Here is a 230686-nt window from a genome sequence, read left to right on the forward strand (position 1 = left end):
AGATATATCAATAAAGCCCTATGAATAAAGCATTCATAGGGCTTTATTTTATCTTCGCACGGCATTTGCACAGCATAAAAGAATAAATAATCTAAATATTTTATTCTTTGAATATGAAAACCAAAGTGAAGTGTTTGTTAATAGATAACAATCCATTTTTTGATAAACATTTTCTGTGAAAGATTATTCGGTAAAAATAATATGAAACAATTTATCGTGTAGCAAAAATGCTTATTAACTATATAGACAAAGAGATCAATAGAGTATTATGATAAAAGAGAAGTAGTAAAAAACAATAAGTAAGTGTTATAAAATGAAAAAAATGAAAAAAGTGAAAATAAATGTTACTTGTTATTCACTGAGTATTTAAAAATGATGACTTATAAGCTTATCTATTTCCCTATCAAAATTATATAAAAATTGTTTGATGACTAGGAAGTTGATGAAATGGATCCACATAAAATGACATTGCAAGAGTTAGGAAAACATTTTTCTGGTAGAACTGTTCAATTTAAGTTAAAAAATGGCAAAACGAAAACAATATTTGTCCAAGATATTATGAATGAAGAAGATGATGAACCAGAATTAACTTTTATTGGAGGTTCTGAAGAAAATGAAGTTCGCATCTCAGAAATTGTGAGTGCGTGTGAAATCAAGAAATAAAATTTTAACCAAAAAAATGACCTTCAAATATTTTTTGAGTTTTGAGGTCACATTTTGAGATAATTGTATTTTAATTGGAAGAGTTTAATTTTAGTTAGTTAGTTGTATTAAAGTTTACCATTCTACTTGTAATTATAAATCCGTTTATTTGAAATCTCATCAGATTAGGTAAAGACCTTTTTGTCTTAATACCTGTTCAGATGTTTTATCAGCAGGAGAATAACCATTATTTAGTAGTTCTGATATATACCAAGAATTATATTTGACACAGGTTACAATTCTTATAATTAGTCCTATAATTCCAAAAGAAAAAAATTCAAGTAATTGAATAATTCCAAAAAGAATGGTAAACTTCCAGTCTCCTCTGAAGATTGGTACCCACGCACCAAAGAAAAAGGCTGTCCAACTTGCCCCAGCTTTCACCTGTTTAATTACTCCTGTTTTATCACTTTTCAAATTTGCTTTTATTTTTACACTCCTTAATTTTTACCTTAGGTTTTAGGTCGCTGGCAATATGGACAAATCTTAAGAAAATCTGCTATTCTATTTATATATATTTATTATACTAAAAATAAAGCAAAAAACGATCTGATTTAAAAACTATCTTACTAACAATAAAACTACTTAAATTAATTTAAACTTAAAAACGGCAAATTATGTGCGTTTTAATAGTTAAGTACATAGTCTGTCGTAAATTTGAAAAGAATTGACAATGAAAAATTTAACACAAAAAAACAAACTACTTTTAGGCTATGCCATTTCAGGACTGGGTGACCAATTTTACACTTTTGCAATTCCACTGCTGATGCTGTCTAGAACTCATTCATCAGTCATAATGGGACTGTTGACTGCAGTTGAATATCTGCCCACAGCATTGTTTGGACTAACAATTGGGCCCATTTTTGATATATATTCTCGTAAGAAAATCATGCTCTTTTCTTTAATAATGCAAATGGTGTTAATTATAATTGCACCATTTTTGGTTATAAAAAACATTTCATTATATTGGCTTTTATTGGTAGTCTTTATACTTGGTACATTTGATTTAATTACTTGGACCGGATATCAAATTTTCATAGCCGAGTCAGTTAAAAAAGAAGAACTTTCATCTGTTTCAGGACAAATGGGATTAATTTCATCGATTCAAAAAACTTTTGGTCCAGGTATTGCAGCTGTCATTATTAATTTAATTGATTACGTAGGTGGTTTTTTGCTAGATGCCTTCAGTTTTGGCTACTTAACCTATGTCATTAAAGATTATGAACCGTTGTATAAAGAAAATAAGTCAGTGAAAGAAGAAAAGTCTTTTAATAAAAGCGCAAAAGAGGGAATCACATTTTTATTTGCACATCATGATATTAAATGGCTGATCGTAAGTTTTTTTGTGGCAAACATTGGCTTTCAAGCAGTTGTTCCCATGCTTACTTTTTTGTTAAAACAAGAAATGAAAGTTTCTGTTAATATGGTCAGTATCTTTTACACAGTAGCAGCGATTGCAAGTATTTTAGGCAATTTTATTTATTTGCGCATTAATAAAAGCATGAGACTCGGTACGCAAATGATTATGATTGCCCTGTTAATAATGGGAGGCTTCCTAATTATGCTTGATGTCCAGTCATTTATTTGGGTCACTTTTGGTTACGCATTGGTTTCGTTTGGTAGCGTCTGGTCGCAAGCCAACTTCTTTACTGTTATTCAAGCAGAAACCCCATCTAAATTTAAAGGAACAATAACTTCGATTTCAACTTCACTAACAAGAATAATTGGTCCTGTTATGTCTTTAATTAGTGGTTTTCTAATCAAAGCTGAAGTCCATTCAATATTTATTGTTGCCGCTATCTGTATGTCTTTTTCAATACTTATAACTGTAGTTACTGGTTTAGGTAAATTGGGAAAACTGGAAAAACTGGACTAATTATAGAAAGCAACTTAATACTTATTTTTTAGACAGGGAATGTTCTAATATATTATAAATAGCTGGATTTTTATATATCGCAACAACATCGTATTTTAGTTTAGGCAAGTTTGGTAAAAAAGTAACATATTCATCATATATTTTCGGCAGTGGCAGCTCTTCCGGATATATAGCCATTCCATAATTTAAAACAACGTTTGATAAAGCAGCGTCAAAGCTATCTAAATAATTAATTTGTTCATAACTAATATTCATTTTTTCCAGAATATTTTTAATTTTTGTTTGTACATCATTATTATCAGTAGCAGTCCATTTTTGTAAGAAAAGGGGCTGCTTTTTTATAACTTCCTTTTTGAGTCTTCCTTTTTGATCAATAGCCTTTTGATTCAATAAAATGCCAAAATTGGCTGTTCCGATTTTTCTAACATGGATATTTTTAATTTTACTAACGGCAGTGGAAAACCCAATCAATACGTCATAATCTCCTGCATCGAGTTTAGGTATACTGGCGGCAAAGTTTTCAGTGTCAAGTTGTAATTGTAAACCTGGATTGTTTTTAGCAAGAGACTGAGCCAATTGAACTGCCCAATAATTGAAGGCGTGCAAATAATGAATTCTTATTGTTTGAAAGGAATTGTTTAATTGGCTGATTTTTTCGCTAAACTCATAATATTTGTTTAGTACAGGCACTGCACAATGGTACAAATTAATTCCGGCTAAAGTGACCTTAAAATGAGAAGTTGACCTATCAATAAGTTGAACGCCCAGGTCTTTCTCTAAATTTTTTATTGCATTGCTAATTGCTGTTTGGGAGACAAAATTTCTTTTGGCAGCAGGGGTAAATCCTTGAGTTTCAACGACGTCAATAAAGTACTTATATGTTAATAAACTGTATTTCATCACACTTTGTCCTTTTACTTATAACTTTAACTAATAAGTTATTATCATTATATGTTAGCGCTTCCCAAAAAGCGAGGGTAAAATTGAATTGTAACGACAGTTACCTTTACAAAATTAGTTTTAATACTAAAAAGGAGAAAGTATAATGGCTGAAAAATATATTTTAGCGATTGATGAAGGTACTACTAGTACAAGGGCAATTATTTTGGACCATTCTGGTAAAAAAGTAATTGACTCACGGAAAGAGTTTAATCAGTATTTTCCTAAACCTGGCTGGGTAGAACATGATGCCAACGAAATTTGGAACTCAGTTTTATCTACAATTGCCAATTCTTTTATTAATTCAGGGATTAAACCTAACCAAATTGCAGCTATCGGTATCACCAATCAGCGTGAAACGACTGTTATTTGGGATAAGAAGACCGGCTTGCCGATCTATCATGCTATTGTCTGGCAATCCCGTCAGACTTCGGATATTGCCGATAAAATTATTGCTGATGGCTATACGGATATGATTCATGAAAAAACGGGACTAATTCCTGACGCCTACTTTTCAGCTACTAAAATTCGCTGGATTCTTGATCATGTTCCGGGAGCTCAAGAACGTGCAGAAAACGGTGAATTATTGTTTGGTACTATTGATTCATGGTTAGTATGGAAATTGACTGGTGGCAAGGTCCACGTGACAGATTATACGAATGCCAGCCGGACAATGCTGTTTAATATTACCAAGCTTGATTGGGATGATGAAATACTTAAGTTATTAAACATTCCAAGAAAAATTTTACCGGAAATTCGGTCTAACTCCGAAATTTATGGTACTACAGCTGAATTTCACTTTTATGGTAGTCAAGTACCAATTTCTGGCATGGCAGGTGACCAGCAGTCAGCTTTGTTTGGGCAGTTAGCATTTGAGCCGGGAATGGTTAAAAACACCTATGGCACCGGTGCATTCACCGTTATGAATACTGGCGAAAAACCCAAATTTTCAGCTAATAATTTGTTAACTACTGTGGCTTATGGCATAAACGGCAAAGTAAATTATGCTTTGGAAGGTAGTATTTACGTAGCTGGTTCTGCTATTCAGTGGCTGCGTGATCAACTAGGAATTATTGATGACGCTCCTCAATCAGAAGAAGCTGCCAAGCGCTCAAAAGATAATAATGAAGTTTTCGTCGTCCCTGCATTTACCGGTTTAGGTGCTCCGTACTGGGATTCTAATGTCCGGGGAGCTGTTTTCGGTCTGACTCGTGGAACAACCAGTGATGACTTTACAAAAGCCACATTACAGTCTTTGGCTTATGAAAGTCGTGATGTTATTGATACGATGCACGAAGATACCAAGATTCAAATTCCAAAATTAAAGGTTGATGGTGGTGCTGCCAATAATGACTATTTAATGCAGTTCCAAGCTGATATCTTGGGTATCGAAATTGAGCGTGCGGCTAACCTTGAAACAACAGCATTAGGTGCAGCGTTTCTTGCAGGTTTAGCCATTGGTTTTTGGAAAGACTTTGATGAAATCAAGAAAATTCAAAAAGTAGGTAAAACCTTTAAACCGCAAATGAGCAGTGCAGAAAGAGATCACCTTTATGAAGGCTGGAAATCAGCTGTTAAAGCTGCTCAGAGCTTTTCATATAAGCCATACCAGAAAAACAATTAGAAATTTTTATTAAAAAGAAAGAGGCCAAATCATGGCGTTTTCAATTGAAACCAGAAAAGAAGAAATTGAACGTTTAAAAAATGAAAAATTAGATTTGCTGGTTATCGGAGGCGGCATTACCGGAGCAGGCGTTGCTCTTCAGGCCAGTGCAGCCAAAATGAAGACAGGCTTGATTGATATGCAAGACTTTGGTGGAGGCACTTCATCAAGGTCTACCAGACTTGTACATGGTGGTATTCGCTATCTGAAGACTTTTGATGTCCAAGTCGTTTCTGATACAGTCAAGGAACGTGCTGTTATCCAGCATATCGCTCCACATATGACCCAACCCGATCCTATGATTTTGCCAATTTATGACGAACCAGGGACAACGTTTACTATGTTCTCGGTAAAAGTAGCGATGGATCTTTATGATCATTTAGCAGGTATCGATGGAGATTCACCTTTAATTAAATATGCCAACTACATGATGGATAAGGAAGAAACCTTAAAACGAGAACCACAATTAAATAGTGAGAATCTGCAGGGTGCAGGTGTTTACTTGGATTATCAAAATAACGATTCCCGCTTGGTAGTAGAAAATGTTAAAAAGGCTCATGAATTAGGGTGTCTAGCTGTTAGTCGCCTGAAGAGCATCGAAATTTTACATAATGATCAAAAACAAGTTAATGGTGTTCGCGTTCATGACAATTTAACAGGCGAGGAATTTGATATTCATGCCGATGTTGTTATTAACACTTCTGGGCCTTGGTCAGATTTGGTAAGACAAGAAGATAAAGAAGTTTACAAAAAACCGCGTTTGCGTCCTACAAAAGGTGTCCACTTGGTAGTTGACCAATCCCGCTTGACTGTGCCACAGCCAACATATTTTGGCTCGGGTACGGCTGATGGCCGAATGATTTTCACTATTCCTCGGGAAGGTAAAACCTATTTCGGCACAACGGATACTGACTTTACCGGTGATTATGCTCATCCTACTGTTGAACAAAGCGATGTAGACTACTTGTTAAATATCATCAATAAAAAGTATCCTGCTGCTCATTTAACAATTAATGATATCGAAGCCAGCTGGGCTGGTGTACGTCCTTTAATCGAAGTAGAAGTTGAAGGTAACGAAGCTGCAGATGCAGCAACTGGTGCCAGCGTTTCTGACAGTACTTCAGCACCATCTGCGGTATCACGTGGTAGTTCGTTAACTGAAGCCGAAGATGGATTGATCACTTTAGCCGGCGGTAAGTTGACAGATTACCGCATCATGGCTAATGGTGCAATGAAGAAAATCCAGCAAAAATTTCATGACGAGTTTTCTAAAAACTTTACGTTGCAAGATTCAGCAGAAATTAAAGTTGCTGGTGGCGATTTCGATTCTGACAACGCAGAAGCTGAACTTGCTCGCATTGCGAAAGATGGTGTGGCTGCTGGCCTTGCAGCTGATGATGCAAAAGAGATTGCAAACTTATTTGGTTCTCAGGCGGAGCAAATTTATGACTATGCCCAAACAGTCAAACCAGAAGAAGGATTGAGTATTGGTGAAACTGCAGCTCTTGATTACTCGCTTGCAGAGGAAATGACATTAACACCTGTTGATTACCTATTAAGACGTACTTATCATATTTTATTCAAGAGTGATACCTTAGACCAGGTAAAGAATGGCGTGATTAAACACATGTCTGATTATTATGGCTGGGATAAAGCTCAAAGAGAACAATATGAAAACGAGTTGGAACACGAGATTGCAGAATCAAGACTGGAGGGATTAAAAAGCAAAAGACAGTAGAAGAAAACAATAAAAATAGTAGTAAATTATTCCCCATTTAAAAACCTGTCAAAACAATATGATAGGTTTTTTCTTTGGTATTTTTGAAACGTTATATTAAAATAAACGAAATTATTTATTATAAATATTTTATTATGGAATCAGCTTTTAAAATAATAACATTTGTTTTCATATTTGAAAAAATAGTTTTAAATTTATACTTTAAAAGATTAAACTAATAGTGAGGTGATCATAATGGAGCCATTTTTTCTTAACCCATATTTTAGACCCAAAATTTGGGGTGGACGAAAATTAAAAACTATTTTTAATTACGATATACCTGACGGTAAAGTTGGTGAAGCTTGGGTTATTTCCGGATATAAGGATGACGCTTCAACTATTACAAACGGTGACTTTAAAGGACAGAGTTTACGTAAAGTATATTATGAAAATCCGGAACTATTTGGTAACCCCAAGAGTAAGGAATTTCCGCTCCTTGTTAAGTTTTTGGATGCCAATGATAATTTATCTGTGCAAGTTCATCCAAATGATGAATATGCCCGCAAAGTAGAAAATGACAGTGGAAAGACAGAAAGCTGGTATGTTTTACAGGCAGATCCAGGGTCATATCTAATATATGGTCATACTGCTAAAACACGTTCAGAACTTGCAGATATGATTCACAAAGGCGAGTGGGACAAATTATTACGCAAAGTTCCTGTCAAAGCCGGAGACTTTTTCTATGTCCCCTCGGGAACAATTCATGCTTTGACTAAAGGTATTTTAGTTATTGAAACGCAGCAGTCAAGTGATGTTACCTACCGTTTATATGATTATGATCGTGTAGATCAAAAGACTGGCAAAAAAAGGGAGCTGCACACTCAGAAGTCTATTGATGTCACTCAAGTACCTCACGTTGATCCTAAACTTGAAATAACAACTAGAAAAAAGCAAGATGCCATCATTAAGACCTTGGTGCAACCACCACTATCTCCTCATTTTTATCTGTGGCAAATAGATTTAAATGGTCAGTGGAATACTGGCTTAAATGGGCATCCTTTCTTATTAGTAACAATTATTAATGGTTCAGGTACAATTGAGTGTGAAAACAAGACTTTTAATTTATCTATTGGTACAAATATGATAATTCCAAATAATATTAAGGAATTTAAATTTTTAGGTAATATGAAAATGGTTATTTCTACTCCTGGCAATCAGGATTAATTCTTAAGTCTTAAGATGGAAAGGAAAAGAGAATGATTTATATTGCGTGCGGTTCGATTATTATGGTAGTTGGACTGTTATGGCTGATATCGCCTCCCAAAAGACCACGTCCATTTTATAGTTATTATTCCTACTTGGCCCAAGTTAATAAAGCTAGTTTCAAATTTGCCCAGCACAAGGCAAGTTACTATTTTATTATATTTGGTTTAATCCAATTAGTATTGGGGATTGGAATCCATTTACTTAAATGGGATCGATATTTTTTACTTTGGCTGCTGACATTTTATCTTTTCATTATCTTTCCAATCATGGCTACGGAGAAGAGTTTAAAAAGCTTTTTGCAAAAGCGTCATGAATTACCAGCAGATTACATAGACCCTGACAAAGTAAAAAAGGAGAGAACAAAAGGATTTAGGGACCGAAAATGAAACTGAAAATTTTAATGGTCGAGGATGATCAGTCGGTTGCAGAAATGATGGAAATATTCTTTGAAAAAGAAGGATGGACCACGGATATTGCGACTGATGGAGAACAAGCCGTTAAAATGTTTGCTAAAAATCCAGATCAGTATGATTTAATAACATTAGACCTTAATTTGCCAAAAAAAGATGGCATAGAAGTTGCTAAAGAGGTTTGTGCAATTTCACCTACCATACCAATTATCATGTTGACTGCTCGTAGTAGTGAAGAAGAGCAGATTCAAGGATTTAATGCTGGTGCTGATGACTATGTGTCTAAACCATTTAGTCCACTAGCTTTAATAGCTCGCATCAAAGCTTTACAACGTAGGATTAGAATTGATGATAAGCAGGAACAAACAAAATTAGCAGAGAATACTGAAAAATTTGATGTCGAAACTGATCACATAAAAATTTCTAAAAGTCGGCGTGAGGTGCTTTATGATGGTCAATATGTTGAAAATATTACACCTAAAGAGTTTGATTTACTCTATACCATGGCACAGAAGCCCAAACAAGTATTTTCTCGTGAACAATTGTTAGAGTCTGTCTGGGGTTATGATTATTATGGTGAAGATCGCACCGTGGATGCACATATTAAAAAATTGCGCCAAAAATTGGAAAAAGTAGGTGCAAATGTCATCCAAACCGTTTGGGGCGTTGGCTATAAATTTGATGATTCGTAGGTTTTCACATGAAGTTAATTTATCAGCATATGCTTAGCTTTTTACTAATCATTCTTACTACGGTATCAATAATCGGTTTTTCTGAAATAAATAACGCAACTAAACAATCATATGAATATAATTATCAGAGAATGGAGGATTTTGCCTCAGCTTTAGGTACTTTAGCCGTAAGCGATGAAAAAAATGGCTCGGCCATGTTGAACCCCAAATTTTTGCATAAATTAGAATTCGTTCTCCATAGTGACAGGGTGTATCTCAGTGTTTTTGATGATCAAGGTGCTCAGATTTATCCTAATAAAAATGAAGACATCCGACTAACTTCACAACGAGTTATGCAACTAAAGAAGGGAAAGAAACTTCATATCAAAAATAATAATGATGCACTTTCCAGCTTAGGGCATAAAAAAGATGCTTGTACCGGTGTTCTCTTACCATGGAAAAACAAAGGTAAATTCATTGGAGCGATTTGGTTAGGCGTGCGAGTTGCCAAAGTGGAAAGACCGGTGACAATAGCTAAGCAAAATTTGTTTAGTGCTCTTGTTTCAGCAATTATTGTGGGCTTGATGCTTAGTTTGATTCTTTCTTTTTATGCAACGGACAGAATAAAAAAGCTGTCAAGTGCTACTAAAAAAGTTGCTGCTGGTGATTTTGACGTCCAAACAAATTATAGTGGAAATGATGAGATAACTCAGCTGGCTGACAACTTCAATCAGATGGTTCGCGTTTTAAAAAAATCAAACCAAGAAGTTAAGGAGCAGGAAAAAAGGCGTGATCAATTTATGGCTGATGCGGCTCATGAAATGCGTACGCCTTTGACTACTATTAATGGTATTCTAGAAGGTTTACAATATGATGCTATTCCCGATAAAGCTAAGCCCAAATCTATTGCCTTGATGAATAGGGAAACTAAGCGTCTGATTCGATTAGTTAACGAAAATTTGGATTATGAAAAAATTCGTAATAATCAAATAAACTTAGTTAAGACCACCTTTAATGCTAGAAAAACGCTAGATGATGTAACAATGCAGCTTAAACAAAATGCTGCCAAGGTTAATGACACAATTACTATCAATGCACCAAGAGATTTGCCTATCTATGCTGATAAAGATCGTTTTACTCAAATAATGGTTAATTTGGTTCAGAATGCAATTCAGTTTACTTCTGATGGCGAAATTCAAATAAGCGGCTATCGGGTTGCACATGCAACAACTATTATTGTTGAAGATAATGGTATTGGGATGAATCATCAACAAATTAAATATGTATTTGAAAGATATTTTAAAGCTGATCCTTCTCGTAGCAGCTCTGGTAAAGGAGAGTATGGCTTAGGATTGGCAATCGTTTCTTCTTTGATCAAACAACATGGAGGCAAAATAAGCGTGCAGTCAGAAATAAATCAAGGGGCTGAATTTACAATTATTTTATTTGATCGCGGATATGAGCAATACCTCGAAAACTAAAAAAATCATTTCCAAATGCGGAAATGATTTTTTGTTGTGCAGAATTTATTCGTTTTCTTTTGTTGCTTCATGCCAGATCTTTGCAGTCGCTGGAATGCTTCCTAAATTGGTAAGGTCGTCTTTATTGACTACAATTAGATTGTTAGGTCCTTTAGCTAAATTATTAAAACTGTCCAAACTCTGATTTTTAAAGTAACCGTCACTTGCTTTAGCCAGGCTGGCTTGTAATTGATTTATTCGATATGCTTCAGCATCTGCTTCTGTTTTGACAGCTTCGGCCTTAGCCTTAGCCGTTGCAATTAAAGCATCATTTTTAGCCTTTGTGGTCAGTTCAATATTTTTAGCTTCGCCTTCAGCTTTTTCAATAGCAGCTATTTTTTCACGATCGGCAGTTAACTGTTTGTCCATGGCTTTTTGAATTTCAGTACTAGGTAAAAGCTCATCAATGTTGACCCTAACTACACGAATGCCATAAATATCCGTTAAATCACCGATAGCATCGGAGAGCTGACTATTTATACTACTTGTTGACCCCAAAGCATCATTTAGATCCATCCGCCCGATAATGTCTCTCAAATGACCACGAATTAGTTCAACCATTGATTTTACCGAGTCAGTATTATTGTAAAAATATTTATAGGAATCAGTTACTAGGTAATTTAGGGTTAAACTGGTAGTAATTTCTGCGTTGTCTTTGGTAATAATCGAATATTTCGAAATTTCTGCCGGAAACATTGCCAGGGAAACTTTGCGCAACCTCTGTATTACCGGAATGATTAGCACTAAACCTGCTTTTACTGTTCTGGAATATTTTCCTAATGTTTCTATTAAACCTTCATTGTTTTGCGGGACGACCCGGCAGCACGAGAGTAATAAAAACAAAAACAGCACAACAATTATGAAAGTTTTCATTTTATCCTCCAAAATTAAAAAATTATGTTTATTTCTTAATTATATGACTTTTTGTGATTTTTACTAGGCTTAGTCTGTTTTTCAATTAAATGATTGCCGGAAACAGATTCAGGAATTTTTGTGATTTCTTCTTCACGACCTTTAAGCTCTGTAGCGTCCGTTTTGTATAACTTAGTAGTAGATTTGCGCTGTTTACTTATAAGAGCAGTGGATTTATTTTTCAATTGCTGCCGGAGGCCTTCCATCTGTCTGTAATTGGTTAAATAGTCAAATTGTGTGGGGTCAACGGGTTTAAATCCGCTAGGAGTGTAAAAACGCAATAAATTATGATTATTTAGTAAGTCGGAGTATTTAAGGGACTTTTTGCCTTCTTTTGCCAATTTTGTGATTTCATATTTTTCCTGCTCGGTAAAATTAATAATCTGCTTGCCACTTTTGCGGTCGTAAACAACGCCTTTTAAGCCTTTACCACCAATAATAACGTATTTTTGACTAACAATGGTGCCATTCCTAAAAGTAAGCCAGGGGCGATATTTTGGCGCTAGCAGATCACTGCCAAATTGAATATAATTGCGATTTGAAACTCCCAGAAGATGGAGCAAGGTCGGCAATACATCTATTTCGCCTGCGACTTCTTGCTTGATTTTTCCCTTTAAATTTTGAGCATGTATCATAAAAGGTACACGTTGCATTTGAACATTATTATAGCTATTCCATGTATCAGAACTTTCACCCACAATTGGTGCCAAAGTTTCGTTTTCAGAATTAGTTAATCCGTAATGGTCTCCATAGATCACAACCATAGTATTTTTAATCAAACCTGATTTCTTCAAGTAATTGAAAAATTCACGGATAGATTGATCCAGATAATGAGCAGTTTCAAAATAATTGTTAATTGATTTGTCTGACGTATCACTGGTTTTAAAATTCGGATCCAAGTCCTCTTCATCCATGTCAAATGGAGTATGATTTGTGACGGTAATAAATTTAGTATAAAAAGGCTGCTGCATTCTTTCTAAATATTTGATGCTTTCAGCAAACATAATTTTATCTTTGATGCCATAGCCAATATGGTCATTTTTATCATGACTAAAGTAATTTTGGTCAAAGAAATAGTTATAACCCATATTTTTATAAACATCATCACGGTTCCAAAAAGTGCCGACATTGCCATGAAATACAGCAGAAGTGTAGTTGCAGTGTTGACGCAAAATTTGAGGAGCAGCCTGAAAAGTATTTGAGCTGCCCATGGCAGTGAATAATGATCCGTCAGAAATACCATAGGTGCTGGTTTCCAGCATGTTTTCTGCGTCACTAGTTCGGCCAATGCCCACTTGGTGGTAAAAATTGGCAAAACTTAATGTATGTTTGTTGTGATAAAGTGAATTGAGATAGGGCGTAACTTCCTTACCGTTGATTTTTAAATCAATTAGAAACTGCTGAAAACTTTCCAAATGAATTATTATTACATTTTTGCCTTTTTCTTTACCAAAATATTCAGTATTTACGGGTATTTTATTTTTTTTGGTGTAAGCCAAAATTTTATTTAAGTCAGCTGTATTGGCGTTTTTATTTACCTGCTCGGTTTGTTCATTTTTAACGGCGTCATAAACTGTATAGGTATCAATACCAAGATATTTAACAATGTATGAACGATCAAATGTGGTACCTAATAAACGTGGTCTCGAAGATTCGGCCAAAAAAACATTCAGCACTAAAATTAATGCACCAACTGAAGTAACAGCAAAAGGTGTAAGAAGGCCAAAGGATTTTTGATCAATTCTGATTTTGTGAGCAATTAGTAATATGATTATTATGAAAAGGTCAAGCCACAATAATAAGTCAGAAGGTTGAAGCAGTGCAACTGCACTTTTTCCCAGACCAGGGGCAACCTTACCAGCATTTGTAATAGTCTTTACGGTAATAAAATCGGAAAATTGACGATAATAAAGAACATTCGCAAATAACAGTCCCGAATTTGCTACATCAAGCAGGACCATTGCACAATATGAAATGACTGGCTTAGAAAAATATAATCCAACGCTCATTAGTAAAATTGCACTACCAACAGGACTTAACCACATGATAATATGTTGATAAGGATCTGAAATACCCAAATTGAAATCATGGTAGGCTGCAAAAATGTACTTGAGCGCAAATAACACAACCAGAAGGCAGAAAAAGCCTATCCGAGTCTGAATGAAGTTAGTCAGATTTTTTTTATTCAAAATGAACTCTCCCTTATCAGACTATTTTAAAAGTTTCTGTCCTTTTAAACAATCTTTTCCGTTTTGTTAGACCTTTTTTAATAATTAATCGCAGAAACTTGAGTATAATTTAAATGAACTATATTTTAGGAATTGAATCAGAATGATATTTTTAGGACCACTATATAACCTGCTTTCGCAACTTTACGCTACTAAAATCAATCATTTTGCTTTGATTAAGTTAATTGTACTGGCACTGGATAAAACTATCTTTTATTTTTTGTTTTTTATGGTAATACGCTTAATCTGGCTAATGACTATTAGGAGTCGGCGTACAATTAAGTCTGAAGCGTCAGTATGGTTATTTGCTTTTTATTTAATTTTAGTGCTGATGTTAACTACTTTTCGTAATACTTATTTTCCCTGGAATCTAACACTTAATCTGCACAGACCTTTAAACGAAATAAATTTCGTCTTCTTAAGGGAAACTTGGAAAATGTATCATGCCCCCAGCAGGCTGGACTTTGTATACAATTCTTTGGGTAATATCCTGTGCTTTATTCCATTTGGATTTTTGTCGCCCTTTGTTTTTTCAAAAAAACAAACCTTTTGGCGTGTTGTTTTGGCCGGCGTCATTTTTTCGGTATTTATTGAAGGGATGCAGTTTTTATTAGAAACCGGCGTGACAGATATTGATGATGTGTTCTTTAATAGTTGTGGAACGGTAATTGGCTATTTCTGCTATTGGCTTGTAATAATATTCAGGAGAAAGACGCGTAAAACTAACTAAAAGCACTGGTATTTATAAAATAAGATTGTTAAAATATTCTTGTGAAATAAATATTTAATTCAGTAAGGAGAGCGTGTTTATGAGTTTAATTAAATTTGATGGTACAAAACTGACACCATTTGTTCACGATAATGAACTAAGCGAGATGCAAGCTTTAGTTAGCGTTGCCGATAAAGAACTTAGAGATGGTTCAGGTGCAGGCAATGATTTTCTGGGTTGGGTTGATTTGCCGGTTAATTATGATAAAGAGGAATTTGCCAGAATCAAAAAAGCAGCCCAAAAGATTCAAAGTGACTCTGAAGTTTTAGTTTGTATCGGTATTGGTGGTTCATATTTAGGCGCTCAAGCAGCTATTGAGTTTTTAAATGGTGCATTTTATGGCAAGGGTAAAGAAAAATATCCTACTGTTGTCTTCTGCGGCAACTCCTTATCAGGCTCGTATTTGCATGATTTGATTGAATGGCTCGGTGACAAGGACTTTAGTGTTAATGTCATTTCTAAATCTGGTACTACTACTGAACCAGCCGTTGCTTTTCGCATTTTTAAAGATAAATTAATTGAAAAGTATGGTGCAGATGAGGCTAAAAATAGAATTTTTGCTACAACCGATCGTGCTAAAGGCGCCTTAAAAACTGAAGCAGATGCTGAAGGTTATGAAGAATTTGTTGTGCCAGATGATATTGGTGGTCGCTACAGCGTTTTGTCAGCTGTTGGTCTGTTGCCGATTGCAGTTTCTGGTGCTGATATTGACCAATTAATGAAAGGCGCTGCTGATGCTAGAGCAGAGTATACCGATACTGATTTAAGTAACGCGACTCCTTATCAATATGCTGCTCTGCGTAATATTCTTTATCGCAAAGGCTATACTACTGAAATTGTTGAAAACTATGAACCAACTTTAAGAATGTTCAGTGAATGGTGCAAACAATTAATGGGAGAATCAGAAGGAAAGGATAATAAAGGTATTTGGCCGGCCAGCGCCAACTTTACGACTGATTTGCACTCATTGGGTCAATATATTCAAGAAGGTCGAAGAAATCTTTTTGAAACAGTTATTAGAGTTGAAAATCCGGCAAATGATGTCAAAATTCCTTCTGATGATCGTAATTTAGACCAGTTGAATTTCTTATCTGGTAAAAGCTTAAACTTTGTAAATGAACGTGCCTATGAAGGAGTTGTTCTGGCCCATACTGATGGTGGTGTCCCTGTTATGACAGTTAATATTCCTGATCAAACAGAACACACTTTGGGCTACCTAATTTACTTCTTTGAACTGGCAATTGCTGTTTCTGGCTATGTTAATGGCATTAATCCGTTCAATCAACCTGGTGTTGAAGAATATAAACGGAACATGTTTGGTTTGCTTAATAAACCTGGTTATGAAGATTTACACGATGACTTAGCAAATAGATTTAAGCAGGAAAAATAATTTTTATTATTGAAATTATTTTAAAATAAGATTAAGATAAATATATGCTTACTTTACATGAGTTATGTTTATATAAGAAAAAGACATATCATCCTGTACATTGTATTTATTCATATAACCATTATGGAAAGGGTAAAAGTTTTTGGCTTTTAGCCTTTTTTTATTAAGGAGATTTAATTTTATGGCAGAAAAGAAAGAAACACCAAAGCGGGTTTTGGCAATTATCAGTTGTGCTTTAATGGCTTTTGTTTCCATTTTGACAGAAACAAGTTTAAATGTTACCTTTCCCACATTGATGAAACAATTTCATATTGGTTTAGGATTAGTCCAGTGGACGACAACAGGGTATTTACTAACAATTTCAGTGATTATGGTTGCAAGCTCATATTTGAATGAGCGCTTTTCAGCAAGACAACTGTTTTTAACTGCTGCAATTGCATTTATTGCCGGTTCAATTGTGGCTGCTTTTGCCTCTAATTTCTGGGTCTTACTCGCAGGTCGGTTGATTTCTTCAGTTGGAGCAGGATTGTCAATACCATTAATGTTTAATATGGTTGTAGAACTAATGCCGCAAGAAAAATGGGGCTTTTATATGGGGTTGACTGGTTTAGTCATTATTCTTGCACCATCTCTAGGCCCTACATTTGGCGGCACAGTTGTTTACTATTTTGGCTGGCCATTAATTTTTGAAATTGTAGCGATAATTGCTGTGGTTATTATGATTTTGGGTTTATTCGTAATAGAACAATACCATGAGAAAAAGCATCCTAGTTTTGACTGGTTAAGTTATATTGTTATAGCCAGTGCGATGTTAATTTTTAACCTGGGTTTCAATAGAATTAGTAATGGTTTTACTGATATTGGTTTTTGGCTCAGCATGATTATCGTGGCAATCTTGGTATACACGTTTATTAAACTGTCACGCACGAGCAAAAAGAAACTAATAAACTTGAATATTTTTAAAAATAAGCCCTTCATTTTTGCTATGATATCTTATTTATTATTGCAGTTTATCAATATCGGCACCAGTTTTGCGGTACCAAATTATGTGCAAATAGTTAATCATGCCAGTTCTTTAATCGGGGGCTTGGTTTTGCTTCCCGGTTGTATTATCAGTGGTATTTTAAACCCTTGGTTTGGCCATATTTATGATAAAAAGGGTGCACCATTGCCACTACTTACTGGAACAATATTCTGCTTAACTGCTTGTTTGCTTTTTTCTTTGTTTAGTTTGAAAATCAGTACGCTGATGGTCGGCGTTTTTTATGGCATTATGATTATTGGTCGCCAGATGGCTTTTAATAATACAATGGCTGAAGCATCGAAATTACAGCCAGAAGAATTGCATACTGATGCAACTGCTGTCTTTCAAACGGGTCAACAGTATGCTGGATCAATGGGAACAACCGTAATGGCAGCTATTATTTCATCTTGGCAAAAAAGACCTGGTAATTATGCAGCACTTACGGCACAAGGCAGTCAGGAAGCATTTTTATTTTTGACATTTGTCAGTGTGATAATTTTGCTCAGTTATTTAAACTTATTCAGACTTGAGAAGAAATTGAAATAAAATCAAAAAATAGCTATCGAAAGCTTCGTTACAAATGACGAAGCTTTTTTTTCACCTCTTTAGTGCAAATCTTTAATTTAAGCAATTTCAAAAATTTGTCATGATAGAGGTGTAGAAAATCTATTTTAGAAAGGAAAACGTTATGAGTAAGAAAGTTTTATTAATTTGTGGCTCGGGGGCATCTTCTGGCTTTATGGCCGCAAATATGCGTAAAGCCGCAAAAAAAGCAGGTTTGGATTTTAAGATTCAAGCTAGAAGTGAAGCAGAATTATCTGATTATGCTAACGATATTGATGCATTAATGGTAGGACCTCACTTAAAAGCTGAATTTGATGCAATAAAAAGTAGAGTACCTGAAAATGTAAAAGTTATTTTGATGAAACCAGATTACTATTCAATCCTTGATGGCAAGGGTGCAATAGAGCATTTGGGAAAAGAACTAGAACAGTAGGATGAGAAAGGAGTTTTAAAAATGAATAGCTTCATGAATTTTTTAAATAATAAGTTCGCTCCCAGAGCGCAAAAAATTGCAAATAATCAGTGGATTGTTACAATTAAAAATTCAATATTGGAAGTGCTGCCATTTATTTTTGTTGGTTCATTGATAACTCTATTAAATATTCCAACTAATTTTTGGAAATGGTGGCCAGACTTGTCACCAATCAGTAGTTTTACTTTTGGCTTAACCTCAGTCTTTGTTGCTTTTTTAGTACCGTTTAATTTTATGGAATTTAAGAAGATTAATAAGCAAAGAATTATAGCCGGTCTATCCTCAGTTGCACTTTTTCTGATGTTGGCCAATCCGTCTTGGGATAAGACAGGTAATATAATCTCATATCAATTTTCAGAACTAGGTGCAGGAGGCATGTTTGTAGCTCTAATTGAAGGAATTTACGTTTCTTTAATTATGGAATTGTTTGGTAAATTTAGTTTCTTTAGTGAAGATACGTCGATGCCAGACTTTGTGACTGCATGGTTTGATTCTATGTTGCCAGTCACGGTCGTGATTGCGACAGGATGGCTACTAACAAATATATTACATTTTAATTTTTATCAATTGATAGTGAATATTTTTGCGCCTTTAACTACTTCACTTGATACCTGGTGGGGTTTTTCCATATTTCTTTTTTTCGAATGCTTTATCTATTCAATGGGTATATCTGGATGGGTGTTAGCAGCAATTGATCAGCCTGTAATGTTTGCTGGTATAGCCGCTAATGCTAAAGCATTTAGTTCTGGACATGCAGTTACACATATCTTTACCAGTGAACTTATTTATAGTTTTCCTTGGATTGGAGGGGTTGGTTGTACTATGCCACTAGTACTAATGATGCTATTTTTAGCGAAATCAAATCGTCTAAAAGCTCTTGGCAAAGCTAGCGTTTTACCAACTATTTTTAACATCAATGAACCAGTTGTATTCGGCACAATAGTTTGGAACCCTTATTTAATGATTCCGTTATGGATAAATGGCATTGTTCTACCTTTAATAACTGCTTTATGGTTTAAAGCAGGTCTTTCTCCAATACCTCACTCATTAATGCAGATGTGGTATATCCCATTTCCTTTTGTCACTTGGATTGTCAGTCCAGCAGTTAGCTCTATGATTCTATTAGCAATCCTTTTTATAGTTGGCGGTTTAATTTATTATCCATTTTTCAAAGTTTATGACAGGAATTTGGTTAAACAAGAAATTGGAAGTGAGGCTTAGAGGTGGAAGATAGTAAACAGTTTAGTGAAGAAAATATCAAAAACACAATGAACATTATTCTAAACGCTGGCGATGCCCGCGATTTCATTAGTAAAGCCCTTGATGATGTCGCAGATTATAATTATGACAATGCAAAAATGAATATGAAGAAAGCAAATGAAAAATTAATAATAGCTCATCGTCTGCAAACCAAGAAAATTCAGGAAGAAGCTGAAGGTAAACCTATAGAATATTCTGTATTATTTACCCATGCTCAAGATACATTGATGACAATTAATAGTGAATATAATTTGGTAAAGCATTTAATAAATTTATTTGAAAAGCGCAATTGTAAATGTGGAGGTGTTCAAAGTGAGAAAAAATAATTTTCCATTCTTCCCCAATAACTTCTTGTGGGGAGGTGCTCAAGCTGCGAGTCAAGCAGATGGTGCGTTTAAAGAAGATGGTAAAGGATTAAATTCCTCAGACATACAGCCATATCTTCAAGGTTTAACTAACGACGAGTTACAGAGTATAGAGTCAAAAGGGATGACACTTAAGGACGTTAAAAAATATAGTCAAGATAATAAAAATTATTTTCCTAAACGCTTTGGCATTGATTTTTATCATACTTATAAAGAAGATTTACAGCTTTTAGCTGATGCAGGTTTTTCAACTTTTAGAACATCTCTAGATTGGTCGAGAATTTTTCCTAACGGAGATGATGAAAAGCCTAATGAAAAGGCGCTAAGGCATTACTCAGACATGATTGATTGTATGGTGCAATTAGGAATTGAACCAATTATCACAATGAATCATTATGAAACTCCTATTAATATTACACTTAAATATGGAGGTTGGCCTAGTAAGAAAGTAATTCCTCTTTTTGTGAAATTTGGCAAAGTATTGTTGAATTGGTTCGGTGATCGCGTAAAATATTGGATTGTAGTTAATCAAATTAATATGGTTCAATTAGAGCCTTGGCTTTCAGTTGGAGTAGCTAGTGATCAATATCCAAATCAAGAACAAGCCCTTTATCAAGCTATGCATAATCAGATTGTGGCAGCAGCCGAAATAAAAAATTATGCATGTTCTTTGAACAATCCTAATATACACGTAGGAACAATGGTTGCTGATGGTACTGTTTATCCTGCAAGTAGTAAGCCGGACGATGTTATCCTTGCGATGCAGCAAAATCGTATGCAATATTTTGTGACAGATGTTCAATTTAGAGGAAAATATCCCCAATTCGCCCTAAATTATTTTAATGATAAGAATATTGAACTTGATATTACTCAAAATGAATTGAAGTTAATTAACGAAAATCATATGGATTTTTTGGCTATTTCTTATTACTATTCTCGTATGGTTGACTCAACAAAAAATAAAATGCAACCAGCAGATAATTTACAAAATCCGAATTTGAAACAAAGTAGTTGGGGCTGGGCTATTGATCCTCAAGGACTATATAATACTTTATCTCAATATTATGATCGCTATCAAAAACCAATTATTATTGCTGAAAATGGCTTAGGTGCTTATGACAAATTGGAAAATGACAAAAAAGTACATGACCCTTATCGTTCAGAATATCTGAGTATGCATATTGAACAAGTAGGAAGGGCAATACATGATGGGGCAGAAGTAATAGCTTATTGCGCTTGGGGACCGATTGATATCGTTTCGTGTTCTTCTCAACAAATGTCAAAACGTTATGGCTTTGTTTATGTAGATATTGATGATAATGGTCAGGGAAGTAAAAAACGTTACTTAAAAGATAGTTATTTTTGGTATAAACAAGTTATTGCCTCAAATGGTAAGGAAATATAAAAATGAAAAAGCAAATACGACATGTCTAAGAAAAATAAATTATTGTCATATTTACAAAACTTTCCCGGATGGCATACTTCTCAAGAATTAGCCATTCAGTTAGAACTATCAAAAAGAACAATAAAAAACTATGTTCAACAGTTTAGAGATCAAGGAATTTTGATATCATCAAGTGTTAAAGGTTACCGCCTTGAACAGTCTAGTTTAGAGAAAAAGCAAGATAATACTAAATTTAAAGTTCATAAATTACCTGATAATAATGAAGAAAGGGTAAATTATATTATAAACGTGCTAGTTAATAGTTCTTCGTCAATAAATGTGTATGATTTAGCAAATAATCTTTTTGTCAGTGAATCAACAATTTTACAGAATTTAAAACAAGCTGATCGTGAGGTAAAAAGTTTTGGAATTAAACTAATTAGAAAAGGTGATTTTTGGAGTTTAGAGGGGAATGAACGACAAAAAAGAAGTTTGCTTAGCTCGCTCATTTATGAGGAAACTTCTGGAGTATTTATGAATAGAAATATTATTCAAGAGAATTTTCCTCAAATAAATATTCATCAATTAGAAAAATCTATATTGAAAATTTTTCATAAGCAAAACATTTATTTAAACACGTTTGAATTAAATAATTTGATACTTCATTTTGCTATTGCAATTGATCGTTGCAGTAATGGTCATAGAATAAAAAATAATAATTCTTCAAGTTCAGTGAAAAAGCAGGGGTTTGGTATGGATTTGGTTAACAGCATTGTTGGTGATTTACAGTTGGTGTTGACAAATGCTGATTGCCAAGAACTTGCTCTTGTAATTGAAACTGATTTAGGTAATGAAAAAACAACTAAAAATATAGTTTCAAAAGAAACACAAAAATTAGTTACTGATTTAATTTCTTATGTTTGGCAAAATTACGAAATTAATCTTGATACATATTCCTTTAAAAAGAGGTTTGCTCTTCATTTAGACAGATTAATTATGCGTTCAAGAACACAAAATATTGAACACAATCCTCTTGCCACTAATATAAAATATTCTTCACCAACGATTTATGAGTGTGCAGTTATTATGGCCAATAGAATATCTGAAAAAGCTAAAATCACGATTACCGATAGTGAAATTGGCTATATAGCTATGCACATTGGCAATGCAATGGCTGAACAAATAACCGATAAGCAAAAAATTTCAGTTGTGATAATAATACCTGAATATTATGACAATTCTCTTGTATTATTAAAAAGATTACAGAAAAAGTTCTCGGCTGAGATTGATATTAAGAAAATAATTCACGATCCCGCAAATATTAGAAGTACTCCTAATGCGATAGATTTATTGATTTCTGTTGGTTCAAATTATATTGATTCTAAAATTAGTACAGTCAATATTTCACAGTTTTTATTATCTAATGATATCCAAACTCTGCAAGTTGCAATCACATCAAGAAGACGCCAAATCAAGAGGGATCATTTTCAAGAGGAACTGCTAAAATTTTTTAGTAGTGATAACTTTATTAAAAGCAAAAAAGTAACAAATATAGATCAAGTTTTTGAAATTGTAAATGAGAAATTCTTTGAACAAGGGGTAGTTGAAAAAGACTTTAAAAAGTTGCTTAAACAACGTGAAAACTTGTCGTCTACAGCTTTTGACAAAGTAGCAATACCACATTCATTGAATATGACTGCCAGAAAAAGTCGTGGTTTTGTCGTTATTAATCCGAAAGGAATTAAGTGGAGTGATGATAATAGGGTGTATTTAGTCATAGCTTTAGCAATTGATCCAAATAATAAACAATTATTTCGTAACGTGTTTGATGAACTGTCTGATATTATCACTAATATTGATAATGTTGTTAAACTAATAAATTCTCAAAATTATGGTGAATTTATCATTAACCTTGTAGAAATGTTATAGAAAAAATAAGATAAGTGCGGAAAAGCCTGAGAATCTTTAATTTCAAGCTCTACCGCATTTTTTCTTTATTAAATTTTATTGGTCAAAAAGCGAAAAAGTGTTTAAATACAGATAAAGTAATGGCTTACACAAGAAAGAAATGATTTTTTGAAAAAAGCAAAGTATCGCGTATTTGAAAAGTTGAGACAACTATTAGATGATAAATCTGCGGTAACCACAAAAGAAGTTGCAAAAGCAATGAACCTTTCTCGAGGTGTAACTAGTTCATATTTGGCACAATTATATCATGAAGGACTACTGCTTAAAAAGGGTACCAAACCTGTTTATTGGCAGCTGATATCTAATAGTCAAGACGCTTTTGAGCAATTGATTGGAGCAAATGGTAGCTTGAAGAACATTGTTAGTCAATGTAAAGCTTCTGTTAACTATCCTCCTAGTGGTTTTCCTTTAATTATTACTGGACCATCTGGTTCTGGAAAAAGCTATTTAGCATCATTAATTTTTAAATATGCGCAACAAGAAGGAGTTATTAACAAAGGCGCACATTTTGTTGTTTTGAATTGTGCGGATTATGCTAATAATCCAGAACTTTTATCATCTGTCCTTTTTGGCTATAAGAAAGGCACTTTTACAGGAGCGGACGCTGATAAAACCGGATTGGTTGATCAAGCAGATAATGGCTATTTGTTTTTAGATGAGGTACATCGGTTGCCTCGGGAAAGTCAGGAAAAGTTATTTGTTTTACTAGATTCTGGTAAGTTTTATCCGTTAGGCGAAAATAAGCATTTTAAGCAAGTTAATGTTCGTTTTATTTTTGCAACAACAGAAAAAATAGAAGATAAACTGTTGAATACATTTTTAAGAAGAGTTCCCCTAAAAATTGCTTTACCTGGATTTTCTGAAAGACCACTTATTGAAAAATATCAGCTAATTGAATTCTTTTTGAAACATGAAGCAAATAGAATAAATCGTACAATAAAAATTTCGTTTAATACTATCCAAGTTTTAGTTAATCAAAAGCAGGAGGGCAACATAGGTTCATTAGCAAACAAAATTAAATTGTTATGTGCTGAAAATTTTAATTCTTCTGATAAGAAGGCTATTGAGATTCCTAATAATAAAAATATAAGTGGACCTAATGTTGATTGGCTTGTTTTTAAGCCAAATTCTCAAGACTTATTAGTAAATTTAGCAAAGGAAAACTCAAAAAAATATTTAAGCACATTGTTAAGCACTTTGTATGACAATGAAAATAAAAATCAAGAAATTTCTGAGCAAAATCTTGTTTTAAACCAGTTTGTAAATGACATTAAAAGGAATTCCGTCTTATTAATATATGACCAAAATTTCGAAAAGTTTCTCATGCAGCAGTTAGCAACTGCTACTGAAAAAATTGGCAAAAAATATGGAATACTCAAATACCTTAGTAGCCAAAAATTATGTGAAGCGGCTAAAGTTTTATCTGTAATCCAGGAATGTTCTGATCTGCCTGATATATCTAATTTATTAACTTTAGTAAGTAAACATTATCCACGAACAGTTTATTTGTGTAAACAAATCAGAAGCTGTTTCAAAGTAGATATCAATAATGACTGGTTTATACCCATTTTTTTATATGCAGTTTTTGACGAAATTGCTGGGAAAATTGAATCTCAAAACCTTTTGGCAATTATGGTTTGCCATGGTGGCAATGTTGCGTCTGACATATGTGCAATCGTAAATGAATTGTGTGGCAACTATATATTTGAAGCATTTGATATGCCACTTAATGTTTCTAATCACGAAATTGCCCAAAAAATTAAGCTTTACATTAGAAAACAAGGACGAAAATATGATGGGACAATTTTATTGTTTGATATGGGATCCTTAAGTAATTTATATAAAGAAGTAAAGGTGTTATTAAATAATGATTTACTGGTAATCAATAATTTAACTACGGAAATTGCTCTTGATTTAGGTTTGCAAATCCAGCAAAATAAAAGTTTCAAAAAAATCGCAGAAAAAGCTGAAAGTTATCCGAGCACAATGAGTGTGAAATATTTTGAAGGAATTTCACAAAAAGCAAATATTATTGTTTCTTGTATGTCCGGTGAAGGACTTGCTGAGGAAATAAAAAGGATTTTGCAAAAAGTTTTGCAGACAGACGTTGAAATTATTACTATGGATTATCATGAGCTAAAGACAACACTTCAAAGACATGATTTGTCATATTTTAAGAATACTAATTTTATATTGACTACAAATAACGTTGATCATCAAAAAGAATTAGATGTACTTAACTTATATGACATAATGGACGAAGATGGGGATAAAAGACTACGGCAATTGTTAAAAGAGATGGGAGAAACTAAAAAAAATGTTGATAAATTAACCAGCGAACTGCTTAAATTTTTCACTATTGGTGGTATTAAAGGAAGACTACGCTTTCTTAATCCTGACGTAGTTATACCTGAAATTCAAGAAATTGTAGCAAAATTTGAAAACTATTATCATGTAGCCTTGACGAATAAGTTTAAATTGAGTTTATGCATGCATCTAGCTTTGATGCTAGAACGTTTAATGCTTGATCAAACTAGTGACCAAGAAAGCAAAGATACTCAAGAAAAAAGTAAGGAAGAGAAAGATTTTTACCATGTTGCAGATAAGATTTTTCACAATATTGAACAAAAGTATAACATAAAAATAAACGATTATGAATTATCTCTTATTTATGAATTATTTAAAACAAACAGTGAATAAAAAATCTGCTTAAGGAAGTGCTCAAAAATGCTCTTCCTTTTTCGTTTTAATTTTAAAAAACCTGGTTATAGCTGTGTTTATTATAAGTTGGCATGATACTTGCTTAGTAATTAGTGACAACTTGGAGGTGAAAGAATGAGAAAATTAGTTTTAGCTAGTCATGGTAGTTTGGCAGAAGGAATTAAAAATTCAGTGGAAATGATTAGCGGAAAGCAGAATAACTTGTATGCGTTTTGCATGAAAGAAGGGGAGAGTCCAGCGGTTTTAAAAGAAAGAATTGAAGAGATTATATTTGATAGTAACAAAAAAGATGAGATCGTGTTGGTTTCAGATTTTCCTGGTGGCAGCGTAAATACATTGTTAATGAGTTTTTTGACTCAAAATAATATTTATCTGGTTTCAGGAATGAATTCAATGTTGGTATTGAATCTTCTTTTGAGTAAAGAGCCTATTGATTCATGCCTTAAGAACGCAATTAATGCAGGAAAAAACACTATAAAGAGAATTGAATTAGAAGAAGAAAATGAGGAGGATGATTTTTTTGATTAGTTTATTAAGAGTTGATGATAGATTAATTCATGGGCAAGTGGCAGTTGTTTGGAGTCGATATTTGAACGTGAACCGCATTGTTGTTGCCAATGATGAAATTTTGGATAATAAAGTACAGATTATGGCATTAAAAATGTCTGTACCAGAAGGAATTAAGCCGTTTTTTGTTAGTTTAGACAAGGCAATTCAATTATTAAATAATCCCAAATCCGATAAATTGAAGATTATGGTAGTTGTCAATAAACCAAAGGACGCGTTAAAAATTGCCAAAAAAGTTTCCAATATTCCACTGATTAATTTGGGTAATTACGGTAGAGTCGGATCAGAAGATATGAAGGGCAAAAAGCAGTTAAGTAAAAATATTTTCATTACTCCTGATGATGAAAAAGATTTGAAAAAGCTTCTAGAGACAAATATAAAGATTAACGTTCAACCAGTACCTACAGATCCAGATGTGCAATTATCAAGTTTGTTATAAAAAGGAGGTAAAAAAATGTTAGTACCAGCTTTATGGGTAGCGTTAATAATGTTTGTGGGAAATTTTTCCGATTGTGGCATGTCCGATCCAATGATTAGACGTCCACTTGTTATGTCAATGCTTGTTGGACTTGCTTTAGGTGATTTAAAAACGGGAATTATTATGGGAGCCTCACTAGAAGTGATTTTTCTTGGGATCAGTGGAATTGGTGGTGCAATGCCTTCTGATTCTATGACTGGTTCTATATTTGGGACAGCCTTTGCAATTTTAAATCATCAAGGAGTTGCTGTTGCACTATCTCTTGCAGTTCCAATTAGTCTCTTAGCCGTTTTTGTCAATCAACTAGTTATTTTTATACGTGGTCTTTTACTCAGTACTTTTGAAAAGTATGCTGAGGAGGATAAGAGTAAATCAATTGAAAGGTTACATTACCTAAGCATATTTGGAGGACCACTTGTTTATGCACTTATTGGCTTTTTAGGAATTTATTTAGGTTCGGGTTCAATATCGGCTTTAGTAAAAGCTATTCCTCCTGTAGTTATGAATGGGCTTACAGTTTTGGGGCAGATGCTTCCAGCATTAGGTATCGCGTTACTGTTAAATATGATTTATGAAAAGGGAAATATGTTGTATTTGCTTCTAGGATTTGTACTTTCAAGCTATTTAAAGTTACCTATCATAGCAGTTGCCTTAATAGGAATCATACTAGCGTTTATTCTTGCATCAATAGATAAGAATATTTTGGAAGTTAAAAATATGAAAACTCCGAAGGCAAAAGCAGTATCAGAAGATTACACAAATAATTCACTTGAGGAGGATTTTTTCAATGACTAATAAAACAACTAAAACTGAAATAATGGATAAAACAACTTTTAGAAAAATATTTTGGCGTTCTTTTCTACTCCAGGGCACATGGAATTATATTAACGGTGCTGGTGTGGGAGCCTTGTACATGATCTTGCCATTTATAAGAAAACTGTATCCTAAGCCAGAAGACAAGTCAGCAAGAGTTTCAGCTTTAAAAAGGGGATTAGCATATTTTAATATTACACCTGCCTTAGCCCCCTTCCCTATGGGAATTGCTTCAAGTATGGAAGAGCAAAACAAAAATATAGCCGATTTTGATCCTAGTTCAATTAATGCCGTGAAGGCAAGTCTGATGGGACCACTTTCCGGAATTGGTGATTCTCTGTTTTGGGGAACAATCAGAGTAATCGCTGCCGGAATTGGTATTAGTTTAGCAAAAGCAGGAAATGTTCTTGGACCTATTTTATTTTTGGTTATCTATAACATTCCAAATTTCATTGCAAGATATTATGGCTTAAGGTACGGTTATGAATTAGGCGGAGATTTTATACAAAAAGCATATAAAAATGGTTATATGAAAATTATTACTAAAGCTGCCGGCATTTTGGGTATGATAATGGTTGGTGCAATGACTTTTAGCACTGTTACTCTGAAAACTATTTTAAAATTTAAAATGGGTAGCATGAGTTTTGATCTTCAGAAAATTTTAGATCAAATTATGCTTGGAATCATACCTTTAACGGTTACTTTAATTACTTTTTGGTTGATTAGAAAAAAGGTAAGTGCAAATAAGATAATTGTACTAATGGTTATTTTGTCATTTGCACTAAGTGCTTTGAAAATTCTTTAATTTTTGAAAGGACTGACATGGAAAAATATTTATATAGACCTAAAAACTGCTTTTTTGGTGATTGTATGCCATTTTATAACAGGCATGACAAATTATTTTATTTATACTTTCAAAAAGATACTAGAAACCCCGTGCCCTTTGGTGAACCTTTTGGATGGGAATTAGTTACAACGAGCGATTTTGTTCATTATAAAGAATATGGTGAAGTTTTAAAAAAAGGCTCCGAAGAAGATCATGATGAGTTTGTTTATGCTGGCAGTGTGTTTGAACAAAACAACAATATAAGAGCTTTTTATACCGGGTATAATCGTAATTTTGTAAATAAAAGTTGCTCATCACAAGTTTTAATGAAAGCTTCAAGCAAAGACGGGATTCATTGGTACAAAGATGGACTTGCAAAAGAACTTTCGCCACAAACTGGTTATGATTCAGATAATTGGCGGGATCCCAGTATTGTCTGGAACCCCGATAATCAAGAATACATTTTAATATTAGGCACACGTTTAGTTTCTGATTTAAAAGCAAAAACAGGAAGGTTGGTTTATTACACATCAAAAAATAGTCAGGACTGGACTTTTAAAGGAGATTTTTGGACGCCAAATTTATATACCATGATTGAAATGCCACAAATTTTTAAAATAAAAGATTGGTGGTACTTGGTCTATTCTGAATACGATCTTAATAAGACTACTCATTATGTGATGAGTAAAAAAATTACGGGACCCTGGTTATTTCCAAAACAAGATACCTTTAATGGCAGGGCTTATTATGCCGCAAGGACTGCTAGTGATGAAAAAAATAGATATCTTTTTGGTTGGGTACCTTCTAAAGAAGCTGGAAAGGACGAAAATAATTATTTATGGGGTGGTACCTTTTTACCTTTGAAAATTACTCAGAATAATGATGGATCATTAAAAACGTCAATTCCAGACACTTTAATTAATACTGTTTCAGAAAGATATAGTTTTGAATCTCAAAAAATAAAATCAAAATATAAAAGGACAGAAACTCAACTTCAAGGTAATCAGCCTAAAAAACATTATTTACTGAAAAATAAAATTGTGTATGAACCTGGCACCAAAAGTTTCTCCTTGATATTCTTTGAAAATTCTGATACCAAAGAGGGCTATGAATTCAATATTGATCTCAATAAACAGCAACTAAGTGTTAGAAGAACACCAAATTTAAGATGGTACCAAATGTTAAATATTGGTTTGTCCAGGCAAGCTAACTTGGTTCCTAATAAAGAATATGATATTTCTTTATTGATTGACGATACTATTGCTGTTATAGAAATTGCTGGTGTTGTATTGAGCTGTCGGGTTCAGAAAAATACCTGTTATGGTTTATCATTTGCGGTAGTTGATGGTATAGTTCAAATTAAATCATTTTAAATAGTTAAAAAAGTCTAATCTCACAATATTGAGATTAGACTTTTTATGCGGTTGATAAATGGGTGTTTCAAATGATATCTAAAAGCAAAAATTAAATTATTTTTAACTTTTTTATGTACATTTTTAAATAAAATGATAAAATACTTAATAATTAAATTTAAGGAGGAAAAAGCAATGAGTCGAATTAGCAATCAGCATATTTCGATTTTGTCACAAATCATTTTGCCGACAATGTATACCTAAGCACTATTATATTAAAGGAGTACAAATATGGCTGATACAACCAATACTAACAAACTAACAGTAAAAACTTTTCTTAACAACATTTTAGCTGGGACTGCAACTGGAATTATCGTAGGCTTGATTCCAAATGCAGTTGTCAGTGCGATTTTAAAGTTATTTGGTCAAAATCCGGTGACGGCATCTATTAATCAAGCATTATTGATTTTTCAGTGTGCTACACCTTTGCTAATTGGGGCCTTAATTGCCATCCAATTTAAAATGGTGCCACTGGATGTTGCCATTGTAGGGGCAGCTGCTTATGTTGGCTCTGGTGTTACAAAATTCGTACCACAAATTGTGAACCCTGCTACTAAAGCTCAAGGTGTCTTTGTTTCGGCAGGAACAGGCGATCTTATTAATACTATGATTACAGCTGGCTTGGCTGTGGGGCTTTTGTTATTAGTGGGTCAACGTTTTGGCTCTGTCAAAATTGTTGCAGCTCCGATTGTTGTTGGTGGAGGAGCAGGTTGGATCGGCATGATGATTTTGCCATATGTAAGCAAAATCACCACCTGGCTTGGGTCAGTAATTAATTCCTTTACTAATTTGCAGCCGATATTAATGTGTATTTTAATTTCCTGTATGTTTGCAATTTTGATAATTTCACCAATATCGACTGTGGCAATTGGAATGGCTATACAATTAAATGGTCTTTCGGCAGGTGCAGCAGCAATGGGAGTCGCGGCAACGACACTGGTATTGGTCGTTCATTCTTGGCGAACTAATAAATCAGGAGTTACTATTGCAATTGCATTAGGAGCAATGAAAATGATGATGCCCAATCTTTTCAGGCATCCAGTTATTGTTTTACCAACATTAATTACAGCAGCACTTTCCGCTATTCCAGTGGCTCTATTTCACGTTAGTGGCACTCCAGCTTCTGCTGGTTTCGGTCTCGTTGGCCTAGTAGGGCCCCTGGCATCCTTAGATGCTGGCAAAGCAAGTATTAATATTGTAATGGCCTTGATTGTCTGGATAGTATTTCCAGTTCTAGTAGCAATGGTATGCCGTTTCCTCTTTGAAAAAGTATTTCATGTTTATGATGAAAAGGTAGCCTTTGCCTATCTAGGTGAATAATTGTAATTACTTAAATCTGTCATAAAAAACAAATCCTTACTTACACCAATTTATTTTAAACATCAAAAAACTCGTGAAAAACAAATTTTGTTTTATTCACGAGTTTTTATTTGTAAACTGATTCCTAATTTAAATTAAATTTTTCCCATGCAGTTTCGATTTGATCATAATTCAATGCTGCTGTCTTAGGAAAAAGTAATTTAGCATCTTTTAGATCCGTTTTAGAGCCAACGCCAACTGATAAAGCACCTGACTTGTTGATAGCAGTGATACCTGCAATTGAATCTTCAATACCTACGCAATCCTGTGGTTTAAGATTAATTGCTTCAGCTGCAGCAATAAAAATGTCTGGTGCTGGCTTACCAGCGGCAACTTTACTTGGATCTGCAATTGCATCAAATGCCTTTGTCAGTTGTAATTTTTCTAGTATGAATGGACCATTTAAGCTAGCAGAAGCCAAAGATAATTTAACGTTGTTTTTCTTTAGGGATGAAATTAATTCACTAATTCCAGGTAAGATATTTGCAGGAGTTAAACTGGCCAACAAATTTCGGAAAATATTATTTTTTTCAGTGGTCATTTCATTAAATTGTTCTTGTGACACGGAGATATTTAAAAATTTTAAGATTGCCTTTAAAGAATCTGTTCGGCTGACACCTTTTGTTTGTTTTTCAAGTTCATCTGGCAATTCAAGGTTAAAATGAATTTTGATTAATTTTCTCCAAGCTTGGAAATGGTATACGGATGTATCTGCAATGACTCCATCTAGATCAAAGAGAACGCCTTTCATTTAAAAACTTCCTTTCACTTGTTACTGGCGTAGTATCAAGTATTTTCTTAATTTGGTTAAAATCTTCGTCTGAAATATTAATAAATGGCAACAGACTATTCAATTCTACCATAGAATTTTCACCAAATTTTTTGAGATTATCGGGATCTTGCAAAAAGTCAAAAACAGTATTGATTGGTCTTAGCTGTTTAACAAGTTCCGCATCGCTCATTAGTTCTTTTACGGGCATATTGATATTGTAGTATTCAATATAACTGTTTTCTGGCACATAAGAAATTGTAAAATCACCGTTAGTTAATTCCAATGGCAAAGATGATTGCTTGCCATTAATTTCTACTTTATCCTTCACTCTAAGTAATTTTACGGTTACTTTTTGACCAAAGGGAATACTAAGGTTGACCTTAATAGTATGTTGGTCATCAGCTTCAAGTTGGTAAGCCATTTTGAGATCACCGTATGAACTGTGGTAGTGACCTGAAATCTTTTTCAAACGGTAATCAAATTTGGGTGCAAAAAGCACGTTTTGATAGCCATTGGTTTGTTTTCTTAGTCCCAAAACTTGTTGATAAACCCACTGCATAATAGCACCGATTGAATAGTGGTTTAAAGAGTTCATTCCTTCGGGATTCATTGAGCCATCTGGCAAGACGGAATTCCAGCGTTCCCAAATAGTAGTGGCACCCAAATTAACTTCATAGAGCCAGCTTGGAAAATCTTCGTTGAGAAAAATTTGTGTCGCTAATTTATGTTCGCCATTTTCAGATAAAACCTGACAAATAAAGGGCGTTCCAATAAAACCAGTTTGTAAATGATTGTGGTCTTTTTTTAGCCTCTGAACAAGATCGTTAACAACGCGTTTTTTCTGTTTTTCTGGTACTAAATCAAAATGAAGAGCTAAAGCATAAGCTGTTTGTGTATCAATTGCTAGACGGCCATTTTTAGTAATAAATTCATCTCTGATAGCTTTTTTAATAGCTTGAGCTTGTCGGTCATATTCTTGAGCATCAGCAGTATTACCTAAAATGCGAGCTGCTTGAGCAACAATCCAACTGGAATAAGCGTAATAAATTGAGGCAATATAGTCTTCGTCAGTTTTTCCACTAGGTATAGCCGGGTTCTCACCGTCTAAAGACAGCCAGTCACCGAATTGAAAGCATCCTGTCCAAAGATTCTTGGTCGTGGTTGCTTGACCAATCCAATCTACCCAGGCTTTCATACTAGAATAATTTTGTCTTAAGATAGCCGGATCGGCAGTAGCCTGATATGCTGTCCATGGAATAACAGTTGCGGCATCTCCCCAAATTGCTGCACCACCATTATCATTTCCCATAGCTGGCGCGTACATCGTTAGCATACCGTTATGTGCAGCCTGTTCAATTTTCATATCTTTAGCATATTTTTTAAAAAATGGATAGGCATTCATATTTAAAATGGCAGTGCTGGCAAAAATGTCGGCATCTCCTGACCAGCCCAGGCGCTCGTCTCGTTGCGGACAGTCTGTTGGAACATCAAAGAAGTTGCTTTTTTGACTCCATAAAACATTCTGGAGCAAGCGATTAACCTTGGTATTAGAGGTTTTGATACCACCAGTAATTTCAAGATCAGAATAAATTACCGCTGCCCTGAAATCATCTTTTCTTAAAGGCTGAGAATTATCGGAAACTTTGACATAACGGTAACCATAGTAGGTGAAGTGAGGTCTAACCCATTTTTGTTCACCGTTTGAAATATAATGAAAGGCTGCACGAGCCTCGCGCAGATTATCCCGGTAAAAATTGCCGTCTTGAAGGATTTCTCCCATTTGTAAGTCAATTTCCTTGCCAGCTGATTCGTGATTGTAAAATTCTGGCCAACCAGCATGATTTTGACCGAAATCGAGGACTGTTTCACCTTTAGGAGTACGTATAATTTCTTTAACAGGTAAATATTCTTTTATTTTTAAGGGCAGGCTTAGACGATCATGCAATATTTCTTTAGAATGCTGCAATATAATTGCAGGCTGCCAATTAGTTATTTTTTTGGTATCGTCAAAGTCCTCTCCGTAATAAATGGCTGATTTGGTTATTTTGCCAGCAGAAGTTTGCCATGAGGCGTCGGTATTTATTATCTGACTGCTGCCATCATCATATGCGATATGCAACTCAACAATAGCCATTTGTTGGTCGCCATAAATGCAATCTTTACCGCCATCGAAACCGAAGTTGCCTTTATACCAACCATCCCCAAGGGAAATTAAAAGTTCCTGTTGTGATTTTTCATTCAGCATCTCAGTTACGTCATAAGTTTGAATCTGTGCCAGTTTGTCATAGGCTGTGACACCTGGTGCAAGGAACTCATTACCAATTTTTTTCTTATTTAAAAAAGCTTCGTAAACACCTAAACCGCTGATATAGAGGCGGGCATTTACTACTTTTTTAGTGATATCAATGCTTTTCTTTAATAGAGTATTTTGAATGTCTTTATTTTGACTACCAATCCATTCTGCAGTGAAAGGTTCATTCATTTTACCAGTTTCAAAGAAACTGTTTTTACTTGTTTGAGTATTATTATCTTTTAGAAAAATTGTTATTTCATAACGGGTTCGGGGCTTTAGTTCCAATTCGAAGTCAAAATAATTATTGTCGTATTGTTGCCACTGACTATCATAAACGGGTTTATGGGCACTTATTGTTAAACGCTTTTGTACATCACTTGCCTTTTGATTAGTTTCAGCACTGAATTCAATTCTTAAATGATTGTCTAAATCGTAACCAAGAGGTTTGGTATAATGGTTGACTAAAATATCTTTGATTTTTAACATTGATTTTCCTCTTTATAAATGAGTTTCAAAATGGCCACAGAATGGATCTACAGGACTTTGCCCGGTAAATTTGTCATGTCCCATCATTTTTTCCAGAAGAGCATCAATTGTGACATCATTGCCTGTGTAAGCATTAATATAAGTTGAAACCATTGGAATATCAAAGAGGTGGTAAGGATTACAAGTAGAAACAAAAACAGTAGGGATGCTTTTCATGAACCACGGAGCGTCCGCTGCCATTAGATGAATCCAATCAAGTCTGGTTGTGGTCTGATTGCTTGCCGTTTCAACGTTAGCCACATAAAATGCCAGGTCAAACTGATCCTTTTCGTATTGCACTCCTCCTGCGAAAACTTCTTTAAAATCAAGATTTTTCCGATCAAAAACTGTAACTTTAAATCCTTTTTCTGTCAGTTTCTCCTTAAATTTTGCAGTTACCTTACCGCCTTCTTTAAAGCCACCATCGTCTGTATCACCTAAAACAACTAAACGAACACGGGGATATTTTTCTGGTGTAATAGGCAATAATTTGTCGCGGTCTTTAACTAAAGTAACAGATTCTTTTGCTACTTTAGCGGCCAATTTTTCATGTTCTGCCAATTTTAAATCAATTTCTTGCGATGCAGGTTCGCAAAGGTTATTTTTTGTATCCATCACGCCTTGTGCGACTTTAGTGGCAATTATTCTGGTAACAGCTTCATCGAGTCGCGTCATTGAAATCTTGCCACTTTTGACTGCCTCAGTCACAAATTGATAGTCTTCATCGATATCCTTGTTGAATAAGATCATGTCGATACCCGCATTAATGGTTGCAGGTAAGGCTTCTGAACGTGGCAAAATTGCATTGTAGCCGATCATTGGTGTGGCATCAGTAATGGTGAGACCGTTAAAATGCAGAACAGTGCGCAAAAGGCCATCAATTAGCAATTTGGAAGTAGATGCAGGACGTAAATCCTTATCTTCAATACCAGGTTGTAAGCGACGTTCCCAAGCTGGTTGCATAATATGGGCAATCATGACAGCAGGCAGGCCATTTTGAATTAAGTGACGATAGATTTGTCCGTAAGATTCCATCCACTTATCTGTAGATAACGAGTTAATTGAGCTCAAAAGATGTTGATCTCGTTCATCAACTCCGTCTCCAGGGAAGTGTTTAGCTACCGGAATAACATGATTAGCGTTAAGAGCTTTGATTTGAGCATCTGACATTTTGATGACACGCTCTTTATTGCTGCCAAATGTGCGCACATTCATTATGGGGTTACGAAAGTTTAAGTCAAGATCTACAATCGGTGCAAAAGCCATGTTGCCGCCAACTTGTTTAGCCTCATAGCCGGATACATCCCCTAAATTATATGCATTCTGTTCGTCGTTAGTAGCTGCAACCTGTAAGGGTCTGCCAAACCATGTGCCTTCAGTTAATAAGCCATTCCCGCCAGCTTCCAAATTAGCAGCAATGAACAGGGGCGTTTGACTTGCTTTCTGCGAAACAGCTATTTCGCGCTGCAATTTTTGGGCTTTATTAGGCCGGTACATGATACCACCTGGTTGATATTTTTTTACAAACTCTGTTAAGTCAGTGTTGTCTTCATCCTCACCAATGACAAAGAAAAGTTGTCCTATTTTAGCAGCAAGTGACATGTTAGTTACTTTATTTTTTATAAAATTGATTTCGGCAATTGTTAAGTTATATGGAATTTGAGTTAAATCCGTCATATTTTCCTCCCAAATTTTGAAATGTCTTGCTTTGTTCTTCATTTTAACTTAATGTAAAAAAGTAAACTATTGTTAAATTACATGATAAAACTGTCTATTTCACAGAATTTAAGTCACTAGTTAAAAGGGATCAAAAATGCATGAAAAAATAATTCAAATGTTACGCCAGAATAATGGCTTTCGCGACTGGAATACTATGTTGCAAGATTTTAAATCAGGTGACTTTAAATTAAAAGTTGCTGGTCGTATTAATAGTGAACCTATTTATGAATTCTTTAATACATATTCAGATAACTTCGTCTTAAACAGTAGTTCTATTACAATTTCTGTTCAGCCTGTACAATCATATATTCCTTTTCACGTTCATGATTATGTAGAAATTAATATACCTTTAGTAGGTAATTGTGTCGTAGTAACAGAGCATGAGCGTATTAAAGTTAATCAGGATAATATGATTTTTATCGGTATCAAAACTCCTCACAAAGTAGAACCAATTGGTAAAAATGGTGTAGTTTTAAATATTGAGCTCCGAACCTCTGCTTTTTCTCTAAATGAACTTGATTTTTTACAATCAAAGGGTAAGGGCGTTTCAATTTCCAACTTGCTTTTTTCTTTATTGTCAGACGAAGATCATGGTGAAGGGCGATATAGTCTGTTCGAGATTGACCATGATTCCAAAATTACTGCTATTATTTACGATATCATTGACGAATATTATGATGACAAAATTCAGTCTGACCAGATCATTAAATTAGAAATGTTGACTATGTTTTCCTTGCTCATCAGAAAAACTTTTTATCGTGAAGCTCAAGTCACTGACTCAAAAAAGAAAAACAATAATTTGCTTTCATTGTTACTTTACATTGAAAAAAATTATTCTGATATCACATTGGAGCAAATGGCGCAGCATTTTGGCTTTAATCCTAATTATTTATCAGATTATTTAAAAAATGAAACTGGATTGTCATTTATTAAACTGGTTCAGTTGCAAAGGGTGAATGTCGCCGCAAAATACTTGACCTACACTAAGGCTTCAATCGAAAAGATTGCTGCCAGAGTAGGATATGAAAATGCGTCCTATTTTTATAAAATTTTTAGACATTACTTTGGCATTTCTCCAGCAAAATACCGTTCTAATACCAGATGATAGCCTCTTTTTTCGATTTCTTATGTTTCTAAAATCTGTGAAATCAACATAGATTGTCTAGCTTTTGCATATTGTTCGCTTATTTCAATGAACATATACTTTAAGAAATGAAAGCGAATTAATAAGATAGGAGCGTAGAAAATGAAAAATTTTCAAAAATGGCTGGAAAAATATCTGGTCCCGTTTTCAAATAAATTAGGACAAAATAAGGTTCTGCAAAGTATATCTTCAGGTATGGTAATGACATTACCAGTTACTATTGGTGCCTCGGTGTTCTCAATATTTGCCAGCTTTCCAATCAAACCTGTTGCAGATTGGTTTGCCAAGGTGGGAATAACCCCGTCAATGTCAGCTATTGTTAATGGTACGATGAACATTTTAGCTGTTTTTATATCTTTTACCATTGCTTATAATTATGCCAAAAGCTGCAAGCAAAACGGAATTGTTGCTGGCTTATTCGGTTTGGCCAGCTTTTTCGTATTAATGCCACAAACTGTTCCCGGTAAAAAGCCTGTTAATGCTTTTCAAATGACATATTTGGGTAGCGAAGGCATAATTGTAGCAATTATTTTGTCAATTTTAATCGGAGTATTTTACGTTAAATTAAGCAAAAATAAGAAACTGACTATTAAACTGCCAGATTCGGTTCCAAGTATGGTCAGTTCTTCAATTGAGCCACTGATAATTGGCATAATCATATTTATTGCTGTCTTTATCGTAAGGGCAATATTTGATTTTTCTCCGTTTAATAATGTATTTGACTTTATTAATAAGTTAATAACCACGCCGTTAATGCACGTCGGTGGTTCACCATTAACTTTAATCCTGATTTTTGCTCTGTCCAATGTTTTATTTACATTTGGAATTCATCCAGCTGCTATCGAATCTGTGGTTATACCATTAATTATCTCAATGATGGTTAGCAGTACACCCGCTTTTCAAGCTGGGAAGACTATTCCATACTTGAGTAATCTGGTAGTTTTTGCATTTTCAAATAATGACGCAGCAGGTGCTACTCTTGGTCTGGTTTTAATGGGTTTAATACTAAGTAAGTCTAAGCGGTACAAGGAATTCTTTAAGGTTTCTGCTTTGCCAAATCTATTCAATATAAATGAACCTATTATCTTTGGTATGCCAATTGTTTTAAACCCACTGATGTTTATACCCTTTGTTTTATCAACCTTTGTTTCTGGTGGCATCGGTTTGTTAGCCGTAAAGATCGGTTTTATTACTAATTACAACCCCAGCTTAGGAATGGGAATGCCATGGACAATGCCGAAAATAATTGCTGATACAATGATTATGGGTTGGCAAGGGGCAGTAGTTTGGTTAATTAACTTTTTACTGATGTTTGTGATTTATCTGCCATTCTTTAGGGTTGCAGATAAGCAGGCATTTGAAGAGGAGAATAAGTAAATATGGACAATCAATTTCATCTTCAAGATGATTTTCCTAAAAATTTTCTCTGGGGAGCTAGTACTTCGGCTTTCCAGGTTGAAGGCGCCGCATATGAAGATGGCAAGGGAGAATCGGTTGCTGATTTAAGATCTCAAAAAAGTAAATTTTTAGATACTTCAGTTTCTGTTGATCATTATCATCATGTTGAAGAAGATGTGGCTTTAATGGCAAAATTAGGATTGAAAAGTTATCGTTTTTCAATCTCATGGTCGCGGATTTTTCCTCACGGCAATGATAAAGAACCTAATCAAAAAGGAATTGCTTTTTATAATAAACTAATCAATTTACTAATCAAAAATCAAATTGAGCCTATTGTAACAATGTTTCACTTTGATTGCCCCATTTCTTTAGTAAAACAGTATGGTGGTTGGGCTAATCGCAAGGTCATTAATGATTTTTATAACTATGCCAAAACGCTCTTTAATGAATTTGGAGATAGAGTTAAATATTGGTTAACTATTAATGAACAATCTCTGCTAGCTAATGTCCCTGAAATGAATGGGATTAAGGATAACGACTTGCGCCTCTTAAGAGAAAAAGGCGAAAATTCAAACTATAATATGTTTTTAGCTCAGGCGAAAGTATACCGGCTTTGTCACGATCTGTTTCCTGACTCTATGATTGGACCAGCAGTCTCCTATATGACTAATTTTCCTTATGATCATACTTCTAAAAATGCACTCAAAAGTAAGAACATGGAAGACTTAATCTCATTTATTGATATGGATGTGGCTCTGAGGGGAGAACTGCCTAGTTATTATTTACGTTACTTGGAAGATAGCAAAATCACTCTTGATTACCATGAAGGGGATGCAGATATTTTAAAAAACGGACGTGCTAATTTCTTAGGGTTAAATTGGTATTCAACGTCAGTTTTTAAGCTGAGCAATGAAGAAAGCCCCAAAATGCTCGCCGGTGTCATCTCCAATGTTGAAAAAGTAACAGACGACCGGCTGATGAACTCCGAATGGGACTTTTCTTATGACCCTGTCGGTTTGCGTTTTGCTCTGCAAAAAGTCAATGATCGTTATCCCCATATTCCGATTATTATTACTGAGTGCGGCTGGCCTGAACGGGAGCAACTTGAAAACGGTCAGGTGCATGACCCAAAACGGATCAAGTATCTCAACGGGCACATTTTTGAACTACGTGAAGCTATTAAAGACGGAGTTAATGTCATTTCTTTTAATCCGTGGTCATTTTTAGATTTGTTAAGTGTTAACGATGGGATGGATAAGCGTTACGGCTTGGTTTATGTTAACAGGAACAATCAGTCAATGCTTGATATGAAGAGATATCCCAAGGATAGTTTCTACTTTTATCAAAAAGTAATTGCTACGAATGGTAAAAACGTGACCAAAATGGAAATTGATGAGTAGGCTTTGATTATAATTTGATAAAAAGTTTTTAAAACAATATTTAAATCGCGTCAAAGCCAGCTTCGAAAATCTAATTATTTTGAATAACAATAAAAGGACTTTAGAATTGTGATTTTAAAGCCCTTTTTGATAGTTGAAAAAGTAATTAAATTACATAACTCATAAAAATGATCAAAATGCTTTCATCGAAAAAATAATTCTAAAAAAGTTTACTAATGCTTACGGATGTAAACATTTTGCAACAATAACAATTAAAATAAATAATTTTAGCAAAACGACTTTTAGGTGATTAAATAACTAAAAAAAGCCCCATTTTTTGCCTAAAAAAAGGTATAATTTGAAATGAATTGAAGGGAGTTTTTTTATAAATGATGTGTGATAATTTGTTTTTTAAAATTTTGTGGGTAGTCGTTTACGCTATTACCGCTTATTTTACCTTTACCGGCAACATGATGATGGCGATGTACTGGATGGCAGGCGGTATGCTGGCCCAAGCAGTAGTTGATCTTGTTTATCATTTTTGGCCAAATCGTAAAAAGTGTTAAAAAAGCAGCTTCTATTAAACGAAGCTGCTTTTTATTCGTCATTTTCTTTTAAAAAGCTCTGAATAATTCTTTCTCTCATAGTTAGAAAGACCTGATTATGACCAGTAGGGTGAATACGATTGGTTAAAAGAATTAAGCCAGACTTTTTTACGCGGTCAAGAAGCATAAGAACACCAGTGAAGCCAGTATGCAGAATCAGTGGGTAATGCAACTGAGGGTCAAAGCGCAAGTCCCAGCCCCATGAGCGTGGCTTGACACCAGCCGGATTTTTATTATCGAATAACATTGCGACAAGTTCTTGACTGAAGGGCAGAATTTGTTTATCTAAGCCCAAGTAACCTTTACTTAATTTAACCAAGTCATTCATTGTGGAGAAAAGTCCCGCTGAACCGCAATCACTGCCAAGCTGGCGTGCTTTAGGATCATGCGGTTCGCCTTGTAAAACTTTTCCTTGGTAAACAGCGGTGGGCACACATAAGTCCTTAGGGGGATTGAACGTCGTATTTTCCAAACCAGAAGGCTCGATTATTAATTTTTGACCAACTTCTTGAACTGGCTGCCCAAATATTTTTTTAACAACCAAACCCAACAAGATAAAATTCGTATCGGCATAGCGCATTTTGTGTTCAAATTCGTCTGTGACAGGTAAATGAATGATGGCATTGATTAATTCGTCGCGAGATAACTGATCGCGCTTTTCAATCCAGCCACGGATTCCGCTGGTATGGGTAAGCAGATGAAAAAGGCGGACACGTTCATCTTTAAATTCAGGAATAAAGTCGTGCAGTGGTTCAGTAAAATTGAGCTGCCCCTCTTGATATAATTTAAGCAAAATATTTTCAGTAATAATTACTTTGGTCAGACTGGCTAGATCATAAATGGCAAACGGACTAAGCTGCGTAACCGTCGGATAAGTACTTGCAAAGCCGACAGTTGAAGTGAAAACTTGTTCATTTTTTATAAAAGCATAGTTAACGCCCGGTACAATGCGTTCCGTAACCATTGATTCAATTAAATTTTGGGTGTTTGAGTAGTCAATCATATAAACTATCCTTTGTTAAAAGTTTCTTACTCTATTATATACAATTCATTGATTTATTTTTGCAAATAAGTGCGAATGAAATTTTAAATGTTAAAAAACAGATTTAATGGTAAATTTTATGTAATCGCTTGCATAAATGGAATTCTAATGTTAGATTTAAGTTTGTAAAATAAAAGAACTTTTATTTGACGTGTTACTGGTAATGCAGGCAAGATCAAATGTATGTAATTAATAACCGAGATTAACGGTTTTATTTACGTATGTTTGGTCTTTTTTATTGAAATAAAAGAGGAAAATTATGGATAATCATAAAATCGCGCTACAAATCCTAGATGGTGTAGGTGGAAAAGAAAATGTCTCTGGTTTAACTCATTGTTTTACCAGATTGAGATTTGTTTTAAAAGACGAAAGTAAAGCTAGTACGGATAAAGTTTCCAGTATAGAGGGAGTGATTCAGGTCGTAGAGGCCAGCGGGCAATTTCAAGTTGTTTTAGGTAATAAAGTTGAAGTAATCTATGATGAAATCATGCCTCTGCTCGGAACTACTGAGACCGAAAATGATGAGCAAGACAAAAAAGTTGGTATTGGTACAAAGATTTTAAATGTTGTAACTGCTATTTTTACGCCAACTATTCCGGCCATTGCTGCTTCGGGAATGTTAAAGGGTATCTTGGCTGTTGCAGCATTAATTGGCTTAAATGTCTATCACGTTGATATAAAGACATTTAATACTTATATTATTTTGAATGCCGCTTCAGACGCTTTATTTTATTTTATGCCGGTGATTTTGGCTAGATCGGCTGCTAAAGTTTTTAAAACGAATGAATACATAGCTATGACTCTGGGGGCCACGCTATGCTATCCCACTTTGGTAGAGTTGATGACCGGAAATAAAGCAGTAACGCTGTTTGGGATTGGAATTACCAAGGCAAATTATGTTTCCTCGGTTGTTCCCATCATCATAGCTGTTTTTGTACTGGCCTACGTTGAAAAATTTGTTAAAAAAATAATGCCGGATGTGCTCAAAATTATTATGGTACCAACTTTGTCTTTACTTATTATGGTACCGGCAACTTTAATGATTTTCGGCCCAATTGGTATTTATATTGGTAACGCAGTTAATTGGGCATATCACTATATCATGAATTTAAGTCCGATTTTATTGGGCGCCTTTGTTGGTGGTATTTGGTGTGTACTTGTTATTTTTGGTGCTCACAGAGCAATCATTCCGATTGGTATAAACGATGTTGCTAAAACAGGACGGCAAAACCTGCTCGCTTTTGCCGGTGCAGCAAACTTTTCACAAGCTGGTGCTGCTTTGGGAGTTTTTCTCAAAACTAAAAATAAAAATCTGAAAACTGTTGCAGCTTCAGCCACAGTGACAGCATTGTTTGGAATTACCGAGCCGGCTATTTATGGTGCTAACTTGCGTTTGAAAAAGCCCATGGTTTATGCAGTAATTAGTGGTGCTTTAGGCGGTGCATTAATGGGCTGGGGTGGCTCTTACGGAAATGCTTTCGCCAATCAAGGTGTCTTGACTATTCCCGTATATGCTTCTGCTGGGACTAAGGCTTTCGTTTGTTACATTTTGGGTTGTTTAATTGCCTTTGGTGGCGCTTGCATTTTAACAGTTATATTAGGTTTTAATGATTTACCTAGTGATGCAGCTCCTGCAGAAAAAAATAGTTCAAAAACTGACCAGATTGAGGATAATCAGGAAGAAAATCCTGCTAAAACCATTGATGAAGATTTAGTTGCAGATGACTGCGACTTATCTGTAAATTCTCCTGTTGAAGGTAAAACGATACCTCTAACTCAGGTTTCAGATGAAGTTTTTGCATCCGGAGTTTTGGGTAAAGGCATTGCAGTTCAACCTACTTCAGGAAAAATTTTGGCTCCTGCAGACGCCACAGTTAGCATGATATATCCGACTTTACATGCAGTTGGTTTAATATTAGACAATGGAATTGAAATGATGATCCATATTGGCATAGACACAGTTAAACTAAATGGACAGTATTTTGAAAAGCATGTTCAGGATGGAGACCATGTCAAGAGGGGTCAGCTGTTAGTTTCATTTGACATGCAAAAGATTGAACAGGCAGGTTATGACTTAATCACCACAGTTGTTGTGACTAATTCGAAAAACTATGCAGCGATTGGTTCTACAAACAAGAATAACGTCACTAATAACGACCAGTTGTTATACTTGTTATCAAATTCATAATATTTTAGTCTAAAAAAATGATTAAATAGAGGGGTAAAATATGGAAAAATTTGACTCAGACTTTTTATGGGGTGCGTCCTCATCAGCCTTTCAAATTGAAGGCGGCTGGAACGAAGATGGTAAGGGAGAATCAGTAGCAGATTATAATTCTTTTGTTCATGCTGGTCCTGAACTAGCTGATACAAAGGTAGCCAGTGATTTTTATCATCATTATCGAGAAGATATTTCTTTAATGAAAGAATTAGGTCTTAAAGTTTACCGTTTCTCCATTGCCTGGTCGAGAATTATTCCTGATGGTGATGGTCAGGTTAACCAAAAGGGGATAGACTTTTACAATAAAGTGATTGATTGTCTAATGGCAAATGGGATTGAGCCGTTTGTTACCTTATATCATTTTGATTTGCCTCTGGCCTTGGTAGAAAAATATAACGGCTGGGAAAACAGGTCTTGCATTTCTGCTTTTAGAAGATACGCCCAAATATGTTTTAAAGAATTTGGTGACAGAGTCAAGAACTGGCAGGTGATCAATGAGCAAAACCTGATGGTTCGTGTAGATGAGCGCTTAAATATGTATCATGTTAAAGCCAAGAATAAAGAACGTGTCAGAGCACAAATGGATTACAATATGTTTGTTGCAAGTGCCTACGTTATGCAAGACTGTCATAAGATGGTGCCAAACGGTAAAATAGGACCAGCAATATCATCCACCATGACTTATCCGGCATCTACTAAGCCACTTGATGTTTGGGCTGCTAAAATGAATGATAATTTTAAGACTAATTATGCTCTAGAAATGTATTGTCATGGTCAATATCCTGGGTACTATAGCAATTACCTTAAAAAAGTTGGCATTTTGCCATCAATGCAGGATCAAGATGAGCAAGTATTACGGGATGCTCGGCCTGACTTCATAGCAGTCAATTATTACCGTACGCTCGTTGCCAGTTACTTGCCGAGCGATGCCAAGCACCCATTTGGTACAAGGAAAAATGATGTGGATTTTGATCTCTATGGTTATTTTAAGATCGAAAAAAATACTAACCTGTCTGCAACGAAATATGGTGCTCAAATCGATCCTATGGGTTTGAGAATTGTACTAAATGAATATTATCGTCATTTTCGTTTGCCAATGATTATTACCGAAAATGGTTTAGGTACTCCAGACACTATGGCAAAGGATGGCAAGATTCATGATCAATACCGTATAAAATATCTTGCAGATCATATCAAGGCTTGTTATGATGCAATTCAGGATGGGGTAAAACTAATCGGTTATTGTCCTTGGTCAGTTATGGACCTGTTAAGTTCGCATCAAGGATTTAAAAAGCGTTATGGCTTTATTTACGTTAATAGAACTGATAATGAATTAAAAGATTTACGTCGAATTCCCAAGGATAGTTTTTACTGGTACCAAAAGGTTATTGCAAATAACGGATTGGTCAACTAAACAATTGTATGCAATTAGGCGGTGAGCTGATGAAAGTGCTAAAAGTTTTGAATAATTCGCTTATTTTGGCATTAGATGAATCAGGTGCAGAGTGTATCCTAATGGGCAAGGGCCTAGGCTACCATAAAGCAATTGGTTATCCTGTTAAAAAAGATGAAATTCAAAAGATTTTTGTCTTAACCGATAATAAAATGCTAAAAAACTTTATTCAGCTAGCAAGTACGATAGACGAAACTTATCTAAATATGGTTAAGGAAATAATAGATTTTGCCACCGATAAATATCAAATCAAAGTAAAAGATTACCTTTATTTATCCTTGGCTGATCATATTTCTTTTGTGGTAAAACGTGTTAAAGAGGGAAATATTGGCGAAAATTTCAACTATCCTGATATTTTACTTCACCATAGAAATGAATATCAAGTAGGGTTATTTGCAGTTAATTTGATTAATAAAAAAATGCATGTTTTATTACCGAATAGCGAAGCAACGGGCATTGGCCTACATTTTGTGGATGCGGAAGTTGACGTTGGTGACCAACAGAAAAATAGGAAAATAGCTGATTTGGTGAGTAGTCTCGAGAAAATAGCTCAAAGGATTATTGGTGGCAATATCGACCAAAACACTTTCACTTATTCACGATTTTTGACTCATCTAAATTATTTTTGTGAAAGAGTGTATGAAAATAAACTGTTTTCTGATGAAGATCAGGAAGGACTCTACCAGGACTTGGCTGCCAAAATGACTAAGGAGGCTGAAATTATTAATGCTTTCGAAGAGTTTATTAGGGAAAAAATTAACTTGAGGATTACTAAACAGGAGAGAATATACTTGATTGTTCATTTACACAAAGTAGTTGAAGAAAATTGCAAAAAAGTGTAGTTGGTCAAAAATATGAGCAATAATAAAAAACTTCCGGATTGAAAAGCTTTCCGAAATTTTTTCTTTGGCTAAAAACCTTATTAGTTAAATTTAGTTTTTGAACTGAAAGTACTTGACAATAACTGTCTCTTCAAGCATAATAATTACTGTTGATTTTGCCCGCTGGTCAAATGGTTAAGACGCCACCCTCTCAAGGTGGAGTTACGAGTTCAATTCTCGTGCGGGTGATTTAACACTGGGATATAGCCAAATGGTAAGGCACAGGTTTCTGGTTCCTGCATGTTTCGGTTCGAGCCCGGATATCCCAATAATTACATTTTTGCCTTTATATCAGGTGGTTTAAACACTGGTATAAAGGCATTTTTGTTTTTTCAAATTTTCTGAAACTAGCTCAAAATGGGCTAAAAAACTTCATATTAGACTTCATATTTTAAGGCAGACGTGCAAGTGGGCTAATCTTAAATATTTAGCTAAATTGGTATAGTTGGTTAATGGGAAACGTTAATTTTTAAGTGATTTAAAGGGATACCAAGTAAATTGAAAGTTCTTTAAGAAATGTTAAATTAAAGAGTAGTACTAGTAAAAAAGACTTCATATTTTGGATAGAACTGCAAACTGTAGTTAAAAATAAAGTTTTAATTAAGCGAAAGGACTTAAAATGGAATATAAAGAAGATGTAAGAACTTTTCTTAAACGTGATTAAAGCGTATTTGCAGTTCGTTCAGGGCAACATAAAGCTGATTTAATCAAAGCGGCAAAAGATATATTTAAAGGCGTTAAAACAAACACTAGAATTGAGTATGCTAAGAATATTACCACATGTACTATTAAAGCAATTAATGCTTGTTCAGATAAATCAAGAAAAATCTTAACGGGAGTGTATATACTTGATAAAACTAATCGCGAGGTAATGAAAGAAGTAGGCTATAAGAAGTCACGTTATTGGGATTTAAAGCATATAGCAATTGATGAGTTTATGGAGATTTTGCTAAAATCCAAAAGGAAATGAAACTAAACCCGTCATTTAAGTTAATAAAATAAGCTGCAATACCATTCTAGGTACTACAGCTTTTTATTTAGACTGAAAAGTTAGATTTTGGAAAAGTGTTCAAGTTTTTTCAGGTTTTTAATCTACTATTAAGTGACTATTTTCAAATAGGCTAAAGAGAATGAAACCTAGTAAGTATCAGCATTTGATGTGAACCCTAAAATTAGGACACTTTATATTAGCTGCTAACTGAGGACTAACTTGCGATATTCAATCGGTGCTAGTCCCTTTAGTTTGCTTTTGATTCTTTTGGTATTGTAGTAATTAATATACTAGCTGATTTCTTCTTCTAGTGCGCTCAAATTCTTGAAGGTGTAAAACGTTTTCCGCTTTAAGATGCCAAAGAAGCCCTCCATTAGTCCATCATCCAGCGAGTTGCCCTTGTGTGATATCGACTGATCGATGTCATGATTCTTAAGCAAGGCTTGAAATTACTAATACTGGTACTGCCAGCCTTGGTCTGTGTGAAAAACCAAACCATTTAGTGCCGGATGCTTGCCTTAACATGTCCACGGTCTGCTGGTCTGCTTGAGGTTGGGACTGCGTGAAATGATGTAGGCGATAATCTCCTACGCACCCATCAATGATAGGCGACAAGTAGGTCTTCTGATCATTCAATTTAAATTCTGTCACGTCGGAATACCACTTGTGTTCAGGGTAAATTGCCCTAAAACTGCGTTTAATTAATTAGTCTTAATCGGACCTTGGGTACCGCAATAGCTGTTATACTTGCGCCAGCGTTTACTGCTGACTATGCAAAAAAGCTTTTGCTTTTTCATTAGGCGCTGTATTTTCTTGTGGTTAACGACATTATATCCATTTTCACGGTACTGGGGCAGCCAATTAGCCAAGATTCCTTTATTTCATAGCCCCAGATCAAGTGCTGCTTGATAAATCGCTTCGTCTTTAACCAGCACCCGTCTAACGGCCTGCTCCTTAAACGCAATTGAACGGTCGGTCAAGAATAGCTATACCATGACAATTAATGGGGGCTAAGAGATAATTAATAGTAGACGGATTAGCCTGATAGCGGCGGCTAAATTCAGTGTCTCCAACCTGATAGTTTTGCCGAGGATTAAAAATTTCAATTTTGTCTTACTTAGATAATTTAGACATAATAATACCCCCAAATTTGTCCTAAATTTAGGGGGTCATATCAATTTTACTAAGGTTTTATCTGATAAAAAGTAGGTAAAAATGTTAATAAATATCCTGTTTAATTACTACACAGTATATTATTATTTAAAGAAAAAACATAAGCCTATTTTTAGTAGTAATATAATTGATACTATGAACAATATATTTAGCCAAAAGCCCCAATTTTTATAGAATCTTTTAGATTGATTTTTTTTAATCGTACTTATCCAATAAAATAATAGTATAGTGATACCCCACATAATTAAACCGAATATTGCGGCAAGTATTAGAGCTTGACCTAATGAGGCATGTGTGTTTCTCATATTTTGGAATAAGTTGCTAAGTAAATTCATTCCACCAAAAATTGCAAAAGTAATAGCAGTGAAGATACCTAGAATTGTAATGAAATCTGGGTAAACGTCTTTTTTGATCTTAATTTCTGCATCTTTGCTAGCATTATCAATTTTTTGGTACAGGTCATCAATTTGTTTCCTAATATTTTTGTTGGTTATACTACCATAATTTTGTTTATATGAAGTGACCACATTATTGTAAAGCTTTTCATTATTAGAATCTTTAGGTTCAGCGCTTTTTATTTCTTTAAGATAATAAGGCAAATCATCTTTAGCATTATTTCCATTATAATATAATGACTCATAACAACTTTCCAGTCTTCTCTTTAAATTTGAATTGTTACCATTAATAGTATTGTTAATGAGACTTTTAATAGCTTGATCAATGTAAGGTAAAGCGGTTTCATCGCCTTTAAGAAAGTCCACAAGTGTGTCTAGATTTTCGGTCTGCTTTTCTGTCACATATATAGCTGTAAATACAAGGTAAACAAAATCCCAAGCAGCTTGTTTAATATCTTCTATATGCTGTTTTTCTTTTTGGTCCATTTTTTCTCACCTCAAAAATAATTATACATTAAAAAATATCATTTTTAATGTATATTTAGAATAATTGTTGACATATAGTAAAGTAAATAAAAAAAGTAGTTTTGCCAGTTAGATTTTTAATTATTGCTCAATTGTGTAGAAAAGATATTAGCCATATTTCTTTAGTCTAAATCGGGGCCCGTGAGAAAAAATTAAATTTGCATAGGTTACCCAATAAAAAACTAGATGAGTTTTTGATGTGAACCCTAAAATTAGGACACTTTATATTAGCTGCTAACTAAGGACTAATTGCCGATATTCAATCGGAGTTAGTCCTTTTAGTTTGATTTTGATTCTTTTCTGATTGTAATACTCAATGTAGTCTCTAATCGCATCTTCCAGTTCAGAGAGATTCTTAAAGTGCTTTTCAAAACCATAAAACATTTCTCGCTTGAGTATCCCGAAGAAGCCTTTCATTAAGTGCTGCAACAGTTTCTCCAAGACCGACCACGATGCTACCTTCATGCGCATGAAGACCCCATGCTTAATGGGCAGCTAACTATCTGCAGATTGCGACCAGCAACCAGTACCTCATCGACTACGCCCTGTATCCTAACCCGACTAATACCAGAACTCTAGTGCCTTTTTAAGCGCAGCTGCTAGTTTTGGCAGACTTTGACAGTGGGCTACGTCAGCGAGTACAACTACGCCGAGCTGACCGAATGGTTTGGCAAACAGTATTATATTCCTTACACTACTCATGAAAAAGAACAAAAGCGCAATACCGCAATGACCCCACCAAGCCCATTACTATCCGGGACCACCAGGGCGTGCGCTTCTCCTTTAAGAATTATTCAATCAGATGCGACTGGCTATGGCTTTACCAGGCAGTTTAAAGTCTATGAAGCCTAAGTTAGTTCTAAGTCCAGCCCAAACGGCTTTGGCTAAAACGCCCAGTGTCTATCAACGTTGTATTAATTACAACCCAACCTGGCAGTACTTTAAGGACAGCGCTCAAGCAGCTCTTCGAAGCAAGACTTGCAAACGGGTCTACGGTCAACGCAATTTTGATGTGGAGCCAGTCTTTGGTTACTTGAAGAATGTTTTTGGCATGCGCTGGGCCGTTCTCAGAGGTCAAGCAAAGGTGGAAATAATGCTTATGACCATGAACTTAAGTAAATATTGGCACAGGAAGTGGGCCCAAAGGGCAACTGGAACCATCAACCGAAATTCAGTAGAGACAAAAAGCCGGCAAATCACTAAAAAAAGTGGTTTGTCGGTTTTGATTTATTAAGTCACGGGTTCTAGTTTTTTCCCAGATTCTTTTTTCTTGGTTTTATGAATTAGCTCAGAGGAGCTAAAATTTTAATATCTTTAAATTGATGTGTAAGTGGACTAATTCAAGTAAAATTTAGCCAAAGTGGAATCCCGATTTTTATTCAATTTAAGGGTTATATCAAAGTGTTAAACAATGAGTTGTTTTCTCTAACGAACAACTTTATAAAATATATAAATTGTTCTAATTGCAAAACAAGTATATTCCTATAATTAATATTATTGTTAAGAAACCAAGTGCAATCCAATTAAAAATTTTTTTACTTTTACCTATTTTATCCTCTTTTATATAGTCTGTATTTTCTTTGTCTTTTGTTTGTTTAATTTTTGAAATCCAATGAATCCAGTAAAACAATAAATCAATAATTCCCCATAAAATAAAACCTAAAATAGAAGCTAGAATTAGAGCTTGACCTAATGAAGCCTTTGTACTGCGTATATTTTTGAACAAGTCGTTTAATAAATTTGTCCCTCCAAAGATAGCAAAAGTTATGGCCGTAAAAATACCTAAAATAGATATGATTACCGGATAGATGTGACTTTGTACGTGATTACTAACTCTCTCAATTTCTAATTGAGTTTGATGCTGGAAATTATTATCAATTTCATCCAATTGGTTTTGTAACTTTTTCATTTTTTGGTTAGTTTTGACATATGATTCTTCCATTATTGCAGCATTTTTAATAAACCTTAATTTATAATAGAATTCTTCATCATAATTCTTAATTTTAAAAAGGTTATTTAGTTGGTGCGAAAGCCCATTTGTATCTGAACCTAAAATAAATGTTGTTTCAGGATGATCAGTAAAGGTAAGTAATTTCTTAATTGTTTTAGAATCAAGTGAGGCAATTATTTTAGGATCAGGCGAAGAAACAATATTTTTTGCCTTTTTTTGTGTATAAAAGATCTTATTTTCTTTAAAAAAATTGTCATTGAACATTTTTTATTTGAATTCTTAGAATAATTTTGTGTAATTATTTTGAATTTAGAATTAGCATATTTAGATTTAGAATTTATCATTAAATCAAGATATGTTTCATTAGGATAAGCATTATTGATATTTGATTCATCTAATTTATCCCAAGCGCTAAATAAATCAGAATTTTTTATATATTTTTTTCTAATTTCAATGTAAATGCGCCAAAGAGCAGCTACATTATTTAAACCCTCAATTAATTTTTGAACATTTATTTTTATGGGTACATATTTAGTAATATTTTTTTATCAATATTTCTATCAGGTATAAACTTATAATTATTATCAAGTGCATCTACATAAAAATACTCTATATTTTTCCCTTGATTTTTATTGCTTCTTTGACTTTTTACTGGTACTTCAAGTATAAAATCTAATAATTTTTCAATATCTTCATCGTCATCATTAATAGGGTCACCATTGATGTCATATATAACAATATTTTGATTATTCATATAATTACCTCTTTATTTATAAATAAATAATTAAATTAAATAGAATGTAAACTAAAGTAGTGAATATACACTAAAGTTCAAATACAGGTATCACCAAAAAATATATTAAGCCAAACTACTATACATAAAAATAATTAAAGCAAATTTTAAATAATATGCGTATATTTTGTTTCTGAGTTAACCCAACCATTTTTTAGAAAATACTATTTTTTAGATAAGAATAATTTTATCACACTTTTCTAACTTAAAAATATATATTATTTTTCAATACATAACTATTTCAATATATTTATAAATCACAAAAAAACATTCCCAAATTTCACTCAATTTTACAGTTTTAATTGTTTTATACAAATAGTTAAATCACTTTATTAAATTAACAATATATTTAGTAAGTAAGTGCTATAATTGCTAATCATAAAAGCATTTATTAATTTTTAGAATGATCTTAACCACTAAGATTTCAAAACAGTAGAAACTAGATTATTAGATGCAATAAAACTACTATTTTCAAATTTTGTAGAAAGATAATACATTATGATCCTTTAAATAACTCTGTAAAAGTAAATGTCGATATAAATCAGGGTAAAGACGATGGCGTGGTGCATTGACAGATGCAGATATCTTAAAACACCTCTTCTATTACTGATATGAGTTACATGTTTACGGATATGTTCATAGATGGTGATGAAGGATCATTAAATATTGGCGGTAATTTTGCTTCCAATGCAAAAAATGTCAAAGATATGACTTTTATGTTTAATGGCTGTGCAAATCTTGCTAAAATTGATGGAGTCAAAAATCTTAATACCAGTTCTGTAACTTCAATGAAAAATATGTTTCATGGTGATTATAATTTAACTGAACTTGATTTAAGTCATTTCAATACTGAAAAAGTGACTGACATGGCAGATATGCTTAGTTATTTGATCAGCCTCAACTACTTGGATTTGAGTTCGTTTGATACTACCCAAAGTCCCAATATGAAAAATATGCTGGCAAATGATTTGACTCTACCAGTGGGGGCTATTGTGAACGGCAAGGTTGTATACCAATACGCACCAGGTATAACTCTTTAGTTTTAGGCTCAAAAACAAAATTAAGTACCGATGTGGCTTTGGGGCAACCAAATCCTGAAAAAACACCGAATAAAGAGAACTTTATCAACAAATGGCGATTGACCAATAATAATAACGAACCTCAACTAACTACTGCTGAATTAATTCAAAAAAGTCAAGATGGATCTCTCAAGCCGGGGGCTTATACTTGGAAAAAACTAGTAACACCACCAGATGATACCGACAATAATTATCCTGCTCCTAATCCCGTTCCGGTTGAGCCGACAAATCCAGTGGAAAATAATGATGAAAATAAGGACAAAGACGAAAACAATAATAACGGTTCAAGCAGTGAAAAGACTATAGTGTTGATGCACAATGCTTATCTTTATGACAATACTGGTAATCGTGCAAACCAAATTATTTTAAAAATTGGTTCGAAACTAATGACCTGTGGTAAAACGACTATCAACGGACGCAATTTTTACGTTCTAAATGATAAGGGCAATAGCAACATAAAAAATTACATTGCTGCCGGTAATGTTGATCCTGTTGTCCGTAAATTAAAACATAATGCCTACATTTATAATCAATATGGTGATCGCCAAAATAAGAAAGTTTTGAAAAAAGGTTCAACAGCAAAAACATATGGTGATCCCGTCAAAATTAAAAATAAAAAATATTACATTGTAGATAAAAATAGATTTGTTAAGAAAGCAAACCTTTAAGATAATCAAAAAGCATAATTCACTTCTAAGAATTATGCTTTTTCTGTGTTCGTTAAATTACATTTTAATTGATTTTGAAAATTTCATTGTCAATTGTGACATTATCTTTAGAAAAGAAGGTTAATTGGTCATTCTTTTTGTCTAAAGCAATGACCATTACTGTTGGATCATAGCCCTCTTTTTTGATAGCTTCAAAATCAACTTGAACTAGAGGATCACCTTTTTTGACTTCTTGTCCCTCTTTAGTAAGAACTTTGAAGTGCTTTCCTTTAAGGTTAACAGTATTTATGCCAATGTGAATTAGATATTCATTACCCAGAGGGGTGGTAATTCCAATGGCATGACCTGTTTTATATGCGACTGTGATCTTTCCGTTTACTGGTGAGACTATCAAATCACTGATTGGAATAATTCCAACTCCTGAACCCAAAGATTCAGAAGAAAAGACTTCATCATTCACTTGATCTAGAGCAACGACTTTACCATCAACTGGTGCACTGACAACTTCTTCAGAATTATCAATATTGTTACTAGTTATTATATTTCCTGTGCTATTTTCTAAATTGCTTTTGGTCACAGGCTGATCGATTTTGACAAATAGGTAAGTAAAAACAAAAGCTAATACAAAGCCTAAAACCCCAGTTATAATTGCATTAACGAAATTCCCCGGCTTACCAATAAAGTTTACGATAGTGAAAATACCAGGAGAGCCAAAAGAATAGCGAACAACTTTGGTAATCCCAGCATAAAAACCGGCAATTCCACCCGCTGCCATGACAGCATATAGAGCACGCTTGTATTTTAAGGTGACACCATAAAGTGCGGGTTCGGTAATACCAGAAAGGGCAGTAATTCCTGCCGACATTGCAATTTGTCTGTTTCTAGGAGTTTTGTCTTTTACCGCAATTGCAAAAGAACAGCCAGCTTGAGCTATATTTGAAGCAAGCATACCAGGTCCTTGCACGTTTTCACTTCTTGCTGCACTGGCAAATCCCAAAGAGGCTAAAGGTGTTAAGGCTACATGCATACCTACCATAACCAGAAGTGGAGTAAAGGTACCCATAAGAGTTGGCACTAGCCAAGGTACATATTTATTAAGTGAGTTAACTAAAAGTGCTAATAAATCACCTAACCAAGATCCAATTGGTCCAATTAGAATTAAAGCAAGAGGTGCCATAATTAAGAATATTAGTAATGGCCTTAGCATAGTTTTGATAACATTTGGTGAAACTTTTTCTGCAAATTTTTCAACATATGACTGAATCCAAATGCAGAGAATTATTGGAATTACAGTGCTGCTATATGAAGCCAAAGTAACTGGGATGCCAAAAAGTGCAACAGGCTTACCTGCAGCTACCATAGCCGCCCAGTTGGGATGCAATAACACACCAGCAATTGCAATGGACAAGAACTTATTGGTTTTAAAATATTCAGCAGCACTTACTGCCAGCATTACAGGTAAAAAGTAAAAGACTGCATCGGCCATAAAACTCAAAATGGCGTAGCTTTGAGATTTTAGTGAGATTAAATTAAAAGTAGTTAAGATAGAAATAATAACTTTAAACATACCACCAGCTATTAAAGCAGTGATGATTGGAGCCATTATTCCCACTAGAACATTAATTAATCCTCTAAACCAGCTGGCTTTATTTATTTCGGTGTTTTTAGTCTTGTCATCTTCACTTGAAATATGGTAATCTTTTTGAATTTGCCTAAAATATTCATCAACTTTTGCACCGATTATAACTTGCGACTCTTCTCCAGACTGAACCGCCCCTAAAACTTCTGGTTGTTTTCTTAAAAACTGATAGTTAAATTTTGTTTTATCTCTTAGGTAAAAACGAATGCGGGTAGCACAATGATACATACTTGTAATATTATTTGCCCCTCCAATATTTTCAACTATTAAATCAGTCACTTCTTTATTGCTTCTCATATACATTCTCCTTTAATACATCATTACTCTGTGAATATGAATAATAAGATAAGCTAATTCTTCCTTTGAAATTCTTTTGGTATATATCACTTCTAAAGTTTGCTTCAGTTTAAAAGCAATTTTACTTGCTTCAGGATATAAATCAGACACCTTTTCGAGTAAAGTAGGGTCATCCGCAAACATTTGATCATTTATATATCTTTCTGCAAAAAACTTTATATGTGTCACAAAGCGATCGTAATTTATTCCCTCATACTTTAACTTTCCATGACTAATAACTCGTAAAGTTTGTAAAATGTTATCAATCATTCTGGAAATTTCTAAGACATTACTGCTTTCATCTTTGCTTGATGCATTTATAATGTGAAAAGCTATATTTGCTGCTTCTTCTTGTGGCATTTTGATGCCTAAATTTTTTTCAATAATATTTAGTGAGAATATACCTATTTTAAACTCATCTTTAAAATAGGTTTTCATTTCTAAGTATATTCTATTTCCCAGAGTTAAATTTTGCTCTAATCTTTGAGTGGCAAAATATAAGTGATCTGAAAGTGAATAGAAAATACTTGCATCCAGTTTCTCATTTAAAAACTTCTCCGCAAATTCAACAATTTCTTCTGTTGTTTTAATAATATTTGCAGGTATTTTTTTCAAAGATTGAATTAGCTCATTTTGCTTACTATTGTCTACTGAAGTGTAAATACGGCTTATTTTTTCATCAGGTATAACTTGATTGATTTTTGCATGATATCCTATTCCTTTCCCAAAAGCAATATACTCTGTACCATTTTGTTCAATAACAACAACATTAACGTTAAGTATTTTCTTTATTTTATTCATTTTTGTTTGCCACTAAAAAAGCAGACAAAAACAACAATAATAACTAAGATTTAAAACTAAATTTTAGTCATCAATGTAGTCTTGCCTGCATTACCAGTTACATACGCTATCATTAACAAGATAAATATAGCAGAAGTTTTTCAATTATGCAAGCGCTTTTATAAAATGCTGATTTTAAGAACTAAGTTGCAAAAAGTAGGTCAATAAACTCTTTTTTCGCCACTTGTTTTTGTTCTAGTTGCTTGGTTTGCCAATAGCAAAATCTTGCTTGCCGAGTACTTTGTTTAAGAACATCTGCATTTAGCACTTATGTTCATACTACTTCCATTTATTGTTTAAGCCACTTAGCTGAAAGAATCGGCCTCTTACTCACATCTGATAGTCATTTGTTTTTAATCTTGCTATAATTACAAACTAAATAACTTAAGCTAAGATGGGGTAAAAGCATGAACAAAAAAGAGGTAAATGTCACACTAAAATGGGTTTTGAGCAATCTTAATCCCTGGATGATACTTTGTTTATTTATCTTTGGCGTTACCAGTTCTTTTGAAGGAGTACTAAATGGTTATATATTAGGTTATATTCCCAGACTTAACGTCAAAGACGGAAACAGTTTGATCGCATTTGGCATAGCCGCAGTCTTATCATATTTAACCGTTTATGTTTCTCTTTTCTTATTTAGCCTGTTAATGCAAAAAGCAATTCAGACTTTAAATGAAAAGATAAAAGGCATTTATTTTAGGGCAAATTTTGCCAGTTCATTTAACAATCCTAACTTGGATTCATCTGAAGTCTTGAACAACATGACTAGTATTTCCAAACAGATAGAAGAAAAGTATTTTGAACCGCTTTTATTGCTTTTTCAAAGTTTGATGACAGTCATATCTTCTACAGTTGTAGTATTAATGACTAATCCAGTTTTAGGTCTGATTTATTTGGCTCTTTCCTTCATGTCTTTTCTTCCCAGTTATATGGGTAAAGAAAAGATGAAAATTAAGACAGACATGTGGAGCCATTCTAATTCCAATTTTTTAGCGATTACGCGTGACTTATTTGCAGGGCGTTTTGAAATTACGAATTTTGGCGTTAAAAAACTATTTATGCAGAAATTTGATCATTCTTTGCACGATGAGGAACAAAGATATTACCAATTGAATGCTTTCCAATATGTTCTGCAATTTATTTCCTGGTTATTTGCCATATTAATAACTTTAACTCCGATTTTCATAGGACTTTGGATGGCCAAAAACAACATCTTAGGGGTCACAGTAAGTACGATTCTTACCTTGACTCTTACTGCGGATCACGTGGTTGGTGGCTTTCGGCAGCTAACTAATTTTGAAACTCAAATTCAAAGTACAGAAGGAATTAGAAAGATTTCTTGGACTGAAACAAAAACGAATCAAGAAATTTCACAGCCAGTCGCTGACAATAAACTGGTTGTTGAAAACCTGTCGGTTAAACGTGGTGACAGGGAAATTTTTAAAAACCTGTCTTTGAGCCTAAGTGAAAACGACAAAATGATTATTACTGGACCCTCGGGTGTTGGCAAATCAACTTTGCTAAATGCCATAGCAGGATACATTCCAATTGAAATGGGTGATGTGAAATTTGGCGGACACAAATTGAAATATTCAGATTTTGTGTTTATTTCACAGAATATTTGGTTATTTGCAGGAACGATTCGGGAAAATCTTTCTCTTTTGCAAAATTTCACAGACGAAGAATTAGTTGCTTCTCTGAAAAAGGTAGGTTTAGACAAAGAATTAGGGAGCAAGGCACTGGATTTTGAAATTAAAGAACAAGGCAGCAATCTTTCAGGTGGGCAAGCACAAAGACTGGCTGTTGCCAGAGGACTGCTGCGTCATAAGAAGATCTTTTTACTAGATGAAATTACTTCTAGCCTGGATCATCAAAATGCTGATGAAGTTCACCGCTTAATTTACCAACTGCCTTCAATTGTTATTGAAGTGGCTCACAACTTTAACGAAAAAATAGAACAAGAAAACAACGTCAAGAACTTTGACTTAGCACAAAATAAAAAATAAAAATAACCCGCAAAATGTTTCATTGCACACTTTGCGGGTTTTTAATTTATATTATTGCTACTTTTTACATCCCAGCCTTAATCATCTTTTTCTCAGCCATAGTCTTGCGTAAAGAGAGCATAGCAGTATAGGTAGACAAAATGTAAACCTTTTTCGTTGGTAAGTTAGCAATATTGGCAATTACTTCCTCATTGTCGGTGCAGGTAACCATTTTACCCGGGTCAAAACCGGCAACTTCCAGACGAAAGCCCATGTCGTGCCAGCGCTCGCCACCAACCAAAATTTTTTTAATTTGCTTATGGTTGAGATCTTCAAACTGACCATCCCAAATCCAGGAAGTGTCAATTCCGTCGGCGTGATTGGCATTAAGCAAGGCTACTAATGAATAATCATCTTTTTCAGTGTTAAGCATGTGCAGCACTTCATCTAGACCAACCGGATTTTTAACTAAGATCAGGTCAATTTCTTTTCCTTCATATTTAATTAATTCTTGTCTGCCAAAAATCCGCTTGTTTTTTGCAAAAGCCTGAGCAATTTCATCTTCACTGAGATCAAAATAGCGCGCCACAGAATAAGCTGCTAGAGCATTATAAATATTGTAAGTGCCGCCAATGTTAATGGCGTAGTCTTTTTTGCCCATTTGAAACTCAAGTTTATTAGGCGTCTGCTCAATAATTTTGTTCACAGAATAGGTTAATTCTGGTCTGTGATAGTTGCAGTTGGTGCAGAAAAAATCTCCCAAATTGGCATAAATTCGTTCATGATAATGCAAGATATGATCGCACTTAGGGCATAAGATGCCATCGGTATTGACGGGAGCCTTGCTGTCATTTTGCGGCTCATCGCTAGGCAGTTTAAAGCCATAAAAAATTTTAGGATTAGGCAATTCGACTGAAGAAAAGATACTGGCGTCACCATTAGCGATAATAGTGGCCTTAGGTGCCAATTTAATTCCTTCAACAATTTTATCGTAGGTAGTGTAGATTTCACCGTAGCGATCCATTTGGTCGCGAAAAATATTGGTTAAAACAAAAACGCTGGGATGAAGCAGTTCCGTCACCATTTTGACATTTGCTTCGTCAACTTCTAACACTGCAATTGGTCTTGAAGATTTTTTCTTTTTGTGTGCTAAAAAGGCCGTCACAATTCCTTGTTGCATGTTGGAACCCGATGGATTGGTCAAAACATCGCCGTATTTTTCTCTTAGTGCAGCAACGATTAAAGCTGTAGTCATGGTTTTACCGTTTGTACCGGTAACAATAACAGTTTCATATCCTTCAGCCAGTGTTTTTAAAATTTCAGGATCCAGGTCCATTGCTAATTTGCCGGGAAAACTGGTACCGCCTTTTAACACATTATGTAAAAACCAGTAACTTGATTTACCCGCGCTTTTTGCTATTACAGACTTAAAACTCATTTTCTTCCCTCGCTTTAAAATCATTATCAACTATAGCATAGCCACAAACTGAAAACGAGTTTTTAACCATTTAACTACACTTATTTAATTTTTACATTATACTAGATTAGTTAGGTGAATTTAAATGAATCAAAGGAGCAAAAATGGCACAATTATTTTTTGAGTATGGCACGATGAGCAGTGGCAAAACTTTAGAGATACTAAAGGATGCTCATAACTATGAAGCTCAAGGTCGTAAAATCGCTTTGTTAACAAGCGGTATTGATAACCGTAGTGGAGTTGGAACTGTGGCCTCAAGAATTGGACTTCACAGAAATGCAGTTCCGATTGACCATGATTTTGATATTTTTGCTTATATAAAAAAGTTGAATGAGCAGGAAAAAGCACGTGGAGATGGCGCGATTGCCTGCGTGTTTGTTGATGAAGCTCAGTTTTTGGAGCGTCATCATGTAGTGGAATGTGCCAAAATAGTCGATGATTTAGGCATTCCGGTAATGACATTTGGCTTAAAAAACGACTTTCAAAATAATTTATTTGAAGGAACCAAGAATTTATTAATTTTTGCTGATAAAATAAAAGAGATCAAAACGATTTGCCACTACTGCGGTAGAAAGGCTACAATGAATCAGCGGATACACAATGGTAAACCGGTTTATGAAGGCGAACAGGTTCAAATTGGCGGGGATGAAAGTTATTATCCGGTTTGTCGGTTTCATTATTTTCACCCGGAGCAAGAAAGATAGGAAGGGATTAGAACAACATGGATAAGATTATGGCACAGCTTGAAAGTCTTGTTGCTCATTATGATGAATTACAAGAAATGATGGCTGACCCAGAAGTTATCAATGATACTAAAAGGTACATGGAGGTTTCTAAAGAAGAAGCAGATTTGCGAGATGTAGTTGAAAAATACCGCAAATATAAGGCTGATAAAAAAGAGATTTCTGATAACAAGGATATTATTGCTAATGAAAATGATTCTGATTTGGTAGAAATGGCCAAAGAAGAAAATAATGATTTAGAGCAGGATATTGCTAAACTTGAAGATGAAATCAAGATTTTAATGCTGCCAAAGGATCCTAATGATGACAAAGATATCATTATGGAAATCAGGGGAGCAGCTGGTGGGGACGAAGCTTCCTTATTTGCCGGTGATTTGCTCAGAATGTATGAAAAATATGCAGAAAGACAAAACTGGCAAGTTTCTATTGTCGACAGTGAACCAACCGAAGTTGGCGGTTACAAACGGGTTGCCATTATGATTACTGGCAACAAGGTTTATTCAAAACTTAAATATGAAAACGGAGCGCACCGCGTACAACGCGTTCCTGTAACTGAATCTCAAGGTCGTGTTCATACTTCAACGGCAACTGTTGCCGTAATGCCTGAATATGAGCAGGTTGACCTTGATTTAGATCCCAAAGATATTAGAGTTGATGTCTACCGTTCTAGTGGTGCCGGCGGTCAGCATATTAACAAAACATCGAGTGCTGTGCGTATGACTCACTTGCCGACAGGAATCGTTGTCGCAATGCAGGATCAACGTAGTCAGCAGCAAAACCGGGAAAAAGCGATGCAGATTTTAAAATCTCGTGTCTATGATTATTATGAAAGTCAAAATCGGGATCAATATGATGCTAAACGCAAAAATGCTGTCGGGACTGGTGACAGGTCAGAGCGCATCAGAACTTATAACTACCCGCAAAACCGTGTGACTGATCATCGTATCGGCTTGACGCTTAATAAACTTGACCGGGTAATGAATGGTGAACTTGATGAAATCATTGATGCTTTGATTTTGTATAATCAAACTAAGCAACTAGAGGAGCTGGCTGAACAAAATGTCTAAGATTGACACTTTAAAGAGTCTGAGAATCTGGGCTGCGGAAACGGCACCAGAAGAAAGGCCGGAAGACATCGCTTTTTTGCTGGCTGAAAGATTGCAACTCAGTCCAAGTGAGTTTCAATTAAAACAAGATATGGAACTAACTCCTCAGCAGGTTAAACAGGCACAAAATGATGTCCGCAAGCTGGCTAAAGGAATATCACCTCAGTATATTTTGGGTTATTCTTGGTTTTTTGGCTACAAGATTTTAGTAAAACGCGGCGTCTTAATACCCCGCTTTGAAACAGAAGAATTGGTTGAATGGACTCTGCAGGATCTAGCTAATGGTGACAAAGTGCTTGATTTAGGTACAGGTTCTGGGTGCATTACTGTAGCCCTAGCTAAAGAAGCTGCGAAAAAGCAAATTACGAATCTTGATTTATACGCTTCCGATGTTACCGATGCCGCCTTAAGAACAAGCGAAGAAAACTTTTTGATTCATAAAGTGGATGTAACAGTCCGCAAAGCCAATATCTTAATCGGACTGGAAAAATTCGATAAAATAATTTCTAATCCACCCTATATTAAGGAAACAGAAAAAGACGTAATGGATCAGAATGTTCTGCAAAATGAACCGAAAGAAGCGCTTTTTGGTGGTAAAAACGGCATTGAATTTTATCAAAAATTTGTTAAACAGGTGCGCGATCACTTAAATAGTGGCGGAGAATTTTTCCTGGAGTTTGGCTTTAGCGAAAAAGACCAGCTGGCTGAATTATTTGCTCAAGAATTGCCTGATTTTACTATTGAATTTAAGAAAGATTTAGCCGGGAAACCGCGTATGGTTAAGGGAAAGTGGAATAAATGATGGAAACAAAAATTTTTTCACAAGATCAAATAGATGATGCAGTAAAATTGCTTGCTGAAGGGGAGTTAGTTGCTTTTCCCACCGAAACCGTTTATGGCTTAGGTGCGATTGCTACAAATGAGCAAGCCGTTAAAAATGTATACGCAGCTAAAGGTCGTCCTAGTGACAATCCCTTAATTGTGACAGTCACTGATGCTCAAATGATGTCTAAATATGCCAAAGAAGTTCCAGAACGTGCTCAAAAGTTAATTAAAAAATTTTGGCCTGGTCCGCTAACTCTCTTGCTATATGTTAAACCTGACAGTTTGCCTAAAGCTGTAACCGGTGGTCTTGACACCGTGGCTTTTCGTTGCCCTCATGATGCTCTGACTCATGAATTGATCAGTAAATTGGGTTATCCAATTGTCGGGCCTTCTGCAAACACATCAACTAAGCCCAGCCCAACTACTGCCCAGCATGTTTATCATGACTTAAAAGGTAAAATTGCAGGGATTATTGATGGCGGACCTACAGAAGTGGGATTAGAATCAACAATTATTGACCTCTCTGTTCCAACTCCAGTCGTTTTACGTCCTGGTGCAATAACACCGGAAGAGTTGAGCAATGCCTTGGGAGAAAAAGTTTTAATTAACAGCGGCAAGGTTTCTGATAAGGATGTTCCAAAAGCTCCGGGGATGAAATATCGCCATTATGCTCCTAGCGCTCCTGTAGTCGTTGTCGATGATCCGCAGGATTTTGCAAAAATTGATTTAACCAGTGCGACAGGCGTAATGGCTTTAGCCGATGTGCTTAAAAAAATCAATCTGCCGACAGTTAATAAATTTAATTTGGGTGAAAATTTAGCAGATGCTGATCATAACCTGTTCGGGGGCTTGCGTTATTTTGATGATAAGCCCGAAATTAAACAAATTTTTGTGCAGGGATTTAACGGCAGTGAGGACACTCTAGCCTACATGAATCGGCTTAATAAGGCTGCTGCAGGTCATCATTATATGGGAAAATAAAAATTTACTAGCAAAGGACTTTAAACCCTTTGTTTTTTTTATTAAAATACTCGTAAACGTAATTATGTTTATAGGAGGAAAAAGATGGGCAAATTTACGGTTTTGAATCATCCGTTAATTCAACACAAGTTAACAATTATTAGGCGTAAGGAGACAAGTTCCAACGAGTTTCGGCGTATTGTCGGTGAAATCGGGGGACTGATGACTTATGAAATTACCAGAGATTTGCCGCTAAAAGATGTTGAAATTGAAACACCGATTGGCAAGACCACACAAAAAGAAATTGCCGGCAAAAAATTGACTATTGTACCAATTTTACGTGCCGGTATTGGTATGCTTAATGGTGTTATGGAAATGATTCCTTCGGCTAAAGTTGGAGTAATTGGCATGTACCGGGATGAAGAAACCCTTACGCCACATGAATATTTCTGTAAAATGCCAAAAGATGTTGCCGAACGCGAATGTTTGGTAGTTGATCCAATGCTTGCTACTGGTGGTTCAGCTAATATGGCGATTGGTGCGCTTAAAAAGCGTGGCGTCAAAGTTATCAAACTGGCTGTACTGGTAGCTGCTCCTGAAGGTGTCAAAGCTATTCAAAAAGAAAATCCGGACGTTGATATCTATGCTGCTGCAGAAGACGAAAAATTGTTGCCAAATGGCTATATTATGCCAGGTTTGGGAGATGCAGGCGACAGATTATTTGGTACTAAATAACTGTTTTTAGGTAAATTAATTGCAAAATACGCTTACATTTTTCACAAAATTATTGAATGGTGTTAATATTGTATGAGTGTTCGATAATTTGGGCACGAGAAGGGAGGTCACGAAGAATTGGAGCAATCATTTGTTTTTAAATTTCTGGGTTTGACATTTGATCTTTCTGGGATCATCGGCTCAACTTTAATGGCAGCTGTAGTATTGTTTGTCTGCATATGGTTATCACGAAAAGTTGAGATGAAACCGAATAAAAAGCAAAATATCATGGAATATTTGATAGACTTCACTGATGGTATTGTTAAAGACAATGTCAGTGATGTTGATGCGCGAAAGCACCTTTCGCTTTATGCTTTTGTTCTGTTCATCTACATTTGGTTCATGAACCAGTTGGGCCTCTTCCTAGAGGTTAAAGCGGGGGACAATATTTTTGTTAAATCTCCCACAGCAGATCCGGTGACGACAATGTCGTTTGCAATGATGACCTTGCTTCTTTCATTTACATTTGGAATGCAAAAATTCGGTACCGGTGGCTACTGGCGTAATTATGCTGAACCTGTTAGTTTCCTGTTCCCCATTAATATGATTGAAGAGGTCACTAACTTCTTGACATTATCTTTGCGTTTATATGGTAATATCTACGCAGGTGAAGTGTTATTAACTTTAATAGGTAATAGCTTTGCTCCTAGCTTTGGTGTTATCACTTTGGTTTTAGCAGCACCGTTAGCTATGATCTGGCAAGGATTCTCTGTCTTCATTGGCTCTATCCAGGCATATGTTTTCGTAACTTTATCCATGGTCTATGTCGGAAAAAAGGTTACAAAAGAATAATTTTTTGGAGGTTTAAACATGTCACAAGCTTTTAAATATATCTCAGCAGCTATCGTAGCTGGTATCGCTGCTTTAGCAGCTTCTTGGGGTAACGGTAAAGTTATTACTAAGACAGTTGAGAGCATGGCTCGTCAACCAGAAAGCGCTGGTAACTTAAGATCAACAATGTTCATTGGTGTTGGTCTGATTGAAGCCGTTCCTATTTTGGCGATTGTTGTTGCTTTCCTGATTCTCTTCGTTTAATTTTATTTAAAATAATTTAGGTAAAAGAGAGAAGGGCAGTAAATGACATTTCAAATTTTATTTGCAGCCTCAGCAGGTCACATTTACCTTGGAAATACTCTTTGGTATTTAATTGTTTTCGCAATTTTGCTTATTTTGGTTAAACATTATGCCTGGGGACCTGTTTCCGACATGATGGAAAAAAGACGCCAAAAGGTAATCAGTGATCTTGATTCAGCTGCAGACAATCGCAAAAAGGCCGAAGTTTTGGCTAATGAGCGTGAAGCTGCCTTGAAGAACTCAAGACAAGAAGCAACGCAAATTTTGACTGACGCAAAGGCAAGTGCTGAGAAAACCAGTACGCAAATTGTGGCAGAAGCAAATGATAATGCGGCTTCTATTCATGAAAAAGCAAAAGCTGATGCTGCTCAGGCAAAAGCTGATGCCTTAGATGAAGCTCGTGCACAAGTTGCAGATATTTCTGTAACGATTGCGGAAAAAGTGATTTCTAAGAATTTATCTGCTGATGACCAAAAAGATTTGGTTGATCAATTTATTAAGGGGCTGAATAAATAATGGCCTTAAGTAAAGCAGAAATTGCTGCACGCTATGGTACTGCACTATTTGATTATGCAGAAGATATGGATGCCTTGGCTTCAGTTCACGCAGATTTGCAGGAACTGGCGCAAGCCATCTCAGAATATCCGCAAATTTTGAAAGTTTTTAGCGACCCAATTTTTAACAGTGCTGAAAAAGCAAAGTCGCTTTCTGCGATTGAGCAGGGTCTGACTAAAGAAGTTCAGAATTTTTTGAATTTATTGTTAGACTATGATCATTTTTTGGAATTGCCTGATATTATAAATTGTTTCAATGATTTATATAATAAAAGTCAAAAAATTGAAACTGGCGTTGCAGTTTCAGCAGTGCCACTGGATCAGGAACAATTACAAAAATTAGGTGCTGGTTACGCCCAAAAATATAATTTGCAAAAAGTCATTCTCACTAATGTGGTTGACCAAAATATTATTGGCGGTGTAATTTTAAAAGTTGGCGATTGCGTAATCGATGGGTCAGTCAAAAACAAACTGAAAAAGATTCGTGCGCAGTTAGTTAATAAAAATTAAAAGAGGTGAAACCATTGAGCATAAAAGCAGAAGAGATTAGCTCTTTAATCAAGCAGCAGCTTGAACACTATGATGACAAACTCGACATTAATGAAGTTGGAGTTGTTACTTACATAGGTGATGGTATCGCCCGGGCTCACGGATTGAACAATGTTTTGGCCAACGAGCTATTGGAATTTGACAATGGTTCTTATGGTATTGCACAAAACCTTGAATCAAATGATGTTGGTATCATTATTTTGGGCAATTTTGATGATATTCGTGAAGGTGACCAAGTCAAAAGAACCGGTGAAATTATGCGTGTGCCGGTTGGAGATGCACTAATTGGTCGCGTTGTAAACCCATTAGGTCAGCCAGTTGATGGACTTGGCGAAATTAAAACGTCAAAGACTCGTCCAATCGAGTCTTCGGCACCGGGTGTTATGGAACGCCAGTCAGTTAATCAGCCGCTGCAAACGGGAATCAAGGCTATTGATGCTTTGGTGCCAATCGGTCGAGGTCAACGTGAGTTAATTATTGGTGACCGTAAGACTGGTAAAACAAGTTTGGCAATTGATACAATTTTGAGTCAAAAAGGACAAGATGTTATTTGTATTTATGTCTTTATTGGTCAAAAGGAATCAACTGTCAGATCACAAGTAGAAACGTTAAAGCGCTTTGGCGCAATGGATTATACAATTGTAGTTGAAGCCGGTCCAAGTGAACCGGCACCGATGCTGTATATAGCACCATATGCCGGAACGGCTATGGGCGAGGAATTCATGTACAATGGTAAGGATGTCTTGGTGGTCTTCGATGACCTGTCAAAACAAGCCGTTGCTTACCGTGAACTTTCTTTGCTTCTCCGTCGTCCGCCTGGTCGTGAAGCTTATCCTGGTGATGTCTTCTATCTGCACTCTCGTTTACTAGAACGTAGTGCAAAATTGAGTGATAAACTTGGTGGCGGCTCAATGACTGCCATTCCGTTTATTCAAACTGAAGCGGGAGATATTTCGGCATATATTCCAACTAACGTAATTTCAATTACTGACGGACAAATTTTCCTGCAAAGTGATTTGTTCTTTGCTGGTACTCGTCCAGCTATTGATGCTGGTAACTCAGTTTCTCGTGTTGGTGGTAGTGCTCAAATTAAGGCTATGAAGAAAGTTGCTGGTACGCTTCGTACTGACTTGGCAGCTTACCATGAACTTGAAAGCTTTGCTCAATTTGGCAGCGATTTGGATCAGGCAACTCAAGCCAAACTGAATCGTGGACGAAGAGTTGTTGAAGTTTTGAAACAGCCTTTACATACGCCAATTGCGGTTGAAAAGCAAGTTGTCATTCTTTACGCTTTAACTCATGGCTATCTTGATTCTGTTCCAGTTGATGATATAGCCAAGTTTGAAAAAGAATTATACGACAACTTCGATACTAATCACGCAGATTTACTAGAACATATTCGTAAGACTGGTGACCTGCCAGATGAAAAGAAATTGCAAGAAGCAATTTCTAAATTTGCGGATAGTTTTTCACCAAGTAATAAATAGGAGGTAGTTATATGCCTGCATCTTTACTTGCGTTGAAGAAAAAAATAGCTTCAGTTAAGCAAACTGGTAAAATTACCGAAGCTATGAGAATGGTTTCGGCATCGAAATTAAACCAAACAGAAAAACGGGATAAAGGTTACACGATTTATAATGATCATGTGCGACAAACTTTATCACGCTTGATGAGTGCTGAGGTAGTCAATCACTTGCGTAAAGAGCATGTAGCAATTGACGAAGACAGCATTGGCAAGATTGATTATGAAAATGTCTTTGGCTTAGGGATTGTTTCTGATATGGTTCAGGCACGCAAAAAGATCAATTCTACCGGTTACTTGGTTATTACCGGTGATCGTGGTCTGGTCGGATCATATAACAGTGCCGTCATTAAAAACATGATGGGTCTGTTTGAGGATTCAAAAGTTGAACATAAAGACGTTAAAGTCTTAGCCGTTGGTTCGGTTGGTGCAGACTTTTTCAAGAAAAACAATCTCAATGTCGTGTATGAAAATGATAGCATTAGCGATGTACCAACATTCGATGAAGTTTTGCCTATTGTTTCAACTGCGATCAAAATGTATTTAAACGGAGTTTATGATGAGCTGTATGTTTGTTACACCCACTACATTAACTCGTTATCATCTGCATTTCGGGTTGAAAAAATGCTGCCGATCGTTGACATTGATATTGGTGTCAAAGAAGCTGAAGCTCATAAAGACTTAGAATACGATATCGAACCTGATGTTAATGCCGTTTTAACGACACTAATTCCTCAATATGCCCGTTCTACAATTTACGGAGCTATTCTGGATGCAAAAACTGCAGAACATGCCAGTTCAATGACTGCAATGCAGAGTGCTACGGACAACGTTGATGATTTGGTTTCGAGTTTAACTACTAAATTAAACCGTGCAAGACAAGCAGAAATCACTACTGAAATTACTGAAATTGTCAGTGGTGCTAATGCTTTGAAATAATTAAGAAAAGGAGGTAGATGTTTTGAGTGAAGGTGAAGTTGTTCAAGTAATCGGCCCAGTTGTCGATGTCAGATTTCCGCTTGACAAAAATCTGCCTGATATTGACAATGCTTTGCGCGTCGTTAAGTCGGACGATGAATCTGTTGTTCTTGAAGTTACCTTGGAACTTGGCGATGGCGTTTTAAGAACAATTGCCATGGAATCTACCAATGGTCTTAGACGGGGCATGAAAGTTGAAGACACAGGTGGACCTATTTCTGTACCTGTTGGTAATGACACTTTGGGTCGCGTCTTCAATGTTTTAGGTCAGCCTATTGATAATGGTCCTAAATTTGCAAAAGATCATGCTCGTGACAGCATTCATAAGAATGCTCCTAAATATGATGAGTTGACTACAAGTCAAGAAATTCTTGAAACTGGTATTAAAGTTATTGATTTGCTTGAACCTTATGTTCGAGGCGGAAAAGTTGGATTGTTCGGTGGTGCCGGTGTTGGCAAGACCACGATCATTCAGGAATTAATCCACAACATTGCCCAAGAACATGGTGGTATTTCTGTCTTTACCGGTGTCGGTGAAAGAACACGTGAAGGTAATGACCTTTACTTTGAAATGAAAGCATCTGGCGTTTTAAGCAAAACAGCCATGGTCTTTGGTCAAATGAATGAGCCGCCTGGTGCCAGAATGCGTGTAGCATTGACTGGACTTACTTTAGCTGAATACTTCAGAGACGTTGAAGGCCAGGACGTGTTGCTCTTTATTGATAACATTTTCCGGTTTACTCAGGCTGGTTCCGAAGTTTCCGCTCTGTTAGGACGTATGCCTAGTGCCGTTGGTTATCAGCCAACTTTAGCTACTGAAATGGGGCAGCTGCAGGAAAGAATTACTTCAACTAAGAAGGGTTCTATTACTTCGATTCAGGCGGTTTATGTGCCGGCCGATGACTATACTGACCCGGCTCCAGCTACTACTTTTGCTCACCTTGACGCTACTACCAACTTGGAACGTAGCCTAGTTGAGCAAGGTATTTACCCGGCTGTTGACCCGTTGCAGTCAACCTCCAGTGCTTTGGACCCAGAAATTGTCGGTCAAGAACATTATGAAGTGGCAACAGGTGTACAGCATATTTTGCAAAGATACCATGAATTGCAAGACATCATTTCAGTTTTGGGAATGGATGAATTGTCTGACGAGGAAAAGGTCATTGTTAGCCGTGCTCGTAAAGTACAGTTTTTCTTATCACAAAACTTCTTTGTGGCAGAGCAATTTACAGGTGTGCCTGGTTCTTATGTTCCGATTAAGGAAACAATTAAAGGCTTTAAGATGATTTTGGATGGTCACTTAGATGATCTTCCTGAAGATGCATTCCGTAGTGTAGGCCGAATTGAAGATGTTTTAAAGAAGGCTGAGCAAATGGGTGTAACTCCTAGTGATCCAGAAGCTAAAGCATTATTAGAAAAGTAAGGTGATGTCAAATGGCAGATCCAGAAAAACTTTTTATGGTAAATGTTGTAACTCCAGATGGACTGATATTTTCTCACCACTCCAGTATTGTGGAAATGCGGGCAATTGACGGTCAACGTTCAGTGATGTACAATCACTTGCCGATATTGACCCCTCTGGCAATTGGTGAGATTAAGGTCAAAAGAAGCCGCGAAATGAACAATATTGTCAATCACATTGCTGTTAGCGGTGGCTACTTTGAATTTTCTAATAATGTAGCTACGATTATTGCTGACAGTGCTGAACGAGCAGGCAATATTGATGTATCTCGGGCTAAAGCAGCTAGAGAACGTGCACAAAATGCACTGAAAAAAGCTCAAGCTGCTCATGACCAGCGATCACTTGAGAGGGCACAGGTTGCACTCAGAAGAGCCATCAATCGAATAAGTGTTTACAATTCAGACAAATAGAACTAAAGTTTTAAGCGGATGCACTGCTTTGTGCGTCCGCTTTTATTGTGACTTAAGAAAAGTGATAAAGAATATGTTTCAACTTGGCGTTCACGCCCTAATTAGTATAGTAATTTATTTAATTACAATCGGTTTGTCCTTTCAAATTATGAAAAGCGTCCGTATTGAAAAAATAATTCGTAAAAACAGGATCTTCGAAGCACAGCTGCTGCTGATTTTTGCTGCGATTGCTCTAGGTTTTCTTGTTGGTAATTTTTTCATCACATTAATTGATACTTCTTTGCAATTAAGTAATTTCTTTTAAGACTTGGTAAAGCGGATAAAGTCGCAAACAAACTTGAAATCTTTATGGTAAAATATACATTGAATATGATGGAGGATTATCGTGGCAAGAGATATAGGAATAGATTTAGGGACAGCAAATGTGCTCATCAATGTTTCCGGCAAGGGAATTGTCTTAAATGAGCCATCAGTTGTTGCCGTTAATACAAGTACAAATAAAGTAGTAGCTGTCGGGACAGAAGCATATAAGATGGTAGGGAGAACTCCGGGCAATATCCGTGTAATTCGTCCTTTAAAAAATGGTGTTATTGCCGATTTTGATATTACCGAAGCAATGCTGTCATACTTTATTGAAAAGCTAAACGTCAAGGGCTTTATGTCCAAGCCAAATATTTTGATTTGTGCTCCTACAGGAGTAACATCAATTGAACAGAAAGCGATTATTCAGGCTGCTGAAAAATCTGGTGGTGGAAAAGTCTACCTTGATTTTGAGCCTAAAGTTGCTGCTGTTGGTGCTGGTCTTGATATTTTTAAACCTCAAGGCAACATCGTTATCGATATTGGCGGTGGTACTACTGATATTGCTGTTCTGTCAATGGGTGAAATTGTTACCAGTCAATCACTGCGCTATGCCGGTGATCATATGAATCAGGCTGTTGTTTCTTATATCAAAAATAAGCATAACTTGCTGATTGGTTCTCGTACCGCTGAACAAATTAAAATTGAAATTGGTAGTGCTTTTGAACCAGATAAGGATGAAACAATCACTGTTCGCGGTCGTGATGTGGTTGATGGCTTGCCGAAGCAGGCCACTGTGACTGCGCCTGAAATTCAGGAAGCACTTCACGATGGTTTGATGACTATTATCGCGTCTACTAAAGAAGTTTTGGAAAAAACACCACCTGAGCTTTCGGCGGATATCATTGATCGCGGTATCATGTTGACTGGTGGTGGGGCGCTTTTGAAAAATATTGACAAGCTGATTTCATATTATCTTAAAGTGCCGGTACTTACAGCTGACCACCCACTTGAAGCGGTAGCACTTGGTACCGGAATTTTGCTCAAGAATATTGAAAAGCATCAGCGCCACTAATTTTTGGAGGCTCGATTTGCGAAAAATACTGATTTATTTAGTTAAAATTTACCAGAGATTCATTTCTCCGGCTTTACCAAAATCTTGCCGTTATTATCCAACTTGCTCAACCTATATGGTTGATGCATTAACCAAATTTGGGCCATTTTTAGGACTAATAATGGGGATTTGCCGGATATTGCGTTGCAATCCTTTTGTGCGCGGTGGAGTTGATCCTGTACCAGATAAATTTACTATTTTTCGAAATCCTCATCCAGAACGATATGAAGATGAAATTATAGCGAAAAAGTTTCATCCAAATATAAAGTAGGAGAATTTATGTCAAAAAAACCAGAAAATATTAACGTTGAAATCAATGAAATCAAGGGTAAAGAAAACCCTACCTGGGAAGTTGTAATTCCTCAGAAAAAATCTATTGGTGTAATTGAAAAAATTGCAGGTCGTTATCGGGCTACAACTGGCAAAACCAATAGCATCTTGTATGCAAAAAGCTTAGAAAGCAGCATTAATGATTTGCTTTCATACTTTGCTTTACATGAAAAATAATAGGTTGTGATAATTAATGGTCAAAGTACAAAATAAAACCAATCTTTTTGATCGAATTGCCTGGAATATTGTTGTCCCTGTGCTATTGCTGGCAGCAGTGGGCCTTTATTCCATTTATTTTGCGGCAGTTGATGATCCCAGTCACATGGGCAGCCCGGTAAAAGCTGTGGCAATGCAGGGACTTTGGTATATTATTTCAGTGGCCATCGTTGTTTTTGTAATTCAGTTTGATGCTGAGCAATTGTATAGGATTGCGCCTTATGTTTATGGGCTGGGTATCTTGCTCTTGATTGCGGTTTTGTTCTTTTACAATCGCAGTATTGCCGCAGATGCCGGCGCCAAAAGCTGGTTTAAGCTGGGGCCAATTTCTTTTCAGCCATCAGAGGTCATGAAACCCGCTTTTATACTGATGCTGGCACGGGTCGTGCGCGAGCATAATGACAAGTTTGCCCATACTATCAAAAATGATTGGGTTTTAATTGGCAAAATGCTGGCTTGGCTTTTACCGATTGCCATTCTGTTAAAATTGCAAAATGACTTCGGTACGATGCTGGTCTTTATTGCAATCGTAGGGGGCGTTGTATTAGTTTCCGGTATTTCTTGGAAAATAATTGCACCGATGTTTGCGGCGGTCTTTATTCTGGGAGTCGTAGTCATTTACATGGTTACAACGCCTGGAGGACAATCAATTTTAAGTCACTTTTTCCAACCATACCAGTTCAGACGTATTATGTCTTGGCTGAATCCATCTACTGATACTTCCAAAGCTGCCTATCAATTGTGGCAAAGTATGCAGTCGATTGGTTCTGGACAAATTTTTGGCAATGGCTTTGGCAAGCTGAGTGTTTACGTACCAGTGCGGGGCTCTGACATGGTTTATTCAGTAATTGGTGAATCATTCGGCTTTGTTGGTAGTGTAGCCGTCATTTTGCTTTACTTATACTTGATCGTGCAGATGGTTCGCATCACATTTGATACTAAAAACGCCTTTTATTCTTACGTCTCAACCGGGGTAATTATGATGATACTTTTCCATGTGTTTGAAAATATCGGCATGAGTATTGATCTCTTGCCGCTCACAGGTATTCCATTGCCTTTTATTTCCCAGGGTGGTTCAGCCCTGATTGGAAATATGATTGGTATTGGGATGATTTTGTCCATGAAGTTTCATAATAAAGACTACATGTTCAGCCAAGCGGGCGATTTCTAAAAATTTAATAGACACAAAAAAAGCATTTCATTTCTGAAATGCTTTTTTTCTACTTGGTTAAGTTTTCGTTTGAGCGACAGACTAAGACGTCACAATCAGCAGTTCTGGTAACATATTCTGTTACGCTGCCGATTAGTATGCGCTCAACAGCGTTCAGACCTGTAGCTCCTAATACGATTAAATCAATTTGGTGCTTTTTAGGAAACTGATGGGCAATGATTGCCTTGGGAGCTCCAAATTCAATCGAATAGTGAACCTCCTTTACGCCAGCTTCCGTAGCTTGCTTGTAGTAATTCTGCAATTTTTCCTTAGCATCATTTGATACTTGCTCAACCATCTCTGAATCAAAGCTGGAGACATTTTGGAAAGATCTGGTATCAATGACATGCAGAATTTCCAATGCAGCATCGTTCCGTTTAGCAGCAGCGATAGCTTTTTTAAAAGCTAAGTCGGCTTCCTTGGAGCCATCAACTGCGACTTGAATACGGTGATATTGTTTCATCATTTAAAACACCTCTCTTACCATTATTTTACCAAATTTCTGGGCAATTAATCACCCTTTTGATTAAGTATAAGACTAAAAATTAAAATAGTGATGCTGCTGAGAGCTAAGGTAATTAAATTCAGATACTTATTTTCATGAAATACTAAAATCAAACCTAGCAAAGTTTCTAAAAGCAAGATGATTGCAGTCCATGACATGATAGAGCTGAAATTAGAAATGTTCTTACTATTATAAATCAGAAAATGACTGTGGCGGTTATGCCATAAATAAAAGGCAGTCAAAAGTAATATTGCTAGATATATCGTGATAACAACTTTTATAGCCATAAAATCTCCAAACAAAAAACGGTCCGCAGACCGTTTCCTAATATTCTCAAGAAATCCGAGTCATCGAAACATAGCAAAACAATGCTTGTTGAACCCGCAGTGTTCAAAAAATGAGACGTATCGCAACGAATGTGGATCCTATCGCAAAAGATAGTTTTCCGATTCGAAAGTTATTTACTATCTCGCATGTCTTATGTTTGACCGGTCAACCTTATACAATTAAGCTATTCGATCGACTCAGATCAATTATTATACTACTAAGCATCATAACTTTTGTCAAGATAGAAAACTAAATATCTGTTCCAGCAAAAATAAAATATTTTATTTGTCCAAAATCAGTGCTATATATTTAATGCTATTTTTTTGCTATTTATTTTTTATAGTCTAAAAAGTTGTACAAATATATTACAAAAAATAAGTTTTTTATTACAAACTTTTACTAATAAAAAGATAAATTTGTTATAAAACTTCTATGATTAAATTATATTCATGTAATTTTAAATATTTTTCAAATTTATAAACAAGAAATATTTTATTATCTAACAAACCCTATTCCTATAACGAAACGAACATCACTAAAAGGTGATTTATGGTATTATTTAAAATTCAAAAAAACATAGTTTTTAATCTCACAATTTTATTTATAATAATTATTTTCTTCAAAAAAACATACGAAAGTCAATTTTTTTGTAAGTTATAATGTTATTTTTTGTAAATAGTAGAGTAAATTAATAAAAAATTTAACTTTTACAGCATTTCTTAGTATTTAAAATTTATCAATTTTTAAATCATAGTTATTTATAAATACCATATTTGTTTTAAATATTATATTGACAATACAAATTTACAATCCTAGAATAGTATTCGAACATACTAATCATACATACTTTTTAGGAAGGATAAATATGCTAGGAAAAAATAATTATAATGAAAGACTAAGGAAGATGGAGATGCAGGACAAGCAGGACCACTTCTCAATTCGTAAATTGAGTATTGGTGCTGCTTCTGTTTTGCTGGGTTTTACTTTCTTTGGTTTGAATAGCCAAAGCGTAAAAGCTGATACTATAGATCCATCGCAAAATGTCACAGAGGAGTCGAACAGGGATAACTCTAATACTGAAACTAAGGAAACAGGTACTAAGGATAAAACCAAGGCAGACGCTGCTGCGTCTAAAAAGAAGAATGAAACGGACTTGTCAACTTTTTCAGGTTTGAGTTCATTCTTAAAAGACTCAAAGAGTGATGAAGTAAAAGATACCAGTTCTAAGGACAAGACTGATACTACTGCTAAAGATAAAACTGATAAGGATAAACAGGAAACTTCTGATTCAACTGGCAATAGTGCAACTACTCCTGCAACCGGCTCAGATAAAGGTAATCAAGATACCACTACTGATAAAACTCCAACTGACATAACTGGTTCAGATGATCAAAATTCTGATAGTAGTAAGTTGCCAACTGACGTGACTGGTGACACTACTAATTCAGGTAAAGATACTGATACTACTCAAGATTCAAAAGCTAATGAAGCTAAGAAATTGGCTAATGATACAGCTAACGACGATAAAACCGGTGACTATGCAACTGTGGTAAATGGCGTAGCACACGCATATAATTGGAATCAGTTTCTCAATGCTTTTAAAAATGATGAATGCTTTAAAAATGTAAATCAGCCTGATGAGACTAAACGTATATCTGAGATTGATATTATGCAAGACATTTACGCTGACAATGGATCTAGTAATAGTTCATATAAATATATATACGGCAGAAAGCTCTTGGTAAAATCATATGGAAATGAACGTAGAAAAATAGATTTCAATGGATATGATCCGTGTGTAAGAGCTTCTAGTAGTGAAGCATTGGATTTGACTTATGAAAATTTGAATTTGTATAGTGGTGATGATTATGGTGTTATCAGAACTGACAACTATAGAAAAGGTTGTGATGTAACATTTAAGAATGTTGAATATCACGGAACACAATTGGTTCATAGTACATCTGGTGCAAGAATCCACATAAAAGGCAATGTTTTTGCGGAAACAATCTACGTTCCATATGTAAGACATGATGGAACAAACAGCGCTTATGCAGACAATAAACAACAGCTTTTTGAGTTCACCGAATCTAATAACAGTATTGATTTTGAAAGTAATTGTACTTTCACAGGAACTACATTTGGTGGAAACGTCATTGAAATGCGCGGCGATAACTGCAATGTCACGGTCGAAAAAGGTGCAAAAGTAACCTTAAATCCAAGACTTAATTCTGACGGGAAAACGTTAGGAAATAATCCAGCAGAAAATACTGGTGTAGTTCACGCAATCTATATCTCAGGTACTGGAAAAGTTGATGTTAAAGGTGAATTAAATATTAATGTCGGAATTAATTCTGGAGATAACGCATATCAGGGCACACTTGATGCAAATAGAGCTACAGCCATCAGATTAAATGACAAGGCATCTCAGTTTACTGTTGAAAGTGGTGGCTCGGTTAAAGTTACAACAAACGGTGATATTTCAGACTCTAACACTGGCAACCTGATTTATGACGGTGGTAATTTTACTGTCAAGCCTGATGGAAAATTAAGTATTATCGGTAAACATATGGGTGATTATAAGGGTACTTTGGTTCAAATTGCTGGAATAGCTAATGTCCAAAATGGTACATTCGAAATCAGACTTGAAGAAGACCCGAACCATCCTTATGATAAAAGCGATCCAACCAGTGCTCAAAATAAGGATGCTCAAATCTTTGGTGCAGGAACTAACCCAATTGTGTTAGTAGACGTTACTGGTAGTGATAGTAAATTGATTGTGAACAACCCACAATCACTTGTACTTGATTCACATTTAAACACAGCAACAGGCACTAGTATTATTGGTGATGGTAATGATGTCACGATTACCAATGTCCGCCAGAAATTAAACTTTTTAGGTAATAGTTTAACCTTGCCACCATTCCATACTTTACAAGTTAGCAAAGATAAAAAGACTAAAAATATTATAGTTGATAAACTTGTACTACTTAATGGACAAGGTGATGAAAATAACAAATATATGTTCACACCTGAGTTGTGGGAGAAAGTTAGTCAATTATCTTACTTTAAAATTCCAGCATTAAAGAACATTAAGATTTTATTAGATAACTTGGCTGACGAGAATAAACCAATAAACTATGATACAATTTTTTCAAAAATTATTAATGAAGCTTTCTCCAATCCAACTAACATTGGGTATAATGACATTGCCTTTGGTCCGGCCAATACTTCTGGATTTTTAGATATCAAGCCTGAAAATGTCACTGCTACACCAAATGTTGATGCTTCAGGTAAAAAAGATGGTTCTTGGACAATTTCTGGAATTGTAGATGGTTATAAGAATGAATATGATGGACCTGATTCAGACCCCAAAAACCCATTTAGAGAGTTTTTGAAGTTGCCTCTTGGCACTAAAGCATATATCATGGCAGAGATAGATTATGGAAAAGGTACTAAACCTTTAAGCTTAAATAATAATATCGAAGATCCTCCATATCAATATACAAATAATGATGATAAAAAATTGCCAACTGCGTTTGCTGGTGAAGTTACCAAATCTGAAAATGGTAATTATATATTTAAGGTTAATGTACCTGCTGATGTTGTGGGTAAGATTAAATCCGATACTAAAATTAAACTAACACCTACTGCTAACTTTATTGACTACAACCCATTGGAAGAAAATCGACCTGTATCTGTAAACATCTTAAAAATAGCCCAGGATACTGCAGCTAATAATATTAATTCAAAAGTAAACGCAGCTAATGATTTAGATGGTCAATTCCCTAAGTCAGATCCTAAATCGAAAGAACAAGTTGCTCTTGAAACTGCAATTAATAATGCAGCAGAAGTTGCAAAAACTGCACTGGATCCTGGTTACGAGTCTGGGAAATCTGTATATGGTGCGGGAAATGTAAATGAAGTATCTCAGCGTGAAGAAAATGCATTAAAAGATTTACAAACAGCTATGGATGCAGCCCAGAAAGTGGTTAAACAAATTCATGACGCTAAAGAGGCTAAAGACAAGGCACAAAAAGCTATCACTACTGCAGCTAATAACGCGATTTCGCGTGTAGAGCAGCAATCAGCCTTAACTGATGCGGAAAAAGCACAATACATTGACGCCATTAATAGCGCTGAAAAGGTCGCTCTGGAAAACCCTTCGACTAACAAGAATTCAATTTACAATCCTGCGAATAAGCCAAGCGATATTACAAACATCCAAAATGCATTTGAAAACAAAGTTAATAAAGAAGCAGCAAAAGCCGAAGTTGCTGGTTATACTGAAAACGGCAAGAAAACTTTAGGTGTTTCTTCAGATAAAATTGATAATGCATTGTCTGAACAACTTAAGGCTATTGACAATGCTACTGACATAGCTACGGCTGAAAATGATGCCAAATTAAACATTTTAGGCAAACTAAAGGATGCCGCTAAAGCTAAAGTTAAAAATGATGCTGAAGCTGCCAAAGAAGGTCTTGGAGTTAAATCCGACACCAAGATTGATCAGGCCGTTAGTGAAGCTGCAAAAGCTATTGATGATCACACTGATTTTAATGAAATCAAGAAAGATATGACTAATGGTCAGAACAACGTCTTAAGCAAATATAAGGACGCTGCTAAGAATCAGCTTGCTGAAGTTGCTAAGTCCGATAAAAAGGCACTTGGTGTAGAATCTGACTCTAATATTGACCAAGCTGTTGATAACGCCAATACTTTAATTGGTCAGGCTAGCTCGGTTGAATTAGTTACTGAAGATTTAAACAGTGCTAAGTCCAATATTGCGGACAAGTTCAAGGACTCTGCTAAGAAGCAAGTTCAAGATTATGCCGATGAAGCTAAGAGCAACCTCGGTGTTGACACAGATACTGGTATTGATGCTGCTGCTAAGACGGCTGAAGATGCTATAGATGGTGATACCGCAGCAAGTGCCATTGGTACTGATATTACTAACGGTAAGAATGCTATTTTAGCTGCCTACAAAGACTCTGCAAAGAAGCAACTTGATCAAGCTGAAAAGGATATAGAAAGCAAACTTGAAAACGTCAAGGGCTTGACTGCTGATGATATTGAAAAAGCTAAGAAAGTAGCTAAAGGTCTGCTAACTAATAACGAGAAGACTGGTTACAAGGACAAAGTTGATGCTGCTGAAACTTTTGAAGATGTTAATACTGCCACTAAGGATGGTATTGCTGCTCTAAACAAATTATTGACGGACAAGTCCTCTCTTGGTAACAAGAACGATGCAATCGATGCTATTAATCAAGCAAGAGACAAAGCTATTAATGATATTAATGATAAAACTAAATATCCTAACTTATCTGATGAAGATAGAAATTCATTAATTAACACTATTAAAGATGATGCTACTGAAGGTGTTGACAATGTCAACAAAGATACTGATCCTGCTAAGATCACAGCTGATAAACAGGCGGCAATAGACAAAATTAATAGTGTCACGGCCACAGCTTCAAGCAAAGATTTGGCAGATCTTAAGAATGAGCAAAAATCACAAACAGCAGCTTTACAAGATGCAGCTGCAAAAGCTAAGGAAACTATTGACCAGATTGATAACAAGTATCTTAGCCCAAGTGACAAGCAGTACTACAAAGATTTGATTGATAAGCATGCTGCTTCCGCAACTAACGCCATCAACTCAGCAAGTAACAAAGATGATATTGATACTGCTGAAAAAGACGGTGAAAGTAACATAAATAGTGATCTTGTTTCAGCCCAAGTTGCTGCTGCTAAATCACAAGCAATTGCGGAACTGAATAAGGCAAAGAGTGATGACAAGAAAGCTATTAATGATGTTCATAAGAACGGTACACTTTCTGACGATGACTGGGAGAAAGCTCTTGATGCTATTGACAATGCCTATACCACTGCGATAACTGCTGTATCTAATGACCATACTCCAGCCGATATTGTTACTGACAAGAACACTGGTATCAATGCTATGCAGACAGTTGTTGACAGCGTTTCTGGAAATGCAGAACAGGCTGAATTAGCAAAAACTAAGAATAAAGCGATTGCAGATCTGAAAGATCAAGCTCAAGAACTGCATGACCATATTCAAGCAGACCCTAATTTATCTAACACTGAAAAGAACGATTACCTTGACCAGGTTGCTTCTGCTTTGAATAATGCAGAACAAGCTGTTAGCGCAGCTGATAAGAACACTGTTAATTCAGCACACAATGCAGGTATTGAAGAATTAAATAACATTAGAAATAACGCTGACTTGCAATCTGCTAGAGACAAGGCTCTAACTGATTTACAAAACGAATTCAATACTGATAATGCAGCTATTGACGGCTTAACCAATATTAGCACTGCTGGTAAAACTGGTATTAAGACGGACCTGCAAAATGCGTATAATGAAGCCGTCAACAAGGTTAAAGATCCAGCTTCTAATACTATTGCTTTGATTAATTCGGCAAGTGATGCTGGCATTACCAATATGGAGAATATTCTGGGTAAGGCCAAGGGCTTAGACCAGACAATAGCTGATGATCAGCAAAAGCTGGAAGACTATGCTCAAAAAGCAATTGACCGGATTAACAGTTCAACTATGTCAGACGCTGATAAAGGAAAAGCCATTAAGGATATTCAAAATGCCCGTGATGATGCTCAAGGAGAAGTTGGCAACAAACTTACCGTTGAAGATGCTAATCAGGCCGAAAAAGATGGTGAAACCAGCATCCAAAAAGCTGAAGCTAATGCTAATCAGACAGATTTGAACAAGGCCAAGGATGCAGCCAAAGCTAGAATTGATGGTGCTAGAGACAAAGCTTTACAGAACTTAAAGGATGTATATGATACTCTAACTGACGATGAAAAGAAGCAAGCTCAGGCTGCATACAATAAGGCTGTCAAAGATATTCCAGCACTTGCTGAACAAGCTGAGGCCGCAATTGATAATGCCTTTGACAAAGGTGCTATTAGTGACTTAACTAACGATACCATCAATTCAATTAACTCAACTGGTGACACAGCCAACGTAGCAATGACTAAGGTTGTCGCTGTTCAAGCTGTTAAGGATGCTGCACAAGCCGCTAAGGATAAATTGACTAACCCAAGAGACAAAGCCGGCGTTGATGATGTTGCTAACTTAGGAATTGCTGATATTAATGCGGCAACTACCAGTTCGACAGTACTTGACATCAAAGATAATGCCCTTAACAGTATTAAGAACATTAAAGATTCTGGTACTGGTGATACAGATAAAGATAATGCTCTCTGGGATAAGAAGAATAAGGCTAATGCTGAACTTGCTCAAGAATTAGCCGATACTACCGCTGCTATTGACAAGCTGACTGATCTAACTTCTGATCAAAAGAAGCAATTTAAAGCTCAGGCTCAGGCTGCTCACGATAGAGCACATATCAGAATTGAAGGTGCTGCTGAAACAGACATTCAGTCAGAAAAGGGCATTGGCATTGATAATATTGATAAAGCACTAACAGATGCTAAACTGCAAGCTGTTAAGAATGTTGCTAAAGCAGATGTTGACAAGACCGCTGATGATGCCATTGATAAAGTTAATAAGGACGATACTATTAATAAAGATGATAAACAAAATATCATCGATAATATCAACAAAGACCGCGACAAGACTAAAGAAGACATTGATAATGCCGACACACCTGATAAAGTTAATAATGCTAAAAACGATGGTGAAGGAGAAATCAAGGGTCACGTTGATAATGGTACCTCATCAGCTAAAGAGAAACAGACTGCTAAAGATAAGCTTGCTGCTGCCGCTGATAAAATTTATGACCGTCTGAAGAATGACAGGAATAGTGGAAAGCTAGATTATAATCAATATCAAGACCTGAAAGACAAGGTAGATAATGCTGTTGATGCAGCAAACGGAGCTATTTCAAATGCTGATGGTACATCAAACATTAATGGTGCTGAAAGTGATGGTGAAAGTGCCTTAAGCGGAATTAATACCGATATAGATAAAGTCGAAGCAGTTAATACCGCTTTAGGCAAATTATCTGATGCGGTTAACAAAGCTAATGATGCAGCTGATGCGGTTGCTAAAGAAGTAGGCAAGACTGAGAAAGAGCAGCAAAAACTTGCCAAACAAATGAAGGATGCTATCGAAAAACAGCGTGCTGCTGCAGCTAAGAACATTAAAGATGCTCAAAATGCGGCAGATGATCCATTAAATGCCATTAAGACTGCTGGCCAAAAAGGTGTTGATTCCATTACAGGTCTGACTAATGATTACACCGATAAGGTTGACCAGATTAAGACTCTGAAACAAAAAGCCGATGCAGCTAAGGACGATCTTAACAATCTTAAGACAGATGAAAATGGCAACCCTGTACTTACTGCAAGCGATGTTGCACAAGGTGAAGCTGATATTGACGACGCTGTGCAAACTGGAATCAGCGATATTTACCAAGCATCTTCTGTAGATGATGCAAAAACAGCGGAACAAAAAGCTGAAGACGCGGTTGGGTTAGCTAAATTACCAACTGAACTTCTTGCAGAAAAGAACAAACAGATTGCTGCTATCAACCAGTATGCTGCTGATGCTGACAAGACAATTGATGGTTTTGCTCAATCCGATCAGAATAAGGATGGTCTACCAGCTGATACTATCGCAGAACTTAAGGCGCAAGTTGAAGCTGCTAAGAAAAAGGCTATTTCTAAGATCAATGCTGTTACTTTAGCAAAAGGCGCAAGCCAAGGTGACTTTGACAAAGCTAAGGACAAGGTTGATAAGGCAGAAAAAGGTCATGCTGAAAGTAACGAAACAGTTGACTTTGGTGAAGCTGGAATTGACAAAGTTAAGACGCTTGCCAAGCAAAAAGCCGATGTTGTTAAGGCTAAGAATGACAAAATTGCTGAACTTGAGCAGAAACAAAAAGATGCCAATAACGATATCGAAAACTCTGGCATGTCTCCTGCTGATCAAGGACCTTTGAAGGATCAAGTACAAAAGCTCGTTGATAAAGCTAAGGATCAGATAATTAATATCTCTGACACAGATGATAAGGGTAATGTTAAGACTCCTGAGCAGGTAAAAGATGAAGCTGATACAATTATTAACAATACTGTTGATGGTTTCAAAGATCCGGATGACAATAATAAAGTACCTGGAATTAGCGATATTATTAACAATGCTCAACTTGAAGGTGCTAAGACAACAGCTGAAAAAACTCTTAATAATAAGCGTGCTCAAGCGCATGACATTATTAACGGGTCACAATTAACTGCAGATCAAAAGCAAAAAGCTAATAAAGCTATCGACGATGCCTTTAATACCGAAAAGTCTGATATTGATGCTAAGACAAACATAAATGATGTTCCAAAAGATGAAGATCAGATTGGTCAAGCAATCGATGCTATCTGGAACAAACCTACTTCTTCTGATGAAAAGAATGAATGGTTCAATGACGAAGAAAATAATGCTTTGTCAGGTACAGATGGTGTAGCTGGTTTAGAAACTGAAGCTGGTCTTGATAAATTAACCGACAAGCAGAAGGCTGATTACAAAGACTACATCGACGATATTACTAATGCTATTACAGCAATTAAAGATGCTAAGAACATTAAGGACGCAAGTTCAGCTTACGACAAGGGTATGACTTCACTTAACAAGTTGAAGGCTCTTGAACAAGTTAAGGCAGATGCTGATAAGGCTAAAGGTGATATTGATAAGAGTGATTTAAATGATACAGCTAAAGATCGTCTAAAAGGTGACGTTGAGAAAGTTGTTGAAGACACCAAGGACAAGCTTAACCAGATCGATTCTTCTATCGGTAACGCGTCAACTAACAAGGACAAGATTGATCAGATTACCCATGATGCTCAAAGCGATATTAGCACCATTAAAGACGACTTCGGTATTGAAGACCAGTCTAATGATGTTGTTAATGCCAACGATGAAATTTCCAAGAACCATAGTGATGCGATTGATACCATTCACAATGAATTTGGTGATGACAGCAAGACGCCTAAGACAGATGATGCGTATGAAAAGAACAAACATGTTCATAGTACAACTGATGAAGGTATCAACTCTGATAAGACCAATGCTGATAAGGAAATTTCTAAAGGCGCAATTGACGATGCAGCTGATATTGCTAAAGATAAAGTCAACCATCTGAAACATGAAGACGGTACCGATTACACTGATGCAGATAAGAATAAGATTAATGAGCAGATTGATAAAGATGCTAAAGATGCCAAGGATAAGATCGATAAAGCTGACAAAGTAACTGATATTGATAATATTCGTAATAACGGTATCCACCAAATCCATCAAGATTGCTCTGACCCAGCTACAATTGATAATATTTTGCATGGTAATAACAGCAATGACAATAACGGTGGTGGCGGAGTTGTTGCTCCTATTCAACCAGCAAATCCTGCTAAGAAGCCGACTACCACTAACACTTCTGATAAGGATAAACCTAACGGAACCAATGTTGATTTGAGCAATGCTTCAGATGTAACTTTGATGCACAACGCATATCTTTATGATGAAACTGGCAAACGTGCTAACAAGATAACTCTTGGAGCTGGCTCAGTCTTGACTACTTATGACACTAAGACCATCAACGGTAAGGACTACTACGTCCTTGTTGATAAAGGTGCTAACAACAAGAAATATTATGTTGCTGTCGGTAATGTTGTTGCGGCTACTCGCAAACTGAAGCATAACGCATATATTTACAATCAATTTGGCAAACGGGTAAAGAATACTGGCGTATTCAAGAAGGGCAAGCTGATTAAGACCTTCGGTAATGCCGTCAAGATTCGTGGCAAGAAGTACTTCATCATTGACAAGAACCGCTTCGTTAAAGCTGCCAACTTTGCTAAAGGAGTTGTTACTGTAAGCACAGCCAAAGTTGAAGTAGTTCCAACAAGTGCGGTTGCTGAAAAACCAAAAACTATTGTTGAAAAGACTTTAATGCATAATGCTTACCTGTATGATCAAAATGGTACTCGTGCTAATAAGTTGATCTTCCAGGCAGGTTCTAAAGTCGGAACTGTTGGCAAGAAGACAGTCAACGGCAAGGTTTGTTACGAACTTCCAGATGGTATGTTTATTGCAGCTGGCAATATTGATGCCAAGAAGTTGAAGTTAAAGCACAATGCCTATGTATACAACCAATACGGTCATCGTGCAAACAAGAAAGTGCTGAAGAAACGTAAGTCAGTTAAGACTTATGGTAATTCAGTCAAGATAAACGGCAAGAGATATTTCATTATTTCAAAAGGACGTTTTGTTAAAAAAGCTAACTTTTAAATTGAAATAGTTTAAATAAAGTGTCGCGAATTGTTAAAAACAACAATTCGTGGCACTTTTTTTTGCATTTTTTTAATTTTTATAAATAAATACTATATAAATATAATTTTATATATTATTTATTAAAACGATAGATTTAATTTTAAAAAATTAAGCTATTAAAGGGTTTGCATAAATAGTTGAATATAGTAAATAGCATTTAAAATCACGTATAGTATATATAAATATATGAAGATATAAAGTAATGAAAATGTTTCTTATATACATAAAAATATTACAAATTTCCGTTTTTTTATAAATTATTAATGTTATTTTATATCAGAATAAACCTTATATTTATAGATAAATTAAGATATTTTAAAGTTATTTAAAAAAACTGAATTTTTATTTTTTATCTATATGTTATTTAAGACTAGTTTATAATGAATACTATATTGACACAAAATACACCTAGCATTAAAATATTGCTATAAATAGTATTTTTGAGAAAGGATTATTTTATGCTAGGTAAAAATAATAATAAAGAAAGAATACGTAAAATGGAAATGCAGGCAAAGCAAGACCACTTCTCAATTCGTAAATTGACAATTGGTGCTGCTTCTGTCTTGCTCGGTTTTACTTTCTTTGGCTTGAATAGTCAGACCGCTAAGGCTGATACTGTTGATCCTGCAAAGGAAGAAATTAATACTAAAACTAATGAGTCTCAGACAGAGCTTGATCAAACAGCAGATAAAGCCCAAACTCCAAGTGAAAACAAGCAAAGTAACTCAACGAAAAAGGATGCAGACTTAACTACATTTTCTGGTCTGAGTTCTTTTTTAAAGAGTACCGATACTGAAAAACCGATCACTTCAGGAAAAGATTCTACAGATAAAACTGAGGATACCAAGACTGAGGATTCCAAGACTGATGATTCAAAAGATAAGGACAAGGATAAGGATAATACTGTTGACGACAGTTCCAAAACACCTGATCAGGATCAAAGTAATGCTAAGGATCCAGCTAAAACTGATGATGACACAAATCAGGATACTTCAGAAACGAATAATCCTGAAAAAACTGATTCTCAGGATCCTCAATTAGTTGATAAAGATGCAAAAAAGGATGCTACCAGTCCAATTGCTGAGGTAAAAAATTGGGACGCTTTTTGTGATGCTTTACTAGATGCAAATGTAAACGAAATTCGTATCATGAATGATATTGCTGCCCCAGATGGTGGTGGACGTAAGTCCATTGGTAGAGTTCCTGGAAGAACGTTGCGCATCATATCCGATGGGGATACGCGACATTTAATTGATTTTAAACGAAATCACCCTGGAATTATTCAGCGTAATTCCTTTGACGTAACTTTTGAAAATGTTGCAATGAAAAGCACAGATTATTATGGTGTATTTGATACTGATGGGCTAAATAATAATCAATATGCCAACATTACCTTTATAAATACAACATTTGAAGGTTCTCAGTTAATTTATTCTGGTCGGAACACTCACATCTTCTTTCGTGGTGATAACGTAATAAGAACGGTTAAAGGAAATTCTGACGGTGACAACCAGCAGTTATTCCAGTTTACTGGTCCAAATTGTAGTGTTGAATTTGTAGACGGTACATTCACAGGCTCTACTTTTGGCGGCAGCGTGATTGAAATGGAAAGCGATAATGACGTTGTTACAGTTCATCAAGGTGCCATTGTTAATTTGACGCCCTTATTAGAGTATGATGGTTCTCATGGTTCAAATGGTGAATGGGGGAGACCATTTACTGTTATTGCTATTACCGGTAGTGGCACCGTAAACGTTGCCGGCGAACTGAATATTAATATGACTGATAACTCAAAGGCAAATCCATATAAAGGAACTCGCAATGACAATAAATGTAGAGCCATATATTTACGGAATTCTAAATCTAGCTTCAATATTGAAACCAATGGTACAGTAAATATTACTACTAACGGTAACATCAGTGACGCAAATGGTGGCGGCTACCTTATTTATGATGGTGGTAATTTTAACATTAAACCTAAGGGCACCTTAAATGTCAAAGGTCAGGACATGGGTGACTATAGTGGAACTTTAGTATTGGTTAAGGGCAAAGCTGATGTTGAAAACGGTGCTTTTAATATTGTTCTCGATGGTTCCACCGACATTGGTAACGGGACTGGTGCCGGAGACGGTAAAAAACCTATTACGTTAGTAGACGTTCAGGGTGGTACTTTAATTGTCAATAACCCAACCTCTCTAATTTTGAATGCGCAGGCTAACAAGAATCCAGATACCAGTATCGTTGGTGAAAATAATATTACTATAACAAACGTACGGCAACAATTTGATCTTACTAATTTAAACATTGGACTTGGCAAAATTACTTTACCGCCATTCCACGTTTTAAATGTTAGAAAACAAAGAAAAGGCACCATTCTTGTAGACAAACTTGAGCTGCTGAATGGTAAAATGACGCTAACTAAAGATCTATTGGATCAATTAAAAGCCAAAATAACATCTGCTGGTATTAATTATGAAAAGTTACCAAATGATGTGAAAGAATCTTTAGAAGAAACTGCAGGCAGCAATAGCAATAATACTTTTGACGATCTTTTTATTGATATTATTCAAAGAGCATTCAACAATAGCGAAAACTTTGGCTATAATAATATTGCCTTTATTCCTGCTAACCCAAGTGGTTTTATGGACATTGACACCAGCAAAGTCACTGTCACTAGAAATGACGATGGTTCAAACACTATTACGGGTGCTGCAGGTAGTGTAATAAATTATAACCCTGATATAGATGGTCCGGATGATCCTAAAGGCAATCCGCAAAAGTTTAAAAATCCATTTAGTTTGATTATGCCTGTAGCTACCAAGGCTTATATTGTTGCCAATATTGTTGATGATAAAAATAAGAAAACTATCTGGGCAGATGATTCTATAGCAAATCCATACCAGAATACGGTTGACAATGCCAAAAATAATACTCATAACCCTTCACTAAACCCTCTGCCAACTAAGTACGCTGCTGTTGTCAATGACGATGGTTCATTTACCATTAATATTCCGGCAGATAAAACCATTAAATTTAATAAAAATTATAGTATTGAGTTGTCTCCGAGTGCTAACTTCATTGGATATGATCCGACTGATACCAGTAAGCCTGTCAGAGTAGGTTTGGATATTCTGACATTGAGTGAAGCTCGCGATCAAGCTGCCCAGGCTATTAATGATGCAATTAACACTGCTAAAAATAATAAGCCTAATAATTTGACGGATGAGCAAAATAAAGCATTTAATGATGCAATGACTCAAGCTGCTGCAGCAGCTTCAAAGACCATCAATAGTGCTAACAAGGAGACATCTGTTTACTCCTCTGATGCAAATACGATTTCGATTGTAAACAAGCGTCGGGATGATGCTTTAAAGATTATTGATGATGCGATTAAAGCTGCTAATGGCTCAGCTCAAATTGAAACTAATAAAACTAATGCCATTAATGAATTGAATAATGAGGCAAGTAAACAATCTGGATACTATCCTTCACAAACTCAGGCAATTAATCAAGCGCGAGATAAAGCAATTGACCAGGTTAAGGCTGCACAAAATAACAATGATGTTGCTACAGCTAGAGATGAGGGAATAAAGGCAATTGATCAAGTTGCTCTTGTCTATAAGGATTCTATCAAATCTGATCTTAATAAGCAGATTGAACAGGTAAAAACTGATATAGCAGAAACTGCAAAAGATTCTAACTTAAGCGACACTGAAAAAGAAGAGGTTAACAGCTTAGTTGATAGACTTAAGCGTCCAGAAGCAATTGCTGCAGATCATGGTGACATTGATAAGGATTCTGATGAAAATTCGGTTAAAGGTCACCAAAAAGAAGCTCAAGATACGATTGATGCTCTTAAGAACACTATCAGTACAATTAAAAAATTGCAAGATGCCGCTAAAGATGAAATTTCTAAGCACAGCGACAAAACGACTGATATTCAAAATTCTTTAAATGATGCTGTACATAAAGTCATCAATGGCGATGACCCTGACGGCTCAGAAGGTCTTGAAGCGATCAAACAGGTATATGCGGATCAGGAAGCTGCCAATATTAATAAGGCAGCTGAAGCAGCCAAAAAGAGAGTACAGAAATCAGGACTTGCAGCAGCAGATCAAGCAGATTACTTAAATGCAATCGATAATGCTGCTAAAGTTGCAACTGCTAAACCTGGCGCCCCAGGCTATGATGCAAGCAAATCTATTTACGGTACGTCAGATGGTGCGGCTATAAAGCAAAGAGAAGCTATAGCACAGACAGCTTTTGATAAAGCTGCAGCAAAGGCTGAAGTTGCAGGTTTTGCTGTAACTAATCAAAATGATTTATCAGTTAACTCAAATAGCGATATTGCAAAAGCAATTAGTGATGGGTTGGCAAATATTGATAAGGCAGCTGACTCTAGTGCAGTAGCAACTGCAGAAGATACTGCCAAAAAGAATGTGCTTAAAGCAATTTCTAAACAGAAATTAGCTGATGTTGAAGCTGATGTTGAAAATCAAATCAGCAACATTTCCGGCTTGACCGCTCAAAATATTGACGATGCCAAAAAGAAGGCCCAAAAGATTTTAAGCAATAATGTCGATCCACTGGGATATACTCAAAGGGTTGATCAAGCTGACTCGCTTACAACAATTGACGGAGCCAGAAATGACGGTATTACAGCTCTGAACAATCTGTTGACTAAGCAACAAGAGTTAGGTAAGCGTAACACTCAGGTAAGTGACGCTGTTGCACAAATTAGGCAAAAGCAACAAGATGCTGAAAAAGCTATTAATGATATAACAGGCTTAAGTGACCAAGATAAAAAGACATACCTTGATCAAATTAAGAAGGTTGCTGACGACAGTATTAATGGTTTAAGCAATATTGACACTGCAAAGATTGATGATGCTGTGACAACAGCCAAAGGTAAAATTGACAGTATTGTTGCTGATGCGCAGAATAAAGGCGATAGTGTAATCAAGGATGCACGGTCAAAAGCATCACAAGCAATTGACGAGGCGGCAAAGTCTGCCAAGCAAAAGATTGAAAGCATACCTGACAGTCAACTTAGTCAATCAAACAAGAAACACTATGAAGATTTGATCGATCAAGATGCGCAAGCCGCTAAAGATAAGATTGCTGCTGCTCAAGATGAAGACACTGTTAAATCAGCTACTCAAGATGGTGCAAACAATATTACCAGGGACTTAAACGATGCACAGGTTTCTGCGGCACGCGCTAAAGCAATTTCTGATTTGCAAACTGCCAAGAATAAAGCCAGAGAGACCATTTCTGCAGCACATGATAAGGGTTCACTTAAAGACAAGGACTGGGAAGACAAATTAAACCAGATTGACAATGCCTATGACCAAGCTGTTCAAGCAGTAACAGGTGACCTTAATGTTTCAGATATTAATGATGATGCTGATAAAGGCAAAAAGAATATTCAAAGCATTGTTGACAGTATCTCGGATGATGAAGCAACAAAAGATTTGGTAGCAAAGCGTGATGATGCTATTAAGAAATTAAGACAGGCTCGCGATAATGCGAATACTCAAATAACTACTGATCCTAATTTAAGTGTTACCGAAAAGAACGATTATTATAACCAAATCTCAAATGCCTTCAATAATGCTCAATCGGCTATTCAGTCAGCAGGTAAAGAAGACGATATCGATGACGCTCTTACAAATGGTACGAGGAAACTGACTGAGATTCAGGAAGCTGCAAACCTCCAATCTGCCAAAGATCAAGCTCTAAATGACTTGCTTGCGGAAAGAAGCAAAATTAGAGAGCAAATTGGCAATATGGATCAAGTTACAAGTGCCAATAAGAATGATTTACGTAATAAAGTTGATGAACAATATAATCAAGCTGTCAAGAATATTAACTCTGCAAGTACATCTTCTATTCAACAAGTTACTCAATATGCCCAACAAGGAAAAGCTGCTATTGATAATGTAATCAGTGATCTGAACATTAACAAAGTCATTAACAAGCAAAAACTTGATGATTATGCTCAAAAAGCAATAGATCGCATTAGCAATGCAACAGATATTGCTCAGACAGTGAAGGACTCCACTATTGCCGGAATCAAAGCTGCTCGTGATGAGGCGAAGGCTAATGTCGATAAGGTCGATAAGCAAGAAGATATCCCAGCTTCTAATCTTGCAGAACAAAATGGTGAACTGGCAATTGATGCGGCAGAAGCAAAAGGTAACGGTCTTGACAGCTATAAGGAAAGTGCCATTGATCAAATTTCTACTGCTGCAGATGACGCTACTTCACGTTTGACTGAAATTTATAATGGTCTTAGTGAAAGTGAACAAACAGCTGCTAAGGACGCATTTGATAACGCTATTAATACTATTCAGCAAAGTTCAAGCGATGCAATTGATAGTATTAGGAACGCAACTAATAAAGACCAGGTAGAAAAAACTACTAAAGATGCAATAGCTGCTATTAACAAGGCAGAAACAAGTGCTGACTTGGCTGCTGCCAAAGCTACTGCAATAACTGCAATTAAAGAAGAGGGTGCTAAAGCAAACACCCAACTTACAAACCAAAAAGATAAGGATGCAGTCAAAGCTGTTACCGATCTTGGTGAGAAAGATATAAACGTAGCAAGTGATATTGCAACAGTTAATAAGATTAAAGGCAATACTATCCAAAGCATACAAAATATCCTTGATATTGCTTCTGCTTCTAATGCAGATGAAATAAGAGATCAACGTAATCAAGCAATTGATGAACTTGACCAAGCGCTTAATGGCGGCGGAAATTATGTTGGAGTCACTAATCAAATTGATAGCCTAACTGATCTAAGTAAAGACGAAAAGGATAAGTTTAAGAACCAGGCTCAAGAAGCGCATGATCGCGCTGTAGCCAAGGTTGATGGTGCCACTGCTGACCAGATAGATACGGAAAAGAATACTGGATTAGTGGACATTAACAAGGCACTATCTGATGCTAAATTGCAAGCAGCTAAAAACAAGGCTAAATCTGAAGTGGATAAGACAGCAGATACTGCTGTTAATAATGATTCAAATGACAAAGATGCTAAAGATGCTATTAACAACGAACGTGATAAGGCTAAAGACAAAATAGATCAATCAGATACTATTGACAAAGTTAATAAAGCTAAAGAAGAAGGCCAAAGTGCTATTACGGGTATAGAGCAGACAGGTAAGGATGCTCAACTTGCAAATGATAAAGCTGCAGCTAAAAATGATCTGAAAAGTGCTGCAGACAAACTGCAACAACGGATTGATCAAGATTTAGCCGATAAGAAACTGGGTCAAGACCAATATGATAAGCTAAAAGACAAAATTGATCAGGCTCGTTCAGATGGTGAAACTAGGATAAACTCGGCCACTGATAAAGGTAGTTTGTCTAATGCCCAGAACCAGAACAAAAATGATCTAAGTCAAATCGGCGCTGAAATTGGTAAAGAAGAATCACTGACAAATGCGTTAACTCAGTTGCAAGATGCCGTCAATAAGGCTTCTGCTACAGCAGACGAGATCGCTAAGGATGATCCAAATCTGGCTGATCAAATGAGAGATCAGATCAAAGCTGAACGCGATAAAGCTGCGCAAAACATTCAAAGTGCTAAAAATGATGTAAACGATCCTAACAACGCTATGAATCAGGCCGCACAAGATGGGGTTTCAGCAATTACTGGTTTAACTGATCGCTTTGCAGCTAAGAATGAAGCTATTAACAAGTTGAAGCAGCATGCTCAAACTGCAAAGAACGGCTTGCAGAGTGATCATCTTGATGCTAATGAAATTAGCCAAGGCGAAAAAGACATTAATAACGCTCTGCAAGGCGCTATCAGCAACATATATGGCGCCCAAGATAGTGACAATTTAACCGAAATTGAAGCTGCTGGCGAAAAGGCCATCAATCAAGCTAAATTGCCGAGTGATTTGCTAGCTGAAAAGAACAAGCAGATTGCTGCTATTGATGATTATGTCAAAGGAAAAGGTGATATCAGTTCAGTTGCCTCTAGTTTAAGTGATGAGCAAAAGGCTGATTTGCAAAAGCAACTTGATGAAGTTGTGCAAAGTACCAAGGACAAAATCGGCAAAGTTACCTTACCTGAGAATGCAACTGCATCTGACTTGGAGGCAGCAAAGAATAAGCTGTCTAATGTCGAAAAAGGTGTTCCAGAAAATAATGAGCCAATTAACTTCGGTGAAGCCGGTGTAGATAAGATCTACGATATAGCTAAGAATAAACAGGATATCTACGAAGCTAAGCAAGATGCTATCAAAGAGCTGCAAAATATTAAGGATGAAGCTGATAAAAAGATTGAAGATTCTGGTTTATCGGCAGCTGATCAAGATACGGAAAAGCAAAAAGTACAGGATATCTTTGACAAGAGTAAGACAGAAATAAATGATATACCTGTCAAAGGAGAGGATGGTACTACCGATAGAACTGCTGATGAAGTCAAAAACGATGCTCAAGCTATAATTGATAAGGCCAAGAACGGCTACAAAGATCCTTCAACTGGAAAAGATGTTCCTGGTATTTCAAATATTACTGATCAAGCAGATCTTGCCGGAGCCAAAACCCAGGCAGAAGGCCATCTGAAAGAAAAGCAAAATCAGGCTCATGATATTATTAATAAGTCGCAGTTAACTGATTCTGAAAAGAAGGAAGCTATTAAGGCTATTGATGATGCTTATGATGCTGAAAAAGCAAAAATTGAAGCTATTAAAGATGTTGACAATGTTCCAAAAGATAAAGATCATGTTGGAACTAGCATTGATCAGATTTGGCAAAATTCTTCTGAATGGGTTGTTAAAGATAAGCATGATGCTGTAAATGGCACTAATGGTTTGCAAAATGAATATGACAAATTAACTAGTGACCAGAGAGCTAATCCAAAGTATAAGGATCATATTAAAGATATAACTGATGCTCTAGCCAGCATCAATAAGGCCGACAATATTCCGGCTATCAGTTCTGCCTACGATAAAGGCATTACAGCTTTGAATAAACTTAAAGCTAAGGAAGAAATTAAAAATGCTGCTGACAAGGCCAAAACTGAGATTAACAATAATAAAGATTTAGACGATAAAACTAAGCAAGATTATATTGATAAAGTTGATCAGCACGTTACAGAAAGTAATAATGCAGTTGATCAAGTTAATGCACCTAGTGATGATCCTGCTGGTAAGAAGACTAATATTGATAAAGTAGTTGACACGGCTAAAAACGATATCCAAGTTGAGGTTAACAAGACAAATCAAATTAGCAAAAACAAGGCTGATCAGGAAATTGCTGATAAAGCAAAAGAGGCTATTGATAAGATTCATAAAGAATTTGGTGATGATGCTGATACTTCTTCAATCCAAAATGCTTTTGACAAAAACAAACACACTGAAGGCAATTCTTATGATGAGATTCAAAAGAATAAACTTGAAGCTGAAAAGGAAATTGCCAAAGGTGCCGTTGATGATGCTGCTAAGAACGCTAAAAAGGATGTTGACAATAATAAGGGCAAACACCAAGATGGCACTGACTTAACTGACGGTGAAAAACAAAAGGTTAAGGATGAGATCGACCGTCAAAAAGATAATGCCAAAGATAAAATTGATCAATCAAATAGCAGTGATGATATAGACAAGCATCGTGATGAAGGGATAGATACTATTCATCAAGACAGTTCTGATCCGTCAACAATCGACAAGGTTATTCAAAGCGGAAATAATAACGGTGGTGGTTCAGGTACTGGAGGCGGTTCTGCAGTAACTCCTGTAACTGATCCAAATAAGAAGCCTGACGACAATGCTGACAGCAATAAAGACGATGGCAAGGATAAAGATTCGGATGTTGATTTAACGAACTCTTCTGCAGTCGAATTGCTGCATAATGCGTACCTGTACGACGAAACTGGCAAACGGGCTAACCAGATTACTTTAGGTGTTGGTTCAATCCTTACTATCTATGGTACTAAGACAATTAATGGTAAAGAATACTACATCTTAGTTGATCAAGGTGCCAAGAACAAGAAGTACTATGTTGCTGTGGGTAATGCACAGGCTACTAAGCAAAAGTTGACTCACAATGCGTATATCTATAACCAGCTTGGCAAGCGGGTTAAGAAGTCAGGCGTTTACAAGAAGGGGCAGACGCTGAATACTTATGGCGATGCCGTTAAGATCCGCGGTAAGAAATACTTTACTATTGGCAAGAACCGCTTTGTGAAAGCAGCAAACGTTAAATTGATAACTGCTTCAAAATCAGCAAATGAAGAAGTAGTACCAACAAATGTCAATACTGTTGAGAAACCTGTTGTAACTGTTGCTAAGAACTTGAAGCATAATGCTTACCTCTATAATGAAAGCGGCAAACGTGCGAATAAGCTGATCTTTAATGCAGGCTCGGTAGTTGAAACTACCGGCAAGAAGAAGATCAATGGTCGGACATACTATGCCTTACCTGATGGACTCTATATAGCCAGTGGCAATATTGATGCGAAGAAATTAAAGCTGAAGCATAATGCGTACACATACAACAAGTATGGTCATCGAGTAGGCAAGACAGTGCTGAAGAAGCGTAAGTCCGTTAAAACTTATGGTAATTCAGTCAAAATAAATGGTAAGAGATATTTCATTACTACAAAAGGACGTTTTGTTAAAAAAGCCAACTTTTAAATAACTTGAGCTTTAAAACATACAGCTTAAATATCATGAAAGAAGTGTCACAATTGTGGCACTTCTTTTGTATTTTCGGATCAAAGATAATAAAAGTTTTAATAACTATTACAATTAGTTATTTTTAAAGGGGACGTGTTTTCTTCTTTTTCTGCAAATCAAATTAAAAAGCGTATAAATTTAAACAGATAAAAATGATCTAAACAAGTCGGAGAAATGAAGTTTACCTAATTAATCGTGTTAAATAAATCACAAACATATTCATGTATACACAGCAAAACACTATATTGTATATTATATATAAATATTATTTTTAAAATTAAATTGAATTTATAGATAATATATAAAGTGCGTATTAATAAATGCAATTATTGTTATTTTAATCATAAATATGTCTATAAAACAGTATTTTATCCTAAAGTATAGTTATTTAATAAACATAAGTTTTAAATTTTATTACATATTTAAGTGCATAATAATGTTACTAAATTGACAGTAAAAATAACAGGATTTACAATTAATATGTAATCATAATTTTGAGGAAGGATTATTATGCTAGGTAAAAATAACAATAAGGAAAGAATACGTAAAATGGAAATGCAGGCAAAGCAAGACCACTTTTCAATTCGTAAATTGACAATTGGTGCTGCTTCTGTCTTGCTCGGTTTTACATTTTTTGGCTTAAACAATCAAACAGTGAAAGCAGATACAGTTGATCCGGCAAATGAAGAAGTAAATTCTCAAAAAAATGAGAATGAAACAACTAAAACAGAACAAACTGGGGATACTGCAAAAACTGCAACTACAGAAAAGCAATCAAGTCAAGATAATACAAAGCACGATTTAAGCACTTTTTCTGGCTTAAGTTCGTTTTTAAGAGATAGTGGCAGTGACTCAAAAGCTAGTCACAGTTTATCAACTGGTCAGAAAAAATTAGAAAAGACAACCTCTGAGCCAACAAATAGCTCGGAACAACAGTCTAGTCAGGATCAACAAGCCAATGATGTTTCATCTCCTAAAGGAGATACAACAAAGCCTGTTGACTCAACTGCTGCAGTGGCTAATGATTCAAATGCTGCTGAAAACACAGAAATAAATACTAGGGATGCTAGTTTAGCACAGGTCCATAACTTTACTGAACTTATAGCTGCATTTCAGAATGAATCTATTTCAGAAATTGACGTCATGAACGATATTACTGACGGACCAGAGAATGGATCACAGGCGTTCTACTTTTACGGCAGGAAAATGCTGATTAAATCCGCTGGCAATGGTAATACCAGATTTAAAGTCGATTTAAAAGGTAACCACCTCCAATTAAATAGTGGCAGTACGCAGGATCTAGATATAACCTACGATAACCTTGATTTATGGAGTGCTGATATCTGGGGCGTCATCATGACTGATGATTACAACAAGGACGGGCATTTTTCAAAAGTAACGTTTAATAATGTTAATTTCCATGGTTCGCAAATGGTTCACTGTGGTAACAATACTAAAATTTACTTTACAGGAACTAACTATGGTGAAGTGACTCATACACCATATCCTGGCATTACAATCTCAAGTGGTGATGTTCAACAACTATTTGAATTTACAGGTTCAAACAACTCAATTGATTTTAGCGGTACTTTTACCGGTAAAACCGTTGGTGGTAACGTATTAGAAATGGCTGGGAGCAACAATGTTGTTAATATTGCCAAGGATGCCAAGGTAACACTTGCTCCTCGAATCTATGTTCCTAATAATAACTTAGGCTCTAACGCTGCTGAACATACTGGGCTTCCTTTGGCCATCGCCATGTTAGGTAATAATGAAGCCGTCAACGTTGATGGTGAGCTGAATATTATTACTGGTAGCGATCACTATAGTGGCACAAATGACAACGATCAATCCAGTGCAATCCTGATCAATGATGGCAACTCTGTTTTTAATATTAATAGTGATGCGAAAGTCAATATTACTACTAACGGTGATATAGCTAATAACTGGGGCAATAGAAACCTGATTTATGATGGTGGTAATTTTAACATTTTACCAGGAGGATCGTTAAACATTAACGGTTCAAATATGGGCGACTATTCTGGCACGTTAGTTCTTATTAAGGGTACGGCTAATATAGAAAACGGTGGTTTCAATATCGTTCTTGGAAAGCTAGGTCCAAATGGTAGATACGTAGATGGCGGTAATGGCCAAATACTTTTGGTAGATGTGCAAGGCGGGAAGTTATTTGTTAATAATCCTACTTCATTAATTTTGAATGTCCAGGGCAATACCAATCCTGCTACAAGTATTATAGGCACAATGCCGATTACCTTAACAAATGTGCGGCAGCAGTTTGATTTGAGCTCAACACAAACTGGAGTTGGTAAAGTAACATTGCCACCATTTCACGTTTTAACTGTTAGGAAAACTGACAATACAATTGCAGTTGATAATATTGAGTTGCTTAATGGTCAAGAAAAGCTAACTGCAGATAAATTAGCAGAAATTAAAGCACAGGCAGCCAAAGCTCATATTTCATTTGATAAATTGCCGGCTGATGTTCAAAATTCGTTGGCTGATGGTATTAAGAACGGCTGGACTTACGATCAAATCTTTTCGGATATTATTCAAAAAGCATTCAACAATAGCAATAATTTTGGCTATAACAACATTAGTTTTATTCCAGCCAATCCGAGTGGTTTTTTGGATATTGATCCTGGTAAGGTACAGATAACCAGAAATTCTGATGGTTCACAAACAATTTCCGGTGAACCAGGCAGCGTAATTAATTATAATTCTACTGTTGATGGTCCGGATTCAGATCCAGAAAATTTGAAAAACCCATTTAGTTTGATTCTTCCAGTTGCGACTAAAGCATATATTATGGCTAATTTAATTGATAGTATGGGAGTAAAAACTGCGTGGACACCAAAGGATCAAAATGGCAAGAATTTAATTGACAACCCATATTCGCAAACAAGAGACACTACAAGAGATTCAAGCAACAGTTCTTTGAATCCTTTACCAACAGAATTTGCAGCGATTGTAAATGATGATGGTTCATTTAGTTTTACTATTCCAGCCGATCAAACGATTAAGTTTGATAAAGGCTACTCTGTAGAATTAACTCCAGATGCAAACTTTGTTAGCTACGATCCGTCTAGTGTAGCTGCAGGACGTCGCCCAATAATTAAAAACTTGGATATTCTAACTTTATCAGATGCTCAAGATCAAGCTGCTAAGGCAATTACTGACGCAATTAGTGATGCGAAAATTCATAGACCTAACAACCTATCTGAAGCTCAAGTTAAAGACTTTAATGAACAGTTAGATAAAGTTGCGTCTGCTGCATCCAAAACAGTTGATACTAATAACGAAAAAACTTCAGTTTATGCTTCAAGTGCAAACACTTTAACAGAGGTTAACAATCGTAAGAATGCTGCCCTTGATGCAATTAAGAATATCGTAAGTCAGGCGCAAAATTCTTCAACTATCGAGTCGTCTCGGGATAGCGCAATAACGAATTTAAATAATGAAGCCATATTGCAGTCAAAGAGATTCCCTACAATGATAGATGCAATTAATGCTGCACGTGATAAAGCTATAAATACTGTGAAAGCTTTTCAAACTGATAAAGGTATTTCAGAAGCAGAGAAGAATGGTATTAATGCGATTGATCAGGCAGCTTATGGCTATAAGCAGAGTATTGAAATTGATCTTAAACAAAAAATTGATCAGGTCTATGTCGATACTTACAAGCTTGCAAACGATCCTAATTTGAGTAAAGAAGAGAAGGACGAAGTATTAAAGCTAACTAGTCGTTTGTCGCGCGCTCAGGCTATTGCTCAACCGGAAGGTGACATTGAAAAAGACCTTGATCAAGTATCAGTGGATGGACACCAAAAAGAAGCTCAAGGTATAATTGATCAAGTTAACAAAACGATTCAGGCCCTAAAAGACCTACAGGCTGTTGCTCAAAATGAAATTAAAAACCATGCCGATAAAACTGCAGAAATAAAAGATTCTTATAATCAAGCAGTTCATAACATTATTACCGGTGATGATCCTGATGGTTCCAAGGGTAAGGAGTCTATTAAGGAGATAAATGCTGATCAAGAAGCAAGTAAAATTAATGCTGCAGCTGCGGCTGCCAAAAAGCGAGTACAAAATTCAGGCATTAGTTTAAATCAACAGACTCCTTTACTAGATGCAATTGATCAAGCAACTGAAGTTGCAACTGCTAAACCAGGAAGTTCTAAGTATGATGAGCAAAAGTCAATTTATGGCACTTCTAATAACACTGCGATCAAACAAAGAGAAGCAGCTGCACAAACTATTTTTGATCAAAATGCTGCAAAGGCTGAGATTTTGGGTTATGCGAGCGCCAATGAAAATTCGTTAGGGATTTCTTCAAACTCTGATATCGAGAAAACAGTAAATGATGGTTTGACCAATATTGATCAAGCCAGCGATTCTGCTGCTGTTTCAACAACCGAGGAGTCAACTAAGCGATCAATTTTAAGACAGCTTTCTAAGATTAAACTTGCTAAAGCTGAAAGCGATATCGAAACCCAACTGCGTAGTTTGCCTGGTTTGTCAGCAAATGATATTGATGATAGCGTTGCGGCTGCACAGAAGTTACTTAACAATTTAACAACTCCTCTTGGTTATAACCAGCGCATTGATCAGGCAGACAGTTTAACTGCAATTGATTCAGCGCGTAATGATGGTATCAATGCCTTGAACAACTTACTGGCTTCAGCTAAAGCTAAGGGTGAGCGTAACAATTCCTTAGCTGATGCTATCAAGCAGATCAGACAAGCGCAAACAAAAGCTAATAATCAAATCGATCAGACAAGCAATCTGACTGATGAACAAAAGAAAGCATATCATGATCAAATCAGCAAGGTAGTTAACGACAGTATAGATACTTTAAACAAGGTCGATAGTTCTAAAATCGCTGAGACAGTCACTAACGCTAAAAACAGTATAGATAATATTGTAAGCGATGCACAGGGTACTGCCAATAAGGAGGTAGAAGAAGCTAGAACCAATGCAGCTCAAGACATTGATACAGCTGTTAATGATGCAAAAGCTAAAATTGAAAGCATTGATGATAGTCAACTCAGTCCTTCAAATAAGAAGTATTATGAAGACCAAATTGATCAAGATGCCCAGGCTGCAAAGGCTAAAATTGCTTCGTCTCAAAATGTTTCTGATATCACTTCGGCAAAGCAAGAAGGTCAAAACAATATTCTTAAAGTTTTAGGTGCTGCTCAAATCACAGCCACTAAGGCTCAGGCAATAAGTAAATTGCAACAGGCCAAGGCTAATGCCAAAAATACTCTTGCAAATTCTCATCTTGATCCGGCAATAGTTCAAGCAAAACAGGACCAGATTGATGCGGGTTATGATCAAGCAATCCAGGCGATCACTAATGACCATACAGTAACTGATATTAACACTGATGCTCAAACAGGAATTGATGCCATTAATTCTGTTATTAATTCTCTTTCTCCTGATCTCGAAGCTCAGGCCTTAGAACAACAGCGTCAAACTGCAATTGGAAAATTAAAAGATGCGCGTGATTCTGCAAGCAGTCAGATTACTAATGATCCTAATTTAGGAGTAACCGAAAAGAATGACTACTATAATCAGATTACCAATGCCTTCAATCAGGCTCAAACTGCCATTCAAGGTGCAAATAAAGATGATATAGATGCAGCATTAACTAAAGGTAAAAATGATTTAGCAAACATTCAAACTGCAGCAAACTTGCAGTCTGCAAAAGATCAGGCTTTAGCAGCTTTAATGGATGAGCGCAATAAAGTAAAAGAACAGATTGGCAATATGGATCAGATTACCAGTGCCAACAAAGCAGATTTACGTGCAAAAGTGGATGCTATATATAATATCGGTGTTAATGGAATTAATAATAAAACCACCACTACTAACGGGCAACTTAATGAAATCGTTCAAAGCGGTAAGTCATTAATTGATAATGTGATTAGTGATGTAAATGTTAACAAGATTCTCAATAAGCAAAAGCTTGATGATTATGCTCAAAAGGCGATTGACCGAATTAATAATTCGTCGGATATTACCAATGATGCCAAGAACACAACGATTAGTAACATTACATCCGCACGTGATAATGCAAAATCAGCAGTTGATTCTACAGATGCCATTTCCGATGCTAATACAGCTGAGAAAAAGGGCGAATCAGATATTGACGCTGCAGAAGCTACAGGTAATGGTTTTAATACATCTAAAACTGACATTAAGAATAGTATTGCCAATGCTGCTAGCAGTGCCAATAATCGCTTAAGTGACATTTTTAGCAAATTATCGACAGACCAAAGAAATGAAGTAAAAGATAAATTTAATGATGCAATTAATCAACTTGGTACAATCCCAACAGATGCAAACAGTAAAATTGACGCTGCCACAAATAAAGAGCAACTAACCGGTATTTATCAAGATGCATTAAATAAAATTAATAACATTGAATCTGCTGCCAAGTTAGCTAGTGATAAAGTTGTTGCCACCGATTTGATTAAAAATACAGCATACGCGGCTCGAGCTAAACTAAATGATTCACGAGACCAAAACGCAGTTTTTGCAGTGGCTGATTTAGGCATTAAAGATATTGGAGCGGCCAATGATAGCGCTACAGTTGAGAAAATCAAAAACAATACCTTACAGGGAATTAGTAACGTAGTTGCTAATGCAAGTAAGAGTGATGCAGAGGATATTCGTAAGCAAAGAGATCAAGCAATTAAAGAGCTTGATAAAGCTCTTGGAAAGGACTCAACTGATACCGGTGTTCTACCAGAAATAAATGGTTTAAGTGATTTAACCTCTGATCAGCTGGCTAAGTTTAAACAGCAAGCACAAGATGCTTATGATCATGCGGTTGCAAACGTTAGTGGCGCTCTATTAGAGAACATTGACACAGAAAAGAATACGGGTTTAAGCAATATTTATCAGGCTTTAGCTGATGCTAAACTGCAGGCGGCCAAAAATAAAGCAAAATCTGCTTTAGATGATAAAGCCCAAACTTCAATTGATGGTGATGCTAAAGATAAATCTACAATTGAGAGCGAGCGGGATAAGGCCAAAGACAATATTGATAAAGCTCAAAATCAAGATGATGTGCAAAAGGCTCAAGATGAGGGTAATAAAGCAATTGAAGCAATTGTTGATACAGCTAATGATGAGAACATTACTAACGCTAAGACTTCTGCTAAAAATGATTTTGATAATTCAACTAATAAATTACAACAGCAAATTGATCAAGACTTAGCTGATAAGAAATTAGGTCAAGACCAATATAATGATTTGAAGAATAAAATTGATCAAATTCGCCAGTCTGGTGAAACCAGAATTAATTCTGCTACCACTCAGGATCAATTAGCTGATGTTAAAGGTCAGAATAATGCTGATTTGAATAAAGTTAATAATGAAATTGTCAAGGCAGAATCTGTCAATAATGCATTGACTAAGTTGCAAGATGCAGTTAACAAGGCAAATGAAGCTGCAGATAAGATTGCTAAAGATAATCCTAGTTTGGCAGATCAGATGAGAGATCGCATTAAGTCAGAACGTGATAAAGCTGCTCAAAATATTCAAGCTGCTCAAAACAATTCAACAGATGCCAATAGTGCAATGAATCAAGCAGCGCAAGCTGGTAATGATGCAATTACTGGTTTAACCCAGAGATTCGAAGAAAAGAACAAGCAAATTAATACTCTGAAAGAATATGCTGAAGCTGCTAAGGCAAAATTGCCAAGTTCAGGACTTGATCCAAACGAAATAAACCAAAATGAAGCTGCAATAAATGACGCGATGCAAAAAGCTGTTAGCGACTTATATAGTGCCGATGATAATGCAGACTTAGGTCAAGTTGAAAAAGCTGGTGAGGCCGCTATAGATCAAGCAGGTATTCCAGCCAATTTACTAAGTGAAAAGAATAAGCAAATTGCGGCTATTGATAAGTATGTCAAAGATAAGGGCAGTATTAGCCAAGTTGCCAGCGATTTAACTGATCAGCAAAAGGCGGATTTACAGGATCAACTTAATCAGCTGGTTCAAAAGACCAAGGATGAAATTAGTAAAGTTGCTTTACCAAGCAGTCCGACAACAACAGATCTCGAAAATGCTAAACAAAAATTGCAAAACATTGAAAAGGGGCTCGATAGCGAAGGACACCCAATCAATTTAGGTGAAACTGGAATTAACCAGCTTTACCAAACTGCCCAAGATAAAGAAAAAATATATCAAATTAAGCAAAATGCTATTAATAATCTTCTTGAGCAAAAAGCAGAAGCTGATAAAAAGCTTGAAGATTCTGGTTTAGTAAACTCTGATTTACAAAAGCAAAAGCAGAAGATTCAAGATATTTACGATCAGAACAAAGCAAAGATTAATGCAGTTCCAACAATAGATAAGAACGGAAATGAACGTTCTACAGATGACGTCAAAAAGGACGTTGATCAGATTGTCAACAATGCAACTCAAGGATATTCTGATAGCGATTCTGGCAGTCACGTTCCTGGATTTGCTGATGTCGAAAAAGATACTGATCTTGCTGCTGCCAAAGCAAAGGCCGAGGATATTTTACAAAGAAAATATGCAACAACTCACAACATTATTGGGTTATCTCAACTAACTGCCGCTCAAAAGAAAGCATTAAATAAGATAGTTGATGACCTATATGCAAATGAAAAAGCAAGCATAGAGCAGCAAACTGATATCAACAAAATTCCGACTGACGAAAATCAAATTGGTACTAAGCTAACTAATACTTATCAAAATACTTCTGAATGGTTTGATTATAATCAAGCTAATGCCTTAAAGGGTGCTGGAAATGAAATAACAGGTCTAGAAGCTGGATACAATGGGTTAACTGAAGAACAAAAAGCCAATTCTGATTATCAAAGGAATATTCAAGCTATACGTGAAGCAATTGATGCAATTAAACATTCAACAAATATTGGCTCTACAACCCAGTCGTATAGCAAAGGAATCAATGCTTATAATGAGCTAATGGCCAAAGAACAAGTTAATGATATGTTTAATAAAGCAAAGGACACGCTTAATGATATAGATAGTCTACTTCCTCAGGATAGGGATCATTTCAAAAATAGACTTGATGGCATACACGGAAGTATCAATACTGTGCTTACTCAGGATGCTCAAGCTGATGCATCTTATGAAAATATTGCCAATCAGATGAACCATGATATTGACATGACAAGACAAGCAATTGATCAGTTAATGCAGCAAGCATTGTACACAGTTAAGAGTTCTGCCAATAGGGATATTGAGGCTGAGTACAAAGGTGCAGTTGCTCAGAATCAAAAATATTTTGGTGATTCTGCATGGATTTATGCAACTAACAGTGAGCATGACAAATATAAATATATCTCTGGTAATTCTTACGATGAAGTTTCGAATAATAGACTAACTGGAATAAGGGAAATTGCCAAGGCTGCTGTTTCTGATGCTGCTACTAATGCTAAGAAGAAAATTGATAATAACAAAGTAAAGCATGAGAATGGTGATAATTATACTGACGATGAAAAAGCTGTGATTAAGACTGAAATCGACCGCATTTTAGCTGATGCTCAGGAAAAGATTAATCAAAATAATACTCTAACTGATATTGACGGCAAGCGTGACGATGGTATTGAGACGATTAATAAGGCTTCATCGGATTCAACTGTCATTGATAAAATTATTAAAGATAGTGCCAACAGCAATAATAATGGCAATAATGATAATTCCAATTCCAATGGTAATGGCAGTGTTTCATCTATTCCTACTAACCCTGCTGACCCAGCTAAGCAACCAACTACTGATAAAGAAAATGGAACAAATGGAACTCCAAATGATTTAGGTGAAAGCACTAATGTGACTTTAATGCACAATGCTTATCTTTATGACGAAGATGGTAAACGCGCAAACAAGGTTACTTTAGGAGCTGGCTCTACAATTACCACTTATGGTACCAAGACAATTAATGGTAAAGAATACTACATTCTAGTTGATCAAGGTGCCAACAATAAGAAATATTATGTTGCTGCAACAAATGGTCAAGCTACTGCCCAAAAAGTTAAGCATAATTCTTATGTATATAATCAAGTGGGCAAGAGAGTTAAGAAGTCTGGAGTGTTCAAGAAAGGTAAAACAGTTAACACTTACGGCGCAGCAGTCAAAATTCGCGGTAAGAAATACTTTACTATTGGTAAAAACCGCTATATCAAAGCTGCTAACGTTGCACCAGTCACGGCAGCCCAAACTGCTAAGGAAGAAGTGACAGCAACAAGTAGCAATACTAGTACTCCAGCAACTACCACTGTAGTTAAAAAGTTAATGCACAATGCTTATCTCTATGATGAAAACGGCCAACGTGCCAACAAGTTAATCATTAATTCCGGTTCAGAAATAGAAACTATTGGCAAAAAGACGGTTAAGGGCAAAACATATTATGCCTTAGCAGATGGTCTACTGATAGATAGTGGTAATGTTGACGCTAAGAAATTAAAGCTGAAACATAATGCTTATATCTATAGCAAGTATGGTCATCGTTTAGGTAAAAAAGTTTTGAAGAAACATAAAGTTGTAAAAACTTATGGTAATCCAGTTAAAATCGGTCATAAGAAATTTTATGTTGTAGCTAGTGGTAAATATGTGAAGAAGGCAAACTTTTAGGCAATTAATCTTTAAGATTGACTAGTTGCTAAAACCACAAAATACCCCAAATTTAAGGTAAATTTGGGGTATTTTTGCGTCTGGACTTTTTATTAAAACACTATTCTTAATTACTGCTAAAAATAGGTTTGCTGCTTTAAGCTGCTAGTTGCTTTAACATAAATAATTGGATATTACAGCGCTTTGCTTTCTGGTCGTAATTCCAGACGAGTAATTTTAGTTTAATAGCAGGAAAAGTAAATGAATAGCCACTGAAATTTTAAAAGAAAGTCTTAGCTATTAAGTATGTGGCTGTTTATTTGCTATAGTTTTAATGCCGGCAAAATGATCATAACAAAAGAAGTTACATTTCTAGACTAAAATTAGCACTTCCAGGGTTAGAACCAAGCAAAAATTATTTTGATGACCAGTCAGAGTAGAAATTAAAGGTCATCATTTCATGTCTGTTAACGAAGTGATCAAGTCGCAAAATCACCTATTTAAAGAAGTTATTTCAGTTTATTTAAATGATATTACTCCCAAATTTTGGCTAGATTTGGGAGTATTTTTGTGGGCAAAAATTTACTACTAATTTAAATAACATAGTTAAAAATAATAAATAAATAAGTTATAACCAAAAATAATTTGTATGTGTTATTTAATATACGAAAACATACTAGATAAATTTGTATCACAAATGTAATAAAAAACATTTTTAAACTAATTTGCAAAATAGTTTTTCCTTTAATCACTTTTAGTTATTTTTATTTAATTGGCTTAAATAGCAGTAAAATAGTAACTTATAAAAATAATAAAGTTATTTTTAATCAGAATTAACATTTTTAAAAATAACAGTTATTTATAGCTTAACACCTATTGCTAAATACTATATTGACAATTAATAACGATAGTTATAAAATTCAAAATGTATTTTTAATTTCAAGGAAGGACAACTTATGTTAGGCAAAAATAACTTTAAAGAACGCTTAAGAAAAATGGAAATGCAACAAAAGCAAGACCGCTTTTCAATTCGCAAATTGACAATCGGTGCTGCTTCTGTTTTGTTAGGATTCACTTTTCTGGGTTTAGGCAGTCAAACGGTTAAAGCCGATACTGAGCCATCAACTCAACAAGTCGATAGTAAAACTGAAACCAAATCATCCGAGTCTGATTTGAGTAAAGCTGCATCAGAAAATAAGAAAGCTGATTCTCAATCAACTCAAAATGATAGACAAACCCAAAAGACCGAAAAAGAGCCAAAATTATCTACCTTTTCAGGCTTATCTTCATTTTTGAAGAGTAGTGATGAAGACTCGAAATCTGTCAGCAAGACAAAAACCACAAAAGAGCAGACAAAGAAAGATAGTAAAGAATCCGATCAATCTACTGCTGTTAAGCAGCCAGATACTGAGGCAAATGATGCAAATGCAGTCACACCGGGAAAAACTGATTCAACTGGTAAAGACACTAACACTGATATTACCTCAGGAGACAACACAGCCAGTGATGGCAAATTGCCAGAAGATTCACAGGCAAATGTGATTAAGCCGGGTGATGATACTAGCAATAATGATGAGCAAAATAACAGCACGGATAAAATTGCGCCTGCTAAAAATAAAAATCCATTAGTCAAGGATGCTGGCGATGGTTTTTCTTATCAGGTTTATAACTGGAAAGATTTTCAAGATGCGCTTAACAATATAAATATCACTGAAATTATTTTAATGAATGATGTTAGCGCAAATCCTAATAATGGTAATAATAATTTTGATGTTCCAGGGCGTACTCTTTTAATTAGATCAAACGGAAATGCCAAATATAAACTTGATTTCACTGGTTATTCACCTAAACAAACCAGTCGTACAAATGCAGATGTTACTTATCAAAGTCTTAGTATGCGCAGTGGGGACTATTATGGTGTTTGGAATACCGATAATGTAAATGGTAATTATCATGCCAATATCATGTTTAAGGACTGCTCGTTTGAAGGGTCGCAATTAATCTATGCTGGTAGCAATACTCATATCTTTTTTACCGGAAATAATGATGTTCATACCGCAAAATGGCCCAACCATAGTGATCAACAAATGTTTGAGTTTACTGGTGGTAAGGAAAATGACAGCATAGAATTCTTGGATGGTGAATTTGTCGGTTCAACGTACGGTGGCACTATAATCGAAATGAAGAGTAAGACTAACACTGTTAAAATTAACAGAGGTGCAACCGTAACACTTAATCCCGTGCAAGACTTTGATGAAAACAGAAGCACTGGTGAGGGGGGCAAACCTTTTAGCGCCATTTACATGGAAAGCGGCGGAATTGTTCAAGTTGGTGGCGTCTTGAATATTAATATTGGCCTAAATAAAGTGAGACCTTATAAGGGCACAAGAGATGCCGGTAAAGCCAGGGCTGTTTATTTAAAAGATTCGGGTTCAACATTTAACATTTTACAGAATGGCCAAGTCAATATTAATACGAATGGTAATATTACTGATGCTGCTTCAGGAAATCTATTTTATGATAACGGTAATTTGAACATTAGTCCTAATGGCGAATTAAATATTCTGGGTAGTAACATGGGTGATTACTCAGGCACACTAGTTTATGTTACTGGCTCTGCTGATGTTGAAAATGGTGCCTTTAATATCAGATTAGGCGATGATCCAGGCACAGGAGCTATTAAACTACTTGATGTTCAAGGTGGAACTTTAAAAATTAACAACCCGACATCATTTATTTTGGATTCTCATAATAATAAAAACACTGCAACCAGCATTATTGGCAATAACAAGATCACAATTACTAATGTTCGCCAGCAGCTGCAAACTAACTCTGGCAGCAGATTCACATTGCCGCCTTTGCATGTTTTACAACTGCAGAAATCAGCGAAGGGTATTTCTGTAAATACTATCGAAATGCTTGATGGCAATAAGACTTTGACTCAAGAGCAGTTAGATGAAATTAAGAACGATCCTGCCATTAAAGATATTATTAACGACAGAAAATTTGGTTCTTTCTTAACTGCTGCTGAAGCTGCTGTTAAGAATCTAGAATCTAATAGATTAGATGATATTATCAAAAATGCTTTAGAAAATGCTCTCAGCAGTTCAGATTCTGACAGCTATAATAACGTGACCTTTGTTCCTGCTAACCCAAGTGGATTTTTGGATATTGATGATGATAATTTACAAGTTATCAAGAATAACGATGGTTCTAGGACTATCAAAGGCAAAGTTAAGAACTACACCGAAGCAGAAGATGGTCCAAGTAATGATAATGCCTTTTATAAGTACTTCCCCAAGGGTACTAAGGGTTATGTAATTATTAGATACATTAGCAGCAATGCTAAATATAACCAGGTTATTCAGGAAGATAAAAATCTGAAGCCTTATGCCAATACTAATGATACATACCGTGGCAATATTATTGACCGGGTTCCGGAACTGCCTAAGGTCTTTACTTCCGCAATTAACCCAGACGGTACTTTTGCAGTAACAATACCTGCTGATATTACCCTAAATATGAATAAGGGTGATAAAGTTGAAATAACACCTAACGCCAATTTCGTTGAATACAGTCCAGAAGTTGTCGCAGTAGGTTCTCGTCCGATAGTTAAGAGTATAGATATCCTTACTTTATCAGAAGCTCAAGACGACGCTGCTACTACGATCAGAAACGCGATAAAAGATGCCGAAAGCAAGAAGCCAACTAACTTAAAAGAAAGTCAATCACAGGCCTTTGAAGATGAGCTGGCTAAAGCATTGGCAATGGCAGATTCAGTCACTGAATCTAATAAAGACACAACAGTGTATGGTGCAGATACAATTGCTGAAGTCAACAGACGTAGAGGAGCGGCTCTTGATCTTGTGAATAAAGCTTTGCAAATTGCTAATGAAGAATCAGCAGAGCAAGATAAATTAGCTTCAGCCAAAGAAGCTGCTAAACAAGCACTTGAAAATGAACTTAATGGTAACGGTACTTCTGGGATGCCGGGTGTAGTTAACCAAATTGCTGATTTAGCAAACAGTGGTTTAACTCAGGACAACGTTAAGATATATCAAGATCAGGCTCAAAAAGCATACGATGCCGCAAAGAAAGCTATTGATGACTGTGAAAGTTTTGATGAAATCACTAAAGCGCAAGCTAAGGGTGTAGCAGACATTGATCAAGCTTTGACAGATGCTAAAACACAACAACTTATTGATAAAGCTGCAAGTGACTTAAAGACTGCTAAAGAAGACGCTTTGGACGAATTAGCAGCTGAAAAGGCAACTGTTGAAGATAACATCGCTAATTTAAAGAATATCAGTACTGAAGCTAAAACTGCATTTAATAAGGAAGTTGAAGCTTACTATCAAGACGCTGTTGACAAAGTTAATAACCCGTCACCAGCAAGCGTTGAACAAGTAGACATTGAGAAGAACACTGGGATTATAAACATTAACAGTGTTTGGAACAAAGCTGCAGCACTGGGTAAGGAAATTGTTTTTGACCAGAAAAAACTTGATGAATACGCCCAAGCTGCAGCAGACCGCATCAATAAGACGGACATGTCTGATGAAGACAAGCAAAAAGCAGTAACCGATATTAACAAGGCGCGTGATGAGGCCAAGATAAATGTGGGCAAACAATTAACGGCTGAAGATGCAGATAAGGCAGAAGATGATGGCGAAAAGGCGATAAAAGCAGTTGAAGACAACGCAAATGCAGCCAACATTGAAGCTATTAAAACTTCTAACATTGCTAACGTTAACGCTGCTGCTGATAGCGCAATTGACCGTGTGAATAAAGCTTATAATAGTTTGACAGAAGCTGGTCAGCAGGAAAAAGCTGCTGCCGATAAAGCGGCTGCAATTTTAGCTATTAATCAGGCTAAAGCCGCAGCCACCGAAACGATTAACGCTGCTACAACCAAAGATGCAATCATCAATGCCTTTAATGCTGCTAAAAACAAGTTTGACAATGCGGCAACTACAGCTGAAGTTGCTTTTGCCAAAATAGCAGCTATTGATGCTGTCAAGAAAGCAGCTGAAACTGTCAAGCCGAATTTAAGTGCAGCTGATCAACAGACAGTTGATGGTATCGTAGCAACAGCTAATAGCGATTTCCAAAAAGCGACAACAGTCGACAAGGTCAACAGCATTAAAGATCAGGCAATTAAAGATATTGCTAATGTTAAAACTACTGCTGATGTAGTTAAGGAAGCCGAAATCAAGGCTAACAAGGATACTCAAACTGCTAATATTGATACGGCAGCCACAGCAGCCAAGAAACGGATAACTGATGCTTACAATAAGTTGTCACAGGCTAACCAAACTAGTTACCAAGAATCGTTACAGAAAGCTTTAGATGATATTGACCAAGCTGCAAAAGCTGCTAAAAATAATATTCAGAGTGCCCAAAATGTGGCAGACATTATAACTGCAGCAGAAAAAGGCACACAAGCAATTGCTGCTATTGAGACTAAGACAGAAGTAACATTTGCCCAAGCCGATGCTAAAGAAACAATTGCAAATGAAGCTGCTAAGGTTAAGCCGAATTTAAGTGCAGCTGATCAACAAACAGTTGATGGCATTGTGACTACAGCTAATGGCAAAATTGATGCGGCTACAGATATTCCAACAATTAATAATATTAAAAATCAGGCGATCAAAGATATTGATCAGGTCAAAACCACCGCTGATTCAAATTCAAAGGAAAAAGTTGAAAAGGCAAAAGAGCTGAATAGGACTAGTATTGATGATGCAGCTAAAGCAGCGGTTGCTCGCGTTGAGGCAGCTTATAAGAACTTAACACCTGCTGAACAGTCGGCTAATAAAGCTGCTTTTGACCAAGCTGTTACCGCCATTAAGAATGCCCAAACTACAGCTGAAGCCAAGATTGCAGCTGCGACTACTGAAACTGAAGTTGCTGCCGCAGCTAGTGAAGGTACAACAAACATTAATAAGCTGGCAGATGCAGCTGAATTAAACTTTGTCAAGATTACTGCTAACGACGCAGTACAAGCTGAAGCTGGAAAGGTAAAACCCAACCTCAAAGAAACAGCTGATCAAAATAAAGTAGATGAAATTGTTGACCAAGCTAAAGCCGACATTGGTGCTGCTGAGACCGTTGATAACGTAAACAGAATAAAAGAGAATGCAATCAAGGCAATTGACAACGTCAAAAGTAATGCAGAGCAAACAATTCAAAAAGCACAAGAATTAAGCAAGGCAAGTGTTGATGCCCAAGCAGATGCCGCTAAGAAGCGGGTCAAAGATGCTTATGATAAGCTCACAGCTGATGAGCAAAAGACGACCGCAGTTCAAACTGCTTATAACGCAGCTAATAATGCCATTGATAAAGCTAAGACTGTAGCAGAGACTGCAATAGCTGCTGCACAAACTAATTCAGAAATTACGACAGCTGTTGATAATGCTAATAAAGCCTTTACACAAGCAGCTTCTGACGCCGAATTGGCCTTTGCCAAGGTGGCTGCGATGGATGCAGTTCAGAGTGAAGCGGACAAAGTCAAGCAAGGCTTAAAGCAAACAGTTGATCTTAATAAAGTAGATAGTATAGTAACCCAGGCTCAAACTGATTTGAACAATGCTGATAGTGTTACCAAAGTTGACTTCATTAGAGACCAGGCAATTAAAGACATTGATAATGTTAAAGCTACAGCTGATGCAGCAATTGACAATTCCCAAACAGTTAATAAAGCTAATATTGATAAAGCTGCAGCTGATGCAACTCAACGCGTTCAGAATGCTTATAACCAGTTAAGTGCACCTGAAAAAGAGCAGGCTAAGTCAGAATATAATAAAGCTCTCAGCGATATTAATGACGCAAAGAATACTGCGGATGCGGCAATTCAAGCTGCAAAGACAGTAGATGATGCTACCAGTGCCGCTACAACAGGAATTTCTGCAGTTAATGATATTGCCAACAAAGCTGAACTATCATTTGCAAAATTGGGAGCTAAAGTTGCAGTTAAAGCAGCAGCAGATGCTGTCACTAACGGTCTTGATAATGAAAATAAGCAAAAGGTACAAGAGATAGTAACTACAGCAAATTCTAACATTGACAATGCTACTACTATAACTGACGTGGTTAGATTTAGGGACCAGGCTATCAATGATATTAATGGTGTCAAAGCTGTGGCAGATGCTGTTAAAGAAGCACAGCTAAATGAAAACAAGAAAAACAACACCGCTAATGTTAATGAAGCTGCTGACGCTGCTAGAAAACGTGTCGATGATGCTTATAACAAATTAAATGATTCTCAAAAGAATGCCAATCATCAGACTTACCAAAACGCCCATGATGCGATTGACAATGCTGCAACTAGTGCGAATAACCAAATTGCACTGGCACAGTCAAGTGATCAAATATCAGAGACAGTTAACACTGCTAAAGCTCAGTTTGATAATGCAGCCACAAAAGCTGAAATAGATTTTGCTAAGGTAACAGCTGTTGCAGATATTTCGAATGAAGCTAATAAGGTTAAACAAGACCTAAAGGCTGATTCTGATAAGAATCGGGTTGACAATATTGCTACTACTGCTACTACTAGTATTAATAGCACTAATACTGATACTGTAACTAAAGTAACCAGTATTAGGGATCAGGCCATTAAAGATATCGACGCTGTTAGAGCTGAAGCTAATGGTGGTGAACAAGCCAGTCTGGAAGAAACTAAGAATAATCGGACTGGTGATGTTAACAAAGCAGCAGCAAACGCTAAAACCCGGGTTGATACGGCATACGCTCAGCTGACACCTGCTGAACAAGATGCAACAAAGCAGGCCTATACTGATGCTCTTTCTGCTATTGAGAATACGCGTCTTAAAGCAAATAACGATATTGCCAGTGCTGAAACTAAGGATGCGGTAAGCGACATAGCAGCAACAGCAGAGCAGGAACTTGATCAAGAAGCAACAAAAGCAGAGGTAGCCTTTGCCAAAACAGCTGCTAAAGATGCGATTCAGGCTGAAGAAAAGAATGCTATTGCCGATCTGAAAGGTCAAGACGATAAGACTTCTGTGCAAAATATCGCTAACAATGCTATTACAGAAATTGACCAAAATTCAACAGATACTGTTGCCAAAGTAAACAGCATTAAAGACAGCGCAATTAGTGCTATTAAGGCTGTTAAAAATACAGCAAATGCAGTAGATAAAGCTATTGTTGACGAAGCTCGCAAAGACAGCTCTGAGAATATTAATGAAGCAGCTGAAACAGCTAAGAAGAGAGTTGAAGCAGCATATAGTAAGCTGACGGGAACTGAACAAGCAGTTGCCAAACAGGCTCATGATGACGCCCTTAGCGCAATTGCAAGTGCACAAAAAGCTGCTAATGATGCAATTTCTTCATTAAATTCAAAAGCAGAAATTACTCAGGCAGCAAATGAGGGTATTAATAAGATTGATGCAGCAGCAAACGAAGCAGAAGTAGCTTTCGCCAAGGTAGCAGCTAAGGATGCAGTTCATGAAAAAGCCAAATCTGTCATAGATCAGTTAAATAAATCTGATGATAAGAAAAAAGTGCAGGAAATTTCTGATCAAGCAGATAAAGATATCGACGCAACTGGAACAGATACTGTAGATAAGGTAAACAGCATTAGAGATAAAGCAATCAGCGATATAAGTAATGTAAAAGCAACTGCGGATGACAATGAACAGAAAGAACTGGAGCAAACTAAGGAAAATAATAAGACTAGTGTTGATGATTTAGTTAAAGCTGCTAAAAAACGTGTTCAAGATGCTTATGACAAACTCGGAAAAGACGAAAAAGTTTTAGCTGCAAGTGATTACAATAAAGCCATGGCTGACATCACTCAAGCCCAAGCAACAGCAAATGATGCGATTAGTGCGGCTGCAAATGCGGATGCAATTGTTAAGGCGGTAAGTACTGCGTCTACTGCCTTTGATGCGGCAGCTACAACAGCTGAGGTGGCATTTGCTAGAGTGACAGCTAAGACTGCAATCCAAGCTGAAGCTGATAAAGTCAAAAAAGGTTTGAAACAGGAAGTTGACCAAGCTAAAGTCGATAATATAGTGTTACGGGCAGAAAATGATCTTGCTGCAGCTGTAAGCGTAGATAATGTAAATACTATTGCGGCTCAAGCTATTAAAGACATCGATGCCGTTAAAGATACTGCTGAGGAAAATGAGCAGAAGGATTTAGCTAAAGTTAAGGATGATTCTAAGCAGAGTATTGATCAAGCTGCCACAGCCGCAAAGCAAAGAATTAAGGATGCATATAATACTCTTAGTGCAGATGAACAGGCAGCAACTAAGACAGATTATGACAAGGCAATCCAAACCATTACCGATGCTCAAACTGCAGCTAAAGCTGCTATAGAAAAAGCAACAGATAAGGATGCCGTAAGTAAAGCTGTCGGAGACGCCGATCAGGCTTTCACCCAAGCAGAAACGGAAGCTAAATTAGCATTTGCCAAAGTAGCAGCTAAAGATGCTGTTGATAAAGTGGCAAGTACTGTTAAGGGTAATTTGAGTAAGGATGCTGATAAGAAACAAGTAGATGTAATTTCAACTCAAGCTGATACTGCTATTGATAAAGCTACCGATATCACAATGGTCAATCAATTAAGAGATAAGGCAATTAGCGACATCAATGCTGTTAAAGCAACCGCCGAGGCAGTCGACAAAGCTACCTTGGAGCAAGCTAAGGATAATGGTAAGACCAATGTTAATGGTGCTGCTGCTGATGCTAAAAAACGGGTAGAGAATGCTTATAATAATCTTAATTCTGACCAAAAGAATGATAATTATCAAGCATACCAAAATGCTCTTACTGCAATTGACAATGCCGCCGATGCAGCAAATATCAAAATTGGTCAAGCCCAAACTGCTGACGAAATTAAAGGGGCAGTTGATGATGCTAAGACTAAGTTTAATGATATTGCAACCAAAGCTGAAGTAGCCTTTGCTAAAGTTATAGCTAAAGCTGCTGTTCAAAAGGAAGCAACAAAGATTAAGAATGATCTGAAGTCTCAAGCTGATAAAAGCAAGGTTGATGGTATTGTTACCCAAGCTAATATCCAGTTTAACGATAGCAATACGGACACCGTGCAAGAGGTAAACAGCATTAGAGATAAAGCAATTGATGATATTGATGCTGTTAAAGACGCAGCTAATGGTAATGAGCAAGCAAGCTTAGAAGAAACTAAGAATAATCAAAAGAGTAATGTGAACAGTGCAGCAGATGCAGCTAAGGCTCGAGTAGAAAAAGCTTATGGGGATCTAGAAAAAGATCAACAACAAAAAACTAAGCAGGCTCATGATGATGCTATTACTGCCATTGACAATACACTTCAAAAAGCAATTGCCGATATTCAAAATGCTGAAACTAAAGATGCTGTGGTTGCCATAGCAGCAACAGCAGACCAAAAATTTGATCAGGAAGCAACAAAAGCAGAGGTCGACTTCGCAAAAGTAGCAGCTAAAGATGCAGTTCACAAAGAAGCCGCCGATGCCCAAAGTCAGTTAAATAACACTGATGATAAACAAAAAGTTAAAAACATTTCTGATCAAGCAGATACTGATTTTGATACTGCTGCAACAGATACGGTAGACAAAGTAAACAGCATCAAAGAGAACGCCATTAGCGCCATTAATGCTGTTAAAAATACAGCATCAGCAGTAGACAAGGCTTTGCTAGATCAAGCTCGCAAAGACAGCACTCAGAATATCACTAATGCCGCAGAAGCAGCTAAGAAGCAAGTTGATGATGCTTATGAAAAACTAAGTTCAAGTCAAAAGGCAGCAACAAAACTTGACCATGATAATGCAATTACCGCAATTGACAATGCCAAAACTGCAGCCATTGATGCAGTCAATGCAGCAACAAGCAAAGATGCTATTACTTCAGCAGCTAATGATGGAGTTAACAAGATTAACGAAGCAGCAACTACTGCAGAGGTAGCTTTTGCAAAAGCAGCTGCTAAAGATGCGGTTCAGGCTGAAGCTGCAAATGTGATTAAGAATCTGAAAGATGAAAAGGATCAGGAAGCAGTTCAGAAAATCGCTGACGATGCAGTGGCAAATATTGACAATGCTTCAATTGATACAGTGCAAAAGGTCAATGACATCAGAGATCAAGCTATCAATGATATTGATAAGGTAAAGAATACTATTGAAACCGCTGAACAAGCTAAGTTAGAAGAAGCTAAGGATAACAGTCAGGCAAGTGTTGATGAAGCTGCTGCAGCCGCTACAAAACGGGTTGAAGATGCATATAATAAGCTTAGTTCGCTGCAACAAACCATGACTGAAGGAGATCATGATGTAGCTATTACTGCAATTAAAAATGCACAAAAAGCAGCAAATGAAGCTATTGCGCAAGCAAAAGATAAGAGTGCAGTGGCTGGAGCTGTTTCAACTGCAAATACAGCCTTTGATCAGGCGGCCACTCAGGCTGAAGTAGCTTTTGCAAGGGTAGTTGCTAAAGAAGATATTAGGAATGAAGCAGATAAGATCGAAAATGGCTTGAGCCTTGAAAGTGATAGGACTAAAGTTGAAGGCATTGTCAACGAAGCTAATACACGGTTAAATACAGCTGATACAGTGCAAAAAGTCAATGATATTAGAGATCAAGCCATCAGTGATATTGATAGTGTCAAGACAACTGCAGATCAAACTGCTGCTACTAAGCTTGATAATGACAAGAAAGATGCAATTACTGCTTTAACTAACAAACAAACTGAAGTTAAAAATGGCATCGATTCCCTGAAAAATGTCAGTGCTGAAAACAAGACCGCTCTAAAAGATAAAGTAGATCGCTTCTATCAAGATGCAGTTAACAAGATTAAAGATGCAGGTACAACTACTTCTGACCAAGTTAACAGTGCTAAACAAGAAGGCATCGATAACATGAGCAAAGTTCTTGAGGATGCAAAAGCTTTAGATACAGCTATTACAAATGACCAAAAGAAATTAGATGATCATGCTTCTGCAGCAATTGACAAGATTAATAAGTCTGATTTATCTGACGCTGATAAAGAAAAGGCTATTGAATCAATCAATAAAGCTCGTGATGATGCTAAAGAGACTGTTGGTTCGCAGCCAACTGTCGAAAAGGCAGACGCAGCTGAAAAAGCTGGAGAAAGTGCAATTGATACAGCTGAAAAAACTGCTACAGATACAGATTTAGGAAATACTAAACTAACCGAAAAGACCAAAGTCGAGGCTGCGGCAGACAATGCTAAGAAACAACTTGATGATGATTATAATAAGCTGACTCTTGACCAGCAAAAGGAAGTTAAAGATAAGTATGACAAAGCTAAAGCAGATATTGATCAGGCTAAAGCTGATGCTGAAAAAGCAATAGATTCAGCTACTTCCAAACAAGATGTCAATAATGCTTCTGATAAAGCTAAGACTGACATTGACAAAGCTAAAAATGACGCTGAATTAGCTTTTGCTCAAGCTGCAGCTAAAGACGCAGTTAAAGCAGTTGCTGAAGATATCAAGAGTGGCTTAAATAAACAAGAGGATAAGAACAAGGTTGACGATCTTGTTACTCAAGCTAATAAAGATATTGACGCTGCAACTACAATTGATTCTGTAAATAGCACTCGTGACAAAGCGATTACTGCAATTAAGGGTATTAAGAATTCTGCAGATCAATCAGATAAAGATGACTTAGCTGCTATCAAGTCAACTAATAAAACAAATGTTGACCAGGCAGCAACTAAAGCTAAAAACCGTGTTGATGAAGCTTATAACAAGCTTGATGACACTCAAAAAGCAACTACTAAAACTGATTATGACAATGCTTTAGCCGCTATTGAGGATGCTAAGAAAGCAGCCGAAGCTAAGATAAACAGTGCTACTAATGCAGACGCGGTTGCAGCAGCAGTTGACAATGCTTCTAGACAATTTGATTCTGCGGCGACAACAGCAGAACTAGCCTTCAGTAAAGTGGCTGCAAAAGATGAAGTCAATAAAGCAGCTTCTACAGCTAAACCAAGCTTGAGTAAAGATAATCAGGATCGGGTAGATGAGATAGCAAAACAGGCAAGTGTTGATATTGATTCAGCTGAAACTGTTGCCAATGTTGATAGAATTAAGCAAAACGCTATTGATAAAATTAATGCCTTAAAAGGTAATGATGAAAAAGACTTAGCCGAAGCTATCTCAGATGCCAAAGCAGAATTGAGTAAAAAGCATGATGATGCGGTAGCAAGACTAAAAGATAAGTTTGGCAAAGATGCAGATACTACTGAAGTAGATAAAGCATTCAACTCGAATAAGGACATCACTGGAGCATCGGTTGATGAAGTTAAAGAGCACGAATTAGCAGCCGAAAGGGAATTGGCTAAAGGCGAAGTTCAAGATACTGGCACAAATGCTAAGAAGAAAGTTGATGAATTAAAGCACAAGGATGGTACTGACTATACCCAAGCTGAAAAAGATGCTATCAAGAACCAAATTGACCAAGACGTTCATCACGCTATTGATAAGAATGGTACTATTGATCAAGCAAGCGATTCAGCTGGTGTGGATAAAGCTCGTAAGGATGCAATTGACAAGATAATTGGTGAAACAATTCCTGACAGTCAGGAAGTTAACAACGTCATAAATCAAGATAAAGACGTTCTCAGTCAAAGACTAGCCGCAGCGCGCACGGCTGCTTCAAAATATTTGAAAGATAAGTTTACTCCTGACACTGATGATAGTACCATTCAGCAAAGTTATGAAGCTGCGCTAGCAAAACTTAAAGCAAATCCTACAGACTTAACAACTGAACTTGAAGGTGAAAAGCTAATTGCCCAGGGTGCATTAGCAGATGCACAAAAGGCTGCCAATAAGCTCGTTGATGGTAATTCTGATTATGATTCTGATGCTAAAAAGCAAATCAAAGAGCATATTGTGAAGGATTACAATGAATTTTTGAACAGTATTAATGCATGTTCAACAGTCAGTGAGGTAATCTCTGCGCAACGTAACCTTGGTATTGATCAATTAAAACGCGATGCCACGGAGTCTAATGTTAATGTAACCAATATTATAGAAAACGGTGGTAGCGGACAGCAAGTTCAACCGATAGCACCTGCTCAACCTGATAAGACTGATGATAAAGATAAGGAAACTGATAAGAAGAACGAAGACTCTGAAAGAGTAATCTTAATGCATAATGCCTACCTGTACAATAGTAAAGGTAAACGTGCAAATGGCATTACTTTGAGAGCCGGATCAATTCTTGATACTTACGGTATTGAAACAATTAACGGTGAACAATATTATGTTTTAGTTGACAAAGGTGCCGATAATAAGAAGTACTATGTCTCAGTTGGAAATGTTAAGAAAACAGCTCAAAAGCTGAAACATAATGCATACATTTACAACCAATACGGCAAGCGGGTTAAGAAGTCAGGTAAACTGAAGTCAGGCAAAGTTATTAATACTTACGGCAGTAGCGTTAAGATTCGCGGTAAGAAGTACTTCATCATTGCCAAGAATCGTTATGTCAAAGCGGCAAATATTGCAAGCCAAAATGTACCTTTAAAGACAACAACGGCTAATCAAACTGCTGCTGTTGAAGCAGGAGACCAATCTCATATCATTGTTAATAAAAAGATAATGCACAATGCATATCTTTATGATCAAAATGGTATTCGTGCAAATGGCTTAGTAATAAATGCCGGTTCAAACATTGACGTAGTATCGCAAAAAGTTGTCAACAAGAAGTTATATTACGTTCTTGAAGACGGGTTGTATATAGCTGCAGGAAATATAGATGCTAAGAAACTGAAATTGAAGCATAATGCTTATGTATACAGTAAATATGGTAATCGCCTAGGTAAGAAAGTACTGAAGAAACGTAAATCAATTAAGACTTACGGTAATCCAGTAAAGATTAAAGGTAAAAAGTACTACACTATAACAACAAGTAAATTTGTTAAAAAAGCCAATGTTAAAGGTTAGTTTAACTAGCTGATAACGAGAGAAGAGCCACAATTGTAAAAAATTATGGCTCTTTTTTTCTAAATATTTTTTGACTTATCAATATATAACACATTAAAACTATAACCAACTATTTCAGTTAATATTTAACACTAAAATCAGTTGAAAAAAGCTTTAAAAATTAAAATAAAATATATTTATATATAAATATAATCTATAACAAGATTTTGTATAAATATATTTATTAAAAACCAAATTTTCATGCTTATACGAGTATTAAAACTGCTATATTTACTTTGACTTTTGATATTAAAAATTAAATAAATATAACAGATGTAATACTACTTATATTAAAATAAGTAATATTTATAATTAAATACAAAAAAATATACATTATATTGACAGTAAATAACAAATGTTATAAAATTTAGGTGCGTCTAAATAACAAGGAAGGACTAATAATGCTAAGTAAGAATAACTATAATGAGAAATTAAGAAAAATGAAATTACAAGCAAGGCAGGATCATTTTTCAATTCGCAAATTAACAATTGGAGTAGCTTCTGTTTTATTGGGATACGCTTTTTTCGGAGCTGGCAGTCAAACAGTTAAAGCTGATACTGAATCGACAGCACAGCAAGCCGATGCTAAAACAGAATCAGTTTCTGATAAACCTCATGTTAATGATAATGTTGTCAAACTTGGTTCTAGTAAAAATACTGGGACTGATGGTGACAAGAAAAATGCCGCAAGCACTTCCTCTGTCCAAAAGTCTGCACCTGATAATACTGTTTCAGGTGTTCAAACAGACGTTGCTAAAAAAGCTGATACTGATCAAGTTGCAAAAAACGGTCTTACTAAAGAACACTTGAAAAAAGATGGATCCGATCAAGGTGATATTGAATCAGTACGAAATAATAGAAAATTTGATATAACATCTACAATTCAAACTGTGCAAATTAGAGTAAATAATGCATATAGTTCTTCCTCAAAAGATCAAGACGACTTGAACACTAAAAATGATTATTTGGCTCAGATTGATAAAATTGATACTGATGTGATAGCTAAACTCAATGCAGGAAAAAATGTCGAAGAAATAGATTCAACAGCAGAAACTGCTATTAGGGACATTTTAAATCTTGCAGCGGCTGCAGAACTGCATTTTGCCAAAAAGACAACTATTGATGCTATTACAAGCAAAGCAAACGTTGACGAACAAGCTAAATTAGCAGCAAGTAAAGCTAATAGTCATGCCAATATAAATTCTGCAGCTAATGCTGCAAAAAATCAGATACTTGAAGCTTATAGCAAACTTAGTACGACTAATAGGACTGAAACTGGAAAAAAATGTGTAGCTGCTCTTGATGACATTGAGGCAACTGCAACAGAGGCGAATGATCAAATTGATAAAGCTGATGACGCTAATTCCATAACAAATATAGTGAAAACGGCTGTTGATAAGTTTTTTAAAACAGTAGACAAAGCGAAAATTGCTTTTGCCACTGCACTTGCCAAGGACCTAGTTGGAGAAGGAGCAGATAAAGTTAGTGATAGCTTATCAAGTCAAGCTGACAAAGACTTGGTTAATGAAATTTTAAGCCAAGCTGATACAGATTTTGCCACTGCTGACTCCCTTCAAAAAGTATTTGAAATAACGAGTAAAGCTATAAGAGATATTGATGCTGTCAAATCAGATGCATTAAATAAGCTTAATCAATATAAATTAGCTGCTAGTAAAAAGTTAGGTGACGTACAGTTCTGTGATAATGAAGATATTGATGGTTTACCAAATATTAGTGCTGAAAATAAGAGTACTCTAAAAGATAAAGTTAACTTGTATTATCAGACTGCTATCAGTAATATAGAAAATGCTGTCGATTTTGACCAAGTTGATAAAGAAGAAAATGCTGGTCATTTAAATATGGGTAGGGTAGTAGTGGATGCTCAAAATCTGAATAAAAAAATTGCGTCAGACCAAAAGCAACTTGATGATCATACACAAAAAGCAACTGAAAATATCAATAATTCTAATTTATCAGAAGCTGATAAAGAAAAAGCAATAGAGGCAATCGGTCAGGCTCGTGATGATGCCAAAAATATAGTTGGACAGCAACCTACTGTTGAGAGGGCAGATGCGGCTGAAAAAGCTGGAGAAGCTACTATTGATGCGATTGAGCAAGCAGCTTATTTAACTGATCTTGAAAGGGCTAAACTTATTGAGAAAATAAGAGTTGAAAATGCAGCCGAAAATGCCAAGAATAAAGTTGAAGATGAATTTAATCACTTGGACACTAGTGGCCTAGATAAAGAAAAAGACAAACTTGAAACTGCATTAGAAACTATTGAAAAAGTTAAAAATGATGCTGAAACAGCAGTTTCAAGTGCTACAGATAAAAATGCTGTAAGCACCATATCTAAAACCGGAATTGATAAGATTAATGGTGTAGCAGATGATACTTCACTAGAATTTGCCAAGGAGGCAGCAAAAGAAATTATTCAACAAATAAGTGATATTGTCAAACAGAATTTAAAGGACCCGAAAGATCGGAATGCTGTTGATGAGATTATTAAGGAAACAACCGTTGACTTGGCTAAAACCATTCACGATGTGACCAAGATTCGGGAATATATTATCGACGGAATTAAACAAATTAAAAATACAGCTGACAATAAAGAAAATAATGACTTGTCTAACGCTAAAAGCAGCAGTAAAGATACAGTCAATGTAGATGCAAGTGCAGCACTTGATCGTGTCAAAAAAGCTTATGAAAAATTAACCGAAGCTGAAAGAACTGCTAAAAAAGATGAGTACGATACTGCTATTAAAGCTATAAATGATGCCAGGACTGCTGCAGAAGATAAAATTGATAATGCTACAAATGTAGATGCTATTATTGCTGCAGTAAGTAACGCAAAACAAAATTTCAATACAATTGCTACTAATGCCGAGGTCTCTTTTGCAAAACTGGCAGGTAAAGATAAGATTCAAGATGCTGCTGCAGAGGCAAATAAAGTCTTAAGTCCTAAGGGACAAGCTGCCGTTACAGAAATTGTAACTCAAGCTAATAGTGACATTGAAGATTCAGAGACTGTTGCAAAAATTGAAAAAATTACTGAAAATGCAATTAACAAGATAAAAGCACTTCAGGATAGTGAAAAAACAGACTTAGAAAATGCTATTAGGTATGCAAATGATGAGTTTGAGAAAAAATACAAAGCAGCTGTTGTAAGACTGAAGAAGGCATTTACTGATAGCGCTACGACCACTGAAGTTGATAAGGCATTTAACTCTAATAAGGACATCACTGGTAAATCGGTTGAAGAGGTTAACGCAAAAGAAATAGCAGCCGAAAGGGAATTGGCTAAAGGCGAGGTTCGTGATACCGGTACAAACGCAAAAACACGAGTTGATAGTCTAAAACATAAGGATGATACTGATTATACCGATAATGAAAAGAAGGCTTTAAAGAATCAAATTGAGAAAGATGTACTTGAAGCAAACGGATCTAAAGATCAGTCGGGTACATTAGATAAACCTTCCGATACAGAAGGTATAGATACTGTCCGTAATGAAGCTGTTAACAAGATTATCAGTGAATCGATTGCTGATAGTCAAGAAGGAGAAAATGTTCTGCAGCATGATCCGGATGTTTTGCTTGAACGTCTTGCTAAAGCTCATAAGGCTGCAATTGACAAGTTACAAAAATTTGGTCCAACCGTTAATCATGATCAGACCGATAAGAATTATGAAGATGCCAAAAAGGATCTTAGTTCTAATCCGACGGATTTAGCAACTGAACTCGCTGGTGAAAAATTAATTGCTAACGGAGCTTTATCTGATGCAAAGACAGCTGCTGACAATATTGTAGACAGTAATACTGATTACAGTTCCACTGTTAAGGATAAGATAAAGCAGCAAATTCAAAAGGATTTTGATGAAGCAACTAATCGCATAAAAGAAAGTCCAGCAGTAAGCGAACTCATTACCCAAAAGCGTAATGATGGCATAGATCAACTACATCGTGATGCAACTGATACTAATGTGAATGTTACCAACATTATTAATTCAGGTGGCGGTAGCAATCAGATCACGAATATAACTAATACTAATCCTGATAACAATCAAAACAACCTGACTCCTAATACACCAGAAAAGAACCAGGAAATAGCTAAGAAAGTAAGAGTTGTTCTAAACCACAATGCCTATCTTTATGATAATAGCACTCATCGTGCCAATGGAATTATCTTAGGGATTAGTTCGATACTTGAAACGATTGGTACTGAGACAATCAATAATAGACAATATTATGTTTTAGTAGACCAGGGAGCAAACGGTAAGAAATACTATGTTGCGGCTGGCAATGTCAAAGGTACCGCTAAACAATTGCATAATAATGCTTACATTTATAATCAATACGGCAAACGTGTCAGGAAATATGGTAAGCTTAAAGCCGGTAAGGCAGTTAGGACTTATGGCAGTTCTGTTAAGATTCGGGGCAAGAAATACTATATTGTTGCCAAAAACCGTTTCGTCAAGGCAGCAAACTTCACAAGTCATAAGGCAAAAACAACTGTAAAGAAAGCAAAAGAAGTTGCTGCAGTTGATGCAGCTGATCAATCTCAAGTAATTATCAACAAAAAGGTAATGCACAATGCCTATCTTTATGATGAAAACGGTGTTCGTGCAAACGGATTGGTAATAAATGCCGGTTCCACGATTGATGTTTCAACTCAAAAAGTTATCAATAAGAGAGTGTATTATGCACTTGAAAATGGCTTGTATATAGCTGCAGGAAATATCGATGCCAAGAAACTGAAATTGAAGCATAATGCTTATGTATACAGTAAATATGGTAATCGCCTGGGTAAAAAGGTCTTGAAAAAGCATAAGTCTGTAAATACTTACGGAACACCAGTCAGAATTAAAGGTAAAAAGTACTACACTGTAACTACCAGTAAATTTGTAAAGAAAGCAAATGTTAAAGGATAGTTTAACTAGCTGATAACAAGAAAAGTGTCACAATAGTAAAAAATTGTGGCACTTTTTGAATTATTTTATTATTTTAAACCATTTTTCTGCATTTCATGCAAAGTTTCGTATTGTTTTTTTAATCCTTTTTCAATTTTAGAATTACCTTTAGGTTGAAAATATTTTTTCCCAACCAGTTTATCTGGTAGATACTGTTGTGGTACCCAATCGCTTGCAAAAGAGTGAGGGTAAATATAACCTTTGCCATGCCCTAATTTTGTGGCTCCAGAGTAATGAGCATCTTTTAAGTCCGCCGGTATTCCGCCATAATCTTTATTTTTTACATCTTGCAAGGCTGAATCAATGGCACTAATAGCGCTATTGCTCTTGGGCGATAATGCCAATTCTATTACTGCATTAGCTAAGGGGATGCGCGCTTCTGGAAATCCCAGATTCTTTGCTGCTTGAATGGCAATTTGTGTGTGCTGCACAGCAGCGGGATTTGCTAGACCGATATCTTCATAAGCAATTACACTTAATCGTCGGCAGATTGCCACTAAATCTCCTGATTCAATTAATCTGGCCAAATAATGCAAAGATGCATCCGTATCAGAACCACGAATTGATTTTTGGAAAGCTGATACCAAATCATAATGACCGTCACCTTTGGCGTCAAAGTTTTGACTGCGTAACTGAATAGAATTAGCCATTTCATCTTGATTTATAGTTATTTCATCTTCATCATTTTGACCAGCTGCAATCATTTCCTGCTTGGTTGATCGCACTGCCAGTTCCAGTCCATTTAATGTGGCGCGTAAATCACCGTTGCCTTTTTGCACCAATAATTCTCTGGCATCATTAGTTAATTTTACATGGTATTTTCCTAAACCATTTTTATCATCTATAAGCGCACGGTCAATTGCCTTATTTACGTCTTCTTTTGCCAGTGGTTTTAGTTCAAAAATCTGACAGCGAGAACGAATAGCGGGGGAGATAGCAATATAGGGGTTTTCAGTTGTCGCCCCAATTAAAATAATTTGTCCTGACTCTAAAAGTGGCAAGAGAAAATCCTGTTTCGTTTTATCTAACCGATGAATTTCGTCTAGTAACAGTATGACAGTTCCACTTAATTTTCCTTCAGCTGCTACTTGTTCTAACTGCTTTTTGCTATCAGTGGCAGCGTTAAGCTGGCGAAAGGCATATTTAGTGGAGCCTGCAATAGCACTGGCAATACTGGTTTTGCCGATTCCAGGGGGGCCATAAAGAATCATCGAAGATAGCATTTTGGCTTCGACCATTCTCCGAATAATTTTTCCGGGACCAATTAAATGTTGTTGACCAACAACTTCATTCAAATTTTGCGGTCTCATTCTATAAGCTAATGGCTTCATTTAATTGTCTCCGTGGAAAAGCCTATGCCAAAAGCCAGCTTTTTTTTGATTTATATTAGCAAGCTGAGCTTTTGGCATTTCCGGTGGATAAACTTGACTTATTTCAATGCGCATTTTGTTAATGGCACTGGAAGCTACCACTAAAATTGCTGAATCATCAGGCCCCGTTTTAGCTGTCTCATTATTAACAATGGTAAAAGAAGTTTCGTATTTGCTACAATAAGTTTCTACCTGATCAACAAAATTATCATGCAAATTACCGTTTATCAGTATATTGTAACCGACATAATCTTTGAAATGCTGTAAAAAAAGGCTGGTTAATTTGGGATCCTGCACTTCAGAATTAGTCATTCTAACCAAAACTCGTTCACGAAGAGACCCTAAAAATCTTCTGCGTTCGTCAGGTTTTGTCTGTGGTGTGATGCCTTGTGCAGCATTTGAAACTCTGGTATTTAAATCTTCAGTCATTGATGAGATTTCCTTTCGGGTAGCAAAAACCCCTCTCCAAGTAGGAAAGGGGTTTTGTGAAAATGTAGAAATTAAAGTAACTTGTTGTAGTATTCAACAACTAGAGCTTCGTTAATTTCTGGTTCCATTTCATCACGTTCTGGAAGACGAACAAGTGAACCTTCTACTTTGTTCTCATCAAATGAAACAAAGGATGGACGGGATACAACTGCTTCCAGTGCATCCTTAACTTGTTGCAAGTTCTTTGACTTTTCCTTGAGGCCAATGGTTTGACCAACCTTGACTTCGTATGAAGGAATATCAACACGCTTGCCATCAACAGTAATGTGACCGTGGTTAACCAATTGTCTTGCCTGTTCTCTAGTAGTAGCAAAACCTAAGCGGTAAACAATGCTGTCTAAGCGACATTCAAGCAAAGCCATAAAGTTAGTACCGTGTTCACCTTCACGAATCTTACCAGCACGTTTGAACAAAGTTCTAAATTGACGCTCGTTTAAACCATACATCCAACGTAACTTTTGCTTTTCGTGCAATTGCTCGCCGTATTCTGATAAACGACCACGTGAATTAGGACCGTGTTGACCAGGAGCGTAGTTACGACGGCTAAGCTCCTTACCAGTGCCTGAAAGTGAGATTCCTAATCTTCTGGAACGTTTCCAACTTGGACCTGTATATCTTGACATAAAATCCTCCAATAAAATCTGATAACAGTTTTTGGAGTAAAATAATTACGTATAAGCTTAACATTCGTGCATCTTAATTTTCATTTTCGCCTATTGCAGCGTCGGTTACTCGTTCACTAAAACGTATTAAGATGTTGACGTTCTTGCCACTTATAGCTGCAAATATTTTACACGTTTTATATTATAGTTGTATTGACTTATTAAAGCAAGGAAAACATTGACTGCTTTAATTATTATAGGAAAAAAAAGAAAATTTGGTTTATAAAGACATATAAAAGTCAATATTTTGTTTAAAAGTAAGGTAGCATTTATCAATACTGCATATCAATTTTTATAGCATAATGAAATATGCTAGTTTAAAAAACTCTTGCCCACAATAATGTAGAAGTTTGGTATAATTGGGTTAGTTTTGGAGGAAGAATATGTCATCGACTCAATCCATAGTTGTAATCATTGCAATTTTAATCATTATTATAATTATAGCACTTATGATCATAGTCAATCGACGCCAATTAAGGCAGATTCTTGAATTGGACGATTTGATCACTAAAATTGCCAAAATGCATTTAGAAACAGACATTATTAATCTGGATAAAATGGATTTAGCAGGTGAGAGTCTGACCACACTGACTACTTGGCGCAAAAGCTATGAGCAGGCATCAACTAAAAAAATTCCTGCTGCACAGAGTTTTCTTGAACAAGCTGCTGACCAAAACGCTCATTATCAAATATTTAAGGCCCACAAAAATATTAAACAGGCTCAGGAAATCATGGGTTCAACTTATAAAGACGCTAAAAACACAAAGGAAGTTTTTACCGAATTACTTGAATCAAACCGTGAAAACCAAAAGCAATATAATGACTTATTCAATCAATTTAAAGAATTGCGTAAGGGGGTTTTGGCAAATTCATACGAATATGGTACTGCACTTGATAAAATTGAAACTGATTTGACCAATATGGAAACTGACTTTTCAGAAGCCAAGAGTTTGACTGCTCAAGGAGACCAGGTTGAGGCAAAGCGTATTTTATCAAAGATTAAAGTAGCTTTGACAAATATCAGTTCCGTTCTTCCAGAAGTTAAAAATGCGTGTCACCAAATTGATACAGTTTTTAAAGACCAACTGGATGAGCTTTCTGATAGTTATAAGAAAATGATGTCTTCAAAATACTACATTACTCAAGTTGACGTTTTAGCCGAAATTAAAAAAATTCGCGGTCAAGTGGCTGATGCAGCAAGATTACTGACAGAATTAAAAATATCTGATTTAAACACAAGTATTGCAAAAATCAAAAAGGAAATTGCTGCTCTATACGATACTTTGGCTAATGAATATAAGGCAAGACCTTTTGTAGAAGAAAATCAGGACAAAATCCAGAGACTTCTTGCTCATGAACAGGTTGAGTCCAAAAACTTAGTGGCCAAATTGCGTCACATCGATGAGAGTTACGAGCTTACGCATAATGAGCTTGCTACCAGCAGACAACTAGAGCAGGAAGTCAATGACATGGAACGGCAATATACAGTTGACACGCAAAATGTTGCTGATGGCAAAGGAGTTTATTCACAAATCAAGTCATCGTGGTTAAACATGCTTGACCGTCTACGTGAAATTAGCAATCAGCAAAAGACAATGTCGCAAGACGTCGATGGCCTTTATGATTCGGAGAATGTTGCTAATGATTCAATCAATCGTTTTAAACAAGAAGTGTCTTTAGTTTATCGGCGGTTAGAACGTAAAAATTTGCCAGGTAATCCGGATTCTTTTGTTCAAATGTATACTCTAGTTGTTAATGAAATCGGTCATGTAGCAAAAGAATTGAGTCAAGTTCGTTTAAATATGGAAAAAATTTCTCAGGAATTAATCCAAATCTCTGATGACGTTGAAAGACTAAAAAGAGAAGCTGATGACATTATTAATTCTGCGGATTTAGTCCAACTGACTTTGCAGTATTCAAACAAATATTCTGACAATGGTTCAATACAAAGTGCTCAGAAAAAGGCAATGGATCTTTATGAGCAGGATTATAATTATAAGGATGCTCTTGATACCATTGCAACTGCTATTGAAAAAATGGAACCGGGTTCGTACCAGCGTTTAGAAAATTTATATTATTCGGATAAGAAAAATAATGACTAAATACTGCTAACTTTTTGTTGAAAAATTTCAGCTTTAAAATTTGTAAATGATTTTAAGGCTTTTTTATTGCTAATGAATAAATAATTGAAGCTGAGTTTATTTTAAGTTACAATTTATAAGTTAATAGCTGACCTTGTAGTGTATTGGAGGAGAAATTCCGTGATTTACTTTGATAACAGCGCCACGACCAAAATTGATCCTGCTGTTTTAGCGACTTATGATAAAGTAGCACAAACTATTTGGGGTAATCCATCTAGTTTACATAAACTGGGAGACCGTGCTTACCAACTTTTGGAAAGCTCGCGTAAACAGATTGCTAATCTTTTGGGTACAAAGCAGGATGAAATTTTCTTTACTTCCGGTGGTACAGAATCAAACAATTGGGCTATAAAGGGCACAGCATTTCAAAAACGTCAATTTGGCAAGCATCTCATTACATCGAGTGTTGAACATGCTTCTGTCGCTAATGCTTTTAATGCGCTGGAATACATCGGTTTTCGCGTAACTCACTTGCCAGTTGATAAACAAGGGCGTGTCAATGTCAATGATTTGCGCAATGCTCTTGATTCTGACACCACATTAGTTTCAATAATGGGTGTCAATAATGAGATTGGTTCAATCCAGCCAATTGATGAGATCAGTGATTTATTGTCTAACTATCCGACTGTGAGCTTTCACGTTGATAATGTTCAGGCATTGGGTAAAAATATTTGGTCACGAGTTTTTACTCCTCGTGTTGATTTCTCTAGCCTTTCCGCCCATAAATTTCACGCACCCAGAGGTACTGGTGTCCTTTATAAAAAAGAAGGCAAGATGCTGGATCCCTTACATGATGGTGGCGGACAGGAAAAAGGTCTTAGATCTGGCACAGAAAATTTGCCGGCGATAGCGGGGATGGCTAAGGCTGTACGCTTACTTTTAGAAAATGAACCGGAAAAAGCCGCGAGAGAGGCTGCTATTAAGGAGAAAATAGTAAATTATTTGCAGGGCAAGCCTGGCATAACTATATTTTCTCCTGTCGATGACAATTTTGCGCCTCATATTTTATGTTTTGCACTTGAAGGCATCAGGGGAGAAACTTTAGTCCATACACTTGAAGAATATGACATTTATACTTCCACTACTTCCGCATGCTCCTCTACTAAAGTTGATCAAGCCAGCACATTAGTAGCAATGCATGTTGATGATAAAATTGCCACCAGTGCAATTCGTCTCAGTTTTGATGAATCCAATACGCTTGATGAAGCGGATGAGTTTATAAGAGTTTTTGACAAAATTTACCGTCATTTTGCCCCAATTAATCATTTAGGAGAATAGATTTTTTATGAAATATACTGAAATAATGGTGCGTTACGGTGAGCTTTCAACAAAAGGAAAGAACCGGAAAGATTTTATCGGTCGCTTAGCCGGTAACGTTACTAAAGTGCTGCGTGAATTTCCACAGGTTGAAATTCACCCACGCCATGATCGGATGCATATTGTTTTAAACGATGCTCCTTTTGAAGAGGTCGACCAACGTTTAAAAAAAGTTTTTGGCATACAAACTTATTCACCAACAATTAAAGTAGAAAAAACGCTGGCGGAAATTGAAAAAACTGCACTTGCTTTAATGAAAGAAACTTTTAAAAAAGGAATGACTTTCAAGGTTAACACTAAGCGCAGTGACCATCAGTTTTTATATGATACTAATGAATTGAATAAAATGGTTGGTGACTACCTTTTTTCACACATGGATGATCTAAAGGTAGAAATGAAACATCCTGACATTGTGCTCAGAATTGAAGTGCGTAAAGATGCAGTTTACATTTCTAACCAGCTGCTTCATGGCGCTGGGGGAATGCCAGTTGGTACTGGTGGTCGAGCTGTCATGATGCTATCTGGAGGCATTGATTCGCCAGTGGCTTCCTATCTTGCCCTAAAACGTGGTGTTGATATTGATATGGTGCATTTTTACAGCCCACCATATACTACCGAAAAAGCTTTGAATAAAGCTAAAGAATTAACCGGTATTTTGGCTAATTATGCTGGTAAAATCAATTTCATTGCAGTACCGTTTGCAGAAATTCAGGAAACCATTAAGGAAAAAATTCCCGAGGGCTACTTGATGACTGTGCAAAGAAGATTCATGTTACAGCTAGCTGATAAAATTAGAGCTAAAAGAAGAGGATTGGCTATTTTTAATGGTGAGTCTGTTGGGCAAGTCGCTTCACAAACTTTAGAGTCAATGGCGGCAATTAACGATGTAACCACTACACCGGTCGTCAGACCAGTTGCTACAATGGATAAAACCGAAATCATTAAATTAGCAGAAGAAATTGGAACATTTGATTTATCTATTCAGCCGTTCGAAGATTGCTGCACCATTTTTGCACCTCCTCGTCCAAAAACAAAACCAAAAATTGAAAAAGCACGTGAATTTGAAAATCGCCTTGATGTAGATGGCTTAATTGAACGTGCACTGGCGGGCATACAAGTGACTTCGATTTATCCAAATGATAAGTTTTTAGCAGATAAAGCAAAAGAAGATGCTTCACTACTTTAAAAAGTATGTTATAATACGCCCAAAGCAATAATTGAGAGGTATTAACCTTATAGATAGAGAAAGGCTCGTTGATGGTGAAAAGCCGAATGAAGGTTAATTGGTAGCTCGATTGGACTGGTTGGCTGAACTGAAAGTAAGCTAATCCGGCAAATGTGCCGTTATCATTTTTAAGAGAAGCAGAATTTATTCTGCTTAACCTTAGGTGGTACCGCGGTTAATTATATCGTCCTAGACATTTTGTCTAGGACTTTTTTATTGGGAGGAGAATTATGACAGATTTAGCACCAAAATACGATCCGAAAGAAGTCGAACAAGGCAGATACCAAAAGTGGCTTGATCAAGACTTGTTCAAGCCATCCGGGGATAAAAAAGCACACCCATATTCTATTGTTATTCCGCCACCAAATGTTACTGGCAAACTTCACTTAGGGCATGCCTGGGATACAGCAATTCAAGATACATTAATTCGACTCAAAAGGATGCAGGGTTATGATACTTTGTATCTTCCAGGGATGGATCATGCAGGAATTGCAACTCAAGCTAAAGTTGAAGCAAAATTACGCAAACAAGGCAAAGACCGACATGAAATGGGTCGTGAAGCTTTTGTTAAGCAAGTTTGGGACTGGAAAGATGAATACGCTGCTATTATAAAGAGTCAGTGGGCAAAATTAGGTCTGTCTCTCGACTATTCCAGAGAGAGATTCACTTTGGATAAAGGCTTATCCAAGGCAGTTCGTCGCGTTTTTGTGCAACTGTATAATGAGGGTCTAATTTACCGTGGTGAATATATTATTAATTGGGATCCGGAGCTGCAAACAGCTTTAAGTGACATTGAAGTTATTCACCAAGACGATAAAGGTGCTTTTTACCATATTAAATATCCGTTTGCTGATGGTTCCAGTTTTGTTGAGATTGCTACTACTCGTCCTGAGACAATGTTCGGTGATACTGCCGTTGCTGTGGCACCTGGAGATGAACGCTACAAGGATATAGTGGGCAAGGAACTGATTTTGCCAATAGTAGGACGTCATATTCCAATTATTGAAGATCAACACGTTGATCCAGAATTTGGTACTGGTTTGGTAAAAATTACTCCGGCTCATGATCCTAATGACTTCTTGGTAGGCAATCGTCATAACTTAAAACGGATTAATGTAATGAATGACGACGGTACTATGAACGAAAATGCCGGTAAGTATGAAGGTATGGACCGTTTTGAATGCCGTGAAGCATTGGTTAAAGATTTAAAGGAGCAAGGCTACTTAATTAAAGTTAAGCCAATTGTACACTCAGTTGGACACTCGGAACGTTCTGGTGTTCAAGTTGAACCACGTCTGTCAACTCAATGGTTTGTTAAGATGAAACCTCTAGCGGATAAAGTTTTAGAGAATCAAAAAACTGCGGGCAAAGTCAATTTTGTACCAAAGAGGTTTGAACAAACTTTAAATCATTGGATGGAAGATGTTCATGACTGGGTAATTTCACGTCAATTATGGTGGGGACACAGAATTCCAGCTTGGTATAACAAGAAGACTGGCGAAATGTATGTTGGCGAAGAAGCACCAAAAGACATTGAAAACTGGAAACAGGACCCAGATGTTCTAGACACCTGGTTTTCAAGTGCTTTATGGCCATTTTCAACATTAGGCTGGCCTGATGAAGATTCTGCTGATTTTAAACGCTATTTCCCAACTGATGCTTTAGTTACCGGTTATGATATTATCTTTTTCTGGGTTTCACGGATGATTTTCCAGAGTCTGCATTTTACCCACAAGAGACCATTTAATGATGTTGTTCTTCACGGCTTGATTCGTGATGAACAAGGTCGCAAGATGAGTAAATCTCTGGGTAACGGTGTTGATCCAATGGATGTTATTGATCAATATGGTGCAGATGCTTTACGCTGGTTCTTGCTCAATGGTACAGCTCCTGGACAGGATACACGTTATAATCCTAAGCAATTGGCATCTGCATGGAACTTCATTAATAAGATTTGGAATGCTGCCAGATTTGTGATTATGAATTTACCAGAAGATGCAAAAGCAGCTCATATGCCTGATACCAGCAAGTTTGATCTGTCAGACAGCTGGATTTTTGACCGCTTAAATCACACTGTAAGTGAAGTAATTCGTTTATTTGATGATTATCAATTTGGTGAAGCTGGGCGCGAACTTTATAACTTTATCTGGAATGATTTCTGCGACTGGTATATCGAAATGGCCAAAGTTGCTCTTAATGGTTCAGATGAAGAACTGAAGACTAGAAAACAAGAGAATTTAATTTGGATTCTTGATCAAATTTTACGTTTGCTTCATCCAATTATGCCATTTGTGACTGAAAAGCTGTGGCTATCAATGCCTCATGAAGGCAAATCAATCATGGTTGCGAAGTACCCTACACCTCATGATGAATTTGTTAATGATCAAGCAAGGCGCGATATGGCTTTCTTGATCGAAATTATTAAAGCTGTACGTAATATTCGAATGGAAGTTAATGCACCACTTTCTTCACCGATTGATATTATGATTCAATTAGAAGACAGCAATAATGAACGGATTTTGACTGAAAACGAAGATTACGTCAAGAATTTCTTACATCCGAAGAACCTGACTATTGCTGCCAATATAACTGCTCCAAAATTAGCTAAAACTGCTGTGATTGCAGGAGCTCAAATTTTTGTTCCACTAGCCGATTTAGTTAATATTGATGACGAAATCAAGCGCATGACAAAGGAGGAGAAAGATCTCCAAGCTGAAGTTGAACGCTCAACCAAAAAACTGAACAATCAAGGCTTTGTAGCTCACGCACCAGAAGCAGTAATTAATAAGGAAAAAGCTAAAAAAGCTGTTTATGAAAATCAACTGCAAAGTGTTCAGGAAAGAATTCAAGAATTAAAGAAGAGTGAATAATGTGACTTTTACTAAAGCTCAAGATGTGATTAATTATTTATATTCACTTCCTAAATTACATGAAAAGGCAGATCTATCTTACATAAAAAAAGTGCTGACCTTTTTGGATAATCCGCAAGATAAAGTTAAAACAATTCACGTCACGGGCACTAATGGTAAAGGATCTACTTCATACTATTTGAGCAGCTTGCTGCAAAAGGCCGGTCAGAAGACTGGCCTTTTTGTTTCGCCATATGTATTCGAATTTAACGAACGTATTCAATTAAATGGGCAAAATATTAGTGACGCAGATTTAGTAAAGACAGCTAATGCCATAGAATCAGCTTTGACAAAAATTCGTAAAACAAACAACAATTTTTCTTTAGTAACTTTTGAGTATGAAGTGGTAATGGCCTTTTTCTATTTTGCAAGAAAAAAATGTGATTATGCTGTCATAGAAGTCGGTATAGGCGGTGAACATGACAAGACAAACGTGATTACACCTGAAGTCAGCATAATTACCACGATTGGTTTAGATCATGAACAAATTATCGGACCCACACTTCAGGATATTGCGCGTGAAAAAAGTGGAATAATTAAAAGGAATCGTCCTGTAGTTTTGGGTAATATTTCTAAAGAGGTGTTGCCCATAATTCAGCAAAAAGCACAAAAAGAACATGCGACAATAAAACTATTAGGAAAAGATTTTAAAATTTCCTTGCAAGAAAATTTAACTTATCAAGATCAAAATAAGAAAATTTCCTTTTTACCCAGACCTTTAGTAGAAGGTTATGATGTAGGTATCGCTATTTCTGCTGTTAGCCTTTTGGGAGTGAAACTTTCTGCAGCTGAAATTAAAGAGGCAATAAATCAAACCAAAATTCCTGGTCGTTATCAAATAGTGCAAAATAACCCATTAGTTATTCTTGATGGCGCACATAATATTCAAGCCATGCAAAACCTGCTTAATTTTGCTCATTTTGACCAGAAGAAAAAACAGGGCAAAGTTAAAGTTTTGATTATGATGATGAAAGATAAGGATATTGAGCAAGTATTTAAATTGTTTAAACCAGAAGATGAAGTATACATTACAACAATTGATTATCCTCGTGCAGCCAAGAAAAAAGATTTCCCGACTTGGATTCAAGAAAAATACCAATACCAAGCTGACTGGGAAACATCTTTTAGGAGTTTAAAGCAGAAGAGTCAAACAAATGATATACTGCTAGTGACGGGATCGTTTTATTTAGTCGGAAATATTTTACAAATGGAGACAAAAAATGCAGGTTCAAGGTCTTAATGATGAAATTAAGGGAATATTATTCGATATGGACGGATTGCTAGTCAATTCTGAAAATTTGTATTGGGAAGCTAACATACAGGCTGCTAAAGAAGCAAATCTAGGTACCCCAGACGATATCTATCTTAAATTAGTTGGCTCAACAACCACTGATATGGACGATTTTTATCGTAAATACTTTAAAAATAAGAAGCAGCGGGACCAATTTATTAAGCGTACGGATGAGTTGGTGTGGCAGTGGACCGAGGAAGGTAAACTAAAATTACGCCCCGGAGTCCAAGAAGCTCTTGATCTTTTTCAAAAAGCTGGTTTACCTATGGCAGTGGTTACCAGTAACACCGAAGATGTGGTAGAGCATAATTTGTGGGCAACAGGTAGCCGCAATTATTTTCAGTTTCATTTAAATTATGATGATGTTAGAAAAAATAATGTTCAGCCAAAGCCTGCTCCGGATATTTATCTTTTGGCTGCTCAAAAATTACATGTTCCTCAAAATAAAATTCTAGCCTTTGAAGATTCTTCTCCCGGATTGCTTGCGGCCGTTAATGCAGGTTTAAAGTGCGTAATGGTGCCTGATTTAATTCCGGCAAGTAAAAACGACTATCAAAATGCTGCATTTGTCTGTAAAGATTTTTATGAATTTCTGAAAAAGGTTTGTTAATTTTCAACGTATTTAATAGTGAAAGGAATGGTTTTATGGAATTGATAAAATCTAATCACTATTTATTGAAAACTGACTGGGAAATGTTAAACAGCCTTTTTGCTGAGTTGAAAGAACGTGGAATAGAGAAGTTCGATGAACTTTTTATAAAACTGACAGAGCTAAAAATCATGAATTTCGATGATTTGCTCAAATATATTTCTGGCAGTCAATGCGATAAAAATTTAGCTGTTCTTTGTGAGGGACTGCTTGAAAGACTGAGGTCGGCGGTTCCAGATCGTGAACTTATTATGACATCCAGTGATGAAGTAGGTACCTATTTATTGGATAAGTTGGCTGGTCGTAAACAAGAAGAGCTTTGGGCAGTTTATATTGATAACAGTAATCATATTGTTGCTGAAAAAAGATTATTTCAAGGAACTTTAGATAAGTCAATTGCTCACCCACGGGAAATTTTCCGTTGGGCAGTAATTTATGCCTGTGCTGGCTTTTTTGTGGTTCATAATCATCCAAGTGGCAATTTAATTCCATCAAAAAGCGATATAGAGCTAACAAAAATGCTTTTTGCAGCTTCTGAATTATTTCATATTGACTTTCTTGATCATTTTATTGTGGGGAAGGGACAATATGTGAGTTTGCGTGAACGGCAATTATTTTAAATTCATCTTAAAGTTACATTTCATTTTCTTTTTTAAGTTGCACTTTATGCTATAATTATTCAAGATTTAGAGACTGCAATAATTAAGGAGAGATTTACGTGTTTGGATTAGGAGCAAAAAATATTGGCATCGATTTAGGGACGGCCAATACTCTTGTTTATATGGAAGGCAAAGGAATTGTTTTAAGGGAGCCTTCTGTTGTGGCTAAAAATACCCATACTGGAAAAGTAATTGCGGTAGGGTCAGAAGCAAGAGAAATGATCGGAAGGACACCGGAAAGCATAGTGGCTATCAGGCCAATGAAAGATGGTGTAATTGCTGATTATGATACAACTGCCTCTATGCTTAAGTATTTTATAGAAAAGACTGTAGGCAACTCCAAACCTTCAGCTATGATTTGTGTACCTTCGGGAGTAACTGAAGTTGAAAAACGGGCAGTTATTGATGCCGCTCGTGTAGCTGGTGCGCGTGAAGCCTTTGTAATAGAAGAACCGTTTGCAGCCGCCATTGGAGCTGGATTGCCAGTAATGGATCCTACTGGTTCAATGGTCGTGGATATTGGTGGTGGGACTACTGATGTAGCAACGATTTCTCTTGGTGGAATTGTTTCATCTACATCAATTCGTCAAGCTGGTGATAAGTTTAATACTGCAATTGTAAATTATGTACATTCAAATTTTAATCTTTTGATCGGTGAAAGAACCGCTGAAGACATAAAAATCCAAATTGGCTCCGCTTCAGTTGAAAAGGCAGAAGGAATTGAATCTGTCAATATTCGTGGACGTGATTTAGTTACCGGATTGCCAAAATCAGTTGATGTTAAAGCAGTTGATGTTTCAAAAGCAATTCAAGATGTTGTTCAAGATATTATTGTTGCTATTAAAGAAACTCTAGAACAAACCTCTCCTGAAATTGCAGCGGATGTAATTGATCATGGTATTGTGCTAACTGGTGGCGGTGCTTTACTTAAGAATTTGCCAGATGTTATTTCAGAAGCTACTAAAGTTCCAGTATTTATAGCACAAGACCCATTAGATTGTGTTGCAGTTGGTACAGGTGAGTCTCTGAAAAATATTGAAGTAATGCGTAGAAGTCGCAGATAATACAAAAAGTCGGCTATTATTGCCGATTTTTCTTTAGGGACTGTTTCCAAATGAAGAAATTTTTACAGAATAAAAAACTGTTGTCAGCATGTCTTGCAGTTATTGTAGTATTTATAGTTTTAGGTGGTAGTGTTAGCTTGCGTAATAAGCGCAACACTCCATTAATTATTCAAAGCTTTGGTAATGATATAGTCGCTGTAGGGTCAAGGATTATTGATTTTCCTCTTAGTTTTGTGTCTGGCAGTTTAAATAATGTGCATGATTTGCTGAATACTCAAGATGAAAATAACTATCTTAAGAGCCAAATAACCGATTTGGAACAAACAAAGGCTCGTAACTCAAGTCTTGAAGCTGAAAATAAACAACTTAAGTCCGCTTTAAAGTTAAAAGAAACTTTAACTGACTATAATATGGTTCAAGCCTCGGTAATTTCGCGTTCACCAGACAGCTGGACAGACCTTTTGGTTATTAACAAGGGAACTACTTCTGGCTTACGTAAAAACATGGCCGTGATGTCGGGCGGTGGAGTTATTGGTCGTATAATAGAAGTAAATGCTGCTTCTGCCAAGGTGGAATTAATTACCACTAGTGACAAGTCGGCAAACCGTTTTGCAGTTCAAGCTCAAGCCACAAATGGAAAAAAGGTTCATGGCATAATTACAGTGATAGGTAACAAGACTTTAGCCTTTACTCAAGCAATGGATAGTAAAAAACTTAAGCGTGGTACGAAAATTTACACTAGTGGAATGGGTGGTAATTCTCCTAAAGGATTATTAGTAGGAACTATTTCTGCTACAACACATGACTCATTTGGCTTATCTGATTTAATCAAAATAAATCCAGCTGGCGAATTAAACGATCCTTCAGTTGTCACTGTTATCAAAAGGAAAGTGAACGACTAATGAAGACACTGCGAAAATTTACTCTTGTCTTAGCATTATATGTTGCTATAGCTATTAGTGGCAGCTTGTCCTTTTACCTGCATCAGTTTTTCTCATTTGGCAAAGCTTCTAACTTATTAGTACCTGTTAGTATGATGCTAATCGCGCTATTTGATGACACTAATGATAAAGAAATTTGGTTGGCTTTAGGTGCAGGTATAGTCAGTGACATTTATTTTTTTGGCATTATAGGTATTTACGCAATTATTTTGCCAATAGTTTCATGGCTATTGCAAAAATCTGCACGATTTTTGCCTGAGGTATTTTGGGCCAGAGTTCTAGCAGTTTTAATTGCTTCTGTTCTAACTCAAGGCTTCATGTGGCTGATTTTGAATATGACAGGTTTGTCAAGTATTGGTATTTTGAAGCTGGTGCAAAGTATTTTGCCAACTCTGTGCTGGGTATTTATATTTATTTGTGCCACCTATAAATTATGGTGGAATCTGGCTCTTAACTATCCTTTTATGGTTAATTTAGAAAATTACCGGCAATAAAAAACGTGAGATATAAGTCTCACGTTTTTTATTCGAAAAAGCCAAAGCTTGATAATGCACCAACAGCCTGCATTACAACTGCCGCTAATGTAATTATTGCCATCAGCCAAGCCATAGCAATTGTTAATTTTTGAAATTTGGATCTCTTTTTCTTATGTCTTCGCGTCATTGATTGACCTCCTACTTGAACAATATTTTATGCTACTTAATAGTTTTTTTCAATCGCGGAGTAAGATAAAATAGATATTAAATGATAGAGGATGTAGCCAATGTTTTTAATTATCTTGATACCTGTTATAGGTCTTGCTTTAGCTTATATTGTTAATAAAATGTTTCCTAAAGCTCAATTTAGGGGATATGACCTATTGCCTTTCTTTTTTATATATGCATGTCACTTAATTACCATGCACCAAAAAAGACCTGAGTTTTTGCCTTATGGTTTCTTCGTTTTTTTCTTCTTAGTTATAGTTATAGCAATATCTGATGCTGTTAAAAATAAAAATCTCTCTTTAAGTCAAACTCTGCGTAAAATCTGGGATTACTTAACTGTGAATACTATTTTTTGGTATCTGGGTCTATTATTTTTGATGATATAGTCAAACTTTTTAATAAAAAAATTTTAAAAAATCTAGTCGCAAACCTGAATTGGTTTGCGATTTTTTCTTTTTGTGTCATTAAAAAATAAATATTTAACTTTTTTGACTAAAAAGTGGTAGGAAGTGGTGAATTGTGGTAAATTATTTAGTGGAAGGGGGCTAAGCCATGTTCATGGGTGAATATCATCACAATCTTGACAGCAAAGGGCGTTTAATTATACCTGCCCGTTTGCGTAGCCAAATAGGTGACAAAATGATATTTACTCGCGGAATGGAAGGCTGCATTTTTGGCTATACTACTGAGGCGTGGCAAAAAATTGAAGCTAAATTAGCGCAACTTCCATTGACTAAGAGAAATGCGCGTAGCTTTACGCGTTTGTTCTACTCTGGTGCGATGGAATGCGAATTTGACAAACAAGGTCGTGTGAATCTGACCACAACGCTGAAGAAACATGCTTCCCTTGTCAAAGAATGTGTCATTGTAGGAGTTTCTGATCGAATTGAAATTTGGTCTAAGGAACGTTGGGAAAGCTTTAGTGATGAAGCCAATGAAAACTATGATGATATCGCAGAAAATTTGGATGAAATTGAACTATAATTATGGAATTCAAACACACCAGTGTACTCTTACACCAAACAATAGATAATTTAAAACTAAAAAATGGTGGTCTTTATGTAGACGCAACTTTTGGCGGTGGCGGTCATGCAAAATATTTATTGAGCAAACTTGCTAGTGGTACCTTAATTGGTTTTGATCAAGACGAATATGCAATAAATTCGGCTAAGTTAAACTTTGCTGATTTACTTGTTCAAAATGCCGATCCTAAATTACAATTGGTACATGATAATTTTAGCCATTTAAAAGAGAATCTGGTTGAGCTGGGTTACCAAAATGGTATAGATGGGATTTACTATGATTTGGGAGTTTCCTCGCCACAATTTGATCAGGCACAAAGGGGTTTTTCTTATCGCTTCGATGCTAGATTGGATATGAGAATGGATCAAGAGCAAAGTCTTGATGCTTATCAATTGGTTAATAACTCAAGCCAAAAAGAATTGGCGAATATTTTGTATAAATTTGGTGGAGAAAAATATTCTCGCCAGATCGCCCATAAAATTGTCCTTAAGAGACAAAAAAAGCCAATTGAGACAACATTTGAACTGGTTGATATAATTAAGGAAGCAATTCCTGCGTTTGCAAGAAGGACTGGTGGGCACCCAGCAAAAAAGACCTTTCAGGCTTTGCGTGTTGCTGTGAATCACGAGCTTGATGTTTTAACTGAATCACTTGAAGAGGCGGTTCACTTGTTAAAACCAGGTGGCCGAATTAGTGTGATTACCTTTCAGTCTGATGAAGACAAAATTGTAAAAAATATTTTTAAAAAATACTCTGAAGTTGATGTACCTAGGGGAATGCCAGTTATTCCTGACAACTTGAAGCCAATGCTTCGTTTAGTTAACCGCAAACCCATTGTTGCCTCACCCGAAGAGCTAAAGAATAATAATCGCTCACACAGTGCAAAGTTGCGAGTCGCAGAAAAATTGTAAAGAGGAAAAACAATGGCTGATAATTTAGCAAGAAAAGTAGAGTTTAATCCTAATGAGCAAAGAGATCCAAAGAAGAGACAACGTCAAGTTCTCAATCATCACAACGTTGCTTGGACCGGCTTTGAAAAGTCCTTGCTTGTATTGGGAACAATAATAACCATTGGCTTAATGACAATGCTAGTTTCTTCCAGTATTTCTGCTACTTCAGCTCAACATGAACTTACCAATGTGCAACGCGCAGTTGCAAAAGGGCAAAGTCAAGTTGGAGATTTGCATCAAGAATTAGGTGAGTTAACCTCAAGCTCTCGTATGAGTAAAATTGCACGTAGCAAGGGGTTAGCTTTGAATGAGAAAAATATTAGGACTATACGCTGATGAAAAAGCATAATAGTAAGATAAGTAACTCTAATTCCAAAGCTCACGGATACCGTTTTACAGTCGGGAGATTTCTCGAGGTAGCTGTTGCTTTGGTTTTTCTCGTATTTATAGGAAGATTTTTATATATTGGCATTTCAAAGACTGTTAATGGACAAAATTTAACTGCTAAAACTGAGCAATTATATATGCGTAATCAGGTATTAAAAGCTAATCGCGGTACGATATATGACCGTAATGGCTTGGCAGTTGCTCAAGATTCTCATTTATATACTATTTATGCTATTTTAGATAAATCTTCTATCAATTATAAAAATAAGCCTGAATATGTTGTTGATAAAAATAAGACTGCTAACAAATTAGCTCAAGTCTTACCTCTTAAAACTGACGAAATTTTAAAATATCTTAATCCTGCACGCCCTGTTTTTCAGGTACAATTTGGTACTGCAGGTTCCAATTTATCAAAACAGCAAAAAGATAAAATTGAAAAGATGAATTTGCCTGGTATTAAATTCTTTGAAACCCAGTCTCGGCTTTATCCTAATGGTAATTTTGCTTCACATGTAATAGGAATGGCTACCCCGGTATATGATAAAAAAACCAAGCAGCAGAATCTTGAAGGTACCATGGGACTTGAAGCATGGTATGATGACGTGCTTACTGGAAAAAACGGTTATCAGGTTTCCGCAGTAGATGCTTCTAATTTTCAGACGCCAAATAGCGCGCATAACTATAAGGCACCAGTCGACGGTAATAATATTTATCTAACCATTGATTCACAATTGCAGGAATACCTTGAAAATAGGCTCTCCTATGTCCAAAATACGTTTAATCCGGTTTCCATGACAGCTGTCGTTGAAGATATTAAAACGGGTAAAGTTTTAGCTGCTTCTCAAAGACCAACTTTTAATCCGCAAACGAAAAAGGGTCTGAAAAACTCATATCGCAACATTTTAGTACAAGATACTTATGAACCGGGCTCTGTTTTTAAAGTTCTAACGCTGTCATCATCTGTAAATAGTGGAAATTATCATCCTAACCAATACTATAATTCAGGATCAGTTTCTGTTAATGGATCTGTAATTCACGATTGGCAGCCTCACGGTTGGGGAAGCATCCCATTTTCACAGGCTTTTCCTCGCTCAAGTAATACTGGCTTTGTTCATATTGAGCAGCAAATGGGTGCCAAGACTTGGAAAAAATATTTGAAAAAATTTCATATTGGCGAAAAAACTGGAGTAACCTTGCCCGGTGAACAACCGGGAACCATAGCATTCAATTCTCCGATTGATCAAGCTGTAACCAGTTTTGGTCAAGGCGTTGATGTCAATGTTATGCAAATGATGCAGGCATTTAGCAGTCTGGCAAATGATGGGCAAATGGTAAAACCGCAATTCGTTGAAAAAATTACGGATGCTGATAATCATACTATCACCGGTTATCAAATTAAAAATGTAGGTCAACCAGTTTACACTAAAGAAACTGCATCTACCGTACTTGAAAATATGCGTCGAGTTTTAAATAAACGCATTGGAACAGGTTCCGCATACCAAATGAAAGGTCAGAGTATTGCCGTTAAAACGGGTACTGCTCAGATTGCTAACCTTAAAGGCGGAGGCTATCTCAAAGGTAACAATAATTACATCTTTTCCGTGGTTGGAGTCACGCCTGCTAAACATCCACGATACTGCATTTATATTACTGTCAAGCAGCCACGTAAAATGAGTAAACCAGCTGAAGTAATACTTTCATCAATTTTTAAACCAATGATGAATAGAGTAATTCTCATGTCTAAAAATGGTCTAAGCAGTTCAACGGCTGTTAAAACACCTAACCTAAAAGGTTTAAACTACAAAAAGGCCGAAAAGGTAGCACAGCGTGTCGGTTTAAGACTTGCTAAGATTGGTACGGGTGATAAAATAACTGAACAATCCTACTCGGCAGGTCAAAGACAACAGTCAGGAAAATTAATGCTTGTTCGTACTGCTGGAAGTATAGAATGTCCAGACATGAAGGGCTGGTCTATTGATGAGTTACACCAATTTGCAGCTTTAACAGGAGTTAAATTACGGATCAAAGGCACAGGAATAGTTTTTAAGCAAGGTCTGGCTACAGGTGAGCCTGTTAAACCGGGTACAAAAATAAAAATACAATTAAAGGAGTAGCATTTTTATGCTGATTATTAGCATTATTGCATTAGTAAGTTCACTAGCGTTGACTGGGATCATTCTGCCTTGGATGATTATTTTCATGAGGACACATCACGAAGGACAAGAAATTCGTGATGAAGGTCCTAAATGGCATGAAAAGAAATCAGGAACACCCACAATGGGTGGGGTAGTCTTTGTTTTGGCAGCTACAGTATCTACCATTTGGGTTAGTATTTGGCAACAGGAAACGTCTAAACTAATTTGGATTTTACTAATCAGTTTGCTTGGCTACGGAATAATCGGCTTTTTAGATGATGGTATTAAACTGTTTTACAAGCGCAATTTAGGTTTGCACGCCTGGCAAAAATTTTCCTTACAAATATTGGTTGCTATTGTGATTGTCTTTATTGCAGCTACAGATAATTTTCAATTTAAACTTTTTATACCATTTTTTGGTATTGTGAACAGTGCGATTTTATTTACCATTTTTGTAATTTTTTGGCTGGTTGGCTTTTCCAATGCTGTTAATCTCTCAGATGGATTAGATGGTCTGGCAACGGGACTTTCAATTATTGCTTATGCTACTTATTCTTATATTGCACTTAAACAAAAGAACTTTGCTATTTTAATTTTTTGTATGAGTGTTATAGGTGGTTTGATTTCATTTTTTATTTTTAATCATAAACCTGCTAAAATTTTTATGGGTGATGCCGGATCCTTGGCATTAGGAGGTGGATTGGCTGCTGTCAGCATCTTTTTAAACAGGCCATGGTCTCTTTTATTAATTGGAATCGTGTTTGTTTGTGAAACTGCAAGTGTAATTCTACAAGTAATCTCTTTTCAAACTACAGGTAAAAGGATTTTTAAAATGACACCAATTCACCATCATTTCGAAATGCTGGGGTATTCTGAATGGAAAGTAGATATTATTTTCTGGATAGTTGGATTGATTGGTAGTTTTTTGTATTTAATAATATGGGGATAAAATTAGGCAAATGAAGCAGATTAAGACTTATCAGAACAAAAACATTTTGGTTTTAGGTCTGGGCAAAAGCGGTTTTGCAGTTAGTAAATTGCTGCTTAAACTTGGTGCAAAGTTGACTTTAAATGATCAGGCTGATTTGAGTAAAAATAAAAATGCACAGGAATTGAAAAAACAGGGAGTCCGCGTGATTGACGGCAGGCATCCAATTGAATTATTAAGTCAAGAAAGTTTTGATTATTTCATAAAAAATCCTGGCATCCCTTATGAAAATCCAATGGTACAAGAGGCTCAAAAACTAAACTTGCCTATTATAACCGAGCCAGAAATTGCATTGAGTGTTAGTGATGCCCCTTATATTTGCGTTACAGGTTCGAATGGGAAAACCACCACAGTAATGCTGACCCAGAAAATTCTTGATCATCATTTGTCTAAAAATGGACATCATGCATACGCAGTAGGGAACATTGGCGTACCTATATCTGAAGTGGTTGAAAAAGCGACCAAGGATGATATTCTAGTCTGCGAAACTTCCAGTTTTCAGTTACTTGGTGTTACAGATATTGATCCTAATGTGGCAGCGATCATTGACATATACCATAATGTTCACTTGGATTATCATAAAACTTTTGAAAATTATGTTAATGCAAAACTGAATGTTACTCGTACGCAGAGTTCAGATCATTATTTTTTGGCCAATTTCGATCAAAAAGATATTTTGAAACAAGAAAGGAAAGTTACAAGAGCAAAATTCGTAACTTTTTCTGAAAATAGTCAAGATGCCGATTATTTTATTGCCGATGGGTATTTACAAAATCAGCACGAAAAAATAATGAAGACATCTGACATGAAATTACCTGGAATTCATAACCAGCAGAACGCCTTAGTTGCTAGTGCAATTGCACAAATAATGGGTGCAGATACCAATGATATTAAAGCCGTTTTAACAACTTTTGCTGGTGCAAAGCACCGCTTGCAATACGTGATGACATTAGAAGGTCGCAAAATATACAACGATTCTAAATCTACAAATATTGAAGCAGCTTCTGTTGCAATTCCTTCTTTTGAAGATCCAGAAGTCTGGATCGCTGGTGGCTTAGATCGAGGATTTACTTTTGATTCTTTAGTACCTTTTTTAAAAAAACACGTTAAAGCGGCCGTTTTATATGGTGAAAGTCGTTATTTATTAGCGGATGCTGCTAGAAAAGCGGGTATTAAACAAATTGTAATTAAAAACACTTTACAGGAAGCAGTTCCTAGCGCATATGAATTAACAAAACCTGGTGACGTATTGTTGTTTTCACCGGCTTGTGCGTCATGGGATCAATTTAGAACATTTGAAGAACGTGGGGACTATTTTGTTAATTTTGTAAAGGAATTGAAGACGAAATAAAATGAGAATAATATTTACTGGTGGAGGAACCGGTGGTCATATTTATCCTATTATGGCTATCATTGAAAGATTAAAAGAGCGCAACATAGCTACAAATGATGAAATTCTGTTTGTAGGTACTAAAAATGGCCTTGAAGCAAAAATTGTTCCAGCGGCTGGCGTAAATTTCAAAACGATTGAAATGCGCGGGTTTTCACGTAAACATATAATGAGTAATTTTGCTACAATTAGGTTGTTTCTTAAAGCTACAAAAAAGGCTCAAAAAATTATTAATGAGTTTAAGCCTGATATTGTAATGGGAACTGGTGGCTATGTGAGTGGTGCTGTAGTTTATGAAGCAGCTAAAATGAAAATACCAACCTTGATTCATGAATCGAATTCGGTTGTTGGAGTTGCTAATAAGTTTTTAGGTCACTATGTAAATAAGATTTGTTATACGTTTGATGACGCAGCTAAACAGTTTTCTGAGAAGAAAAAATTGGTAAAAACTGGGAATCCTCGTTCTCAGCAAGTACTGAACTTATCATCGACAAAAGTTGATATGCAAAGTAAATGGAATCTGAATCCAATAATACCTACAGTATTAGTTTTTGGAGGATCTCGTGGAGCTTTAGCCATCAACAGAATTATGCTTAAGTCACTAACTCGTTTGCAAAAAAAGCCATATCAGATAATTTGGGTAACCGGAACATATTATTTTAAAGAAATCCAAGAAAAACTGGCTAATATAGACTATGGTAAAAGTATTAAAATTTTACCATATGTTAAAGATATGCCTGCACTTTTGCCTAAAATGATTTGTGTAGTTTCACGATCTGGAGCAACCAGCATTGCGGAATTTACAGCTTTAGGTGTTCCCGCCATATTAATTCCCAGCCCGAACGTTACTCATAACCATCAAATGAAAAACGCACTTGATCTGGAAAAAGCAGGCGCTGCGACAGTAATTGCTGAAAGCGACCTTAATATCAATAATTTTATTTCCTCAATTGATCATATCGTTTTAGATCGTAAATATTATACAGAAATGAGTAAAGCTTCAAAGAAATTGGGCGTTCCAGATGCTTCTGACGAAGTAATTAAAGTAATGCAAGATATATCTAAGTAAGAAGAAGGTGAGGCAGTTGACTATGAAGCGAGTAACAAAAATTGATCCAAAAGAAAAATTATCACCTTATTTAGATCACGAATCTAATCAGAAGAAAAAGTTTAAAGCTAAAACAAAAGTCTCTGCCTCTTTGTCAAAGTTACATAATGAACGTAAAACTGCATTATTTAAACGTTTGGGACTTGTTGTGGGAATCTCAGTAGTGTCCATTTTGGGACTAGGTTATTATATTTCCCCTTTAGCAAATGTGAAAAGCATTCAAATAAAAGGTGAAAATGATTTACCAATAAAAGAAGTTGTAAAAACTACTGATATTAAAGCCAGTGATAAAATAATTGACCATCTGTTTAATAAGGACAGTATAGACCATAAACTGTCATCAAGATACTCTGAAATAAAAACCATAAATGTTCATGTTAAAAATTTTAACCATTTGATTCTTAATATTGACGAATACCATACGATTGGTTACATTAAAAATGCCAAAGGATACCGGAAAATACTTACACAAGGCAAATTGGGTTCCCAGATAATTCCGTGGTCAAAGGTGAGTCCGGATAAGCCAGTTTTTGTGGGATATAACCATGAAATATCATTGAAAGAAACTCTTCACTTGTTTAATAGTCTGCCTTCAGATTTTCAAAATCAGATAAAATTGTTAAGCGGCAACACTAGGAGAAAATCACAGGTAATTTTTCTAATGAAAAATGGAAATGTAGTAATTGGTAACGTTTCTACCCTCAAAAGTAAATTAAAGTACTATAATAAAATAAAAACTAAAGTGGGAAAAAATACTTTAATTGATTTGGAAGTAGGTGCGTTTAGCAGGCCGCTTACACCAAGTGAAAAGAAAGCTTATGGTTTAACTTAGGCTGAATTTGAGCTACTTTTATGGTAAAATTTTTGTAAAGAGCACTGACAGGGGGTAAATTTTGGACAATACAAATTTATTAGTGGGCTTAGATATTGGTACCACAAGTGTGAAAGCGGTTGTAGCAGATACAGGTAAAGTTATCGGAGCTGTAGCTGTTCCCAATAGGGGAATGCGCCATGGCAATATAGTTGATATTGATGAGACAGCTGCTGCTATTAGTAGAGCGTTAAAAGAAATAGCTAAAAAGACAAACGCAAAGATTTATCGAGTTGTAACAGGCATACCGGTTGGTATGCTTCAACTTGAAACTGCAAGCGATTTGGTTAATGTAAGCGATAATGGTCAGGAAGTTGGCAACCATGATGTCAGACGTGTAGTACGTGCTGCTATCAGGTCTGCAGTAAAAAACGAACGTGAACCTATTGCTTTTTTGCCAAGCCGCTTTTTAATTGATGGTAAAACGGAAGTCGATGATCCCCGAAAAATGATTGCTCATTCTCTGTCAGTGCAGGGCATCATGCTTACGGCTCCGGCAAGTCCTTTGCATAATATTAAAAAGGCTATAGAGCGAGCAGGTTATTCTAATAACTTTTTTGTTCCAACCCCGCTTGCTATTGCCAGTGTTGCTTTAAATGAAAGTGAGCGACAGTTTGGCTCAATAATCCTTGATTTAGGTGGTGGCGTGACTACTGCCACGGTCATTCACAATAATCAGATTAAATATGCTAATATTGATTTTGAAGGAGGAAGCGATATTAGCAATGACATCTCTGTTGTTCTTAGTACATCAAAAAGGGATGCAGAACAAATAAAACTTGATTATGGCTATGCCGATCCAAATCTAGCTTCTGAAAAAAATAAATTTGCTGTTAATAGCGTAGGTTCAAATGGTCAACAGATGGTTGACGAAAGCTACTTAAGTGAAATTATTAATGCTAGAGTTATGCAGACCATTGACAGAATTGAAAAAGGTTTGGTTAAACATGATGCTTTAAGTTTGCCTGGTGGTGTCATTATCACTGGTGGAAGCAGTCTGTTACAAGGTTTTGATGGCATAATAGCCAATACTTTAAATGTCAAAGCCAGAATCTATCAACCTGACCAAATTGGAATGCGCAATCCAATTTATTCAGCTGCATATGGAGTCGTTAACTATGCATATAAAATGTCTGATATTGACTTTTTAGTAATTAACGCAATATACGGCAAGGATGCACTTGGTCAAGAAGAAGTGACTGTTCAAGAAAAAACAAAAACTTCGAAAAGAACAGCTACTGTTAATGAAAGTAAAAGAAAAGAAGAATATAATAGACGTGAGTTACTGAAACGAGAAAAATCTTCGCAAAGTAAAACGAAAAATAATACGCAAAATAAAGATAAAGGCTTTAAGAACTTCTTCAAAAAGTTCTTTGATTAAAGGTGGTTAATTAGATGGATTTTACGTTCGATTCTGACGACAATAAAAATGCTGTCATCAAAGTTATTGGTGTCGGCGGTGCTGGTGGTAATGCTGTTAATCGAATGATCGATGATGGCGTACAAGGAGTATCTTTTGTAGCTGCTAACACAGATGTACAAGCATTAAATAGTAATAAAGCTGAAAATAAAATTCAGCTGGGGCCAAAGTTGACAAGAGGACTTGGAGCTGGCTCTCATCCCGAGGTAGGTCAAAAAGCTGCTGAAGAAAGTGAGCAGACAATTGAAGATGCGCTAAAGGGTGCAGATATGATTTTCATTACCGCTGGCATGGGTGGCGGTACGGGAACTGGTGCTGCGCCAATTGTAGCCAAAATTGCACGAGAAACTGGTGCATTAACAGTTGGCGTTGTTACTCGTCCTTTTACATTTGAAGGACCCAAAAGGTCTAAAAATGCAGCTGAAGGCATTTCTCAGTTAAAACAGTATGTTGATACGCTTGTTATCATTGCTAATAACCGGTTGCTGGAAATGGTCGATAAAAAGACTCCTATGATGGATGCCTTTAAAGAAGCAGATAATGTTTTAAAACAGGGTGTTCAAGGTATTTCTGATTTAATCACTTCAACCGACTATGTTAACTTGGATTTTGCTGATGTTAAAACTGTTATGGCAAACCAAGGTGCTGCTTTAATGGGAATTGGTCGTGCAAGTGGGGAGAACCGGACTGTTGAAGCAACTAAACTGGCAATTTCTTCACCGTTGCTTGAGGTTTCAATTGATGGCGCTAAGCAGGTTCTCCTGAATATCACCGGTGGACCTGATTTGACTTTATTTGAAGCACAAGATGCTTCTGAAATTGTTTCAAAGGCTGCAGGCGATGATGTTAATATCATTTTTGGTACGTCCATTAATCCTAATTTAGGAGATGAGGTTGTTGTCACTGTTATAGCTACAGGAATAAATTCACAAGCAGAAGAGGAAGCATCTAAACAGCTTCCTGGTCACAGTCACCAGATAAAGTCACAACCTAGTCAAACCAATTCCTCTGGGCAAACTACAAATTCGGTTGAGAGACCTGTTGAGCCCAGACCTTCAACTGATGATGGCTCGCAAACTGTTCAGACTGCTCCAAAACATAAACCTATGGTCGATCCAACAAGTGTATGGGGTTTGGATAACGATGATGAAGGAAATCGTCGCTCAACACCATCTGCCACAAATCAGGAGGAAAGATCGAGCTCGTTTGATGACGACGATCAAAGCAGTATTTCACAAATCGAAACCAACGCTTTTGATGACGATGATACTGATGATATTCCATTTTTCAGGCATCGTGGTGAAAACTAATAGGAGGCAAGAAAAATGGCTTTTAGTAAAATAGGTAAATTTTTCGGTGTTGCAAATGATGACGATGAAATGCTGGATGATGAATATGCAGAAGACCAACAATTAAATAATGAGGACAATTATTCTGCTAGTGCTGTTGATCGTGACAATGTAGTTTCGATAAAATCCGGTATGAATGCGGCAAAGAGCAAAATTGTTCTTTACGAGCCACGTGTTTATTCTGATGCCAAGGATGTTGCACAAAACTTGTTGAATAACAAAGCAGTGATTATTAATTTTAGCAGGATGGAAGATGCTTCTGCTAGGAGAGTTGTTGATTTTATCACGGGGACAGTTTATGCCCTGAATGGTGAAATTCAACGTATCGGCGATAAAATATTTCTGGCAACACCTCCTAAATTCGTTACTAATGGCAAAATTAGTGACTTAGTTGATAAGAAAGATACTTTAAGTTAATGGCAGCAAATATCATATATTACGGTATTAATATTCTTGATTATATAATATGGATCTACAGCATTATTATGGTAATTGATGCAATTTTAAGTTGGATTCCTTTTTTACGTGATTCAAGTCTCAGTCGTATAATTAATCTGATAATTGATCCTTATTTAAACCTTTTCCGTAAGGGACCGATTTTAAGACTCTCTAATGCCACCGGGTTGGATATTTCATTTCTAATTGGCTTACTTTTACTTTATTTTGTGCAAAATTATGTCTTAAGATGGATCGCAAACATTTTATTTAGATTGTTTGTTTAATTTTTATAAAGAGCTGATGAATTTCATGATTTGTCAGCCTTTTATTTTTTTGAATAATGCAAATAGTTTTCTTTGTTAAATGAATGTCTTTTAAAGTTCATGCTATAATAATTTTAGAAAAGACCAATGTGTCTTTTTACCTTCATTAACAGGGGGCATTGTGTGAACACAAAAAACATAGCAAAACGAAGTGCTTATGCTAAGAATGTTTTATTTAAAGGTGATTTATCTGATCGGAAAATAGTAGATAAGATGACTGGACTCATAAATAACGCTCTTGACAAGCATGAAGAAGTTTTAACAGATTTTCTGAATCCTGGAGAAAGGGATATTCTTAAAAAAATAGCTGGTGCTGAAGTTTGTTTGCAGAGCTTTGGTGGGCATTTAAATGCTGAAAAGAAAAGAGTTTTTATAACTGAAGACTGGGATAATATTGCGCCTCTTGCATATCAGGTTACTGTTTTTAATATTGAGTATCCTCAGAAATTTACTTCTTTGTCACATAGTGCAATATTAGGAAGCCTAGCTAATGCAGGTATAGAAACCTCAACATTTGGCGACATTATTACTGATGGCAATGGCAAGTGGCAATTTTTTGCTAAGAGCGAACTAACAGATTTTTTTCAACATGAAATCACCTATATAGGTAGGACAAAGGTAAGAATAAGACCTAGTCTAAATCAGAAAGTAATAGCAGTTGATGATGAAAGTGAACTGTTAAGTGCAATTGTTTCTTCACTGAGGCTGGATGCAGTTTTAGCTTCAATCACAAATGATAGCAGGCAGAAAGTAAAAACATGTATATCAGATAATTTAGTTAAATTAAATTGGCATAGTGTCAAAGATTTTAATATAATGGTTAATGAAAATGATGTCCTAAGTTTAAGACATTTTGGCAGATGTGAAATTAAAGATATATCAAGGACACGAAAAGGCAAGTATAAGGTGGTGTATAAGCTATGGCAGACGAAAAAAAGGAATCGCAGAAATTGACTCCGCTTGAAATTCATAATAAAGAATTCAAAAAGAGAGGTTTAAGTGGCTATGATAGGCGCGAAGTAGACAGTTTTCTCGACCAAATAATCAATGATTATGGTGACGCGTTGGATCAAACGGTTGACTTGAAGAATGAAATTGTGCATTTGCAAGAACAGGTTTCAGATTTACAAAAACAAGTTAAACAGTACAAGCAGAATGAAGATGCTACGAAAGAAGCTGTAGGTAACGCTAAAATTCAGGCAGAAAGAATTATCAATGATGCTACAGTTCAAGCCAATAATACTACTGAACAAGCAAAAATTGATACTGATTATCAACGTCAGCAACTTGAAACTATTAAATCTGACTATGAACGTGTGAAAAAGGAAGCTTCAGGTTATCGCTCTTATATTCAAGATCTTTTACAAAAAGCAATTGAAAATCTTAATGATGAAAATTGGCAAAAAGCACTCGATAAATATTTCGATACTGAACGATTTTATCCCCCAGATGGTGCTGAACCAATAATGTTAACTGATGAAGACGAAGATGTCGATGAAGACGATGATGATGAAGATATCGACGAAGATGAAGAAGTAGAGGTTGACAATGGCATTGATGATGAAGTAAACTTTGAACAAGACACTGAAGAAGATAATAATAGTCCTAAACCAATGACTGGTGACAGTCCTAGTGTTGAAACTGTTAATAACGAAGATACTAGTTCTAATAATGGCTCTGGTACTACTGTTATTTTCCCAGATGACTATAAAAATCATTAATAACAAACTGACAGTAAAACTTGAGAGCAATTCAGCGAATTAGCGGTGGTGTGAGACTAATATAAGAGCTTAATGGTTGATCAGCTGTTAGGATTGGTTTGTTACGTTAGTTGCACGATACGCAATCGTTAAGTGGAGTTTAACAACTCAATTTAGGTGGTACCACGATATTAACCTCGCCCTAATCTTAGGACGAGGATTTTTTTATAGGGAGGATTAAAAAATGAGAGTGAAAAATACACTTAATATGGGTAAAACCAAATTTAAGATGCGGGGCAATTTGCCAGTTCGCGAAGCGCAATGGCAAAAAGAGTGGGAAGAAAACAAATTATATGAACAAAGATTAAAACTGAATAAAGGAAAGCCGAGATTTGATTTACATGATGGTCCTCCTTTTGCAAACGGTAATATTCACATTGGCCACGCTATGAACAAAGTTTCAAAAGACATAATTGTTCGTTTTAAAAATATGAACGGCTATTATGCTCCCTATGTTCCTGGTTGGGATACTCATGGTTTACCAATTGAACAGCAATTAACCAAACAAGGCGTTGATCGCAAAAAGATGAATCTTGCGGATTACCGTCAGCTTTGTCAAGATTTTGCTAGTAAAGAAGTTAAAAAGCAAATGACTGACTTTAAGCGTTTGGGAGTAATGGGAGACTGGGACCACCCATATATTACTTATCAACCTGAATATGAAGCTGAAGAAATTCGTGTCTTTGGTAAAATGTATGAAAAGGGTTATATCTATAAAGGTAAGAAACCTGTTTATTGGTCACCTTCAAGTGAATCAACATTGGCAGAAGCTGAGGTTGAATATCATGATATTAAGTCACCTTCGATTTATGTTTCATTTCCTGTAAAAGACGGTAAGGGCATTTTAGATCCGAAAAATACATATTTCTTAATTTGGACAACTACACCTTGGACCATCCCTACTAATCAGGGTATTACAGTAAATCCAGGGTTTGATTACTCTGTAGCTCAGGTCGGTGATAAGCGTTACGTTGTTGGAACTGAACGTTTAGAAGCTGTTGCTGAAGAATTAGGTTGGAAGGACTATGAAGTAGTTCAACATCTTAAGGGTACTGAAATGGACCATATGGTTGCCAAACATCCTTTATACGATCGTGATTCTATTTTGATGAATGCAATGCACGTTACTGCTAGTGATGGTACTGGACTAGTTCATACGGCTTCTGGTTTTGGTGAAGATGACTATAATGTTGCTCAAAAATATGGTATTCCTGTGTACAGCCCAATGGACGACAAAGGTTGTTTCACTGAAGATATTAACGATCCAGATTTAGTAGGGCTGTTTTATGATGATGCCAATAAAGTCGTCAGTGAAAAATTAAAGAAATCAGGCAATTTACTTAAGCTTAGCTTCTTTACTCACTCTTATCCTCATGATTGGCGTACAAAGAAACCTGTGATTTATCGAGCTACTACACAATGGTTTGCTTCAGTTGAAAAGTTCCGCCAACAGATTCTTGATCAAATTGATAAGGTTAAATTCACGCCATCCTGGGGTCAATTGCGCTTGCACAATATGATTAAGGATCGTGGTGATTGGGTAATCTCAAGACAACGTGCTTGGGGAGTTCCATTGCCAATCTTTTATGCAGAAGATGGTACTGCGATTGTCACACCAGAAACTATTGAACATATTGCACAGATTTTTGCCAAAGAGGGGTCAAATGCCTGGTATAGAAGAAGTGCTAAGGAATTGTTGCCAGACGGATTTACTTCTGAGCATTCACCAAATGGTAAATTTACAAAGGAAAAAGATATTTTAGATGTTTGGTTTGATTCCGGATCATCTCATCAAGCTGTTATGGCTAAAAGACCAGATTTGAATTTCCCGTGTGATCTATATCTTGAGGGCAGTGATCAGTACCGTGGCTGGTTCAATTCAAGTCTGATTACAGCTGTAGCTGCAACGGGTAAAGCACCTTATCGCGGTATTTTGTCTCAGGGCTTTGTTTTAGATGAAAAAGGACATAAAATGTCTAAGTCGTTAGGTAATGTAATTTCACCTAACGATGTCATCAAACAAATGGGAGCAGAAATTATTCGCTTGTGGGTAGTTTCCGTAGACACTACTTCTGATGTTGCTGTTTCACAAAATATTTTGCGCCAAACTTCTGAGAGTTATCGTAAAATAAGAAATACTTTCCGCTATATGTTGGCTAATACTTCTGATTTTGACCCGCAAACAAATAGAGTCGCTTATGAAGATCTAAACTCCATTGACCAATATATGGAAGTTAAACTCAACGATTTGGTTAAAATTTGTCTTGACAGTTATGAGCGTTACGATTTTAATAATGTTTATAAAAAGATTTTTGCATTCATTTCTAATGATCTTTCAGCATTTTATCTGGACTTTGCCAAAGATGTTCTTTACATTGAAAGTAAAAACAGTCATGCAAGAAGGTCAATGCAAACAGTAATTTATGATGCGGCAGTTAAGTTGGCTAAGGTTTTGACCCCTGTCTTGCCACATACTATGGAGGAAGTTTGGTCTTTCTTAAAGGAAAAGGAAGATTACGTCCAACTTGCCGAAATGCCTGGAATTGAGCATTATGCAAATCATGATGAGCTCCTTGACAACTGGAAGAAATTTATGAATTTCCGCGATGATGTTTTAAAAGTCTTAGAAGAAGCGCGTGATCAAAAGTTAATCGGTAAATCTTTTGAAGCAGCAGTTACAGTTTATCCAACTGATGAGATGAGAGCAGTTTTAGCCAATCTGGATGCAAACTTTAGGCAAATTTTAATAGTTTCTAAGTTAACTATTGCTGACGGTGAAGCACCTGAAAATGCCGAAAAATTACCAAATGGTGCATTTGTCGTTGAACACGCTGATGGCGATGTTTGTCCTCGGTGTCGTATGATCAGAACCGATGTTGGAGCTGATAGCGAAGTACCAATGCTTTGCGGCAGATGTGCTAAAATTATTGAAGAAGATTATCCTGAAGCTGTACAAGAAGGTTTAGAAGAATAATGCGTTACGGTAAGGTAAAGCAGTTTGATCAAAACAGTAGTTTTGGTTTCATCACTGACGATGAAAATCAGAAGGCGTACTTTGTCTTTTATACTGCTATTAAAGAAGAAGGATATCGTCGCTTGCGTGTCGGACAAAAAGTTAAATATCAGCTCGCTCAAGGAAAAAATGGATTGCAATGTGTTAATGTATATTTAGCTGATTAGCAGGAAAGTGAATAATGGATTTAACAGAAACTGAAATCTCTTCAAAACAAATTTTTACAGGTCGTATAGTTGATCTTTCAGTGAGAACGATCAAATTGCCTAATGGTGATACTGCTACAAGGGAAGTAGTAAAACATCAACCTGCATCAGCTGCTATAGCTGTGAATGATAAGCAGGAAATGCTGTTAGTTGAACAATGGCGTGAGCCTATCAAAGAGTTGACTTTAGAAATTCCAGCAGGTTTAATAGACGAAACTGATGCTAGTCCACTTGATGCAATGAAAAGAGAGTTAAATGAAGAGGGCGGTTATCGTGCTGATTACTGGGAAAAAATAACTGAGTTTTATTCATCTCCCGGTTTTACTAATGAGAAGCTCTACTTATTTTATTGCGACACATTAACTAAATTGACTGATAAAAAGGATCTTGATCCTGATGAGTTTTTAACTAGTCATTGGTTTAGTTTGGAAGAGTTGAAAAGACTTTCGGCACAGGGTAAAATCGTTGATGCCAAGACATTATATGCAATGAGTGTTTGGGAAAACATGCTGCTCACCGGTGCTGACGCAAAGGAATAAAATGACTGAAAAACGATCTGATTACCGTAAAAAATTAAAACATAAAAAAAGCAAAAACTTTTTAAATACAATTAAATCTGCTTTTGATGATAGTGATGATGAAGTTGATGTTAATCCTGATTTTACCCGTGATGAAAATGAAGTTGTAGAATCAAATGATTTTGCAAATGACAGGGTAAAAGATCAAGAGCAGGCTCCAAGAAGAGAAGAGAACAAATCTCAGTCTCAGTTAACTACGAGTCAAGAAAAAGCATTAAAGCTGAAAGGTAAACTTAATCGTGCAATTTTGATTGTTGCTGTTTTAATTATTTTGGTTTTATTAGCGTTATTTCACTTATAAAAATAAAACGAGGGTAAAAATGAAGATAGCGATTATTGTCCCAATGGAAATTGAGGCTGAATATTATCATAAGTATTTTCACTCTGGTCACAAAGAAATGTTCGGATCTACTATATTCGAGCATTTTTGCGTTAACCACAATGATTTGTACATAGGTTTGAGTGGAATTGGCAAAGTGCAGGCTGCCATGAATTTAGCCAGTTTACTAAGTAATGTTGATATTGATTTGATTTTCATGACTGGTACGGCAGGATCATTACAAAAGCAAGTTCATAAAGAAGATTTGATTTTAGCTGATTCATTTGCATATCACGATGCTCATAATACTTTGGCTGGCGATTATGCTGAAGGACAAATACCTGGGGAACCAGCCCAATTTGAGTTAAATTCCTCTGAAAGAAAGGAATTTGCACAGTTTTTGCAAGAAAACAACATTGAATTTAAAGAGGGATTAATTGTTACAGGTGATTCCTTCATTGGCTCTGAGAAGCAAAAAGATGAGATAAAGCAAAATTTTGCTCACGCATTAGGTGTTGAAATGGAAGGAGCTGCTTTTGCTCAGGTAGCTTATCATTTTGAAAAACCTTTGATAGCTGTACGAGCTATTTCTGACAATGGAAATCAAGACGCGAACGAAGATTTTGATCATTTTGCTCAAAAAGTGGGAGCTAAAGCTGCTAAAATTATTTGTACTTATATAGAAAAGATGAATTAACAGATGACAGAAATTTATCTGGATAATGCCGCTACAACACCAATGTCGCCCCAAGTAATCGACGTAATAACTGGTGAGATGAAAAACAATTATGGTAATGCCTCAAGTACTTATGACCTGGGCCGTAAAGCTCGTCATGCCATTGATCTGGCAAGACGTGAAGCTGCCAGAATTATTAACGCAAAGGAAAATGAAATAATTTTTACATCCGGTGGTTCAGAAAGCAATAATACTGCTATTTTCGGGACTGCTCATAGTCGCCAAAATATTGGTAAACGCATAATCACAACTAAGATTGAACATCCATCCGTTTTAAAGCCAATGCAACGATTAGAAAATGAGGGTTATGAAGTCATATATCTTGATGTCGATGATAATGGTTGTATTTCACTTGCCGATTTAAAAGATGCACTAACTCCACAAACTACCTTGGTTTCAATTATGGCTGTCAATAATGAAATGGGTACAATTAATCCACTTATTGAAATTGGCAATATAGTAAAGAAAAGCAATGCATATTTTCATGTTGACGCTGTACAAGGACTGGGCAATATAGATCTTGATGTTGTTAAGATGAATATCGACTTGTTATCAACTTCTGCTCATAAAATAAATGGTCCGAAATTCCTTGGCTTTTTATATGAAAAAAACTCGCTCAATTTGCCACCTCTTATTTATGGTGGAGAACAAGAAACTAAGCGCAGAGCGGGAACAGAAAATGTACCAGGAATTGCTGGTTTTGGTGAAGCTATCAGTGAAATTGCAGCAATAGATAAAGAAAATTTGCAAACTAAATATCAGAACTTGCAAAATATTATTTTGGATGAACTTAACCTAACTAAAGTGAAATATCAAGTTAACGGCGGAACTGCAAAGTTTGATTCTCATCACGTGTTGAACTTGCATTTTAATGGTGTTTCAACGACTGTTTTGCAGACAAATTTGGATTTGGCAGGTTTTGCAGTTTCTGGGGGTTCTGCTTGTACTGCAGGTTCAATTGAACCATCCCATGTTTTAGTGGCTTGTTTTGGTAAAAACTCTCCGAGAATCAATGAGTCAATACGCATTTCATTTGGCCGTTACACTACTGAAGAGGAAGTAAAAGCCTTCGCAACGGAACTAGCTAAAATTGTGGGCAAAATTCAAAATAAATAAAAATAATTGCTTTTTTAGTTAAATATGCTTATTATTAGTAAGTGAGGTAGAATTATGGCAAATACAGTTATTATTAATGGTGATAAACGCAAGTTTACTCTTAGTCCAAAGCTCAAACTATACGCATTGATTGATGCAGGCTTTGTTAAAACCGTTAAGGGTAATTTTAATTATGAGCATCCACTTTATAATGATTCGCCGTATAATGCTCCAACTAAATTGAAGATGACCATAAATAAAGAGATGACTCATCTGACCATGGTTGTCACAGACAAAAATGGTTTACAAAAGGTTAACATTTTTAAAAATGAAAAATTGGCTCCCACTGTTGAACTTTTGGATTATATATTGAAAGATTTAGAGGAGCGCAATATTATTGTTGCTGTGAAGGATTGATTAATTTGGTAAAGAAAAAAACCAGAGTTGTTGTCGGTATGAGTGGGGGAGTAGATTCTTCCGTTTCGGCACTTCTTTTAAAAGAGCAGGGATACGATGTAATTGGTGTCTTTATGAAAAATTGGGATGACACTGATGATTCCGGGGTTTGCACTGCTACTGATGATTACGAAGATGTAAAAAGAGTTGCCGATCAAATCGGGATTCCTTATTATTCAATCAATTTTGAAAAAGAATATTGGCACCGAGTTTTTGAGTATTTCTTAAATGAATATAAAAAAGGTCGTACGCCGAATCCGGATGTTATGTGCAATAGTCAGATTAAGTTTAAATCATTTTTAGAATTTGCACTTAATCTTGATGCAGATTACATTGCAATGGGTCATTATGCAAAAACCATAACTGATAAAAATGGTATTACTCATATGATGCGCCCAAAAGATGGCAACAAGGACCAAACATACTTTTTAAGTCAGTTAAACCAAAATCAGATTAGTCGCGTTATTTTTCCGTTAGCTAATTTAACTAAACCACAGGTGCGCGAAATTGCAATCAAAAATGGTTTAGCTACAGCAAAAAAGAAGGATTCAACTGGTATTTGTTTTATTGGCGAGAGAAATTTTCGCAAATTTTTGAGTGAATTTTTGCCTGCTCAATCTGGAGAGATGATCACACCAGATGGAAAAGTAGTTGGCCATCATGCGGGTCTAATGTATTATACAATTGGTCAAAGATCAGGATTAGGACTGGGTTCAACAAAAGAATCAACTGCCCCGTGGTTTGTAGTCGGTAAGAATTTACAAAAAAATCAGCTAATAGTTCAGCAAGGTTATGATAGCAAATTGCTTTATGCCACTGAATTGGAGGCTAGTGATATGTCCTTCTTTACCGGACAGCCCGATCACGATTTTAAGATTCATTGCAGCGCCAAGTTTCGTTATCGTCAGCCTGATGTTGGCGTGACAGTATCCTATGATGCTGCAAAAAATAAGGCGAAAGTTTCCTTTGATGAGCCAGCACGTGCTGTTACCCCTGGGCAAGCTCTTGTTCTTTATCAGGGTGAGGAGTGTCTAGGCGGCGGCAACATTGATTGTGCCTATCAAAATGATCGTCAACTTCAATTAATTTAATGAAAACTTGAAAGGAAAATGTTTTTTGTGCATTTTCTTTTTTTATTTGTCTTCGTTTTTTCTTTTAAACTATTAAATGATAAACTAGAAAATAACAGTTACAGAAAAGAGTAATTAATGAATGCAGATTTATTTTGTCAGACATGGTAAAACAGAGTGGAACTTACAGAAACGTTTTCAAGGGGCTCATGGTGATTCACCACTTTTACCTCAAAGTTTAATTGATATTCAAAAATTAAGCGATTTTTTAGGTGAAACAAAATTCGCAGCAATCTATTCAAGCCCTCTGAAAAGAGCCAGAACTACTGCAGAAAAACTTACTAATAATCTGGGTAATCCCTTTTCTGTCAAGATAGATGATCGTTTGCGAGAATTTGATTTAGGAGCTATGGAAGGACTCACGTTTACTGAGGCTAAAGCCAGGTATCCGAAGCAGGTCACTGATATTTGGGACAAACCTGAGAAATATGATGGTCACAGCATCGGAGGAGAAAATTACCCCGAGGTAATTGCACGTGGTAAAAGCTTTGGCAGAGACGTTGGACTACAATTTAAACAAGATGATAAAATACTGGCAGTGAGCCATGGAGCAGCTTTGGGAGCGATTATGGGTGGATTATTGGGTTATTCATTGCCGGATATCCGCCAGAATGGTGGTTTAAGCAATACTAGCCTTACTATTTTGGAAACAAAAGATAGGGGTAAAACCTTTAAGGCTCTGATATGGAATGAGACGAAATTTTTGGATAGGAAAATGGTAGATTCGGATTCATTATGAGACAAAAAAGAGAAATAGCTGATAATTCAAACGGAGTTTCCAAAAAGATACACGAATTAATAACAAAAATTGATGAACAACCACATAATAGTGAAAACTATTTAGAATTGGCAACCTATTTAATAGAGCAGGGTAGCAGTGACCAAGCCACCGAACTATTAGAAAAAGCAAAAAAGCTAGTTGCTCATCCGCAGGATTTAGATTATGATCTGGCAGTTTGTTATTATTTACAGGGTAAATTTGATACAGCATTAAATATACTGAATCAAACTCCTAATGATGATTTAGTTTTATACCAAAAAGCACTTGTTTTTTACAAAATTGGTCAAAGTCAAAAAGCATTGGCATACGCTCTAACAATTAAGAATGTTGATGCAAAAGTGTTGGAATTAATAGGGGATATTTGGCTAAGCCTTGGTAAAACCCAAGAAGCCGAGTCAACTTATAAAAAAATAGCTACTGAAAAAAGGTCAGCCAAAATCAATTTCATGTTGGGAATCACAGTTTTAGCTAGAAATCGCCAAGAGGCTGAAAAATACTTAACCGAGTCAAAAAAGCAAGACCATAAAGTTTTTGAACAAGAGCAAAAAAAGTATGCCTCAGTATTAAAATTAGTGAATGATGCGAGAAAAAACAATGACTGAATTTACTGGGAAAATCAACCGAATAGTTTTTGAAAATGATCAAGATTTGTATAAGATACTTGATGTTGCCATAATCGGAAAGTTAGAAAAATATGATCGAGAAGATATTAAAGTAACCGGCAGCTTTGGTGACGTTCAAGTTGGTGCAACTTATACTTTTTCAGGAAGATTGATTGTGCATAATAAATTTGGTCTGCAATTTCGTTGTGATAATTATAAATTAGCCTTGCCTCATGAAAAAGGAAGTTTGATTAATTATTTAAGTTCCAGCAAATTTCCTGGAATTGGTAAAAAAGCAGCTAATGCAATAATTTCAGACTTGGGAATGGACGCACTGACAGTTTTAAAGGAAAAACCTGAAAAGGTTGGAACTTTGTCAATTTCGAAAAAGCAAAAAGAGAGTTTGTTAAATGGTGTCAGTTCAATGGATTCATATTCTGAAACTATATTGAAGCTGGCTCAATTTGGCTTGAATAAGAAGGTAGCAAGCAGACTGTATCAACTTTATCATGGCGAAACTTTAGCTAAACTTGAAGAGGATCCGTATGCTTCTATTGCTGAAGTTACAGGTTATGCTTTTAAGAGTGCTGATCGAATCGGCAGTAAATTAGGAATTAGTTCAGATGATCCCAAAAGAGTTAATGGTGCTGTTTTTCAAATTTTACTTGATGAAGTTGCTAAAGAAGGCAATACATACGTTAAACTCGAGCAGTTGCTGCAAGAAGCGGGTAAACTACTTCAAATTAATGAGTATGACACCATAGCAACTTGTGTTAATAATCTCCAACATCAAGGTAAAGTTGTAGTAATGGGAGAAAATGCTGCATTACAGGAAATTTATGAAACTGAAACTGATATTGCCAACGCAATGAAAAATCTAGTTGAAAGAAAGCAAAAGAGTTCAAGTTACGGTGAAAAAGATTTAAACCTTGCAATAACTAACGCTGAAACTAAGCTGAAAATTCACTACGATAATACTCAAAAGGCAGCGATTAAAAACGCACTGACTAATCCAATTTCAATTTTAACTGGTGGTCCCGGAACTGGGAAAACTACTATCATAAACGGTATTTTATTAGCATTGAAAGAGCTGGCAGAAATACCATCATCGTCTCTTTATAGTATAGACCCACCATTTTTACTTGCTGCTCCCACTGGTCGTGCAGCTAAGAGAATGGAAGAGATTACTGGAATTACAGCCAAAACTATCCATCGTTTGCTAGGTTTAGGGATTGGTGAAAATGATGCAACTGATCTGAATGAATTAAATGGTGAAATTTTAATTATTGATGAAATGTCGATGGTAGATATGTTTTTGTTTAGGCAACTGGTTTCCAGCATAAACGAAACTAAGCACATTGTTTTTGTTGGTGATAAGGATCAACTGCCATCAGTTGGTGCAGGAAACGTTTTTGCTGATTTAATCAAATCACAGGCCTTTCCTACTACCGTTCTTAAGCAAATTCACCGTCAAGGAGATGATTCCAGCATTATTACGTTGGCTCATGACATTAATGAAGGAAAGAATCCCCAGGAATTATTTAAAAAGACCAAAAACTACTCATTTATTTCATGTCCACCGCATGAAGTCTCGCATGTTGTTAGTCAAATAGTTCAGCGAGCTTTAGCAAAGGGTTTTGATCCTGATGATGTTCAGGTACTAGGAGCAATGTACCAAGGTGATGGCGGGGTTAACAATTTGAATAATGTTATTCAAGAAATTATTAACCCTTCAAAGCCAAACAGTAAAACACTGGAAGTACACGATGAAATTTTTCGCATTGGTGACCGCATTTTGCAATTACAAAATAATCCGGAAAAAGACATTTATAATGGCCAAATCGGTAAAATCCTCGCAATTGATAATGATAATTCTCAAAAATGCATGGTGGCTGATTTTGATGACAGAGAAATAACCTTTAGTAAAAAAGATCTGTTTGATTTAACCAGAGCATACGCAATTACCATTCACAAAGCTCAAGGCTCTGAATTCCCGTTAGTTATTTTGAGTTTGACTATGCAAAACTATGTCATGCTTAAACGTAACTTATTGTACACTGCTGTTACTCGTGCAGAGAAAAATTTGGTTTTAATTGGCGATCCCCGCGCTTATGAATTGGCTTTTAATACTTCTGGTAATGACCGTCAGACAGGATTAACTGTTAAACTGCAAAAAATATTAAATGTGCAAGATAAATCTGTTCAAGAAAAAGATTCAGGTAAAAATAAAAATGAACAAGAAGAAGCAAATTCTGATGTGTTTGAAAATCTAACTCAGGATCATATATTAACACCGGAGTTGATTTATTCGGGTCGAATTGATCCTATGATTGGGATGCAAAACACTAAATTAGAAGCAAGAACAAAATGAGGGACTTTTTAAAACGATGACAAAGATAAAAAAAGAAGGTTTTATAAACTTACGAAAAGAACTTGCGGAATGGGTTGCCACTAACACTCATATTTTAAATTTTGGTCCAGACACATTTGAAATTGAAACTATTTTTAAAGATTCATTTGGCGAATCGGTGTATTGCTTTGTCGAGAAAATTGAGTTTGATAAATATAACGTTACAGATGATGGTCGTATACTTTTTAAGTTAGATCCCAGCGCAAGTGACGAAGAATTGATAGCTGCCAGCGAGGATTTAATCATAGCCAGTGGCTTTTCTTTTAATGTTGAAAATGGAGTGATCAGCTGTGAATGTAATGAACAAACTTTGGCTGAAAACATTATGCAATTAGGACAATTAGAAGTAAACGTTTCATATCTTAATTAAAAAGCTATCACTAAATACTATTTTTTATTGCTAATTTTAAAAAATAATGATTAAATTATTGGTATCATTTTAAGCAAAAGGAAGAAAAACTTATGGCAATTATTTTTGATAAGGTAAAGAAAAACTACGGTAAGAAGCCTGTATTTTATAACCTAAATTTTAAAATTCCCTTAGAACCAACAGTAATTGGTTTGGTCGGACCTAACGGTGTAGGCAAATCAACCATGTTAAGACTCCTTGCGGGGGTATTGGAACCAACCGAAGGATTGATCAAAAATGACCAGGCTAACCAACCATATGTTAAGTGGTCCAGTTTGCATACCACTTTCGTTGCTTCAGGTGAAAGGGGTCTCATGTACAGGCTAAATACCCTTGAAAATGGGATGTATTTTTCTTCACTTAAAGGAATTAGTATTAAAAAAACAGAAAACAATATTCGAAAAATGGCGCAGGATTTCAATTTTTCAAATGAACTTAACACTTATTTTCAAAATTTGTCTACTGGTTTGAAGAAAAAGTCTGCTATCCTTGTGGGAGCAGCAATGGAAACAGAAGTTTTACTTTTGGACGAGCCTTCAAACGGACTTGACATAGCTGCTCAGGAAGATTTAGCGTCCTTTATTCTGGATTTGAAAAATAAATACGGTAATACTATTTTTATTTCATCGCATGACACACAAATGCTTTCTGGTGTTGTTGATCATTATCTGTTTTTAAGAGATGGCCAAATAGAGGAAAATATTGGACATAAAATGACTGAAAATGATCTGATTTCTGAATACCGTGAAATTTATCAGCGAAAGTAGGATTAAAAATGAAAAAAATTAAAAAGCTATTTAATATTTTTTGGGTACAATTATATTTACAGCTAAAACTGCAATTTCGTTATGTTAATTCTGCGATTAGTTCGCTGGTTTTATATGCCGGAGCTTTCTTGATTGTTATCTTTTTCACTGATCCTGCACAACTTGGTCAGGCATATGGTACAAAGCAAGGGGTTTTATTTACCATTGTTGGTTTTTTGTTTTGGAGTATTGGTATTGCCTCAATGGGTCAATGTAGTAACGGCGTAGAAACTGATGAGCAAACTGGTTTGCTTGAAAGTGAAACTCAGTCTGTTTTTCCTTTATGGACCCTATATTTTATTGAAACTTTGGCAAATAATTTGTTTGTATGGATTTATCTTTTAATCATAGGCTTTATTGCTTCGTTTTTTTCAATTTTCACGGTAGCTGAATTATTAGAAGCTTTATTATTAACATTTGTATTTTCTTTAATTTCCAATTTTGGAATGTTTGGCATCGGGATGATTTTTGCCTCTGGTTCTATTAGATTTAAGAGAATGGGTCAGTGGTCTACTATACTGCAGGCTTTATTATTGATGTTGTCAAATGTTTATTTACCAGTATATAATGTCTTTCAGGAGGTCATTCCCTATGTTGGTGGCATCGAAATAGTTCGGCAAATATTTCTGGGTCATGGAGTTTCATTGCCAAAACTGATAATATTTATAGTGGTAAATGTTGTTTGGTTCTTAGTTGGTATTTTAATATTCAATTATTGTATTAAGAAAGAGCGCAAAGATGGCTCATTTGATGCTTTTTAATTTTAAGAAAGGTGATATTTATTTTAACGTTCAAAAATGTTAAATGGGGGACAAAAAATTATTTTAAAGTAAGAAAATTATATTTAGGCGCATTTCCCAAAAATGAACGATTTCCATTTGTCGGGTTGCTGGCGATGGCTTTGCAAAAAAGAGTTAATTTGCAAGCAGTCTATGACCATGATAATTTTATTGGGTTAATTTTTTGGACATATGCCGAAAAGATTATTTATATTGGTTATTTGGCTGTTGACCCAGTTTGGCGTGGAAAGGGCTACGGCAGTCAAATTCTAAATTCGATGAAACAACGTTATTCTGAAAAAGAAATAGTTTTAGATATTGAGCCAGTTATTAAAACAGCAAAGAATTATTCTCAAAGACTTAACCGGTTATCATTTTACAAGCGCAATGGCTTTAGACTAACTAAAAGTAATTTGGTCGATGAGGGTGGACATTACTCGATACTAAGTTCTGATGGAAGCTTTAAAAAAAGCAATTTAAGTCAATTACTGGAGCAAATGAGTTTCAATTGCTATAAGTTTAAAATTGTTTCCAGATAATTAAACAAATAGTTATTTTGACCAAAATTATACGTTTATTTTTCTGTATACCTTAGCTTGTTAATATTTTAAAAATTAAAAGGATGTGTCTGGGAAAAAACTAACTCCCAGATAACAAAAGACGATCAATTTAACTCTTAATTTGATCGTCTTTTTCTGTCTCTTTTTATTCTTGAATAAAAAAGAATGGTCCTTAGGCCATCTTCTGTGCCAATATTTGCTTAAATTCATCATCATGAAGGCTATTCCAACATCGGTTTCTACCTTCTTTTTCCCTCTTAAATGGGTTCGTCGCATGCCAAAGACGTTCTTCAAATGCCCGAAAACTGGCTCGACATCATACTTTCTCATGCTATAGTTGTGTCTGCCTTCGGGACTTTGGAGAACTGCTTTGGCTTTTTCTTTTAAGTATTGCCAGTTAGGATTATAGCGTACGTGGCGTTGATATCCGCTTTTGGTTTTTGCCAATTGCTCTAGTTCCGGCGTTAGTTGTACTTCATCTGCTTCATAGACCTTAAAATCACGTACTTGACCAGTCAAGCGCTCCTGGCGCTGGCTATAATATTTGAAGTTGAATTTAACGCCATTTTGATCAAGGTAGTAATCGTCTTTTTCATTATAGAACCAGTTAATCAGCTTAGTCGGATCATTCTTATATTTCCGAGTTTGTTCCTTTTCGTACATAGTATAGGGAATGTAGTACTTTTTATTTGAATACTTGTCTTCTAGCAGTGAGTAGTTATATTCACTGCCATAACCAGCATCGGCGACAATCTGGTCAAACTTATCCAGTGTCGTCATTTGTTTTAAAAATGGTTCTAGGGTCTTAAAGTCAGTTGGATTAGGATACAAAGCAAAGTCAACTACATACTGATCCGTTGTGGCTGCTTGAATATTGTAGCCTGGCTTGAGCTGCCCATTCTTCATATGATCTTCTTTCATATGCATGAAAGTCGCGTCATGGTCTGTCTTGGAATAACTATTGCGCCCGGCAAAGATTTTTTCTGCTTCTTCATATTTCTTCATTCTAGGAACATAATCTTTTTTTAGCTGATGAAGCAGCTTCTTAAGACCACGTCTTCTGGCTTTTTTAGGAGAACCACCAGGAATGACTTTAGGCTCTTGCGCAATTTCTGCAGTCAGTTTTTCAATTTCAGCTTCGGTTTCACGCGCCAGTTCGGTCAAACCGTGGCTGGTCTGCACTTGCTCTTGCGCCATTGCTTTAACGACTTCTTTAGCAATCAGTTCGTCATAAAGCTCTGCTGCTTGACCCTTTAGCTTTTCATGAAACTTCTCGACCGCCTTGCGCCAAACAAAAGTATAGCGATTAGCATCAGCTGCAATTTTTGTGCCATCAATGAAGAGCGCCCCTTCATTGATCAGGCCTTCTGCCTCTAAAAGATTAGTAAAGTAAAGGAAGCTTTTCTTAACCAATTCGTTAGCGTGGTCGCTTGATCTAAAGTTATTGATCGTATGATATGAAATCTGCTGGTGCTCAGCTAATACCATCATCGGCAGATTTTCTGCTAGCAGCAGCTCAATCTTTCTGCCTGAAAACACTCTGCGAGAATAAGCAAAGAGCAAAATCTTCAGCATCATAGCCGGGTGATAAGCAGGCCGCCCAGTTTTGGCAGCATCGCCACTCAGCAAAACATCTTCTGGGATCGAGTCGACGAACCAGCCAATCACGGTCGCTAAGTGATTATTAGGAATAGTAAAGTCTAAATTAAGTGTTAAAGCAGTTTGGCCTGTGATATAATCTTTGTACATGTTAGTTTCCACCTTTTTGTTTTTATTTTGTGGTGATTTAATAATATCAAGGCAGAAGCTAAAAGTATAGCAAAAGAACGATGAAATCCGTAAGGAAATCATCGTTCTTTTTTCGTGGTCTGGGAACTAGTTTTTTCCCAGACACATCCTTTTTAAATTTATTTAATGTATCCGACTTTATACCATAGGACATGCCCATTATTATTTTCAGATGGTTTAAGGGAATAACCTGAAATGTGGTCGTTGATTGCTCTAATTTTGTATGAGTTAACTGTTGGAATCATATAAGCTTTATCAAAAATATACTGTTGCCAGTCATGAAAGACTTTAACACGGTATTTATGATCAAAAGCTTTTTGTGAATCCATTTCCTTAAGCAGTTTAGTATTTTCTGGTGTCACGAAACGATCATAGTTTGCTGCGGTGCTGTCACCATACATTCCATCCTGTGATGGTTCAGTAGACATATACCAACCAGTTTCAAACATATCAACCTGAGGGTCATCTTTGTTAAGTTTGTCGTAAAATGAATTTGTTTCCGTCAATCGCCCATTTAATAAATTAACATTTAGTCCTATTTTATGCCATTGCTGGATATAATTTTGTATAATTGGACCTTGCGTTGGATCACCAGCTTTGGCCATAAATGTAATCTTTAAAGGTTTGCCATTAGGTTGTACACGCCATTTACCTTTTTTCTTATATCCGGCTTTATCAAGAATAGCGTTGGCCTTTTTTAAATTATAATCATAACCCTTAACATTTTTATTGAAATAGTCACCAAATTGAGGTGGAATTAGGGTGGTTATATGAAAAGTTAGTCCATGAGTATAATGTTTAGTGACCTCATCAACATTCATCGCATAACCAATTGCTCTGCGTAAAGACGTATTGTTCATTTTGCTATTGTGATTCATAATGCTCTTATTGTGTTTGGCATCCCATTTACCTAATTTAAAGCCAATGAACCAGTATGAAAGAGGGACTTCTGCTATAAACTTAACTTTTTTAGTATGCTTTACTTCATCCCATTGGGAATTCACAACATTGATGACGTCGAATTTATGACTCTTTATTGATTGCGATGATGAGTTAGGAGAAATCACCTGATAAATAATTCTATCTAGCTTGGGTTTACCACGCCAATAATATTTGTTTGGCACCCAAACAGCTGATTGTCCACGAACTAATTTTTCTAACTTATAGGCACCGAAATACAAAGGCTTTTTCCTAATCTTATTAGATGACTGTAATTTGTTAAAAGGGACATCTTTTAAGTAATGATAAGGAGCTGTATATTCTGAAAAATATCCATTTCCACTATTGTACATACCTGGTTTTAATTGCTTAAAGTGTAAAATGACTCTTCTGCCATTTTCACCATCAGGCATTTCAATGCCTGAAATAGATTTAGCTTTTCCTTCATGGTATTCTTTTAAGCCTTTAATAAGTTCAAACTGGCTGGAATACCTTTGTGAATCAGTACCTTTATTAGATAATATTTCATATGGGTATTCCACATCCTTGGCCGTGACCTGTCGACCATCTGACCATCTAACTCCTTTTTTAACTACAATTGTAATTGTCTTATTTTTATTATTAATCTTTAGGGTTGCAGGCCCTTTATTAGTGAAACGGTAATTATCATCTGTATCGAATAAGGATTCCGAACCAGGAGAGGAGATGTCAGCATCTGTAGCAGTTACTTGTAATTGATCAGAAAAAATACCTGTGAATGGTGTATCAGTCTGTAATGCTACTCTCACAGTACCGCCTTGTTTCGTTGGTTTTGAAGGCATTTTTGCAGGAAATTTGCTTGCTTCTTTTGCGCTATTTTCTTGATTATTGCCGCTTTTACCGCAGGCCGTGAGGGCTAGAGCTGTAGCCGCCAAAATACCAATAGAGCTTAAAACATTGCTTTTTTTCATGATTCTTCATCCCTTATGAGTACTAGTTTATGATGATTTAACACATCAAATGATACCACATTAAAGATACATTTTAAATATAATAAATAAAAATTAATTTTTTAATATAATTTCGATGAAAAAGGAGCTAAGCAGTTAAGGCATAGCTCCTTTAATTTATATTTTTTTAACGCAATAAGTTAAAACTTGAAACAGAAAACTCAATATTAAAAGAATTTCTTTTTATTTCTTCGCCATCAACTTGAGCGAATTCTTTTTTTGTAGTAGTGACTTTAATCTTTTCGGCTTCAAAATAGTGAAACTGTGGATCATTAACGTGTGAGCCGTCTTTAAGAAGATTAATAAATAATTTTACCAGTTTTGCCAGGCTAAATTTTTCTACTACAACGGTATCAATTTTGTGATTGTCAATTTTAGCACTGGGTAAAAGAGGAAGGCCGCCACCCAGGTACGGATGATTAGTAGTGGTAACCATAAAAGCGTCATCAAAATAAATTTTGTGACCTTCTCGTTCAATTTCAACACCAAATGTGTCCTGTTTCGTAACAGTGGCTAGAACATTATAACCGTAAATTAGTTTTCCTTCGTTAAGTCGGTTTAATAGTTTTTTAAGTTTAGATATATTACTATTGTGGTTTACAAATGCATCAAAACCGATACCAAAGCTGTTTGCAAAATAATATTTTTTATCAATAGCGATATCTGGAAAAATAAAAGAACCACAATCAATTAAATCTGGTTTAAAGCCTTTTTTGAAATGCTCTAAAAGAATTTGGGGATCATCAGTTAAACTAGCTGCACGAGCGAAATCATTGCCAGTTCCAGCCGGTAAGTAACCAATAGGTGTATTCGGATTGCTTGACCACTTAATTCCGTTAAGAACCTCATTGAGCGATCCGTCACCGCCAATAACTAAAAGAACTTCATTTGGCAAATGTCTTTGATTACCATAATCCTGCGCTATACGAATTGCTTCTCCAGCATAATTGCTTTTTTTAAGGTCAAAATTTATATTTTCATTAATTAGTATAGATTTTGTTTGCTCAAGAACTTTTTTAGCGTGACCATTGCCAGCTACTTCATTAACCAAAAGATGTATTTTTAATTTGTTATTCATATATACTATTCATTATATAAAAAAGCCCTGTAAAATGGGCTTTTGCTTATTTTTTCTCAACTAACATTGGTAAAATCATCGGCCGTCTTTTAGTTTTAGAATACAGGAAATCAGAAAGATTAGCAATAATTGCATTGCGAATTACGCTGTCTTTAGGATGATCCATTTTGTCCATTTCTGATTTAATAATATGGTAAATATGTTTCTGAGCCTGATTGATTAGTTCAGTAGATTCGCGCATATAGACAAATCCCCGACTTAAGACATCAGGCCCTGCTAAGACGCGCTTGTGCTTGTAATCGACTGTAGCGACAACGACAACAAGTCCATCTTCAGATAAAACCTGGCGATCATGAACAACTACATTACCAACATCAGCTGTGCCTGAAGTATCAACGTATACGTCACCTGCTGGAATATGACCGGCTATTCTTGAACCCTCTGGACCAAAACAAACAACTTCACCATTTTCTAAAACGAAAGTATTATCAGCAGGGACTCCAGCTGCTTGAGCCAGTTCAGTGTGGATGACTTGCATGCGGTATTCGCCGTGAACAGGAATCATATATTTGGGTTTAGTTAAGCGAACCATCATTTTTAGTTCTTCTTGGCCACCATGACCTGAAGTATGAACATTATTGATTCGGCCGTGAACAACGCTAGCGCCACCCTCCATTAATTTATTAATTAAATGGTTAACGCTCAAAGTATTTCCAGGAATTGGGTTTGATGAAAATATAACCGTGTCACCAGGCTGTAAACTAATTTGTCGGTGCGTGCCATTAGCTATTCTTGAAAGAGCAGCTAAAGGTTCACCTTGAGATCCGGTACATAAAATCATAACTTCTTCTGCAGGAGTATGGTTTATTTCGTTAGCATCAACAATTAAGCCGTCAGGTACATTTAAATAGCCTAGATCAATGCCATTTTGCACTCCGTTTTCCATACTACGCCCGAAAATTGCGACTTTGCGACCTGTATCTTTGGCTGCTTGGATAGCAGTTGAAACACGATAGAGGTTAGATGCGAAAGTTGCAAAAATTATTCTTCCATGTATCCCAGTAATAATGTCATGTAAGGATTTAGCAACAAAACGTTCAGACTTAGTAAATTGGCTGACTTCAGCATTAGTCGAATCTGATAGTAGTGCCAAAACTCCTTCATTGCCTAATTGAGCCATTTTTTGAAAATCTGGAGCAGGTTGGTTCATTACAGGCGTTAAATCAAATTTAAAATCTCCTGTAAATACGACTGCACCAAGTGGGGTATGTACGGCTATACCTAAAGTGTCAGGAATCGAGTGAGTTGTTCTGAAGAAAGTAACCGTCAACTTCTTGAATTTAAGAACAGTGTCTTCGTGTTCTTCATGTAATTCTGTAGTCCTCAGAATGCCGTGTTCTTCAAGTTTTCCTTTGATTAAAGCAAGCGCGAAAGGTGTGGCATATACCGGAATTTCCGGAATCTTTTCAAGTAAGAAGGGGATCCCGCCAATGTGGTCTTCATGTCCGTGACTGACAACTAGAGCTTTAATTTTTTTGCGATTTTTTATCAAATAAGAATAATCAGAAATCACATAATTAATACCAAGGAGGTCATCCTCAGGAAACTTAATACCACAATCCATGATAATGATTTCGTCTTGATATTGTACACAGTACATATTTTTGCCAATTTCGTGCAACCCCCCGATTGCAACTACAGCAACTTCATTATTTTTAATACGCACAGAGACTACTTCTTACTCTCAAAAGTGGTTAATTTAAAATCGGCGTGCTCTTTTTCGTAAGTTAACGAATTGCCAGCCAATTCTTGGATGAGTTCAATATTATAGGGGGTATTTTCCTCAACCATTGTTCTTGCGGCCACCATGTTGTCGGCCTCAAGATAAAGAGTTTGGGTTGTTTCCCGTCTAGGATTGACAACCTTGTCTTTTTGATACAAAACTTTGTAGATCATATTTGTATTCTCCTTATTCAGTTAATAAAACGTTCTAATTTTGGATAACATAAAGTATCCAATAGCTAGTAAAATTCTACCATACATGCAAAAACAAGTATAGAATCAAGTTTTGCCGGCTTTATTAAAAAAACCGTCAAAGCAATAAAATGACGGCCAAAAATCTTTTTAATTAAATTAATAAATGACTATAGTATCTTCAGCCAATTTAAATGGATCTTGCTTATTGATTCGGTCATAAAAAAGATGTCCCCGTAAATGTTCGATTTCATGAGATGCAACAATTGCTGGGTAGTCTTTTAAGCGAATAGTTTTTTCTTCACCAGCTACAGTATAATAATGAATTTTTAATTTATCAGGACGAGGCACATAACCATCGATTACCTTGTCTACACTCAGGCATCCTTCACCTTCACTTAAGCAAGCTTGTCTCACGGATTCGGATAAAATTTCAGGATTGACAAAAGTTTCCTTAAAAACAATATCGCCCTTGTCATTTGGTACCAGTAAGGAGGCCATTTGAACGCTTTCACCAACTTGTGGGGCAGCTAAACCTACGCCGGCACGCAATTGATGTTTTTCTGCGATTTTTGGATCTTGCGAATTAACTAGATATTCCATCATTTCTTTAGCCAAATTTTGATAGTGTTCGCTTAACGGAAAAGTTAGTGGTTTAGCTACTTTGCGCAATACTGGGTTACCGTCACGGGTAATATCTTTCATTAAAATCAATTACATTCACTCTTTCATAAAAGTTTATAGCTATATTTGTAACATAAAATAAACTAATTTGTCTGCTTTTTATTCTATACTAAATTTTTAATTTGAAAAAGAGGGATAAACGTTGACCCTTAAACAGTTAGGTGGTAAAATCAATGAGCGTAAATATACAGATATGAAACACTTCGATCAGCATGTTTTTGACGTGCCGCCGAAACTGTGACCACGTCACAGTTTTTTTATTGAGGAGTGGAGGAGGAATACTTTTGTCAGAAAAAAGAAGAAACGATATTAGGAATATAGCTATCATAGCGCACGTTGACCATGGTAAAACTACTTTGGTTAACCAATTGTTGAAACAATCCGACACTCTCCCTGAACACATGGCTTTGGAAGATCGTGCAATGGATTCAAATGATATTGAACGTGAACGTGGTATAACTATTTTATCTAAAAACACTGCGGTTAAATATGGTGATACTACTATTAATATTTTGGATACTCCGGGACATGCCGATTTCGGTGGCGAAGTTGAGAGAATCATGCATATGGTAGACGGTGCTTTATTATTGGTTGATGCTTATGAAGGCACTATGCCACAAACTCGTTTCGTACTTAAGAAGGCATTAGAAGCAGGAGTAAAGCCAATTGTAGTCATCAATAAAATTGATCGTCCTGGCGCACGTCCTAAAGAGGTTCTTGACGAAGTTCTTGAATTATTTATTGAATTAGGAGCAAACGATGAGCAGCTTGACTTCCCAGTTGTTTACGCTTCAGCTTTAAATGGTACTACTTCTTATGATCCTGATCCGTCAAAACAGGAAGAAACCATGAATCCTATTTTTGACACTATTATTAAATCTATTCCTGCACCAATCGATAATTCTGATGATCCTTTGCAATTTCAAATTACAATGCTTGACTGGGATGACTATGTTGGCCGTATAGGTGTTGGTCGGATTTATCGCGGGCGAGTTAAAGTTGGCGATAATATCACTGTTATGAAACGTGATGGTTCTACTCAGAACTTTAGGGTTACCAAACTGTTCGGTTTCTTTGGGTTGAAGCGTAATGAAATCACTGAGGCAAAAGCAGGCGATATTATTGCCATTAGCGGAATTAACGATATTTTTGTTGGTGAAACTATTGCTTCGGCTGAAAATCCAGAGGCTTTACCTCTTCTTAAGATTGATCCACCTACACTGCAAATGGATTTTGTTGCTAATGATTCACCATTTTCCGGTCGTGAAGGTGACAAAGTAACGCCAAAGAAGTTGGAAGATCGTTTAATTAAGCAAACCCGAACTGATGTATCCTTAAAAGTTGAGCCTACAGATCAGTTAAATGCTTGGACTGTTTCAGGTCGTGGTGAGCTTCACCTTTCAATTTTGGTTGAAGAAATGCGTCGTGAAGGTTTTGAATTGCAATTATCGAGACCAAAGGTTATTTACCGTGAAATTGATGGTAAAATGTGTGAACCATTTGAAGCTGTTCAAGTGGATACTCCTGACGAGTATGTTGGTTCTGTCATTGATTCACTTTCTCAAAGAAAAGGAGAAATGAAAAACATGGCGTCCACAGGTAACAATCAAACTCGGCTTGACTTTTTAGTTCCTTCACGTGGGCTTATTGGTTATAACAATGAATTTATGTCCCAAACCGGTGGATACGGCATTATGAACCATAGTTTTGATTCGTATAAACCCGTTGTTAAGAATTGGGAACCGGGTCGTCAAAATGGTGCTTTAGTTTCCATTAGTCAGGGCAAATCAACCACGTATTCTTTGCAAACAGTTGAACAACGAGGTGAATTGTTTATTGGTGCAGGTGTTGAAGTTTATGAGGGAATGATTGTAGGCCAGTCATCAAGAGATCGTGATATTGCTGTTAATGTTATCAAAGGTAAAAATTTAACCAATACTCGTGCTGCTGGGAAAGATCACGCTGCTGCAATTAGAACTCCTAAGACTTTAACTCTTGAAGAAGCTATTGAATTCTTAAATGATGATGAATATTGTGAAGTAACTCCTGATTCAATCAGATTAAGAAAGAAAATTTTAAATACTTCTGAAAGACAAAAAGCAGATAAAAGACGCAATAAAAAATAAATAATTTTTTTAAGAAGGGCACTCACTGATGAAGTGGTGCCCTTTTTGTTTTATAATGCTTATAATAAAGGTTAATTTATTACAGAAGGAGAGGTCGGCTAGTGCGGCAAAAACTTCACCATTTAAATTACAATATTTTTTTGCCCTATATCTTGTTAGTGGTCTTTGGAATAGTGATGGTCTATTCTGCTAGCTCGGATATCTTGCTTGTAAATGGGTTTAATCCGGCAGTTTACGGTATTCGCCAAGCCGTGTACGCTTTTTTTGCGGTTTTTATTTTCTGTGCTCTCTGCTTTTTTTTAAAACTCTATATTTTCAAAAGTCGGAAGTTTGTCGTTTGGTTTCTTGGGATCAGCATTTTATTACTTTTTTATTTGATTTGCTTGAAAATTTTCAAAGGTTCTGATGCTGCCGTCAATGGTTCTGTAGGTTGGATTGATTTAAAAATAATAAAAATTCAGCCTTTAGAAATTGCCAAATTATCCCTAATAATCTATTTAGCTTATTTTTTAGATCGACATGATGGGTCTTTTAAGAAAGGGCAAATTATTCAAAATTTATCCAGACCAGCAATTTTAGCTGCTTTTATGATGTTTTTGGTAATTCTCGAACCTGATTTTGGAGGTACCGCTGTTTTGGCAATGATCGTCATTGTCATGTTCTCAGTTTCTGGTGTGCCTGCAAAAAACGCAGTTTTATGTCTTATTGGAATTGCAGTTGGAGTATACCTGCTCGTTTTCCTGATTATTAAATGGAATCCTGAATTTCTGCAAAATAAGTACCAGTACCGTCGTTTTCTTTCTTTTCTTCACCCATTTGAACTGGAGCAAAAAGGCGGAGCACAACTGGTTAATTCATATTATGCTATTCATAATGGTGGCTTGTTTGGTGTAGGTCTGGGTAACAGCATGCAAAAAAGAGGATATTTGCCTGAGCCTTATACAGACTTCATTTTAGCAGTAATTGCAGAAGAAATAGGGGTTATTGGTGCTCTAGTTGTGACAGGCCTAATTTTTTATTTAATATGGAGTATTATGGAAGTTGGTATTCATGCCAGTTCACAATTTAATGCCTTAGTATGTTTTGGAGTGGCTACCATTATTTTTACGCAGACAGTTTTTAATGTGGGTGCTGTGCTTGGATTGTTGCCTATAACAGGGGTAACTTTACCGTTTATTTCTTATGGTGGATCGTCTTTAATAATTTTGTCGGCAGCTATTGGCATCGTTTTGAATATTTCAGCAAATGAACGAATTAAAAATGAAGAAAGGTTTGCAAATGAGCATTGAACAGGATTTAGCAAATAAAAATATTATTCAAAGACAGAGTCTTATTGTTTTTCTAAATTCAATTAGTGATCAGTACAAATTGAGACGATATGGCGATATTGTTTATTTTTCAAAGAAATTTGCTTATTGTATTATGTATGTAAATAAAAAAGAAATTGAACAAGTTTGCCACGACTTGAATTCACTTGATTTTGTTGAAAAAGTAGAAAAATCAAATTGGAATCAAATTGATCTGTCCAGTGATCATATTGAAAATCAAATTAGAGATTTAGCCAAAAAAGCCGAAAAAACATTGCAGGAACGTCAGGAAGATACAGAACAAATATTATGAGAATTATTTCCGGAAAATACGCCAGACGCAATTTATTTACGTTGAAAAGCCAGAAAACAAGACCAACTAGTGATAAGGTTAAAGAATCTCTGTTTAATTCATTAGGTCAATTTTTTAATGGTGGAGAAGTTTTGGATTTATACGGGGGAAGTGGCGCACTGGCAATTGAGGCCGTTTCTCGAGGATGCTCTCACGCAACAATAGTAGATATAAATTATCAGGCCGTTAACATCATTCATAAAAACGTTGCTTTGACAAAGGATCCTGAACGTTTTGCAGTATATAAAATGTCTAGCAATGCAGCTTTAAGTAAATTTGCCGAAGAAAAACAAAAATTTGATCTTGTTTTCTTAGATCCACCTTATGCTAAACAAAGAATTGCAGACGATATGGCAAAAATGGTTGACCTAGAACTGTTAAACAGTGGTGCAGTAGTGGTGGCTGAAACCAATGATCAAACAAATTTAAAAACAAGTAGTAGTTTTCAGCTAATTAAGGAAAAACATTTAGGTAAAACTATTGTTCGTTTTTATCGAAAGGAATATTAATGAGTGTCGCAATATTTCCAGGAAGTTTTGACCCTATTACTAAAGGGCACGTTGATATAATTAATCAGGCTGCTGCGATATTTGATAAAGTTTACGTAGTGGTGATGGTCAATACGGCTAAAAAATATCTTTTCACAAATGAAGAAAGAGAAGACTTGATTAATGATGCTGTTAAAGATCTGAAAAATGTTCAAGTGTTGCTAAAGCCTAACCAGCTTACTGTTAACGTTGCACGCGATTTGGGCGCAAATACAATTGTGCGTGGCGTAAGAAATACCACAGATTTTTTATTTGAACAGCAGATTGCAGAAATGAATAAAAAAATGGCAAGTGACATAAGTACCGTTTTGCTTTTTACTGAGCCAGAAAATAGCTTTGTTGCGTCCAGTATTATAAAAGAAATTGCGCAGTTTAATGGTGATTTTGCTAGCTTTTTGCCGACTAAAGCAGCACAGGCTTTAAAAGAAAAAATAGGTTATAACAAACATGAATAATGAAAAGAAACCACTCAAGAAGTTTTCAAAAGCTCGAAAATGGCTATTTATTATTTTGGCATTTTTTCTGGTTTTTATTGGCTTAAACTGGCCAACCAATTACTATATTGAAATGCCAGGCAGTGCTGTTTCAATTGGTCAATTTGTAAAAAGCAACGTTAAGCCGCCAAGTAATTTTTATTTAGTGACAGTCAGTGAAACAAGTCAGCCGGCAACAGTATGGGAATACCTTTTTAGTTTTACCCAAAAACATGCTAGTCGTATTCCAAAAACTGAGTTGTTGGGTGGTTCAAGCAGTAGTCAATACCAAGAATTACAAAATTGGTATATGCAAACTAGTCAACAAAATGCTATATATTATGCGGCCAAAAAGGCTGGACTAAAACCTAAACTCCACTATAAGGGTGTTTACGTTATGCAGGTACTAAAAGGCTCAAGCTTTAAAGGCAAATTGCAAATCGGGGATACAGTTTTAGGTGCTGATGGTCATAAATTTCACTCAACAGAAGAAATGATCAGTTATTTTCAAAAAAAGCAGTTAGGTTCTAAAACTATAATTAATGTTGTGCGAGAACAGAAAAAAATCAATTTTAAAGGAAAAATTGTCAAGGTCAAAGGTACAGGCAAACCTGGCATCGGAATACAGTTGGTGGAGCATGTACAGGTCGAAACAAAGCCAAAAGTTACAATTAATGCTGGTGCAATAGGAGGACCATCTGCCGGGTTAATGTTCACTTTAACAAGTTATGAAGTTTTTTCCGGCAAGCACTTAGCTGAAGGTCATAAAATTGCTGGAACTGGGACAATTAGTCCGTCAGGAAAAGTAGGTATGATTGGTGGTGTCGATAAAAAAGTTGTGGCTGCTGATCGTGCTGGTGCTGAGGTCTTTTTTGCACCTGTTGATACAGCGGGGATGAAGAAAAGTGCAAGTAATTATCTACTTGCTAAAAAGACAGCCAAGCAAATAGGAACAAAAATGAAAATTGTTCCTGTACGCACATTTGATGACGCACTTCATTATTTACATGAAAAATACTAATAGAAATTAATAAAAGTCCAAAAGTTTTTGGGCTTTTTTGCGTACTTAAAAATAGGAGTTGAGAAAATGGATTGGGAAAAAATAAAAACTTTTATTGATAAGCACAAAAAGTATTTTTTCATTGGATTGGCATGTCTAATGGCAGTTTTTTTAATTGAGATTAAGAAGTCAGGATCCAACGAAAATTTAAGTGATTTCGATGATGAAAACACTGAGTTTTTGCAAAGTAAAAAAGACAACACTGACAACTTGACTGGTAAAACTAACTCAAAGGAAATAAAAACAGAAGAAACCGTTAAAGATAAGCCTAAAAATATCACGTGTGACATATCAGGTGCGGTTAAACATCAAGGAGTATATACACTAAAAAATGGAGCACGATTGAATGAGCTGATCGCTGCAGCAGGAGGTATTAAAAGCAACGCTCAGTTGAAAAGGGTTAACCGAGCTTTGATATTGAAAGATCAGGATAAGATTCATATTCCTTATATAGGAGAAAAAATAAAGACAGAGCAAGTGGTAGAATCGGTTTCATCTAATTCATCTGACCCGGTTTCTAGTGAATTTAATGACAAAAATAGTGGTCAAACGACTGCAGGCAATAAAGTAAACATCAATACCGCAAATGCACAACAACTACAGCAGCTTAATGGTATTGGAGAGAAAAAAGCACAGCAAATTATTGCTTATCGTCAAAAGAGTGGCCAATTTAAATCCATAGAAGAACTGAAGCAGGTATCTGGAATTGGGGAAAAAACATTTGTGGCACTTAAAGACCAATTGGAAGTTTGATGTTTTAAAACCAGGGTTCCTTCTTGCATTAGCATTATTACTGATAGATTTAAGTTTTTTATACTATCAATGCGATACCTTAATTCAAAAGTCATGTTCTTTTTTAATAGCCGCTTATCTCTCATATTTGCTTTTTTATAAGTTTAATTCTTTAAGATGGTTTTCTCTTGTAATACTTTTTATAGCTTTTTTTGCAACTTGCTTCGATAAAAAGCAAACTGCCTTTGTAATCAGTCCAAGATCTCAAATAGTTTTTTACCCTGATCAAATTGATATTTTTGACGATTGGTTCACAGTTGATGGTCAAGTAGAAAAAGGCAAAGTAAAAGTCTCTGGGAGAATAAACTCAAGACAGATACAACAAATAAAATCAGGGTACAGAGTTAAACTTTATTGTTTATCTGGTGATGTAAATCCGATTGAACCGGCTTCTAACTATGGACAATTTGACTTGCAAAAATTTTATCGATATAAAAACATTTCTCAAGAAGTCAAACTAAAAAGCTATAGAATTAAAATTGACAAGGGTGGCATTTGGAACTATTTGCATTTTTTGCGATTCCATTTAAAAAAATTTTTTCAGCAAATGCCACCAATTTTATCTTTTTTTAGTAGTGAACTGATCCTAGGTGAAAATCCAAGTCGGAGATTTCAAACAATTCTGAATAATTATCGTGACCTTGGCGTAATACACATCTTGAGTATTTCTGGTCTGCATGTTGGTATTTATACCTTACTAATCAGTAAATTTTGTTATTTTTTAAAATTAACAGAAGGCGAGACCTTTGTTTTTTGTTTGCTTATTTTACTGGTAGGGATTTTTCTCAGTAATAGTCAAGTTGGTTTTATCAGAGCAAGTTTGACCTATATTTTGGGTCAACTATTTTCTATAAAAAAATTACAAATTAACAAAAGTGATTTACTTGGACTAACTGCAATTTTGCACCTAATAATCAATCCTCGTTTAATGATGAGCACTGGCGCAGTTTTAAGCTATATTTTAGCCCTGGGTCTGGAAATGACTAATCACATGACTAAATTTAAGCAGTCATTTTCTTTAAATAATCTCTTACTGCCATTGCTTTTATTTTACTTTTTTCAATTTAATATATTAACTGTTTTTTTTAATCTGTTAATTGTGCCATATTTCAACTGGGTCGTGATGCCTTTAACTTTTTTGAACTTGCTGATCTTTAAAATTAATCCAAAATGCAGTTTTTTATTTGAAAGAATACTTGAACTTGGAGAAAAACAAATTGCACAAATTTCTAACAGTAAAATTGGCCTTTTAACATTTGGCAAAATAAACTGGTGGCAATGTCTTTTTTTATTAATTCTGACGTCTATTATATTGATTTGGATAAATGAAAAACCAAACTGTAAAAAAATAATAAAAAGATTTATAGTATGTCTTTTATTTATATATGGATTGGTTTTTTTGACCATTCATTTTCCACTTCAAGGTCAAGTAACTTTCATTGACGTTGGCCAAGGAGACAGCATTTTTATTTCCACTCCGTTTTTTAGAAAAGTTTATTTAATAGATGTCGGTGGAAAACTTAATTTCAACGGCAAAAAAATAAATCCGCAGGTTAAGAAAATTACTCTCCCATTTTTGAAAGCTCAAGGTATAAGCAAAATTAATGGGATATTTATTACACACCAAGATGCAGATCATGTAGGTGATTTGAAGCCACTTTTGAATCAAATTAAAGTAGAAAATTTATATGTGGCGCGAGGATTAATTCAAAATCCTTCTTTTCAAAAAAGAATCACTGGAAAAATCAAGAAAGACCAAATTATACAATTGTTAGCAGGGAATGAAGTTAATGACTCTCAACTATCTTTTCAGACTGTTTATCCTTTTAAGCCAGGCTTAGGAAAAAATGAAGATTCTCTTTCTTTAACATTTAAACTGGCCGGCAAAAGATGGCTTTTTACTGGTGATTTAGGCCAAGAAGGAGAGTTGGAGATCATGAATCAATATCATTTGCATGTTAATTACTTCAAGCTAGGTCATCATGGTAGTCGTACTGCTTCAAATAAAGAATTCCTAAAAGCTTTACATCCAGAAAGAGTTTTTATTTCTGCTGGTCGCAAGAATCGTTTTGGTCATCCTCACATAGAGACAATTGAAACTTTGCAGGCTCAACATATTCCGTGGGCATCGACTCAAGACTGTGGTATGATTACTTGGACTTATGGTGCTTTTACGAGGCCCAAATTTAAGAGATTTTTACCGGTGATAAAAAAATGACATTACTTTCTTTATTTAAAGGTTCTAATACGAAAATTGCTCATACCCTGATTAGTGGAAACGACGCTTTCTTAAACGAATATATTGCTGATTCATATATTCATGAGAAAAAAATGTCAGAATATGAGAAAATTTATGTTGATTGCGATTCAGAAGGATTAGATGAATTAATTGCTGATCTCACTGAATCGAGTCTTTTCAGCCAGAAAAAGGTAATAACAATTAAAAATCCATTTTTTCTAACAGCAAAAGTCCCTAAGAAATTTCAAAAGCAAATTTCAAAACTGCAAAATATTTTTGAGAATATTACGGAACTAGATGATATTTTAGTAATTGTTTCTTCATATGAAAAAATTGATCGACGAAAGAAAATAACAAAGCTTATTACAAATCATTTTAATGTTGTTGAAACTAAAATTCGACCTTATGAATTGAGTAAATTTATCAGAAATTTGATTTCTATGGAGGGGTATCAAATTACAAGCCCTGCTTTAAATCTTTTATTAGAACGCAGCGATCAAGTGGTAGATACTGTTTTGAGTAATTATAATAAGCTGAAAATGATTACAGATAACAGAAAAATCACAACTGAATTAGTCGAAAAAAATGTTGATTTGTCATTAGCACAAAATATTTTTGCCATATTGGATTCAGCGTTAAATAACAATTACCAGGAAGCTTTGACAAGGCTAAGTAATCAACTGCACAACGGCAACAATCCAATACAGATTCTTGCCGTATTTGAAAATCAGTTGGAAATGATTTTGATTGTTAAGGTTCTTAAAGAGAGAGGTCGCAGTGAACCTGAAATTGTAAAAACGCTGGGTGTTCATCCCTACCGCGTTAAATTAGCTCTAAAAAATAGAGTATCGTCAGATAAGATAGCAAGATTACTAAAGCAGGCAATTAAGTTGGATTTTAATTATAAGAGTGGTCAATACCGAGAAGACGATTTCTTAAAACTTTTTATTCTCAGTGTATGAATTTTGATAGAAACAAAAAGACAGAAATGATTTCATTTCTGTCTTTTTATTTATTAATTAAGCAAGATCGTTATTTTGCAAGTTTTGCTAAACGGCTTTTATCACGGTTAGCTTTATTCTTATGAATAAGACCTTTAGAAGCAGCTTTATCTAATGCACGAGCAGCAGCTACGTGTAATTCGGAGGCATTCTCAGCACCAGCAGCTTGAGCAGTCTTGAACTTTTTAACTGCAGTCCTTAACTGATTCATTTGAGCAGCATTACGCTTTCTTGTAGCATCTTGAGTCTTAACACGCTTAATAGCTGATTTGATTTGTGGCATAAATTTCACCTCCATTGATCGTAATTCTACTTTATAGATTATACTGAAAGATAAATGCAGATGCAAGATAAATAATACTTGCTTTTTAAAAAATTTGTCTGTATTATACTATTGTTGTGAACCGTTAACGCTGTTTGCGCGCTCACACCTGACGGTTAACGTTGTTAACGGCAATTATTCTAGTGAAAGGTGAAAATAATATGGCAATTTCAAAAGCAGAAAAAGATGAAATAATTCAAAAATTTGCGACTCACGAGGGTGATACAGGTTCAACTGAGGTTCAGGTAGCTATCTTGACTACAGATATTAACAACCTGACTGAACATATGCGGAATCATTCACATGACCATCATTCATATGTTGGCTTGTTGAAGAAAATAGGTCACCGTCGTAACTTACTTCGTTATTTACAAAATAAGGATATTAATCGTTATCGTGAATTAATCAAGAAGTTAGGTTTGCGTCGTTAATTAGTTGAAATGTCAGAAAAGCTGGTTCAATTAGGAATCGGCTTTTTTATTTTTGTCAAAATACCATTTTATGCTAGAATAAAAAAAGATACTTTTTACGTTGTGATCATATGATCCATAAATAACAACTGAATAGCAAATTAAGGAAAAGGAAATATAATGACTGATCAAGTTAAAATTATGATTTTGAGCGGCGTTCGTGAACAAGGAAAAGACATGTTCGCTGTTCAAGTTAATGATGAAATTTTTGTTCTTGATGCTGGTCTTAAATATCCTGACAGCACATTGTTTGGAATTGATCTGGTTATTCCAGATTTAGACTTTTTTGAGCAATATGCTGATCAGGTGGTCGGCATCTTTTTATCACATGGACATGCAGACTCTATAGGAGCTTTGCCGTATATTTTAAGAAAGTATGACATACCAGTTTTTGGGTCACAGCTCACAATCGAACTGGCTAAAATAACAGTTAAACGGGAAAATAAGCGCTGTAAAAACACTCTTTTTCATGTTATTGATGCTGAAACAGAGATTGATTTTAAAAATGCTAATATATCATTTTTCCCGACTACTCATTCTATTCCAGATTCGCTGGGAATAGATGTGCATACCCCTGCAGGAGAAGTTGTTTATACAGGAGATTTTAAATTTGATCCTTCTGCAGCACCTAAGTACCGTACGGATTTAGACCGCTTAGCAGAAATTGGACAAAAGAAAGTTTTAGCACTTTTAAGTGACTCTTCAAATGCTGAGGCATCTTTGCCCAATGTTGCCGAGCAGGAGATTGGGGACTATGTAACAAATGTTTTTCGGAATGCCAAGGGCAGAGTAATCGTCGCTGCCAAAGCATCTAATCTTATTAGAATTCAGGAAGTCTTAAATGCCGCTCATAAAACTGGCAGACGCGTTTTGCTGACGGGCAGAGACTTGGCTAAAATAGTCCGTACTGCCATGAATCTTGGTTATTTGAATGTTCCTAAAGGCTTGTTGATGCGTGTTAAAGATTTAAAAGAAACTCCTGATGAAAAAACGGTTATTCTTGAAACCGGTCAAATGGGTGAGCCTTTAAACTCTTTACAAAAAATGGCAAAAAAGCGTCACAGTATGATTACGATTCATAAGGGGGATCTGGTTTTTATTGCTACGACGCCTTCTCATTCAGTAGAGACTATTGTGGCTCAAACTAGCGATATGGTTTATCGTGCAGGTGGTACTGTAATTCAACTAGGTAAAGCAAAACATACCAGTGGACATGCGACGGGTCGTGATTTACAACTGCTTATTGACATTATAAAGCCACAATTTTTAATTCCGGTTATAGGTGAATATCGATTACTGGAAATTCACAAAGATTTGGCAATTAGGGCAGGACTCAAAAAAGATGATATTTTTATTACAAAAAATGGTGACTGCTTAAGCTATGACTTTAATCAAAAACGACTTTATTTGACGGATCCTGTTCCCGGAGAAGACACAATGATTGATGGTTCTGGAATTGGTGATGTGGGCAATATTGTTTTACGCGATCGCGAAGTTTTGTCCGATGATGGCATCTTTATTGCAGTAGTTACTATTGATCGTCGCAAGAAAAAAATTGTTGCTCAACCACAGGTTACCAGCAGAGGGTTTGTATATATTAAGGCAAATCAACAGTTGATGCGTGACAGCATAGAGCTTATTAAAAAGACAATAACTAATAATTTCGAACACAAAAAATTTGACTGGACTGAAATTAAACAGGATGTGCGTAATGATTTGGAAAAATTTCTTTACCGCAAAACCAATAGACGGCCAGTAGTTTTGCCAGTCGTAATGGAAGTTAACCAAAACAGACATCGAGCAATGCAAAAAAGAAATAGCAAAAATGATATGCCAAAAAAGGAAACTCATCACCCAGTTGACGTTAATAAGACCGGTCAAAGAATTATCAAGAAAGATTAACTATGACTTCACTTAGTCAAAAAAATCTAATTAATCTGGCAAAAAGAAATGAATTAAATGGTGATTTGGCTCAGGCTATTCAAAATTTAGAAGAAGCTTTAAGGGACGGTCACAGCGACGAGGTTGTTCTTAATTTATGTGAGCTATATATTAAGAACAAGCAGAGTTATTCTGCTTATGAATTAATTAAAGAAGAAAAGGATCTTTTCACTAATTCTAAAATTTTTGCTGAATATAGCAAAATTCTTAGAAAAAATAATTTTTTTATTGAAGCTTTAGAAGTTAAAAATATTACTGACTATGAATTGCCATGTTCGGTAGAACCTGTTAGCTTAGAATTGCAACAAAAAATAATGGTTGCTTTTAGGAAAAAATCCAAGCCGACAAAATACGACTATGATAAGCTGTTTAAACTTGATTTATCGAATTATAAAAATTTTGCACAAAGTTTATTGATTGATCCGAGTTTAAATTTCGCAGTTCGACTGGTTTTATGTGAGGATTTATTCAGGCTTGGTCTAAGAAATAAATTTAAAATTCTGGTATTAGGGCAGGAAGAAGAATTTATTCCCAAGAACATCAATTTGCTTGAAAAGGATCCGGTGTATCGTGAAGTTGTTTCAGGCATTGGTTCACGATACTACCATAGGCCTAGTCAAATTCCAGCTGTATTAAGCGAAGTTAATTTGATTTTAGGAAGCCTTTATCCTAAACTAAATAAGTATGTTGATGATCCTGACAGTTTTGCCAGTGATATTGCTTCTTATATTGATAATCATGATGGCAGAAGCAATCAAAAGCTGTTTGAGAAAATCGATAATAATATATCCGAATAAAATTGGATAAAATGTCTTTACTTTTTCAAAGTATTTAGTATAATAGCAAAGGACGTTTTCATTAGGCATGGCTCTATGCATTAAAATACTAGGCATTTGCCAATGAAAGTAGTACAATATTCAACAGAGAACTATCCGTTACTTACTCAACGGACTTCTTGCAAATTTACAGGAGGGTCATTTTAATGGCAGAAAAAGAACATTACGTAAGAACAAAGCCACACGTAAACATTGGTACTATCGGTCACGTTGACCATGGTAAGACCACTTTAACGGCGGCTATTACTAAAGTTTTATCAGAAAAGGGATTGGCTAAAGCAGAGGATTACTCAGAGATCGATGCAGCCCCAGAAGAAAAGGAACGTGGTATTACTATTAATACCGCTCACGTAGAGTACGAAACTGAAAATCGTCACTACGCTCACATGGACGCTCCAGGTCACGCCGACTACATTAAGAACATGATTACCGGTGCTGCTCAAATGGATGGAGCTATCTTGGTTGTTGCCGCAACTGATGGTCCTATGCCACAAACTCGTGAACACATTTTACTTGCTCGTCAAGTTGGTGTTAACTACATCGTTGTTTTCTTGAACAAGACTGATTTAGTTGACGACCCAGAATTGATTGACTTAGTAGAGATGGAAGTTCGTGACTTGTTAACTGAATACGATTACCCTGGTGATGATATTCCAGTTATCCGTGGTTCAGCTTTGAAAGCTTTACAAGGAGACAAGGAACAAGAAGAAGTTATCATGAAGTTGATGGACACAGTTGATGAATACATTCCAACTCCTGAACGTCAAACTGATAAGCCATTCTTGATGCCAGTTGAAGATGTCTTCACAATCACAGGTCGTGGTACCGTTGCTTCAGGTCGTATTGATCGTGGTACAGTTAAGATTGGTGATGAAGTTGAAATTGTCGGCTTGGTAGATAAAGTTCTTAAATCAGTTGTTACTGGTTTGGAAATGTTCCACAAGACTTTGGATTTAGGTGAAGCCGGAGATAACGTTGGTGTATTACTTCGTGGTATTGACCGTGATCAAGTCGTTCGTGGACAAGTTTTAGCTGCACCTGGCTCAATTCAGACTCACCACGAATTTAAAGGACAAGTTTACGTTTTGAAGAAAGAGGAAGGCGGACGTCACACCCCATTCTTCTCAGACTACCGTCCACAATTCTATTTCCACACTACTGATATCACTGGTGAAATTGAATTACCAGAAGGTACTGAGATGGTTATGCCTGGCGATAACACAGAGTTTACTGTTAAATTAATTAAACCAGCAGCCATTGAAAAGGGTACTAAGTTCACTATCCGTGAAGGTGGTCGTACTGTTGGTGCTGGTCAAGTTACTGAAATTCTTGATTAGTTCGTTAAAAACAGTTTAAAAAGATGTACTTCTTCATAGAAGTACATCTTTTTTTGCCCAAGTTTGTTTTTTGCGACCGTTTAATGTAAGATAATTTAGTATGTAAAGATGCAATTTAACTTGACATTGGAGGTATTTAATTAATGTCTGTAAAATGGAATAAAACCGATAAAACTACCGGTGAACTTACTTTTGATATTCCCCAAGCTGATGTAAAGCGTGGGCTAGATCAAGCATTCAGAAGGGTAAAGAACAGCTTACGTGTTCCTGGCTTTAGAAAAGGACATGTTTCTCGTGTGATTTTTGATCAATATTATGGTGAAGAATCACTATATGAAAATGCTTTGAATATTGTTCTACCAGATGCCTATGAAGCAGCGATTAAGGAAGCTGATATTGCGGCTGTAGGTCAACCACAAATTTTACCGGTTTCAATGGAAAAAGGTAAAGACTGGCAAATGAAAGCCACAGTCACTGTTCAACCTGAGGTAAAACTTGGCGGATATAAGGGAGTTGAAGTTCCTAAACAAAACACTCGAGTATATGCCAAAGATGTTGACGCCAAATTAAAAGAAGAGCGTGAAAAGAACGCTGAGTTAGTACTGAAGAAGAGTGCTGCAGCTAAAGGTGATACAGTTACCATTGATTATAAAGGAACAGTAGATGGGAAGGCCTTTGATGGTGGTTCAGCAGATGATTATTCACTTGAATTAGGTTCCAATACATTTATTCCTGGTTTTGAAGACCAATTAATAGGTCACAAGGCAGGAGACGATGTAGACGTAGTCGTAACTTTTCCGGAAGATTATGGTGCAAAAGATTTAGCAGGTAAGGAAGCTCATTTTGCTACCAAAATTCATGAAGTTAAATCGAAGCAGTTACCTAAATTAGATGATGAATTTGCTAAAGATGTTGATGATTCTGTTGATACTCTTGATGATTTAAAAGAAAAGATCAAGAAGGATCTTAAGGCGAAGAAAGAAGAAGCTGCACAAGACGAGATTGAGCAAGCCGCAATTGAAAGTGCTGTTGCCAATGCTACTATTGATGAAATTCCGAATGCTATGATTCAGGAAGACATTAACACGCAAATGAATCAATATTTAGGTAATATGCAACGTCAAGGAATCAGTCCTGAAACATATTACAAGATAACTAATACTACAGAAGATCAATTACGCTCACAATTTGCTAAGGATGCTGAAGAGAGAGTTAAAACTAACCTGGTACTTGAAGCAATTGTCAAAAAAGAAGGCATTAAAGCTACTAAAGAAGAAATTGACAAAGAGATAAAAGACTTAGCTAGTGAATATAATATGGATGAAAAAACTGTCCGTAACACTCTGACTGATGACATGCTTTCACATGATATCAATGTACGTAAGGCTATTAATATTGTCGCTGACAACGCAAAACAAGTTTCTAAATCTAAAACTAAAAAAGACGAAAAAAAGTCTGATAAAAAGTAGAGTTTTAAATTCTGAGTAAAAAGGTGGTGTTGTACTGCCTTTTTATTTTTTACAAGCATATAATTCATATACCACCCGTATTTTATGCTAATCTTAGACTTGTAAATACAAGGAGGAATAGAATGGCTTCACAATTTACTGATCAAGAGGTAATTAAATGTTCCTTTTGTGATAAAACACAAGATCAAGTTAAAAAGATGATTGCTGGCAACGGGGTTTATATTTGTAATGAGTGTGTAGATCTTTCAAAAAGAATTATTGACGATGAGTTAAAATCTGATTCTTTAAAAAAGGCACAGGATTTGCCAAAGCCAATGGAAATCAAAAAGCAACTTGATCAGTATGTTATTGGTCAAGAGCGAGCAAAGAAGATTTTGTCAGTTGCAGTTTATAATCATTATAAGCGTGTTACGCAAATGGATGTAGATTCTTCAACTGAGTTGCAAAAATCAAATATTGCTCTGATTGGACCAACAGGTTCAGGTAAAACATACTTGGCTCAAACTTTGGCCCGCATTTTAGATGTGCCATTTGCGATAGCTGATGCAACTACCTTAACTGAGGCAGGGTATGTTGGAGAAGATGTTGAAAACATTTTACTTAAATTGTTACAAAATGCAGATTACGACATAGAACGCGCAGAGCGAGGAATCATTTACATTGATGAAATAGATAAAATATCTAAAAAATCTGAAAATGTTTCAATTACCAGGGATGTTTCTGGAGAAGGCGTTCAGCAATCATTATTAAAAATTTTGGAAGGTACTATTGCTTCCGTACCACCGCAAGGTGGTCGTAAACACCCTCAGCAAGAATTAATACAGATAGATACCACCAACATTTTGTTTATAGTTGGTGGAGCTTTCGATGGTATCGAACAAATTGTCAAAAGCCGTTTGGGTAAAAAAGTAATTGGTTTTAGTGCTGAAAACGAGCTTAATAAAGTGCAAGATGATTCTTGGACTAAGCATTTAACGACAGGAGATTTGGTCAAGTTTGGACTGATTCCAGAGTTTATTGGGCGTATTCCTATTATTGCTACCTTAGATAAATTAGATAGAAATGATTTAGTTAGAATTTTAACTGAACCTAAGAACGCGCTGGTAAAGCAATATAAAAAATTAATGTCGCTTGATCAGGTTAACTTAGAATTTACGCCAGATGCTTTAAAAGCTATTGCAGATTTAGCCATCGAACGAAATATGGGAGCACGTGGCTTGCGGACAATAATTGAAAATGCGATGATGGGCATTATGTATAAAACTCCTAGTGAGCCCGATATTGAAAACGTTAAAGTTACTAAAGATGTCATTGAAAAAAATGCCGAACCAAACGTAACAAGACGTAAAGAGGATGATCAGGAAAATAATGAAGAAATAAAGGCAGCTAATGATCATTAAAGATAGTTCGTATGCAATCAGTGCTGTACGTGAGGATCAATATCCAACTGATAATTTGCCTGAAGTTGCACTTTCTGGTCGCTCTAATGTGGGCAAGTCGAGTTTAATAAATACGTTATTGAATCGCAAAAACTTGGCGCGTACCTCTGCACAACCAGGAAAAACGCAAACTCTTAATTTCTATTTAGTAAATCATGCCTTTTATTTAGTCGATGTACCAGGGTATGGCTACGCCAAAGTTTCACAAAAAAGACGTGAACAGTTTGGTAATATGATTCAAGATTATCTTGAAACCAGGGCAAACTTACAAGGATTAATTATCCTAGTGGATGGTAGACATGAGCCTACTAAAAATGATGTAGCTATGTATAATTATGCATTATATCTTAATATACCTATTTTGGTAGTTTGTACTAAAATTGATAAAGTTAAGAAAAGTCAGCAAAACCAAGTGCTTGCTATATTGAAGCAAAAACTTGATTTAAATCATGATAACGTTGATGTTGTTACTTTTAGTTCTGTCCAAAAGTTGCATGTTCAAGAAGTATGGCAATGGATTGAACAAAACCTGTAAAATTTGCAAGAAAAAATGGTTCTCAAATGAGAACCATTTTTAATTGTCTTTATCTTTAACTACTTTATCCTTGGTTTTAGCAAATTTTTTCTTTTTGTCATCAGGCACAGTAGCAAATTTATCAAATAGTTTTTCTAATTCATCTTGTTTTTTAAAAGTTAACCCCATAATAATTTTTCCTTTCTGATTTTATTATAATAAAAAATAAGACTTCAAGCCAGAGAATAAAAAAATTGCTAGCTTTAAATAAATATAATTATGTAAAGCTGATATTTTTAACTTTCTAATAATCAAGTGATAACTAAGCAAAAGCAAATTTAAAACTATGAATTGTATGTTAAAATATGATAGCGAATTTGGGGGAGTGATTTTTTGGCAACTCAGCTGATTGAAAATAAATTAAAACTTTTACCAGCTAAGCCTGGCTGTTACTTAATGAAAGATGTAAATGGCAAGGTTATTTATGTTGGCAAGTCGAAAAATCTCAGGAGTCGAGTACGTTCCTATTTCAAAAGTACCCAAGTTGGCAGAAGAGCGGAATTAGTTGAAGATATTCGAGATTATGATATCATCACCGTTTCAACTGATAAAGAAGCATTTTTGCTTGAAGTTACACTTATTAAGAAATATCAGCCATATTACAATGTGCAGTTAAAACAAGGAACGGGCTATCCATATATTGAAATTACTAATGAACGTGATCCACAAACCAAATTAACCAGTATCATTAGAAAAGATGGTGGTTATTATTTTGGACCCTATCCTAATGTTTATGCTGCACAGGCTACCCTTAAGTTTATTCAAAAAGTTTTTCCTCTGAGGCGCTGCCATGGCAAGCAGGGCAGACCTTGTTTGTATTATCATATGGGACAATGCTTAGGAGCATGCTTTAAAACGGTCCCTAAGTCAGTTTATGAAGCTCAAATAAAAAAGATTAAGAGTTTTTTAAATGGTGATATAGGCTGGGTAAAGAAAGATCTTAACGAAAAAATGACAGCTGCATCTGAAAATCTTGAATTTGAGCGAGCAGCTGAAATTCGTGATCAGCTTAATTACATTGAAGAAACTGTCGAAAAGCAAAAAATTATTTCGAATGACAATACTCAGCGTGACATATTTAATTTTTATGTTGATAAATCATGGATAGCTATTCAAATTTTCTTTTTACGGCAAGCAAAGCTGCTTAGAAGTGAGACTAGAATGTATCCACTGACAGACACTAACGATCCAGAAGATACGTTTGCGTCCTTTATTGTTCAATTTTATGGGCAAAAGAATAGAATACTGCCAAAAGAAGTTTTAATACCTGCCAAAATTGACAATGAGGCACTGAGTGAAGTCTTGCATGTGCCTGTGAGAACGCCAAAAAGAGGTCAAAAACGCTCTTTATTAAATATGGCAAAAGACAATGCAAAGCTCAAACTTGATGAGAAGTTTCGGTTATTAGAATTAGGAAATAGAAAAACAAAGGGTGCACAGAAAGAAATTTTTGATTCCTTAGGTTTGCCTTATGGTCATGTTATTGAAAGTTTTGACCATTCTCATATTCAAGGAGCTGATCCGGTTTCAGCTTTAGTCGTTTTTAAAGATGGTGAACCAGATAAAAACTCTTATCGTAAATATAAATTAAAGGGTGAAGTTGAGCATCAAAATGGTGGCGATGAGGTTCGTAATACTCGTGAAGTTGTTCGCAGAAGATATAGCAGACTACTTAAGGAACATAAACCAATGCCAGATCTAATTTTGATGGATGGTGGTCAAATTCAGGTAGATGCTTGTGAAGATATTTTACGCAATGAGCTGAACCTTAATATTCCAGTAGCTGGTATGGTCAAGGATAACAAACACAGAACCAACCACCTTTTATATGGAGATCCAATTAATGGTGTGCCATTGAAACTAATACCGTTGAATCCGAAATCTCAAGGTTTCTATTTAATGACGAGAATTCAAGATGAAGTACACCGCTTTGCAATTACCTTCCATAGAAGGACTCATGCTAAAAATGCTTTATCGAGCAAGCTAGATTCAATTAAAGGGATCGGACCGAAAAGCAGAAATAAGCTTTTACGAAAATTTGGCTCTTTGAAAAAAATTAAAGAAGCCTCAATCGATGAATTACGTTCTGCAGGATTGACCTTGCCTCAGGCTCAGACAGTTAAGTTGACCTTGTAAATATTGATTTTTGCCATAATAGTCCAAACTTTTGTGGTATAGTAATATAGTTAAGAAAGACGGAAGGAGAATCTATATGCCTACATTTGTCGATCAAACTAAGATTGAAGTCCAAGCTGGTAAAGGCGGAGACGGCATGGTCGCTTTCCGCCATGAAAAATATGTCCCTAATGGTGGTCCTGCCGGTGGCGATGGTGGACGAGGCGGCAGTATTATATTTGTCGCTGATAGCGGCTTGAGAACATTAATGGACTTTCGGTATCGCCGTAAATTCAAGGCAGAAAATGGTGAAGATGGTCGCATAAAATCTCAATATGGTCGAGGAGCTAAGGATTTGTATCTTAAAGTTCCTGTTGGAACGACTGTATATGACTTTGATACCAATGAAGAAATTGGTGATCTAACTGAAAATAAACAAGAACTGGTTGTAGCACATGGTGGTAAAGGTGGACGAGGCAATATTCACTTTGCAACGAGTGTTAATACCGCACCTGAAATTGCTGAAAATGGTGAACCTGGTGAAGACCGAGTATTACGACTAGAACTAAAGGTTTTAGCAGATGTTGGCCTTGTGGGTTTTCCTTCCGTTGGTAAGTCAACATTGTTGTCAGTCGTCACGAAAGCCAAGCCCAAGATAGCTGCTTATTCTTTTACGACTTTAACGCCAAATTTGGGTATGGTTATTTTACCCGATGGTCGTGACTTTTCAATGGCTGATTTGCCTGGCTTGATTGAGGGAGCAAGTCATGGCGTAGGTCTTGGTATACAATTTTTACGTCATATTGAAAGAACAAAGGTGATTTTGCATTTGGTGGCGATGGATCCTGCTAATGGCAGGGATGCGCTCCGAGATTACCAGACAATTCGTCAAGAACTGTTAACTTATGATAAAAATCTAAAAGATAGAAAAGAGATAATTGTCGCAACTCAAATGGATATTTCCGGTGCAAGTGAAAAATTAAAACAATTCAAGAAAGATTTGAAAACGGAAAAAATCCAAGCGCCTGTTTATGCTATTTCAAGTGTGACACATGAAGGAATTGAACAATTGATGCAGCATACTGCAACCGTAGTAGAGCAAGTAGAAAAAGAACGAGCATTGCAGAAGCCTGAACCTGTTCAAGAAGTAAAAGAGTATAAATATCAGGCAAGTCAAAAGAATGATTTTACTATCACCAAACTAGAAGATCATGTTTTTGAGATTAAAGGTGAAAACCTGGAGAGATTAGTGGAGCGAACCAATCTTGATTATCAGGATGGTGTTATGAGATTAGCTCGGAAGCTTAAGAATCTGGGAGTGGATGATGCTCTACGTAAAAAAGGAGCCGTTGACGGCGATGATGTAATAATTGGCTCATTCAACTTTGAATTTGTCCAATAATAAATAGAAAAGTTTTGAAACATGACAAAAAATCGATATATCACAGGATATTCTGGACTTAGAGCTTTGGCAGTAATTGGAGTGATTCTTTATCACTTCGATCCTAATACTTTTGTTGGCGGATATCTTGGCGTACCGATTTTTTTTGTTTTGTCAGGTTACCTGGTTACATGCCAAATACTCAAGGCGTATGATGAAAATGGGTTTTATAATACAAAAAAGTTTTATTGGAGTAGAATTAAAAAAATATATCCGCCATTAATTGCGGTATTGTGGATTTCTGCAGCGTATATAGTTTTATTTCAGCGGAATTTACTTGCCAAACTAAGTCAAATAGTTGTGGCAAACTTGCTTAATGTTTATAATTTCTGGCAGATTTTAAATGGTCAAAGCTATTTTGAACGTTTTGCCGCTAACGAATCTCCATTTGTCCATTTATGGACAATGTCAATTAACGGTCAATTTTATATACTATGGCCATTAGTTATTTTCTTACTAGTAAAATATGGCAAAAAGAGAAAAAATATTTTTAGTATTTTACTAATTTTATCAATACTTTCAGCAATTGAAATGGCAATAATGTTTACCACTGGTGTTGATATTAATCGTATTTATTATGGTACGGATACCAGATTTTTTTCTTTAGGCTTAGGGGCTGCACTGGCTGTCATTTGGCCATTGAATAAATTGAAAAGCAATATCAAGCGCAATGATTCCATCTTATTAGATATTATTGGTCTGATTTCTTTTTGTGGAATGATATTTTTATTTCTTTCTCCAATAATGAATGCAGAGAGTGCATTTACTTATTCGGGTGGTATGTTTTTGTTCACATTGTGTACAACGATATTAGTCGGTGCGATCGCTCACCCAGGGAGCCACTGGAATAAATGGTTAACTAATCCTGTTTTTAATTGGATTGGCTCAAGAAGTTATGAAATTTATCTTTACCAGTTTCCAGTAATGATTTTTTTTGAAGATAAAGTTTCCAATATGGCAGATCATGTTTTGCTTTATCGCTTTATTGAACTAATTTTGATAGTTATTTTAAGTGAGATTGCATACAAAGCTGTAGAAAAACCATTGGGCAAAATAACTTTACAAAAAACAAAAAATTATTTGCAGCAACTTCGCGATAAGAATTCAAAAAATTATTTTCAAAAAGTGAAGGCTATTCTTATAGGCTTGATTTTTTTAACTGGTAGCATTGCAATTTTAATTTCTCCTGCTGCACAGGCCCAAAATTTCAATCAAAGTCAACTGGCGCGCAGAATCAGAGCAAATCGTAAACAACAAAGAAAAGATAATAATGCTTTAATCAAGGAGTACCAAAAAATTAGTCCCAGAGAACAAAAAAAGGCTAAACTTATAAAAGAAGCTAAACAAGCAGCGAAGAAACATCCAATAAAAAAATCTTTTGAGCAATTTGGTATTTCACAAATTGAGATTCAATTGGCACGTAAAATTGATTTAACGGCTATTGGCGATTCAGTTATGGCCGGTTCTAGCAGTGATTTAAAAGATTTGATGCCTAAGGCTGTGATTGATGCGGCTATTTCACGTCAACTGAATGTTTCCTTTGATTTATTAAAACATTATCAGAATGAGAAAGTTTTAGGAAAGAATGTATTAATAGGTTTGGGTACTAATGGTCCATTTAAAATGTCTGATATAGATAATTTAATGAAGCAGTTAGGACATAAAAGACAGGTATTTTGGATAAACACATATGTACCGGCGAAGCCTTGGCAAAATGATGTTAATAATTTATTAAATGAGGCAGCGAAAAAATATCATAATTTTATGGTGATTAATTGGTACTCATATGCAAAGAATCATCCAAATTGGTTTTATGAAGATAAAACTCATCCAACACCAATAGGATCAAAGCACTACAGTGCTTTAATTGTTAAAAAAATAGTTGAAAATGCTAAGTATTAGATAGGTAGAGTATGGAGTTACAATTTTTAGGAACTGGAGCAGGACAACCTTCAAAGAAACGTAATGTATCAGGCATCGCTTTAAAAATGCTTGATGAAATCAATGAAATTTGGTTATTTGATGTGGGAGAAGCCACACAGCATCAAATTTTACGAACAAATATTAGATTGCGTAAAGTCACAAAAATATTTATTTCCCACAATCATGGTGATCATATTTTCGGCTTGCCAGGATTACTGGCAACACGGTCATTTCAAGGAGATGTGGGTCCAATTACTATATACGGACCGGCTGGCTTAGAGCAGTTTGTTAGGACAGCTTTAAAAATTTCACGAACAAAAATTAGCTATCCTATTAAATTCGTTGTCTTAGAAGATGGTGGATTAATTTTTAATGGGAATGGTTTTAAGGTATACGCAGAAAAATTAGCTCATAGGGTACCTAGTTTTGGTTATCGAGTAGTCGAGGATGACCGACCGGGAGAACTTTTAATGGACAAATTAGCGCAATATAGTGTACCTAATGGGCCATTACTTGGTAAACTTAAAAATGGTGAAAAAATTGTTCTAGATAATGGTACTATATTAGATGGTAATGACTTTTTGGGTCCTAACAAAAAAGGCAGAATTATTACTATTATTTATGATACGCGTGCAACTCCTGCAATAGCACAATTAGCACAGAATGCGGATGTTTTGGTACATGAATCTACTTTTGCCGGTAATGAGGCAGATTTAGCTCATTCATATTATCATTCTACAGCAGTTGAAGCAGCAAAGATTGCGCGTGATAATAATGTTAAGCGTTTATATTTAAATCATATTTCTGCTAGATATTTAGGTGCTAAAGCCAAAAAATTAGAAAACCAGGCACAGAAAATATTTGCGAATACTAGATTAGCTAATGATTTCGATCGAATTGTAATTCCTATGAAAGGAGAAAAAGATGAGTGATTCCCTTAGAAATAAAGTTGTCGTAATAACAGGTGCTTCAAGTGGGATAGGCCATTCTATCGCACTGGAAAGTGCTGGCAGGGGAGCAACAGTTATTTTGATAGCCAGAAATAGAGCAAAGTTAGAAAAGGTAGCGTCTGAGGCGCACGAACTTTCAGGGGCCAACTCTTACATAATAGTAGCTGATATGAGTCAAAGTGATCAGATAGATGCTGCTTTTACTAAAATTATTAATTTAACTAAGCATGTTGACTATTTAGTTAATTGCGCAGGCTTTGGCAAATTTGAAAACTTTGTAGAGTCAAACCGTCGTGAAGTTACAGCCATGTTTCAAGTTAATGTTTTAGGATTGATGTATTTTAGCCGCTTAGTTGGTCGATTAATGATGGAACAAAAATCTGGGCAAATTATTAATATTGGTTCAATTGCAGGTAAAGTTCCTACTGTAAAATCCGCCGCTTACAGTGCATCAAAAGCAGCCGTTATTCAATTTTCGAATGTTTTGCGTTTGGAATTAAAACCATTTGGAGTTAAAGTCATGACGGTTAATCCCGGGCCGGTTTATACAAATTTCTTTAATATTGCTGATAAGAGTGGGCATTATGCTGAAAGCGTACAAAAATTTGTGCTGGATCCGGATGATGTTGCCTGGCAAGTGGTTCATTTCTTCGGTAGTAATAAACGTGAGCTCAATTTACCAGTTAGTTTGGCAATTTTGGCTAAATTATATAACCTGTTTCCAACGATAGGCGATGAATTATCGCTGAAGTTTGCCTCAAGAAAGTAGTGCAGAGTATGAAAAGTAAAACAAAACAGATTAAGCTCATCTTTACATTGATTTTAACCTTACTAGCTGTAATCTTCGTTGTTTTAAATACGAATAATGTTGCCATTAATTTTGGCTTATTTCAATTCAAATTACCTTTGATCATTATTTTAGTATTAATGATCATTATCGGAGTTCTAATTGGTTATTTTTGGGGTTCTTATGGTCATAATCAAGACAAGAATAACTAATATAGCTTGATTTATTTGGGATACAATAGTATCATTAACAAACGTGAAGTATTTTGGGTACTTTTAAGTAACCTAAAATCGTAATTCTACAAAAAAGGAGATCAGTTAAATGGCAGTTCCTAAAAGACATACTTCTAAGCAAAAGAAACGTTCACGTCGTGGTCATATTAAGTTAACTGTACCAGCAATGCATTATGATGCAACCACTGGTGAATATCGCTTAAGCCACCGCGTTTCACCTAAAGGATATTACAAGGGTCGTCAAGTTGTTAGTCAAACTAACTCAAATGACAATCAATAATTAAAAGACACCAAAAAACGGGTGTCTTTTTTTATTCTAAAAATTAGGCAATTCCCCGTCTAGGAAGAGGAAAAGGTGAAATGAAACTCGTATTCTTGCATTCAAGTGATATTCATGGCTTTATTTTTCCCACGGACTATCAAGAAAAAAATAGTTATGCTGCTCCTTTTGGATTAAGCAGACTGAGTAGCATAATAAAACAGCAGCGAGATAAATATGGTGCTGAAAATGTAATTGTGACCGATTCAGGTGACTGTCTTCAAGGCTCGCCTTTAGCGGCTTATGTACATGAGTCGAATAGTGATGCCAATTTAAAAGCATTTGCAGATTTCTATAATCTCATCGAGTATGATGTCAGATGTTTAGGCAATCATGACTTTAATTTTGGATTAAGCTATTTAAAAAAATATTTAGCTTATAGTAAAGCTACTTTTTTAAATAGCAATATATTGGCTGAAAAAAATGATTTGCCGGCCTTTGGACAAGATTATATCATTATCAATAAAAACGGTATAAAGGTGGGAATTATTGGTATTACTACACAACGGGTACCGTTTTGGGAGCCAGCAGACCACGTTGCAGGATTAAAATTTAAATCTGCTTTTGAGCAGGTTAAGCAAATAACAGCTTTTTTAAGGCCTAAAGTCGATGTCTTGGCTGTGCTTTATCATGGCGGTTTTGAAGCAGATCTTCACACAGGAACACGCAAGGAGCCACAAACAGGAGAAAATGAAGGATATCGTATTTTACAGGAAATTCCTGATATTGATGTAATGCTGACAGGGCATCAGCATCGAAGACTAAATATCGTAGACCATGAAACTGCCATTGTACAATCAGGTTATCGCGGAGAATCTATTGGTAAAATAGTGTTGGATATCGACCAGCGAAGCAAGGAAATAAAAGCAATATCTACTGAATTGATTGACGCTCAAAACTATGAATCTGATTGTGAAATTAATGCCTCCAGTTTGTCACTGGAACAGAAGGCACAAAAATGGCTTGACCAGCCAATTGCTTATTTAGATGAACCTGCTCTTATTTTAAATGCTGATGAAGCTAGGATTAAGGGTTCACCGTTTATTAATTTATTGCAGGATATGCAATTATATTTTACAAAGGCTGATGTCTCAGCAACAGCTTTGATGAGTGAAACAGCTCAAGGATTTAATAAAAATGTTTCAATGCGTGATATTTTGCTAAATTATCCTTTTGCTAATCAATTATGTATAGTTAAAGTAACCGGGAAAGAACTACGCAATATTGTCGAATATTCACTAAAATTTTTAATTAAGGATAAAAGGGGCAAAATTATGTTTGACCCTCAGTATCGCAATCAGCTTTTTAATTTTGATGTTTTTTACCCGCTTAATTATGAAGCGGATGTTCTGAGACCTGTTGGGAGTCGCTTAACTAAGTTTGAATTAAACGGACAACCAATTTTGGCAAGAAAAACATATCGCCTGGCCGTTAATAACTATCGTGCTATGGGAGGTGGCTTCTACCCAGAATACAACGTTAACAAGATTGAAAAAACCCTGGATAAAGATTATGTGGAAATGTTTAAAGAGTTTCTGACTATAGGTCACCCAAAAGTTAATTTTTCACGAAATTATCGTTTTAGCTAACTAAAAAGTCATCAGCAATCAGCTAATGACTTTTTTAGTTATTTAAGTTTAGAATACTTACTTTTGTCTTTATGAGAATGTGCCGTGATTGTGGGGATAATGGCTGCGAATAACAGACCAAAAATCAAACCAACAATAGCAGCTTCACTTAGATTAAAAACATGTTGGGTTAGAGGAGCGGCAATAAAACCTACAATTAACATGTAAACAACGCTCCAGCAAATAGTTACGATATAACGGCCCATAGCGTTTCCTTCTTTCATACCCTAGAATTTTAACAAATATTATGCAGGTTTTCAATCCAAAAGATAGCTTTTTGGTATACTTATTTATATGGAAGGTGAACTGAATATGAAATACGCTGCATTGCAAAACCTTAGCTCTTTTACCCTTTTAGACAGTCCGATAAAAATCAAAGATTTGCTGACTACTGCAAAGGAATTAGGTTATGAAGCTGTAGGCTTAACTGATATTAACGTAACCTATGGATTAGTTAATTTTTTTGAAATGGCCCAAAAAGTTGGGATTAAACCACTTTTAGGGATGCAATTAAGGCTAAGTGGATTAATTGACAGTGCTCACCAATATGATCTTATCGCTTTAGCAAAGACTGATGAGGGTTATCGAAATATCTTGCGTTTATCAAGTAGAATTAACCTTTTGACAGACAACAGTAATAAGCAAAAAATTTTAACTATTGCGGATTTGACCAAGGATTTAAATGATTTGATATTTATTATACCGGCAAATTTGCATAGTGAGTTATTAAACTTGCAGATGCAGAATGAAAGTTTAGGAACAGATTTTTTGCGTCATTTAATTAGCATAATACCTAAATCTAGTTCCTTATATATAGGAGTTTATGGCAGTGAAAAGCAAAAAAATTATATACAATATGTCAGAACGTTATCAAAACAGTTTGATTTACCATTAGTTAGCGTTGAAGATACCTGTTATTTAAAACCTCGCGATCAGTTTTTACGTAAAACTTTACAAGCTATAAAAAAAGGTGAGGTTTTGGAAGATATCACAGATTTAGCTAAACAATCTGGTTCTCATTATTTGCCTTCTATTGAGGAATTGAGCGAACGCTACCATAAACTGGGTTTAGATGAGGCTTTAGAAAACACAGAAAAAATCGCTTCTATATGCAATGCTAAAATTATATTTCAAACTCCAGTTTTGCCGAAATATAAGCAGGATCAATATTCAACTTCCAAGGATTTTCTGCAATTTTTGGCTAAAAAGGGTTTACAAAATCGTTTTGGTCAACGTAAAGTTCCCTCTGATTATCAAAAACAGCTAAATTATGAATTACAAGTAATAGATCAAATGGGCTTTAACGATTACTTTTTGATTGTTTGGGATGTTGTAAACTATTGCCATCGAGTTGGAATTGCTATGGGCCCCGGCAGAGGATCAGCTTGTGGCTCGTTAGTTTCCTATTCTTTAAATATCACTGAGGTTGATCCAATTAAATATAACTTGCTATTTGAGCGTTTTTTAAATCCTGCCAGACACGAAATGCCAGATATTGATTTGGATATACCAGATAATCGTCGTGATGATGTCATAAAATATATGTTTAATAAATACGGCATGGATCATGCTGCTCAGATTCTCACATTTGGGACTTTGGCAGCTAAGCAAGTTTTGCGTGATACTGGCAGAGTATTTGGTCTTCAAGAAATGCAATTAAGTGAGTGGTCTAAAAGCGTACCTTTCGCAAAAGGCAAAATAAGTCTGGCTCAGGCTTATAAAGAATCCAAAAAAATGCAAATGCTGGTGAATGCAAATGACATGAACAAGTTGCTTTATGAAACGGCAAGTGGATTAGAAGGCCTGCCACGCCACTATTCAATCCATGCTGCTGGTTTAGTTCTTAGCGATAATTCTATTGCTGCCATTGCCGGCTTGCAATCAGGACAATTGGGAATACCGATAACTCAGCAAACAAAAAAATATGTAGAATCACTAGGATTATTAAAGATAGATTTTTTAGGCTTAAGAAATTTAACTATTCTTGGTGATACGGAGAAAATGATTCGCGAGCAAGGAAAAAAGATCGATGTTAATCAGATCCCCCTAGATGATCCGGCTACTTTAAGTATTTTTCAAAAGGGTGAGACGGAACTCGTCTTTCAATTTGAATCAGGTGGAATTCGCAATGTTCTGCGTGAATTGCATCCAGATAATTTTGAAGATTTGGTAGCAGTCAATGCACTTTATCGTCCAGGTCCAATGCAGAATATCAAAACTTTTATTGCACGCAAGAAAGGCATACAGAAAGTCACATACCCTGATCCCAGCTTAAAACCAATTTTGTCTTCAACATATGGTGTTTTGGTTTACCAAGAACAAGTTATGCAAACTGCACGAGTTCTGGCTGGCTTTTCTTTAGGAGAAGCCGACATTTTACGCAGAGCAATGTCAAAAAAAGATCAAAAGGTTATTGAACAGGAAAAATCTAAATTTATCAACGGTGCAGTAAAAAACGGCAGGACTGTTCAGGTTGCGACCCGTGTATATGACTATATTGAGCAATTTGCCAATTATGGTTTCAACCGTTCACATGCTGTTGCTTATACGATGATCGCATTTTGGCTCGCATACTTACAAGTTCATTATCCAGCTGAATTTTATGCCTCTATGCTTAATTCTAATATTGGCAATCAAAATAAGGCGAATGAATATATAATGCGCGCTCAAGAGGATGGTGTAAAAATTTTGCCACCTGACATTAACAAAAGTGATTTAGCTTATCAGGTAATTGATGGGCGGATTTTGGTTGGTCTACGAGCAATTAAAGGGGTTAGAATAGATTTTCTTAAAGAAATAATTGCAAAGCGTCAAGCGAAATCTTTTGATTCTCTTAGCAATTTTTTACGTCAGATTGATGTCAAATTTATTAAAGCTAATAGCATTACGAATGTGGTTGAATCTTTAATTAAATCGGGATGTTTTGACCAGCTTAACAAAAATCGGAACGAATTATTACAGAATTGTCCTGAAATAATTGAAAATGTTAAATTGACTGGGGAAAATCTCGCTTTATCAGAAGGGCTAGGTGGTGTTCCCATTAAGCCCGCTAAAGAACCTAGCAAACAAGAAATGGCTTTGATGGAAGAAAAAACTTTAGGCTTTTCTACACTCACTTCTCCATTAATTACCGTTCAAAAATATGCTCAGAAGTTTAATGCTAAATCATTAAATGAGTTTCAAATTCATGAAGGTGGAATAGCTGTCGGCAAACTTATGTCATTAAAACTTGTGAGGACCAAAAAGGGTCAAACAATGGCTTTTGGCAGTTTTGCTGATACCACCAGTAAGCAGGATATTGTAATTTTCCCTAATGTTTATGATAAAATTCAATCGAATTTAAAGGAGGGTAATATTTATTTATTAGGCGTTAAAGTTCAGAATGATCGTTTCGACTCAAGTAAAAAACAATATATTTTAACTAATTTAAAAGTTGTAAATTTAAAAGAGTAGAGTTATTTGAGTAAGCGTGAACAAATTGCTGATGTTAACGCTAACATCGAAAAAGACTGTCAAATCAAGAACTTTAATCATTTTTTGTGAGATTTTTTCGTGAAAGAATGTTAAAATTTAGTGGATGTGAGAAATTACACAATAAATCTTGATGAGGTGAATTCATGAAGCGAATTGGAATTTTAACGAGCGGTGGCGATGCTCCTGGCATGAATGCAGCTGTTAGGGCTGTTACCAAAACTGCTATTCATCACGGACTTGGCGTTGTTGGTATTCGTTATGGTTATGCCGGGCTTGTAGCAGGTGACTTTGTTACTTTGACTGCTGAAAATGTTGATCATATGATCAACATGGGCGGTACTTTTCTTTATAGTGCCCGTTACCCTGAGTTTGCACAAAAAGAAGTGCAAGAAAAAGGGGTTGAACAATTAAAGAAGCATGATATTGATACTGTAATTGTTATCGGTGGTGATGGTTCTTATCATGGTGCACTGGCATTAACTCGTTTAGGGATTAATTCTATTGGTTTGCCAGGAACAATTGATAATGATATTCCATACACTGAGTATACTATTGGACTTGATACTGCCTGCAATACGGCAATGCAAGCCATTGATAGAATTCGTGATACTGCCAGCAGTCATCATCGTGTTTTTGTCGTTAATGTTATGGGTCGTAATTGTGGCGACATTGCTATGCGTGTTGGTTTGGCAAGTGGTGCTGATGCAATTGTTGTTCCAGAAAGAAGTTATGACATTAAAGCAATTGCTGAAAGATTAAAGCGCGGTTTTAAAGATGGCAAAGATAATGGTATTATCATATTGGCTGAAGGTGTCATGGATGCCGCTGATTTTAGAACAGAACTTCTAAAATATGGCGAATTCGATTGCAGGGCTAATGTAATTGGTCATATGCAGCGCGGTGGTGCACCAACGGTTACCGATAGGATTAATGCTACAAAGATGGGAAATTATGCGGTTAAGTTACTTCTTGATGGTAAAGGCGGTTTAGCTGTCGGCATGGAGAATGGACAATTAGAAACCCATGATATTCTTGATCTTTTTGATGAAAAGCATGCAAGTGAAGAATCGTTAATTGATATTAATGAAGAAATGACTAAATAATTAGTCGATTTTGGGGAGATTTTTAAATAATGAAGAAAACTAAAATTGTTAGTACCTTAGGGCCAGCTTCAAATGATATTGAAACTATTACAGCTTTGGCTAAGTCAGGCGTAAATGTATTTCGTTTCAACTTTTCACATGGTGACCATGCTGAGCATCTTTCACGAATGAAAATGGTTCGTCAAGTTGAAAAAGAAACTGGCTTAGTACTTGGTATTGCATTGGATACCAAAGGTGCTGAGATTAGAACCACTGATCAAGAAGGTGGCAAGTTTACCATTAATACTGGAGACCAAATTCGTGTGTCGATGGATGATTCTAAGCCTGGTAACAAGGACATGATTCACGTTACTTACGAAGGTCTTTATGGTGATACTCACGTTGGTGGTCACGTTTTAATTGATGATGGTTTAGTTGACTTATTAATTAAAGAAAAAGACGAAGAAAAGAAAGAATTAGTTTGTGAAGCTCAAAATACGGGTGTTATCGGTTCTAAGAAGGGTGTTAATGCACCTGGCGTCGAAATTCGCCTCCCAGGAATTACTGAAAAAGACACTGATGACATCAAGTTTGGTTTAGCTCATGGCATTAACTTTATCTTTGCTTCGTTTGCACGTAAGGCGCAAGACATTCTTGATATTCGTAAGCTTTGTGAAGATGCTGGCTGTGATTATGTTAAGATTTATCCTAAGATTGAATCACAAGAAGGTATTGATAATGCAGATGAAATCTTACAAGTTTCAGATGGTTTAATGGTTGCCCGTGGTGACATGGGTGTTGAAATTCCGTTTATTGATGTGCCATTTGTTCAAAAAGATTTAATCAAGAGGGCAAACGCACTTGGTAAGCCTGTCATTACTGCTACTCAAATGCTTGACTCAATGCAAGAAAATCCTCGTCCAACTCGTGCTGAGGTTTCCGATGTTGCTAATGCCGTTCTCGATGGTACTGATGCGACTATGCTTTCTGGTGAATCAGCTAATGGTTTGTACCCAGTTAAAGCTGTTTCAGCAATGGCTGAAATTGATGAAAGAACTGAACAAGAACTTCTTAAACGTAACACTCTAGCTCTGCAAAGATTTGAAGAATACAAGGGTTCAAACGTTACTGAAGCTATTGGTGAATCAGTTGTGCGGACTGCACAAGAATTAGGTGTTAAAACCATTATTACTGCAACTAATTCCGGTTATACTGCAAGAATGATTTCCAAGTACCGTCCAAATGCTAACATTTTAGCTTTAACTTTTGACGAGAAGATCCAACACTCACTTGGCATTTCTTGGGGTGTTCAACCTTTGCTTACTGAAAAACCTGCTTCTACTGATGACATGTTCGAAGTAGCAGCTAAAGTTGCTAAAGAACAAGGTTATGTTCAAGATGGTGATTTAGTAATCATTGTTGCTGGTGTTCCTGTTGGTGACTCAGGTACAACCAATTTGATGAAACTACAGATTATCGGCAGCAAGCTAGCTCAGGGACTTGGCGTTGGTAATGGCTCTGTTGTTGGTAAAACAGTTGTTGTTAACAGTGCTGAAGAAGCTATTAGCAAGGTTAAAGAGGGAGATATCATGGTTGCCAGAACCACTGATCCTGATTACATGCCTGCAATTAAGAAGGTTTCAGGCTTAGTTGTGGAAGCATCAGGTTTGACTTCACACGCTGCTGTTGTTGGTTTGTCATTAGGAATTCCGGTTGTAGTTGGAGTTACTGATGCAACAGAAAAGATTGGCAGCGGTATTACTATTACTGTTGATGCTCGTCGTGGTGCTATTTATCAAGGCGAAGTTTCAAATCTTTAATTAAAAGCAAGAATCAAAATAGCCAGTGATTGTTACTGGCTATTTTTGTTTGTTTTAAAATTTAGGCAAACGAATGGTAAATTTAGATTGACTAATGTCAATTTGTTCCTTTAAAATGATATACTTGTTATCAGATCCCATTCTAGATGTAGGAGAAAAATCATGCTTGGCACAATTGCAACTGGAAAAATAATAGACCAAAACGAAGAATCTTTTTTTGTTCAAATCGACGGCATTACTTATGAACTTAAAAGAAAAGAAATAACACAGGAAGAAAAGCCACAGCTCGGAGATCAAATCAAGGGATTTTTATACGATGATAAGCAGCATAATCGTGAAATGACGCAGTTTTTACCTTTTGCTCAAAAAGACCAATATGGCTGGAGCAAAGTTACCGAAGTAAAATATAATTTAGGTGTTTTTGTCGATATTGGCTTGCCAGATAAAGATGTTGTAATTTCAATGGACGACTTGCCTTATGACAAAGAGCGTTGGCCCCAACCTGAAGATCAGCTTTTGGTTCATCTTGAAACAGATGAAAAAAATCGTATTTGGGCAAAACTGGCGGATGAGAATATTTTTGAACAGTTGGCAGCTCATTTTCCTAGTGATATGAAGAATAAAGATATTTTTGGTACTGTATATTCTGCCCGTGAAGTAGGTGCATTTATAATCACCAAAGAGTATTATTTAGGTTTTGTTCATCCATCACAAATGGCACGTCCCTTGCGTTTGGGTGAGCAGTTCAAAGGTAGGGTGGTTGGTATTAGCCAATATGGTCGCTTGAATTTGAGTACTCTGCCACGAGCTTTTGAAGAAATTGATGATGATGCACAAATGATTTTAATGAGTTTGCGCAGGAAGAAAGATAAGACTTTGCCTTTTTACGATAAATCTGACGCACAGGAGATTAAAAATTATTTTGGTATCTCCAAATCGGCCTTTAAGAGAGCTTTAGGACACTTACTTAAAGCTAAATACATAAAAGAAGACAAAGAAGCTGGTTCCATCTCATTATTAAAAGATCCAGAAGATGCCCAAAATGACTAATTTATCAGAACAAGTTGAAGATTATTTAAGATATAGTCAGGTTGAACGTGGCCTGAGTAATAACACAATTACAGCATACAGGCAGGATCTAACTTCATTTGTATGTTTTCTCCAAAAGGAAAATTTAACTTCCTGGCCTACTCAAGCTGTTGACATCGATGCTTTTTTGGCAGAACAACGCGATCAAAAAAAGGCCACAAGTTCTATTAGCCGCTTAATTACCAGTTTGCGTAAGTTCTACCAGTGGCTAGTAAGACAGAATATTCAAAAACTCAATCCAATGCTTGAAATAGATTCGCCTAAAAAGCGGCGTACTTTGCCAGTCGCTTTGACAGTTAATGAAGTTAATAATTTGCTTGAGCAACCTGATACAAAAAAGAAATTAGGTTTACGTGATAGAGCCTTACTTGAAACTTTGTATGCAACTGGGATTAGAGTAAGCGAATTAATTAATCTCAAATTTACTGATTTGCATGAAGAACTGAAACTGGTTAAAGTTTTTGGCAAGGGATCAAAAGAGCGATTAATTCCAATTAGCGAAGTAGCTTTAAGTTGGATAGACAGCTATAAGGAAAAAGTTCGCGATCCTTTAATATTAAAAATTGGCAAAAATACTGATTTCATTTTTCTTAATAGCAGGGGAGGCTCTTTGACAAGACAAGCAGTTTGGCAAATTATTAAGCATTATTGTAAAATGGCAGGTATTCAGAAAAATGTTACTCCACATACTTTAAGACATACTTTTGCAACACATTTATTGGAAAATGGGGCAGATTTACGTGTTGTCCAAGAAATTTTGGGACATTCAGATATTAGTACAACTCAAATTTATACAAATTTGTCCCAAAAACATATTTTACAAGTTTACGAAAAAACGCATCCTCGAACATAAGGTGGTTAAATGCTAATTGAATGTAAAAATGATAAAGAAAAGGTAGCTATGGGCTTATTATCTTATCTATCTGATTTTAAAAATCTGGCTAATCTCAAGGATGAAATTCAATTAAATAAAAGTAGTGCTGAGTTTTGCTTATATCTCTATCGTTCCAAGGCTCCTAATTTTATAGGGGTAATAGGTACACAATCAAGTAAACATTTTGTAATCATTCGTTATATTTCTTTTGCTCCTGATTATCGTAAAGTTAAGTACGAAGCTAGAGCCGTTCAAGAGTTGGCACAAAATAATCCCAGCAAAGTTATTACGGCTGTTCCTGAATATATTTATTTAATTAAGTATCTAAAAAAGGATACAGAAAAATGAGTGATAACCTTACCCTTGAACTGCCTAACTTTGAAGGCCCTTTGGATCTGCTATTGCATTTAATAAAAGTGCAAAAAATTGATATTTATGACATTCCAATAGCTCAGATTACAAGCCAATATCTAGCTTATTTGCACCAAATGCAAAAACTTAATTTGAAAATTGCAGGAGAATATTTTGTTATGTCATCGATGCTTTTGCGAATTAAGTCTCAATCTCTTCTTCCGCAAAATGATTTTACTGAAGAAAATGATGAACAAGAGGATCCAAGAGATGAATTAGTACAGCAGCTTATTACTTACTCGGTTTTTAAAAAAGTTTCAGCATACTTCAAAAAGCGCAATGAGGAAGTCCCAATTACTGCTGCTAAAGAGGAAAGTGCTCCAGAAAGCAAAAAAATTCAGCCTTTGCCAAAAGGACAAATTACTTCTACTGAATTAGCTAATACTTTTATTATTATTTTACAAAGACTGAAAATCAGACAGCCTGATATTGTTTCAGTTGAAGTAAAGGAAACTTCCGTCAAAGAAATGAGTACTTTCTTGCAAGAGGAATTGGCACGAAACAAGCGGTTAAGTTTTTTTGCCTGTTGTCAAAAAATGAAAACTTTATCTGATGTTATTGGTTTGTTCCTTGCACTGCTTGAACTTTGTAAAAAACAGGAAATTCGGGTAAAACAAAAGAGGATGTTTGGTGACCTGAACTTGGAAAGAGTTGGTAGTAATGATAAGTAAAATGGCGCAGTTAGAAGCGTTATTATATGTTGCCGGCGATAATGGCATTGAAAGCAGCAACTTATGCGAACTTTTGCAGGTTGGCAAACCTGCATTGCGAGAAATAAGCAAAAATTTACGAGAAAAATTACAAAAAAATCCTGATTCAGGATTACAAATACAACATCTTAATGATGTTTACAAATTGACAACTAGACCAGAAGTTAGTAAAACAATCGAAAATTTTTTTCAAAAAGATTTATCAAAGAGCTTAAGTCAATCGGCATTGGAAATACTATCTATTATTGCTTATCGGCAACCAATTACACGTGTAGAAATAGATGACATCAGAGGCGTAAATTCATCTGGGGCTCTGCAAACATTAATCTGGCGTGGATTAGTTAAAATTAATGGAAAAAAAGATGCGCCGGGTCATCCTAATTTATATGTAACAAGTGAGTATTTTTTGCAATACTTTGGGTACCAAAGTCTGGCTGATTTACCATTAATAGAAGATTTCGAAGATGATAGCATTAATAGTGAAGGTGAAATAGATTTGTTTGCAGCTAAAGGACAAGCTGATAAAAATATTGCAAAAACTCAAAAAGGAGCAAAATAATGGTTTTAGAACGGTTGCAAAAGGTAATTGCTGAAGCGGGAATTGCTTCCAGGCGCAAAGCTGAAAAAATGATTTCTGCAGGTCGAGTCACTGTTGATGGCAATGTAGTAACTAAACTTGGTACTAAAGTGGATACTTTTAGTAATATTACGGTTGATGGTGAACCCATTGAAAGAGAAAGTTTGCATACTTATCTCTTTTACAAGCCTAGAGGAGTGGTCTCAACTGCAAATGATGATAAGGGGAGAAAAACAGTTGTCGATTATTTTAAAGATTTGCCTTATCGACTATATCCAATCGGCAGACTAGACTATGATACTTCTGGATTACTTTTAATGACTAATGATGGTGAACTGGCCAATTTATTGATGCATCCGCGAAACAATGTAGCCAAGGTTTATGTTGCCAAGATTTCTGGAATCCTTACCCTAGATGAAATCAGTCAGCTGAAGCATGGAGTCAAAATTGATCGACATCGCTGTGCTCCTGCAAAAGTTAAGGTTATTAGGACTGATCGTAAAAAGGACAATCAAATAGTGCAATTGACAATTCATGAAGGTCAATATCATCAAGTAAAAAGAATGTTCAAGGCAGTTCACCACCATGTGAAAAAATTAGCACGCGAGAAATACGCTTTTCTTACACTTGATTCTCTCATTTCAGGAACGTACCGAGAATTGTCTCATGAAGAAGTTGACAGATTAAAAAACGTAGATTAGTATAGTATGTGAAATTTGATAAATAAGTTTGTTGTCTTCATGGCAGGGTGAAAGTCCCGACCGGTGGTGTAAGTCCACGACCCACGCAAGTGGTGGAATCTATTGAGATACCGATAGTTAGAGTCTAGATGAAAGAAGACAGACTAAACTAAAAGCCAAGATCTTAAGCTTACTTTTACTCGGTCTGTTGCTAGAAGCAACAGACCGAGTTTTTTTGGAGGTAAGAATTTTGCAAAAAAAAAGCAGAAATAATTTAGTTAATATTTTGGCTTATACTTTAATTGGTACAATTGCCTATGTATTAATGCTTTTGGAGATACCATTGCCAATAACTAGTTTTCTAAAATTTGACTTCTCGGATGTAGTAATTACAATTGGGACATTTTTATTCGGGCCCGGACCTGGTATCTTTATCGCTTTTGTCAGAATGCTGATCAATTTAATATACAAAGGCTTTGCTTTACCTAGTTTGGTAGGACAATCAGCAGCTTTTTTAGCTTCAATATCTTTTGCTTTACCATTTTATTATTTAACAAAGAATATTAGCAAGAATGAGAAAAATTTTTCTAAAAAATATTTAAAACCAATTTTGGGGATTGTTCTCGGTATTATAGCTATGGCATTTGTACTTTCTGTACTGAATGTGTTGGTTTTAACGCCTTTTTATGCGGTTACCACTGTACCTAATTTGCCGACAATACATGGATATTCTGGTTTACTTTCTTTTACTGAAAAGGTTTACTTGGGTAAACTGCTACACATTCCATCAATGAGTGCATATATTTTTGGCATTATAGTTCCATTTAACTTGTTAAAAGGAACAATCAATGGCGTCGTAGTTTATTTACTATTTGAAACTGTTCTGAGAACTTTTAAACCTTTTGTAAGGAAAAATTTTAATCTTAAAAATTAAATCTTAAAAATATTGTAAATCGGTCTAGTAAATGACCGATTTTTTTGTCCACTTAAATGTTAAATATGCTAAAATTAAACAGGTTAGGTAAGGAGGTTTTTCAGATGAATAATAACTCAAAAGAACCATATCAGCATTATAAGCGTCCAAAAAAGCCGAGAGTAGAAACTTATTCTTCCGTATCAAAAGGCTGGATTGCTTTGATAATTCTGATTGTAGTTATTCTTATCGGTCTTGTTCCTGTGGTTCATAACTTGGCATCAAACAATGGTTCAAATGAAAAAGCAGTTGAAGTACGTAAAGCTGCCAGAAAAGAAAATACTAAGAAAAAAGATACTAATAAAAAGGCTACGGTTCAGCCTGTAAAAAGTAAAGAAACTAAAGACAAGGCTAAACCAAAGACAAAATCATCTAAAAAAACTCCAAAAAAGCCTAAAAAGAAACATGTTGTGATTAAACAATATGTCGTACAAGAAGGGGATTCCTTAACTAGTATTGCCCGCCATTTTAACATTTCAGTTGGCCAATTGGCAGAGTTGAATCAACTTGATCCCAATAGTCAGGTGGATACAGGACAAACTTTACGAATTAGATAATTTAGAAAGGACAGGGACTTAAGTCCCTTTTTTATTGGAATGCAAATAGCAATTGATGGTCCAGCTTCAGCTGGAAAAAGTACTGTAGCAAAAATTATCGCCCATAAGCTTAATTTTACATATATTGATACGGGGGCAATGTATCGGGCTTCGACTTGGATTGCACGAGAAAATAACATTGATTACGGCAATGAAAAAGGTATTTTAACTGCCATTGATCATGAAAAAATTGAATTTAAATTTAAAAATGGTCAGCAAAAAATATATGCTGGTAATAAAGATATTACTCAGGCAATACGTACTCCTGATATTTCTGCCAATGTTTCTCAAGTTTCGGCATTAGCCGGAATCAGGGAAAAAATGGTCAGTCTGCAAAGGCAAATGGCCGGCAAAATGGACGTTGTGATGGATGGACGTGATATTGGAACTACGGTTTTGCCCAACGCTGCAGTAAAGATATTTTTGGTTGCTTCAGTTCATTCTCGCGCTGAAAGAAGAATGCTAGATTTTAAAGAAAGAGGGATTAAAACTAATCAGTCTCTTGAAGAAATTGAGCACGATATTTCAGAAAGAGATTATAAGGACTCACACCGAAAAATTTCACCATTAAAAAAGGCACAAGATGCTATTGAAATAGACACTACTTCTATGAGTGTTGATCAAGTGGTAAATGCAATTTTATCAGAAATTAAAAAAAGTCAAAAAAAACTATAAAAAAGGGTATAAAACAGTAGAAAAATATCAAACTTTCATTTAAAATTAGAGTATGATATTGGGAGGTAAATAATGTCAGAAAACAGTAATCAATTTTTAGATGCATTAAAGCAAATGCAAGGAGTTGAGGTCGGAGATATTGTAGATGTTGAAGTATTAGACGTTGAAGAAGGTCAAATCGATGTTGGTGTTGAAAATGCCGGTATTGAAGGTGTAATTCCTCGTCGTGAATACACTTCGGATCGCAACGTTGACCTACGTGAAGCAGTTAAGCCTGGAGATAAGCTCAAAGCTTTGGTTTTGAGAAAAGCTGGCGGTGACAAAGAAAACGGAGAATTCTTCTTCTCAGTTACCCGCTTAAAGGAAAGAGAAGCTTACGATGAATTGCAAAAAGACTTTGAAGAAGGCAAGACAATTGAAGGTACAGTCACTTCTTCAGTTCGTGGCGGTTTATTAGTTGATGTGGGTACAAGAGGATTTCTACCTGCTTCATTGATTTCAAATCGTTATGTTTCAGACCTTAAGCCATTTATTGGTAAAACGATGAAACTCAAGATTACAGAGATTGATCCAAGTAAGAACCGTTTAATCCTTTCTCACAAAGACTTAATTGAAGAAGAACGTGAAGAAGCTTTTGATAATGTTGCATCACAATTAGTTGTGGGTGACGTTGTTGAAGGTAAGGTTTCTCGTCTGACTAACTTTGGTGCTTTTGTTGATGTAGGTGGTGTGGACGGATTAGTTCATATCTCCGAGATTTCATATAAGCATGTTGACAAGCCAAGTGATGTTTTAAAGGCAGGTCAAGATGTAAAAGTTAAAGTAATTGGTATTGATGATGATAGACATCGCATCTCCCTTTCCATTAAGCAAACTGAACCTTCTCCATTCGAACAAGCTACAGCTGACTTACACGAAGGCGATGTATTTGAAGGTGAAGTTAAGTCTTTAACTAACTTCGGAGCTTTTGTTGAAGTTGCTGATGGTATTCAAGGTTTAGTTCATGTTTCAGAAATATCATATAAACACGTAGACAAGCCTAGTGATGTTTTAAAAGTTGGTCAAAAAGTTAAAGTAAAAGTTTTAAATATTGACCCTAATGAACGTCGCATTTCACTTTCTATGAAAGCTGCTGAACCTAAGAACTCTGATGGCGAAGGAAATCGCTCACATAATTCTTACAATCACAATTCAGTTAACAAGAAGTATATGAATAATGATGACAGTGGCTTTGCTTTAGGTGACATCATTGGTGATCAATTAAAGGATCGTCATTAAATTTAATAAAAAAGCCGACTTTAGAGTCGGTTTTTTTATTTGTAAAAGGAGGCTGAAAAATGGTTTTACCTGTAGTTGCAATTGTAGGACAGCCTAATGTTGGTAAATCAACGCTTTTCAACCGTATTATTAATCAACGTTTAGCAATAGTGGAAGATAAACCCGGTGTTACCAGAGATCGTAATTATGCTCCAGCTGAGTGGTTAGGTCATAAATTTGATTTAATAGATACTGGTGGAATTACCTGGGAAGATAGTAATATTGAAGAAGAAATCAGAGCACAGGCAGAAATAGCAATTGAAGAAGCCGACGTCATCGTATTTTTAACTAATGTTACAAATCATGTTACTAACCTCGATGAACGGATAGCTCAGATGCTTTATCAAACTAAAAAACCGGTAATTTTAGCGGTTAACAAAGCAGATAATCCTGAACAACGTATGGACATTTATGACTTTTATAGTTTAGGTTTTGGTGACCCAATTCCAATTTCGAGTGTGCATGGTACAGGTATTGGAGATTTGCTGGATCAAATAGTGGCCAGCTTGCCCAAAGACATAAGCTTGAATAATAATGAGCAAATATCATTTAGTGTTATTGGTCGACCAAATGTAGGTAAATCCTCAATTGTCAATCGTCTAGTAGGCGAAAAAAGAGTTATCGTAAATAACGAAGAAGGAACTACCCGAGATGCAGTCGATACTCCATTTAAAACCCAGGATGGCACAAAATTCAGAATTGTAGATACTGCTGGCATAAGACGTAGAGGAAAAGTTTACGAAAAAACTGAAAAATATTCTGTAATGAGAGCAATGGGTGCCATTGAGCATTCTAATGTTGTATGTTTGGTACTTGACGCAAGTACAGGCATTAGGGAACAAGATAAACATGTTGCAGGATATGCTCATGATGCTGGACGAGGCATCATTATTTTGGTCAATAAATGGGATTTACCAAGAAAAACCAGTAATAGCGGCAAGGACTTTGAACAAACTATTCGAACTGAATTTCAGTATCTTGACTATGCTCCAATCTTGTTTGTTTCTGCTAAAACTGGTCAAAATATAGAAAAGATTCCGAAACTAGTACAAAAAGTTTATCGAAATCAACAACAAAGAATTAAGTCCAGTGTATTAAACGATTTATTATTAGAAGCAAGCAAATTGGTTCCAACACCAATGATTAAAGGAAAGAGATTACGAGTTTATTATATGACCCAAGTATCTACTAATCCGCCGACATTTGTAGTTTTCGTAAATGATCCTGAATTAATGCACTTTTCTTATCAACGCTTCTTGATCAATCAGCTACGTGAAAATTTTGATTTTGATGGAACCCCCATTAAGATAATTGCACGAAAAAGAAAATAGTTTGTATCTACCAAATGCATAAAAATCACATTTTTAGTTTAAATTGCTTGTTGTATCAGGGGTTTTGTGCTATTTTGAAATCAAGGAAATAGTGATTTAAATAATCATTTATTCCTTGTTTCTCAATTGAGGAATTAATTAGGAATCTTAAAATAAGATTCAAGTATCAGGAGGTGATTTCCCAATGGCAAATAAGGCAGAATTAGTCACTGAAGTTGCATCAAAGACAAAATTAACTAAAAAAGATGCAGCTGCAGCAGTTGATGCAATTTTTAGTTCTATCCAAGATGACCTTTCTAAAGGTAAGAAAGTACAATTAATTGGTTTTGGAACTTTTGAAGTGCGTAAGCGTGCAGCCCGTAAAGGACGTAATCCACAAACTGGCAAAGAAATTCAAATTCCAGCAAGTGTTGTACCAGCATTTAGACCCGGTAAGGCTCTTAAAGAAGCTGTTAAATAGCTTAATAGTTTTATCTAAAAAGATGGTGGCTAATTCGCCATCATCTTTTTGTGTGTTATCATTTAAACTGATTAAGTTGGGTAATATAGATAGTTAGTAATGGAGGAATGAGAATGAGCTACTCTGAAAAGCTTCTTGATGCAATTGAGCAGCAGGATTTTTCTCAAGAAAAAATATTATTAGAAAAAGCTTTAGAAAAGGATAAACCTGAAATCTTAGCTTCATTGGCAGAAAATTTAGTAGGACTGGGTTTTTCAGATCTGGCAAAAGAAATATATCGCAGTTTAATTGCTCGTTTTCCCCGAGAGGACATTTTCAAAATATATTTAGCAGAGATTTTATTAAATGACGGTAAAGATGAAGATGGTCTTACTTTGCTTTATAATATTGCTCCTGATTCTTCCTCTTATCTTGACAGCTTATTAGTTCAAGCTGATTATTATCAAACCAATGGGTTGATTGAAACAGCCTATAAAAAACTGCTAGAGGCAGAAAAAATTGCCCCAGATGAGGATGTTGTAAAGTTCGGTTTGGCTGAACTCGATTATCTCAGTGGTAATTACGAACAGGCTCTTAACAGATATCAAGATTTGATAAAACGACATAAAACTTTTAGTGAAGTAAATTTAAATGATCGTCTTTTTCAAACCCTTGCAAAATTAGGACGGTATGAAGAGGCCGGTGAAGTTATTGCCAAAAATGGCAATGATCTTCTTGACATTGATAGTAAATATCAGGCGGCATTAGTAATGTTAACTTTACATAAAGACGATCAGGCAATTAAATACTTAAATGAGGTAATTGATCAGAGTCCCGATTATGTAAATGCGTACCGCTTGCTAACTACAGCATACGAGCACAAGAACAATAATGAGCAGGAATTACGTTCTGCTCAGGCCGGTCTTGCCTACAATGAACTAGATCCAGTTTTATACAAAAAGGGTGCACAAGCAGCAGTTAAATTGAACGAATTGGATACTGCTGAAAACTTGCTAAAAAAAGGTATTAAAAATATTCCTGAAAGTTTAGATTTACGCATACAATTGTCTAATCTTTATGTTAAAGAAAATAAAAATGATGAAAATATTGCACTTTTTGCCAAAGTTAACGATGAAGATCTGGAAGCTCAAGCTCATTGGAATTTAGCTCTTTCTTACCAAAATTTAGATCAGAGCGCAAAAGCCAAAAGTGAATTTTTACTGGCTTATCCTGAATTTAAAAATAACAGTGCTTTTTTAAAACAAATGATTCGTTTCTTCAATACTGAGCCAAACTCAAAAGATATCGTCAAAGAATTATTAAACTCTTATTTGAAACTCGAACCTGAGGATACTGAGATGCAGGAATTGAATGATGAATTGTTATAATGATTAAAACAATATGTACTTTGATGAAAAAGAAAGTTTTTATGCTTCATTTTTATTATTTATTAGCCCGTTGTTTTTATCAGTTCCCACCAAATTAGTTTGATGTGAAGAATCATTTTCTAATCAGAAGGTGATGGCTTTTTTGTTTATAAGTAAAACCCTCTCCTAAGACTTCATGGACTTCAATGACGCTAACAAAAGCATGAGGATCTTCTGCAGCAATCAGTTCTTTTACTAATGGAATTTCTCTTGGTGAAACAACAAGATAGATTACAGGTCGTTTGGTTTTTTTATAACCACCGCGAGCTTCAAGATAAGTAAAACCACGATCTAATTTCAAATCTATCATTTTAGCAATTTGTTGATAATTATCAGAGATAATAAGCAGACCACGTGCAGAATAGGCTCCTTGCTGGACGGCATCCATAACTTTAGAAAGAATAAATGCTGCTACTAAAGTATACATAATATGCTTGAGGTCTAAATATGATAAGGATGATAATAAAATAATCGTGTCGCAGAACAATAAAACTTTGCCAGAAGACATGCCATACTTCATTTGCATAATGCGGGCAATAATATCTGTGCCACCAGAAGTGCCATTATACCGAAAAACTAAACCCAGGCCAATACCAGAAAGGGTTCCAGCAAGTATGGCAGATAAGAAGAGGTCGTGTTCTAAGTTCAATTGATATATAATAGGGGTTAAGCGCCAGAACCACAAGAAAAATGACAGCCAAAGCGTTCCCCAGATAGTATAGGCTAAAAGTCTTTTACCCATAAAACGATATCCTAGAATTATCAAAGGAATATTTAATAGCAAAGACGACAAACCCATGTTAATGCCCCAGAAGTGTCTCAAAAGCAAAGTAATGCCACTAATGCCACCATCTGTAAGCCTATTTGGTGCAGAGACCACGTCAAGGCTGAAGCCATAAATTCCACAGCCAATCATGATCATTATAAGTTCAAAAATATTTCTTTTGTTAATCTTTTTCATGATAATAAAACTTTCTTTATATAAATTGATACTTTAAAATTACCATAAATTAAAAATAAAAACACAGATAAATGAGTTGAGATAATAATGATAAAAATAAACAATTTACCACCAATTTTTACAGCCGCTTTTCCCGTGCTCAAGCAGTTAGAGCAAGCTGGTTATGAAGCATATTTTGTAGGAGGATCGATTCGCGATTTGATTTTAAAAAGACCGATTCACGACATAGATATTGCTACCAGTGCATATCCCGCAGAAGTAAAAAGAATTTTTCCAAAAACTATTGATACAGGAATTAAACATGGTACTGTTACTGTTTTAAATGATGGCGCTAGTTATGAAATTACCACATTTAGAACAGAATCGGGTTATCAAGACTTTCGCCGACCGGATCACGTCACTTTTGTACAAAATCTAGCTGAAGATTTAAAAAGACGTGATTTTACTATCAATGCATTGGCAATGAACAGAACAGGGGAAATAATTGATCTTTTCAATGGCTTGGGGGATTTGCAAAAACACCTTATTAAAGCAGTAGGAGATCCCATGAAAAGATTTCATGAAGATGCTTTACGTATGATGAGAGCAGTCCGCTTCATGAGTCAGCTTAATTTTGATCTTGAATCTCAAACTAAAGAAGCAGTAAGTGACTTACATCAATTATTGTCCAAAATTTCAGTCGAAAGAATCCGTGATGAATTTGTCAAAATGGGTACCGGAATAAATTCTCGGGATGCCTTCAAAATCTTTTTACAAACTAAGTTAAGTGAAAGCGTGCCTGATTTTGCTGGTAAAAGTGATTTACTGGCAATTTATCCTAAGTTAAAATTTAACCCCAGTTTGGAAACCAGTCTTTGGTCTATAATTATTATTTTGCTAAAAATTTCAGATAACCAAATAGCTCGCTTTATGCGTGATTGGAAAAATTCAAATGCTATGACAGAAAAAGTCAGAAAAATTGTGGCTCTGTTTGATTTGATTTCTGAAAAATCGCCTTCTGATCTTGAGCTGTTTAATGCCGGTAAAGATATTTTGCTTAACACGATAGACGTGGCGCATATTTTAGGACAGCCGGTCAATTCCGAAGCATTGGTTGATCGCTATACAGCTTTGCCAATTAAGTCAATGTCAGAATTGGCTATTGACGGTCAATTCTTGATTACAAACGGCATAAAGCCTGGACCAAAATTGGGTCAAATTCTTAATCAAATTAAACAAAAAGTTATTGCAGGAGAGTTAGATAATTCTGAAGATGAAATCCAGGAATATTTGCAACAAATAAATTAACCTAGACGTAAAGAAGAACAGAAAAAAACATTAAAGTTGATCCTAAAATGACAAACAGGTGCCAAATCACATGAATAAAGGGAATCCTTTTCATTGTGTATAATAGTGCACCAACAGTATAAGCTACACCTCCGCTAACTAGTAGCCAGAACCCAACGGGGCTGAGTCGTACATACAAATGATTACCTGCTAAAATTACCAGCCAGCCCATAGCAACGTATAAAATAGTGTCTAATATAACGTGTTTGCCACGATTAAAAATGTAGTAGATGATGCCAAATATCGCAATTATCCAAACCAGAGTAAATAACATTATGCCCCATTTGCCACCTATTGCTACAAGGGAAAAGGGAGTATATGATCCTGCAATTAGCAGAAAAATTGATGAATGATCAAAAATTTGAAAAACATTGCGAGCCCGAGTGAAGATGAGACTATGGAAAAGTGTAGAGAAAAGATAAAGCAGAAGCAAACAAGAGCCATAAATAGTGAAAGTAACTATTCTTAATAGACTATGTGTTGAAACGGCTTTGATAATTAAAAGTACTAATCCGGCAACTGCCAGGCAAAAACCAATTCCATGCGTGACAGCACTGAGGATATTATCTACTATGTAATAAGTTTTGGATCTTTGTTCAGGTTCTTGCCAGATTTTTTGCAATTTCATAATGAAACAGTTTGTTCGCTTTCTTTTTTTTGCTAGTTTTTTTGCTATAATAATTATAATTAATACAGTTCACATTCTATCATAAATGAGAACATCAAATCAGAATTGAGGGCGAGTACGTTGTCAGAAATAAAAATTTTGACTGATTCTTCCGCGCAGTTAACGCCGGAGGAAATTAAAAAATATCATATAACCGTTGTGCCTTTATCGGTCACAATCGATGGTGATACTTATCTTGACGGAGTGGAAATAACCAGACAGCAATTTGTCCAAAAAATGAGTGAATCTAAAAAGTTGCCAACTACGAGCCAACCACCTATTGGAACCATGGTTGATACGATTAATGAATTAACTAAAGATGGTAGCGAAGTCATTGGCATATTTTTGGCGAAGGTATTAAGCGGCACAATTGATGCAGCTCGTCAGGCAGTTAAGCTAACTGGTAAATCAGATCTGGTACATATAGTTGACTCTGAATTAACTGATCGTTCTGAAGGATTTCAGGTTTTGGCAGCTGCGCGAGATATTGCCGCTGGCAAAAGTATTCCTGAAATTTTGGCTCATATTGAAAAAATTAAAAAAACTCAGCGTTTGCATTTACTTATTGTCAATTTAGAAAATGTGGTTAAAGGTGGACGGTTAGGTCCTTTAGCTGGTAAAATTGTCAACATGCTTAATATACACATTGAATTGCAAATGCCGAATGGTCATTTGAAAATTGCAAAAAAAGGAAGAGGCAAGAAGTTTTCTTTAGCTTTTGATAAACGCATTTTAGATGAAATTGAGGCCAACAAAGAAAAAATCAAGGAAGTCGGCATCTCATATGTTGCAACGGGAAGCACACCGCAAAAGCTACTCGATTTTGCCCAAAAAATTAAAGATATTAATTCTAAAATTGATGTTTTAGTGCGAGAAACCAGTCCTATTATTGCAACGCATGCAGGGATGGGAGCATACGCAGTTTTGTATTACACGGAGTAAAAATTGGCATATAGAGAAAGCTTTTATCGCTATTTAATGACACAGCGTAATGCTGATTCAAATGATGAAGTTGCGCAGTTTGCAAATAATGCACAAAATGATCAGACTTTTCCCAAGCAAGAGCAAAATTATGAAAAATTATCTGATTATCTTGAGCTTAATGGTGGTTATTTACCAAGCATGAGCATTTTTGACAAAGCATATCAAATGTATCGTGAAAAGATGACGTATTAAATTAGGGCTCCTAATTGCTATGGAGCCCTTTTCGCGTAAGAAAGGCAAAAAATGGTTAATATTCAGTGGTATCCAGGGCATATGAATAAAGCTCGGAATCAACTTGAAGATAAAATGAATTTAATTGATGTCATTGTAGAAGTTTTAGATGCACGAATTCCTCAATCATCACGTAACCCAATGATCGAAAAACTTGTAGGCAGTAAACCACATTTGATTATTCTAAATAAAGCTGATTTGGCAGATCCAGTGATGACTAAAAGGTGGCAGAAAAAGTTTACCACTAAAGGAAAGTTTGTGATGGCTCTGGATTCTCTTCATAATACCAATATGCAAGTGCTCGTGAAGATGATCAAAAAAGCTGCTGCAGCGAAAATTGAAAAATTACAACAAAAAGGTGCATCAAGCCCTGTTATCCGAGTTGCAATTGCTGGTATCCCCAATTGCGGCAAGTCCACAATTATTAATCGTCTTGTTGGTCGCAATGTCACTCAGGTTGGTAATAAACCGGGAGTAACCAAGGGGCAAAATTGGCTCAAAACTGCGGATAATATTCAAATTTTAGATACACCTGGCATTTTGTGGCCTAAATTTGAGGATCAAACAGTTGGATTAAAGCTTGCCGCGCTTGGGGCGATTAAGGATACTGTTTTTAGCGCTGATGATGTTGCTTTATTTTTATTAGCAAAGTTACGCAAGCACTATTTGAATGATTTAATCAAATTTGCTAGAACTTCCAAAGAAGAAATTCAAAACATTAATGATACTGATCTGTTACTGGCACTAACGGAAGAATATGGCATGCGTGACGATTATGATCGTTTCTCTATGTACCTACTGCAGCGTTTACGTAAAGGAAAAATAGGAAGGGTTACTTTGGATCGGATATGACAATTGGTGAAATAAAAAAATTTCTTTCAAAAGGCCCGGTCAACCCAGAAGATTTGAGTATTTTAGAAAACGATACTCGTGTAGGCGTTCAAAAGCTCTTACTTAGTTATCATAATCGCCAGCAAAAATTAGCCAAGAAAAAGGCTGCATTCACAAAAAGGTTTGCCTATGAGAAAACTTTTTGGGCCAAACAGGAGATCGTTGCAGGGGTAGATGAAGTTGGCAGAGGACCATTAGCTGGTCCTGTTGTGACAGCTGCTGTAATTATTGATGACAATTTTGATTTGACAGATGTTAATGACTCTAAGAAATTAAGTGCCAGTCGCCGCTTGGAATTATACCCTTTAATTTTAAAGGAAGCGGTTAGTGTGGCAGTTGGCATAAAAAGCTCGCAAGTGATTGATGAAATAAATATTTATGAAGCAGACCGTTTAGCAATGGCTGAAGCTGTAATGAATTTAGACGTCAAACCTGATGCTTTGCTGGTTGATGCTATGCAAGTACCGGTTAAATTGCCGCAGGTTCGGTTAATAAAGGGCGACTCAAAATCCAATTCTATTGCTGCTGCTTCCATTGTTGCCAAAGTATTCAGGGATAAATTGATGGCTGACTACGCCAAAATTTACCCTGAATATCATTTTGATGAAAATGCTGGCTATGGCACTCAGGCTCATCTTCAAGCACTTGAAAAATTTGGTCCAACGCCAATTCATCGTAAAACTTTTGCACCAGTGAATTCTTTTTATAAATAAAAAATATGCCTCCTTTTTACGTATTTGTATTTAGGAGGTTTTTTATGAAGACTACCAATTTTCTCTTGCGCTTGAAATTACAAAAAGGCATCGGATATGTTAAGATGTTACGTGTTGCGAGCCAGTTAAAAGTTGCTGATGTTGACATTCAGACTATTAAAAACTTAAATTTGACAAGTAATTTGATAAAAGTCTGTCTAAATGCTTATAATGATATTTATGCGGATAAAATGATCAGAAGAATAGAAAAACAATGTCAGGTTATCAGTTTTTTTGATAAAGAATATCCCGAAAAACTACGTCAAATATATCAGCCACCTTTAATTTTGTTTTTACAAGGAAATTTGAATTTACTTCAGAAAAGAATTGTTACAATTGTTGGTTCACGTCAAGCCACTGGTTACAGTGGCTTAGTTTTGAATAAAATTGTGCCCAATTTAATAAAAGATGACTTTATTATTGCCAGTGGATTGGCTAAGGGTGTCGATGTTATGGCACATAACGCAGCACTGAAATTTAATGGACAAACAATTGCAGTGGTGGGTAATGGTTTAAATTATTTTTATCCTTCGATAAATCAGCAGGTGCAGGAAGAAATTGCTCAAAAAGGTTTACTAGTGAGTGAATATCTACCTGACACTCCACCAAGACCTTATAGATTTCCCCAACGAAACAGAATTTTGGCTGGGATAGCTGAAAGTGTAATTGTTACTGAGGCAAAGCAGAAGTCAGGTTCTCTGATTACAGCAAA

The 230686-nt window shown here is 35.8% G+C and carries 175 protein-coding genes, 2 tRNA genes, 3 pseudogenes and 1 riboswitch (1 of these 181 cut by a window edge); of the genes and pseudogenes, 147 read left to right on the forward strand and 33 right to left on the reverse strand.

Annotated elements, in window-relative coordinates; genetic code table 11:
• The first annotated feature begins 447 nt into the window (after nucleotides 1-447).
• Nucleotides 448-663, forward strand: coding sequence for a hypothetical protein (locus tag JF76_RS04035; protein ID WP_045927917.1), 216 nt, complete (start codon nucleotides 448-450; stop codon nucleotides 661-663).
• Nucleotides 664-822: 159 nt separating this feature from the next.
• Here the strand turns inward: JF76_RS04035 and JF76_RS04040 are convergent, their stop codons facing one another.
• The gene (locus JF76_RS04040) at nucleotides 823-1086 is read right to left on the reverse strand and encodes a DUF2628 domain-containing protein (RefSeq protein ID WP_208854441.1); all 264 of its coding nucleotides are present in this window, start codon (nucleotides 1084-1086) and stop codon (nucleotides 823-825) included.
• A gap of 289 nt (nucleotides 1087-1375) precedes the next feature.
• Here JF76_RS04040 and JF76_RS04045 point away from each other — a divergent pair, with 289 nt between their 5' ends.
• Entirely contained in the window at nucleotides 1376-2578 is a 1203-nt protein-coding gene (locus tag JF76_RS04045) for an MFS transporter (protein ID WP_084600330.1), read from the forward strand.
• A gap of 21 nt (nucleotides 2579-2599) precedes the next feature.
• Here the strand turns inward: JF76_RS04045 and JF76_RS04050 are convergent, their stop codons facing one another.
• The gene (locus tag JF76_RS04050; RefSeq protein WP_045927919.1) at nucleotides 2600-3478 is read right to left on the reverse strand and encodes a LysR family transcriptional regulator; all 879 of its coding nucleotides are present in this window, start codon (nucleotides 3476-3478) and stop codon (nucleotides 2600-2602) included.
• Between the two features lie 145 nt (nucleotides 3479-3623).
• Between JF76_RS04050 and glpK the strand changes: the two genes are divergently transcribed.
• The 6 genes from glpK to JF76_RS04080 all read left to right on the forward strand — a co-directional run bounded on the left by glpK (nucleotide 3624) and on the right by JF76_RS04080 (nucleotide 10725).
• Nucleotides 3624-5141, forward strand: a complete 1518-nt coding sequence (gene glpK, locus JF76_RS04055) for a glycerol kinase GlpK (RefSeq protein ID WP_045927920.1) — start codon at nucleotides 3624-3626, stop codon at nucleotides 5139-5141.
• 31 nt (nucleotides 5142-5172) lie between these two features.
• Entirely contained in the window at nucleotides 5173-6918 is a 1746-nt protein-coding gene (locus JF76_RS04060) for an FAD-dependent oxidoreductase (protein WP_045927921.1), read from the forward strand.
• 234 nt (nucleotides 6919-7152) lie between these two features.
• Nucleotides 7153-8121: a mannose-6-phosphate isomerase, class I gene (gene manA / locus JF76_RS04065; RefSeq protein ID WP_045927922.1), complete on the forward strand. Its 969-nt coding sequence runs from the start codon at nucleotides 7153-7155 to the stop codon at nucleotides 8119-8121.
• 32 nt (nucleotides 8122-8153) lie between these two features.
• Entirely contained in the window at nucleotides 8154-8549 is a 396-nt protein-coding gene (locus JF76_RS04070; RefSeq protein ID WP_045927923.1) for an SdpI family protein, read from the forward strand.
• Nucleotides 8546-9265: a response regulator transcription factor gene (locus JF76_RS04075; RefSeq protein WP_045927924.1), complete on the forward strand. Its 720-nt coding sequence runs from the start codon at nucleotides 8546-8548 to the stop codon at nucleotides 9263-9265. Before JF76_RS04070 ends, JF76_RS04075 begins: the two co-directional genes overlap by 4 nt.
• 8 nt (nucleotides 9266-9273) lie before the next feature.
• On the forward strand, nucleotides 9274-10725 hold the full coding sequence (locus JF76_RS04080; protein WP_045927925.1) for a sensor histidine kinase: 1452 nt from the start codon (nucleotides 9274-9276) through the stop codon (nucleotides 10723-10725).
• Nucleotides 10726-10770: 45 nt separating this feature from the next.
• Here the strand turns inward: JF76_RS04080 and JF76_RS04085 are convergent, their stop codons facing one another.
• Both JF76_RS04085 and JF76_RS04090 read right to left on the reverse strand, forming a co-directional pair.
• Nucleotides 10771-11637: an SPFH domain-containing protein gene (locus JF76_RS04085; protein ID WP_045927926.1), complete on the reverse strand. Its 867-nt coding sequence runs from the start codon at nucleotides 11635-11637 to the stop codon at nucleotides 10771-10773.
• Between the two features lie 35 nt (nucleotides 11638-11672).
• Nucleotides 11673-13865, reverse strand: coding sequence for an LTA synthase family protein (locus JF76_RS04090; protein WP_045927927.1), 2193 nt, complete (start codon nucleotides 13863-13865; stop codon nucleotides 11673-11675).
• A 142-nt stretch (nucleotides 13866-14007) separates the two neighbouring features.
• Between JF76_RS04090 and JF76_RS04095 the strand changes: the two genes are divergently transcribed.
• The 15 genes from JF76_RS04095 (at nucleotide 14008) to JF76_RS04165 (ending at nucleotide 31237) form a co-directional block, all read left to right on the forward strand.
• On the forward strand, nucleotides 14008-14634 hold the full coding sequence (locus JF76_RS04095; protein ID WP_045927928.1) for a VanZ family protein: 627 nt from the start codon (nucleotides 14008-14010) through the stop codon (nucleotides 14632-14634).
• Nucleotides 14635-14713: 79 nt separating this feature from the next.
• A complete protein-coding gene (locus JF76_RS04100) occupies nucleotides 14714-16063 on the forward strand; it encodes a glucose-6-phosphate isomerase (RefSeq protein WP_045927929.1) in 1350 nt (449 codons plus the stop codon).
• A 181-nt stretch (nucleotides 16064-16244) separates the two neighbouring features.
• Nucleotides 16245-17633, forward strand: a complete 1389-nt coding sequence (locus JF76_RS04105; protein WP_045927930.1) for an MFS transporter — start codon at nucleotides 16245-16247, stop codon at nucleotides 17631-17633.
• A gap of 142 nt (nucleotides 17634-17775) precedes the next feature.
• Complete coding sequence (locus JF76_RS04110; protein ID WP_045927931.1) at nucleotides 17776-18084, forward strand: PTS sugar transporter subunit IIB; 309 nt, start codon at nucleotides 17776-17778, stop codon at nucleotides 18082-18084.
• A gap of 21 nt (nucleotides 18085-18105) precedes the next feature.
• The gene (locus JF76_RS04115; protein ID WP_045927932.1) at nucleotides 18106-19344 is read left to right on the forward strand and encodes a PTS sugar transporter subunit IIC; all 1239 of its coding nucleotides are present in this window, start codon (nucleotides 18106-18108) and stop codon (nucleotides 19342-19344) included.
• A 2-nt stretch (nucleotides 19345-19346) separates the two neighbouring features.
• Nucleotides 19347-19709 (forward strand): PTS lactose/cellobiose transporter subunit IIA, encoded by a 363-nt coding sequence (locus JF76_RS04120; protein ID WP_244267927.1) that lies wholly within the window; start codon nucleotides 19347-19349, stop codon nucleotides 19707-19709.
• Complete coding sequence (locus JF76_RS04125) at nucleotides 19696-21153, forward strand: glycoside hydrolase family 1 protein (protein ID WP_045927933.1); 1458 nt, start codon at nucleotides 19696-19698, stop codon at nucleotides 21151-21153. The genes JF76_RS04120 and JF76_RS04125 overlap by 14 nt, the downstream gene beginning before the upstream one ends.
• Nucleotides 21154-21174: 21 nt before the next feature.
• Entirely contained in the window at nucleotides 21175-23061 is a 1887-nt protein-coding gene (locus JF76_RS04130) for a BglG family transcription antiterminator (RefSeq protein ID WP_045927934.1), read from the forward strand.
• 147 nt (nucleotides 23062-23208) lie between these two features.
• Complete coding sequence (locus JF76_RS04135; RefSeq protein WP_045927935.1) at nucleotides 23209-25800, forward strand: sigma 54-interacting transcriptional regulator; 2592 nt, start codon at nucleotides 23209-23211, stop codon at nucleotides 25798-25800.
• Nucleotides 25801-25935: 135 nt separating this feature from the next.
• Nucleotides 25936-26349, forward strand: coding sequence for a PTS sugar transporter subunit IIA (locus tag JF76_RS04140; protein ID WP_045927936.1), 414 nt, complete (start codon nucleotides 25936-25938; stop codon nucleotides 26347-26349).
• Entirely contained in the window at nucleotides 26342-26827 is a 486-nt protein-coding gene (locus JF76_RS04145; RefSeq protein WP_045928933.1) for a PTS sugar transporter subunit IIB, read from the forward strand. The genes JF76_RS04140 and JF76_RS04145 overlap by 8 nt, the downstream gene beginning before the upstream one ends.
• A 15-nt stretch (nucleotides 26828-26842) precedes the next feature.
• Nucleotides 26843-27661: a PTS mannose/fructose/sorbose/N-acetylgalactosamine transporter subunit IIC gene (locus JF76_RS04150; protein ID WP_045927937.1), complete on the forward strand. Its 819-nt coding sequence runs from the start codon at nucleotides 26843-26845 to the stop codon at nucleotides 27659-27661.
• Entirely contained in the window at nucleotides 27654-28484 is an 831-nt protein-coding gene (locus tag JF76_RS04155) for a PTS system mannose/fructose/sorbose family transporter subunit IID (RefSeq protein WP_045927938.1), read from the forward strand. The genes JF76_RS04150 and JF76_RS04155 overlap by 8 nt, the downstream gene beginning before the upstream one ends.
• A 17-nt stretch (nucleotides 28485-28501) precedes the next feature.
• Nucleotides 28502-29878: a family 43 glycosylhydrolase gene (locus tag JF76_RS04160; RefSeq protein ID WP_045927939.1), complete on the forward strand. Its 1377-nt coding sequence runs from the start codon at nucleotides 28502-28504 to the stop codon at nucleotides 29876-29878.
• 270 nt (nucleotides 29879-30148) lie between these two features.
• Nucleotides 30149-31237: a PTS sugar transporter subunit IIC gene (locus JF76_RS04165; RefSeq protein ID WP_045927940.1), complete on the forward strand. Its 1089-nt coding sequence runs from the start codon at nucleotides 30149-30151 to the stop codon at nucleotides 31235-31237.
• Between the two features lie 124 nt (nucleotides 31238-31361).
• Here the strand turns inward: JF76_RS04165 and pgmB are convergent, their stop codons facing one another.
• From pgmB to JF76_RS04180, 3 genes are read right to left on the reverse strand one after another with little or no spacing between them, the layout of a single operon-like run.
• Nucleotides 31362-32027, reverse strand: a complete 666-nt coding sequence (gene pgmB, locus JF76_RS04170) for a beta-phosphoglucomutase (RefSeq protein ID WP_045927941.1) — start codon at nucleotides 32025-32027, stop codon at nucleotides 31362-31364.
• Nucleotides 32008-34827, reverse strand: coding sequence for an alpha-L-rhamnosidase (locus JF76_RS04175; protein WP_045927942.1), 2820 nt, complete (start codon nucleotides 34825-34827; stop codon nucleotides 32008-32010). Before JF76_RS04175 ends, pgmB begins: the two co-directional genes overlap by 20 nt.
• Nucleotides 34828-34839: 12 nt before the next feature.
• The gene (locus JF76_RS04180) at nucleotides 34840-36543 is read right to left on the reverse strand and encodes a glycoside hydrolase family 3 protein (RefSeq protein WP_045927943.1); all 1704 of its coding nucleotides are present in this window, start codon (nucleotides 36541-36543) and stop codon (nucleotides 34840-34842) included.
• Nucleotides 36544-36679: 136 nt separating this feature from the next.
• Between JF76_RS04180 and JF76_RS04185 the strand changes: the two genes are divergently transcribed.
• The 4 genes from JF76_RS04185 (at nucleotide 36680) to JF76_RS10315 (ending at nucleotide 41072) form a co-directional block, all read left to right on the forward strand.
• Nucleotides 36680-37690: an AraC family transcriptional regulator gene (locus JF76_RS04185; protein WP_045927944.1), complete on the forward strand. Its 1011-nt coding sequence runs from the start codon at nucleotides 36680-36682 to the stop codon at nucleotides 37688-37690.
• Nucleotides 37691-37831: 141 nt separating this feature from the next.
• Nucleotides 37832-39106 (forward strand): PTS sugar transporter subunit IIC, encoded by a 1275-nt coding sequence (locus JF76_RS04190; protein WP_045927945.1) that lies wholly within the window; start codon nucleotides 37832-37834, stop codon nucleotides 39104-39106.
• 2 nt (nucleotides 39107-39108) lie between these two features.
• The gene (locus tag JF76_RS04195; protein ID WP_045927946.1) at nucleotides 39109-40527 is read left to right on the forward strand and encodes a glycoside hydrolase family 1 protein; all 1419 of its coding nucleotides are present in this window, start codon (nucleotides 39109-39111) and stop codon (nucleotides 40525-40527) included.
• A gap of 368 nt (nucleotides 40528-40895) precedes the next feature.
• Nucleotides 40896-41072, forward strand: coding sequence for a hypothetical protein (locus JF76_RS10315; RefSeq protein WP_167594934.1), 177 nt, complete (start codon nucleotides 40896-40898; stop codon nucleotides 41070-41072).
• 31 nt (nucleotides 41073-41103) lie between these two features.
• On the opposite strand, the gene JF76_RS04200 is transcribed toward JF76_RS10315, so the two are convergent.
• On the reverse strand, nucleotides 41104-42114 hold the full coding sequence (locus JF76_RS04200; protein WP_045927947.1) for a serine hydrolase domain-containing protein: 1011 nt from the start codon (nucleotides 42112-42114) through the stop codon (nucleotides 41104-41106).
• A gap of 298 nt (nucleotides 42115-42412) precedes the next feature.
• Between JF76_RS04200 and JF76_RS04205 the strand changes: the two genes are divergently transcribed.
• The 5 genes from JF76_RS04205 to JF76_RS04225 all read left to right on the forward strand — a co-directional run bounded on the left by JF76_RS04205 (nucleotide 42413) and on the right by JF76_RS04225 (nucleotide 46977).
• Nucleotides 42413-44341 (forward strand): beta-glucoside-specific PTS transporter subunit IIABC, encoded by a 1929-nt coding sequence (locus JF76_RS04205; protein ID WP_045927948.1) that lies wholly within the window; start codon nucleotides 42413-42415, stop codon nucleotides 44339-44341.
• Between the two features lie 40 nt (nucleotides 44342-44381).
• Nucleotides 44382-45788, forward strand: coding sequence for a glycoside hydrolase family 1 protein (locus JF76_RS04210; protein ID WP_045927949.1), 1407 nt, complete (start codon nucleotides 44382-44384; stop codon nucleotides 45786-45788).
• 29 nt (nucleotides 45789-45817) lie between these two features.
• Nucleotides 45818-46669 carry a PRD domain-containing protein gene (locus tag JF76_RS04215; protein WP_045927950.1) on the forward strand — a complete coding sequence of 284 codons (852 nt, stop codon included), beginning with the start codon at nucleotides 45818-45820 and terminating at the stop codon, nucleotides 46667-46669.
• Nucleotides 46670-46825: 156 nt separating this feature from the next.
• Nucleotides 46826-46897 (forward strand) — tRNA-Glu (locus JF76_RS04220).
• An 8-nt stretch (nucleotides 46898-46905) separates the two neighbouring features.
• A tRNA-Gln gene (locus tag JF76_RS04225) sits at nucleotides 46906-46977 on the forward strand.
• Between the two features lie 925 nt (nucleotides 46978-47902).
• Here JF76_RS04225 and JF76_RS10075 read toward each other — a convergent pair.
• The 3 genes and pseudogenes from JF76_RS10075 to JF76_RS04235 form a co-directional block, all read right to left on the reverse strand.
• Nucleotides 47903-48550: pseudogene (locus JF76_RS10075) on the reverse strand (IS3 family transposase); the annotation flags it as partial.
• A gap of 405 nt (nucleotides 48551-48955) precedes the next feature.
• Nucleotides 48956-49753: a hypothetical protein gene (locus tag JF76_RS04230; protein ID WP_045927951.1), complete on the reverse strand. Its 798-nt coding sequence runs from the start codon at nucleotides 49751-49753 to the stop codon at nucleotides 48956-48958.
• A 273-nt stretch (nucleotides 49754-50026) separates the two neighbouring features.
• A pseudogene (locus JF76_RS04235) lies at nucleotides 50027-50212 on the reverse strand (IS3 family transposase); the annotation flags it as partial.
• A gap of 7 nt (nucleotides 50213-50219) precedes the next feature.
• Here JF76_RS04235 and JF76_RS10415 point away from each other — a divergent pair.
• From JF76_RS10415 to JF76_RS09930, 3 genes and pseudogenes are all read left to right on the forward strand, one after another.
• Nucleotides 50220-50379: pseudogene (locus JF76_RS10415) on the forward strand (IS1182 family transposase); the annotation flags it as partial.
• A 34-nt stretch (nucleotides 50380-50413) separates the two neighbouring features.
• A complete protein-coding gene (locus tag JF76_RS10320; RefSeq protein WP_167594935.1) occupies nucleotides 50414-50644 on the forward strand; it encodes a hypothetical protein in 231 nt (76 codons plus the stop codon).
• Nucleotides 50634-51026, forward strand: a complete 393-nt coding sequence (locus tag JF76_RS09930; protein ID WP_167594936.1) for a transposase — start codon at nucleotides 50634-50636, stop codon at nucleotides 51024-51026. The genes JF76_RS10320 and JF76_RS09930 overlap by 11 nt, the downstream gene beginning before the upstream one ends.
• A 225-nt stretch (nucleotides 51027-51251) precedes the next feature.
• Here JF76_RS09930 and JF76_RS04245 read toward each other — a convergent pair whose 3' ends face one another.
• Nucleotides 51252-52007, reverse strand: coding sequence for a hypothetical protein (locus JF76_RS04245; protein WP_045927953.1), 756 nt, complete (start codon nucleotides 52005-52007; stop codon nucleotides 51252-51254).
• A 253-nt stretch (nucleotides 52008-52260) separates the two neighbouring features.
• Entirely contained in the window at nucleotides 52261-52497 is a 237-nt protein-coding gene (locus JF76_RS04250) for a hypothetical protein (protein ID WP_045927954.1), read from the reverse strand.
• 659 nt (nucleotides 52498-53156) lie between these two features.
• Between JF76_RS04250 and JF76_RS04255 the strand changes: the two genes are divergently transcribed.
• Together JF76_RS04255 and JF76_RS09935 are read left to right on the forward strand one after the other, a co-directional pair.
• Complete coding sequence (locus JF76_RS04255) at nucleotides 53157-53576, forward strand: BspA family leucine-rich repeat surface protein (RefSeq protein WP_052697070.1); 420 nt, start codon at nucleotides 53157-53159, stop codon at nucleotides 53574-53576.
• A 32-nt stretch (nucleotides 53577-53608) separates the two neighbouring features.
• Nucleotides 53609-54283, forward strand: coding sequence for an SLAP domain-containing protein (locus tag JF76_RS09935; RefSeq protein ID WP_052697071.1), 675 nt, complete (start codon nucleotides 53609-53611; stop codon nucleotides 54281-54283).
• Nucleotides 54284-54347: 64 nt separating this feature from the next.
• On the opposite strand, the gene JF76_RS04265 is transcribed toward JF76_RS09935, so the two are convergent.
• Together JF76_RS04265 and JF76_RS04270 are read right to left on the reverse strand one after the other, a co-directional pair.
• Nucleotides 54348-56219 carry a beta-glucoside-specific PTS transporter subunit IIABC gene (locus JF76_RS04265; RefSeq protein WP_045927955.1) on the reverse strand — a complete coding sequence of 624 codons (1872 nt, stop codon included), beginning with the start codon at nucleotides 56217-56219 and terminating at the stop codon, nucleotides 54348-54350.
• A 12-nt stretch (nucleotides 56220-56231) separates the two neighbouring features.
• Complete coding sequence (locus JF76_RS04270) at nucleotides 56232-57059, reverse strand: PRD domain-containing protein (RefSeq protein ID WP_045927956.1); 828 nt, start codon at nucleotides 57057-57059, stop codon at nucleotides 56232-56234.
• 446 nt (nucleotides 57060-57505) lie between these two features.
• Here JF76_RS04270 and JF76_RS04275 point away from each other — a divergent pair, with 446 nt between their 5' ends.
• A complete protein-coding gene (locus JF76_RS04275) occupies nucleotides 57506-59107 on the forward strand; it encodes an ATP-binding cassette domain-containing protein (protein ID WP_045927957.1) in 1602 nt (533 codons plus the stop codon).
• Between the two features lie 64 nt (nucleotides 59108-59171).
• Here the strand turns inward: JF76_RS04275 and JF76_RS04280 are convergent, their stop codons facing one another.
• Entirely contained in the window at nucleotides 59172-60524 is a 1353-nt protein-coding gene (locus JF76_RS04280; RefSeq protein WP_045927958.1) for a Mur ligase family protein, read from the reverse strand.
• Nucleotides 60525-60667: 143 nt separating this feature from the next.
• Here JF76_RS04280 and JF76_RS04285 point away from each other — a divergent pair, with 143 nt between their 5' ends.
• The 18 genes from JF76_RS04285 to JF76_RS04370 all read left to right on the forward strand — a co-directional run bounded on the left by JF76_RS04285 (nucleotide 60668) and on the right by JF76_RS04370 (nucleotide 74651).
• Complete coding sequence (locus JF76_RS04285) at nucleotides 60668-61267, forward strand: thymidine kinase (RefSeq protein ID WP_045927959.1); 600 nt, start codon at nucleotides 60668-60670, stop codon at nucleotides 61265-61267.
• 17 nt (nucleotides 61268-61284) lie between these two features.
• Nucleotides 61285-62373 (forward strand): peptide chain release factor 1, encoded by a 1089-nt coding sequence (prfA, locus tag JF76_RS04290; protein ID WP_045927960.1) that lies wholly within the window; start codon nucleotides 61285-61287, stop codon nucleotides 62371-62373.
• Nucleotides 62366-63214, forward strand: a complete 849-nt coding sequence (gene prmC, locus JF76_RS04295; protein ID WP_045927961.1) for a peptide chain release factor N(5)-glutamine methyltransferase — start codon at nucleotides 62366-62368, stop codon at nucleotides 63212-63214. The genes prfA and prmC overlap by 8 nt, the downstream gene beginning before the upstream one ends.
• Nucleotides 63214-64218: an L-threonylcarbamoyladenylate synthase gene (locus JF76_RS04300; RefSeq protein ID WP_045927962.1), complete on the forward strand. Its 1005-nt coding sequence runs from the start codon at nucleotides 63214-63216 to the stop codon at nucleotides 64216-64218. Before prmC ends, JF76_RS04300 begins: the two co-directional genes overlap by 1 nt.
• 84 nt (nucleotides 64219-64302) lie before the next feature.
• Nucleotides 64303-64932 (forward strand): uracil phosphoribosyltransferase, encoded by a 630-nt coding sequence (upp, locus tag JF76_RS04305; protein WP_045927963.1) that lies wholly within the window; start codon nucleotides 64303-64305, stop codon nucleotides 64930-64932.
• A 117-nt stretch (nucleotides 64933-65049) separates the two neighbouring features.
• Complete coding sequence (gene atpB, locus JF76_RS04310; RefSeq protein ID WP_034981202.1) at nucleotides 65050-65763, forward strand: F0F1 ATP synthase subunit A; 714 nt, start codon at nucleotides 65050-65052, stop codon at nucleotides 65761-65763.
• A gap of 18 nt (nucleotides 65764-65781) precedes the next feature.
• Nucleotides 65782-66006: a F0F1 ATP synthase subunit C gene (gene atpE / locus JF76_RS04315; RefSeq protein WP_034981200.1), complete on the forward strand. Its 225-nt coding sequence runs from the start codon at nucleotides 65782-65784 to the stop codon at nucleotides 66004-66006.
• Between the two features lie 42 nt (nucleotides 66007-66048).
• On the forward strand, nucleotides 66049-66561 hold the full coding sequence (gene atpF / locus JF76_RS04320) for a F0F1 ATP synthase subunit B (RefSeq protein WP_034981197.1): 513 nt from the start codon (nucleotides 66049-66051) through the stop codon (nucleotides 66559-66561).
• A complete protein-coding gene (gene atpH / locus JF76_RS04325) occupies nucleotides 66561-67109 on the forward strand; it encodes an ATP synthase F1 subunit delta (protein WP_034981195.1) in 549 nt (182 codons plus the stop codon). Before atpF ends, atpH begins: the two co-directional genes overlap by 1 nt.
• 14 nt (nucleotides 67110-67123) lie before the next feature.
• Nucleotides 67124-68635 carry a F0F1 ATP synthase subunit alpha gene (atpA, locus tag JF76_RS04330; RefSeq protein ID WP_034981193.1) on the forward strand — a complete coding sequence of 504 codons (1512 nt, stop codon included), beginning with the start codon at nucleotides 67124-67126 and terminating at the stop codon, nucleotides 68633-68635.
• An 11-nt stretch (nucleotides 68636-68646) separates the two neighbouring features.
• Nucleotides 68647-69609, forward strand: a complete 963-nt coding sequence (locus tag JF76_RS04335) for a F0F1 ATP synthase subunit gamma (RefSeq protein ID WP_045927964.1) — start codon at nucleotides 68647-68649, stop codon at nucleotides 69607-69609.
• 22 nt (nucleotides 69610-69631) lie between these two features.
• The gene (atpD, locus tag JF76_RS04340) at nucleotides 69632-71071 is read left to right on the forward strand and encodes a F0F1 ATP synthase subunit beta (RefSeq protein WP_045927965.1); all 1440 of its coding nucleotides are present in this window, start codon (nucleotides 69632-69634) and stop codon (nucleotides 71069-71071) included.
• Between the two features lie 11 nt (nucleotides 71072-71082).
• Nucleotides 71083-71520 (forward strand): F0F1 ATP synthase subunit epsilon, encoded by a 438-nt coding sequence (locus tag JF76_RS04345; protein WP_045927966.1) that lies wholly within the window; start codon nucleotides 71083-71085, stop codon nucleotides 71518-71520.
• Nucleotides 71521-71593: 73 nt separating this feature from the next.
• Nucleotides 71594-71824 (forward strand): DUF1146 family protein, encoded by a 231-nt coding sequence (locus JF76_RS04350; RefSeq protein ID WP_034981184.1) that lies wholly within the window; start codon nucleotides 71594-71596, stop codon nucleotides 71822-71824.
• Nucleotides 71825-71905: 81 nt separating this feature from the next.
• Entirely contained in the window at nucleotides 71906-72895 is a 990-nt protein-coding gene (mreB, locus tag JF76_RS04355; RefSeq protein WP_045927967.1) for a rod shape-determining protein, read from the forward strand.
• A gap of 16 nt (nucleotides 72896-72911) precedes the next feature.
• Complete coding sequence (gene yidD / locus JF76_RS04360; protein ID WP_034981179.1) at nucleotides 72912-73205, forward strand: membrane protein insertion efficiency factor YidD; 294 nt, start codon at nucleotides 72912-72914, stop codon at nucleotides 73203-73205.
• 8 nt (nucleotides 73206-73213) lie between these two features.
• Nucleotides 73214-73441: a DUF2969 domain-containing protein gene (locus JF76_RS04365; protein WP_034981177.1), complete on the forward strand. Its 228-nt coding sequence runs from the start codon at nucleotides 73214-73216 to the stop codon at nucleotides 73439-73441.
• Between the two features lie 16 nt (nucleotides 73442-73457).
• Nucleotides 73458-74651 (forward strand): FtsW/RodA/SpoVE family cell cycle protein, encoded by a 1194-nt coding sequence (locus JF76_RS04370; RefSeq protein WP_045927968.1) that lies wholly within the window; start codon nucleotides 73458-73460, stop codon nucleotides 74649-74651.
• 49 nt (nucleotides 74652-74700) lie between these two features.
• Here the strand turns inward: JF76_RS04370 and JF76_RS04375 are convergent, their stop codons facing one another.
• Nucleotides 74701-75156, reverse strand: coding sequence for a universal stress protein (locus JF76_RS04375; protein ID WP_045927969.1), 456 nt, complete (start codon nucleotides 75154-75156; stop codon nucleotides 74701-74703).
• 44 nt (nucleotides 75157-75200) lie between these two features.
• Nucleotides 75201-75482, reverse strand: coding sequence for a hypothetical protein (locus JF76_RS04380; RefSeq protein ID WP_045927970.1), 282 nt, complete (start codon nucleotides 75480-75482; stop codon nucleotides 75201-75203).
• A gap of 905 nt (nucleotides 75483-76387) precedes the next feature.
• Here JF76_RS04380 and JF76_RS04385 point away from each other — a divergent pair.
• From JF76_RS04385 to JF76_RS04405, 5 genes are all read left to right on the forward strand, one after another.
• Nucleotides 76388-86797, forward strand: coding sequence for an SLAP domain-containing protein (locus tag JF76_RS04385; RefSeq protein ID WP_045927971.1), 10410 nt, complete (start codon nucleotides 76388-76390; stop codon nucleotides 86795-86797).
• Between the two features lie 500 nt (nucleotides 86798-87297).
• Nucleotides 87298-97491 (forward strand): SLAP domain-containing protein, encoded by a 10194-nt coding sequence (locus tag JF76_RS04390; RefSeq protein WP_045927972.1) that lies wholly within the window; start codon nucleotides 87298-87300, stop codon nucleotides 97489-97491.
• A 552-nt stretch (nucleotides 97492-98043) separates the two neighbouring features.
• Nucleotides 98044-108192, forward strand: coding sequence for an SLAP domain-containing protein (locus JF76_RS04395; RefSeq protein ID WP_045927973.1), 10149 nt, complete (start codon nucleotides 98044-98046; stop codon nucleotides 108190-108192).
• A 935-nt stretch (nucleotides 108193-109127) separates the two neighbouring features.
• Nucleotides 109128-123104 carry an SLAP domain-containing protein gene (locus JF76_RS04400; RefSeq protein ID WP_045927974.1) on the forward strand — a complete coding sequence of 4659 codons (13977 nt, stop codon included), beginning with the start codon at nucleotides 109128-109130 and terminating at the stop codon, nucleotides 123102-123104.
• Nucleotides 123105-123544: 440 nt separating this feature from the next.
• A complete protein-coding gene (locus JF76_RS04405; RefSeq protein WP_045927975.1) occupies nucleotides 123545-128071 on the forward strand; it encodes an SLAP domain-containing protein in 4527 nt (1508 codons plus the stop codon).
• A 68-nt stretch (nucleotides 128072-128139) separates the two neighbouring features.
• Here the strand turns inward: JF76_RS04405 and JF76_RS04410 are convergent, their stop codons facing one another.
• From JF76_RS04410 to rpsD, 3 genes are all read right to left on the reverse strand, one after another.
• Nucleotides 128140-129441 (reverse strand): replication-associated recombination protein A, encoded by a 1302-nt coding sequence (locus tag JF76_RS04410; protein ID WP_045927976.1) that lies wholly within the window; start codon nucleotides 129439-129441, stop codon nucleotides 128140-128142.
• Nucleotides 129442-129909 (reverse strand): YueI family protein, encoded by a 468-nt coding sequence (locus JF76_RS04415; RefSeq protein WP_045927977.1) that lies wholly within the window; start codon nucleotides 129907-129909, stop codon nucleotides 129442-129444.
• A 71-nt stretch (nucleotides 129910-129980) separates the two neighbouring features.
• Complete coding sequence (gene rpsD, locus JF76_RS04420) at nucleotides 129981-130592, reverse strand: 30S ribosomal protein S4 (protein ID WP_045927978.1); 612 nt, start codon at nucleotides 130590-130592, stop codon at nucleotides 129981-129983.
• A gap of 422 nt (nucleotides 130593-131014) precedes the next feature.
• Here rpsD and ezrA point away from each other — a divergent pair, with 422 nt between their 5' ends.
• From ezrA to mreD, 10 genes are all read left to right on the forward strand, one after another.
• Nucleotides 131015-132733: a septation ring formation regulator EzrA gene (gene ezrA, locus JF76_RS04425; protein ID WP_045927979.1), complete on the forward strand. Its 1719-nt coding sequence runs from the start codon at nucleotides 131015-131017 to the stop codon at nucleotides 132731-132733.
• Nucleotides 132734-132892: 159 nt separating this feature from the next.
• Complete coding sequence (locus JF76_RS04430) at nucleotides 132893-134050, forward strand: cysteine desulfurase family protein (RefSeq protein WP_045927980.1); 1158 nt, start codon at nucleotides 132893-132895, stop codon at nucleotides 134048-134050.
• A 7-nt stretch (nucleotides 134051-134057) separates the two neighbouring features.
• On the forward strand, nucleotides 134058-135275 hold the full coding sequence (gene thiI, locus JF76_RS04435) for a tRNA uracil 4-sulfurtransferase ThiI (RefSeq protein WP_045927981.1): 1218 nt from the start codon (nucleotides 134058-134060) through the stop codon (nucleotides 135273-135275).
• Nucleotides 135276-135544: 269 nt separating this feature from the next.
• Complete coding sequence (locus tag JF76_RS04440) at nucleotides 135545-138184, forward strand: valine--tRNA ligase (RefSeq protein ID WP_045927982.1); 2640 nt, start codon at nucleotides 135545-135547, stop codon at nucleotides 138182-138184.
• 1 nt (nucleotide 138185) lies between these two features.
• On the forward strand, nucleotides 138186-139463 hold the full coding sequence (locus tag JF76_RS04445; protein ID WP_045927983.1) for a bifunctional folylpolyglutamate synthase/dihydrofolate synthase: 1278 nt from the start codon (nucleotides 138186-138188) through the stop codon (nucleotides 139461-139463).
• Entirely contained in the window at nucleotides 139444-140124 is a 681-nt protein-coding gene (locus tag JF76_RS04450) for an HAD family hydrolase (RefSeq protein WP_045927984.1), read from the forward strand. The genes JF76_RS04445 and JF76_RS04450 overlap by 20 nt, the downstream gene beginning before the upstream one ends.
• Nucleotides 140125-140159: 35 nt before the next feature.
• Nucleotides 140160-140783 carry a JAB domain-containing protein gene (locus JF76_RS04455; RefSeq protein WP_045927985.1) on the forward strand — a complete coding sequence of 208 codons (624 nt, stop codon included), beginning with the start codon at nucleotides 140160-140162 and terminating at the stop codon, nucleotides 140781-140783.
• A 98-nt stretch (nucleotides 140784-140881) separates the two neighbouring features.
• Nucleotides 140882-141886: a rod shape-determining protein gene (locus JF76_RS04460; RefSeq protein ID WP_034979431.1), complete on the forward strand. Its 1005-nt coding sequence runs from the start codon at nucleotides 140882-140884 to the stop codon at nucleotides 141884-141886.
• 50 nt (nucleotides 141887-141936) lie between these two features.
• Nucleotides 141937-142788, forward strand: coding sequence for a rod shape-determining protein MreC (gene mreC, locus JF76_RS04465; protein ID WP_045927986.1), 852 nt, complete (start codon nucleotides 141937-141939; stop codon nucleotides 142786-142788).
• Complete coding sequence (gene mreD, locus JF76_RS04470) at nucleotides 142788-143321, forward strand: rod shape-determining protein MreD (RefSeq protein ID WP_045927987.1); 534 nt, start codon at nucleotides 142788-142790, stop codon at nucleotides 143319-143321. The genes mreC and mreD overlap by 1 nt, the downstream gene beginning before the upstream one ends.
• A gap of 28 nt (nucleotides 143322-143349) precedes the next feature.
• Here the strand turns inward: mreD and JF76_RS10085 are convergent, their stop codons facing one another.
• Nucleotides 143350-143490, reverse strand: a complete 141-nt coding sequence (locus JF76_RS10085) for a DUF4044 domain-containing protein (protein WP_081945343.1) — start codon at nucleotides 143488-143490, stop codon at nucleotides 143350-143352.
• A 100-nt stretch (nucleotides 143491-143590) separates the two neighbouring features.
• Between JF76_RS10085 and JF76_RS04475 the strand changes: the two genes are divergently transcribed.
• From JF76_RS04475 to JF76_RS04620, 30 genes are all read left to right on the forward strand, one after another.
• Nucleotides 143591-143917, forward strand: coding sequence for a DUF3397 domain-containing protein (locus JF76_RS04475; RefSeq protein ID WP_045927988.1), 327 nt, complete (start codon nucleotides 143591-143593; stop codon nucleotides 143915-143917).
• 166 nt (nucleotides 143918-144083) lie between these two features.
• Entirely contained in the window at nucleotides 144084-144515 is a 432-nt protein-coding gene (gene mraZ / locus JF76_RS04480) for a division/cell wall cluster transcriptional repressor MraZ (RefSeq protein WP_045927989.1), read from the forward strand.
• A gap of 2 nt (nucleotides 144516-144517) precedes the next feature.
• Nucleotides 144518-145465, forward strand: a complete 948-nt coding sequence (rsmH, locus tag JF76_RS04485; RefSeq protein WP_045927990.1) for a 16S rRNA (cytosine(1402)-N(4))-methyltransferase RsmH — start codon at nucleotides 144518-144520, stop codon at nucleotides 145463-145465.
• Between the two features lie 12 nt (nucleotides 145466-145477).
• Nucleotides 145478-145840, forward strand: a complete 363-nt coding sequence (gene ftsL, locus JF76_RS04490) for a cell division protein FtsL (protein ID WP_045927991.1) — start codon at nucleotides 145478-145480, stop codon at nucleotides 145838-145840.
• Nucleotides 145840-148005 carry a penicillin-binding protein gene (locus JF76_RS04495; protein WP_045927992.1) on the forward strand — a complete coding sequence of 722 codons (2166 nt, stop codon included), beginning with the start codon at nucleotides 145840-145842 and terminating at the stop codon, nucleotides 148003-148005. The genes ftsL and JF76_RS04495 overlap by 1 nt, the downstream gene beginning before the upstream one ends.
• A 7-nt stretch (nucleotides 148006-148012) precedes the next feature.
• Nucleotides 148013-148975 carry a phospho-N-acetylmuramoyl-pentapeptide-transferase gene (mraY, locus tag JF76_RS04500; protein WP_370448893.1) on the forward strand — a complete coding sequence of 321 codons (963 nt, stop codon included), beginning with the start codon at nucleotides 148013-148015 and terminating at the stop codon, nucleotides 148973-148975.
• Nucleotides 148976-148985: 10 nt separating this feature from the next.
• A complete protein-coding gene (gene murD / locus JF76_RS04505) occupies nucleotides 148986-150365 on the forward strand; it encodes a UDP-N-acetylmuramoyl-L-alanine--D-glutamate ligase (protein WP_045927994.1) in 1380 nt (459 codons plus the stop codon).
• Between the two features lies 1 nt (nucleotide 150366).
• The gene (murG, locus tag JF76_RS04510; protein ID WP_045927995.1) at nucleotides 150367-151473 is read left to right on the forward strand and encodes an undecaprenyldiphospho-muramoylpentapeptide beta-N-acetylglucosaminyltransferase; all 1107 of its coding nucleotides are present in this window, start codon (nucleotides 150367-150369) and stop codon (nucleotides 151471-151473) included.
• Between the two features lie 16 nt (nucleotides 151474-151489).
• The gene (locus JF76_RS04515; RefSeq protein WP_156962757.1) at nucleotides 151490-152344 is read left to right on the forward strand and encodes a cell division protein FtsQ/DivIB; all 855 of its coding nucleotides are present in this window, start codon (nucleotides 151490-151492) and stop codon (nucleotides 152342-152344) included.
• A 61-nt stretch (nucleotides 152345-152405) separates the two neighbouring features.
• On the forward strand, nucleotides 152406-153764 hold the full coding sequence (gene ftsA, locus JF76_RS04520; protein WP_045927997.1) for a cell division protein FtsA: 1359 nt from the start codon (nucleotides 152406-152408) through the stop codon (nucleotides 153762-153764).
• Between the two features lie 14 nt (nucleotides 153765-153778).
• Nucleotides 153779-155113, forward strand: coding sequence for a cell division protein FtsZ (gene ftsZ / locus JF76_RS04525; protein WP_045927998.1), 1335 nt, complete (start codon nucleotides 153779-153781; stop codon nucleotides 155111-155113).
• Between the two features lie 15 nt (nucleotides 155114-155128).
• The gene (locus JF76_RS04530; RefSeq protein WP_045927999.1) at nucleotides 155129-155569 is read left to right on the forward strand and encodes a cell division protein SepF; all 441 of its coding nucleotides are present in this window, start codon (nucleotides 155129-155131) and stop codon (nucleotides 155567-155569) included.
• Nucleotides 155569-155874 carry a YggT family protein gene (locus tag JF76_RS04535; RefSeq protein ID WP_045928000.1) on the forward strand — a complete coding sequence of 102 codons (306 nt, stop codon included), beginning with the start codon at nucleotides 155569-155571 and terminating at the stop codon, nucleotides 155872-155874. The genes JF76_RS04530 and JF76_RS04535 overlap by 1 nt, the downstream gene beginning before the upstream one ends.
• A 177-nt stretch (nucleotides 155875-156051) precedes the next feature.
• Nucleotides 156052-156867, forward strand: coding sequence for a YlmH family RNA-binding protein (locus tag JF76_RS04540; RefSeq protein ID WP_045928936.1), 816 nt, complete (start codon nucleotides 156052-156054; stop codon nucleotides 156865-156867).
• Nucleotides 156834-157634, forward strand: a complete 801-nt coding sequence (locus tag JF76_RS04545; RefSeq protein WP_045928001.1) for a DivIVA domain-containing protein — start codon at nucleotides 156834-156836, stop codon at nucleotides 157632-157634. Before JF76_RS04540 ends, JF76_RS04545 begins: the two co-directional genes overlap by 34 nt.
• 223 nt (nucleotides 157635-157857) lie before the next feature.
• Nucleotides 157858-160647, forward strand: a complete 2790-nt coding sequence (gene ileS / locus JF76_RS04550; protein ID WP_045928002.1) for an isoleucine--tRNA ligase — start codon at nucleotides 157858-157860, stop codon at nucleotides 160645-160647.
• Nucleotides 160647-160853, forward strand: coding sequence for a cold-shock protein (locus JF76_RS04555; RefSeq protein ID WP_045928003.1), 207 nt, complete (start codon nucleotides 160647-160649; stop codon nucleotides 160851-160853). The genes ileS and JF76_RS04555 overlap by 1 nt, the downstream gene beginning before the upstream one ends.
• A gap of 14 nt (nucleotides 160854-160867) precedes the next feature.
• Entirely contained in the window at nucleotides 160868-161431 is a 564-nt protein-coding gene (locus tag JF76_RS04560; RefSeq protein ID WP_045928004.1) for an NUDIX hydrolase, read from the forward strand.
• 1 nt (nucleotide 161432) lies between these two features.
• On the forward strand, nucleotides 161433-161771 hold the full coding sequence (locus tag JF76_RS04565) for a hypothetical protein (RefSeq protein ID WP_045928005.1): 339 nt from the start codon (nucleotides 161433-161435) through the stop codon (nucleotides 161769-161771).
• Nucleotides 161772-161790: 19 nt separating this feature from the next.
• Nucleotides 161791-162486, forward strand: coding sequence for a 5'-methylthioadenosine/adenosylhomocysteine nucleosidase (locus JF76_RS04570; RefSeq protein ID WP_045928006.1), 696 nt, complete (start codon nucleotides 161791-161793; stop codon nucleotides 162484-162486).
• 3 nt (nucleotides 162487-162489) lie between these two features.
• Nucleotides 162490-163641, forward strand: a complete 1152-nt coding sequence (locus tag JF76_RS04575; protein WP_045928007.1) for a cysteine desulfurase family protein — start codon at nucleotides 162490-162492, stop codon at nucleotides 163639-163641.
• Nucleotides 163642-163695: 54 nt separating this feature from the next.
• Complete coding sequence (locus tag JF76_RS04580; protein ID WP_045928008.1) at nucleotides 163696-164037, forward strand: DUF1831 domain-containing protein; 342 nt, start codon at nucleotides 163696-163698, stop codon at nucleotides 164035-164037.
• 5 nt (nucleotides 164038-164042) lie between these two features.
• A complete protein-coding gene (mnmA, locus tag JF76_RS04585; RefSeq protein ID WP_156962758.1) occupies nucleotides 164043-165167 on the forward strand; it encodes a tRNA 2-thiouridine(34) synthase MnmA in 1125 nt (374 codons plus the stop codon).
• 121 nt (nucleotides 165168-165288) lie between these two features.
• Nucleotides 165289-165945, forward strand: coding sequence for a histidine phosphatase family protein (locus JF76_RS04590; RefSeq protein ID WP_045928009.1), 657 nt, complete (start codon nucleotides 165289-165291; stop codon nucleotides 165943-165945).
• A complete protein-coding gene (locus JF76_RS04595; protein ID WP_045928010.1) occupies nucleotides 165942-166589 on the forward strand; it encodes a tetratricopeptide repeat protein in 648 nt (215 codons plus the stop codon). The genes JF76_RS04590 and JF76_RS04595 overlap by 4 nt, the downstream gene beginning before the upstream one ends.
• Entirely contained in the window at nucleotides 166582-168960 is a 2379-nt protein-coding gene (recD2, locus tag JF76_RS04600) for an SF1B family DNA helicase RecD2 (protein WP_045928011.1), read from the forward strand. Before JF76_RS04595 ends, recD2 begins: the two co-directional genes overlap by 8 nt.
• A gap of 16 nt (nucleotides 168961-168976) precedes the next feature.
• A complete protein-coding gene (locus JF76_RS04605; protein ID WP_045928012.1) occupies nucleotides 168977-169369 on the forward strand; it encodes a DUF1828 domain-containing protein in 393 nt (130 codons plus the stop codon).
• Between the two features lie 92 nt (nucleotides 169370-169461).
• Complete coding sequence (locus tag JF76_RS04610; protein WP_045928013.1) at nucleotides 169462-170175, forward strand: ATP-binding cassette domain-containing protein; 714 nt, start codon at nucleotides 169462-169464, stop codon at nucleotides 170173-170175.
• An 8-nt stretch (nucleotides 170176-170183) separates the two neighbouring features.
• Nucleotides 170184-170975: a hypothetical protein gene (locus tag JF76_RS04615; protein ID WP_045928014.1), complete on the forward strand. Its 792-nt coding sequence runs from the start codon at nucleotides 170184-170186 to the stop codon at nucleotides 170973-170975.
• A 134-nt stretch (nucleotides 170976-171109) separates the two neighbouring features.
• Nucleotides 171110-171532, forward strand: coding sequence for a GNAT family N-acetyltransferase (locus JF76_RS04620; protein ID WP_045928938.1), 423 nt, complete (start codon nucleotides 171110-171112; stop codon nucleotides 171530-171532).
• Nucleotides 171533-171607: 75 nt separating this feature from the next.
• Here JF76_RS04620 and JF76_RS04625 read toward each other — a convergent pair whose 3' ends face one another.
• The 6 genes from JF76_RS04625 to def all read right to left on the reverse strand — a co-directional run bounded on the left by JF76_RS04625 (nucleotide 171608) and on the right by def (nucleotide 179035).
• A complete protein-coding gene (locus JF76_RS04625; protein WP_045928015.1) occupies nucleotides 171608-173302 on the reverse strand; it encodes an IS1182 family transposase in 1695 nt (564 codons plus the stop codon).
• A gap of 158 nt (nucleotides 173303-173460) precedes the next feature.
• Nucleotides 173461-175230 (reverse strand): oligopeptide ABC transporter substrate-binding protein, encoded by a 1770-nt coding sequence (locus JF76_RS04630; protein ID WP_045928016.1) that lies wholly within the window; start codon nucleotides 175228-175230, stop codon nucleotides 173461-173463.
• A gap of 166 nt (nucleotides 175231-175396) precedes the next feature.
• Nucleotides 175397-176347 carry a diacylglycerol/lipid kinase family protein gene (locus JF76_RS04635; protein WP_045928017.1) on the reverse strand — a complete coding sequence of 317 codons (951 nt, stop codon included), beginning with the start codon at nucleotides 176345-176347 and terminating at the stop codon, nucleotides 175397-175399.
• Nucleotides 176348-176393: 46 nt separating this feature from the next.
• The gene (gene rnjA / locus JF76_RS04640; protein ID WP_045928018.1) at nucleotides 176394-178073 is read right to left on the reverse strand and encodes a ribonuclease J1; all 1680 of its coding nucleotides are present in this window, start codon (nucleotides 178071-178073) and stop codon (nucleotides 176394-176396) included.
• A gap of 5 nt (nucleotides 178074-178078) precedes the next feature.
• Nucleotides 178079-178303, reverse strand: coding sequence for a DNA-dependent RNA polymerase subunit epsilon (locus JF76_RS04645; protein WP_034979341.1), 225 nt, complete (start codon nucleotides 178301-178303; stop codon nucleotides 178079-178081).
• Nucleotides 178304-178480: 177 nt separating this feature from the next.
• Complete coding sequence (def, locus tag JF76_RS04650) at nucleotides 178481-179035, reverse strand: peptide deformylase (protein WP_045928019.1); 555 nt, start codon at nucleotides 179033-179035, stop codon at nucleotides 178481-178483.
• 254 nt (nucleotides 179036-179289) lie between these two features.
• Between def and typA the strand changes: the two genes are divergently transcribed.
• The 9 genes from typA to holA all read left to right on the forward strand — a co-directional run bounded on the left by typA (nucleotide 179290) and on the right by holA (nucleotide 188864).
• On the forward strand, nucleotides 179290-181131 hold the full coding sequence (typA, locus tag JF76_RS04655) for a translational GTPase TypA (RefSeq protein ID WP_045928020.1): 1842 nt from the start codon (nucleotides 179290-179292) through the stop codon (nucleotides 181129-181131).
• Between the two features lie 101 nt (nucleotides 181132-181232).
• The gene (locus JF76_RS04660; RefSeq protein ID WP_045928021.1) at nucleotides 181233-182420 is read left to right on the forward strand and encodes an FtsW/RodA/SpoVE family cell cycle protein; all 1188 of its coding nucleotides are present in this window, start codon (nucleotides 181233-181235) and stop codon (nucleotides 182418-182420) included.
• Nucleotides 182410-182751 carry a DUF2129 domain-containing protein gene (locus JF76_RS04665; RefSeq protein WP_045928022.1) on the forward strand — a complete coding sequence of 114 codons (342 nt, stop codon included), beginning with the start codon at nucleotides 182410-182412 and terminating at the stop codon, nucleotides 182749-182751. The genes JF76_RS04660 and JF76_RS04665 overlap by 11 nt, the downstream gene beginning before the upstream one ends.
• A complete protein-coding gene (gene rsmD / locus JF76_RS04670; protein ID WP_045928023.1) occupies nucleotides 182748-183299 on the forward strand; it encodes a 16S rRNA (guanine(966)-N(2))-methyltransferase RsmD in 552 nt (183 codons plus the stop codon). Before JF76_RS04665 ends, rsmD begins: the two co-directional genes overlap by 4 nt.
• Complete coding sequence (gene coaD, locus JF76_RS04675) at nucleotides 183299-183793, forward strand: pantetheine-phosphate adenylyltransferase (protein ID WP_045928024.1); 495 nt, start codon at nucleotides 183299-183301, stop codon at nucleotides 183791-183793. The genes rsmD and coaD overlap by 1 nt, the downstream gene beginning before the upstream one ends.
• The gene (locus JF76_RS04680) at nucleotides 183786-184832 is read left to right on the forward strand and encodes a SepM family pheromone-processing serine protease (protein ID WP_045928025.1); all 1047 of its coding nucleotides are present in this window, start codon (nucleotides 183786-183788) and stop codon (nucleotides 184830-184832) included. Before coaD ends, JF76_RS04680 begins: the two co-directional genes overlap by 8 nt.
• Before the next feature lie 66 nt (nucleotides 184833-184898).
• Nucleotides 184899-185624, forward strand: a complete 726-nt coding sequence (locus JF76_RS04685; protein WP_045928026.1) for a ComEA family DNA-binding protein — start codon at nucleotides 184899-184901, stop codon at nucleotides 185622-185624.
• Nucleotides 185578-187881, forward strand: a complete 2304-nt coding sequence (locus JF76_RS04690; RefSeq protein WP_379854321.1) for a DNA internalization-related competence protein ComEC/Rec2 — start codon at nucleotides 185578-185580, stop codon at nucleotides 187879-187881. The genes JF76_RS04685 and JF76_RS04690 overlap by 47 nt, the downstream gene beginning before the upstream one ends.
• On the forward strand, nucleotides 187878-188864 hold the full coding sequence (holA, locus tag JF76_RS04695) for a DNA polymerase III subunit delta (protein ID WP_045928028.1): 987 nt from the start codon (nucleotides 187878-187880) through the stop codon (nucleotides 188862-188864). Before JF76_RS04690 ends, holA begins: the two co-directional genes overlap by 4 nt.
• Nucleotides 188865-188934: 70 nt before the next feature.
• Here holA and rpsT read toward each other — a convergent pair whose 3' ends face one another.
• Entirely contained in the window at nucleotides 188935-189186 is a 252-nt protein-coding gene (rpsT, locus tag JF76_RS04700; protein ID WP_034979307.1) for a 30S ribosomal protein S20, read from the reverse strand.
• A 200-nt stretch (nucleotides 189187-189386) separates the two neighbouring features.
• On the opposite strand from rpsT, the gene rpsO reads away from it, so the two are divergent.
• The 7 genes from rpsO (at nucleotide 189387) to yihA (ending at nucleotide 197252) form a co-directional block, all read left to right on the forward strand.
• Nucleotides 189387-189656, forward strand: a complete 270-nt coding sequence (rpsO, locus tag JF76_RS04705; RefSeq protein WP_034979304.1) for a 30S ribosomal protein S15 — start codon at nucleotides 189387-189389, stop codon at nucleotides 189654-189656.
• Nucleotides 189657-189815: 159 nt separating this feature from the next.
• Nucleotides 189816-191597 carry a ribonuclease J gene (locus JF76_RS04710; protein ID WP_084600335.1) on the forward strand — a complete coding sequence of 594 codons (1782 nt, stop codon included), beginning with the start codon at nucleotides 189816-189818 and terminating at the stop codon, nucleotides 191595-191597.
• Nucleotides 191598-191599: 2 nt separating this feature from the next.
• Nucleotides 191600-192433 (forward strand): tetratricopeptide repeat protein, encoded by an 834-nt coding sequence (locus JF76_RS04715; RefSeq protein ID WP_045928029.1) that lies wholly within the window; start codon nucleotides 191600-191602, stop codon nucleotides 192431-192433.
• Nucleotides 192434-192618: 185 nt separating this feature from the next.
• A complete protein-coding gene (gene tuf / locus JF76_RS04720) occupies nucleotides 192619-193809 on the forward strand; it encodes an elongation factor Tu (protein WP_045928030.1) in 1191 nt (396 codons plus the stop codon).
• A 143-nt stretch (nucleotides 193810-193952) separates the two neighbouring features.
• Nucleotides 193953-195278, forward strand: coding sequence for a trigger factor (gene tig, locus JF76_RS04725; protein WP_045928031.1), 1326 nt, complete (start codon nucleotides 193953-193955; stop codon nucleotides 195276-195278).
• A 122-nt stretch (nucleotides 195279-195400) separates the two neighbouring features.
• A complete protein-coding gene (gene clpX / locus JF76_RS04730; RefSeq protein WP_045928032.1) occupies nucleotides 195401-196678 on the forward strand; it encodes an ATP-dependent Clp protease ATP-binding subunit ClpX in 1278 nt (425 codons plus the stop codon).
• The gene (gene yihA / locus JF76_RS04735) at nucleotides 196668-197252 is read left to right on the forward strand and encodes a ribosome biogenesis GTP-binding protein YihA/YsxC (RefSeq protein ID WP_045928033.1); all 585 of its coding nucleotides are present in this window, start codon (nucleotides 196668-196670) and stop codon (nucleotides 197250-197252) included. Before clpX ends, yihA begins: the two co-directional genes overlap by 11 nt.
• A gap of 39 nt (nucleotides 197253-197291) precedes the next feature.
• On the opposite strand, the gene JF76_RS10500 is transcribed toward yihA, so the two are convergent.
• The gene (locus tag JF76_RS10500) at nucleotides 197292-197420 is read right to left on the reverse strand and encodes an SPJ_0845 family protein (protein WP_255358038.1); all 129 of its coding nucleotides are present in this window, start codon (nucleotides 197418-197420) and stop codon (nucleotides 197292-197294) included.
• A 204-nt stretch (nucleotides 197421-197624) separates the two neighbouring features.
• Between JF76_RS10500 and uvrC the strand changes: the two genes are divergently transcribed.
• The 8 genes from uvrC to JF76_RS04775 all read left to right on the forward strand — a co-directional run bounded on the left by uvrC (nucleotide 197625) and on the right by JF76_RS04775 (nucleotide 206648).
• Nucleotides 197625-199427 carry an excinuclease ABC subunit UvrC gene (gene uvrC, locus JF76_RS04740; RefSeq protein ID WP_045928034.1) on the forward strand — a complete coding sequence of 601 codons (1803 nt, stop codon included), beginning with the start codon at nucleotides 197625-197627 and terminating at the stop codon, nucleotides 199425-199427.
• Nucleotides 199428-199503: 76 nt separating this feature from the next.
• Nucleotides 199504-200808, forward strand: coding sequence for a GTPase ObgE (gene obgE / locus JF76_RS04745; RefSeq protein WP_045928035.1), 1305 nt, complete (start codon nucleotides 199504-199506; stop codon nucleotides 200806-200808).
• A gap of 21 nt (nucleotides 200809-200829) precedes the next feature.
• Complete coding sequence (locus JF76_RS04750; protein WP_045928036.1) at nucleotides 200830-202749, forward strand: acyltransferase family protein; 1920 nt, start codon at nucleotides 200830-200832, stop codon at nucleotides 202747-202749.
• A gap of 11 nt (nucleotides 202750-202760) precedes the next feature.
• On the forward strand, nucleotides 202761-203702 hold the full coding sequence (rnz, locus tag JF76_RS04755; RefSeq protein ID WP_045928037.1) for a ribonuclease Z: 942 nt from the start codon (nucleotides 202761-202763) through the stop codon (nucleotides 203700-203702).
• Nucleotides 203695-204489 carry an SDR family NAD(P)-dependent oxidoreductase gene (locus JF76_RS04760; protein ID WP_045928038.1) on the forward strand — a complete coding sequence of 265 codons (795 nt, stop codon included), beginning with the start codon at nucleotides 203695-203697 and terminating at the stop codon, nucleotides 204487-204489. The genes rnz and JF76_RS04760 overlap by 8 nt, the downstream gene beginning before the upstream one ends.
• An 8-nt stretch (nucleotides 204490-204497) precedes the next feature.
• Nucleotides 204498-204719, forward strand: coding sequence for a lipopolysaccharide assembly protein LapA domain-containing protein (locus tag JF76_RS04765; RefSeq protein WP_034979276.1), 222 nt, complete (start codon nucleotides 204498-204500; stop codon nucleotides 204717-204719).
• A gap of 109 nt (nucleotides 204720-204828) precedes the next feature.
• Nucleotides 204829-205020 (forward strand): 50S ribosomal protein L32, encoded by a 192-nt coding sequence (gene rpmF / locus JF76_RS04770; RefSeq protein WP_034979275.1) that lies wholly within the window; start codon nucleotides 204829-204831, stop codon nucleotides 205018-205020.
• Nucleotides 205021-205100: 80 nt separating this feature from the next.
• Nucleotides 205101-206648 carry a bifunctional metallophosphatase/5'-nucleotidase gene (locus JF76_RS04775; RefSeq protein WP_045928039.1) on the forward strand — a complete coding sequence of 516 codons (1548 nt, stop codon included), beginning with the start codon at nucleotides 205101-205103 and terminating at the stop codon, nucleotides 206646-206648.
• A 38-nt stretch (nucleotides 206649-206686) separates the two neighbouring features.
• Here JF76_RS04775 and JF76_RS04780 read toward each other — a convergent pair whose 3' ends face one another.
• Entirely contained in the window at nucleotides 206687-206893 is a 207-nt protein-coding gene (locus tag JF76_RS04780) for a YjzD family protein (protein WP_034979269.1), read from the reverse strand.
• A 106-nt stretch (nucleotides 206894-206999) separates the two neighbouring features.
• On the opposite strand from JF76_RS04780, the gene JF76_RS04785 reads away from it, so the two are divergent.
• The 16 genes from JF76_RS04785 (at nucleotide 207000) to JF76_RS04860 (ending at nucleotide 224123) form a co-directional block, all read left to right on the forward strand.
• On the forward strand, nucleotides 207000-210140 hold the full coding sequence (locus JF76_RS04785) for a DNA polymerase III subunit alpha (RefSeq protein ID WP_045928040.1): 3141 nt from the start codon (nucleotides 207000-207002) through the stop codon (nucleotides 210138-210140).
• A gap of 164 nt (nucleotides 210141-210304) precedes the next feature.
• Nucleotides 210305-211264 (forward strand): 6-phosphofructokinase, encoded by a 960-nt coding sequence (pfkA, locus tag JF76_RS04790; RefSeq protein ID WP_045928041.1) that lies wholly within the window; start codon nucleotides 210305-210307, stop codon nucleotides 211262-211264.
• Nucleotides 211265-211293: 29 nt separating this feature from the next.
• Nucleotides 211294-213063 carry a pyruvate kinase gene (gene pyk, locus JF76_RS04795; RefSeq protein ID WP_045928042.1) on the forward strand — a complete coding sequence of 590 codons (1770 nt, stop codon included), beginning with the start codon at nucleotides 211294-211296 and terminating at the stop codon, nucleotides 213061-213063.
• Nucleotides 213064-213225: 162 nt separating this feature from the next.
• Nucleotides 213226-214113 carry a CvfB family protein gene (locus JF76_RS04800; protein WP_045928043.1) on the forward strand — a complete coding sequence of 296 codons (888 nt, stop codon included), beginning with the start codon at nucleotides 213226-213228 and terminating at the stop codon, nucleotides 214111-214113.
• Nucleotides 214106-215005, forward strand: coding sequence for a site-specific tyrosine recombinase XerD (gene xerD / locus JF76_RS04805; protein WP_045928044.1), 900 nt, complete (start codon nucleotides 214106-214108; stop codon nucleotides 215003-215005). Before JF76_RS04800 ends, xerD begins: the two co-directional genes overlap by 8 nt.
• A gap of 9 nt (nucleotides 215006-215014) precedes the next feature.
• On the forward strand, nucleotides 215015-215374 hold the full coding sequence (locus JF76_RS04810; RefSeq protein ID WP_045928045.1) for a reductase: 360 nt from the start codon (nucleotides 215015-215017) through the stop codon (nucleotides 215372-215374).
• A complete protein-coding gene (locus JF76_RS04815; protein WP_045928046.1) occupies nucleotides 215371-216108 on the forward strand; it encodes a segregation and condensation protein A in 738 nt (245 codons plus the stop codon). The genes JF76_RS04810 and JF76_RS04815 overlap by 4 nt, the downstream gene beginning before the upstream one ends.
• A complete protein-coding gene (scpB, locus tag JF76_RS04820; protein ID WP_045928047.1) occupies nucleotides 216098-216706 on the forward strand; it encodes an SMC-Scp complex subunit ScpB in 609 nt (202 codons plus the stop codon). The genes JF76_RS04815 and scpB overlap by 11 nt, the downstream gene beginning before the upstream one ends.
• Nucleotides 216706-217425: a pseudouridine synthase gene (locus JF76_RS04825; RefSeq protein WP_045928048.1), complete on the forward strand. Its 720-nt coding sequence runs from the start codon at nucleotides 216706-216708 to the stop codon at nucleotides 217423-217425. Before scpB ends, JF76_RS04825 begins: the two co-directional genes overlap by 1 nt.
• A 29-nt stretch (nucleotides 217426-217454) precedes the next feature.
• Nucleotides 217455-217569: riboswitch (FMN riboswitch) on the forward strand.
• A gap of 82 nt (nucleotides 217570-217651) precedes the next feature.
• Nucleotides 217652-218338: an ECF transporter S component gene (locus JF76_RS04830; protein WP_045928940.1), complete on the forward strand. Its 687-nt coding sequence runs from the start codon at nucleotides 217652-217654 to the stop codon at nucleotides 218336-218338.
• 104 nt (nucleotides 218339-218442) lie between these two features.
• Entirely contained in the window at nucleotides 218443-218934 is a 492-nt protein-coding gene (locus JF76_RS04835) for a LysM peptidoglycan-binding domain-containing protein (RefSeq protein ID WP_045928049.1), read from the forward strand.
• Between the two features lie 39 nt (nucleotides 218935-218973).
• Nucleotides 218974-219648 carry a (d)CMP kinase gene (gene cmk, locus JF76_RS04840; RefSeq protein ID WP_045928050.1) on the forward strand — a complete coding sequence of 225 codons (675 nt, stop codon included), beginning with the start codon at nucleotides 218974-218976 and terminating at the stop codon, nucleotides 219646-219648.
• 72 nt (nucleotides 219649-219720) lie between these two features.
• Nucleotides 219721-220926, forward strand: coding sequence for a 30S ribosomal protein S1 (gene rpsA, locus JF76_RS04845; protein WP_045928051.1), 1206 nt, complete (start codon nucleotides 219721-219723; stop codon nucleotides 220924-220926).
• Nucleotides 220927-220985: 59 nt separating this feature from the next.
• Nucleotides 220986-222296 carry a ribosome biogenesis GTPase Der gene (der, locus tag JF76_RS04850; protein ID WP_034979233.1) on the forward strand — a complete coding sequence of 437 codons (1311 nt, stop codon included), beginning with the start codon at nucleotides 220986-220988 and terminating at the stop codon, nucleotides 222294-222296.
• Between the two features lie 184 nt (nucleotides 222297-222480).
• Nucleotides 222481-222756 (forward strand): HU family DNA-binding protein, encoded by a 276-nt coding sequence (locus JF76_RS04855; protein ID WP_034979230.1) that lies wholly within the window; start codon nucleotides 222481-222483, stop codon nucleotides 222754-222756.
• Nucleotides 222757-222869: 113 nt separating this feature from the next.
• On the forward strand, nucleotides 222870-224123 hold the full coding sequence (locus tag JF76_RS04860) for a tetratricopeptide repeat protein (protein ID WP_045928052.1): 1254 nt from the start codon (nucleotides 222870-222872) through the stop codon (nucleotides 224121-224123).
• 112 nt (nucleotides 224124-224235) lie between these two features.
• On the opposite strand, the gene JF76_RS04865 is transcribed toward JF76_RS04860, so the two are convergent.
• Nucleotides 224236-225123, reverse strand: coding sequence for a YitT family protein (locus JF76_RS04865; RefSeq protein WP_034979223.1), 888 nt, complete (start codon nucleotides 225121-225123; stop codon nucleotides 224236-224238).
• An 87-nt stretch (nucleotides 225124-225210) separates the two neighbouring features.
• On the opposite strand from JF76_RS04865, the gene JF76_RS04870 reads away from it, so the two are divergent.
• Nucleotides 225211-226410, forward strand: a complete 1200-nt coding sequence (locus JF76_RS04870) for a CCA tRNA nucleotidyltransferase (RefSeq protein WP_045928053.1) — start codon at nucleotides 225211-225213, stop codon at nucleotides 226408-226410.
• A 1-nt stretch (nucleotide 226411) separates the two neighbouring features.
• Here the strand turns inward: JF76_RS04870 and trhA are convergent, their stop codons facing one another.
• A complete protein-coding gene (gene trhA, locus JF76_RS04875; RefSeq protein WP_045928054.1) occupies nucleotides 226412-227077 on the reverse strand; it encodes a PAQR family membrane homeostasis protein TrhA in 666 nt (221 codons plus the stop codon).
• A gap of 120 nt (nucleotides 227078-227197) precedes the next feature.
• Here trhA and JF76_RS04880 point away from each other — a divergent pair, with 120 nt between their 5' ends.
• The 5 genes in view from JF76_RS04880 to dprA are tightly spaced (at most 51 nt apart) and all read left to right on the forward strand, a layout consistent with a single transcriptional unit that may run on beyond the window.
• Nucleotides 227198-228058: a DegV family protein gene (locus JF76_RS04880; protein ID WP_034979218.1), complete on the forward strand. Its 861-nt coding sequence runs from the start codon at nucleotides 227198-227200 to the stop codon at nucleotides 228056-228058.
• 3 nt (nucleotides 228059-228061) lie between these two features.
• Nucleotides 228062-228292, forward strand: a complete 231-nt coding sequence (locus JF76_RS04885) for a YozE family protein (RefSeq protein ID WP_034979215.1) — start codon at nucleotides 228062-228064, stop codon at nucleotides 228290-228292.
• A 51-nt stretch (nucleotides 228293-228343) separates the two neighbouring features.
• Nucleotides 228344-229183 (forward strand): ribosome biogenesis GTPase YlqF, encoded by an 840-nt coding sequence (gene ylqF, locus JF76_RS04890; RefSeq protein ID WP_045928055.1) that lies wholly within the window; start codon nucleotides 228344-228346, stop codon nucleotides 229181-229183.
• A complete protein-coding gene (locus JF76_RS04895; protein ID WP_045928056.1) occupies nucleotides 229180-229935 on the forward strand; it encodes a ribonuclease HII in 756 nt (251 codons plus the stop codon). The genes ylqF and JF76_RS04895 overlap by 4 nt, the downstream gene beginning before the upstream one ends.
• A gap of 44 nt (nucleotides 229936-229979) precedes the next feature.
• On the forward strand, nucleotides 229980-230686 hold the 5' portion of the coding sequence (dprA, locus tag JF76_RS04900) for a DNA-processing protein DprA (RefSeq protein ID WP_045928057.1). 145 nt of this gene lie beyond the right edge of the window; the window shows 707 of its 852 coding nt (coding positions 1-707); the start codon lies at nucleotides 229980-229982; the stop codon falls past the right edge of the window.

It is taken from the genome of Lactobacillus kullabergensis, assembly GCF_000967195.1.
GTDB classification, from domain to species: domain Bacteria; phylum Bacillota; class Bacilli; order Lactobacillales; family Lactobacillaceae; genus Lactobacillus; species Lactobacillus kullabergensis.

Bases quoted from the DNA above. Each gene is read 5' to 3' on its own strand.
- JF76_RS04035 (WP_045927917.1), top strand. From the start codon at position 448: ATGGATCCACATAAAATGACATTGCAAGAGTTAGGAAAACATTTTTCT.
- JF76_RS04045 (WP_084600330.1), top strand. From the start codon at position 1,376: ATGAAAAATTTAACACAAAAAAACAAACTACTTTTAGGCTATGCCATT.
- JF76_RS04050 (WP_045927919.1), bottom strand. From the start codon at position 3,478: ATGAAATACAGTTTATTAACATATAAGTACTTTATTGACGTCGTTGAA.
- glpK (WP_045927920.1), top strand. From the start codon at position 3,624: ATGGCTGAAAAATATATTTTAGCGATTGATGAAGGTACTACTAGTACA.
- JF76_RS04060 (WP_045927921.1), top strand. From the start codon at position 5,173: ATGGCGTTTTCAATTGAAACCAGAAAAGAAGAAATTGAACGTTTAAAA.
- manA (WP_045927922.1), top strand. From the start codon at position 7,153: ATGGAGCCATTTTTTCTTAACCCATATTTTAGACCCAAAATTTGGGGT.
- JF76_RS04070 (WP_045927923.1), top strand. From the start codon at position 8,154: ATGATTTATATTGCGTGCGGTTCGATTATTATGGTAGTTGGACTGTTA.
- JF76_RS04075 (WP_045927924.1), top strand. From the start codon at position 8,546: ATGAAACTGAAAATTTTAATGGTCGAGGATGATCAGTCGGTTGCAGAA.
- JF76_RS04080 (WP_045927925.1), top strand. From the start codon at position 9,274: ATGAAGTTAATTTATCAGCATATGCTTAGCTTTTTACTAATCATTCTT.
- JF76_RS04085 (WP_045927926.1), bottom strand. From the start codon at position 11,637: ATGAAAACTTTCATAATTGTTGTGCTGTTTTTGTTTTTATTACTCTCG.
- JF76_RS04095 (WP_045927928.1), top strand. From the start codon at position 14,008: ATGATATTTTTAGGACCACTATATAACCTGCTTTCGCAACTTTACGCT.
- JF76_RS04100 (WP_045927929.1), top strand. From the start codon at position 14,714: ATGAGTTTAATTAAATTTGATGGTACAAAACTGACACCATTTGTTCAC.
- JF76_RS04105 (WP_045927930.1), top strand. From the start codon at position 16,245: ATGGCAGAAAAGAAAGAAACACCAAAGCGGGTTTTGGCAATTATCAGT.
- JF76_RS04110 (WP_045927931.1), top strand. From the start codon at position 17,776: ATGAGTAAGAAAGTTTTATTAATTTGTGGCTCGGGGGCATCTTCTGGC.
- JF76_RS04115 (WP_045927932.1), top strand. From the start codon at position 18,106: ATGAATAGCTTCATGAATTTTTTAAATAATAAGTTCGCTCCCAGAGCG.
- JF76_RS04130 (WP_045927934.1), top strand. From the start codon at position 21,175: ATGTCTAAGAAAAATAAATTATTGTCATATTTACAAAACTTTCCCGGA.
- JF76_RS04140 (WP_045927936.1), top strand. From the start codon at position 25,936: ATGAGAAAATTAGTTTTAGCTAGTCATGGTAGTTTGGCAGAAGGAATT.
- JF76_RS04150 (WP_045927937.1), top strand. From the start codon at position 26,843: ATGTTAGTACCAGCTTTATGGGTAGCGTTAATAATGTTTGTGGGAAAT.
- JF76_RS04155 (WP_045927938.1), top strand. From the start codon at position 27,654: ATGACTAATAAAACAACTAAAACTGAAATAATGGATAAAACAACTTTT.
- JF76_RS04160 (WP_045927939.1), top strand. From the start codon at position 28,502: ATGGAAAAATATTTATATAGACCTAAAAACTGCTTTTTTGGTGATTGT.
- JF76_RS04165 (WP_045927940.1), top strand. From the start codon at position 30,149: ATGGCTGATACAACCAATACTAACAAACTAACAGTAAAAACTTTTCTT.
- pgmB (WP_045927941.1), bottom strand. From the start codon at position 32,027: ATGAAAGGCGTTCTCTTTGATCTAGATGGAGTCATTGCAGATACATCC.
- JF76_RS04175 (WP_045927942.1), bottom strand. From the start codon at position 34,827: ATGTTAAAAATCAAAGATATTTTAGTCAACCATTATACCAAACCTCTT.
- JF76_RS04180 (WP_045927943.1), bottom strand. From the start codon at position 36,543: ATGACGGATTTAACTCAAATTCCATATAACTTAACAATTGCCGAAATC.
- JF76_RS04185 (WP_045927944.1), top strand. From the start codon at position 36,680: ATGCATGAAAAAATAATTCAAATGTTACGCCAGAATAATGGCTTTCGC.
- JF76_RS04190 (WP_045927945.1), top strand. From the start codon at position 37,832: ATGAAAAATTTTCAAAAATGGCTGGAAAAATATCTGGTCCCGTTTTCA.
- JF76_RS04195 (WP_045927946.1), top strand. From the start codon at position 39,109: ATGGACAATCAATTTCATCTTCAAGATGATTTTCCTAAAAATTTTCTC.
- JF76_RS10315 (WP_167594934.1), top strand. From the start codon at position 40,896: ATGATGTGTGATAATTTGTTTTTTAAAATTTTGTGGGTAGTCGTTTAC.
- JF76_RS04200 (WP_045927947.1), bottom strand. From the start codon at position 42,114: ATGATTGACTACTCAAACACCCAAAATTTAATTGAATCAATGGTTACG.
- JF76_RS04205 (WP_045927948.1), top strand. From the start codon at position 42,413: ATGGATAATCATAAAATCGCGCTACAAATCCTAGATGGTGTAGGTGGA.
- JF76_RS04210 (WP_045927949.1), top strand. From the start codon at position 44,382: ATGGAAAAATTTGACTCAGACTTTTTATGGGGTGCGTCCTCATCAGCC.
- JF76_RS04215 (WP_045927950.1), top strand. From the start codon at position 45,818: ATGAAAGTGCTAAAAGTTTTGAATAATTCGCTTATTTTGGCATTAGAT.
- JF76_RS04230 (WP_045927951.1), bottom strand. From the start codon at position 49,753: ATGGACCAAAAAGAAAAACAGCATATAGAAGATATTAAACAAGCTGCT.
- JF76_RS09930 (WP_167594936.1), top strand. From the start codon at position 50,634: ATGAAGCCTAAGTTAGTTCTAAGTCCAGCCCAAACGGCTTTGGCTAAA.
- JF76_RS04245 (WP_045927953.1), bottom strand. From the start codon at position 52,007: ATGTTCAATGACAATTTTTTTAAAGAAAATAAGATCTTTTATACACAA.
- JF76_RS04250 (WP_045927954.1), bottom strand. From the start codon at position 52,497: ATGAATAATCAAAATATTGTTATATATGACATCAATGGTGACCCTATT.
- JF76_RS04255 (WP_052697070.1), top strand. From the start codon at position 53,157: ATGTTTACGGATATGTTCATAGATGGTGATGAAGGATCATTAAATATT.
- JF76_RS04265 (WP_045927955.1), bottom strand. From the start codon at position 56,219: ATGAGAAGCAATAAAGAAGTGACTGATTTAATAGTTGAAAATATTGGA.
- JF76_RS04270 (WP_045927956.1), bottom strand. From the start codon at position 57,059: ATGAATAAAATAAAGAAAATACTTAACGTTAATGTTGTTGTTATTGAA.
- JF76_RS04275 (WP_045927957.1), top strand. From the start codon at position 57,506: ATGAACAAAAAAGAGGTAAATGTCACACTAAAATGGGTTTTGAGCAAT.
- JF76_RS04280 (WP_045927958.1), bottom strand. From the start codon at position 60,524: ATGAGTTTTAAGTCTGTAATAGCAAAAAGCGCGGGTAAATCAAGTTAC.
- JF76_RS04285 (WP_045927959.1), top strand. From the start codon at position 60,668: ATGGCACAATTATTTTTTGAGTATGGCACGATGAGCAGTGGCAAAACT.
- prfA (WP_045927960.1), top strand. From the start codon at position 61,285: ATGGATAAGATTATGGCACAGCTTGAAAGTCTTGTTGCTCATTATGAT.
- prmC (WP_045927961.1), top strand. From the start codon at position 62,366: ATGTCTAAGATTGACACTTTAAAGAGTCTGAGAATCTGGGCTGCGGAA.
- JF76_RS04300 (WP_045927962.1), top strand. From the start codon at position 63,214: ATGGAAACAAAAATTTTTTCACAAGATCAAATAGATGATGCAGTAAAA.
- upp (WP_045927963.1), top strand. From the start codon at position 64,303: ATGGGCAAATTTACGGTTTTGAATCATCCGTTAATTCAACACAAGTTA.
- atpE (WP_034981200.1), top strand. From the start codon at position 65,782: ATGTCACAAGCTTTTAAATATATCTCAGCAGCTATCGTAGCTGGTATC.
- atpF (WP_034981197.1), top strand. From the start codon at position 66,049: ATGACATTTCAAATTTTATTTGCAGCCTCAGCAGGTCACATTTACCTT.
- atpH (WP_034981195.1), top strand. From the start codon at position 66,561: ATGGCCTTAAGTAAAGCAGAAATTGCTGCACGCTATGGTACTGCACTA.
- JF76_RS04335 (WP_045927964.1), top strand. From the start codon at position 68,647: ATGCCTGCATCTTTACTTGCGTTGAAGAAAAAAATAGCTTCAGTTAAG.
- JF76_RS04345 (WP_045927966.1), top strand. From the start codon at position 71,083: ATGGCAGATCCAGAAAAACTTTTTATGGTAAATGTTGTAACTCCAGAT.
- JF76_RS04350 (WP_034981184.1), top strand. From the start codon at position 71,594: ATGTTTCAACTTGGCGTTCACGCCCTAATTAGTATAGTAATTTATTTA.
- JF76_RS04365 (WP_034981177.1), top strand. From the start codon at position 73,214: ATGTCAAAAAAACCAGAAAATATTAACGTTGAAATCAATGAAATCAAG.
- JF76_RS04370 (WP_045927968.1), top strand. From the start codon at position 73,458: ATGGTCAAAGTACAAAATAAAACCAATCTTTTTGATCGAATTGCCTGG.
- JF76_RS04375 (WP_045927969.1), bottom strand. From the start codon at position 75,156: ATGATGAAACAATATCACCGTATTCAAGTCGCAGTTGATGGCTCCAAG.
- JF76_RS04380 (WP_045927970.1), bottom strand. From the start codon at position 75,482: ATGGCTATAAAAGTTGTTATCACGATATATCTAGCAATATTACTTTTG.
- JF76_RS04385 (WP_045927971.1), top strand. From the start codon at position 76,388: ATGCTAGGAAAAAATAATTATAATGAAAGACTAAGGAAGATGGAGATG.
- JF76_RS04390 (WP_045927972.1), top strand. From the start codon at position 87,298: ATGCTAGGTAAAAATAATAATAAAGAAAGAATACGTAAAATGGAAATG.
- JF76_RS04395 (WP_045927973.1), top strand. From the start codon at position 98,044: ATGCTAGGTAAAAATAACAATAAGGAAAGAATACGTAAAATGGAAATG.
- JF76_RS04400 (WP_045927974.1), top strand. From the start codon at position 109,128: ATGTTAGGCAAAAATAACTTTAAAGAACGCTTAAGAAAAATGGAAATG.
- JF76_RS04405 (WP_045927975.1), top strand. From the start codon at position 123,545: ATGCTAAGTAAGAATAACTATAATGAGAAATTAAGAAAAATGAAATTA.
- JF76_RS04410 (WP_045927976.1), bottom strand. From the start codon at position 129,441: ATGAAGCCATTAGCTTATAGAATGAGACCGCAAAATTTGAATGAAGTT.
- JF76_RS04415 (WP_045927977.1), bottom strand. From the start codon at position 129,909: ATGACTGAAGATTTAAATACCAGAGTTTCAAATGCTGCACAAGGCATC.
- rpsD (WP_045927978.1), bottom strand. From the start codon at position 130,592: ATGTCAAGATATACAGGTCCAAGTTGGAAACGTTCCAGAAGATTAGGA.
- ezrA (WP_045927979.1), top strand. From the start codon at position 131,015: ATGTCATCGACTCAATCCATAGTTGTAATCATTGCAATTTTAATCATT.
- thiI (WP_045927981.1), top strand. From the start codon at position 134,058: ATGAAATATACTGAAATAATGGTGCGTTACGGTGAGCTTTCAACAAAA.
- JF76_RS04440 (WP_045927982.1), top strand. From the start codon at position 135,545: ATGACAGATTTAGCACCAAAATACGATCCGAAAGAAGTCGAACAAGGC.
- JF76_RS04450 (WP_045927984.1), top strand. From the start codon at position 139,444: ATGCAGGTTCAAGGTCTTAATGATGAAATTAAGGGAATATTATTCGAT.
- JF76_RS04455 (WP_045927985.1), top strand. From the start codon at position 140,160: ATGGAATTGATAAAATCTAATCACTATTTATTGAAAACTGACTGGGAA.
- mreC (WP_045927986.1), top strand. From the start codon at position 141,937: ATGAAGAAATTTTTACAGAATAAAAAACTGTTGTCAGCATGTCTTGCA.
- mreD (WP_045927987.1), top strand. From the start codon at position 142,788: ATGAAGACACTGCGAAAATTTACTCTTGTCTTAGCATTATATGTTGCT.
- JF76_RS10085 (WP_081945343.1), bottom strand. From the start codon at position 143,490: ATGACGCGAAGACATAAGAAAAAGAGATCCAAATTTCAAAAATTAACA.
- JF76_RS04475 (WP_045927988.1), top strand. From the start codon at position 143,591: ATGTTTTTAATTATCTTGATACCTGTTATAGGTCTTGCTTTAGCTTAT.
- mraZ (WP_045927989.1), top strand. From the start codon at position 144,084: ATGTTCATGGGTGAATATCATCACAATCTTGACAGCAAAGGGCGTTTA.
- rsmH (WP_045927990.1), top strand. From the start codon at position 144,518: ATGGAATTCAAACACACCAGTGTACTCTTACACCAAACAATAGATAAT.
- ftsL (WP_045927991.1), top strand. From the start codon at position 145,478: ATGGCTGATAATTTAGCAAGAAAAGTAGAGTTTAATCCTAATGAGCAA.
- JF76_RS04495 (WP_045927992.1), top strand. From the start codon at position 145,840: ATGAAAAAGCATAATAGTAAGATAAGTAACTCTAATTCCAAAGCTCAC.
- mraY (WP_370448893.1), top strand. From the start codon at position 148,013: ATGCTGATTATTAGCATTATTGCATTAGTAAGTTCACTAGCGTTGACT.
- murD (WP_045927994.1), top strand. From the start codon at position 148,986: ATGAAGCAGATTAAGACTTATCAGAACAAAAACATTTTGGTTTTAGGT.
- murG (WP_045927995.1), top strand. From the start codon at position 150,367: ATGAGAATAATATTTACTGGTGGAGGAACCGGTGGTCATATTTATCCT.
- ftsZ (WP_045927998.1), top strand. From the start codon at position 153,779: ATGGATTTTACGTTCGATTCTGACGACAATAAAAATGCTGTCATCAAA.
- JF76_RS04530 (WP_045927999.1), top strand. From the start codon at position 155,129: ATGGCTTTTAGTAAAATAGGTAAATTTTTCGGTGTTGCAAATGATGAC.
- JF76_RS04535 (WP_045928000.1), top strand. From the start codon at position 155,569: ATGGCAGCAAATATCATATATTACGGTATTAATATTCTTGATTATATA.
- JF76_RS04545 (WP_045928001.1), top strand. From the start codon at position 156,834: ATGGCAGACGAAAAAAAGGAATCGCAGAAATTGACTCCGCTTGAAATT.
- ileS (WP_045928002.1), top strand. From the start codon at position 157,858: ATGAGAGTGAAAAATACACTTAATATGGGTAAAACCAAATTTAAGATG.
- JF76_RS04555 (WP_045928003.1), top strand. From the start codon at position 160,647: ATGCGTTACGGTAAGGTAAAGCAGTTTGATCAAAACAGTAGTTTTGGT.
- JF76_RS04560 (WP_045928004.1), top strand. From the start codon at position 160,868: ATGGATTTAACAGAAACTGAAATCTCTTCAAAACAAATTTTTACAGGT.
- JF76_RS04565 (WP_045928005.1), top strand. From the start codon at position 161,433: ATGACTGAAAAACGATCTGATTACCGTAAAAAATTAAAACATAAAAAA.
- JF76_RS04570 (WP_045928006.1), top strand. From the start codon at position 161,791: ATGAAGATAGCGATTATTGTCCCAATGGAAATTGAGGCTGAATATTAT.
- JF76_RS04575 (WP_045928007.1), top strand. From the start codon at position 162,490: ATGACAGAAATTTATCTGGATAATGCCGCTACAACACCAATGTCGCCC.
- JF76_RS04580 (WP_045928008.1), top strand. From the start codon at position 163,696: ATGGCAAATACAGTTATTATTAATGGTGATAAACGCAAGTTTACTCTT.
- JF76_RS04590 (WP_045928009.1), top strand. From the start codon at position 165,289: ATGCAGATTTATTTTGTCAGACATGGTAAAACAGAGTGGAACTTACAG.
- JF76_RS04595 (WP_045928010.1), top strand. From the start codon at position 165,942: ATGAGACAAAAAAGAGAAATAGCTGATAATTCAAACGGAGTTTCCAAA.
- recD2 (WP_045928011.1), top strand. From the start codon at position 166,582: ATGACTGAATTTACTGGGAAAATCAACCGAATAGTTTTTGAAAATGAT.
- JF76_RS04605 (WP_045928012.1), top strand. From the start codon at position 168,977: ATGACAAAGATAAAAAAAGAAGGTTTTATAAACTTACGAAAAGAACTT.
- JF76_RS04610 (WP_045928013.1), top strand. From the start codon at position 169,462: ATGGCAATTATTTTTGATAAGGTAAAGAAAAACTACGGTAAGAAGCCT.
- JF76_RS04615 (WP_045928014.1), top strand. From the start codon at position 170,184: ATGAAAAAAATTAAAAAGCTATTTAATATTTTTTGGGTACAATTATAT.
- JF76_RS04620 (WP_045928938.1), top strand. From the start codon at position 171,110: ATGGCTTTGCAAAAAAGAGTTAATTTGCAAGCAGTCTATGACCATGAT.
- JF76_RS04625 (WP_045928015.1), bottom strand. From the start codon at position 173,302: ATGTACAAAGATTATATCACAGGCCAAACTGCTTTAACACTTAATTTA.
- JF76_RS04630 (WP_045928016.1), bottom strand. From the start codon at position 175,230: ATGAAAAAAAGCAATGTTTTAAGCTCTATTGGTATTTTGGCGGCTACA.
- JF76_RS04635 (WP_045928017.1), bottom strand. From the start codon at position 176,347: ATGAATAACAAATTAAAAATACATCTTTTGGTTAATGAAGTAGCTGGC.
- JF76_RS04645 (WP_034979341.1), bottom strand. From the start codon at position 178,303: ATGATCTACAAAGTTTTGTATCAAAAAGACAAGGTTGTCAATCCTAGA.
- JF76_RS04665 (WP_045928022.1), top strand. From the start codon at position 182,410: ATGAGCATTGAACAGGATTTAGCAAATAAAAATATTATTCAAAGACAG.
- rsmD (WP_045928023.1), top strand. From the start codon at position 182,748: ATGAGAATTATTTCCGGAAAATACGCCAGACGCAATTTATTTACGTTG.
- coaD (WP_045928024.1), top strand. From the start codon at position 183,299: ATGAGTGTCGCAATATTTCCAGGAAGTTTTGACCCTATTACTAAAGGG.
- JF76_RS04680 (WP_045928025.1), top strand. From the start codon at position 183,786: ATGAATAATGAAAAGAAACCACTCAAGAAGTTTTCAAAAGCTCGAAAA.
- JF76_RS04685 (WP_045928026.1), top strand. From the start codon at position 184,899: ATGGATTGGGAAAAAATAAAAACTTTTATTGATAAGCACAAAAAGTAT.
- holA (WP_045928028.1), top strand. From the start codon at position 187,878: ATGACATTACTTTCTTTATTTAAAGGTTCTAATACGAAAATTGCTCAT.
- rpsT (WP_034979307.1), bottom strand. From the start codon at position 189,186: ATGCCACAAATCAAATCAGCTATTAAGCGTGTTAAGACTCAAGATGCT.
- rpsO (WP_034979304.1), top strand. From the start codon at position 189,387: ATGGCAATTTCAAAAGCAGAAAAAGATGAAATAATTCAAAAATTTGCG.
- JF76_RS04710 (WP_084600335.1), top strand. From the start codon at position 189,816: ATGACTGATCAAGTTAAAATTATGATTTTGAGCGGCGTTCGTGAACAA.
- JF76_RS04715 (WP_045928029.1), top strand. From the start codon at position 191,600: ATGACTTCACTTAGTCAAAAAAATCTAATTAATCTGGCAAAAAGAAAT.
- tuf (WP_045928030.1), top strand. From the start codon at position 192,619: ATGGCAGAAAAAGAACATTACGTAAGAACAAAGCCACACGTAAACATT.
- tig (WP_045928031.1), top strand. From the start codon at position 193,953: ATGTCTGTAAAATGGAATAAAACCGATAAAACTACCGGTGAACTTACT.
- clpX (WP_045928032.1), top strand. From the start codon at position 195,401: ATGGCTTCACAATTTACTGATCAAGAGGTAATTAAATGTTCCTTTTGT.
- yihA (WP_045928033.1), top strand. From the start codon at position 196,668: ATGATCATTAAAGATAGTTCGTATGCAATCAGTGCTGTACGTGAGGAT.
- JF76_RS10500 (WP_255358038.1), bottom strand. From the start codon at position 197,420: ATGGGGTTAACTTTTAAAAAACAAGATGAATTAGAAAAACTATTTGAT.
- obgE (WP_045928035.1), top strand. From the start codon at position 199,504: ATGCCTACATTTGTCGATCAAACTAAGATTGAAGTCCAAGCTGGTAAA.
- JF76_RS04750 (WP_045928036.1), top strand. From the start codon at position 200,830: ATGACAAAAAATCGATATATCACAGGATATTCTGGACTTAGAGCTTTG.
- rnz (WP_045928037.1), top strand. From the start codon at position 202,761: ATGGAGTTACAATTTTTAGGAACTGGAGCAGGACAACCTTCAAAGAAA.
- JF76_RS04760 (WP_045928038.1), top strand. From the start codon at position 203,695: ATGAGTGATTCCCTTAGAAATAAAGTTGTCGTAATAACAGGTGCTTCA.
- JF76_RS04765 (WP_034979276.1), top strand. From the start codon at position 204,498: ATGAAAAGTAAAACAAAACAGATTAAGCTCATCTTTACATTGATTTTA.
- rpmF (WP_034979275.1), top strand. From the start codon at position 204,829: ATGGCAGTTCCTAAAAGACATACTTCTAAGCAAAAGAAACGTTCACGT.
- JF76_RS04775 (WP_045928039.1), top strand. From the start codon at position 205,101: ATGAAACTCGTATTCTTGCATTCAAGTGATATTCATGGCTTTATTTTT.
- JF76_RS04780 (WP_034979269.1), bottom strand. From the start codon at position 206,893: ATGGGCCGTTATATCGTAACTATTTGCTGGAGCGTTGTTTACATGTTA.
- JF76_RS04785 (WP_045928040.1), top strand. From the start codon at position 207,000: ATGAAATACGCTGCATTGCAAAACCTTAGCTCTTTTACCCTTTTAGAC.
- pfkA (WP_045928041.1), top strand. From the start codon at position 210,305: ATGAAGCGAATTGGAATTTTAACGAGCGGTGGCGATGCTCCTGGCATG.
- pyk (WP_045928042.1), top strand. From the start codon at position 211,294: ATGAAGAAAACTAAAATTGTTAGTACCTTAGGGCCAGCTTCAAATGAT.
- JF76_RS04800 (WP_045928043.1), top strand. From the start codon at position 213,226: ATGCTTGGCACAATTGCAACTGGAAAAATAATAGACCAAAACGAAGAA.
- xerD (WP_045928044.1), top strand. From the start codon at position 214,106: ATGACTAATTTATCAGAACAAGTTGAAGATTATTTAAGATATAGTCAG.
- JF76_RS04810 (WP_045928045.1), top strand. From the start codon at position 215,015: ATGCTAATTGAATGTAAAAATGATAAAGAAAAGGTAGCTATGGGCTTA.
- JF76_RS04815 (WP_045928046.1), top strand. From the start codon at position 215,371: ATGAGTGATAACCTTACCCTTGAACTGCCTAACTTTGAAGGCCCTTTG.
- scpB (WP_045928047.1), top strand. From the start codon at position 216,098: ATGATAAGTAAAATGGCGCAGTTAGAAGCGTTATTATATGTTGCCGGC.
- JF76_RS04825 (WP_045928048.1), top strand. From the start codon at position 216,706: ATGGTTTTAGAACGGTTGCAAAAGGTAATTGCTGAAGCGGGAATTGCT.
- JF76_RS04835 (WP_045928049.1), top strand. From the start codon at position 218,443: ATGAATAATAACTCAAAAGAACCATATCAGCATTATAAGCGTCCAAAA.
- cmk (WP_045928050.1), top strand. From the start codon at position 218,974: ATGCAAATAGCAATTGATGGTCCAGCTTCAGCTGGAAAAAGTACTGTA.
- rpsA (WP_045928051.1), top strand. From the start codon at position 219,721: ATGTCAGAAAACAGTAATCAATTTTTAGATGCATTAAAGCAAATGCAA.
- der (WP_034979233.1), top strand. From the start codon at position 220,986: ATGGTTTTACCTGTAGTTGCAATTGTAGGACAGCCTAATGTTGGTAAA.
- JF76_RS04855 (WP_034979230.1), top strand. From the start codon at position 222,481: ATGGCAAATAAGGCAGAATTAGTCACTGAAGTTGCATCAAAGACAAAA.
- JF76_RS04860 (WP_045928052.1), top strand. From the start codon at position 222,870: ATGAGCTACTCTGAAAAGCTTCTTGATGCAATTGAGCAGCAGGATTTT.
- JF76_RS04865 (WP_034979223.1), bottom strand. From the start codon at position 225,123: ATGAAAAAGATTAACAAAAGAAATATTTTTGAACTTATAATGATCATG.
- JF76_RS04870 (WP_045928053.1), top strand. From the start codon at position 225,211: ATGATAAAAATAAACAATTTACCACCAATTTTTACAGCCGCTTTTCCC.
- trhA (WP_045928054.1), bottom strand. From the start codon at position 227,077: ATGAAATTGCAAAAAATCTGGCAAGAACCTGAACAAAGATCCAAAACT.
- ylqF (WP_045928055.1), top strand. From the start codon at position 228,344: ATGGTTAATATTCAGTGGTATCCAGGGCATATGAATAAAGCTCGGAAT.
- JF76_RS04895 (WP_045928056.1), top strand. From the start codon at position 229,180: ATGACAATTGGTGAAATAAAAAAATTTCTTTCAAAAGGCCCGGTCAAC.